Source organism: Bilophila sp. T19-St14, from assembly GCF_059728385.1.
This window is the reverse complement of the sequence record NZ_BAAGFT010000001.1, coordinates 2,708,163-2,938,848: the sequence shown is the minus strand read 5'-3', so window position 1 is coordinate 2,938,848 and position 230,686 is coordinate 2,708,163. Positions and strand designations below refer to the sequence as shown.

Genomic DNA, 230,686 nt, shown 5'->3' with positions numbered 1-230,686 from the left:
CTGGCGAAGCCCCTCCTTTTCCCTTTGGCTGTGTCATAGATAATGGTTGATGCTTTTTTCCTTGAAGTTTCAAAGGAATAACCAGCAAAACGCCTTAGCCGTAGGTTTCGCCAAGGGGAAAACTGGAGAAAAAGGCTGCATTTCCACCACACTGTGGGATGAAACAACCGCATACCATGACAGAGCCTTCCCTTTTTCCACAGGAACCACCCATGAAAAGACTGCTCCTCCTCTTCTTTGCCCTGCTCTGCCTGACGGGTACGGCGAAAGCGGCGACGCCGGAACTCTCGTTTGACGAACTCTACAGCGGGGGCGGCGTCCTTGGGCTCCAGTTTTCCGACAAGGTAAAGGGCCTCTCCGGGCAGCGCGTCACGATCAAAGGCTTCATGGCCCCGCCGCTCAAGGCCGAAGCCGCCTTCTTCGTGCTCACACGCGAACCCGTGGCCCTGTGCCCGTTCTGCCAGTCAGACGCGGACTGGCCCGACAACATCCTCGTCGTCTACCTTTCCTCCAACCAGAGCTTCGTCCAGAACAACGCCACCATTGAGGTGGAGGGCGTGCTGGAAATCGGATCGCACCGCGATGCGGATACCGGATTCATCAGCCAGCTCAGGCTGCGGGACGCCCGTTTCCGCAAGCTGTAACCTACGGCAAACCAAGGATCTTGTATGAACGGGCTCGAACTTCAGAACATCCTCCTCACCTTTCCCGAAGGCGGGCAAAGGCGGACGGTTCTTGACATACCGTACCTTAAAGTAACATCCGGCGAACACGTCGGCATCCGGGGCGCATCGGGCTCAGGGAAAAGCTCCCTTCTCAACGTCGTGAGCGGGCTTGTGCTTCCAGACAGGGGAACCGTGCGCTGGGGCGCGACCGTGCCCGGCGCGCTGCCCGAACACCAGCGCGATCGCTGGCGCGGGCAGCATATCGGTTTCGTCTTTCAGGACTTCCAGCTTTTCCCTGAGCTGGAAGCGTTGGAAAACGTGCTCCTGCCCGCCACCTTCACCGGATGGCGCATCCCGGAAGCCTTGATCCGGCGCGGGCGCGGCCTGCTCGAACAAATGCACGTCTGCCCCACCCGGAAAGTGCGGGCGCTGTCGCGTGGGGAAAAGCAGCGGGTCGCCATTGCGCGGGCCGTACTGCTCAAGCCGGGCATCATCCTGGCGGACGAGCCCACGGCAAGCCTTGACGAAGCCAACGCCGGGCAGGTGACCCTGCTGCTCTCCGGGTACGCCCGGACGCTGGGCAGCACGCTCCTCGTCGTGAGCCATGACGATGCCGTACTGGCAAACATGGACCGGGTGCTCGATCTCAACCGGGGTATTATACGGGAGGCGGCATGAATCCGTTGATGCTGATCAAAGGCGAACTGCGCCGCTCCTTCGGGGGCATCCTTGCCCTGTCGCTGGTCCTCGCGCTGTCCCTCAGCCTCGGCGTCGGGGTCAGCATGACCGAACGGGCGGTACGGCAGGGCACGGCGCGGGCGGGCGACGCCTTCGACCTGCTGGTGGGCGCACAGGGCAGCAGCGTGCAGCTCATGCTTGGGGCGGTCTATCTGCGCCCGCAGTCGCTGCCGCTGGTTCCGGGGAACGCGGTTACGGAAATCCTGAAGCAGGAAGGCGTGGCATGGGCCGCGCCGCTGGCCTTCGGCGACCGCTGGAACGCGTCCCCGCTGGTGGGGACGAGCAGGGATATGGTCACGCTCGGCGGCAAACGGACGCTCGCGGAAGGCAGGGCCTTTGCCGCGCAGGACGAAGCCGTGCTCGGCGCGGGCGTCCCCCTACGGCTCGGAGAGGCGTTTTCCCCCATGCACGGGCAGGTTTCCGCATCCCGCAACGAACACGGGCATGTCCGCTACAAGGCCGTGGGCCGCCTGCCGGAAACGGGCACGCCGTGGGACAACGCCATCCTCATCCCCATCGAATCGGTCTGGGCCGTCCACGATGCGCTTCCCGATGCGGGGCATGGGCTGCCCCTCGGACATCTTTTTGAAGGGAAGGGTTCCCCGCTGCCCGGCGTTTCCGCCGTGGTCGTCAAGCCCGAAAGCATCGCCGCCGCCTACCGCCTGCGGGCCTTTTGGCAGACGGCGACCCTCCCGGATGCGGACGGCAGGCCGGTGAACATGCAGGGCGTCTTTACCGGCGAGGTGCTGACCGAGCTGTTCGCCACCCTCGGCGACATGCGCGACATCATGACCGGCATGGCCTATGCCGCGCAGTTCGTGGCCCTGTGCGGGGTCATGCTGGTCGGCGGGATGGCGGTATCCATGCGCAAACGGATGCTCGGCACGCTGCGTGTGCTCGGCGCGCCCCGCGCCTATCTGATGCTCAGCGTCTGGTGCGTGGTCAGCGCCAGCATCGCCGTGGGCGCGCTGGCGGGCCTGCTGTTCGGCTGGGGCCTTTCCGAAGGCGCGGCGCTGCTCATGTTCCGCCAGACCGGGATCATGCTCTCCCCACAACTGACCCTCGCCGAAGGCTCCTTTGCCGCCGCTTCCTTCGCGCTCGGCTCCTTGTGCGCGTTGTTCCCCGCCTGTATGGTCTACCGCAAGACGGGAGCCGTCGCATTGGGGGACGGCGAATAGCTTCCTAAAAGGAACCGATGCAACCATTCCATCGTTTCCACGTTTAAAGGCGGACAGGCTGAATTGGGACGCTCATGGGGCTGTTTCTGTTACCGGGGCATATCGGATGGCTGTGCTATAGAAAATGGTCGATGCTTTTTTCCTTGAAGTTCCACAGGGATAACCGGCAAAATGCCTTAGCCGTGGATCCCGCCAAGGGAAGAATTGGAAAAAAGGCTGTATTTTCCACCACACTGTGGAGATGAAACAACCACATACTATAACAGAACCTATCAGATTCTGCCTCTTTAAAAAGGGGCGTATCCGATGTGTCCTTACTTGCCGGGGAAAGGTGCGGCGGGTTACCCTATATGAAAGGAGGGCTTCCCATGATAAAGCTCACACGAACGGCTGCGGCCTATGCCCTAGGCATCTATTTGGCTACGGGCTGGCGGAGCGGATGGAACCCCGGCGAGTGGCCCTAAAGGGAATGGGGCACGGCGGCGGTGGCTCTTGCGGCTGTACAGGCCCAGCTCGAACGGCAAACGAAACACAGGGGAAGCACGGCAGGGGTAAGGGCCCACGAAACGGCGGGGCGGTTCGGAAACGGGCCGCCTTTTTTGTGGCCTACCCTCCCTGAAAAAGAATTTTTCTGTATCGTCAATCTGAGGCTCGTTTTTGAAAAAGGCTGTGTTATAGAAAATGGTTGATGCTTTTTTCCTTGAAAGTCCAAGATAACCGGAAAAATGTCTTAGCCGTGGATCCCGCCAAGAGGAAAACCGGAGAAAAAGGCTGTATTTTCATCGTACTGTGGAGATGAAGCAACCACAAGCTATAACAGTGCATTGAAAAAACAACCTCTAACCATGTAAAGAGCAAAACGCCTCTCAGGAGGTTCGTGGAGCCTTGGACGGGGTTCATGGGGGCAGTATAGGCGGCGGCTCTGCCTACGGGGTACGAAGGCTGTTCGTATCCTTATGCCGTGGGGATGCCGATACTGTCGCATCCCTTCCGGCGGGCGGGGGTTGTGTGGGGCTACTCCATGCGGGAAACCTTCACTCCCCTTCACCTTCCATACAGAAAAACTTGGGACAGGACTGGGACAGAATGCCCACCCATAAAAAAATGGGTTACGACATGCTTTCGTAACCCATTCATATATTTGGTGGACCCACTAGGACTTGAACCTAGGACGGACCGGTTATGAGCCGGTGGCTCTACCAACTGAGCTATAGGTCCTCAGGGGCGTCATTCGGTCAGAACACCCTCTTCAGGAGCGTCCATCCGCATGGCCCCAACGGGGCAAATACGGATGCAGCGCGCACATACTGTACACTTTTCCTTGTCGAATGCAAGAAGGCGCGTTTTGACGTCCACGGTCAGCGCGGAGGACGGGCACAAAGCCGTACACATGCCGCATTGCATGCACTTGTCCTCATTATGCCGGATCCTCTGCGCCACGGGCGAAACCAGCACACCCTTTTCCCGCAGGTAACTGATCCCCTTGTCGCAGGCATCGCGTGAACCCGACAGTTCAAGAGTCAAAAAACCTTCCTGCCGCGGCGTGATCTGGGCCGTGCTGATGTTGAAATCAAGGTCAAACAGCCGGGTCAGGTTGCAGACCAGCGGCGCCCCCGAAATGGCCGGGGGAAACGTCAGATGCACGTTGCTGCGGTAGGGCTTGGCTTCCTGGCTCATGGCGCTTCCTACATCTTGTGGTCTTTCATGAGCTGTGCGGCGCGGGTCGCTTCAGGCGACTTGGGGAACTTCTTGACGAGTTCCTGCAAACGGACTTTGGCGGCGTCCTTCTTCCCGGCCTTGATGAAGCACATCCCCTGCTTCAGGTACGCGGAAGCGGCCTTCCCGCTCGAACCATACTTGGAGATGACCTGTTCGTAATCCAGTGCGGCGGCCGGGAAATTCCCAAGCTGGTAGTTGCACTCGCCGCGCCAGAACCACGCGTTGGAAATAAGCCTGTGCTTGGCGTAGGTGTCCGTGAAGTCCGAGAAGGACTTGAGGGCCTGCTTATAATTGCGGGCGTTGAACGACTGCACGCCGTTGTCATAGAGGGCTTTGGCGATGTCGCTCTGCGCCTGCGTCTGCGGGGCGGCCTGCTGGGGGGCGGGAGCGGCCTGCTGGGGCTGCATGGCAGGCGCGGCGGTGGCGTCGGCCATGCCGGGCGTGGCGGGAAGCGTTCCGGGATCGCCCGGAGCGGCGGCCACGGGCAGTTCCATGCCGAACTGCGTGGCGATGGCCTGCAGCGCGGCCTCATGGTTGTTTACGCGCTGGGCGAGGCCGGGAAGCCCGCCAGCAGCGGCCGTAGCGTTGTTGAAGTCGTCGATCTGCCCTTTCACGGCGCTCATCTCCTGACGCAGGGACTGAACCTGCGCCCACGTGTCCGCCTGTGCGGGCTGCACGCCGGAAAGTTGGCTGCTCAAAAGGCGGATCTGCTGCTCCTGCTGGTTCAGGCGCATCTGCATGGCGTCCATCTGGCTATTGACGCAGCCGGTCAGAACGAGCGATCCCAAAAGCAGTGGAAAGATATACGGCTTTTTCATCGTATTACCCTAAAAGAAAGGATTTGGACAATAAAGATACGCCCTTTGCCAAGAGAACTCAAGTCAGCGGGCGCGCCGCCAGCCGAACAACACATAGGCCACGCCGCCGAAGACGGGAACAAACACGCAGGCGAGCATCCACAGCACCCGCTCAAGCGGCGTTTCAAAGGTATGGCTGAAGGCGTGCCAGATACCCCATAAATTCAGCAGCGCGGGCAGAAACAACAGCGCGATCTGCCACCATTCAAGCGAAAACAGGCTCACGACGCCCTCCCTGACGGGCCTTTCAGCCACATGCTGAGGCAAACGAGCAGCGCGCCGCAACAGATGGCGATGTCCGCCACGTTGAACGCGGGCCAATGCCATTGGCCGACATAAAAATCCAGAAAATCCACAACGGCGCGGAACCGGATGCGGTCCACAAGGTTGCCCACGGCCCCGCCGAGCACCATGCCGAGCCCCCAGAACAGCAGCTTTTCGCCGCGATGGGCCGAACGCGCGAGCATGAATATCACGCCCGCCGAAACCAGCGTGGCCGCGAAGAACAGCCAAAACTGCCATTCGATGTCGGATCGGTTGAGGAAGCCGAACGCGGCCCCGCGGTTGCGGATATTCACCAAATCAAAGAAGCCGGGGATGACCGTCACCGCCCCATAATAGGGCAGTGACGCCATCACCCACAACTTGGTCAGCTGGTCGAGCACAAGCGCGCCGACGCCGACGCCCAAAACAACCCTGTAACGGGTATCCTTGCCCGGCTCTGCCACTACGCGAGTTCCTTCATAACGGCGGCGCAGCGCGGGCACAGCGTCGGGTGTTCGGGATCGGAGCCGAGCCCGTCGCTGTAAATCCAGCAGCGCTCGCACTTCTCGCCAACGGCCTTTGCCACGCCCACGGCCAGCTTGCCGCATTCGGCAATGTCGGCCTGAGCGAGATCGGCGGGCGCGTCGGCAAGCGGAGCCAGATGGAGCTGGGACACGATGCACACGGCGCGCAGATCCATGCCGATGCCGCCGAGCACTTCCAGCAGCTCCGGCGAGGCGTACAGGGTCACGGCGGTGTCCAGCGCGTGGCCCACGGTTCCGGCCTTGCGGAGCGGCTCGATGGCGCGGGTCACTTCGGTACGCGCGGCGAGCACGGCCTCCCAGCGCCTGCGGGCGGCATCGTCCAGCAGGAAGGCATCCGCATCCATGAGCTGGAAGGCGAACACGCTCTTCGCGCCAGGATGCAGGGCTTCGGGGATGTGGCGGAACACTTCCTCAGCCGTGAAGCTCAGGACCGGGGCCATGTCCTGCACGAGCATCAGCAGGATGTGGTACAGCGCGGTCTGGGCGGAACGGCGGGCGCGGCTCGCGGGCGCGGAGGAATACAGGCGATCCTTGAGGATGTCCAGATAGAACGCGGACAAATCCGTGGAGCACAGGTTGTGCAGGGAATGGAAGACCTTATGGAATTCATAGTCCCGGTAGGCGTCCTGTACGCGCTGATGCGTGCGCGCGGCGACGTCGAGGGCATAGCGATCCAGCGGGTCCATGTCCTTCACGTCCACAAGGTCGGCCTTCGTCATGTCGTTCAGGTTGCCGAGCAGATAGCGGCAGGTGTTGCGGATGCGGCGGTAGGCGTCCACAAGGCGGTTCACGATTTCCACCGAAATGCGCACGTCCTCGCGGTAATCCACGGAAGACACCCACATGCGGATGATTTCCGCGCCGTGCTTGCTGATGATCTCGTCAAGCTCAATGCCGTTGCCGAGGGACTTGGACATCTTGCGGCCCTCGCCGTCAACCACGTAGCCGTGCGTGAGCACCGCCTTGTAGGGCGGAACGCCGCGCGTGCCGATGGAAGCGAGCAGCGAGGAGTGGAACCAGCCGCGGTGCTGATCCGATCCCTCAAGGTAGAGGTCGGCGGGGAAGCCCAGTTCGGGGCGCTTTTCGAGCACCGCCGCGAAGCTCGTCCCGGAGTCGAACCACACGTCGAGGATGTCGGATTCGCGCTTCCAGTGTTGGCCGCCGCACTTGGGGCACTTCAACCCTTCGGGCACGATGTCCTTCATGTCGGCTTCATACCAGTAGTCGCAGCCGGTGGGATGCTTGGCGAACCGGGCGGCGATGTCGCGCATCCATTGGGGATCGTTCCAAGCCTCGCCGCAGTCCTCGCACAGCAGGGCCAGAATCGGCACGCCCCACAGACGCTGGCGGGAAACGCACCAGTCGGGGCGCTGTTCGATCATGTTGTAGATGCGTTCCTCGCCCCAGCCCGGAATCCATTCCACATCGTTGCGGATGGCCTTCAACGCCTTCTGGCGCAGCCCGTTGGCGTCCATGCTCACGAACCACTGGGTCGTGGCGCGGAAGATGACGGGATTTTTGCAGCGCCAGCAATGCGGATAGGAGTGCGTGATGTCGGCCTGCCCCATCAGGTTGCCGACTTCCTTGAGCTTCTCAATGACGTTGGGGTTGGCCTTCTGCACCTGCAGCCCGGCGAAAAACTCCACGCTGTCGAGGTATTCGCCGCGATCGTTGAGCGGGGAATAGATGTCGATGCCGTACTGGAGGCAGACTTCGTAGTCCTCGCGGCCGTGTCCGGGAGCGGTATGGACGCAGCCGGTGCCGGCGTCGAGCGTCACATGGCCGCCGAGGATCAGCAGAGACTCGCGGTCGTAGAACGGATGACGGGCCTTGATGCGTTCAAGCTGCTTCCCGGCGGCGATCCCCACGGTCTTTACGCCGTCCATGTCCCAGCCGCACGCCTTGGCGACGCTTTCGACGAGTTCCGTGGCGAGCACGTACTGGCTGCCTTCGTATTCGACCAGCGAATATTCAAATTCAGGATGCAGCGCCACAGCCATATTGCTCGGCAAAGTCCACGGGGTCGTCGTCCAGATGATTACATAGGCGCGGGACGGATCGGCTTTCTCAAAAACCGTCTTGAGCTTGTCGTCGGCCAGCGGAAAACGGACGTAAATGGACGGCGACTTGTGGTCGGCATACTCCACTTCGGCCTCGGCAAGCGCCGTCTGGCAGGAACAGCACCAGTAAATGGGCTTCTTGCTGCGGACAACATTGCCCTTTTCCACGAAATTCGCCAGCTCGGCAGCCGTGGCGGACTCGTATTCGGGGAGCATGGTCTTGTAGGGATGATCCCAGTCGCCGAGCACGCCAAGGCGCTTGAATTCCTTGCGCTGGATATCGACGAACTTGTCCGCGTACTGGCGGCAGCGGCGGCGCACCGCATAGGGAGGCATTTCCTTTTTCTTTTCGCCAAGCTCGTGCTCAACCTTCAATTCGATGGGCAGGCCGTGGCAGTCCCAGCCGGGCACATACACGGACTGCTGCCCCTGAATGTTGCGGGACTTGATGGTGATGTCCTTGAGGATCTTGTTCAGGGCATGGCCGAGATGCAGATGGCCGTTGGCGTAGGGCGGGCCGTCGTGCAGGCGAAAAGAGCCCCGGCTGCCCGAAGCTTCCAGCATGGCTCCGTAAATATTGTTCTCTTCCCACCAGCGCAGCATTTCGGGCTCACGCTGGGTGAGATTGGCTTTCATGGGGAAGGATGTATTGGGAAGATTCAGGCTCTTTTTGTAATCGCTCATGGACAGGCTCCTTATATATCCACACCAAAGTGTAATCGAAAAATTGTGCTTCAAGGCTGCGCGGTTGTCAAGAAAGAACGAAGGGAAAACGCCGCCCTCCCCGCCCGATTGCCATAGGCATGGGAGGATGATAGAGGGGAGGGGACGTAAGGGGCGAAAGCCGTCCCAAGGACGGCTCCCCGTGGCCCCGCCCGGCCTCGCATGATGTTTCGGCTGCGTGATGCGGATACCCGCCTGCGGCCCCGCCGCGCCATGCGTGACGCTTCCGCATCAGGGAAAAGCTGCCCAAACCGGTATGCCCCCGCGCAGGCGGCGTCAAACGAGGAAAGACGTGGCGGAAGAGAGAGAAAGAAAGAAAGAAAGAAAGAAAGAAAGAAAGAAATGTCCCCCCGCAGGCGGCGTCAAATGTTCGCCCAGATGATGCCCTGCGCGGCTTCGCGCCCCGTCCAGCGTAGGCAGCCAAGGCATCCCCACAGCATACCTAGCCCCCCGGAACAAAACCCCGCCCAAGACGGGATTACGGGGGCTGCCAAGGCTCCACAACGCGGCAACGCCGCATCCCCCGGAGGCCATCCATGACCTTTCCCCGGCCCTGCCTGTACGCCCTGCTTGCGGCGTGCCTTCTGCTCCCCGGCTGCGCCGCCAACCAGTACGCCATAAAAATCAATGCCGTCACCAACGGCGACATCCAAACCGGCATCGGGGACGTTTACTATATCATGGCGGTCAAGGGCCAAGAGGACGATCTCGTCTTTCTGGAGCTCAAGCGGAACCTTGAAAGCGCCCTGCCCGAAGCGGGCCTGAAGGTGACCAGAAGCCTCCCCCACGCCACGGCGGTGCTTTTCGCGGGATACAAGAGCCGAACGGTCGCCCGGCAGACGACCGTTTCCGAGCCCGTCTACGGCGTGACGCGGGTCGAAACCAGAGGTACGGGGGAATATGCCAACACGTTGACGGGGAAAACCGGCAGGACATCCGTTTCAACCCCTACCTACGGCGTTACGGGCTACAAGAACACCCAGAAGGAAGTGGCCCAAAACAAGATCGTCCTGCTGCTTGCCGCCGATTCCCTGAAAACGAAGAAAAAAATGTGGGAAACGATCGTCACCTATACCGGGGACTCGTTTGACAACCGCAAAATGCTGGGCGTGATGGTCACGGGCGCCAAGGAGTACCTCGCCCAAACCACCCCCGGCGACACATGGCTGGAAGTCAGCGAATCCGACGACGGCATACTCAGCATCAAGGAAAAGCAGTAACGGTTCCCGCCCGCTGGACATCTTACCTATACGGGGACAATGGAAAAGGCTCTGGCATGGAATGCGGTTGCTTCATTCCATGACAGAGCCTAAAAAAGGGCGGAAAGCGCCTCCGCCTTCCGCCCTTTTCCGAACCTTATTGCAATGGCTGCACGGTATCGTCCGACTTCACGCCGAAGGTCAAACCGTCTTCGGCGGCATCAATGACCACCCGCTGATCGTCGCGCACCTGCCCGCCGATGATGAACTTGGCGAGCGGCGTTTCAACGTGGGACTGCAAGTACCGCTTGAGCGGGCGGGCCCCATAGTGCGGATCATAGGCGGCATCCCCGATGAACTCGTGGGCGGCCTCGGTCAGTTCCAGCGTAATCTTGCGCTCCTCAAGCCGCTTCTGGAGCCGACGCAACTGGAGGTCGATGATCTGGCCGATCTGTTCGGGGAGCAGCGGCTTGAACAGCACCGTCTCGTCCACGCGGTTCAGGAACTCAGGCTTGAAGTGCTGGCGCAGTTCGCCCATGACTTCCGTATACACGTCCGAGGCGAACGAGCCGTCCGGATTGATGCCGTCGAGCATCTTGTACGAGCCGATGTTCGAGGTCATGATCACGATGGTGTTGCGGAAGTCCACCGTACGGCCCTGGCTGTCGGTCAGCCTGCCGTCGTCGAGAAGCTGCAGCAGGGTGTTGAACACGTCCGGATGCGCCTTTTCGATTTCGTCGAACAGGATGACGCTGTAGGGCTTGCGGCGCACGGCTTCGGTCAGCTGGCCGCCTTCGTCGTAGCCCACATAGCCGGGAGGCGCGCCGATGAGCCGCGCCACGGAATGCTTTTCCATGTATTCGCTCATGTCGAGGCGCACGATGTTCTCTTCGCTGTCAAAGAGCGCTTCGGCCAGCGCCTTGCACAGCTCCGTCTTGCCCACACCCGTGGGGCCGAGGAAAATGAACGAACCCTGCGGGCGCGAAGGGTCGGACAGCCCGGCCCGCGTACGCAGCACGGCGTCGGCCACGGCCTGCACGGCCTCATCCTGCCCGATCACGCGCTCATGGAGCTTGTCAGGCAGATGGATGAGCTTGTCGCGTTCGGACTGAAGCAGCCGCGTGACCGGAATGCCGGTCCAGCGGGCCACGATGTCCGCCACATCGTCGGGGCGCACTTCCTGCTTGAGCAGGCGCGGCGCTTCCTGACCGTTTTCGGCTTCGTGGAGACGCTTTTCCAGCTCAGGCAGCTTCGCATACTTGAGTTCGGACGCCGTCTGCAAATCGCCGCGGCGGGTCGCGTCCTCAATGGCGAGGCGCGTCTGTTCGATCTCGCCCTTGAGATCGCGCACGACGTTGATGACGCCCTTCTCATTTTCCCACTGGCCCTTGAGCTCGGCCTGCGTCATCTGAAGGTTGCGGAGTTCGTTTTCCAGCTTCTCCAGACGCTCGCGGGACGCGTCGTCGGTTTCCTTGCGCAGGGCCTCGCGCTCGATTTCGAGCTGCATGACCTTACGGTTGGCTTCGTCCAGTTCCGTGGGCAGCGAATCGATTTCGGTACGGATCATGGCGGCGGCTTCGTCGATCAGGTCGATGGCCTTGTCGGGAAGCTGGCGGTCGGTGATGTACCGGTTGGACAGCACCACCGCCTCCACAATGGAGGAGTCGCTGATGCGCACGCCGTGGTGCACCTCAAACCGTTCCTTCAAGCCGCGCAGGATGGAAATGGTGTCCTCCACGGAGGGCTCCTCCACCAGCACGGTCTGGAAACGCCGCTCCAGCGCCGGATCCTTTTCGATGTACTTGCGGTACTCGTCAAGGGTCGTCGCGCCGATGCAGTGCAACTCGCCGCGAGCCAGAAGCGGCTTCAGCAGGTTGCCCGCGTCCATCGCGCCGTCGGTCTTGCCCGCGCCCACGATGGTGTGCAGCTCGTCGATGAACAGGATGATCTGCCCTTCGGATTTCTGCACTTCGGACAGCACGGCCTTGAGCCGTTCCTCAAATTCGCCGCGGTACTTGGCGCCCGCGATGAGCGCGCCCATGTCCAGCGCGAAAATGGTCTTGTTCTTGAGCCCTTCCGGGACGTCGCCCTTGACGATGCGGTAGGCGAGGCCCTCCGCGATGGCGGTCTTGCCCACGCCCGCCTCACCGATGAGCACGGGATTGTTCTTCGTGCGGCGCGACAGGATGCGGATGACGCGGCGGATTTCCGCGTCACGGCCGATCACCGGGTCGAGCTTGCCCTTGCTGGCGGCTTCGACGAGGTTGCGCCCGTACTTGCTGAGCGCCTCATAGCTCTCTTCAGGGTTGGCGGAAGTCACGCGGTGCGGGCCGCGGACAGCCATCATCGTCTCGGTGAACTTCTCGGCGGACAAGCCGGCATCCGCCGCGACCTGACCAAGCCCTGTGGAGGCGGGTTCGCGCAGCAGTTCGGCAAAAATATGCTCCACGCTGACGTACTCGTCACGCAGACGCTTGGCGAGGGCCTCGGCGTTGGCGATAGCCTTGGCGACCCGCTGCGAAATCGTGATCGTGCCCATTTCCGCGCCCGGCCCGCGCACGGAGGGGCGTTTTTTCAGCACCGCCTCCAGCGCCGTGACCAGCGCCTTGGGGGCGACGCCGACGCGCTCCAGAACGCGGGGGACAAAGCCGTCTTCCTGATTCACCAGAGCGAACGCCAAATGCTCGGCGTCCACTTCCTGATGACCGTACTGGGCGGCAAGCCCCTGCGCCGTGGTCAGCGCTTCACGGGATTTTTCGGTAAATCTGTTGATATCCATAATGGTTCACCTCTATTGCGTTGTAGCGCAGCAGCGGCGCCCGAGACAAAATGACCGAACGCAACACAACTGCAAAAGTGATATCACTATCGCTTTCTCTCTAACAATAAGGCGTACTAACGATCTGTCAACTCACGAATACGCAACTCTAACGTTGCGATACGGTCCAGCAGGTCCATTACTATGGAGCCGCCGAGCGTGTGTAGTTCAAAATCGCTGCACAGCCGCTCAAGCTTGCGGATACGGTATACGTCATCCTGCCGGAACAACAATGCCGACTCCGCCGTACGCGTGGGTTTGAGCCACCCGATGTCCATCAATTCGGAAAGGCGGTCCGGGGTCGTCCCGGTCAGTTCCAGAAATTCGCCCCAGACGATAAGGGTCGAGCGGCTCGGCACGTCCTTTGTATTCTGCAAAAGTTCCATACGATCATCTCCCCTGACATTGTCCTTCAAAAACGGAACGCGGCGTTATTTTTCCGCCGCAAGGGCTTCCCACAGTTCACGCTGCTTCGGCGTGAGATCCTTCGGCGCGTCGATGCCGACCCGCACATACAGATCGCCGCGCGACTTCGCCGGGCCAAGGCCCTTGCCGCGCAGACGCATCTTCTTCCCGCTTCCGGTCCCGGCGGGAATGGAAAGCTCGACGTTCCCGTCAAGGGTGGGGACTTTGACCTTCGCCCCAAGCACGGCTTCCCACGGTGCAATCCGCACCTCGTAGATGAGATCCGTGCCGTCGACATGGAACAACGAATGCGGCGCGAAACGTATCCGCAGATACAGATCGCCCTTCGGCCCGCCGTTGGGCGAATCATAGCCCTGCCCGGCAAGGCGGAGCTTGGCGCCGTCCTTCACCCCGGCGGGGATATTCACTTTCAGGGTCTTGGTGCCGTCCCCGCCCTCAAGCGTAAGGCTGCGCTCACCGCCCTTCACGGCGTCCTCAAGCGTGATGGAAATATCGGCCTCAATGTCGCGGCCCCGCTGCGGACGCGAGGCATAGCCGCCGAACGGGCCGCCGGCGCTCCCCCCCTGACGGCTGCCGAACAGGGTTTCAAAAAAGTCGCTGAACCCGGAGCCGTCAAAGCCTTGGCCGCCGAATTCCTGCCCGTTGAACGTAAAGCGCGTACCGCCGCCGTAGGGGTTGCCCCCGCCGAACGGATTGCCGCCGAACTGCTGGCCCTGCTGCCAGTTGGGGCCGAGCTGGTCATACATCTTCCGCTTCTGCTCGTCTTTGAGAACTTCGTACGCCTCGTTTATTTCCTTGAACTTTTCCTCGGACTCCTTGTTTCCGGGGTTGAGATCCGGGTGGTACTTGCGGGCGAGCTTCTTGAAGGCTTTTGCGATTTCATCCTTGGAAGCTTCGCGCCCCACACCCAATATTTTGTAATAATCCTTATATTCAACACTCATAGTTTAGCCTCCTCATGGACACGCCTGTCTGTGCGCGCAAGGCCGCCTTCACTCTTCACGCAGCCTTAACTGATCATATGTAAAGCTGATCCCATTCCAGTCAAGACGATGAGAACCCCGCGGGGCCCCCTCCCAACCATTGAAAAAAAAAGGCGTTGCGGCTAGGTACAAAAGGTACGGGCCGTTTACCGACCAGCAAAGGAGCCTCCCCATGCCCTCCCGTCCCACCTCAGCCTCCATGCTGTCCATGCTCCCCCAACCCATCCAGCCGATCCCCGGCGACTCCTTCAACGACCGCATCCTGCTGCTGCTCGCGGCGGTCGCCACGACGGACGACATGCTCACCTACCGGGAATACCAGCTTGTGCAGGAGGCGGCGCAGGCCATTTTCGGGGAACGCGCCCTCCATGCCGAGCTGCAAGCCAAACTCCACTACGCGCTCCTGAACCCGCCGTCCGATCCCGCCGACATCGCCCGCGACATGGCGAACCAGGCCGACGCGCAAAAGGTTTCCTCCACATTCGTGGACACCATGCTGAAAGCGCTCTCCCGCATCGGGGGGCAGGAGGAGCGGATCGACGAAAAAGCGCGGTCGCTCGTCAACGACATCGAATGGGCCTTCCGCAAGTCCCGCCTCGAACGCAGCGCGGGCCGGGGCATCGGCTTCGGGCTCAACGTCGGGGAAAGCCTCGGCGGGCTCTGCCGCAAGGCGGCCAACGTCCTGCCTTCCCGGAAGGAAATCGCGGGCTGGTTCGCGCCCGAAACAAGCCAGTTCAATGCCGACATGGAGCGTTCCGCCAATTCGCTTGACCGCATCGCGTGGACGCTCGACGACATGGACCTGCGCGAAGAGCTGTATATTTTCCGCAAGATGCTGCGCCGCCAGCCGTTCAAGATCGTCATCGTGGGCGAACGCAAACGCGGCAAAAGCTCGCTCATCAACGCGATCATCGGACAGGAGCTGTCCCCGGTGCGCGAGTCCACGCCGGAAACCGCCACCGTGGTGGAATTCAAATACGCCCACGCCCCGGACTACAGCGTGCGGTTCCTCGACTCCAGCCAGTTCGCCCGGCTTGAGGACTATCTCGAAAACGAGCAGGACAACCTGCTGCTCACCCGCAAAATCGAACACATCCGCAAGGGGGTGTCCGACGGCACGTTCATCCCCGGCAAGCTGCTTTCGGGCATCACCTGCTGGGACGACCTGTCCGACTACATCAGCCTTGAGGGGAGTTTCTCAGGATTCGTGGCCCGCGTCAGCGTGGGGCTGCCCCTGGACACGCTCCGGGCGGGCGTCGTGCTCGTGGACACGCCCGGCCTCAATGATACCGATCAGTTTCATGACTATCTTTCCTACGAGGAAAGCCTTGAGGCGGACTGCGTCATCTTCGTCATGGACGCCCGCGATCCGGGATCCCATTCCGAACTGTCCCTGCTCCGCAAGCTGGCCCGCAGCGGGCGCACGGTCAGCATCATCGGCGTGCTGACCAACATCGACCGCCTGAACAGCGCCGCCAGCCTCGAAGCGGCCCGCGAACAGGCGCGCACCGTGCTGCGCGAAGCCTGCCGGAGTTCCGGCCATGTGGAACTCGCCGGGATCGTGGCCCTCAATACCCGGCAAGCCGTCGAGGAGCGCTGCCGGGAAGGTTCCGCCCTCTCGGAAACGCTGTCCAAGGTGTCGCGCTCCGTGTCCGGTTGCGGGGAGCTTGAGCAGCTCCTTGCCCTCCTGCGGGAAATCATGGACAGGGACGCGGGCAAGGAGGCATACCGCCGAAAAATCGCGGAAGCCTACTCCCGGATCGCCGACTCCGCCCGCGAACGGCTCCGCCAGCATGTGCAGGAATACCGCGAATCCCTGCCGAACCCGGAACTGCTCGGTATGCTGGACGCGCACGCCAAACAGCTTTCCGCCTCCGCCCTCTCCTCACTGGAGCAGGCCCGGCAGGTCGTGAACGCCGCCGCCAAGGACTTGGACGCATGGGACGAATCCACGGAGAAGGCGCTGAACAAGTTCCATGAAACGCTGGTGCTGCGGCTCATGGACGCCGTGAACCGCAAAGTGGCGGATCTCGGACACCAGTTCGCCAGGGATTCCGTCTGGAGGGAATTCGACGCCACCGAAGCACGGGCCATTGCCCGGCGCGCCGTGGACGAGTTCCTCGACGAGCAGCGCGGCATCCTCCACACGTGGGAAGACAAGCTCCGCCTCTTTTCCGCACGCATGGACGAATTTTCGCAGGAATGCCTTGCCCGCCTGAGCTCCAACATCGACGGCCTGCAAGACGATCCGGGCGAAGTGGACGGCGGCTCCTCGACGGCCACGCACTTCCTCGTACAGACGCACCGGCACATGAAGAACCTCGCGGTATTCACGACCGGGCTCACCGTGGGCCGGCTCACCGCGCTTGGGCCGATCTCGATACTTGTTACCGCAGGCAACATTATCGCGCTGGCGGCGGCGAGCCCCCTCGCGGCGGCCGTCTTCGCGGCCGTGGCCGGGACTGCGGGACTGCTCTACCACCTCGGCCGCGAGGACAAGCGCAAGGCCGCCTTCCTCGACAAACGCCGCCGCGAAGCCGAAGAATACGCCGAGCGGGTATGCGACGCACTCCGGCAGGAACTCGCCGTGGTCAGGGAAGATCTGGGCAAGGCGTATGAATTCGAGGTCAAGCGCGGCTTCGCCCCCGCTCTGGAAAGCCTGTTCCACCAGTCCGTGCATCTGCGCCTGTTCCTTGACGTGATGCAAAAAATCCGCAGCGACGTTTCCCGCTACGACGCGCATGTCCAGAAGCAACTGGAACAGCTCGGCGGCGTGCTAGAACGCTGAACCAAGCCCCCAGCCGAGCAGGTTTCATTTCAACCTATTAAAATAATCTATTTACAAAAACAGCTAGGTTCCGTCCGGCCTATCTCCCCAACCCCGAACATCCAGCCCTCCAGAGGCTTGCCATGACCATCAGACAAGCAGCGCCCCAAGACTTCGACGCCATCTATTCCCTTGTCAAAACGGCATTCCAGACCGCGAAAGTCTCCGACGGCGGCGAACAGGATTTCGTCCTCAAACTCCGTAAGGGGCGCTACATCCCCGAACTGGAGCTTGTCGCCGAAGAGGATGGCGTACTCATCGGTCACATCATGCTGACCGGGGCGTCCATCCGTGAAAACGGCGGCTGCTTCGATACGCTGATCCTCGCCCCCCTATCCGTGGCGCTCGAATGGCGCGCCAAGGGCATCGGAGCGGCCCTCGTCCGCGAGGCCCTCGCCAAGGCCGCCGTACTGGGGCACTCGTCCGCCGTGCTCATCGGCGATCCGGCCTACTACAACCGGTTCGGATTCCATTCAGCCGCATCCATCTCCTATCCCGGCGTTCCCAAAGAATATACGCTTGCCTGTGAGCTCATGCCCGGCGCGTTGCGCAACATTTCGGGTTCCATCACCCTCCCTGATTGCTAACCCCTAAAGGAGAAACCATGCTCAAGCCATACGCCAGCCTTGCCCTGCTCTGTTCCCTGCTCCTCCCGTCCTTCGCCTACGCCGACGATTCCGATGTGGGCTGCGTCACCACGGAATGGAAACTGCTCGGAGCCAATCACAAAGTCTGCGTTTCGGCCTTCAACGATCCCGACATTCCGGGAGTGGCCTGCTACATCAGCCAAGCCAAAACCGGCGGTGTTTCCGGTTCGCTTGGGCTTGCCGAAGATCCGTCCAACTTCGCCATTTCGTGCAGTCAGGTCGGCCCTATCGAAATCCCCGCCAAGCTCCCCAAGCAGGCCAACGTGTTCCGTGAATCGACCTCAGTCTTTTTCAAGGCCACCCGCGTCACCCGCATCTGGGATGCCAAGCGCAACACGCTCGTCTATCTCGCGGTCAGCCGCCGCCTCGTAGACGGCTCGCCCTTCAACGCGATCTCCACGGTTCCTGTGAAGTAATAAGGGAAGAGAGAGAGAGAGAGAGAGAGAGAGAAGAAATGTGGGGGAGGGGAACCTTTCTGGAGAAAGGTTCCCCTCCCCCACACCCCCTCCCTTCCCAAGACTTTCGACCTTATCGAATCCCTCATAGCGGCTTTCCCGGACGGTAAAAAAGCCTTCCCAAGAACAGGGAAGGCTTTTCTTTTTGAGGGCATCCACTTTTGGCTAGGGGCTGTCTCTAAATAGTTTACTGGAGCCAAATAAGGCATGATGCCAGCATGACAGATGCTTTAAAAGTTATGGCCAGCTTATCATATCGAGTAGCAACTCTGCGAAATGATTTAAGCCTGGCAAAAAAACATTCAACAAGATGGCGCTCTTTGTATACATGACTGTCATACTCTCGTTGAATCCGTCGGCCTGGCATTGGCGGAATGACCACTTCGTGATTTTGGCGTTCCGCCAATGCCAGTAGCTTATTGGCATCATATGCTCTGTCCGCAAGGAGCTTTTCTGCCAGTAACCCTTCTATCAGGTCACATGCGGGAACAATGTCATTTACATTCCCTGCGGTAATGTGAATGCGCAAAGGATTGCCGAGGGCGTCAACCACAGCGTGAACCTTGGTGGTTAATCCGCCTTTACTGCGACCGATCTGCTGATGGAAGTGCCCCCTTTTGCGCCGGTAGCGTGTTGGTGCAGCCTGATAAAGGTGGCGTCAATAATTATAGCCTCAGGATCGGCGTTTATGGATAACATTCGAAGAATGTCATCCCAGACTTCAGGTTTAGCCCATTGGAGGAAGCATTTATGTACCGTTTTCCAGGGCCCGAACTCTGGATGTAAGTCCCGCCAGGGCGCTCCTGTTTTCATGAGCCACAGGATGGCGTTAAACATCAGACGGTCATCCTTACGTTTGCGGCCTCTGGTTTCCGTACGGGGCTTTACCAGCATGGCCCAATTATGGCCCATTTTTCGTCTGAAATGTCGTGTCTGCTCATGCCAGACATCAAAACAACAGAAAGACGAAAAGTCGAGAACTTATTTAGAGACAGCTCCTAGGGCACTGTCATGGAATATGGTTGCTTCATCTCCATAGTATGATGAAAAATACAGCCTTTTTCTCCAGTTCTTCCGCTGGCAGACTTCATGGCTGAACTACTTTATTGATTATTCCTTTAGGTCGTATCGTCAATTGTATATAACATATTTAAATTATTTAATATTTTTTAAATTGCAAAATATTATTTAAATACTTTCAAATAGTTACATATAACACAACGACACACCTAGTGCTTCAAGAAATAAAGCATCAATCCGTTCCTATGGCACGGCCTTGAGTAGTTTCAAAAATCATATGAAGTTGCATAGGATATAAAGCTCTGTCATAGAGTGTGGTTGCTTCACATCCACAGTGTGGTGAAAAGAAAGGCTTCTTCTCTCATTTTCCCGTTGACGGACTCTATGATTGGGGGATTTTATTGGTTATTCCCTTGGCATTGAGAGAAATAAAGCATCAACCACTTCCTATGGCGCAGGCATAAAATTTAAGGCTGTGTTATAAAAATGGTTGATGCTTTTTTCCTTAAAGTTCCAAAGGATTAACCGATAAAATACCTTAGCCGTGGATCCCGCCAAGGGAAAAACAGGAGAAAAAGGCTGTATTTTGACCGCGCTGTGGAGATGAAACAACCGCATACTTATAACAGAGCAAAATTTAACCATCCAACGTGCAACGCCCTTTCCTCGTATTAAACGGTTCCCTGCAGCAGGGATTCGATAAAGTCAAAAGTCTTTGGGAGGAAGGGGGAGGTTTGGAGGGGGAAGGAGGGGCTTTCTTCAGAAAGGCCCTCCTTCCCCCTCCAATCTTTTTCCTAGCCGAACAAAAGCTATGCTAGCTTCATGTAATGCGGCGGCACGGTCGCTTCTCCGCCTTCGTTGCCGACAAGCTCCCAAAGCTCACGGAACTTCTCCTCAACGGCTTCCATGCGCGCCTGAAGATCGTCCAACTGCCTCTGCTGAAGCGTTATCGCCTCGTTGAGGGCGGAAAGCGTCCGCTCCTGAAAATAAACTTGCTCCTCCAGCCGCTCCAAGCGGGCGATACGGGCCTCCAGCGCGGCAAGTTCGGCATCGGGAGAACGCAAAAGCTCGCTCATGCCTTCACCTCTTGCCCCGCCGCCCTGTCCGCGGCGAGCTGATCCGCCAGCCTGACGATGGCGGCATAGGCTTCGGCCTCCACGGGCTGCACGGAAAGGCGGCTTCCGGTCTTCATGAGCTCCATCCCCGCCAGCTCAGGGACAAACCGCAGCAAGCTGCGGGGAACCGGCGGATCGAATCGCCGCACCAGCTTCACATCCACCATGTACCAACGGGGATCGTCCGGTGTGGCCTTCGGATCAAAATGCCCGGCATCGGGATCCTGCGCCGTGAGATCGGGATGCCCTTCGCGCACAATTTCCACAATCCCGGCGATTTCAGGATTCTTGCCGCTGTGGTAGAAGAATCCCAAATCACCTTTCTTCATGTCGTCGCGCATGAAATTGCGGGCCTGATAATTCCGCACACCATCCCAGCTCGTGGTCTGGGCGGGCGCGTTTTCCAAATCGGTAAACGAATAACAACCGGGTTCGCTTTTAAAAAGCCAGTGCCGCATGATTCCGTGCTCCTGAAAAAATGAGGATTCGGGAATATTGTTCCCTGAATCCCCATTCCTTGCAAGCTTTTTGCTTTCCCAAAGGCTGCTTCACAAATCGCCTGTCGAATAATTTAAAGGCTGCATCATAGGAAATGGCTGATGCTTTTTTCCTTGAAATTCCAAAGGAATAACTCAGAAGATGCCCCAATTATGGAGCCCATCAGCGGAAAAACTGGATAAAAAGTCTCTATTTTCAGTATACTGTGGAAATAGAACTACCATGTATATGACAAAACCAAACCATTTAAAAAAGCTGCTCACTGAACAATAGAATTTCCCAATCAATTCCTGCAAACTTACCGCCGCGTCAGGCCCATGCCTGCCGCCGGAAGCCATTTACAACATCCTCAGAGCCTACACTTTCCTAACTCTGTCAACCAACAATCAATATTGATGTTTTTCTAAAGGCTCTGTTCAAGTTTACGGTTGATAAAGAGAAAGGCTCTGTTATCGTTTATGGTTGTTTTATCTCCACAGTGCGGTGAAAATACAGCCTTTTTCTCCGGTTTTCCCCTTGGCGGGATCCACGGCTAAGGCATTTTTCCGGTTATCCCTTTGGATCTTCAAGAAAAAAGCATCAGCCATTTTTTATGGCAAAGCCTTTTCTAGGTCGTATCACCAATTATATATAATTTATTGAAATTATTTAATTACTTTAAAATCATAAAAAGATTGTTTTAATAATTTCAAACAATTATATAAAAACGACACAACCTGAAAGGCTCTGTTATGGCATTTGGTTGTTTTATCCCTGTAATATGCTGAAAATGCGTGTTGTTATCTAATTTTTCGCTGATAAACTCAAAGGTTGAGGGCATGTTATTGGCTATCCCTTTAGAGCTTCAAGAAATAAAGCATCAACCGTTTCCTATGGCACGGCCTTCTAAAAAACGCCAATATACTTTTTCCATACTCTCTTATCCTCTATTACGCAGCCCTTCGCACTAAAAAGGATAGAAAACCTGTTCCAACGGACTTGAAAAGCAAGATACGCCAAGGCCGGGAATAATAAACCCAGCCGAACAAACTTCCATACCTCCCCCACACTTGGGGGAATCCATAAAAAAGCCTCCCGCCGAAGCGATGCCGCAGACGAAACAATTATCCAACATCGTTCGAGAGGAGGAGACAGAAAGGCCCTGTCATGGCATGTGGCTGTTTCATCTCCACAGTACAGTGAAAATACAGCCTTTTTCTCCGGCCTTCCCCTTGGCTGAGTCCGAGCCTAAGGCACTTTGCCGGTTATTCCTTTGGAACTTCAAAGAAAAAACATCAGCCGTTTTCTATGACACAGCCGACAGCAAAAGAACAACCGAGAACAGGGATTCGATAACGTCGAAAGTCTTGGGAGGGAAGGGATGGGGTGTGGGGAAGGGAGGGGAACCTTTCTCCAGAAAGGTTCCCCTCCCTTCCCCACATATATGCAGTTACTTCTGCGGCTTGCTGAAGCCGTACTTGGCAAGCACGGCCTGTCCTTCGGGAGAGAGCACGAAATTGACGAACTTCGCGCCGCCGTCACGGTTGCTGCCCGTGGTCGCCACGGCGATGGGGTACAGGACAGGCTTGTGGCCATCCATCACGGCAGCCACCTTCATCTTGTCGCCGCCCTGCTTGGCGTCGGTGCGGTAAACGAAACCGGCGTCGACCTCGCCACGGCCCACATAGTCCAGAGCCTGACGGACACTCGCGCCGAAAACATACTTCGGCTGCAACGTTTCCCAGAGGCCGGCGGTCGTCAGGGCCGCCTTGGTGTAGCGGCCGGCGGGTACGGAGTCGGGATTCCCCACGGCGATGCGCTTGACTTCGGGCTTGGCCAGATCCTTGGCTCCGGTCAGGTTGAGCTTGCTGTCGGAAGGAACGACCATAACGAGATCATTGAGCGCGAAATCTTTGCGCGTGGCGGTATCGACCAGCTTCTTGGCCGCCGCTTTGTCCATCGTTTCCTGATCCGCGGAAGCGAACACATCGACGGGAGCCCCCTCTTCCATCTGCTTGAGCAGGGGGTTGGAGGCCGCAAAGTTGGTATGCACCTTGATGTCGGGGTATTTCTTTTCAAAAAGCCCCTTTATCTCCGTGAACGCATTCGTCAGGCTGGCTGCGCCGGAAACCGTGATTTCCTGCGCCGCAAACGCCGGAGCCGCCAAAAGGAGGCACCCCAAAAGGCCGAACGCCGCATTTCGGGCACACCGACGGAAAAAACGCTTATCCATGTCCATACTCCTTTGTTATTCGACTGTTGCGGTTCACGAACGGTAACCTTTTCACCAATACTCCCCTTGCGTTTTCCCGGCAATCTTGTCACTCTTTTGGGAAACTGCGTGACTGGCTTTCGCCTACATCAGCCCGTGGGATAGCCTGCATATCCCGAAAAGTCGCTTATCGGTACAGAGGAGATTCCATGCAGGAAGAAATAACCCGCCTTGTTCAGGGGCTTGACGATTCCGCCCTGCGGTTCATCGAAGCCTGTGTCCGCCATGAACGCGAAACCCGCAGCGCGCCCCAGGCTCCGCCCCCGTCCACGCCGCACCCCGGCGGCCAATTCACCGTCCCGGAAAATGTCAGGCATCTGACCTCGGAACAGCTCGACGCCGTTTCCAAGGCGTTTCTTGATTGGTACAAGGCGTCCGCCTCCACGACGCAGAGCCGCTCAAGGGGACGGCTGTGGCTGGTTTTTCTGCTCATCCGCTACGGTGCGCTGCGGCTTGGCGAAGCCCTGTCCATCGACGACCGCACGGATCTCGACTTTGCCCGCTCCATCGTCAGCGTCCGGGGGCAGAACCCCAGGGAGCTTCAATTCCCCGAAGCCATCATGGCGGAAATCCGGCAAGTGCTGGAGTCCCCTCTCATGTTCGGCCTGCGCGGTGAGGTGCTGCACCTTGATCAAGGCTATGTGCGCCGTATCTTCTATGAGCGGGCGAAAGACGTCGATCTGCCGAAGGAGCTCCTCAGCCCCCGTGTCATTCGGCACTCGCGGGGCATTGAACTTCTGCGCGGCGACGTGCCGTTCAAGATCGTCCAGCAGTTCCTCGGGCAGCAGAGCCCGACCCTGACGGCAAGTTACCTTCACTTTTCCCGTGAAGACGCCCGAAAAATCGTCCATTCCCATATTAGGAGGGAAGCTATGAAAAAAACCAGCGCCCGCAACGCGTTTACCGGAACCATTAACCGCATCAAGCGCGGCGACCTGCTCGTTGAAGTGGAAATCCTGACTTCAACCGGCCTTCAGGTCGTCTCCGTCATCACCGCCGAAAGCGCCGACAACCTCGAACTCCGCGAAGGCATCAACACCACCGCGACGATCAAGGCCCCGTGGGTCATCATCAGCACCGGCGACGCGCCCACCAGCGCCCGCAACCACTTTTCCGGCAAGGTGCAGAGCGTCCAGCTCGGAGAAATCGAAGCCGAAGTCATCGTCACCCTCGACGAAGGCTCCACCGTCTGCGCCGTCATTACCTCCCAGAGCGCCCGCATGCTCAAGCTTGAGCCCGGCAAGCCCGTGTCCGTCCTGTTCAAGGCGTTTGCCGTCGTTTTGGGGATATAGCTGAAATCTTGGGGAGGGGAGGAAGGGCCTTTCTGAAGAAAGCCCCTTCCTCCCCTCCCCAAACCCCACCCCTCCATCCCCAAAGACTTTCGACTTTATCGAATCCCTGTTGCAGGGATTGCCCGCCTCTGACCTCGGCAGCTTCCACACGGAGTTCATTGAATCCCTGTTGTAGGGATTGCCCCAAAAGGCGTCACGGGGTTTGATTGGCATAGTTAGGCAATACAGTGAATATACAGTATTTTCCACAACTTCTCTGTTGACGAAATCCCAGAGCGAAGGATTTCAGTGATTGCTTGTTTGGAGCTTCAAAAAGTATCAGCCGGTTATTACAATGGAGCTAAACAAAAAGCCTTCCCCGGACTGGGAAAGGCTTTTTGTTATGGCTATGTCATAGGAAATGGCTGATGCTTTTTTCCTTGAAGCTCCAAAGGAATAACCAGCCCAATGCCTTAGCTATGGGTTCAGCCAAGGGGAAAGACGGAGAAAAAGCCTGTATTTTCACCGTATTGTGAAAATAAAAACAACTACATACTGTGACAGAGCCTTTGTTTTCAGTGAAGAGGCTGGAAAGAACGAAGGCGGTGGAAAAAGGAAACAGCGGCGCTTCGTGCTTGTTCCTTCCACCAAGCTGTTCCGGCTATACTTCAACCAATGAGGCAAGAAGCGAAAGCGCGTCCGGCTCGTTCGCCCGGCGGGAAGGATAGTCGTCGAGGATATGCTTGATCGTGCCATTGCTGTAGACTGCCAGCGAGTCCGCAAAGGCGTCCACATCGGCGGGATCATGGGTGATCAGCACGACGGGGATGTTCCATTCGTCGAGCAGGGCGCGGATCTCGCGGCGCATCCTGACCCGGAGGAGCGGATCCAGCGCGGCAAAGGGTTCGTCCAGCAGCAACATCCGGGGTGCGGTGATAAGGGCGCGGGCCAGTGCGACACGTTGCCTCTGGCCCCCGGAAATTTCACGGGGATACCGCTCGGCCAGATGCCCGACCTCAAAGCGTTCCAGAAGCGCCTCCACGGATTTACGGGCCGCGGGGGAAGGGCGGCCGAAGAAGGTTCGCTTCGTCTTGTCGAGCGCGAATTCCACGTTCTTGCGGACTGTCAGGTGCGGGAACAGCGCATAATCCTGAAAGACATACCCAAGATGGCGCTCACGGGCCGGGAGATCAATGCCCTGTTCCGAAGCATATAGCACGTCGTCCCCAATCTTGATGTATCCGCCGTCAGGCCGGACCAGACCCGCCAGCGACTGGAGGGTAAGCGTCTTGCCGGAACCGGAGTGCCCGAACAGGACAAGCCGCCGTGTGGCACAGCGCAGGGACACCTCAAGGGAAAAACCGTCGCCGCGTTTCCGCCCTGTGGCGAGACGCTTGCGGATCTGCACATCAAGCATCAGCGGCCTCCCGCCTTTCCGCCGAACAACCTGTCGGCAACGACAAGAATGGTAAGGCACAGGCACGACGTCAATACGACCAGGATCGTCGCCTGCTCGTCGTTGCCCGCCTGAAACGCATCATAGATGGCAAGCGCGAGGGTCTGCGTCTTTCCGGGGATATTGCCCGCGATCATCAGCGTCGCGCCGAATTCGCCCATGCCCCGCGCAAAGGCCAGCATCCCCCCGGCGACGATGCCGCGCCACGCCAGAGGCAGCGACACCTGCCAGAAAACTTTCCACTCCGACGCCCCAAGCGTGCGGGCCGCGTTCTCAAGGCGCGGGTCCACCAGTTCCAGCGCGGCACGGGCGGACTTGTAGATCAACGGAAACACGACCACCGTAGCCGCAACCACGGCCCCCTGCCACGAAAAGATCAGGTTGATGCCGCACTCGGCCAGCCACGGCCCGATGACGCCGCGCCGCCCGACCAGCAGGATAAGATAATAGCCCAAAACCGTGGGCGGCAGTATCATCGGAAGCGTACACATGGCGTCCAGGACGGCGGAAAAAGGCGAACGGCGGCGGGCCAGAAGCCACGCGGCGGCGACCCCGGCGCAAAACGAGGCGGCGGTCGCAAGGCCCGCAACCTTCAGCGACAGCAAAATCGGCGACCACGGGATCACCCCGTCCGCGAAAAACTCGGAAATCATGCTCATGCCTCGGACATGCCTGAATCACGTTCCCACCGCAATCCAGTCACGAAAACGAAAAAAAGAGAGACCACAGCTGTTCTGAAAGCGTCGAACGGGCCCCCCTGAAAGGCTGTGTCATAGGATAGAAAATGGTTGATGCTTTCTTTAACACTCCAATAACCAATAAAAGATCTCAACCATAGAGCCCGCCAGCGGAAAATGTGGAGAGAGAGAGAGAGAGAGAAGAAAAAGAAAGGCTCTGTTAGAGTATGTGGTTGTTTCATCTCCACAGTACTTTGAAAATACAGCTTTTTTCTCCGTTTTTCCCCTTGGCGGGAGCCACGGATAAGGCATGTTGTCGGTTATCCCTTTGGAGCTTCAAGAAAAAAGCATCAACCATTTTCTATAACACAGCCAAAAGAAAAAAATCTGTATTTTCACCATACTATGAAGATGAAACAGTCATATTCCATGGCAGCGCCAAAGAAAAAAGACCTTTCCCGCGTCCCTCTCCTCCAAAAACACAGATACGGCTCACCTATCCCTCGTATCTTCAAAGGATTTCGTCCCTATCGAGGCATTGATTACAGCCTCCTTTAAAACGGACTGTCCTTAAAAAGCTCAAAAAGGGAACCTGCGGCAATGCAACACGCCCATATTCCACTTCCCAACGCTTCAAGACACACCGGCATTTCCTCACCTGTAACCATATAGGACAAAAGGACATGAAAAGCATGTTGGAATTTTTTAGAAAAACTCAGCATTGATCATTGATTGAAGATAGTAAGAGCAGACGGGTTCTGGAAGGCATTTCGTAAATGGCTTCTGAAGACAGGCATGGTCCTAACATGGCGGCAACTTTGTAGGAACTGATTGGAAAGCCAACAAGCCTTTTGCCTTGAGGCATTCACACTTTCAACAAAAGGCTCTGTTAGAGTATGCGGTTGTTTCATCTCCACAGTGTGGTGAAAATACAACCTTTTTCTCCAGTTTTCCCCTTGGCGAAACCTATGGCTAAGGCACTTTGCTGGTTATTCCTTTGAAACTTCAAGGAAAAAAGCACCAACCATTTTCTATGACACAGCCAACGAAAATACCCCATAACAAGCCCAAACGACAGCTAGCCCCCCCAAAAAAAACATCATAAAAAAAGCCGTGCCAAAAAAATGATTGATGCTTTATTTCCTAAAGTTCCAAAGAAATAACCAACAAAAGTCCCAAGCATGAAGTCCATCGATGGGAAAATGAACAAAACATCTGTATTTTCAGCATACTGTAGGGCTAAAACAGCCACATGCTATGACAGATCCAAAAAGAAATGCTTCCTTGCCTTTCCTTGACGCAGTTCCGGGAGACGGATGCCAAGGCCCAACTCTTCCAATCCCCCCGTCCTGCCGCCGGCCCTTACGAAAGTTTTAGGGGGATAGGGGTGGGGTTTGGGGAGGGGGAAGGGGCCTTTTCCAAAAGGCTCCCTTCCCCCTCCCCAATAACCCACTTCCCAAAATTTTCGGATAAGAACTTTTTGCCCTTGTCTAAAGTTTCATATGTGAATATTCTATTGTAAACGGATGTCAAAGAGGCTATTTTCAGGAGCGACGCACTTCCGGGGCGAACCCGGAACAAATCCAGAAAGAACGGGAACATCCATGCAGGAACTTTCAGAATATACCAAACGGCACTGGGACGTCGTTGTCATCGGCGGCGGAGCCACGGGCGCGGGAACCTTGCGCGACCTCGCCATGCGCGGGGTCAAGGCGCTGCTGCTCGAACAGCGCGACCTCGTCCACGGCACAAGCTCCCGCTTCCACGGCCTGCTCCACAGCGGCGCGCGCTACGCGGTGAAAGATGCCGAGGCGGGCCGGGAATGTATTGAGGAAAACCGCATCCTCCGGCGCATCGGCAAGCACTGCGTCGAGGAAACCGAAGGCTTCTTCGTCCGCACGCCCGAAGACGGGGCCGAGTTTGAAGCCGCGTGGGTCACGGCCTGCGACAAGTGCGGGATCGAAGCCACCCCCATCTCCGTGAAGGAGGCCCGGACGCTCGAACCCAACCTTGCGGGCAATATCGTGTCCGTGTACCGCGTTCCCGACTCCGCCGTGGACGGCTTCCGCCTCGTCTGGCAGAACGTCCAGAACGCCGTCCGGCATGGCGCGGGCTTCCGCACCTATACGGAAGTCACCTCCATCAACAGCGCCAACGGGCAGGTCACGAGCGTAAGCGTGCGCGACTCCCGCACCGGGCAGACCGGGGAAATCCCCTGCAGTTTCGTGGTCAACGCCGCCGGGAGCTGGGTGGGCGAGCTGGCCCATACCGCAGGGCTGGACATCAACGTCAAGCCCGACCGCGGGACGCTGGTGGCCTTCAACCACCGCTTCACCAGCCGCGTGATCAACCGGCTGCGCAAGGCGTCCGACGGCGACATCTTCGTGCCGCACGGCTCCATCACCATCCTCGGCACCACCTCCAAGAAGACCGACAAGCCCGACGACACCGTGCCGGATACCGCCGAAGTGCATGAGCTGCTCGACATAGGCCGCGTGCTTTTCCCGGAAATCGACAGCTACCGCATCCTCCGCACCTTCGCGGGGACGCGGCCCCTGTATACCGCCGACCCGTCCGCCGAAGGCCGGGGCGCTTCCCGCAATTTCGTAGTCCTCGACCATGAAAAGGAAGGGCTCAAGGGCATGGCGACCATCTGCGGCGGCAAGCTGACCACCTACCGCCTCATGGGTGAGCGCATGGCCGACCTCGTCTGTACCAAGCTCGGCGTGACCGCACAGTGCCGTACCGCCGTGGAGCCGCTGGTGGAGGATACGCCCCCGGCCCTGCTGGAACGCGCGCGCAAGGTCTTCCCGGCTCAAGGCCTGGAACAGGCCGAATCCCGCCTTGGCGACAGTTTTGCCGCCACGGTGGAGCGCCTTGAGGCCGCGCCGTGGAAAAAGGCGCTCTTGTGCGAATGCGAGCGCGTCACCATTGCGGAATTTGAACAGGTCGCCTCAGAGCCCACGTCCCATTCCCTTAATGACATCCGCCGCCGCACCCGTATGGGCATGGGTACTTGTCAGGGGAGCTTCTGCGGCTTGCGCGGCGTGGGCGCGGTGCTCGAAGCCAAGCTGCTGCCCGCCGGGATGCGGGCCTGCGGCACCGGCGAGTGCGACGCCCTCCCCTGCGGCGCGCCGGATCTGCTCCAGAGCTTCCAGCAGGAGCGCTGGTACGGCATCCGCCCGGTGCTGTGGGGCAGCGAATTGCGTGAAACCGAGCTGGCGCGCGGCATGTACGGCGCGACCCTCAACGTAGACGGAGCCGACGAATGATCAAGAGAACACCCTATGACGTCATGATCGCCGGGGGCGGCCTTTCCGGGCTGAGCGCGGCCCTGTTCGCGGCAAAGGCCGGGAAGCGCACGCTGCTCGTCACCAAGGGCTCCGGCGTGCTCGCCATCGGCGGCGGCACCATCGACGTGCTCGGCTACCGTTCCGACGGCACGCCCCTTACCTCGCCCTTTGACGGCTTCGGCAGCCTGTCCCCGCGCCATCCCTATGCCATCGTCGGTGAGGAAACCGTCAAAAAGGCGCTGTCCGGCTTCCTCGAATTCTGCGAAGAAGGCGGCTGCCCCTACCTCTGCAACAACGAACAAAATACCCGCGTGGTGACGGCCCTCGGCACGACCAAGCCGAGCTATCTTGTGCCGCATACCATGTCGATGCACGGCGTGGCCGAAGCGGGCAACATTTTCATCGCCGGGGTCGAGGGGCTCAAGGACTTCTCCCCGGCTTTGGTGGCGCAGGGCCTTATGACGCGCAAGGGGTACGCGGGGAAGAACATCGTGCCGGTCATCCTGCCGAGCCCGTTCCCGCTCCAGCGCGACCTCTCCACCCTCGATCTGGCCCGCTATCTGGATACGCCCGAAGGCATCCTCTGGCTGAGCATGAGCCTGAACAAATACATCGTGCGCGGCGTGCCCGGCGCGGTGTTCGTCCCGGCCATCCTCGGCACCGCCGCCAACAACGACGTGCACAACGCCGTCAGGGATCGCACGGGGCACATCGTCAACGAAATTTCCAGCCTGCCCCCTGCCGTAACGGGCCTGCGCCTGCACGCCCTGCTCCTGCGCCTGCTCAAGAAATACAATGTGGATCTCATCGAGCAGTCCACCATCACCGGGGCCGTGGTCGAAAACGGGCGCTGCGCCGCGCTGATCACAACCAACAACGGGCAGGAGCGCCGCTATGAGGCGCGTTCCTTCATCATCGCCACGGGCGGCGTGCTCAGCGAAGGGTTCGCCACCGAGCCCGAACGGGCATGGGAGCCGATCTTTAATATTGATCTGCCCCTGAACCCGTCGTCCCCGGAGTGGTCGCTGCCGGAAGCCTACCCTGCCTGCCGCCAGACGCCGGGGACGCCCCGCCCGTCGCACGGCTTCGCCCTGCTTGGCCCGGATGTGGACGCCAAGCTCCGCCCGCTCGGCAAGGACGGCAACCCGCTGTGCGACAACGTGTTCTTTATCGGCAAGACGCTCGGCGGCTACGATCACGCCGCGGAGAAGTCCGGCAACGGCGTCGCGCTGTCCACGGCCCTCTTTGCAGCCATGAACGCCTGAGGTGCGTATGAAGCCTATTGAAACTGTTGATAAATGTACGACCTGCTCGACCTGCGTGGCCTATTGCCCCGTCACCAAGGCGACGCGGGCCTTCAAGGGGCCGAAGCTGACCGGGCCTTCGTCCGAGCGTTTCCGCCTGTATGACGAAACCGGCGGCGGCGAAATCTCGGAAATCGAGGCGCTGGACTATTGTTCCAACTGCAAGAACTGCGACATCGCCTGTCCGTCCGGGGTCAAGATTTCGACCCTCAACATGCTGGCCCGCGCGGAATACTGCAAGCGCCATAAGCCGCCCCTGCGCGACTGGGTACTGTCCCACGGGCGTATGCTCGGCAGGCTGGCCCGCCGTTTTCCGGGCTGGCTGGTCAATGTCGGCTCCACCAACGCGCTGACCCGGCTCATCCTCGACAAGTTCGGCGTGGACGCCCGCGCGCCCATGCCCGTGTTCGTGCCCCGGAGCTTCACGGAATGGATGGGCGACCACAACGCGATGCTGACGGCCTCGGATCGCAGCCGCCTCACCAAGAAGGCGGTCTTTTTCCCCGGCTGTTACGTAAACGACTACGATCCGCAGACGGGCAAGGATCTCGTCTTCATGCTGGAAAAAGCGGGGTATGAGGTCATCGTGCCCGACTTCGAGTGCTGCGGGTTGCCGATGGTGGCGAACGGCTTCTTCGACGACGCCCGCGCCGCCGCGAGCCGGAACGTGGACACGCTCGCCGCGCTCGTTTCGTCCGGCGACGTGCCCGTTTTGACGGTCTGCCCAAGCTGCCAGCTCATGCTCAAGCAGGAGTATGCCGAGTATTTCCCGGAACTCGGCAAGCATGGGGCCATTGTCCCCCATGTGCAGGACGCCTGTGAATTCCTCATCGGCCTCATCGAGTCCGGCGAGCTCGACATCGACGTACGCGAAGACGCCACGAAGCTGGTGTACCATGCTCCCTGCCACCTGCGCGCGCAGGGCATCGGCAAGCCGGGCCTTGATCTGCTCCGCATGGCTTCCGCCAACGTCGAGGACGCCCGTTCCGGCTGTTGCGGCATTTCCGGCAGTTACGGCTTCAAGAAGGAAAAGTACGATGTGGCGGCCTCGGTCGGTTCCGATCTCTTCAAGGCCGTCAAGGACAGTGCCGCCGAGTATTGCGTCACCGAGTGCGGCACCTGCCGCCTTCAGATTTCGCATCACACGAAGCTCCCGTCCATGCATCCGATCTCATGGTTAAGGAAGCTGGTGAAGTAGGAAAGAGTTGGAGGGGGGAAGGGGAACCTTTCTGAAGAAAGGCTTCCCCTTCCCCCCTCCAAACCTCCCCCTTTCCCCTCCCAAGACTTTCGACGTTATCGAATCCCTGTTCGCGGCTGTTCTTTTGCTGTCGGCTGTGTCATAGAAAACGGCTGATGTTTTTTCTTTGAAGTTCCAAAGGAAATAACCGGCAAAGTGCCTTAGGCTCGAACTCAGCCAAGGGGAAGGCCGGGGGAAAAGGCTGTATTTTCACTGTATTGTGGAGATGAAACAGCCACATGCCATGACAGGGCCTTTCTGCCTCCTCTCGAACGATGTTGGGTGATTGTTTCGTCTGCGGCATCGCTTCGGTCGGAGGCTTTTTTATGGATTCCCCCAAGTGTGGGGGGAACGGTGTGGAAGTTTGTTCGGCTGGGTTTATTATTCCCGGCCTTGGCGTATCTTGCTTTTCAAGTCCGTTTAGCAGTTTATTTTCCTATTATTTTTAGTGCGAAGGGCTGCGTAATGGAGGGGAAGAGGACGTGGAAAAAGTACATTGGCGTTTTTTAGAAGGCCGTGCCATAGGAAACGGTTGATGCTTTCTTTCTTGAAGCTCTAAAGGGATAGCCAATAACATGCCCTCAACCTTTGAGTTTATCAGCGAAAAATTAGATAACAACACGCATTTTCAGCATATTACAGGGATAAAACAACCAAATGCCATAACAGAGCCTTTTAGGTTGTGTCGTTATTTTTATATATAATTATTTGAAATTATTAAAATAATCTTTTCATGATTTAAAAATAGTTAAATAGTTTCAATAAATTATATCTAATTGGCGACACGACCTAGAAAAGGCTTTGCCATAAAAAATGGCTGATGCTTTTTCCTTGAAGATCCAAAGGGATAACCGGAAAAATGCCTTATCAGTGAATCCAGCCAAGGGGAAAACCGGAGAAAAAGGCTGTATTTTCACCGCGCTGTGGAGATAAAACAACCATAAACGATAACAGAGCCTTTCTCTTTATTAACCGTAAACTTGAACAGAGCCTTTAGAAAAACATCAATATTGATTGTTGGTTGACAGAGTTAGGAAAATGCCGGGTTCTGAGGATGTTGTAAACGGCTTCCGGCGGCAGGTATGGGCCTGATGCGTCGGTAAGTTTGCAGGAATTGATTGGGAAATTCTATTGTTCGGTGAGCAGCTTTTTTAAATGGACTGTCCCTGTCATAGGACATGGTTATTTTATTTCCACAATATACTGAAAATACAAACTTTTTATCTTTTTTCGCTGATGGGCTCCATGATTGGGGCATTTTATGAGCTATTCGTTTTGAATTTCAAGAAATAAAGCATCAGCCGTTTCCTATGGCACAGCTCAAAAGAAGAGGCGATTCCTTGAGGAGCCGCCTCTTCTTTCTGATTTATAGTTTGAAACGCGAATATGGGATCAGTTCGCCTGAGTGCAGTCGGGGATGCTGATATTGGCATTGGCAAGGGCAACAGCAGTTGCATTCGCTCCGGGAGGCGTGGCATCAGTAACCGAATAAACACTATCTTTTTTAGTCCCTAACGTCAGCTTCCAGCCTCCCAAATCGGTAGGGCTTGTTGCCAATGCCTCCGCAAGGCCTTGCGCCGCAGTACAAGACTTTCCCGCCAAAAGCTCCTGTCCGAATTTCAGGTTCACGCGGGCCTGTACTTCAGCAACAACGGCCATCGCAGCTTTTTTCTGCGCATCCTGCTGCAAGTCATAATACTTCGGAACGGCCACAGCGGCGAGAATGCCGAGGATGACCAAGACGGAAATGATTTCAATGAGCGTGAAGCCCTGCTGTCCCCTGTCCCTTTGCATTGCATACCTCCATCCACAAATGTTAAAATCATCTTAAATCTAAGTGGGAAAAATTATCTCTATAAGGCTTGATGCAAAAACGTTTCCATCTATAGGGTGCTTCATGATTCAAGTAAAGGCTTTTGAAAACCATATATGGAATTATTTAAAGAATATCAGATCAACTTTCAAGAACGGCATTATAAAAATATATCAAATAAAACAATATATAAAAAGAACATATCTCTATTTAATAATAGAGAGCCATACAAAGCGAATTAAACGAACAAATATAATAAATACATTTCATAAGATAAAAATATACCTCATAAAATATTTATACTTTTTAAAATCACTCAAAATCAATATACTCTTTGTATAAAAATAATAAGGGAGCATTTCTACAAATGCTCCCTTCCTTATCCGTTTTTTGAGGAAACGGCCTTTCCCGCTCTGGGGATATTTTCACTGTTCAATTGATAAATAAAAACAATCAATAAAAAGAATAGGCTATCAATACGGATGGCTTCAGGAAGAAGGGGAAGGGGCTTCGGGTGCCCCCATTTTCAACACGGCCCTTCCTCTCTGTATTTCACCTATAGGAACAGCATCGCCGCATGCCGCACGGCGACGGCGGCCCCGAACGCGATCAGCGTGTTGAACACCATACTGAACACGGGCCAGCCCCACGAGCCGGTTTCCTGCCGGATAGCGGCGACAGTCACCAGACAGGGCGCGTACAGCAGCACAAACACCAGCAGGGCCAAGGCGGTGGCGGGCGTCCAGCGCCCATCGTTACGGATCTGCTGTGCCAGCGGCGTAGGCTCCTCCGGATCGACGTCGCCGAGGGAATAGGCCGTGCCGAGCGTGGCGACGATCACTTCCTTCGCCGCGAAGCCGCCCACCAGTGCGATGTCCGTGCGCCAATCGAACCCGGCGGGATGCGTCAAAGGCTCAAGGGCCATGCCGAGGCGTCCGGCGAACGAATGCTGGAGCGCCTGTTCCGCGCGCTCACCGTGCAGGGCCGCAAGCTGCCCTTCGAGGGAGGCCATATCGCCGCCCGAAGCCTTCGCTTCCTCAAGGTTCGCCTCAATGGTCTGCTGCCTGCCCGCGAAGTGCGCCCGCGTATCCAGCGGCAGCCGCGGATATGCCATAGCCGCCCACAGGATGATGGAAATGGCGAGGATGACCGTACCGGCCTTCTTCAGATACTCGAATGTGCGCTCGCCCGTGTGGATCGCCAGCCCCAGCATCGTGGGCAGGCGATAGGGAGGGAGCTCCATAACGAACGGCGTGGACGGCCCGCGTATGATCGTCGAGCGCAGCAGCCGCGCCGTGAGCAGGGCCACCACCCAGCCGGTGAGCGTCAGGCCGAACATGACCGCCGCCTCATGGCCGGGGAAGAAGACGCCGGAAAAAAGGATGAAGACCGGCAGTTTGGCTCCACAGGCCATGAAAGGCACGGTCAACAGCGTCGCGATCTTTTCGCGGGGGCTCCGCAGGGTGCGGGCCGCCAGCACGCCGGGCACGGCACAGCCGCCGGCAATGCCCCCGCCAACGATGAACGGCATCACCGAACAGCCATGCAGCCCGAAAATACGGAAAATGCGGTCGAGCATGTAGGCCATGCGCGCCATGTACCCGGTATCTTCAAGAAAGGCGATTTGAAGGAATATCAGCATGATGAGCGGGACAAAGCTCATGACGCCGCCCACGCCGTCGATGATGCCCGAAAGCACCAGCGACTTGAGCTGTCCGTCGGGGAGCACGGCATCCGCGCCTTCCCGCAGCAGGGCAAAACCCTGCTCCACCCAGCCCATCGGGATCTCCCCAATGGTGAAGGTAATGGTATACAGCAGATAAAGCACGCCGAGCATGATCGCCGGGCCCATGAACGGATGCGTCAGCACCTTGTCCATGCGATCCGAGAACTGGATGCGCGCGTGCATGTCTTGAAGCCGGATCAGCACCCCGTCCCGCAGCAGCGAGGAAATGAACCCGTAGCGGTAATCCGCGATGACGGCTTCGGGCCACGTCTTCAGCGTATCCCGCAAATGCCGCGCCACCCCATCCACCTGCCGCTCCAGATCGGCGGCAAGATCCGGGGCTTCTGCGCGGCTGCGGGTGAGGATTTCCTCGTCCTGCTCCAGCAGCTTGAGCGCGACCCACCGCGCCGGGTATTCCGAGGCCAGCAGCCCGGCCTCGGCAATGGCGGCTTCCATATCCCGCAGCACGGGATCAAGGTCGGGCCCATACGAAATATGCAGCGGCTTCCACGGCTCGCCGCGCTTGGTTTCGACGTAGGCTTCCGCCGCCTTCAAGAGTTCGGGCAGCCCTTCGCCCGTGCGGGCCACGGTCGCCATGACCGGGAAGCCCAGACGCTGCGACAGGCGCTCCATATCAATGGTCATGCCCTGCTTGGCGGCCTCGTCCATCATGTTCAGGGCCAGCACCACGGGCACGCCGAGTTCCAAGAGCTGGATGGTCAGGTAGAGGTTGCGTTCCAGCGCGCCCGCATTGAGCACGTCGATGACCACGTCGGGCCGTTCCTGCGCCAGCACATGCCGGGCGACCGTCTCCTCCTGCGTATAGGCGGTCAGGGAATACGTCCCCGGCAGGTCGATAAAGCGCACATTCCGCCCGGAAGGCATCTTGATGAAGCCTTCCTTCTTTTCCACGGTAATGCCGGGATAATTGCCCACATGCTGGTGCGAGCCGGTCAGCGCGTTGAAGGCCGTCGTCTTGCCCGAATTCGGGTTGCCCGCGAGGGCTATGGTAAGCTGCGGCTCCATGAGGCCTCAGCCCGCCTGTTCCAGCGGTTCGACGACGATGTAGTCGGCTTCGTTGTTCCTGAGGCTGAGCGTGAACCCCGGCAGGCGCAGGGCCACAGGATCGCGCAGCGGGGCGCGCCCCACCACCTCCACTTCCGCGCCGGGGATGAGCCCCATGTCCCGGATGCGCCGCCCCAGCTCGCCGCTGGCCTGCACATGGGCGATGCGGGCTTTCTGCCCCTCCTTCATCCTGCGCAGGGAAATGAGCCCGGCGTCCTGCATCTCCTTGGAAATGGGACAGCCTTCGCCGCCGCACGAACGGGCTTCGGCGCAATCATGCTCCCCACGCTTTCTATGGCAAAATCCAAACATACTGTCCCCCGGCTTCAGCTTTATCGTCACATCCGGCGCCGCCCCTCTGGGAAGGCGCATCCCCGGCCCCGGCGGGCCCCGTGGCAGCCGGCGCAGCCGCCTCTGCATACCGGACGTTTCATGGCATTGATCCTGCGGCATACGAGCCACGCCGCAGCGATGATCGACACGGCGAGCAGGGATTCCCACGAAAAAACGCTTCCAGCGGCGAAAACAGGTTCCGCGTCCATGCCTCCTCCCTGATGATGCCGATTTGATCTGCCCTTTCTATAGTTTTTTGAAAATAAATGTCAATTTAGGCATGAGAACATTTTGCCCGGCATCCCCGGTTTCTTGCCCTTACCCCGCATCTCGTCTATACTTTTTTTATTCACAACTTTCTTCGGAGCGTCCCCATGTCCCTTTCCGCAAGCGCACCTTCCCCAATCCCAGCCACCTCCGCCCCGCTGCTGCAGGCGGAAGGCGTCACCGTGCGGTTCGACGCCTGCGAACGCCCGTTCGACGTGGTGCGCAACGTGTCGTTTACGTTGCATCCGGGGCGCACGCTCTGCCTCGTGGGGGAATCCGGCTGCGGCAAGAGCATGACGGCGCTGTCCCTGCTCCGCCTCATCCCCGAACCGGGGCGCCTCGCCGCCGGGCGTATCCTCTTTGAGGGCCGCGACCTTGCCGGATTGCCCGAATCCGAGATGGAACGCGTGCGGGGGCGCGACATCGGCATGATCTTTCAGGAACCCATGACCTCGCTCAATCCGGTCATCCGGGTGGGGGAACAGGTCGCGGAGCCGCTCATGCGCCACCTGCGCCTGTCAAAGAAGGCCGCGCTCGCCGAAGCCGTGGAACTGTTCCGGCTGGTCGGCATACCCGCGCCGGACATGCGCGTCCGCGACTACCCGCACCAGCTTTCCGGCGGCATGCGCCAGCGCGTCATGATCGCCACGGCGCTGGCCTGCAAGCCCCGCCTCCTGCTCGCCGACGAACCCACCACAGCCCTCGACGTGACCATACAAGGCCAGATACTCGCCCTGCTCGGCGATCTTTCCCGCGAACGCGGCATGGGGCTCCTGCTCATCACCCACGATCTCGGCGTGGTGGCGGAAATGGCCGACGAAGTGGGCGTCATGTACGCCGGGCGCATCGTGGAACGCGCGCCCGTGCGGGCCCTGTTCGCCGAACCGCTCCACCCTTACACGCGGGGCCTCATCCGCTCCGCGCCGACGCTCGAAACGCCCCCGTCGGCGAAGCTGGACGCCATCCCCGGCACGGTGCCCTCGCCCGGCGCTCTCCCGCAGGGATGCCCCTTCCGGCCGCGCTGCCCGGAAGCGCATGGGCGCTGTTTCAAGACGCCGCCCACCGTCGAATCCGCCGGGCCAGACGGCGTCCGGGAAGTCTGCTGCTGGCTTGCCGAAGCAAGGTAAGTGTTGCCGAATGCGGGTTCAGTCCTATATAGAGTGTTGGCAGATGCGTCACGGAGACGGCGCGCTGCCGAATATGATCATTAAGGAGCTAGCATGACCGATACACGTGATCCCCAGAACGAAAAAGAACAGAACGGCGCCACCGAAGAAAACCTTACGGAACCCGCGCAGGTCCCTGAAAAAACGCTTGAGGAGCAGTGCCGCGAAGAAATTTGCCCCACGTGCACGGTCAAGGCCGAAGCGGATGAGACCAGACTGCGCGCCCTCGCGGAAATGGAAAATTTCAAGAAACGCATCCAGCGCGACCATGACGAGTACATGCGCTACGCCAGCGAACCGGTGCTTAAGGATCTCCTGCCCGCGCTGGACAGCCTTGATCTCGCCATCCAGTACGGCGGCAACGACGAAACCTGTAAAAGCCTGCTCACCGGCGTGATCATGACCCGCAAGCTGCTCCTTGACGCGCTCAAGAACCACGGCTTCGACGTTGCCGGGGAAGTGGGCGAATCTTTCAACCCCGATATCCATGACGCCGTTTCCTATGAAGAACGGGATGACATGGAGCCCGGCCTGGTCAGCACCCTGCACCAGCGCGGCTACCGCCTGAAAGACCGCCTGCTGCGTCCCGCCAAAGTATCCGTCAGCCGCAAGCCCGCCTGACGATGGCAGCCGAACCGACGACAAGAAGCAGGGCGTCCGCCCCTCTCGGAGGCGCATTGCGCGCCGAGAGCTCGGAGGGCGTCCTGCGCGTCATTTTCAGCGGCGAATGGAAACGGGAGCTGCTTAGGCCGGACTTTTTTCAGGAGCGCGACGAAGCGCTGCGTGAGGCGGAAAGGCTTCTGAAGGAGGCCCGCAGCGTTGAACTCCTCGGCGAGGATCTCGGCGAATGGGACAGCGGCGTGCTCGTGGTCACCACCCGGCTCGTCACCCTCGCCGGAGAGCGCAACATCCCGCTTGATGACGCCCGCCTCCCCGAAGGCATCCGCAACCTGACCAAGCTGGCCCTCGCGGTTCCCCCGAACACCGCCGCGCAGCGTAAGGCCCAAAAGCCGGGCTTCCTCGAACGGGTCGGCGGCTTTGCGCTGGCCGTCCCCAACATGGCCCGCGATATTTTCGATTTCATCGGCGAGCTTGTCCTCAGCGCCGGAAGGCTGTTCCGGGGCCGCTCCTCCTGCACGTCGGCCAATGTCTGGCTCGCCGTTCAGGAAAGCGGCGTGGAGGCCCTGCCCATCGTTTCGCTGATCAGCCTGCTCGTGGGCCTGATCCTCGCCTTCGTCGGCGTGATCCAGCTCAAGATGTTCGGTGCGGAAATCTACGTTTCCAGCCTCGTCGCCGTGAGCATGACCCGCATCATGGGCGCGATCATGACCGGCATCATCATCGCGGGCCGTACCGGGGCCTCCTATGCCGCCGTCATCGGGACCATGCAGGTCAATGAGGAAATCGACGCCCTCACCACGCTCGGCGTGGCCCCTTCCGACTACCTCATCATGCCCCGCATCCTCGCCCTCACCGCCATGACGCCGCTGCTCGTGCTCTACTCCGACTTCATGGGCATCATGGGCGGCTTCATCGTCGGCGCCGGGATACTCGGCCTTGATCCTATGGAATACTACACATTTACCCAGAAAGGGTTCAACATCAACAACCTCTGGGTGGGTATGACGCACGGCGCGGTTTACGGCATGCTCATCGCCATAACCGGCTGTTATCAGGGCCTGCGCTGCGGCCGCAACGCCGAAGCCGTCGGCAAGGCGACCACCTCGGCCGTGGTCTACTCCATCGTGGGCATCGTGCTGTCCACGGCTGTCCTCACCATCCTCTTCAATATTTTGAACATATGAATACCTCCACACCCATCATCGAAGCGCGGGATCTTACGGTCGGCTACGGCAGCTACGTCGTGCAAAGGGATCTCAACTTCACGATAAACCGTCAGGACGTATTCATCATCATGGGGCCGAGCGGATGCGGCAAAAGCACGCTCCTGCGCGTCCTTGTGGGCCTGCTCCAGCCTGCAAAGGGGCAAGTGCTCTATAAAGGGCAAGACTTTTGGGCCGGAACCGAAAGCGAACGCCAAAAGCTCCTCAGCGGCGTGGGCCTGCTCTTCCAGAGCGGCGCGCTGTGGAGCTCCATGACCCTCGCCGAGAATGTGGCCCTGCCCTTGCAGCGCTATACGAAACTTTCCCCCGCCGAAATCAGGGAGCTGACTTCCCTCAAGCTCGCGCTCGTCGGCCTTGCCGGGTTCGAGGGTTATTACCCGTCCGAAATCAGCGGCGGCATGCGCAAACGCGCCGGGCTTGCCCGCGCGCTGGCGATGGATCCCGAAATCGTTTTCTTTGACGAACCTTCGGCCGGGCTCGACCCGGTCAGCGCCGCCCTGCTGGACGAGCTTATCCTTGAACTCAAGGAAAACATGGGCATGACCGTCGTAGTCGTCACCCACGATCTGGACAGCATCTTTACCATCGGCAACAACAGCGTATTCCTTGATGCGGCGACCCACACCATGATCACGGGCGGCGATCCCCATGCCCTGCGCTGCGATCCGGCGCATCCCGACATCGTCCGCTTCCTGAACCGCGGCAAAACCGGCTCCTGCCCCACCCCCTCCAAAGGATACCGCTCATGAGCAAGCCAGCCAATAAAACCCTCATCGGCGCCTTCGTCGTCGGGGCCACGGCCCTTCTTCTGCTCGCCATCGCCGTTTTCGGCTCCGGCAAGCTGTTCCAAACGACGAGCCGCTACGTGCTCTTTTTCGACGGCTCCATCAGCGGGCTTTCCGTTGGGTCGCCCGTCCTGTTCCGCGGCGTCCCGGTGGGCCGCGTCGTCGAAATCCGGCTCACGGGCAACCTTGACAGTCTGGTGTTCCAGACCCCCGTATTCATTGAGCTGAACAAAAAGGACGAAGGGCGCTTCTCCATCTCCGACGGCGACATCTCCAGAAAGGAATACCTTGATCGTTTGGTCAGCCACGGCCTGCGGGCAACGCTGGCGACCCAGAGCCTGCTCACCGGCCAGCTTATGATCGAGATGGATTTCTATCCCAGAAACCAGCTCCCCTATCCCATCAAGGAAGTCAAAGAGTACGACGACGTACCCGAAATTCCGACCATACCGTCGCAGCTCGACAACATCCTGCAAACGCTTACGACGCTGCCGTATGACGAAATCACCTCGAACCTCCTTGAGATTACGGAAGGCGTCAAAAAAATCTTGGGCAACTCCAACACGACGCAGCTGGTCGGCCATATCGACGGGCTGGTGCTCCAGCTTCAGGAAGTCGGCACCAGCCTCGACAAGACGCTGGCGAGCATCCGCGGGCTTGCCGATCCCTATACGAAGCTGGCGCGGGATACGGACAAACGGCTGTCCGCAGCGCTGGAGCAGGCGTCACGGGTTCTGAACCGCATCGAAAACGTCGCCAAGGAAACGGAACTGACCGTCGTTTCCGCCCGCGGCGTGGTCGGCAAGAACAGCACGACCGTCATCGAGCTCAATCAGGCCATCCGCGAAATCACCAAAGCGGCCCGGGCCGTCCGCGTGTTCGCCAACACGCTTGAGCGCAACCCTGAATCCGTATTGCGCGGGAAAGTGCGGTAAAAGCATTGCAAAGGAGGGATGGGCCCCTTTCCCCCTCCTTTGCCAAAGCCCTTCAACCCGGTGGAGTGCGGCGCGGCAGGCATTCGAGCGGAAGCCCAATGAAGGGCGGATTGACGGCGGACCCCCGTTTCCTCGCTTGCCGAGTCACTGTATCGCGCTATGAAGAAATGTAGGGAGCCCAAGAAAAACGGACTGCACCCATGAAGGCCCTTTAAACATACAGGGAGACGGCGCACCAGACCAGCAGAAGCGCCATGACCGCATTGGCGGCGGCATGGTGGCTTTGGAGGAAGCGGCGGAATACGGCCCCAAAGAGCGCCCACGAACAAGCGCCGACATAGGCGACAAGCGAAAGCACGGCAACGGAAACGGCCAGGGGCATAAAGGAATCATAGTACGGAAGCACAAAGGACGAGAAGGCTGTCATCCCATAAAGCATGCCTTTGGGATTGAATAATTGCAGCAGGATCCCTGAAACGATGCCGTTGGTGGGTGCAAAGCGGGATTCTTCATCCCCTGCCTTTGAGCGCCAGATGCCAAAGGCCATCCAGAGGATATAAGCCGCGCCGACGGCACGCATTGCGGGTTCCACGTCCGGCAAAAAACGGAATAACGTCGCGCCGAACAGCGCGCACGCCGCCATGATCCCCAAAACGCCCAGCAGGACGCCGAAACAGAAGCGGAGGCTTTTTCGGAGCCCATACGTGCTTGCGCAGGAAAGCGCCATGATGTTGTTGGGGCCGGGCGTAAAGGACATGATGCACGCGAAAGACAGGAAAGCGGCGATGGACGGCATGGCGGAGCTCCTTTGGATAGGTGCGGCAAAGCATATGTTTTGTGCATTATAATGTCAAATACGGACAGGGTAACGCTCTTGGAAAATATCGGCCTGATTGTAGCGGAAAACCTCAAGCGCCTGCGGGAAGAGCGGAAACTCAGCCTTGAGGCCGTAGCGAAAAGCTCCGGTGTAAGCAAAAGCATGCTCGGACAAATCGAACGCGGCGTGACCAACCCAACCATCTCGATACTCTGGAAGATAGCGAATGGGTTGAAGATTTCTTTTACATCGCTCATGATGCGCCCGGAAACGGATGTCGAACTCGTCCGGCGTTCCGCCATAGCGCCGCTTGTGGAAGCAGACGGAACATACAGGAACTATCCGGTATTTCCGTTCGACAGCTCCCGTGGGTTCGAGATGTACTCCATTGAGCTGGATCCGGGAGCACGGCTTGATGCCGAACCGCATCCCGCTGGAACGCAGGAGTTCATTACGGTTTTTTCCGGCACGCTGGCCGTACTGCTCAACGGCCAGCGCTGGGCGGTTGGAGACGGCGACTCCATCCGTTTCAAAGCGGATCGGAAACACGCCTACGCCAACGAGGGAAATACGCCGTGCCGCTTGAGCATGGTCATTTGCTATCCATCTTAAAGAAAAAGGAAGTCATATGAAAAAGCGCGCCCTTTCCCTGCTGCTGACCCTGCTGGCGCTGGCGGGCTTGCTCTCCGCCGCGGGCTGTTCCCTAGGCCGCAGCCCGCGTCCCGATTTCTACATGCTGTCCTCTCCGGCGGAAAACAGCGTATTGTCAGGAAAAGAGAAAATCTCCGGGCCGCGCGTCGCCATCGGCCCCGTAGCCATTCCGGGCTATCTGGACAGGCCCCAGCTCTTCCTGCGTGACGGCAATGACGTCAAAGTCGAGCTGGCCGAGTTCAACCACTGGAGCGAACCGTTCGGCGAAGGGGTGATCCGGGTGCTCTGCGACGCCGTCTCCGCATCCCTTGCCCCGCGCAAAGGGCTGGCCTCCCCCATCCGTTCGCAACAGCCTTTCCAGTGGCGCATTGCCGTGGATATCGCCCGTTTTGACGGCGCACCCAACGGCAACGTCATCCTTGATGCGGGCTGGAGCCTCGTAAACGAGAACGGCGAAGAACTCAATTCGGGCCGTTTTGTGCAGCGCGCCCCCGCCGGCCCCGACATCCCCTCGATGGTACAGGCCCAGAGTACCCTCCTCGCCCAGTTCGGCGCGATGTTGGGACAGATGATTCCATAGGAAAGGGAAGAAGGGAGAGGGAACCTTTCCGGTGAAAGTTTTCCTCTCCCTTCCCCAAGCCCCTCCCCCAAATGGCGGTCAAAATCTCCAGACAATGCCGGGGAATTGGAACGCGGTGACCGCTTAACGCATTTTTGCTGTTTGCCTACGGCGAATTACAGCAGTTCAGCCTGTTCCACTCCCCTGCCTCCTTTTTCCTGATTCCATATGCAGGGCCGCATTTCCCGTTCTCCTACTCCTGCCGTGCCCACGGAATAGCCTCTGGCCCCAAAGTTCTCTCCCGCAATTTTACGAACTTTTCCAAAGCGTCCCGCGATTCCAACAGTACTTTTTCTTTTCAGATAGCCTGCTATCCCCGATACGCTATAGGACGGGATCAACAACGTATATATAAGCCGTAGAGAAGGGCCTTTCTGGAACGGTGCATCCCCGGCGGTTCGCTACTTCTCGAAACCAATTCACTCGTTCCCGCCGAAAATTGCCGCACAAAATCTTTTCCCGTATTTGGGCTCCAAACAACGTGCTATTTGCACTCCCAGCGCTTGTATGCTTTCCCCTTTGTAATCGCTTCATAAAAAGCCTCCCTGTTCTGCTTTGGACGGTTCGGACAAGGAGGTTTACTGCTTTAGGTCGTGTTACCAACTAAATATAATCTATTGAAATTAGCCAACTATTTCTCAAGTCGTAAAAAAATTATTTTCAATAGTGTCAAATAATTATATACAAAAATAACGACACGACCTAGGAAGTTGTCAAACTTCAGGGGCGTTCCAGCTTATCCAAGGATTACGGCAAGGCTCTCCGGCCTTAAAAAATCTTTCTTCACAGCTTTTTCAATATCCACAAGGCACTCTCTCCAGTGAATCTTGAACGAAGCGAAGACCCGGTCGTAGTAACGGCTGGCGTTTTCTTTTTGGGCGTGCCATAGGAAATGGCTGATGCTTTCTTCCTTGAAGTCCCAAAGAGATAGTCAATACAATGCCTCAGCATGAAACCCACCAAGGGAAAAGCTAGAAAAAAGCTCTATGTACACCACACGATAGAGATAGGCTCCGTCATAGTGCATGGCTGTTTTCAGTAATACACTGAAATATATGCTTTTTCCAAATTTTCCACTGGTGGACTCTGTGATTGGGGGATTTTATTGGTTATTTCTTTGAAATTTCAAGGAAAAAAGCATCAACCGCTTTCTATGACACAGCCTAGAGATAAAACAACCACATCTATGACACAGAGCCTAAAAATACTATACTTTCACAGCACTCCATAATACATCAATCACATCTTACGGCAAAACCAAACAAAATAAAAAATCCCGGATAGTACAACCATCCGGGATTTCTTCCATGAAACAGCCGGGAAACTCCCACTCAGGGAAAAAACCGGCAACGCCCCCATCCGCCAACTGCCCCGCTTACAAAAGTCTTTGGAAAGGGAGGGATGGGGTTTGGGGAAGGGAGGGAAAAGCTTTTCTCCAGAAAAGTTTTCCCTCCCTTCCCCAATATCTCCCCACTACAACAAATCGCCTTCCCAGTTGAAGAGGCCGGGGCGGGTGGCTACAGGCATCGACTTGGGCGGGTTCTCCTCCATGCGGGCAAAGAAGGAATACCCGGCGGCCTCAAGCTCAGGACGGTGCGCCGTGATGTCCAGGGGCCACGCGGGATAGATCCATGTATTCTGCCCATAGCGGCGAGTCCAGAAGCCTTCCCCTTTGGGGCTCTGAAAGACTTCGTTCGGCCTGATGCCGAAAGGATCGTGCCGCCCTATGCCCATCGGCCAGAAACCGGCAAGCACGATGCCGAGCGGCAGGGGGCTGACTTTCGGCAAGGTCAGAAAATCTTCCTTCGTCAGTTCAGGGCTGACGAATGCGGCGCTGAAACCGAGCTTCGCAAAGCTCGCCAGCGTAAAGGCATTGGCGGCATTGCAGAACGGCCCGGCGACCAGATCCACTTCGCGCCCCTTGAAGAACACGGCCTGCCACGGCTCGTTGCAGACGAAATGCTTCGCGCCGTTGCGTATGGCTTCGTTGATGATGCGCTTCCAGAGCTCTTCCTCGTCAGGCCAGATGACCGGAGGCAGCCACCATGCCATGTTTGGGGCCACCGTGCGAGAGACCTCGCGCACCGATTTGGGCGAAAGCCACAGGCCGATCACCGAATTGCGGCTGCGGCGCGTTTCCGAGCCGTAGGGCAGGGAGGCGCGGAGCGTCATATCCGGGCGGCGGCGGGGATGCGCTGGCTTGGGCATCTTGGGCGCGAACTCCACAGCGGTGGGTTCGCTCCCCTTGCACCGATCCAGCTTCCGCTTCCACTCCGCGATGAGCTGCACAAGTTCGGGCTCGCGGCGGTCGATGAGGAACACCGGCGTCCCGGCCTTCGGCGTCTTGTGGCGGGGGAGGCGCAGCGTAAAGGTTCCGGCCTTCGGCGTGCGGCGGGTCACGGGCAAGGTCGAATGCCAGTTCTCATCTTCATAGCCCACACGCAGGTAATCGTAGGAAATCAGTTCGATATGCGGCTTGAAGAACGGGCGGCCTTCCGCGTCCGTCTGTACCTTGCCCACGAGACGCCCCGAACTGGTCTGGCCGTCGGGCGATGTGGGCTCGGACATGCGCTGCGGCAGGAAGCGGGCGCGGGTGGAAGGGCGGCCAAGGGCCATTTCAAGGATTTTTTCTGCATCCTTGCGGGCCTGCGGATCGTCCGGGTTGTCGCGCAGCATCTTGTAGGCCGTGACGACGTGATAGACGTAATGCGGCCCCTTCTTCCGGCCCTCGATCTTCCAGCAGCTCAGGTGCGGGATGTCCGTGATGGTTTTGGCAAGCACGTCCAGCGAGAGATCGAGGCAGGAGAAGAACCGCCCGGAATGGTTGCGCTGCTTGTACACGCGGCGGCAGGGCTGCACGCAGCGCCCGCGCAGGCCGCTCTTGCCGCCCATATAGCTCGACCAGTAGCAGCGGCCCGAAACGCACCAGCACAGCGCGCCGTGGATGAACATTTCCAGATCCAACCCTTCGGGGCAGGCGGCGGAAATCTGCTTCACCTCGTCAATGGACAGTTCGCGGGGCAGGATGACGCGATCCGCGCCGAGTTCCTTCGCAGCCAGCAGCGACGCGGGATGCGTCAGGTTGGCGAGCGTGGAGAGGAACAGGCCGCCCTCGTATCCGGCTTGGCGGGCAAGGGCCAGCACGCCGGGATCCTGAATGATCAGGCCGTGCGGCTTCACGGCGCGGGCGAGGCGGGCGATGAGCCGCCCCGCAGCGGGCACGTCGTCGGGCTTCACCAGCGTGTTGAAGGCGACGTAGATGCGCCTGCCGTTCTCGTTGGCGAGCTCGACCATGCGGGAAAGCTCGGCGGAACCGAAGTTGTCCGCCTGCATACGGGCGGAGAAATGCTTGAGGCCGAGGTATACGGCGTCGGCTCCGGCGGCCATCGCCGCGAGGAACGATTGCGTATCGCCCGCCGGGGCGAGGATCTCAGGCTTGCGAGTCATGGATATATCCTAACAGTGGAGGGGGGATGAAAAGTTGGGGGAACGGCAGGGAAGCCTCTTCGGGAAAGGCTGCGCCGTATCGGGATATGCAGGTTTTGAAGGCCCTGGCGGGTAAATTCCGGTGCCGCCCGCGCCCTTCCCCTCAATGCCCTGTCTTGAAAGCGCAAAAGCGGCCGGCCCCAAAGAAGGCATGCGCCGGGCGAAAAGGAAGGGAACCGCCGCCTCCCTCCCCATCAGACAACCTTTGGGGATGGAGGATCGCCCCCTCCGCCTTTTAGGGAGAGGTGAGGGAAAAGGCCCCGCCCGCCCCCTTCGGGGAGGCTTCGGAAAGGGCCTTTCCCTCGCCCGCAGAGCTTATTCAAACACGCTGGCGTTGGTGATGAGCACGGCGGAAACCGGCACATCGGAATGGATGCCGCGGGTCGTGGTCTTTTCCTTTTCGATCTTGTCGACGGTTTCCATGCCTTCGATGACCTTGCCGAACACGCAGTAGCCGTAGCCGTTCACGTCAGGCGAGGAGAAGTTCAGGAACCCGTTGTCCACGGTGTTGATGAAGAACTGGGCCGTGGCGCTGTGGGGCTCGCGGGTGCGGGCCATGGCGATGGTGCCGCGCTCGTTGGCGAGGCCGTTGTCGGCTTCGTTCTTGATGGGGGCGTGGGTCGCCTTTTCTTCCATCTTCATGTTCATGCCGCCGCCCTGAATCATGAAGCCCTTGATCACGCGGTGGAAAATGGTGTTGGCGTAGAAGCCTTCATTCACATATTTGAGGAAATTCTCCACGGTGGCGGGAGCCTTGTCGGCATACAGTTCGATAAGGATATCGCCGGAAGTGGTTTCCAGAAGCACGGTAGGATTGGCCATGATACACTCCTTGAAAAATAATCGTAAGAGTATGCCCGAAAACCATGCCGGAAGCAAGTTGAACGGGCCCGTGACAGCCGCCCCGTTTCAGGCTATTCCCTGCAAGGAACGGTTCCCAAGAAGCCGGCTGTTTTCATCTCTGCCGGCTACACCGCGCCACCGGGCAAAAAATGGGCGCAGCCAACTGGATTTCCTCAGAACAGCCTCCCCACAAGGTATTTCTTTGCGGGAGAACAAAAGAGCGCGCGTGCGGGTGCCTCCCGCCAAAGAAGCTCTCCCGGTTCCAACATACAACCCCCTTTGCCATGAACGATACGCAACGCTTTACCCTTTTCCGAAAAGGCCTGCTCCGCTGGTTCGCCGAGAACCGCCGCCCGCTGCCGTGGCGGGCCGACTACACGCCTTACCGGACGTGGATCGCCGAAGTCATGATGCAGCAGACGCAGATGGATCGGGGCGTCCAATACTTCCTGCGCTGGATGGAGCGTTTCCCCGACGTGGCCGCCGTCGCCGCCGCGCCTGAGGAAGACCTGCTCAAGGCATGGGAAGGGCTCGGCTACTACCGCCGCGCGCGCAACATCCAGGCCGCCGCCCGCGTAATCATGGAACGCCACGGCGGGATCTTCCCCACCAGCTACGCCGACATCCTCGCCCTGCCCGGCGTGGGCCCGTACACCGCCGGGGCCATCGCCAGCACAGCCTACAACGAGGAAGTCCCCTGCGTGGACGGCAATGTGGAGCGCGTCCTGTCCCGCGTGTTCGACATCGACACGCCCGTAAAGGAAGAACCCGCCAAGGGCCGCATCCGCGAACTGGCGCAGGCCCTCATCCCCAAAGGCGAGGCCCGGAACTTCAATCAGGGGCTTATGGAGCTGGGCGCGCTCGTATGCCGCAAAAAGCCCGAGTGCGAACGCTGCCCGCTGGCCGGGCTGTGCGAAAGCAGGCACCTCGGCATCCAGAACGAACGCCCGGTTCCCGGCAAGAAAGCCGCCGTCACGCAGCTTGAGGTGGTGTGCGGGGTGCTCCTGCATGAAGGGAAAGTCTTCATCCAGCGCCGCAACGAAAAGGATGTCTGGGGAGGGCTGTGGGAATTCCCCGGCGGCTGCGTGGAGCCCGGCGAAACGCCGGAACAGGCCGTTACGCGCGAATGGATGGAGGAAGTCGGCTTCAAGGTCGCCATCGTGCGCCCGCTGGACGTCATCCGCCACAACTACACGACCTACCGGATCACCCTGCGCTGTTACCAGCTCAGGCTGGAGGGCGGGCCCAAGGGCTGCCCCGTACCCGACGTGCTGACCGAGGCCACAGCCTGCCAGTGGATCGCGCCGCAGGACATCGGGGCCTTCCCCCTGCCCGCGCCGCACCGCAAACTTGCCGACAACTGTAGCCTTTTTGACAACCCGGCCTCAGGCGAGTAGTTTCTGCCCACGCCGCGAGGCACGCGGACGCCAACCGTGGCGCGAGCCACGTAACATTTCTGGAGTCTCTCCCCATGCGCAAGACTGTTTATTGGATTGAAGGCGACGGCATCGGCCCGGACGTGTGGAAAAGCGCGCGCCCCGTCATTGATGAAGCCATCCGTCTGAGCTACGGCGACGGGCGCGGTTTCGACTGGAAGGAACTGCTGGCGGGTGAAAAGGCGCTCAAGGAAACCGGGACGCTCCTGCCCGACGAAACCCTCGCCGCCCTGCGCGGCGCCGAGCTCGCCATCAAGGGCCCCCTCGGCACGCCGGTGGGCACGGGCTTCCGCAGCCTCAACGTCACCCTGCGCCAGACCCTCGACCTCTACGCCTGCATCAGGCCCATCCGCTACTTTGAAGGCATCGAGTCCCCGGTCAAGCATCCCGAACGCGTGGACATGATCGTCTTCCGCGAAAACACCGAAGACGTCTATGCGGGCATCGAATACAAGGCCGGGACGCCCGAAGCCGCCAAGCTCATCGCCTTCCTGCGCGACGAACTGGGGGCCAATGTGGACGCCTCCGCCGCCGTGGGCATCAAGCCCATGACCGAAAAAGGCTCCAAGCGCCTTGTCCGCGCCGCCATCCGCCACGCCCTCGCCCAGAACCTTCCGAGCGTGACCCTCGTCCACAAGGGCAACATCATGAAGTTCACCGAAGGCGCGTTCCGTCAGCACGGCTACGATGTGGCGAAGGAAGAATTCGCCGCCCAGACCGTGGTTGAAGCCGAAGCCGCCTCCGCGCCGGGCAAGCTGGTCATCAAGGATCGCATCGCCGACGCGATGTTTCAGGAAGCCCTCATCCGCCCCGAACAATACAGCGTGCTCGCCACGCCCAACCTGAACGGCGACTACATTTCGGACGCCCTCGCCGCGCAGGTCGGCGGCCTCGGCCTTGCCCCCGGCGTGAACATGTCGGAAAAGCTGGCCTTCTTTGAAGCGACCCACGGCACCGCGCCGAGCCTCGCCGGGAAGGATCGGGCCAACCCCGGCAGCCTTATCCTCAGCGGCGCGCTCATGCTGGAGCACATCGGCTGGAAGGAAGCCGCCACCCGCATCTACAAGGCCGTGAACACCGCCATCGCCCGCCGCGCCGTCACCGAAGACCTCGCCGCGCAGATGGCCGACGCCCGCACGGTCGGCTGCACCGAGTTTGGGGAAATCATCACCGGGCTGCTGTAATGCCCGCGTGACGGCATGAAGTTCGCCGCACCGATGCTCGCCGTGGCGGTATCCCTGCAATGCCCTGTGACGGCATGGCGGCCGCGGGAAAAGGCGCAGGCTGTTTTTCGTCAAGGCTCTGTCATAGTACGTGGTTGTTTCATCTCCACCGTACTGTGAAAATACAGCCTTTTCTCCAGTTTTCCCTTGGCGGGCTTCATGGCTGAGGCATTTTGTTGGTTATTCCCTTGAAACGTCATAGAAAAAGGCATCAACCTTTTTCTATGACACAGCCTTCGTCAAAAGCCGCATAAGGAAGGGAGGAAAGGGACGCTTTCCTCCCTTTTCCGTCCGCTTGACAGGGCGGCGGAAACGGCATTACCGCAAAAAGGCCCCTAGAAACATTCCGCTCACCTTCAGCCCGCAAGAGGCCACGCCATGCAATGGGATTCCGCCGCCTATCTCCGCTTCAAGGCCGAAAGGACGCAGCCGTCCATCGATCTGGTCAAACGCATCGGCCTTGAACAGCCCCGCAAGCTGCTCGATGTGGGATGCGGCCCCGGCAACAGCACGCAGGTTCTGGCAGACGCCTTCCCCAATGCCCTGCGCATCATCGGCATCGACAGCTCGCCGGAGATGATCGAAGCCGCGAAGGGCGATCACCCGGACATGGAGTTCCGGATCTGCGATGCCCTGAATTTGCCCTCACTTGGGGAGGGCGGATTCGACGTGGTGTTTTCCAATGCCTGCATCCAGTGGGTGCCCGACCACCCCCGGCTCATCCGGGACATGCTCGCCCTGCTCCGCCCCGGCGGAATGCTCGCCGTGCAGGTTCCCATGAACTATCAGGAACCCATCCATCAAATCATCGGTGAACTGGCCGCCTCGGACGAGTGGCGCGCCGAACTCGCCTCCGCGCGGGTCTTCCATACCTTGACCCAAGAAGCCTACTTCGACATCCTCGCCGCCGAAGCCGGGCAGTTCCAGATGTGGCAGACCACCTATCTCCACCGTATGCCGTCCCACGAGGCCATCATGGACTGGTACAAAGGCACGGGGCTGCGCCCCTACCTGAGCCTCCTTTCCGGTGAGCGGGCCCAACGCTTTGAACGGGCCGTGCTGGAAGAAGTCACCCGGCGTTATCCCGTGCAGGGCAATGGGGAAATCATCTTCCGCTTCCCCCGTTTCTTCTTCACCGCCACGCCCAAAGCCTGAGCATTGCCGCACAGGGGCAATGCCTTCCGGCGCGGCCCTGTCCGGGCAAAAATTTCGGCAATCACGGACGCCTTGGAAAAACGGATGAGGGCCAGGGAAAGCAAACCGTGCGGACGCCCCCGCGCTTCCGCAGGGCCGTGCGCCTCCGGCCCCCCCATCTACATGATCTGTTTCCACAATGCGGACAGCGGCATGACGAAGAACAGGCCGGGCAACATGCTGAGGATGGGGACCTGCACCAGCCCCATCTGGCGCAGCCCCGCGCCAAGCATGATGATGCCGCCGCACGCGGAGAAATCCGCGAACATGGTCGGCGTGGTGTACGGCATGAGCATCGTGGCCCCGAAGAGCAAGGCAAGCTGGATGCCGCACTGCGGAACGGCCAGCACGCCCACCACGCTGCCGATGCTGGCGGAAATGAGCATGGCCGTAAACAGGTCGAGCACGCCCTTGATGAGCAGGAGGGAACATTCGCCGGTCAGCCCTTCGCGCATGGAACCGATGATCCCAAGGCCGCTGACGCAAAAGAGAACCGTCGCCACGGCGAACTGATCGCGGAACACCGTCTCGGACAGCGTTTCGGACTTGCCGCCTTTGGCTTTGCCGCTCCGCTTGAACAGGCCCGCCGCCTTGAAGGCCCCCTTCATCACCAAGGACTCGAAGCGGGTCAGCTCGCCGAGCGCCGTTCCGAGCAGCAGGGAAAGCACGACAGGAGGCAGCGAGTCGCCCTTCGACAGCATGGTCACGCCGATGCCGAGCGTGATGCAACTGAAGACGTTCATGATCTTTTTCCTGAACTCCTGACTGAGCACAGGCCCGCAGAGCGCCCCAAGAATGGAGCCCGCGACAATACAAACGCTGTTCGCAACCGGTCCTATCATGTTCCCTCATTCCTTTGTTGAAACCTTGCCGCCCAAAGCGGAATCCCTGCCGAAGCCACATAAAAAAGCCGCTCCCGAACCCCGGAAACGGGGCTATGGGCACGGCGCGACTGTTATTCGGCACTGCAATCCTGGAAAAATACCACAAGAAAAAAGGAATAACAATCCGGCCCGTTGCGGGAGACATTCGCTTTTGCAATGAAGGTCGCATTTCAACTATCTAAAATTCAAAATGAATTTTTTAGAAAATCATCGAAAAGGCGAATAGTTCCGTTGTGGGAGGCGTTCACGCCTTCAATGGAAATGACGTCATAACAAACCAAAAGAACAGCCGAACCATTTCAAAAGGCCCTCTCAGGGCGCTTGATTGAGCCATGTTGGGCTTATTGATTTCATTAATTTTTTTGAGGCATTGGCTGGGGGCCCAACGGCAAAAAACGCTTTCTTCAACATCTATCCGTTACATGAAATGAACCATCGGCCTTTTGCCATGACAAAGCCTTTCCAAAAGGCTCTGTCATGGAATGTGGTTGTTTCATCTCCACGACATAGTGAAAATAACACTTTTACCCTTATTTTCCGCTGATGGGCTCTATGGCTGGGGAATTTTATTGGCTCTATTATAGCATGTGGTTGTTTCATCTCCACAGAGCGGTGGAAAATACAGCCTTTTTTCCAGTTTTCCCCTTGGCGGGATCCGCGGCTAAGGCATCTTTCCGGTTATCCCTTTGGAACTTCAAGGAAAAAACATCAACTATTTTCTATAACACAGCCATTTTATTGGTTACTCCCTTGGAATTTCGAGAAAGTGCCAGCCATTTCCTAATGGCACGGCCTTCAAAAACATCAGGAAAGCGGATGATCCCGCTGCGGGCCATAACGCAAAGGCTCCGTTATAGTAGGTGGTTGTTTCATCTCCACGGTGCGTTGAAAATACAGCCTTTTTATTCAGTTTTCCCCTTGGCGGGATCCACGGCTAAGACATTTTTCCGGTTATCCCTTTGGAACTTCAAGGAAAAAACATCAATCTTTTTCTATAACACAGCCATTTTATTGGTTACTCCCTTGGAATTTCGAGAAAGCGCCAGCCATTTCCTAGGCACGGCCTTCAAAAACATCAGGAAAGCGGGTGCTCCCGCTGCGGGCCATAACGCAAAAATCCCGCAGCCGGGGCCGCGGGATTTATGTACCGGATGTCGTTTCCGGGACTACAGCCCCGGAAGAGGCTGTACCCGTACACACTATTTCACGGCTTCTTTCAACGCCTTGCCGGGAGTGAACTTCACGACGCGGGAAGCGGGGATGAGGCATTCCTCACCGGTGCGGGGGTTACGGCCCTTGCGTTCGCTGCGTTCGACGACCTTGAAGCTGCCGAAGCCGGTGAAGGAAACCTGTTCGCCGTTGGCGATGGTTTCGGACAGCACGCTGATGGCCGCGTCGAGGAACTGTTCGGTTGCGGCCTTGGTGCCGAGGCCAGCCTTGGCGTGGATTTTGTCGACAAGATCTGCTTTGGTCATAAAAGACTCCTTACCTGAATAGTGAGATGTGCCAGCGGTGGTCTTTACCCTTTGTTTTTGCGGTTGTCACCGGGATATTTTGCGCTATCCTCCCTTATTTGTATTGCAAAAAGCGTTTTTGACACCCACGGGGCTGGGGCGCCGCCGTTTTGCGGAACGATAACACTCCGAAATCAGACAATAAAATGATAACTTTAAGCATTATACACAAATGGCACGGCAAAAAGGAAAAAAATGGCCCGGATGCAAAAAAATCTTTGCCGGAATGCCCTCGGCGGAGGCAAAAGCCCCTTCAGGGAAGAATCCCTTGCCAAACGGCACTTCAGGGTATATATAGCTGAGTCCCGACTTTATAGGAGCCTGACCATGAAAGAAAAAATTCATCCCAAAGTGTACAAGGCCAAGATCACCTGCGCCTGCGGCAATCAGGTAGAACTCCTCTCCACTAAAGGAGAAACCGTCCATGTGGAAATCTGCTCCGCTTGCCATCCTTTCTTCACCGGCAAGCAGCGCTTCCTCGATACGGCTGGCCGCATTGACCGCTTCCGCAAGAAGTACGCCAATCTCAACAAGTAACGCGCCGGTTTCCTGCGCAGCCTTTACGCCTCCCGGGTGGCCCGTCCTCCGGGAGGCCTTCGAGTTCCATCCCCTTTTTTCGTCCTTCCCCGAAGTCCGCAAGTCAACCAGTCGGGAACCGCGCCGGGGACACACGTTCAGGGAGTGACATTCCGAGGTCTTTCCATGTCCACGCGTACCGGTCGTCCGGCCGCCACGTCCGTTCCTTCCGCCCGTTCCAGGAAACGATTCCCGATGCGCCTTGGGCGCCTTTTGCCGTTCCTCGCCCCCGCGCCGCTCGTCGGCGGGCAGGCCGTGATGGAAGGCGTCATGATGCGTAACGGCGACGTCTACGCGCTTGCCGTCCGCACGGCCGACGGCAAGATCAGCGTCGAAAACCGCCCGTGGTTCAGCCTCACCCGCAGCGAGCTGCTCAAAAAACCGTTCCTGCGCGGCTTCCCCACGCTGATCGAAACCCTCGTCAACGGCATCAAGGCGCTGAACCTTTCCGCCGAGCGCAGCACTGAGGGGACGGGGGAGGAACTCAAGGACTGGCAGCTTGTCCTCACCCTCATCGTATCGCTTCTGTTCGCCGTGGGCCTGTTCGTCGTCGTGCCCCACCTGCTCTCGATCATCATGAATTGGATCGGGCTCGGCGGCGGCGTCGAAGGGGTTTCGTTCCACATCTGGGACGGGCTGTTCAAATTTCTGATTTTCATCGGCTATATCGTGGCCATCGCCTTCCTCCCGGACATCCGGCGGGTGTTCTGCTATCACGGCGCCGAACACAAGACGATCCATGCCTACGAATCCGGGGATACCGTGACGCCCGAATCGGCCATCCGATTCAGCCGCCTGCACCCGCGCTGCGGCACGACCTTCCTGCTGTTCGTCATGTCCATCGCCATCCTGCTGCATACGGTTCTCGTCCCGATGCTGCTCCTTGTCTGGACGCCGGACGGCGCCGTGGCCAAGCATCTTTTCACTATCGTCTTCAAGCTGCTGCTTATGGTTCCCATCAGTGCCCTGTCCTATGAGCTTATCCGCTACGCCGCGCGTCTGGGCGGCGGGTTCTGGGGGCGCATCCTCCGCGCGCCGGGCATGTTTTTGCAGCTTCTGACCACAAGGGAACCGGAACTGGATCAGGTCGAAGTCGCGGTTGCGGCCCTCGCTTCCGCCGTCGGCCAGCACCCGCCGCGCCTTGAGACGCCCTCTACCTGCAACCGGAGTCATTGATGTTTGCCAAACTCGAAAGCCTCGAACGCAAATTTTTGGATCTTGAACAGGAACTCGCCGATCCCACCGTTTTCAACGATCAGGATCGGTACCGCAAGCTGACCAAGGCCCACTCGGATCTCAAGCCCGTGGTGGACATTTTCCGCCAGTACCGCGAATTGAAGCAGAACCTCTCCGACAATCAGGAACTGCTCAACGACGCCGATCCCGATATCCGCGAAATGGCCCACGAAGAAATCAAGTCCATTGAGGAGAAGCTCCCCAAGCTTGAACATGACCTTAAGGTGCTGCTCCTGCCCACCGACCCGCTGGATGAAAAGAACATCATTCTGGAAATCCGCGCCGGTACGGGCGGTGAAGAAGCGGCCCTCTTCGGCGGCGATCTTTTCCGCATGTACTGCCGCTACGCCGAAAAGATGGGCTGGAAGGTCGAAATCATGAGCCAGAGCGAATCCGACAACGGCGGCTACAAGGAAGTCATCGCGCTCATTTCCGGCGACAAGGTCTACAGCCGCCTGAAATTCGAGTCCGGAACCCACCGCGTACAGCGCGTGCCCGCCACCGAATCTCAGGGCCGCATCCACACTTCCGCCGCCACGGTCGCCATCATGCCCGAAGCCGAGGAAGTGGACATCGATCTCAAGCCCGAAGATCTGCGCTTCGACGTGTACCGCTCCTCCGGCCCCGGCGGGCAGAGCGTGAACACGACCGACTCCGCCGTGCGCGTGACCCACATCCCCACCGGCCTCGTGGTCTGCTGCCAAGACGAAAAATCCCAGCACAAGAACAAGGCCAAGGGCCTCAAGATCCTCTGTTCCCGCCTCCTCCAGATGAAGCAGGAGGAGCAGAACGCCGCCCTTGCCGACCAGCGCCGCGCGCAGGTGGGCACCGGCGACCGTTCCGAGCGCATCCGAACCTACAACTTCCCGCAAGGCCGCGTCACGGATCACCGCATCAACCTGACCCTGTACAGCCTCGGCAAGGTGCTGGAAGGCGAAATTCAGGAGCTTGTGGACGCCCTCGTCACCCACGCCCAGACCGAAGCCCTCAAAGCACAGGCTTCGAGTTAGGCTGATTGATAAATGTTTTGATTTGGGGGAGGGGAGAGGGAACCTTTCTGGAGAAAGGTTCCCTCTCCCCTCCCCCAAGCCCCCTCCCCTCTCCCTCCAAAGACTTTCAACCGGTGGGGAGGCTGCGCGGAAGGAGTTCCTATCGTATGGAAGGAAGGGATGCGAGGCGTGTTGAACGGCTGTATCCTTTCTTTGCTGGGAATGTTTCTTTGCCTGATAAACGGAACGAGAGCCTTGCCGGAGCCGTCCGGCTTTTTTTGTGCCGTTTGATGGCGGGGAGTGTTTGTGATCGGGGACCCAAGAAGGCTGGGGAAACAAGCAGTTCCGGGCAGGCGGGCAATTCGGAAAATCGGTAGGTTAGAGTGTGCTCACGTTGAAAAGGCTCTTCCGACTGCGGGAAGCAGGCAGTCGCTGGAAGGCATAAGTACAATGGATTTGCGCTGTTCAGTGCCGGAACGAGAGTGCTTCAAACTGTAAAATTGTAACATATTAAAATGAATGGCTTTGTCATAAGCCGTGTCATCATTTTACATATAATTATTTGAAATTATTAAAAATACTCTTCCATAACTTAAAATATAATTAAATAATTTCAATAAATTACATCTAATTAACGACACGCCCTAGTATGTGGTTGTTTCATCTCCACAACACGGTAAAAATACGGCATTTTAGCCAGCTTTCCCATTGGCGGAATCCTTGGCTAAGGCATTTGGTTGGTTATTCCTTTGGAACTTCAAGGAAAAAAGCAGCAACCATTTTCTATGACACGGCCTCTTTTTTCTTGGTGAACTCCATGCCTGAAGCTTTTCATTGGTTCTTTATCTGGAATGGCTGTTACAATAAGCGGTTGATATTCACTTCTCGAAATTCCAAACAAAAAATGAATAGACGGCCCCAGTCACGATTTTTTCAATGAAAGCATTATAGAAACAACTATTTATGTTTGATATATTTAATATATCAACTAAATATCAACAAAAAGTCTCTGAAATTTGAAGAAATACGATAGCAGCTGACTGCTGTGGACACGGCCTTTCAGAAAGGCTTTCCCTCCCTCATGTCCCCTTTTTTCAAAGCGCACCGTGAACCTGCCCCATCCTCTTGACGATTCGGCTGGCAAACTTATTTTTTTGGGGTTGGATCGCCGGGTGCGTCCCGGCCAAGATTTCGCAGGAGGATTCCCATGTCTGAACAAACCACCAATCATGAATTTCGTGCCGAAACCCGTAAGGTTCTGAATATCCTCACCCACTCCCTGTATTCCAACCGGGAGATTTTTTTGCGTGAGCTCATCTCCAACGCCTCGGACGCGCTGGACAAGCTGCGTTTCCTCCAGAGCCAGGCACAGCATGAGGCCATCCGTGATGCCGACTTGCCGCTCGAAATCCGGATTTCTTCGGACAAGGTGCAGAATTGCCTGACCATCACCGATACAGGCATCGGCATGACCCGCGACGAGATGATCGAAAACCTCGGCACCATCGCCCACTCAGGTTCGGAAGCCTTCCTCAAGGAGCACACCCAGACCGCCGAAGACGGTACGGCAAGCGATGCTTCCAACATCATCGGGCGCTTCGGCATCGGCTTCTACTCCGTATTTATGGTCGCGGACAAGGTTGAAGTGACCTCTCTCTCCGCCACCGGCGACGGCCCCGCCTACCGTTGGATTTCCGACGGGACAGGCACGTTTACCGTGGAGGAAGCCCCGGATCAGGCCGACATCAAGCGCGGCACCACCATCCGGGCCTTCATCAAGGAAGCGGATAAGGAATTTCTGGAGAAATACCGCATCGAAGGGATCATCCGCACACATTCGAGCTTCATTCCCTTCCCCATCCTTGTGGACGGCGAACGCGTGAATACGACGCCCGCCCTGTGGCGCGAACCCAAATTCTCCATCAAGAAAGAACAGTACGACGAATTTTACAAGTTCCTGACCTACGACCAGAAAGATCCGCTCGACGTGCTGCACCTCTCCGTGGACGCCCCAGTGCAGTTCAACGCCCTGCTGTTCATTCCCGGCATCACCAAGGACTACTTCGGCGCGTACCGCGAGCACTGGGGGCTGGATCTCTACGCCCGCCGCGTGCTCATCCAGCGTGAAAACAAGGAGCTCATCCCCGACTACCTCGCCTTCCTCAAAGGCGTGGTGGACACCGAGGATCTGCCCCTGAACATTTCCCGCGAAACGCTCCAGGAAAACATCGTCCTGCGCAAGATCTCGCAGACCATCAGCAAACAGATCCTGTCCCACCTCGAAAAGATGGCGAAGGACGACGCGGAAAAATACAACAGTTTCTGGAAGCTGCACGGCAAGGTCTTCAAGCTCGGCTACAGCGATTTCGTCAACCGCGACCGCATCACCCCGCTGCTGCGCTTCAACTCTTCCGCGATGGAAGACGCCGACGGCCTGACCTCGCTGGACGACTACATTTCCCGCGCCCGTGAAAGCCAGAAGGAAATCTGGTACGTCGCCGCGCCGAGCCGTGAGGCCGCCAAGGTCAACCCGCACAGCGAAGTGTTCCGCCGCAAGGGGCTTGAAGTGCTCTACCTGTATGAGCCCGTTGACGAGTTCGCGCTGGAAACGCTGGCGAAATACAAGGACTACACCTTCAAGGCCGTGGAGCACGCCGACAGCGCCGTGCTCGACTCCTTCGCGGACACCGACGAACAGCCCAAGGCCGCGCCGCTGTCCAACGAGGACATGAACGAATTCGACAAGCTGCTTGAAACCATCCGCAAGGTGCTCGGTGAGCAGATCAAGGACGCCCGCGTATCCCACCGGCTTGCGGACAGCCCGGCCTGCCTCGTTTCCCCGGACGACGGCGTGACCTCCTCTATGGAACGCCTGATGCGCGTCATGCAGAAGGACGACTCCATCCCGCAGAAGATTTTTGAAATCAACCGCGATCATCCGCTGCTCCGCACCATGCTGAAAATCTCCAAGTCCGATCCCAACGATCCGAGGCTTGCCGAAATGATCCAGAGCCTTTTCGACTCCACCCTGCTGCTCGACGGCTACATCAAAGACCCGCACGCCCTCGCCAGCCGCGCCACCAAGCTCCTTGAGCAGGCCAGCGCGTGGTATGCCGATGTGAAGAAATTGTAGGCGGTGGGTTCTCTTTTGGGGGAGGGGAGGAGGAACCTTTCTGAAGAAAGGCTTCCTCCTCCCCTCCCCCAAGCCCCCTCCCCTTCTCCTCCCAAGACTTTTTTATGCGGCAGCAGGTTCCGGCGCTGTCCGGCACAAAGGGCCGAACTGAAGCTGTCCCCCAATAAGCCTCGCCCCAAAGGGTGGGGCTTTTTCATATTGGGATGCCTTCCTAAAAAGGCTTAAAGAAAGACGCCGTTACTAAAGAAATAGGCTGTGTCATAGAAAATGGTCGATACTTTTTCCTTGAAGTTCCAAAGGAATAACCAACAAAATACCTTAGGTCGTGTCGTTAATTAGATATAATACATTGAAATTATTAAATAATTTTTCAAATTATAAAAAAGGTTATTTCAATAATTTCAAATAATTATATGTCAAATAACGACACAACCTAGGCATGGATTCCGTCAAAGGAAAAAACAAGAGAAACAGGCTGTATTTTCACCGTACTGTAGTTATTTTATCTCCACAGGATGGTAACCATAGAGACTTTTTTCTCATTTTTCCGTTGATGGACTCTATGGTTGGGCATTTTATTGATTATTCACTTGGAATTTTTGAAAAAAATAAGGCATCAACCATTTCCTGTGACACCGCCTCAAATAAAAGGGATGTGTTCCCTGCAAACCGTACCTTTCCCCCGGCAATCCCCAACCCCGATGAGCCGCACGCTCACGGAACAGGGATTCGATAAACCCGAACGTCTTGGGAGAGGGAGGGATGGGTGTTGGGGAAGGGAGGGAGAAGACTTTCTTCAGAAAGGTTCTCCCTCCCTTCCCCAACTCACCGCTCTTGAAAAGCAGGCTTGCCCTTTGTTGGGATTCCTTCCTGAAAAGACTTGAAGAAAGTCGCCTTTGCTGAGAAAATAAGAGGAATGCGTTTCCCTGCGAACCGCACCTTGCCCCCGCAATCCCCCAACCCCGATGAGCCGCACGCTCACGGAACAGGGATTCGATAAACTCGAACGTCTTGGGAGAGGGAGGGATGGGGTTTGGGGAAGGGAGGGAGAAGCCTTTCTTCAGAAAGGTTCTTCCTCCCTTCCCCAACTCACCGCCCTTGAAAAGCAGGCTTGCCCTTTGTTGGGATTCCTTCCTGAAAAGACTTAAAGAAAGTCGCCTTTACTGAGAAAATGAGAGGGATACGTTTCCCCGCGAACCGTACCTTGCCCCAGCAATCCCCCAACCCCGATGAGCCGCACGCTCACGGAACAGGGATTCGATAAACTCGAACGTCTTGGGAGAGGGAGGGATGGGGTTTGGGGAAGGGAGGGAGAAGCCTTTCTTCAGAAAGGTTCTTCCTCCCTTCCCCAACTCACCGCCCTTGAAAAGCAGGCTTGCCCTTTGTTGGGATTCCTTCCTGAAAAGACTTGAAGAAAGTCGCCTTTACTGAGAAAATGAGAGGGATACGTTTCCCCGCGAACCGTACCTTGCCCCCGCAATCCCCCAACCCCGATGAGCCGCACGCTCACGGAACAGGGATTCGATAAACCCGAACGTCTTGGGAGAGGGAGGGATGGAGTTTGGGGAAGGGAGGGAGAAGCCTTTCTTCAGAAAGGTTCTTCCTCCCTTCCCCAACTCACCGCCCTTGAAAAGCAGGCTTGCCCTTTGTTGGGATTCCTTCCTGAAAAGACTTGAAGAAAGTCACCTTTGCTGAGAAAATGAGAGGGATGCGCTTCCCTGCGAACCGCACCTTGCCCCCGCAATCCCCCAACCCCGATGAGCCGCACGCTCACGGAACAGGGATTCGATAAACTCGAACGTCTTGGGAGAGGGAGGGATGGGGTTTGGGGAAGGGAGGGAGAAGCCTTTCTTCAGAAAGGTTCTCCCTCCCTTCCCCAACTCACCGCCTCGCCCCACCTCCCCCAATCAAGGATCCCCCTCATGAACAAGCTGCTGGTGCTCGGAATAGGAAACATGCTGCTCACGGATGACGGGGTGGGCGTGTTCGCCTCACAGGAACTGATGAAGGAAGAGTGGCCGGAGCAGGTTACCATACGCGAGGGCGGGACGTTCACGCAGGACATCTTTTACAGCTTTAAAGGCTACTCGCATCTGCTGGTGCTCGACGTGGTGCACTGCGGCGGCAAGCCGGGAACCCTCTACAGGCTCACCGAGGACGCGCTGATTAAGGACGACAAACAGCGCCTCTCCATCCACGACATCGACCTGATCGACTCCCTGCGCATGGCCGAAAAGCTGTTCGGCACCAAGTCCGAGCTCCTCGTGCTCGGCGTGGAACCCAAAGATTATCTGACGTGGAACATCGGGCTCTCGGATGACGTGCAGGCCGTGTTCCCCGAATTCCTCGCGCTGGCGAGGAAGGAAATCGGGGAATGGCTGAAACGGTACGGCAACGAGGGGAGCCGGGCATGATGCCTATTGGGGCCATCATCAACGCGTTGGGCATCACCATCGGCGGCCTTGTGGGGCTTGCCTTCGGAGCCCGCCTGCCGGAACGCGTCCGTGCCATCGTCTTTCAGGGGCTCGGCCTCTGCGTGCTGGTCATCGGGTTCAAAATGGCCCTGCTCACGCAAAACCCGCTCATCGTCATTTTCAGCATCGTCATCGGCTCGGTCGCCGGTGAAATGATCGGGCTCGAAGCCCGGCTTATCCGCGTGGGGGAATGGCTGAAAGGGCGGCTCAAGTCGTCCAACCCGCTGTTTACCGAAGGCATGGTCAACGCTTCGGTCCTGTTCTGCATCGGCGCGATGGCCATCATCGGCTCATTCGACGAGGGGCTCAGGGGCGATCGGGCCGTTGTCCTTTCCAAGACCATCATCGACAGCTTCGCGGCACTGGCGATGGCTTCGGCCTACGGGCTTGGGGTCTTGTTCTCGGCCATCCCCGTGCTTATCTATCAGGGGGCGCTCACACTGCTCGCGGGCAGCCTCCAAAGCTGGCTTGATCCCGCAGCCATGACGGAGCTCACAGCCGTCGGCGGCACGCTCATCATCGGCATCGGCCTCAACATGCTTGAGATTACCCGCATTTCCCTGTCGAACATGCTCCCGTCGCTGCTTGCCGCCGTGGGCCTGTGCGCGCTGGCGGCCTCCTTTGCCGGAACCATCTGACCGGCCGCGTATGGGAGGAGCGCCGGGGATATTCCGCCTTACATGCGAAAACGGCGCTGAAAGACAACAATCATATTAGGATGCAATGAAACGGCCACGCCCCGGCAGGCCCGGCGGAAGTGGCGATTCACCCGCAAGACACCCCAGTCTGGACAGACTTTCCAAGGAACCTCATGAGCCATTCCTCCATCCATATCGAGGGCGCGCGCCAGCACAACCTCAAAAACCTCTCGCTCGACATCCCCCGCGACGAACTTGTGGTCGTCTGCGGCCCTTCGGGATCGGGCAAATCCACGCTCGCGTTCGACATCGTCTATGCGGAAGGCCAGCGCCGGTATGTGGAATCCCTTTCCGCCTACGCCCGCCAGTTCCTCCCGCAGATGGACAAGCCGGACGTCGACAAGATCGAGGGCCTTTCCCCCGCCATCTCGCTGGAACAGCAGACCACGGGCCGCAACCCGCGCTCCACGGTCGGCACCGTCACCGAAGTCTACGACTTCCTGCGCGTCTTCTTCGCCCGCCTCGGCAAGATGTATTGCCCCAAATGCGGACGCCCCATCGAGGCGCGCGCCGCCGATGAAATCATCGCCGACATCCTCGCCCTGCCCGAAGGCACGAAAGTCATCGTCATGGCCCCGCTGGTGGAACTCCAAAAGGGGACGCACCTCGACCGCTTCAAGAAACTGAAGGCCGAGGGCTTCGTGCGCGTGCGCGTGGACGGGCAATTGTACGGCATGGAAGATATCCCCGCGTTGGACAAGAACAAGAAGCACACCATCGATCTCGTGATTGACCGTCTGGTCATCAAGGACGGCATCCGGGGGCGTCTGGCCGACTCGGTGGAGCTGGCCCTGCGCTACGGCGAGGGCCGGATCATCGTGAACGAACCCGACAAGGGAGCCGACGGCGACACGCTGCACGCCACGGAATCCGTCTGCCCGGTCTGCAAAATCAGCCTGCCCGCACCCAGCCCGCAGCTCTTTTCCTTCAACAGCCCGCAGGGAGCCTGCCCGCGCTGCGCCGGGCTCGGCACCGTGGAGTACTTCGAGCCCATGCTCATCGCGCCCAACCGCGGCCTGTCCCTGAACACCAAGGCCATCCTGCCGTGGGCCAACCCCAAGACCTTCGCCCGTTATGAAGAGGCGTTGGCCGCCCTCGGCAAGCGCTTCGGCTTCACCCTGTCCACGCCGCTGTCCGCGTATTCGCCCGAAGCCCTGCAAGCCCTGTTCTACGGTGAGGATGATTCCCCGCAGAAATCCAAGAGCGGCCTGCGCAGGAACCGCCTCGGCGGATCCGTGGCCCTCGATTCGCCGGAGTACGACGACACCGCCCCCGCTCCGGCCAAGGCCTACGATGGCCCGCACAAGCTGGGCACGGACAACTGGCCGGGCGTCATCCCCCTGCTTGAGCGCGGCATGCAGTACGGCGATATGTGGCGGGATCTGCTGTCCCGCTACCTCCAGAGCATGGACTGCCCCACATGCCGCGGCGCGCGCCTGCGGCCCGAATCGCTGGCCGTGCGCGTGGATGACCTCAACATCCACCAGTTCTGTTCCCTGCCCGTGGAGCGCGCCCTCCGCTGGCTGAACGGGCGGGAGTTCGACGGGCGGCACGCCCTCGTCGCCGAGCCGCTCCTTAAAGAGCTGAACCATCGGCTGTCGTTCATGACCAATGTGGGCCTCGACTACATCTCTCTGGGCCGCACCATGACCACGCTTTCGGGCGGGGAATCGCAGCGCATCCGCCTCGCCTCACAGCTCGGTTCCGGGCTAGTGGGCGTAACCTACGTGCTCGACGAGCCGTCCATCGGCCTGCATCCGCGGGACAACGAACGCCTCATTGCCACGCTCCGCAGCCTTCAGGGGCGCGGCAACACGGTGCTGGTGGTCGAGCACGACGAGGCCACCATCCGTGAGGCCGACCACATCATCGAGCTTGGGCCCGGTTCCGGCGCGCACGGCGGCGACATGGTGTACCACGGTTCTTTCGAGAACCTGATCAAGCACTCGGACACGCTGACCGCCAAGTACATGCGCGGGGATCTGTCCGTGCCCATCCCCGACGAGCGCCGCGAGCCCAAGGGCTGGCTCACCCTGCGCGGGGTCACGACCAACAACCTCAAGGACATCGACTGCCCCATCCCGCTCGGCACGCTGACCTGCGTGACCGGGGTTTCCGGATCGGGCAAAAGCTCCCTCGTGGTGGACACGCTGTACAAGCACCTCGCGCTGGCGCAGGGCATCCGCGTGGATCAGCCCGGCAGCATCCGGGGCATCGACGGCGTGGAGGCCATCGAGCGCATCGTAGCCATCGATCAGACGCCCATCGGACGCACGCCGCGCTCCAACCCGGCCACCTACACCAAAATCTTCGACGAGATCCGCAACATCTTCGCCATGACCCCGGACGCCCGCAAGCGCGGCTACCAGCCGGGGCGGTTCAGCTTCAACGTCAAGGGCGGGCGCTGCGAGGCGTGCAGCGGCGACGGGCAGATCCGCGTGGAAATGCACTTCCTGCCCGACGTGTACGTCACCTGCGACGTGTGCAAGGGCAAACGCTACAACCACGAAACCCTCGAAGTCCGCTATCGGGGGCTGAACATCTCGGAAGTGCTGGACATGCCCGTACGTGAGGCCCGCCAGTTCTTCTCCAATTATCCTGTACTCGAACGCCGCCTTGCCGTACTGGAAGATGTGGGGCTCGACTACATCCGCCTGGGCCAGCCCGCCACGACCCTCTCCGGCGGCGAGGCCCAGCGCATCAAGATATCGCGCGAGCTCGGCAAGCGCTCCTTGCCCGGCACCATGTACATCCTCGACGAGCCGACCACGGGGCTGCACATGCACGAGGTCGGCAAGCTCGTCACCGTGCTGCACCATCTGGTGGAACTCGGCGCGACGGTCGTGGTCATCGAGCATAATACGGACGTCATCCTTGCCTCGGACTACGTCATCGACCTCGGCCCCGGCGGAGGGGAAAACGGCGGGCGCATCGTCGCCGCCGGAACGCCTGAAGCCATCATGGCCGATCCGAATTCCGTTACCGGCAAGTTCCTCACCGAAGAACGGCGGGCACGGCGCAAGCTCGGAGACGGCTGACGCGGATGCCCATCGAGCGGTAGGAACTATGGGGGAAGGCTTTGCCATAGCACGTGGTTGTTTTATCTCCATAATACTGTGAAAATACAGACGTTTCCTTCAGTTTTTCCGTCGATGGGCTCCATGCTTGGGCCATTTTATTGGTTATTCCTTTGGAATTTTAAGAAACATCAACCAGTTCCTATGACACGGCATTGGGGGAGGGAAGGCTTTCCGAGGGGAGGCGTCCCCCTTCCCCAAACGTGCATGTTCAGAGCCTCTTTCCGCATTCCAAGGGCTTGGCTCCCGTGCCTCTGTCCGCAATCCCGGAATACAGGTATATTGCGCCGTGCCTCCGTCTCAAAGCGGCACAGCCTGCATCAGCCGCCTGCACGGGGAGAAATGCCGTTTCAAGGCCCCGCCCTTTTCCTTCCCCTGCCCGTTTTTTGATCGGGGCGAGGCACTACCGGAACGATAAACGCAACAACGTCCGCCCAGAGGACACAAAAGGCGGGAAGCCGCCGGGAAAGGGTGCCCTTTCCGAAGCGCTTCCAAAGGACTGCCTATGGTTTCCCTTGAACTCAATCAGGATCATTGCATCCGGTGCGGACGCTGCATCAGCGTATGCCCTCAGCGCATCCTCGGACGCCGCACCAATGGGGCCGTGGATGTCCTGCACGGGGCTCTGGCCCGCTGCATCCGGTGCGGCCACTGTGTCGCCGTCTGTCCCAAGGCGGCCCTGACCTTGGAGCATATCGCGCCCTCCTCCCTGCCGCTTATCGAAGACGCTCCCCTTTCCGACCTGCAACGCGACATGCTGTTTAAGACGCGGCGTTCCACCCGCGTGTATAAAGACGACCCGGTCGATCGCAGCGTACTGCTCAAGGCGCTGGAAGAGGCCCGCTACGCGCCGACGGCGTCCAACAGTGAGGAAGTGGCGTGGCTGCTGGTGGAAGGCCGCGACAGACTGCACGACCTCGCCTCGCGCGTGGCGGACTGGATGTCGACGCTCACCGGAAAATACCGCCATGTGGCGTCGGCTTTCCACGCCGGGCAGGATCCGATCCTCCGGGGGGCCCCTTCCCTCATTCTCGCGCACGGCGACGCCAACACGCCGTGGAACGCCATCGACTGTGCCGCCGCCGTCAGTTATCTGGAACTTGCCCTGCACAGCTACGGCATCGGGACTTGCTGGAGCGGTTTCGTCATCGCCGCCGCCAACAACGGCGTAGACCTCGGCATCCCCGTCCCCGAAGGCCGTAAAATCTGCGGAGGACTCATGATCGGGTATCCTTCCGTCCAGTATGCCCGTGTCCCCCCGCGCAGACCCGTGCGGTTGGCTGTCGTGGAGTAAGCCGCTGTACATACCCAATCACTGAAAAACAAAAAAGCCCTGAATGCTGTTCAGGGCTTTTTTTTGTCGGCTCTGTCATAGTATGGGATTGTTTCATCTCCACAGTGCGGCGAAATATACAAACCTTTTTCTCCAGTTTTCCCCCTGGCGGAACCCTAGCCAAGGCATTTTGTTGGTTATTCCTTTGGAGCTTCAAGGAAAAAACATCAACCATTTTCCATGACACAACCTTTTTGTCCTCTGCCGCAAGGCAGCCCCACTTCCGTATGGATAAAACGAAAGGCATTGTCATAGTATGGGGTTGTTTCATCTCCACAGCGCGGTGAAAATATAACCTTTTTCTCCAGTTTTCCCCTTGGCGGAACCCTAGCCAAGGCATTTTGTTGGTTATTCCTCTGGAACTTCAAGGAAAAGCATCGGCCATTTTCCATGACACAGCCAAACGAAGAAACCGGGGGAGGAACTGCGCAGTGCGCCTTTCCTCCCCCGGCCAATGGCTTATCTCAAATCCAAGGACTAGGCTTCAAAGTTGGCTTCGAGCAGAGCAAGGATCTGGTCGCGGCTGGCGGCGCGGGGGTTGTTGTTCAGGAGACGCTTGGCGGCGAAGGCGCGATCCGCGCAGGCGGGCAGGTCTTCACGCTTCACGCCGTAGTTGGCGAGGCCGGTGGCGATGTCGAGATCGTTCAGCAGGTCGCGGAAGGCGTCTTCCACGTCGGCGGCGCGATCCATCACGCTCATGCAGCCGGAACGGTCATCGCCGCGCAGGATGTCAGCCACGATGGCGTACTTTTCAGGGTTGGCGATGTAGTTGAAGCCCACGCTGAAGGGAGCGCAGAAGGACATGGCCAAGCCGTGGGGGATGTGGCATTCCACGGGCAGGGTCGTGCCGATGGCATGGATGATGCCGTTCTGGGTGTTGCCGAAGCCCATGCCGGCGAGGGCGGAGCCGTACATCATGGCGTCGCGGGCAGCGGCGTTCTTGCCGTTGGCATAAGCCTGACGGATGTTGGCGCCGACCAGCTTCATGGCCTGAAGGTTCAGGGCGTCGGTGATCGGGGTGGCAGCGATGCCGCAGAAGGATTCCATGGCATGCACGAAAGCGTCAACGCCGGTCATGGCGGTCACGCGGGGAGGCAGGCCGAAGGTCAGCTCGGCGTCGAGGATGACGGTGTCGGCATACATATATTCGGAAACAACGCCCTTCTTGCCGCCGTTCTTGGTGTCGGCGAGCACGGAAATGTTGGTCATTTCAGAGCCGGTACCGGCGGTGGTGGGGATCAGGATGGAGGGCATGCAGGGGTTCGGAACCAGATTGATGCCGAAGTACCTGTCGATGGGGCCTTCGTTGGAAAGCAGCACGGAAGCGGCCTTCGTGGTGTCGAGGGCGGAACCGCCGCCGAAACCGATGATCACGTCGGCGCCGAAAGCCTTGGCTTCGTCGGTGCAGTGCTGGATGGAATCCATGCTGGGTTCGAGCTGGGCTTCAGCGTACAGCTTCCATTCGATGCCGCCGGCGGTCAGAGCTTCTTCGAGGGGCTTCTGGACGCCGATCTTGGCCAAGCCGGGGTCGGTCACGATGAACGCTTTGGAACCCTTGAGGTTCTTCACTTCGTTGGCGGCTTCTTTGATGGCGCCGAGGCCATGCACGATCTTCTTGACGGTGTAATGCACAAAAGCCATTGTCGTATCCTCGCGTTGTTGAAGTCTTCAATATGCCGAAGCAGGACAAAGCACTGCCTTGCCCTGCCGACGTTTTCCAGAATGAAAGTCCCGATGCCTCCGGTGGAGGCATCGGGCTTTTCAATTCTTACAGACCGAACTTCTGTTCGACGGTGGTGAACGCCTTGTCGATACCGGCGACGATTTCGTCGATGTCGGCTTCGGTGGCGATCAGGGCCGGGCACAGGGTCAGGGTGTTGTTGAATTCACGGAAGGAACGAGAGGTCTTGCCGATGATCACGCCGGCCTGCTTGGCGGCGCCGACCATAGCGTTGGCGATGGGTTCGGCGATGGGTTCCTTCGTAGCGCGATCCTTAACGATTTCGATACCGGCAAAGAGGCCCTTGCCGCGTACGTCGCCGATGATGGGATGCTTGTCCATCAGGCCCTTGAGGCCTTCGATGAGGCGTTCGCCCATCTTCGTGCAGTTTTCGAGCAGGTTTTCGCGCTCGATGATTTCCATGTTCTTCAGAGCCGCGGCGGGGCCGGCGGTGCAGCCACCGAAGGTGGAGATGTCGCGGAAGTAGGCGTCGTGGTCGGCCGGGTCGTTCACGAAGTCCTGGAACACGGCTTCGGTCGTCACGGTGCAGGAGATGGGAGCGTAGCCGGAAGCGACGCCCTTGGCCATCGTGACGATGTCGGGCTGGACGTTGAAGTGCTGATAGCCGAACCACTTGCCGGTACGGCCAAGGCCGCACACGACTTCGTCCATGATCAGGAGCAGGCCGTACTTGTCGCAGATTTCGCGGATGGTTTCATAGTAGCCTGCCGGAGGAACGAGGATGCCGCCGCCGGCGGTCATGGGTTCCACGATCACGCCGCCGAGTTCGTCCGGGCCCACGGTCAGGATGACTTCTTCAAGCTGCTTGGCCATCTTCACGCCGAGATCCGGGCAATCGCCGAACTTGGAGCGGTAAACGTCGCAATCGGGGAATTCATAGAAGCCGGGAGCGAAGGGGCCGTACTGAACTTTACGTTCAAACTGGCCGCAAGCGCTCAGGGTACCGATGGTGGTGCCATGATAGTCACGGGCACGATACAGGATGCCGGTCTTCTTGCCGCCGTGCTTCAGCTGGCCGATCTGACGGACGATCTTGAAAGCCTTTTCGTTGGCTTCGGAACCGGAGTTGGAGAGATACACGCGGCTCATGCCGGGCATCTTTTCGATGAGCTTCTTGGAGAATTCGATGGTGGGGACGTTGCCGATGCCGTTGGCGAAGTAGCACAGTTCCATCATCTGGGCGGCGACGGCGTCAACGATTTCCTTGCGGCCATAGCCGACGTTGACGGTCCACACGCCGCCGGACACGGCGTCGATGTAGGTCTTGCCGTCGATGTCGGTGATGCGCATGCCTTCGCCCTTCACATAGATGGCGGGCTCGAAATTCTTGTGCTGGGTCAGGTGGTGCCAAACGTGCTTTTTGTCCAGAGCGACCAATTCAGCTTTATCGTAAGTCATGGTGCATTCCTCATGAAATAATGATGGTATTGTCACAGGAAGGTTAAAGGCGAAAACCAATTGGCGCACATGGGCCGTTCCTGCCCTTACCCTTGACTTTGACCGGAAAACTGGCCAGTCTCATGCGGACATGAGACTGGTCCAGTCATGAATCACGTCTTACTTCAGAATGTCGCAGGTGCAATGCAGTTCGTAACCGAGAGCATCGGAAACGCCCTTGAAGTACACCTTGCCGTCATAGGTGTTGATGCCGCGGGCCAGAGCCTTGTCGTCCTGGCAAGCCTTCTTCCAGCCCTTGTTGGCCAGATCGATCATGTAAGGCATGGTGGCGTTGGTCAGAGTGAAGGTGGAGGTGCGGGCCACGGCGCCGGGCATGTTGCCCACGGAGTAGCACACGATGCCTTCATACATGAAGGTCGGGTTGTCATGGTAGGTGGCGCCGTGCTTCGCGGTCACTTCGATGCAACCGCCCTGGTCGATGGCGACGTCAACAATGGCAGAGCCCTTCTTCATGGTCTTCACCATGGCTTCGGTGACCAGTTTCGGGGTCAGGGCGCCGGGGATGAGGACGGAACCCACGAGGAGGTCGGCTTCCTTCACAGCGGCGGCGATGTTGAAGGCGTTGGAGGCCAGGGTCTGGATGCGGCCGCCGTACAGGTCGTCGATCTGGCGCAGGCGGAAGAGGTTGCTGTCGAGGATGGTCACGCGAGCGCCCATGCCCATGGCAACCTTGGCGGCGGAGAGACCCACGGTACCGGCACCCACGATGACGACGTGAGCGGCCTGCACGCCAGCGGTGCCGCCCATCAGGAGGCCCATGCCGCCTTCAATCTTGGTCAGCATCTGGGCGCCCACCTGAGTGGCCATGCGACCGGCGATTTCGGACATGGGGGCGAGGAGGGGCAGGAAACCGTTGTCGAGCTGCACGGTTTCGTAAGCGATACCGATAACCTTCTTGTCGAGAAGAGCCTTGGTCAGGGCCGGTTCCGGAGCAAGGTGCAGGTAGGTGTAGAGGATCAGGCCTTCATGGAACAGGTCGTATTCAGGAGCCAGAGGTTCCTTCACTTTCACGACCATGTCGCAGTCCCAGCATTCCTTGGCGGTATCAACGATCTGAGCACCGGCGGCAACGTATTCTTCGTCGGTGATCATGCTGCCGAGGCCGGCGCCCTTCTGCACGAGGACGGTGTGACCGGCTTCTTTAAGGGCATGAACGCCAGCGGGGGTGATGCCAACGCGGAATTCCTGAACTTTGATTTCGGTGGGGATACCTACACGCATTTGAGTGCCTCCGAGAGCAGTATGTTGAAGTACGTTTTGAAATTCAGGGTGGGGTTGTACTCCATGCCCTCTTTATAGCAACTAGCGTTCCATTTTTCCCAAACATCATAACATAATATTTTTATTATAGTTTTTAAAAGCGTCCTTTTCAGGCCTTTTTGGGGTCAATGCAGTCTCGAATCACTTGCCGATGAATCATAGGAATGTTCGAGTTAATTTTGCATCATGATGCATAGTTGCATTAGAGAGGTTCTTCCATGACGCCACAGCCCGCCTTTTGCGATCACATCCTCCATCAAAACGAACTCGCCGCCGCCGGAATATGCCGCGGGGACACATGGAATTTAATCTTTATAAACAATATGTTGGGAGAAATACTCAAACTTTCTCCCGGACGGGCTGATGACGAGCCTTTTTTGCCACGCCTGACGCGATGCGGATTTGATGAAGTGGAGGAAAGCCTGAGCGAACCCCACGGAGGCGAGCTGATCGCCCACCACAAAGAGGGTTCCATGTACATCATCCGCTGGAAAAGCGTTTCCGCCGGCGATTCCGCGGACGGCGAGCAAGTTCGCCTTATCACAATGTCAAAAATCCCGGTCGATCAGATCAACCGGGTGGCCGAACTGCCTTGGCAGGAGCTGACCGTCCTGCTCGACTCCATCCACGACGGCATCTGGGTCATCGACTCCGACGGCATCACCCTGCGCGTCAACAAGGCGATGGAGCGCATCGCCGGGCTGCGCGCCGAGGAAGTCATCGGCAAGCATGTGACCGAACCCATGCACAAGGGGCGCTTTGAAACCTGCGTCACCCTGCGCGCGCTCATCGAAAAACGCGCGGTCACCATGTTCGACGACTATTCCAACGGCAAGCGCTGCCTGAACACCAGCACGCCCATTTTTGACGAAAAGGGCAACGTGTGGCGGGTCATCGCCTCCATCCGCGACATGACCGAGCTGGAAACCCTCCAGCGGAAGCTCACCGATCTGGAGATGGAAACCCTCTCCTACAAAGCACGCCTGGAAAACCTTCAAACCGAAATGGACGCCGGGTTCGTCGGGCACAGCGCCCCCATGCGCCGCCTGCGCAAGGAAGCCTCCAAAGCCGCCCGCACCGAAGCCATCACCCTCATCCTCGGCGAAACCGGAACCGGCAAGACGCTGACGGCCAAGGCCATCCACGACATGAGCCAGCGCAGCGCCGAGCCGTTCATCGCGGTGAACTGCGGGGCCATCCCCATGTCGCTTATGGAATCCGAACTGTTCGGCTACGAAAAAGGCGCCTTCACCGGCGCGGCCAAAAGCGGCAAACCCGGCATGTTCGAGCTGGCCCACAAGGGAACCCTCCTCCTTGACGAAATCGGCGAGCTCCCCCTCCCCATGCAGGCCAAGCTGTTGCAAGTGCTCGACGGGCACCCCTTCCACCGGGTCGGGGGGACCAAGCCCATCACCGTGGACGTGCGTGTCATCGCCGCGACCAACAAGCCGCTGGCGGACATGGCCGCTTCGGGGCAGTTCCGCGAAGACCTCTTCTACCGCCTCCGGGTGCTGACCGTGGAAATCCCTCCGCTGCGGGAACGGCCGGACGACATCCCCGTCCTCGCCATGCATTTCCTGCAGGAGATCATCAAGAAAAACGGGCTGCAAAAAAATTTCGATCCGCAGGTGCTGAACTGCTTCCTGACCTACCGCTGGCCGGGCAACGTCCGCGAGCTCCGCGCCCTCGTGCAGTCGCTGGCGACCATGAGCGAGGAAGAAACCATCACCATGCAGGATCTCCCTCAATATATGCAGGCCCAGTCGCCCATCCCGCAGGGCGGCGTCTCCTTCCGCCAGCCCATGCGCGAGGCCGTCGCCGAACTGGAGCGCAACATGATCATGGCCGCGCTCACCGAAACCGGCAGCACCTACAAGGCCGCCCGGCGGCTCAAAGTCAGCCAGTCCACCATCGTCAGGAAAGCGCAGCGGTATAAGATCGGCCTCGTGGAAATCGCCCACAAATAATTTTTTTCAAACGTATCTACAGTCGGATAGGAGGAAAATCAGGCTGGCGGGCTTACCGGGGAGGCCAGGTTGACACCTTCGAGCCTCGTGCGCTAAAGCCCAAAATAAGGTGTGGGGTTGCACGCAGCCACGGGACTCTAGATGGAAAGAGAGAGGATTCTATGCTCAAAAGCCTGCTTGCCGCCTTGGTGACGCTTGCCCTTCTCACCGGCGCCTCCCCCGCCAGCGCCTATGAAAAAACCATCCTGAAAGTGGGCATGGGCGATCCCATCGATTCCGAGATGGGGGCCATCGGCATCCGGTTCAAGGAAATCGTGGAAGCCCGATCCAGAGGCAAGGTGGAAGTCCAGCTCTTCCCCTCCGGCCAGCTCGGCGACGAAACGGAAATGATCCAGAACGTGCGCGCCGGGAACCTCGACATCGCCGTTGTGGGCATCGCCAATACAGTCCCGTTCGTGAAAAAACTCGGCATCCTCACCATGCCCTACCTTTTTGACGACATGTACGACGTCGTCCGGGCGACCACCGGCCCCGCCCATGCCCTGCTCAACGGGTACGCCATACGGGAGGGGGGATTCCGCATCCTCGGCTGGACGTATACCGACTACCGCTACATTTCCAATTCCCGCAGGCCCATCAAAAACCTGAACGACATCAAGGGGCTCAAGTTCCGTGTCCCGCAGAGCGCCATCCTGCTCGCCTGCTATAAGGCATGGGGGGCGAACCCGGTGCCGATCTCGTGGGCGGAAACCTTCACCGCGCTCCAGCAGGGCTTGGTCGACGGGCAATGTTACGGCTACATCACCTTCCTCGCCTGCAAGTTCAACGAAGTGCAGAAGTACATCACCGAAGCGCACTATACCTATCAGCTCCAGCCCATGATCCTGAGCCAGCGGGCATTCAAGAAAATGTCCCCTGAAATGCAGGCGCTCATCACCGACGCCGGGCGCGGCGCGCAGGAATACTGCCTTGCCTTCCAGCTTGTCGAAGGCGTGAGGGCGAAGCAGCGGCTCATCGAGTCGGGCGTGCAGATCGATCAGCTTGAGGACGAGGCCGACTGGAGGAATGCCGCCATTGCGCAGGTCTGGCCCGAAATGGAGACGTTCGTGGGCGGCAGGGCCGCCATTAACGCCTTCCTCTCCGCCATCGGGAAAAAACCTTGGAAGTAGGCTTTCCGCACAAGGGGAAAGCGGCTTCATAAGGTTGTCTATTCCCGTGCGCTGCCCTACACTGGCGACGCGCCGCACCGACGCTCTCCGGGGGGGGACTTCATGCTCAAGAAGGTTCTTCTAACGCTTTTGGACAATTTTGAGGGGTACGTCAGCCAAGCCTTGCTTGCGTTCTTCGTGCTGATCCTGCTCCTGCAGATTTTCCTGCGCCAGTTCGGGCATCCGCTGTATTGGACGGAAGAGCTCGCGCGGTATTCTTTTGTCTGGTTCGTCTTCTTCGGGGCTTCCTATGCGGCCCGCCTCGCCGCGCACAACCGGGTCACCATCCAGTTCCGCCCCTTCCCCAAATGGGTGGGCGATGCCTGTATGCTCCTCAGCGACGGCGTGTGGCTGTTCTTCAACAGCGTCATGGTCGTGGAAAGCCTCGCCGTGATCCGCGAACTCCGGGAATTCCCCTACGCCACCCCCGCCCTCGACTGGCAGCTCTCGTACATCTATTTCATCTTCCCCATCGCCTTTACGCTCATGTCCGCCCGCATCATCCAAGTCAACGTGATGAAGTTCATTCTGAAGAGGAGCGTTACGGCACCCGACGTCGTTGAAATCGAAGAGAGCCGGAAAGCCTTGGCGGACGGAGGTAAGCCATGAGCCCGGCGGGAGCCCTTTTCGCCACCTTTGCGGTACTGATGCTGCTCGGCTCGCCCATTACCGTGGCGCTCGGCGTGGCGGCCATGACGGCCCTCTATACGGTGGATCAAAACCTCGTCACGCTGGTGCAGATCGCCTTCACCTCGGTCAACTCCTTTCCCATCATGGCCTTGCCCGCCTTCATGCTCGTCGGGGCGCTCATGGAATGCGCGGGCATTTCGCGGCGGCTTGTCGCCATCGCGGAAAATATCGTCGGCCCCATCCCCGGCGGCCTCGCCGTCTCCACAGCATTGGCCTGCGTGTTTTTCGGGGCGATTTCCGGTTCCGGCCCCGCGACGACCGCCGCCGTGGGGATGCTCATGATCCCGGCCATGATCCGGCGCGGGTTCAGCAAGGGGTATGCGGCTGCGGCCGCAGCGACCGCCGGGGGCGTGGGCATCATCATCCCCCCAAGCATCCCGATGGTCGTCTATGCGGTGTCGGGGCAGCAGTCCATCACCAAAATGTTCCTCGCCGGGGTGACGCCCGGCATCATGATCGCGGTGGGGCTCGCCGCCATGCACCTCTTCCTCTGCCGGAACATGCCCGTGGCGGAAGATCTCCAAAACGGCTCAGGGGACTCGCTGCTCAAGGCGCTCAAGGACGGGCTTTGGTCGCTCATGGCCCCGGTCGTCATCCTCGGCGGCATCTACGGGGGGTTCTTCACGCCGACCGAGGCCGCCGTGGTCGCCATCTTCTACTCCATCTTCGTCGGGCTGTTCATCCACCGCGAGCTGACGTTCGGGGGCATCCGGCACTCGCTCCAGATCACCTCATGGATGACCGGGCGCGTGCTGATCATCATGTTCACGGCCTACGCGTTCGAGCGGCTGCTCGTCCAGTACCGGATACCGGACATGATTGTGGAGCACATCCTCGGCTTCACTTCGGACGTCGCCGTCATCTGGATGTTCGCCATCGCCCTGCTGCTCTTTCTGGGGATGTTCATGGAGACGCTGGCGATCATCCTGCTGGCGACGCCCGTGCTCCTGCCAGTCATGACCGCCTTCGGCGTAGACCCCATCCACTTCGGCGTGGTGCTGGTCTGCTGCTGCGGGGTCGGGTTCTCCACGCCGCCCCTCGGCGAAAACATCTTCATCGCCTCAGGCATCGCCGACACCACCCTTGAGGACATTTCCTACAGCGCCCTGCCCTTTGTCTTCGTAACCGTGGGCGTCATCATCCTCTGCGTCTTCGTCCCGGACATCGTGCTGTTCCTCCCGCGCATGATATATTGATCCCACAGGGAGCACGGGAACGGGCACACTGCCGCCCCTCAGCCCGGAGGGAAAAACCGTACCGCTTTCCAGCCCGCCGCCCCATAAAAAAACGGAGGCCGCCGAACGCACCGTTCCGTTTCCATGCGGCCATAAAAAAATCCCGAAGCCTTCAACTTCGGGATTTTTCTTTACGCCATGCAGCACAAGGAAATCCGCCCAGCCTCACCCCGCCCGGCGATAAAAACAGGCTGTGCCCTAGAAAACGGCTGATGCTTTTTTCCTTGAAGTTCCAAAAGAATAACCGGCAAAATGCCTTAGCCGTGGATTCCGCCAAGGGGAAAGCTGGAGAAAAGGCTGTAGTTTCACCGCGCTGTGGAGATGAAACGGCCTCATGCTACGGCAAAGCCTGAAAATAGGCCGAACACTTTGAAAAGAGAAGGGACAGTCGCAAGGACGGGCCGAGGAAAGGTGAAGGACAGGGATATGCCTTCAACCAAGGCTTTTCCCCGTATGCTTCACGTCAAAAGGCCGCTTCCTGCCCGGTGGCTTGGGCCAGCTCGCGGAAAAGGCGCAGGCTCTCTTCGGCCTCGGTCTTCTCCATCTTGTGCATGGCGAACCCGGCATGGATAATGATGTAATCCCCGATCTCCACTTCTTCGGGCAGCAAAATGCCGGAAACGGTCAGGCAGGTCGGCCCGTTGCCGACGGTGGCCTTCAACATGCCGTCATCAGATTTTTCAATGACTTTCGCAGGGATGGCAAGACACATACTGAGTCCTTTCGCTGATTTTCGGCCCGCGGGAACGGAGGTTTTCACAAAACGGATGCCGTGCGGGAAAAATGATAGTACCCATCCTCAAGCCCTCAGGCAAGCCCGAACCTCCGATTCCGCATGAGAATCCCCAAAAGGGCCGCCACGTATTATTGACATCCTTACCGTTCGGCTTTATGGGTAAAAGCATGAATACGTTAAGGCCCATCAAAGACGCAACGACCAGCTTTTCCCGCTCCGTGTTGGGGACGCTGCTTTTTGCTTTCGGGCTTTTTCTGTGTTCCTCCTTTTCCGCGCAGGCGCACATAGACAGCGATGTCAGCAGGCAGTTTGAAGCCCTCCTCGAAACGGCCCCTTCAAGTATGGAGGCATTCAAGGATCAGCGCTCCGAACTGGAAAGCGGGGACATCGGCCCGCAGCTCCAACGCTTCGATGCCGTAGATGAAGGTTCGGCGCTTGTCGAAGTATCCGGCGAGTGGCGGCTTGACGCGGCGCTTGCCCGTTCCGAAAGGAACCCCTTCACCAGTATTTCTGAGACGCTCAACGGCAATACAAGCCAAACGACGGCCCGGACGCCCAAAGGGTTCGACAAGCCCCTGCCGAACTCGGCGGGGTATGCCGCCGCGTTGGCCTCCCCGCCTGTCCTGCCTCAGGTTTCCGCTGTTCCGGCGGCGTTGCCCATTGGCACGCCCCTTTGCTTCCTTCCCGCCGAACGCGGGCTTGTTTCCTACCCTACGCCTCCTCCATACGGCTGCTAGAGCTTCCGCTTTTCCGTCCTTCGCTTTTTGCGTGACAGAAAAGCCCTGACTCGCGCAGCCGGTCTTCTGTACCCTTCACACGTCTCCCGCGCAGAATACCGGAACGCCCGAATCAGTGTGCGTCCTGTCGGCGGTTCCGCCGTTCCCGACAGCATTCTGCTCCTGCAACCGTGTGAGAGGCTTTCATGAAACTCTCGTTCCGATATGCGATTGCCGCCATTGTCATGGCCGGCGCGCTTTTCCTCTTGTCTCCGACGCTTATGCCGGAAGACGTCAACCTGCCGGGCGCCTCCCGCATCAGCTTGGGCCTCGATCTCAAAGGCGGCGTTCAGCTCACGCTGGGCGTGGATACGGAAAAAGCCGTTCAGTCCGCACTCGTCAACAGTGGGCAAATGCTCCGCCAGAAGGCCCGTGAGGCCGGGATCACCGTCCTCGGCCCCCGCCAGATGCCCGGCGGCGTACAGGAACTCATCATCGCCCGCGCCAATCAGGCCGATGCCTTCCTTGCCCTTGTCCAAAAGGACGCCCCGCAGGTCGTGCCCGGAACGCCCCGGACTGGTTCCGACGGCGCTGTCCATCTGCCCTATACGTTCACGCCCGCCTTTGTTAAGCAGACACAGGATCTGGCCGTGGATCAGGTGCTGCGCACCATCTCCAGCCGCATCGACCAGTTCGGCGTGGCCGAACCGGATATCCGCAAGCAGCAGGGCGACCGCATCCTCATCCAGCTCCCCGGCCTGACCAACGTCAACCGCGCCGTCCAGCTCATTGAGAAGTCCGCCGATCTGTCCTTCCACCTCGTCCGCGACGACATCCCCCAAGGCTACCTGCCTCCCGGCGTCGCCTTCTACCCCATGATGGGCAAGCACGGCGAAGAGGGCAATGCAAAGCTGGCGCTCGACAGCACCCCCCTCCTGAGCGGCAAGGAAGTCGCCGACGCCCGCCCCGGATTCGACGACAAAAATACGTCGATGGTCAGCCTGTCCTTCACCCCTCGCGGCGCGGCCCTGTTTGAAATGGCCACCGGCGAGCATGTCGGCAAGCGCCTCGCCATCGTGCTGGACGGCACCATCCACAGCGCCCCGGTGATTCAGGAAAGGATCGCGGGCGGCACGGCCAGCATCAGCGGCCAGTTCACGCCTGAAGAGGCGCAGGATCTTGCCATTTCCCTGCGTTCCGGCTCCCTCGCGGCCCCTGTCCATGTGCTCGAACAACGCACGGTAGGCCCCGCCCTCGGCGAAGCGTCCATCACCAGCGGCATCCTCGCTGCGCTCATCGGCACGCTGGCGGTCATGATCATCATGCCCCTGCGCTACGGCTGGTCAGGCATGCTCGCCAACGGGATGCTCCTCTGCACCCTCAGCCTGCTCATGGGCGGCATGGCCGCGCTCGGCGCGACCCTGACCCTGCCGGGCATAGCGGGCGTCGTGCTGACCATCGGCATGGCCGTGGACGCGAACGTCCTCATCTTTGAGCGGATACGCGAGGAGCTGGCCCTTGGCCTGACGCCTCCCAAGGCCATCAAGGTCGGTTTCGAGCGCGCCAACCTTTCCATTGTGGACTCCAACCTGACGACGATCATCGTCGCGGCCATCCTGTACCAGTTCGGGACCGGCCCGGTGCGCGGCTTTGCCGTCACCCTGACCCTCGGCATCATCGCCTCCATGTTCTCGGCGATCTTCCTCTGCCGCATCGCCTTCGACGCGTGGATGAAGCACACCGGCGGCGCCCGCCTCAGCATGCACGGCCCCATGGAGCTGCGCGCCCTGTCGGGCTACCTGTCCCACTTCCCCTTCCTCAAGCGCGTGAAGCATGTAGGCGTGCTGACCCTCCTGCTCGTGGCGGCGGCCGTTTCCGTGGGCATGTGGCGCGGCGGCCTCCAGTACGGCGTCGACTTCTCAGGCGGCGTTGCGGCGCAAGTCCGGTTCGAGCACCCCGTTTCGGACAAGCAGCTCATCGGCGCGCTTGATCCCATGCACCTCGAAGGCCTGATGACCCAGCAATACGGCGACAACAGTTCCGTCTGGCTGCTCCGTTTCGGCCTGCCCGACACCCCCGCGCAGCAGCTCGGCGAAACCCTGCTCAGCCATCTCCAAACCGTGGACGGCGGCGGGACGGTTTCCTTGGATCGTCTGGAAACGGTCGGCCCCAAGGTCGGCGACGATCTCCGCAGCTCGGCGCTGGAAGCCATCTATTACGCGCTGCTCCTGATCACCGTGTATATTTCAGGGCGGTTTGAACAGCGCTGGGGCACCGCCGCCCTGCTTGCCGGGGCGCTCACGGCGACCATGATCGCCCTGCAATGGCTGGGCGTGCCGACGGAAGGCCGTATCCTTGCGGCACTGCTGCTGACTCTGTTCCTGTGCTGGCGGCTCCGCCTCTCCTTTGCGGCGGGGGCGATGGCCAGCCTGATATTCGACGTCACGACGACCACCAGCCTGCTGGTCATCCTCGGTCAAGAAATCGATCTGAACATCGTAGCGGCACTTTTGACCATCATCGGCTATTCGCTGAACGATACCATTGTGATTTACGACCGGATCCGTGAAACCCTGCGGCGGGAGAACCCCGACTCGCCGCGCCCGCTGCCGGAAATCATTCAGGAGGCGCTTGGCGACACCATGAGCCGTACCCTGCTGACCGCAGGCACGACGCTCGTGGCGGCCCTCGCCCTATTCCTGCTCGGCGGCCCGGTCATTTACGGCTTCGCACTGACCATGCTCATAGGTGTTTTCATGGGAACGATTTCCTCCCTGTTCGTCGCAGCGCCAATGCTTCCCCTGTTTGGCGACACCCTTTCGTTCAAGACCGCCGTTACCCTGGGCGTCTTTGAGCGGCCCGGCGAACACGGCGTGGTTTGACGGCGGGAAACCTCCTCTCCCCGCCTCCGTTTCCATGAATACGGCACCATCGGCGTCCCCTGCCGATGGTGCCGGGAGGACAGGATTCCCCCCCTGAAATTCCGTCCTCCGAAAACGACGCGCCGGGCGTTTTACGGCCGCCCGGCGGGTTATGCAAACGCGGGATCCGGGTTTTCTCCTCCACCCGGGTTCACCTTCTTTCCCCTGTGAAGGTGGCCGCGTTCGGGCAACATCCATCCCCCTGAGGATGTCGCCCTCTCCTCGGACGGCGCCGGCACTCCCTCCTCAGTGTCGGCGCCGCTTCTTTTGGAACGGGGAAATTGGGGAGGGGAGGAAGGGCCTTTCTGAAGAAAGCCCCTTCCTCCCCTCCCCAAACCCCACCCCTCCTTCCCCAAAGACTTTCATCCTTATCGAATCCCTCATGAGGGCTGTACTGGAAAAGGCAAGGCCGGCTTCGGCAAATGGGCCATACGGGATGCAAGCTGTTGGAGGATAACGGCAACGGGGGAACCCAAGCGGAGAAAAAGGGAATAGGATAATCGCTGGTTGGGAAAGGCTCTGTTATAGTTTGTGGTTGTTTCATCTCTACAGTGCGATGAAAAGACAGCCTTTTTCTCCAGTTTTCCTGTTGGCGGGATCCACGGCTAAGGCATTTTTCCGGTTATCCCTTTGGAACTTCAAGGAAAAAAGCATCAACCGTTTTCTATAACACAGCCTTGGGAAAAGGGCCGCGAGAGAAACGGGGGGAGCCCTTCCAATCGTTCTGGCCTTGGGATACGTTCCCCTTCACGCGGGATGCACAAGGGCGTTTTTCTTTGGAAGGGATGCCATGTTAAAGAAAATGGTTGTTGCATAGAAAATGGTTGATGCTTTTTTCCTTGAAATCAAAAAGGATTAACCGACAAAATGCCTTAGCCGAGGATTCCGCCAACAGGAAACTGGAAAAAAAGGCTGTATTTTCACTGTACTGTAGAAATAAAGCAATCTTATGCCATGACAGAGCCAAGAAAATCTGTGTATTGGGGTGTTGTAAACAAAAAGTTTTGTTCAGCAGCCGGTTGATGTTTTATTTCTTCGGCACTGTCATAGTAAAAAATGATAGTTCATTTCATGGAATTCAAGATAGATAAGAGAAAAACGTTTTTCGGCTTTGGCCCACCAGCAACGATATTTCAAAATGCAATAAATCAACTACGCTAAATTGTATCAATCAAATGAGTGACAGAGCCATTTCTTGAAGTTCCCCAATAAATGCTCAGTGGAATGCCCACCCACGCCGCTCATCGGAAAGACGCTATAAAAGTATATATTCAGTGTGTTAAATAGGGGTAAGATTGTGCCATAGAAAATGATTGATGTTTTCTTCCCTGAAGTTCCAAAGGACTAGCTGATAAAATGCCTTAGCCCTGTATTCCGCCAAGGGAAAGCTGGAGAAAGCTGTCTTTTCATCGCACTGTGAAGCTGAAGAAAAAGCCTGTCTTTTCACTGAGCTGTGGAGATGAAACAACCAGATCTCTGACAGGGCCAAACATATCAATTATATTTTAAACAGGGCCAAAGGGACATTCAATACGGATACGTATGTCAAAAAAACCGTGCTGGGACGTGATTGCCTTATCTTCACAGCATAGTGAACATACGGATTTTTTTAGCTTTTCATCAACAAACTCCGTGACTAAAATACTTTATTTGGGTTATCTCTTTGCCTGCGCCCGCGGATTTGCCTTGCAGATCCGTCCGGCGGGTTTGCCTGCCGGATATTCCTATACGCTTGCACCGGGAAAGAAAAAACATCCATCGTTTGCTGTAACAGAGCCAATAAAACGATGGATGTGCTGTTGTTGAGTTAGCCGGGGAGGGATTTTCCCAACAAATTCCCTTCCCAGCGTCATCATGTCTTTTCAAAGGCTGTTCCTATCACGCGAAAACATTCATATGGAGATATGCCATGTCCACATTTGCGCCGCCGGCCCTGCACGGCATCATCGGCTACCCTCTTGGGCACAGCTTGAGCCCCCTCATGCACAATACGGCCTTCAGGACGTTGAACCTGCCCGGCGTCTATCTTTCATGGCCCATTGAACCGGGGCGGCTCCCCGGCTTTGTGGACGCTGCCCGGCTGTTGAATATCCGGGGCTGCTCCATCACGATTCCCCATAAAGTCGACATCATCCCGCTGCTGGACGAAACGAGCGCAGGTGTAAAGGAAATGGGCGCCTGCAACACTATCTATCGTGACGGCGAAAAGCTCTGTGGGGAAAATACCGACGTCATCGGATTCATGGCTCCGCTGCAAAAGCGCTCGCTGCCTCCCGACACCCGTGCGCTCGTGCTCGGTGCGGGGGGCGTTTCACGGGCGGCCATCGCGGGCCTACGGAGGCTCGGCCTCACCAATATTACCCTCACCAACCGCCGGAAAGAACGCGCCGAAGCCCTCTGCAACGAATTCGGTTTGCTGTGCGCCCCGTGGGAAGAGCGAGGGGATGTTCCCGCTGACCTCATCATCAACACGACATCACTCGGCATGACCGGGGCCCAAGAACATGAAACGCCCTACCCTTCGCCATTTCAAGGCAGCGGCATCGCCTACGATCTGATCTACACGCCGTTCCAGACCCGTTTCCTACTCGACGCCGCGGCTGCGGGCTGGGAAACCATCCTTGGCCTCGATATGTTCATTGGGCAGGGGGACGCGCAGTTCCACCTGTGGACGGGGCACCACCTTCCGAAAGAAGCCGTAACAGCAGTGGCTTCAGCGCTTTACGGACAATAAGAAACGGCTGTACGCTTCCGCGCCCATCAAACGCCATCTCAAGCATGGCGATAAAAAGAGGACTTTCCGCCGTACCGCTTTCCCGCAGCCTCTTATAATAAAACGCCCTGCGTATCCCGCCCTCCAAGCCTGTTGCCCGGCAGGAACTCCTGCTGGGCAGCCTCCCCACCAGTCAAAAGTCTTTGGGATGGGAAGGGGGAGGTTTGGAGGGGGAAGGGAAGGGCTTTCTTCAGAAAGGCCTTCCCTTCCCCCTCCAATCTTTCACATCCCCCATCCCCCCAAAGCCCGCATCACCTGTTCGGGGGTGATGGACTGCATACACGCATGGCTGCGATCACAATGCTTCTTTCCGTGCAGCGTACAGGGGCGGCAATCCAACTGCGGCTCAAGAACCCGATCCTTCGGCCCCGCCGGGAAAAACCCCCACTCTTCCGTCGTGGGCCCAAACAGTGCCAAAACGGGCGTGCCGACCGCCCCCGCAAGGTGCATCGGGCCGGAATCTCCCGTGATCAACAGGGATGAGGCCTTCAACAGGGCGCATGTCTCCCGCAAGGATGTGCGATTGGTAAAATCACGGAACGCGGGGAGCCCTTCCATGCCGCTGCCGCGTCCGATGACGATCCACGGTATGCCGCGCGACTCGAAAAGCCGCATGAGCTGGCGCCAGTATGCCTCTTTCCATGCCTTATCAGGATGCGTGGCATACGGATGCAGGGCTATGGGCGGAACGCCTGCTTTGTCCGGGAGCTGTTCCAGCAGGCGTTGCCCTTGCCTGATCTCCTCATCGGAAAGCCAAATGTGGGGCAGGAGCTCGGCGCGGGAAGGGGGTGCAGACTCCACGGCAAGGGCATAACGCTGCGGGACGTTCCATAGCCTGAGCTTATCCCGGAACAGCCGCCCCTTGCTCCGCAGGAATAAACGGCGCTCAAGGCCAAGCTTGCGATAACGCTTTACAGGCCCTTTCCACAACAGGGAAAGCAGGCGGGTGCGCAAAGTGCCATGCAGATCGAGCAATCCCCGCCCTGCGTGGGCTTCCGCCAGCCCGCGGAAAACGCCAAGCTGACGCGGAAACCTCAAATCCTCCTTGGCGAGCCCAATAACGGAACGTACAGCCGGGTGCCCTTCCAGAACAGGGGCGAACGCTTCGCGGGTAATGACCGTGAACGTCCAACCGTGCGTGCGGTGCCAATATTCGAGAACTCCAGTGGTCAGGGCCACATCGCCTAGGGCGCTCAGCCGGATCACAACCCATTCCGTGGGGGCTGGGACGTCATGAAAAGATGAAATTGTCATGCCCGGAAACTACCAGCGGGCATTCCAAAAGAAAAGGACTCTCTGCACCCATGTGGAGAAAACTTCACCTCTATATTGAGCGCCCCTTCCGTGACGGGACTCTCTGCGCGCATGTAGAAAAAACTCCTTGCCCCAAACGGCGGCAGAGGATTTTAGCCCTCTCCCTCTTGCTCTTTACGCTATGATCCGATAGAGTCTTGCGCTGGATGGAGAGGTAGCGAAGCGGCCGTAACGCGCTCGACTCGAAATCGAGTTACCGGTGATGAGCTGGTACGTGGGTTCGAATCCCACCCTCTCCGCCATTTGAATACAAGTTGTTGATTTATAACGACTTTATAATAAATGGAGCTTCATTGTGCCCCTGGATACGTTTCGGGGATACAGGTGAGGCTCCTTTATGTTTTCTCAAGCCAATCCACGGTGGAACTCTCTCCCACGTACCGGCTATAGGCGCGCTTCCTACCTTACGACGCATCGGCAGGTTCGCTATTTTCGCATAACTGTGCCCCATCACTTGCAATCTCTGCTTGGTAAAAAAGAAATCCGTCGCTCTTTGGACGGTCTGGACAGCCGTATGGCCCGCTCAAAGGCCATGCGGCTGTCCGTGATCGCACAAACTTTTTTTGCCTTTCTGGACGATGTGCAAGATGGACGGATACGTTTCGCGCATGGGGATATATCGCAATGTACTGAAAATATACGGAAAATAGCTCATAATCTGGATACGTTCTGGTTTGACGCGGCCATGCGGGAAAATCTGTCTCCGGCTGCTCTGGTATTGCGCTTGCCCTCCTTTTTGAAGGGCACAGGATGGGAGACGGAGGATAGCTGCCCGTCAGAGCAGAAAAAACGGGGAATCGAGACTCCAGAAGTATCCACCTTGTACGCTCAGTTTGAAGGGGTAAAACGCTCTGAAGCCCTATCTTCTTCCGCTCCTCAAACGGAGATTCATATCCGTCGCAAAACGCCGCTGACTCCACGGCAAGAACCCGTGATACGCAAGACAAAATCAACGCTACCGTCGCTGGATGAAGCGGCGGAATCCTACATTACCGCCAAAAAGCTCACGTGGTCGAAGGCCAGCGCAAAGGATATTCCACCTCAAATTCGCCAATTCGTGCAAATCGTGGGTGAATTGGAAAGTGGTCGTAGTTTGTCGATAGACCAGCTTTCACGTGAGCACATACGAGGTTACTACGATACACTGCGACATCTCCCCTTTCGGGTGAAGGGGCAAAACGCTTATCAAGATAAAAAATGGCTTGAAATTGCTGAAATGGGGAGAGCAGGCAAGGTGGAACGTTTGTTGAGCATCAAGACGATGGAAATTCGTCAGACCAACGTCCGCAGTTTCGTCAACTGGTGCGAACTTGAATATCGTGGAGCGATTCAGGCTCGTTATGTGAACTCCGGTTTTCCCAAGGTGGTTTCAGACAAGAATATTCGACGCAAGGGAGTCAAAAGAGAATCGTTTTCCCTCGTTGAGTTGCGTACTTTGCTCGGAGACAGACAGCATTTCTTGAAAGCCACGGCAGGCGTGGCCTCCCGGTTCTGGTGCCCCTGGATTGCGCTGTATTCAGGCATGCGTCTGGAAGAAATCTGTCAGCTCTATCTTTCCGATATTCGGGAAATTGAAGGGATATGGTGTTTCTCCGTCAACGAAGAAAGTGCTCACTCGGCCTTTGCCAAGCATGTCAAAAGTGCCGCCGGTATTCGGAACGTACCGATTCACCCGTGGCTCTGGCATGAGGCTGGACTAAAAGATTTTCTCGAATTACGCTGGCAAGCAGTTCCACAACACGAGTGGACAACGACCATGCTGTTCCCTGACATGCAGGAACGCGCCGCGACAGTTAACCTCAACACCACAAAACTTGGAGCCTCGGTGACGAAGTGGTTTACCCGCTATCGGCGTTCCGTGGGTATCGGAGGCCAGGAAGGAGAGGCCAGCCCCAAGACCTTCCATAGTTTCCGGCATACGGTCATCGAATATCTGCATAAACAGGCTCGTGTGGATTTGTCCATGCTGCAAGCTGTTGTCGGGCATGAACTGGTTGATATGGGCGTCACGGAAGCTTATGCCGGGGAATGGTCAATAAAAACGTTACTTGATAGCGTCATATTGAAACTTAACTGGAATCATCAATCAGATTAAAATTCTGATGTCATAGGATAAAATAATGTCTGACAACAAAGATGATTATATACAAAAAAATCTTGAACAAGCATTGGAAGTATGTGGAGATTCAGAATTTCTACAAAAACAGCGCAGCGAATACTTCAGTACTGAAAATGAAAAAATATCAGTAATAGATCAAAGCTTCCCGCCAGTAATACAAAAAAATGTGATTACAAATTCTCATCCAATTAACCAGGACAAGCAGGTTTCAAATATATTGCTAAGTCATGCTCAAGAAATGGGGCTTGGCAAAATACAACAAGAAACAACAATACTGAATACTTTTTCCAATAACGACTCTGCCAGAAAGCGATTTAAGAAAATATTTTTTGAAGCTGGTCTTCTGCAAGCAGTTAATAGTGCTCGCGAAGCGATGCAATATGAATCAATTCAAGAAATTAAAATATCACTCCTACCACAAATAACACCTATAGAAAATTCTTTTTTTACATCTATCTATAAATTTGCATCTGCGCTGTCAGCAGGAAATGGTTTTTCCCCTGAAGTCAATATGTTGGCAGTCATAACTGCTACAGGACAGGCATCACAAGGGAGATATTTTACAGAGGAATCTGGATGGTATGAAAAAGGTGTTCTCAATACTGTGTTTATTGATGATAGCGGGTTGAAAAAATCATTTTTCTTTGAACTATTTGAAGAACCATTCAAAAATTTTGAGGATGAAAAAAAGAAGGAGTATGCCATCACAGGCTTAGAATTTTCAACTCGCAAAAAACTTGCTAAGCTTACAGAGAATAAGCTTTATTCCAAAGCAGTAAATGAAATTTCTAAATCAATACAGACAAATACTGAAGACACTGAAACTCTAATACAGAAATGGACAGATAAGATCAATAGTCATACTGAAAAATCAATGCCTGCTGAACCACGTATTTTTGTAGGAACCGGAACGGCTATAAAAATTGCAAAAGAACTCATGTTACAAGGTGAAAATCTTGTCTCTATTAGTGCTGAAGGAGGACTTATAAAGCAAATTTGTAAATGGAAAGACAAAGATTTAGATCTGTTTTTGACATCCTTTACTAGAGAAAGATGGTCTCATGAAACGGACAAATATGGACTGATCTATTTAAATAATCACAGTTTATCTGTTTTGGCGAATACACAGACTAAAATTATTGAGGAATTTTTTAAAAATGATGATTTCATAGAAAGAGGAGGGATGTCTAGATTGATAGTTTATAATGCAGATGCTGTAGACTTTAAAGGTTGTATAGATTGGAATAATAAAAATTTTTTGGAAGCAAAGGCTACATACAAGAAAAAGATAATTTCTCTTCTAAGTCAACACCATACTCAAGATCAGCATCGCAAACTGTTTAAAATTCCTGTTGATTCAGATGCCATTAGAGAGTTAAAAGACTTTGAATCGAATACTCTTAATTATATTGAGTCTCAGAATAATCTTCCTATACAATTAATTTCATTTTACAGAAAACTTCATGGCACCGCGTTGCGAATAACAATGTTGCTTCATATATGGATGCACAATGATCCGTGTGAACATTCAATTAATATTGATGCTGTAAAATGCGGTATACATATATCAAGATGGTTATGTTTGCATGCTTTTATGGTTACTCAAAGGCAAGAAATGAACATGGAACGGATAAAAAAGGTCGCACAATGTTTACGAGATTTGTTCAAAAATGGACATGATGAGCCATATATAACAGCACGTAAGGTGCAGCAAAAATGTCGTGCCGTCAAGCATTCAGCATCAATGGCTACTGACTGCCTACGCATTCTTGCACAGTGCAATTACTGCCGGGAAGTCGGTATGACCGAAAAGGGGTCTCCCGTTTTTGCGCTACACCCTGCCATCTATCCTGATCAAAATTTGTTTTGAATAGGCATCTTTTAAGTGTCTACACTGTCTACACTGTCCACGATTGACGGTGTAGACGCCAGACCTCGGATTAAGAAGCTCCATGCCAGCCTTCCCATTCCTTTTGCTCACTATTTGAGAAATGTATATTTCTGTGAATGGTGTTAATTTATTCTATATTCCTTATTCTATCAAAACTTTTCCGCCAATTATTATATGAGCCTATCCCTCGACTTCCCTGACACCTCTATGCGCTCAAGCCCAGGACTTCAAGCATATCTCAGATGAAAATCCTCTAGGTATATGGTAATACCTCTTACTTATAATATATCTACTTAATATACAGTATTTATAATTTTTATTATATATTTAAATATATAGATCAATAATAAAATTAACAGAAGAACATAATGACATTAGGCCAAGCACCATAAATCATGCTTGGCCTTTTTTCTATTCACTTTTTCTTGAGGAGGAATGCGTGAACACCACATTTTGCAGTACTCACAACGGACTACATATCAACACCAATCAGAGTAAAGGACTAGGATGTATAACATCAATGCTCCATAACTATCAACAATGCTTGATATGCATGATCAAAGCCCATTCCAAGGTCATGCAAGTGAGATTTGATCTCCATTATCCCAATGATGGAAATATTGTTCCAATAAGGAAGCATCTTTACGATTTCAATTATAATCTCAAAAGAAAACTTCAACGCGAGGTGATTATAGGTGGTCATCGTGTAGATCCACAAATTTTATGGACAGAAGAAAACAATGTCAGCTCTGCGCCACATTATCATTTTATCCTCTTGGTGAACGGTAATGCCAAGAATGATTACAAAGCATTACTCAGAAATACAGTAAACCCGTTATGGAAAAAGACAATCAATTCTGACAACGATGGACTGGTGGATTATTGCGATAAGAACGGCCCCAATGGCCTCATGATTACGCGCTCTTCACCTGACGTTCTGACACAGATCAACAGATGTTCCTATCAAGCGAGCTATCTTGCCAAAATAAAAACCAAGGATGCGAGAGGGAAGGGATGTTGGCTCATGGGAGGAAGCCGTGTTCCTTCCGCTGTGGTTCCTTTACAGCTTCCCAAGCTTGACCTTTTCTGATGGCTCTTTTTCAAACAAATTTTCAACAAAATAAAGGGGAGCAGCTTATCGGCACACTCCCTTTTAGTTATGGGAAACTATCATGCAAAACGATAATCAGATGAACTCTGCTGCTTCCAACGAAATTACTTCGGTTACCTCTTTTTCAGATCTCATTTCTCAGGACTTTATGAACGAAATCAGGCAAATCGGCATAACAGGGATGAAACGTTCCATTGACCAGATTCCAGCACCGGATAATGGGCATACCGCTATTTGTTCAGTCCAGCTTGCCACTTCCCAGGGTAATTTTTCAGATTTTGGAGTCGCTACACCAGACTCTATAGGGGGCAGTACAGACGCAGGAGAGTTGTTGAAAAAAGCTTCCCATCGTGGAACTGAAAAAGCCTTCGGTATGGCTCTGTTTGCTCACACTGCACAACCTGTCTTGGATATTACGCCATGCTCGCCCAGAGAAATAAAATCTTCGACCGATAGGGAGAAATTACTTGTCAGAACGTCGCCAGCACAAGACCAAGGCCACTCCTCTAAAACCGGCAATGGAGGAGGTTCCAAGCCTGCCAGTGGCAAGCAGCTATCGTGGATTGAGGCCATGTGCTTGAGGCAGGCCGTTGCTCCAGAAAATGTGGCGCGTGAGATATGTGCCAAGCCTTTGGAGAAGCTGACCGGAGCGGATGCCAATAAAATCATTCAGACCCTTCGGCAAAATCAATCATAGAGCATTGGGTGCAGATTATTAAAAAATGGGGTGGAGAATCCTTCACCCCATCCATTTTTCTTTAAAAAAGTCACTACCATGACATGAGAACAATGCCCTAGAACATCCGTAATCAGCCCGATGGGATTCACCACACACAAAGCTCCAAGGAGAAAATTATGTCACAATTTTGGGGTAATGACGATGAGTTACAGCATACAACCGATCTGTTCAATCAGGGCATCGGCAGCAATCAATTTTTCAAGGCAATCGAGCGGGAACTACCGCCGGTGTTTACCCGAAGGACAGCATCGGAAGCCATAGGAGGTTTGATGTCCCCGAAGACATTTTCCAACCTGGATGCGCTTGGACAAGGCCCGCCTAAGGTGCAGCTTGGCTCACGGGTTGGGTATGAGAGGGAAAGTTTTATCCGATGGCTCAGAGTGCGTATAAGGTCTTGGTAGATAATTTCAATATTGATGGCGAATTTACATGAATTTCACATAAATTTGCCAATATTTTTGCATAGACTATCGTCCTTGAAGCTTGTCCATGAAAGCTTTATTCCTAATTCTAGCTATTTCCAATAAGTTTTCATAATTTGTCACCTCAACAAAAAGTCTATTATGCAATAGCGATGCAAAATAGGATTTTCCATCACTACGTCTCACTAGGGAGTGGTTAATTATCATTTCATCCATAAAAAATTTGCAATGTATGTCGCATAAAACGACACCATAGTAGCTTGTTGTGGGGGTAGTATTTATCCTTCCCCCGTCTTCTTTATTTAGTTTGTTATTTTGTATTCTAATTACATAATCTTTGAGTTGTTGTACAGGATCGTTATTTTTTGACAATTGTTTGTGTGTCTGCTTTAGCTCAATTATAAATATATTCTGAGCAGCCCCACCAATCGGATCTTCATATATTGCTATGATATCATAACGTTTATCATCGTTTTCACATTTCTTTTCTGCAATTGCCCCCTCGTATTTATCAGAACACAAATATGCATATGATGCGTATCTATCGTCAATAAGCCAAAGATTATGATTATAATAATCATCTTCACAGTTAATGCTAGTAGTACGCATAGGAAAAATTAAATTATGTAATACTGCTTCTGGTGAATATTTCCCATCATTATCTTTCTTTAAAAACTGTGAAAATAGGTTTATGATAAATTCTCTATACTTTACGTAAGTTGTGAGGTGGGCATGATTTAAACGGCTACTTGCTTTTAGTTTTTCGGATTCATTTTTAAGAAATTCATCAAAATTTGGTGGCCCCTTTTTCTCGTATTCACGTGCTTTATTTTTAACATAATTCAATGATTCAAGCTGTTTTTTGGCATATTCTTGAACCAAAGTAGAGCGAACACGTTCACGCGAAGAATACAGAGGAATTTCGTTTCGGACTGACTGTTCGTCAGAAACAGCAGCAAGATGAGGAAGTTCTTCTACGACCTCATTGATCATTTCATCATTAGCAGTCAAAGATTCAGGCATAATATCGGCAATATACTGTCTAATCTCCTTGCTCACATCCGCATAAATTTTTTCGAGAGAAATCGTATTTGCATATTCATCTTTTTCAGGGATTCCATTGAATTGTGAGCGTGTTGAGCTAACAGCTTTGTCCAAAAATGAAGAGGTAACAAGGGTCTTGAGATAAAACTTTTCTTCATCCTTGGAACCGATTTTATTACCCGCTAGAAAAGAAATGGTACTCTTTTTTACAACACGTCCAGCTGCTGTTAGCTGAATTTCATGTGCGCCTTTGGTTCCACGTTTATCTTTGATATGAAATATTTTAAAATTTTCATTGAATATATTAATATCACTCCCTTTTGCTGATGAGTAGCTACGTTTATTAACCGGGACAAGCCTTCCTGCGTCTGTAACATTCAAAGCGAGAGAATCAAGGGAGAGAATTGCCGCAGCGAAATGATCAAGAAGACTATGGATAATAGTATCCGCAGGAATACTATATTTTTCAAAAAATTCAGCCTTCAATGTATGAACTTTGATGATAGTTCTATTTTTAGTGCTCAATGATGGAACGGCCTTAGGAATTTCATCTGTTCCAATAGATGAAATTGTCACCGAAAAGGTTCTTTCCATAAAAGAATTGCCAATTTGAAATACACTATCAACATCAACTGTAATAAATGGTGAAAAATAGGCTAGACGGCCAATGCCTTTACAGTTAAATAACTTCTTTTTATTTTTTGTAAAAAGTCGAAAAAAAGCTTCTGTTTTTTCATCGGTAAATCCAATACCATAATCTATGACAGTGAAACCTTCAATTCTGGCGATTTCATTAATAGGAAAAGAATTGTCTCTATGAATTTCTATGTCTATTTTAATATCATTAATCTCTTTTTCCTGGGAAGCATGGATAGCATTGTGAATAGCTTCATACAAAGGTAGGAGAGGTTGTTTCAATACCTCTGGACGCATTATTTGCTCTTCAGCATTCTCATAGTCAGCACGAGGAATCAGATCTAATTGATTTACCATCAAAATTCCCCTTCAGTTTATCTTATAAATTGCGGATAAACAGGATAAAACCTTGTTCAGCCAGAGTATACTTTTTCTCCTACCATCGTCTGAAAATCCCGACAGCCGGAAAACTCATTATCCACCATGATTATGAGAATTACAAGTAATACCGTTCCCTGCTCAATTCAGAGGGTACTCTCCACTGCTACGGTTCCGTCCGGCTCTTTTTGACGGTCTGAATAGCCGTAATCATCAGATATACCAAGTCTTCCTGCGTACTGGCCGGTAGAGACCGAAGCATATCCTCCACCGTATCCAGCTTCACACTGAGGGGATCCCCCTCCTTCCTAAACAAATCCGCAACGTGGCAGCCTAAAATTTCGGCAAGTTCTTCCAGTCTGGGGAACCGTGGCGCGGCCATGCCTTTTTCAATTCTGGACAGGGATGCTCCGCTGATACTGAGCTTTTCCGCAAGCTGCTCCTGGGTAAGCCCAACGGCTTTTCTCCGGCGGGCTATGTTTGTGCCGACGATAGCGGCCAGTTTCTGAATTTTTCTGGAACTCACAAATCACTCCTTTTTGACAGCTAAATCATAGCTTGCGTTAGGAGTGTCATGAACGGCTTTTTAACTAAGAATTATTGACTTAAAGCTAAGAATAAGAGAGACTGTCGGAGCCAATTTCCGTAAGAAATGAACTTTCCATCTCGGCTCACTTCCGGGATGGGGGTACGCAAGGGAGTAAAAAATGAGACGCTTTTTTGCTGCAACCGTAACATGTTGCCTCGTTCTGCTTTTGGGCTGCCCTCTGGCCGGATATGCCGCCTTTTTTACGGCATCGGAAATTTCCGACCTCAAGGATACACCTCTACCCTCTGACCGGAGCGTGACCATAGGCAAACTTTTTGACACCTACCAATACTGCCAAGACGGCAAATGGACGCTTCACGAAACAGATCGGGGCCAGAAGTACGTTGAATTCAGGGGAAAATATTCAAACCTCAGCCTTGTATTATCACGGATAAAACCGCATTTTTCGGGTACGCCTGATAGCGTATTCAAAGAAATTGCACGGTCTCTTGATTCCGCCGGGTTCACAGTCGAGCTTGTAGCACAGTTTATGATTGCTGCTGATGGGAAATCCTATCAAACGGCATTCTTAGGTTTTGACTACAGGGGAGAAACACCACGGGTGTCATCGGCCACGATGGAAAGAGGTTTCCGCCAGATTCATCAAAATGAACATTTTACCGAAACACTTCCGAATGCGGGTATCAAGAGTTTCGACTATTATTTTAAGAAATACATTTTAAGCAGAGCTGATAAAAAAGCATTGCAGGTAGTTGGAGTGCTTCCTTCCAATAGGGATATATCGGTTACATGGGAAAAAATGCCCATAGTTATATATCAAATAGATGGATTCAAATTCGATGATCGCACCGAGTGCATCACCTTATCAGCTAGAGGAGAAATAACGGACTTGGTACCCGAAAAAACTTCAAATGCTAATTACTATGCTCAGGGTAAAGTTAGTTATGAAAAATTTTCTCAGGATGGTGCTAAGTATGGAATTCTCCAAAATGTTTCTTTTGAACTCGCCTCTGTGATAAAAGATAATGAACTTCGCCTTGCCGACTTTCGATTTGTCACTTCAGATAAAAGTTCAGATGGTAGTGAAGTGCAGCTTGTCTTGAAATCATTATCTCCTATAAATTTTACAATTCAAACCATATGGTACAATGGGGCATTATCAGAACAAGTACAGGTATTTATTCAACGTCAGTATGATGCCATGAATGCTGCGAAACAAGCAGAATTGGAAAGAGTTCAGGCACAACGACAGGCTGACGAACAATTTCGTCAATCTGTTTTAGCACGCCGCGATACACCGTATATCGGCCCGGCAACACGAAAAAAAGAACAGCAAACCATTTTTGGAACATATGTCTATCAGCAGGAAGGCTTTACCGGGCAACTCATCCTTTCGCCAACAAACCCTTCGACGAAAAGAATGCCTATAGCCATCTCAACCGTCAATCCTGATTCTGGGAATATGTGTGAATTTGAAGGCACATGCAGTGCTCAAGGTGGAAAATTGATCTGCACCAATGATGATATAAAAATGGATAGAAGTAATTTTATAGAGGTAACACCCTTGCAAAATGCGCTTGAAATTACCCATTCTTATGATTTGATATGTGGAATGGGCGTAATAGTTGAGGGCAACTACACCAAAAAGTAACCTATGAAGTTCAGTGTTGTTCGTGTATATATTACCCCATTGAAATAGCAGAATAATTCCCAAAACATCGCACAATCCCTGTCCGGTTCACGCCGGATGGGGATTTTTGCATTTCAGGAGGCAATCTATGGAATCCTATCAGTCCCAGGACATCACCGAACTGGCAAAGGCATTGCTGGCTGTGCAGTCCCAACTTCAACCAGCCCTCAAGGACGCTGAAAATCCGTTCACCAAAAGCAGTTACGCGACCCTCAACAGCGTGATGGATACATGCAGGGCGGCACTGCTTACCAATGGCATTTTGGTGACCCAATTTCCCGTGCCTGCGGAAACCGGCCACCTGGGCTTGGCGACCAAACTTATTCATGCGGAATCCGGCCAGTGGCACAGTTCACTCGCTGTCGTGCCTTTGCCCAGGGCTGACCCGCAGGGCTACGGCTCGGCACAAACCTACGCCCGCCGCTATGCGCTGTGCGCCATGCTCGGCATCGTCACAGAAGATGATGACGGCGAAGGCGCAAAAATGCCGCAATCCGCAAGAAAGTCCAGAACTCCCGCCCATGAGCGCAACCAGGCGCGGAATACTCCTCCGGCACGAGAAGAAAACTCCGGCCTGCCGAAAATCGACGGTATCACCTATCAGAACATCACTTCCACAGACGGACGCACCTACATCATCGCTTCCGGCAATACCCAACCCAAGAAGGATTTGCTCATGGGCCTTGGCTTCAAATGGAACGCACAGCGCAAAATGTGGTGGAAATATACTGATGCGGCATGACAATGGGAGACATGTATGCACACACCATCCGACAAGGCAAACGGCCTGCTGACCCTGCTCCATAGGGGATTGCATCTCCATGCGGAACGTGCAACGGCCTTGGCCCTTGGCGACAGGAGCACGTATGTCGGCCTTTCAGACATCGGCAGAGCTTTGGAATGTCCCAGAGCGGCCCTGCTGAATAAAATATCCCCATGTCCGCAGGGCAGCCTGCAAAAACTCCTGACCCTGCAACGCGGGCACTGGCTTGAATACGGCATCGGCCAGACTCTTGCCGTTCACAACCTTCACATTCTGCCGCAGTTGGAGCTTGCTTTTATTCACAACGGCGTTCCCATCAAAGCGCATCTCGATTTTACTCTGGTATGGGATAAGCCGCACCCCGCCGTGCGGATTTTGGAACTCAAAAGCACGGAACGTCTGCCGGAAACTCTCTATACTTCGTATGAAACACAGCTTTACGGACAGGCAAGCTTTCTGGCCGAGTTCTGGAATATGCCCGTGTTCAGCCTGAGAGATGGAAATGGAACGATTCTTCATAGCAATCTGACCATGCCGCAGTTGTGTAAGGCCCGTTTCGGCCTTGTCATGCCTGCGGAACCAACCGCTGTGGATATGGAAGCCTGGGTGCTGTGCCTGTCTATGTCCGACGCCAAAGCCTTCGGCCCCTATCTCCCCAACGCCGCCATACGCGATCTCTGCCTGAACACGGCTGAAACCCTCTGGCAGCATAAGCAGGCCGTGGAAAACGGCCAGCTCGACATCAACGCTGTGCCCCACGCCACGGGCTTTCACGCTCTGTGCGCGTATTGCGACTGGAACGCCGACTGCCCCAAGTTCCATGATGGAGAGTATCAACCCGAATGGCAACCTGAACTGGATCGGCTTGTCCGGCTCAAAAATTCCCGCTCCGCTTTGGATGCGGAAATTGAAGCCCTGGAAAGCGGGCTGAAGGACGTTTACGCGCTCTCAACCATGCAAGGCAACTGGATCAACACCGGCAGTCACCGCTTTCGCGTCACAACCTCAAGCGGACGGCGTACCCTGAACCGTGACCGCCTGCGTGAGGAATTGACCCGATCCCGTGGAGAAGAAAACGCGGAAGACCTCCTGACCCGTTGCGAACAGGAAGGTCGGGCTTTTTCACGACTTGTCATCAATGCAATCAACTGAGAGGAGAATCTGTATGTCAAAGAAAATAACGCTCCGTTTTATCGGAACAGACGGATGGTCGCGCTGCGTATTCAAGGGCAACGATGAGAACTACTACAAAACTGTCGAGCTTGATCCTGTCGAAGTTTTTTTGAATGTGTCATGTGAGGAACAAATTGCGCTCTTGCAAACGCTGCATACCACGGACGATCCCGATGGAGAACCCTCTTACTTATGCCGACTGGAGAATTTTATCTTCAACGGTATCAATCTGTAACCACTGTCAATAGAAACAGAAAAAGGAAAACACGCATGGGATACTATTCTGATGTGGGCCTTTGCCTCACTGCCACAGGCAAGAAAGTTCTGGATGCCGGACTGACCGCGCTTGAGCCTCATGCCGAGCGGACAAAAAATATCCATGAACTCCTGAACTCTTCCCGCGACAAGCGGGAAGCTGACGGAGCCGTGGCCTGGCTTTGGGAATCCCTCAAATGGTATGACGATTACCCGGATGTGGCGTTCATGGAAAACCTACTGCAAGACCTGGACGAAGAGGATTATCTCTTTATCCGTGTCGGTGAATCTGATGACGATACCGAGTATCGGGGCGGATTTTGGGAAAATCCCTTTAACATGTGTCTGAACCGCAGCATTGTTTGGGGCTGATTTTCTATGCTGGCGGCCAATCCTGAGCTGCATGCAGCACATTAACGATATGAACGACATCCTGGTCAAGCATATAGACCACGATGTAGTTTTCATGCACCACCATTTCACGGGTGCCGGGCATTCGCCCCTGCCGTCCGCTCAGAGGAAATTTTTCTAACTGATCACCCACGGCATCGAAATGGTCAAGCAGGTGCAAAGCTGCGGTCAGATTGTCTTCCGCTATATAGCGGACGAGGCCATCTCTGGCCGCAAGCGCGACCTCGGTCCAGAGCACAGACATCATCGGGCTTGGGCCAGCAATTCTTCACGCAGTTTCATGGAACGGCGCTTGGCTTCTTCATTGCTGACCACGCGGCCTTCTTCCACAGCCTTTATGCCTTCGGCCACCTTGGCCCGGAACCACTGGTCATAGCTCAACGTGTCCGCATGTTCCTGCACATACCGGCGCATAAAGTCCCGTAACAACTGCGCGCCGGAACGGTCGTTGGCCTGAGCAATACTGGCAAAGGCTTCCTTTAAGCTTTCGTCAACCCGAAAAGTATACGTCGCCTGAGTCATAATTGTCTCCTTCTGTGTGTTCATTTGTAACACATACAAGCAAACACTTCAACCCCCGTTCAAGGATGGTTTTATGAGTCAGCAACATGATATTCTCGCATCGCTTCAAGAAGTCGAGATGGACGCCGGAACGGTGTTCAGCGGAACTCCGTCCGGCACCCCGGTAAAGGGCTATGCACAGCCTTCGCCGTTCACCCCCAAACTAAACCCTGACTATGTGTTCCATGAGCACAGCCGCGACCTGGTGGTCTGGTTTATCGCTCCCCCATCGCCGCTGTATGTATGCGGCCCGGCAGGAGCGGGCAAAAGCAGCATGATCAACCAACTGGCGGCCCGCCTGAACTATCCCACTTTTGAAGTCACCGGGCATAATCATCTGGAGTTTCAAGATTTGGTCGGGCACCTCTCCGTGCAGAACGGCAATATGGTCTTTGAGTACGGCCCTCTTGCCCTTGCCATGCGCTTTGGCGGCTTGTTGCTCCTGAACGAACTTGATTTGCTGGAGCCTGCAACCGCCGCAGGGCTGAACGGTATTCTGGACGGACAGCCTTTGTGCATCCCGGAAAATCAGGGAGAATTGATTGAACCGCACCCCATGTTCCGATTCGCGGCCACGGCCAACACCAACGGCGGCAGCGACGAAACCGGCCTGTATCAGGGAACGCTTCGCATGAATCTGGCGCTTATGGACAGATTCACGGTCTGCGAAGTGAGCTACCCCGTACCCGAAATCGAACTGCGATTGCTGAAAAAAATCGCTCCGCAATTGCCGGATATGCTTCGCAAAAAAATGGTGGAATACGCTAATGAGGTCCGCCGTCTGTTTATGGGCGAAGCCGAAAACAGTTACAGAGGCAACAGCATTGAAGTTACCTTCAGCACACGTTCTTTACTTCGCTGGGCGGACTTGATTCTACGCTATCAGCCCCTTGCAAAGCAGGGCATCCAGCCGGTGGCCTATGCTCTTGATCGGGCTTTGGGCTTTCGCGCCTGCAAGGAAACCAAAGCGGTTCTCCACGAACTGGCGCAACGCATCTTCCCGCAATCGTAAGACATTTCCACAAAATCCCGTGAGGAGGTACCATGACAGACATCACAGTTCTTGACCATTTGCTTGTGGTCAATCTCGATATCCACATCTGGACAGCCAGAAAGAAACTGGTTCCGCTTGATTTGGGCGGCGCGGAACTTCCGCCCGAAGACCTGGCCTCGCTTGGCAGCAAGCGCGTCTGCAACCCTGAAGACCTGCGCAGCTTCACCACACTAAAGGCGCGGGCCGTGAGCGTGCTGGAGCGAAGCGGAATCCGTTTTCTCAGCGGATGGGCAGTGCCGGATACGCGCATTGACGACATCATGCGGGAATTGGCCGTCATCCGCGACGAGTTCAATGCGGCCAAGGAATCTTTTCTGCAACGCTATGAGCAGTCCGTGCGGGACTGGATTGCCAGGCATCCGCAATGGGGCAACATCATCGCCGGTTCCACGGTCAGCGAGGAGTATGTGCGTTCCAGACTGGATTTTCGCTGGCAGGTGTTTCAGGTGGCGCAGCCGGAAGCGGTAGACCGCAACATGGATAATCTGAAGGAGGATATTGACCGGCTTGGCGGGACTCTTTTTGATGAAATCGCCAAAGCAGCCGGGGAAGCATGGCATCGCTGCTATGCCGGGAAAACCGAGATTACCCGCAAGGCGTTGTCACCGCTGAAAGCCATGTATGACAAACTCATGGGACTGACTTTTGTGGAGCCGCGCGTTGCGCCTGTGGCCGAACTGCTGGATACGGCTTTCCGCAGCATTCCCAAACGCGGAGCCATTACCGGCAGCACTCTTGTCATGCTGCAAGGTCTGGTTTCACTCCTGCAAAGCCCGCAGGCGCTCATGGAACATGGACAAATGATTCTGGATGGACGCAAGAACAGCCACAAGATTCTGGAGTCGCTGCTTCTGGCCGAGTGCGCCGTGCAGGTGGAATCTGAGCGGCGCAAAGAGGACTTGCGGAAGGACGCGCTGTTTGACGATGCCCCTTTGTTGCCGGTCATTGAGAGTCACGGCCTATGGTAAATAACCAACCAAACCATACTGACGCCAGCCCCTTTGAGCACTGAAGTTCAAAGGGGCTCTTGTTTTTGGAGGAAACATGAATCCCAAACACATTATAAAAGCCTTGCCCCTGCTCGCGTCTGTCCTGGGGCGCAAGTACGGAGTGCAGGTGCGCATTGGTGGCGATACGGCATTCACCAACGGCAACATCATTCAGTTGCCGAGCCTTCCTCTGGATGGAGATGAAACCCTGATTGGTCTGATCCGTGGCTATCTGGATCACGAAGCAGCCCATATCAGGGCCACGGATTTTGACACTCTGAACACGGCCAATGTGACTCCGCTGGAAAAACACATCTGGAATATGCTGGAAGATCACCGCGTGGAAAATGTCCTGTCAGGCATCTATCCCGGCTGTCGGGAGAATTTTCAGTGGCTCATCAAGCATCTTTTTCTCCCCAAAACCGAAAAAAGCAAACAGAAAGCCGCTGCTCCAGATCCGGCCCTGCTTATTCTGGACTGGCTGCTCATCACTGTTCGTTCCTGGGACGTGGGGGAATTGGGTGCAGAAAGGGATTGCCTCAGAGCTTCGGCGGAAATCCATTATCCCGGTCTAACTCATGAATTGGAACCGGTTTTGCGATTGGGTCCGAAACAGTGCGCAAGCACGCAGGACACCTTTGGCTTTGCCTGTGAAATCGCAAATATCATCAGAAAGTACGCCCAGGTCATGGAGGAACAACAGAAACAAGAGCATAGCCATACGGGACAGGGAACTTCCAATGCTTTGCCAGAAGTGGAGTCAGATCCATCCTTCGGTCAAACAGGCGCCCCAACGGCCCCCAGACAGGCACTGCAAAGTTTGCAAAAGCTGGTTTCCACTGATGCGAATAGCGATATCTTTCCCTCCGGGGTGGGAGAACAGTTACAGCAAATGCTCTCCAATTTGGGGAAAAACGGAGGAGAGCGAGTTCAGATTGCTGTGGCGACTCCCCAAACCACGCAACCTCTTTCACCGGACGAACTAAACGATTCCCGGCAGGCGACAACGGCGCTGCGGACCAGGCTGCAAGCCCTGATGCAAAGTATCCGTTCCGTCAGGAATCACAGCGCGTATACGGGTGCGCTCAACATCCGCAGGCTGCATAGCCTGGCGACCGGAAATGCAAAGGTCTTTCTGCGCAAAGGCGAGAAAGCCGGTGTGAACACCGCCGTCCACATTTTGCTGGATGCCTCCGGTTCCATGAACGGCAAGCCCATAGCTTTGGCGGTCAAGGCATGCTTTGCCGTGGCGTCAGCTCTGCAAGCCATACCAGGCGTCAGTGTGGGCGTTACCGCCTTCCCCGGCAATCCTGTTCCGGATTCGCCGGAACAGCAAGGACACTGGCAAACCGTTGCTCCCGTCCTGCTGCACGGTCAGAAGTTGCATACCAGGTTCACGATGAAAACCGGAGGCAGTACCCCAATGGATGCGGCCTTGTGGTGGGTACTGCAACAGCTTCACTCCATGACGGAACCCCGAAAAATCGTTGTGCTGATAAGCGACGGCGAACCGGATGACCTGAAGCTCACCCAAACCGCCATCCGGGCCGTCAAGGATGCGGGGATGGAAGTTTACGGCATCGGCATACACACCATATCCATCCAGACCCTGCTTCCCGGCAAAGGAAGCAGGGTCATCAACGATATTGCTGAATTGGCTCCTTCCATGTTCACCATCCTGCACGATGCGCTCATACACAAACAGGGAGAAAACGTATGAAAATCTTGTCTGATTGTCGGCTTTGCCAAATGGGCATTCTCAGCAAAGTCCCGCTGTGTTTTGGCTGCCGTCCCTGGATATCCTGCCGTTTCCCAAAGCGGGGTCCTTTGATCCGTTTTTAACCCATAACTGCAAGGAGAAACCAATGAATTTCATCCCGTGGATTCCGGTTGTCATTGCCGTTCTTGAAGCGGTCAGAGAAAAGTGGCGTGACTGAACACCTTTAAAGAAGCGAGAAAGGCATGAGGCGGGGACATTGGTTCTCGCCTCTTGTGGTATCAACAAGAGTATCCCTACAAGGAGGGTTTTATGAGCAAGCTTGGTTATTTCTTTGCCGGTGTGGTCGCCGGTGCCACAGCGTTGACCGCTGCCGCATTTATGGTTGATGACGTTGCCCACAAGCTGGATGCTGCATCCGATGACGAGGGAGATTCGGAGGACGCCGGAAGTAACGGCTCCGCTGACGATGCGGAAGATGCCGGTGAAACAGGTAATCCTGCAATGTAGAATTGTTGTCTGGCGCGTCCCTTTGTTCCCGGAACATGCCTGACAAAGACGGTTGGGTTTGAATCCCATCAGGGATTCAAACAGAAAAGCGTTGTCTACTCACGAGTAACGGCAGTAAGCCATATCCCCTGCCGTTACTCGTGCTTGCTTTTGTCTCTTGTTTTGTCCCCGATTATCGGATACGTTTTCAACAATGACAATTTGGTACGGGTACAATAATTCAATGAGTTAGGTGAGATAACCCCGAATCCCACCCTCTCCGCCACTTAAAAACGCCAAGGCATCCGATGAAATCCTGAGGCTCTATTAGAGTAGATGGTTGCTTTATCTCCAAAACACGTTGAAAATACAGTTTTTTCTCCAGCTTTCCTCTTATCAGAATCCATAAGGTATTTTGCCGATTATTCCTTTGGAACTTCAAGGAAAAAGCATCAACCATTTTCTAGGACACAGCCAATCCTGAAAGCCCTTGATCTGAATGATTGAGGGCTTTTTTGTGCCTGATGCGATCTGAAAAACCTTTTTCCACAGATTATTCGTGATTCATTTTACCACATCTTGATCTTTCATATCTATCATAGTTCCGTTTATTCTTTGATACGAATATTTCTAATGCATTTTCTAAAATCACTTTATACTGTCATTTATACGTATTGATTCAATGTTAAGGAATAAAAACTGCACCACTCAGTTTTACTACAATTATATACGCAATAATCTATGGATAAGTACATTGTGAAAATAGGAAAAGTATTTTCGGAAGAGATGGCGTACTCTTTCCTTTAGAGGACGTATAAGGGGAATAACTGAGCCCTTGAAACATCGGTGGCGTCAACAGTATGACATTACGGTCTGGCGTTGCCATCAAGTGCCTGTTTGATAAATGAGGCCTTCATGGCAGCCATACCGTGAAGGCCTTTTTTATTGGTTGTGTTATAGAAAATGTTTGATGCTTTTTCCCTTGAAACTCCAAAGGGATAACCGGAAAAAGGCCTTAGCCGTGGATCCCGCCGAGGGGAAAACTGGAAAAAGACTCTATTTTTCACCGTACTGTGGAGATGGAACAACCACATACTATAACAGAGCCTTTTTATTTGGCTCTGTTATAGTACAGGGTTGTTTTGTTTCAACAATATACTGAAAATATATGCTTTTTATCCATTTTTCCGCTGGTGGGCTCTGCGATTGGGGGAGTTTATTGGCTATTTCCTTGAAATTCCAAAGAAATAACCAATAAAATGCCTTAGCCGTAAATTCCGCAAAGGGAAAACCGGAAAAAAGCGTATTTCACTGCGTTGTGGAGACGAAACAGCCACAGACTATGATAGAGCCTTATCCATCAGATACCACCTTGTATTCTTTCCACTTTCAGCGGATGTTCCGGGACGTGCCTCCCTGTTTTTCCATATCCAGAAGTTATGGCAGGAGAATATTCGTGCGCTTTTTATCTCAGGTCACCCTTTCTTGAGCTTCGGTACGGCGGGACGCCCTCCTACAGGAGATGCCGGGGAGCTCGCACTGCCGTAGGCAACATGAACGCGCCGGAGCGCCATTTGAAACGGATCAGCCTGTTGGAAGAAGAGGCGGCTCAGCCATGCCGGGGCATCCAGTATCTCTCGAAATGTTCACTACCCCATAGATCGTGATAATATTCACGCACTTCATATGGTTCAGGAACGGGCTGAGGATAAGATCCGGCACGTTGCCGACCCTTTTTTGTTTCCGCGTTCGTGTCCCCGCGCCTTCCCGCACAGAGGATCGCGGAATGTATCCGAAACATTCGCGTTTCAATGAAATTCGCATTCAACTATTTGAAACTGAAAAACAAATTTTGAGGAAATCATCGAAAAGGCGGATGTCTCAAGGCTCCGGGGATGTTGCGGGATACGAAGACCATGCTGGGTGGGATTTTCATGAAGGAAGGGGTGCCAGCGCATATCCATGCGTTTGAATCCCGGAATCCCAACTGTGGTTCCAATCTGCCGGGCTTGCCGAGTTAACGGGCAGCGAAACCGAAACAGTTGAGCGTGATATGGTGTTTATCCTTTAAGAACAATATGATGTACGCGTGGAGAGCAGTCTCACCGATCTCGGAAATCGGCGCGTCAGGGAGACAGTGCCATGCGCGCATGGAGAGCAGTTTCAAGGCAGTCGCGTGGCACGTAGTCCCAAGGACAGGGCCATGCACGCATGGAGAGCACGGACGGTGCGGTATCGGATCTCGCAGGCACGTATGAGGGAGCTGCGCTTGAAATATGACGTTTCCTTCCTCCCTATTTTGATCATCGTCGAGGCGTTGCTCTTTGATTTTGGCTCTGTCATAGCGTGTGATTGTTTCATCTCCACAGCACGGTGAAAAGACAGCCTTTTTCTCCAGTTTTCCCCTTGGCTGAATCCATAGCTGAGGCGTTTTTCTGGTTATTCCTTTGTAAATTCAAGGAAAAAAGCATCAACCATTTCCTAGGCCACAGCCTTGATTTTTACCAACGGTGCCCGCGGCTGCGCCAATGCCGCCGCTGACAGGGGTTCTGCAAGCGCCTCACAGCCCCCGCTGGGGGATCGCGGGGCGCCTCATCAGCGCGTGGGGCCTTGCCCTCCCCGCTTCCGCGGCTTCCTGCGGCCTGTTCTTTTTCCCGCTTGACCGCCCTGTGGATCTTCATGGATACACTATTATTTCAATAGAAAAGATAATGTTTACTAAAATAAAGTCAGGCAGCCTTGACATATTTTATCTTCAAGTGTAAAAATTCACTGTATCATCCGTATAATCCCCATGTGAGCTGCTTATGCCTCTTTCTTTAGTCACACAAAGATTTATGTGCGCATTTTTTGTCGTCACTATGATCTGTGGCGTATGGCAATATGCAGCGGTGGAAAACGCCCTTTACTTTGAAGACAGGGAAGGCGTCGTATCCGAAGAAATCTGCGAATATGCCGTAACGCAGCGTGCGGATCAGAGGCGCTCAACTTGCAATCCGAATGCAAGCGGTATGGAAACGCTTCTTCCCCTGCTTTCCATCCTGCTTGGCTTCCTTCTCTACGGGCCTGTCGTCAGGAAAATCCATCTTTGCCGCCTGCAAAATGATTTTCTTCCTAACCTATACGACTTTCACGGGATGCTTCCACTCCCATTCGCTCCTCCGCCCGCGCGCCCTTAAGCCTCCGGATCGGGCACGGCTGAAAAAGGGCCTTTCATGCCCAAGGCATGTTTGGCGCGGGAACGGCACCCGTCCCCGCAAATGGGGAGCGTCCCCTCAGCCTTTTCAGCGTGCATCCCGCCGGGGGCCGGATTCCCCTTAGGATCATTTCGCATTACTCAAGAACATATTCGGAGTGAGGAATATGGAAACCGTAAGAAAGCCGTTGAATGAAGACCGCGTAGCCTTGTTGCTCGGAAGCGTCATCTTTATCCTTGCCCTGCTCAAGTTCGGCGGGATAGACATGCTCGGCTGGGCCGTCAAAACCGGTATGTGGGTGGACAACCCGCTTGATGCGTGGAAGTCCGCCACCAAGGGCCTTCTCCCCGGCTATGGGGCCCTGTTTGTTACCTACGCCGTCCTGACGGGCGCGCTGGCGTGCGGCGTGAAGCTCATGGGGAACGACGTGGCGAAGTTCGTCAAGTCCTTCACCATCATCTTCTTCATCGCCATCATTTGCTATACGTTGGGCGCCAACGCCTACATCGCGGCCAACCCCACCCAGCTCAAGGCGCAGGGGATTCCGTGGGCGCTGGGCCTGAGCACCGAAGCCGGGCTCATCCTCGCCCTCGTCATGGGCATCGTGATCAGCAACTTTATGCCGAACCTTGCCGAATCCCTTAAGGACGCATGCCGTCCCGAACTGTTCGTCAAGATCGCCATCGTCATCATGGGCGCCGAACTCGGCGTGAAGGCCGCCGACGCCGCCGGTTTCGCCGGCCACATCATTTTCCGGGGACTGTGCGCCATCGTTGAAGCCTATCTCCTCTACTGGTGCGTGGTCTACTACGTCGCCCGCCGGTACTTCAAGTTCAACCGCGAATGGGCCGCGCCGCTGGCCTCCGGCATCTCCATCTGCGGCGTTTCCGCCGCCATCGCCACGGGTGCGGCCATCCGCTCCCGGCCTGTCGTTCCGATCATGGTGTCCTCGCTCGTCGTGGTCTTCACCTGCATCGAAATGCTGATCCTGCCCTTCATCGCCCAGCACTTCCTGACCGGTGAACCCATGGTTGCGGGCGGCTGGATGGGCCTCGCCGTCAAGTCCGACGGCGGCGCCATCGCTTCCGGCGCCATCGCCGAATCGCTGATCCTCGCCAAGGCCGCCGAATCCGGGATCAACTGGGAACCCGGCTGGATCATCATGGTGACCACCACCGTCAAGATCTTCATTGACGTCTTCATCGGCGTGTGGGCCCTGGTCCTCGCGTGGGTGTGGTGCACCAAGTTTGACAAGTCCGGCGACCGCACCATGCACTGGGGCGACGTGTGGGCCCGTTTCCCCCGCTTCGTGCTCGGCTACATCATCACGTTCGCCATCCTTCTCATCATCTGCCTCCAGTCCCCCGAACTGCAGAAGACCGGCAAGGCCGTTTCCGGCACGCTGAACGCCTTCCGCGTCATCTTCTTCCTGCTTACCTTCTTCACCATCGGCATGGTGTCGAACTTCCGCAAGCTCATGGAAGAAGGCATCGGCAGGCTGGCCATCGTCTATGTGGTGTGCCTGTTCGGTTTCATCATTTGGCTTGGGCTGCTCATCTCGTGGCTGTTCTTCCACGGCATGACTCCTCCTCTGGCCTCCTGATTTCACACTCTGCTTAGCTAAGGAGAACGATCATGGCAGAAAAGAAGAACGACGTGAAGTTTCATGAAGAAATACAGAAGATGGAATATGAGCCCATGGACGAAACGGAGCTCAAGCTCATTAAGGGCGGCATCACTTTGGGCATCGTCCTGCTTGTGACCCTGTTCGTCGTGAGCAAATACATCCTTCCCGGCATCCATTAATCCTTAAGCACAACGGGGGGAGAGCCCGCCTCTCCCCCCGTGTGGACACACCGCCATGTCTCAATACAAGCTTGTTTATTACTCGGGAATGAACATGAACCTTGTCCGGGGCGATTCCGAAATCGTGGAAGCGGACTCTTTCAAAGATGCGCTGTCCCGCAAATGTTCATGGCCCGTTTTTGAGGCGAGGGATCACCTCTCGGCCGCCGCCCAAAACCCCGGCACCTGCGTCTACTATACGGAAATGTGGGAAGCCGTCCTGTTGGATCCGAAACAGGCGTCTACCAGCCACGACTGTTACGGCGACTTTTCCGGGATGCGGTATTAGGCCGTGCTGTTAATTAGACATAACATATTTGAAATTATTAAATTATTTTTCAAGCTGCAAAAATATTTTTTAATGATTTCAAATAGTTTTATGTCAAATGACAACACAATCTAAGGTTCCGCCCGTCCAAGCGGCACCCCTGCGGGAACCAACCACGCCGCGGAGCCTGATTTCATAGCCTGCCGTGGACGTATGCCGGGTTCCTTCCATCCCGGCACCCGATCAGCAAGCTGAGGGCATGCAAGGCTTGAAGTTCCGTATGCCCCACCCGCGTGCCCGCCGCGCCTTCCGGCGGCAGCCCGCCATCCCCTAGGCTGAAACCCTCCTCCAGCCCGGTGACGCCGCGGCCAGAGCCACGGCCGTATCGCTTCCGGGTTATGAAGCCCAACAAAACCGGCCAGAGCTGTCCGTCAGCGGCATACTCTGCCCATCGCAGCCTCCACCGCCCGCGTTCTTGAAAGCCTGACTCCGAAGCCCGCCAGTGCCTAATCAATGCGGGCAAGCCTGTGCAGGAAAAACGCCCTGCTGTCCCAGATCGGACAGACGGAAGCCTTCGGGAACCCATGCCCGGAGGCCGCCCCGCCCAAGGCGAAGCCAATGGCAAGGCACCATTGAAAAAGTGTGGCCTAAAACGTGTTTTGGGGGCGGCAAAGAAGCCAATCAACGGGCATCTGAATACCTGTACATGCGGCCCAAGAGTGGGGCGGATCCCTTATCAAGCTCCCGGACGGTTTTGTCCGGGCTTTTTTGTGGGAAGGGAAAACTCGCCGCCTGCCCGCACAAACGTCAGGCCCGGCCCCGCTTCCAGCCCCATACCTTTCCGAGCACCATCGCGGGAATGGTGGGCAAGGTGGGGACAAGCGAAACCAGCGACCCCACGAGGATGAACAGGATGCCTACGACCATGCTTGTCGGAATGGCTTCCCGCAGGAAGGCCAAGGCCAGCACGGGCGCGAGGGCGGGCTTGAAAAAGAAGACCAATGAGGCGGTGATCGGAGAGGTCGCCTCCATTGCCATAAAGTAGCAGGCAAAACCCGCCCCGGTCACGCCGACACAAATATACAGCATCATCAGCGCGCTGAACGGGGTATACCCGGACAGCAGGGGAATATCCGCGAACAGGCCGAGCCCGATGTCCGCGAGGAACCCGGCGACCGCCGAGAGGCGGCTGAGCGCGACGATGGCCGCCATTTCAAGGCTGGCGAACAGGAAGCTCCCGCATGTCACGACCACGCCGGAATACTTGGCGCACATTTTGGTACCGAGCACGGCATACAGGGCGAACACCGCCGTGGACAGCAAGGTGAGCGTGATGCCCGCCGTGCTGATGGACGTATTCAACGGATTGATCAGGATAAGGATGCCGAGGCATTCCAAAGCCAGCGCGATGACGTGCTGGCGCAGGATCCGCGTGCGCAGGATGAGCCCGGCGAAAACGAGTACGAACACAGGGTTGCAGCTGAACAGGACGGCAACGACCGAGGCGTTCGTGTTCTCCACGGCAAGCTGGTACAAGGTCATGCTGACCACGATCCCCAAAAAGCCGAGCCCTGCCAGTTTGACGAAGCCGGGGGCGTCGATCCGCACGCCACGTTTTCTGAGCATCCGTCTGGCGAACGGGATAAGGACAAGGCCGCCGATGAGGAACCGCGTGAGGTTCAGTTGGACAGGATTAAACAGTCCGGCAACTTCCTTGAGCGCGATTTCCATTGTGCTGAAAAACAGCGTTGCCAATGCGATAAACAGGTAACCTCTTTTCATAACGGCATATCCTCTCGCTGCAAAACCGGCGGCCCGCCGAGAAGCCTTGAGCGTATCTCCCCGCAACGTGGGGGGCCTCCCGCCTCCCGTTCGTACGCTACGTCCACTCATGCGTAAAATGAAATATGCTCATGAGAAACATGCCGTTAAGTTAATGATCGGATCAGCCTAGCCACGCTTTCCCTAAGCCGTATCGTCAATCAGATATAATCTATTGACATTATTTGACTATTTTTCAAGCCACAAAAAGAGTATTTAAGCAATTTCAAATAATTATATAAAAATGACGACACGGCCTGGTGCCTGTTCACATAAACAAAGAATAAACATCATTTCCAAATGGTTGCCTCCGCTTTCGAGCATGCTGAATGTTCCTTCCAACCCGCTTCAGCCATTGGAAACCCCGGCATAGCGTGAACACGCCCTAAGGCCGCTCGCCCCCGCCCTCTTCAGTTTCCCTTCCGGTCAGGCAGCCTATGAAGGCATGGCCCGCGTGTGAAATCTGGCTTCGCCTTCTGGTCACTACCGCAATGGCCCGCTCCGGTATCTTTTGCGCCGTTTGGAGCTCAAAGACGCTTCCCGCCCTGAGGCTCTCCTCCGCAAATCGCCGCACGGTTATGCCCACCCCAAGCCCCCGCTCCGCAAAAGGCACGATCAGCACCGTCGTCGCCAGCTCACATTCCGGATCAAGCACTACGCCGTGCGATTGGAAAAACGCATCCAGATACGCCCGGGTGCTGGTTCCCTTTTCCGGGCACACAAGAGGGAGCTTGGCAACCTCATCCAGTGAAAGGACGGAACCTTCCAGATGGCGGAACGTATTGCCCGCGACAAACGTATCCTGAACCGTACAAACGGGGATTATGTCCAGATCGTCGTTTTCTTCCACCGGCAAAAACACGACGCCCAGATCGATCCGGCGGGCCCGCAGCGAAGCAATCGTTTCGGGCGTCGATGCCGTGATGGTGCTGATGCGAACCTTGGGATAGTCCTTATGGAACCGCTCCAGATACGGAAGCAGGAAGGCATGCATGATCATATCGGAGGAACCGATATGGATGCTTCCCCAGTCCAGATGCAGCATGGCCTGAATCTTCTTTTCCCCGATGGCGATCTGCTCGCAAGCCTGCGCGACGTGCTGGTAGAGCACTTCCCCCTCAGGCGTGAGCCGCATCCCTTTGTGCATCCGATAAAACAGCGCGCAGCCGAGCAGCTTTTCAAGCTGCCGTATGCACTTGCTCACCGCCGGTTGCGAAAGGAACAACGCCTTAGCCGCAAGGGTAATGCTCCCAAGCTGCGCCACCTGATAAAAGACCTTGTAGTATTCAAACGAAATGTTCATACCCACCATCCTGTCCAGCCGGTTCTTCCTGCATTGACATGCAACAGCCCGGCAGGGCAACCCTTTTCGAGAGCTTGGAGGAAAAGCGCGTCGTTCCGCCGCGGCCCGCCCTTCCCTGCCGTGCGGCTAAGCGGCGTCTCTAAACACGGGGTTCTGCGGCCCCTAGGTCGTGTCGCTAATTAGATACAGTTTATTGAAGTTATTAACTATTTTAAAGTTACAGAAACACTACTTTCAATAATTTTAAATAATTATATACAACACAACGGCACAACCTAGAAAACCGATTGCCGAAACAAACCGATTTCTCCTCCCCTTTCCCATAAGGATACGGCCCCTCCCAACTCGATCCATCCAGAACAACCATATAGCCACCCCTTTTCTCAGGCTACAGAAAACAGGCCGGGCCCTGATGCGGGCAGAAAAAATTGGCTGTGCCATAGAAAACGGCTGATGTTTTTCCTTGAAGTTCCAAAGGAATAACCGGCAAAATGCCTTAGACGTGGATCCCGCCAAGGGAAAAACAGGATAAAAAGGTTGTATTTTCACTATATTGTGAAGACAAAACAACCACAGACTATGACAGAGCCAAAAAATTTCACCGGATCGCAAAAAAAAGCTTGCAAGCCGTCTCTGTTTTGCATATACCTCTTTTCGCGCCGAGGTGGTGGAATTGGTAGACACGCTATCTTGAGGTGGTAGTGGGAATTCCTGTGCGGGTTCGAGTCCCGCCCTCGGCACCATTTTTCAAAGCCGTTGCAGTAACATACTGCAACGGCTTTTCTTTTTTGTTTCGAGCTGTTGCCGGAAGGGACGAAAAAGCCCCATTTGAGCTGAAGTGTGCCAAACTGTGCCAAAGTGCTGGGTCATTCACGCCGAAAATCGGCAGGAGCCCCATGCTTTGTAAGACGCTTAAAAAGGGCTCTCTCCGCCTACGAATCCGCATGCCACGCAAGACAACTTATCCCTCGTACCTGTACAGGCGTGGACAACTTTTCTCTTTTCGATACGTAATCCCAGAACGATACCGCAAACAAGGCAAGACGGAACTCCGCCTGAGCCCCCAAACGCCATACCTCAGTGGGCCAAGAAGCTAGCCCAACGGCTGCTCCAAGCGCCCACTCAGATGGTAGGGATGTTTATGGATTACGAAGCGCTCAGACTGCGGCTCAACGGTCTACTCCGGGCTATTCTGGAATAAGATACGCAAGATTTTCCGAACGCCCTTCCCTGACCATCTTGGGCATTGGCGCTCTCCCCTATGGTGAATATTGCAATCACAACTCAAATATTGACCATTTTAATCTTCAGACAGAAAAAGGGCTATCGGCAGTTACACCAAATGTTATTTCCCTGCTGTTGAGGCAAAGACTCATACGGCAGGAACATATCATGCCTGCACAATATATATTTTAGCTCTGCCATAAGATGTGATTGTTTCATCTCCGATGTAATTCTTTCACATCCACAGTATGATGGGAATACGGCCTTTTTCTCCAACTTTTCGCTGGCGGACTCCATGCCTGAGTCAGGTTGTTGGTTATTCCTTTGGAATTTCAAAAAACAAGGCATCAACCATTTCCTTATAATACAGCCTTCCTATATGGCTCTGTTATAGTATGTGGTTGTTTCATCTCCACAGTGCGGTGAAAAATACAGCCTTTTTCTCCGGTTTTCCCCTCGGCGGGATCCTCTGCTAAGGCATTTTTCCGGTTATCCCTTTGGAGTTTCAAGGAAAAAGACATCAACCATTTTTATAACACAGCCTTCTATATTATCCTTTATGCGCCCGTTTGTGCCGGTGCGCCGCCGCTCTGCCACACTTCAATCACAGTTTCTTTCAACCTCTGGTATGTGCATGGCCCCCTGCCGCACAGCTCGGCAACCCGTGCCAGACAAATCGTTTTTTGCCCTTTCACAGTCTCATTCAGGATAGCTGTGGAGACGGGGTAAAAATCCCATTGCTCCAAATCGAGCGGATTGATGGTATCCTGTTCCTTATGCTTGAGCACGCAAAACACATAAACGTCGGCCTGACGCTTTTTCTCCTTGGCATAGGCAAGGCCATCCCAGTACAGGCTTTCGGCAATACTGAATCCTATTCTGGAAAAACCTTTTTGTTCCCATGACTGGATGTAGGCCGATGCCTTGACCTCGATTTTGATGCCCTCAGGCGAAAGGAGATCAAAACTTCCCCATGTGGGGCTGGTTCCCCCATCACAGCCCATCGCCGTCGCGACGATGTATTCCGCCAGTTTGCCGCGTTCCGTATTGCTGATCAGATCCGAAAAGGCCCACGCCCAGAAATCCTGAAGGGTATGTCCGCCGTCCATCCCCTGAAAACATTCTTTGCCGCTCTTGCGTGTGGCCTGTATAGCCGGGAGTTGCACCATATTTTCCGCCCTCATTATGCGCAGTGAAATGTTCTCGTTACAAGGCAGGCTGCCGAAGTTGAGCCGCCCATCCTCCACAAACGCTTCCGCGTGTGCAGTACCGCCTGCACCGCACTATCCTGTAACTCCGGGGATAACATACCTCCGCACAGTTCTCTTGACCAGTACGCGCAGATGTGCCCGTGCGGATTCCCGATGCGCCCAATCCACGGAACCATTGGCCTTCAGCCCTATCAAACGTTCGTGGGCTTGTTCTTCCTAAGACCATCGTTCCCCATCACCTATACGGAAATTTTCCGCCAGAGCATCATAAGACATGCTCTCGTCTTCCTTCAGCCCAGACATCTCTCCCCGCTCTTCGGCCTTTCTGATATCGGCTGCAATTTCAATGAATTATTGTATGAATCCAGCGGCAGGCAACGCCTTGGAATGGTTCCGCGCCGCCAAGCCTTACGGTCGGTCGGAAAAAGCCCGCTTCCGGATAATGTTGTTTCGGCTTCTGGATACGGATGCCGTTATCCAGAATCGTTCATAACGATTCCAGATCCAAATTCTTCTGGCGCGGTTGAGGGGCCACCTCCCCAAATTCTTCGGAACGAACGAAAATAACAGTTCTTGTCATTCCCACCGCCTTAAGGGTATCCCCGAATTCGATTGAGACAGCGGTGCGGATGACGATCTGCTGGATGGCGAAGTCGCGCTCTTCCCTGCTTTTGTCCGAACAGGTGCGGTTCCCGGCCAACGCGGTACTGGTGGCCTGAAAAAACGCTGCCTCTTCCCGCATTCCAACGCCTCAAGCTGGCAAGAAAAGGGGAAAAATACGTTGTTCCTGAGACAACCCCCGCCGGGCGGCATCCGGGGCGACCTCACTGCCCCTCACATAAGCGCGTGCCGCAGGAGCAGGCTGGGAGGGAAATAGGAAAATGAAGGCCGTGCCATAAGAAATGGCTGATGCTTTCTTTCCTGAAATTCCAAGGGAGTAACCGGCAATATGCCTCAGGTATGGGCTCCGCCGACGGACGGCTGGAGAAAGGGGCCGTATTTTCTCACCATGCTGTGGAGATAAAACAGCCGCATCTATGACAGGGCCCGATAACTGTTCCCCAAAACATCCATCCTAAAAATGATGCCGACTACAGGCAGCAATAAAGCATCATCCTGAGAACGCTTGAAATCCGCAGGCGGCCAGTACCGCGAAACGCTTTCCGCCGCGAGCCTGCCCGTCTTGCCGTGCATCTTGATTTCGCTGGCCTTTTATGTGCTTGACGGCATACAGAAACGCTCCCGGCGCAGCGCCCCCGCCCTTACGGGGCGGCTTCCGATCCGGGGGAGGGGCGGCGGGGCATGATTCTTGCCCGAAGCGGGAAAAAATCATAGGTTGGAAAGGCGCACGCCGCTTTTTTGAAACCATCGGGCCCGCACCCGTATTCGATCGGAGGAGAGATGAAATTTTTTGATTTTGAAATCATGGGGTTGAAAAGGAAACTGCCGTATGTGCAGGTGGGTGAAAATCTGGCGCTGGCCAGCTTTGTGGTGCTCTCGGACACCGAACTGATCCGAACCGTGGCCCCAGAGCTTCTGAAGCGCCTCCCCGAAGTGGACGTACTCATGACCGCAGAAGCCAAAGGCATCTGCCTCACCTACGAACTCAGCCGCCTGATGGGCATGAAGGACTTCGTCGTCGCCAGAAAAAGCCGCAAGCCCTACATGCAGAACCCCGTTTCCCACTCCGTCCGTTCCGTCACCACCCAGAAAGAACAGCACCTCTGGCTGGACGGCTGCGAAGCTGAAAAGCTCAAGGGCAAACGCGTGGCCCTCATCGACGACGTGATCGCCACCGGCGAATCCCTTGAGGCACTGGAAACGCTGGCCAAGTCGGCCGGGGCCAACATCGTGGCCCGTGCGGCCATCCTCGCCGAGCTGGAATCCGTCCACCGCACCGACATCATCTACCTGAAAGAGCATTACGTATTCCGGCCCAACCCCGACGGCACCTATACGCCGATCGAATCGCTCAAATAGCCTTCCGCACGGCGGCGGGAGAACGGATCGTTCCCCGCCGCCTTTTCTCGTCCGCATACTCCCCGCCCCGGCGTTTTCCCGCGTGCCGCCGCCCTTTCCCCTTTTCCGACGTACCGCCGGGCATCGGGAGCCCCCGATCCGGGGAACCGTGTTTTTCCGCCGCCGTGCTTGCGTATCGCGTTCTTTTAGTGAACAATCCGCCGACGGCGTCCCAATGAGGGGACCATACGGACGCCGCCGGGGTTCAACGCCGTTTACGGCCGCCGAACCGCACAATACTAGGGAGAGGAGTTTTTATGGAAGCATCGTTTTTTCCGTCCATCGTGGCCTTCATCTGGATCGGCATCCTGCTCATGCTCGGAACCTACCTCCGGGCGAAGGTTCCGTTTCTCCAACGGATACTGTTTCCCGCTTCCCTGATCGGCGGGCTCATCGGCTTCGTGCTCATCAACGCCGGATGGCTCGGCGTACCGACCACGGAAGGCTGGAAGGCGATCGATCAGGCCCCGTTCGGCACGCTCACCTTCCATTTATTCGCCTTCGGCTTCGTCGGCATCGGTTTCCTTGAATCCGCCCAAAAGACGGACAACAGCAAGGTCGTCCTGCGCGGGGCTCTGTGGATCGCGCTGCTGTTCACCATGATGTTCTGCATCCAAGCCCTGCTCGGCAAGGGCATCTTCGCCGCCTGGGCCACCCTCTTCGGCGGGCAGTTTGAAACCGTCAACGGTTACCTGCTCGGCGCGGGCTTCACGCAAGGGCCGGGCCAGACGCTGGCCTACGCCAGCATCTGGGAAAACACCTACAAGACCGCCAACGCCATCAACACGGGGTTGGCCTTCGCCGCCGTTGGCTTCCTCGTCGCCGGTCTGGTGGGCGTACCGCTGGCCCTGTACGGGCTCAAGAAGGGCTGGGCCGCCTGCGAGGACAGCAAGGGCCTGCCCCGCTGCCTGCTGCGCGGCCTGCGCGACGAGGGCGACAACCCGTCCTGCGCCTTCAGCACCACGCACCCCGCGAACATCGACTCGTTCGGGTTCCACATGGGCCTCATGGCCGCCACCTACGGCCTCGCCTACCTTGTGGCCGTGGCATGGACACTGTATGCGCCGCAGGCCCTCAGGGGGCTCGGCTTCGGCATGCTGTTCTTCTGGGGCATGCTCGTGGCGATGGGCGTGCGCAAGTTCATGAAGGCCCGCCGCATCAACACCCTGCTCGACAACGAAACCTGCCACCGCATCACCAACATGACGGTGGACTTCATGATCTGTTCCGTGTTCATGGGCATCCAGTTCAGCACCCTTCAGGACATCCTCATTCCCTTCGGGCTGTCGATCATCGTGGCCACCGTCATTACCCTCGCCCTGTGCCTGTGGTTCGGACGCCGCTCCCCCGAATACGGCTTTGAACGCTGCCTCGCCCTGTTCGGCTACTGCACGGGAACGGCCGCGTCAGGCCTGCTGCTCCTGCGCATCGCCGATCCGGAATTCCGTACGCCCGTGGCTGTGGAAATCGGCGCCATGAACGTCTGCCTGCTGTTCATTTTCGACACGACGGTCACGCTGTCCATGCCCTTCGCGCCACGCGAGGGCTTTCCCCTCGCATGGATTTTCTTGGGCATAGCCGTCGGCATCCCCATCATCATGTACTTCCTCAAGCTGATACGAAAGCCGGCACTCTAGCCGCATCACCGGGCCGCTTCCGGGCCGCAGGCCGTTTCGGAAGCGGCCCGGCGGGGGTGCGGCGGCGCGGCCCCGACGGGGAACCTCTCCCCGCTCCCGCGTTCCGCTCCGTTCCCGCCAAGCGCCGTTCCGCTCCGCGAACGCCGGGGCCGGAACCGCATACCGAACATCTTGCCCGTCCGGCCCGCTCCAACGGCGCTCACGGCATCGCCACGAGCGTCATGTGTCCCGAACCAACCGTATGATCCGCCAAGGAGTCCGCCTATGCCTTATGCCAGCCAACTGCTGTTCAACGCCGTCATCCTGACGCTGGATGCTCACGATACCGTGGCCTCGGCCATCGCGCTCGACGGGGATCGCATCCTCGCCGTGGGCACCCTCGAAGACCTCGCCCCCTTCGTCGGCCCGGACACAATCCGCCGCGACATGGAAGGGAAAACCGTCATGCCCGGCTTTTACGACGCGCACGGGCATATCCTGCTCACGGCGTCGATGCTGGACTGGGAAGACCTCAACTCCCCGCCCATCGGCACCTGCCGCACGCTTGAGGACTGCCTCTCCCGGCTGCGCGAACGCGCCGCGAAGACGCCCGCCGGGGAATGGATCCTGGCCTACGGCTTCGACGACACGCTGATGGAGGAAAAACGTTTCCCCACCCGTACGGAGCTCGATTCCGTCAGCACCGAACACCCCATCCTCGTGCAGCACATTTCCATCCACTTCGGGACGCTGAACAGCGCCGGGTTCGCCGCGCTGGGCATCGACCGCGACACGCCTGATCCAGAGGGCGGGGTCATCCGCCGCGAGGCCGACGGCTCGCTGCACGGCGTGGTCGAGGAACGCGCCCTGTTCGATCTGGTTTCGCCGCGCCTGCCCGTGTTTTCCCGCGAACATCAGGTGCAGAACATCGCCAGGACATCGCGGGAGGTCTACGCGGCGCGCGGCATCACCACCGCGCTGGACGCGGGCGTGCTCGACTACGACAGCGCCGAGGCCCTGCGTGAAACCTGCGAGCGGGGGCTGCTCGCCGTCCGCGCGCACATCAACCCCTACTACTATCTGGACAGGAACGATCCGCGCCTGCACTTTGAGGGCCAGATAACCACCGGCGGCGTGAAAATCATGAGCGACGGCTCGCTGCAAGGCTTCACCGCCTTCCTGTCCAAGCCCTACCATACCCCGTTCAAGGGCGATCCCAATTACAAGGGCTACCCCGCCTATTCTCGTGAGGAGCTGTTCGCCATCGTCGAGGAGGCGCACCGGAACGGGCAGTTCCTCATCCACGCAAACGGCGACGGGGCTATGGACGACGCGCTGGATGCCCTTGAAGCCGCACAGGCCAAGTACCCCCGTGAAGGCTGCCGCCACATCCTGATCCACGCCCAGACCATCCGGGACGATCAACTGGATCGGCTCGGCAAGGCGGGCTTCACGCCCACGTTCTTCGTACCCCACGTCTACTACTGGGGCGACCGGCACCGCGACATCTTCCTCGGGCCCGAACGCGCCGCGCGCATGGACCCCATCCGTTCGGCCATCGATCGCGGCTACGTCTGCACGTCGCACTGCGACACGCCGATCACTCCGGTCAAGCCCTTCCTGTCCATATGGGCCTGCGTGAACCGCCTCACCTCATCGGGAAAGGTTCTCGGCCCCGAACAGCGCATCTCCGTGCGGGAAGCCCTGCGCGCCCACACCATCAACGCCGCGTGGCAGCATTTCGAGGAAAAGGATCGGGGCTCGCTGGAGCCGGGCAAATTCGCCGACTTCATCCTGCTCGATGCCAACCCGCTGGAGTGCGCGCCCGAAGCCCTGCGCGACATCCGCGTGCTTGAAACCGTCGTCGGCGGGAATACCGTCTTCACGCTCTGATCCCTTTCTTCTCCGTAGCCAGGGCCGGCGTTCCCACATGGAGGAACGCCGGCCTTTTTTCGGCCCCTGAGCGGCACACACTGCAAGGATCCGTATTCCGTGCTTCCTAGGCCGTATCGTTAATTAGATATAATTTATTGAAATTATTCAACTATTTTTCAAACCACAAAAAGATTATTTTCAATAACTTAAATAGTCGCATATAATATGACGATATGACCTAAAAGAACCGTATCCCCCGGATACAAGCCTCATGCCTAACCCATTCAGGGCGTTTTCCCTAAAAAGCCATTGCCACTCTGTAGAAATGCACCGCCGTATCGCTTGCCTTTAAAGAACATATCATGCTTTCCCAGCCAGATGGCTTCTGATATTTTTCATTTCCAACATGCTGTCGCCTTCTGTCCGGCAAAGAAAGCCCCTTCCCCGCGAGGCCCTTATCTGTGGGGCCCTTGCCGTGTACGGGATGTACCCCTTGAAATCGGAAGCCTCTTACCCGCGCCCTTGCCCACCCCAATCCCCTCTGAGCTTTGCCCTTTTCCGTCACCAAAAAGAAACTGGACGAGCCGCCCCCTTTGGGATAGGAAATCCTCCCTCAAAAGGAAACGCCCATGTCATTGATTCCATTATTCCAGTCTCCCAAGAGTTTCTACCGGCTCGCCGTGGCAAGCTTCTTTTTCCTCCAAGGGTTGGTCTTCGCCAGTTGGGCCAGCCGTATCCCCGACATCAAGCAGGCCCTCGATCTCAACGAGGCGCAGCTCGGCGGCGTCCTGTTCGCCATCCCCGTGGGGCAGATGTCGGCGATGGCCCTGTCCGGCTATCTGGTCAGCCGCTTCGGAAGCCACAGGATGCTGCTCCTCGCGGCCCTGCTCTATTCGGGAACCCTCATGGCCCTCGGCTTCATCAGCGAAACGTGGCAGCTCTTCGCCATGCTGGTGTTCTTCGGCGTCGCGGCCAACCTGCACAATATCTCGGTGAATACGCAGGCCGTCGGCGTCGAACGCCTCTACCGCCGCAGCATCATGGCCGCCTTCCACGGCCTGTGGAGCCTCGCCGGGTTCGTCGGCGGGATCATCGGTGCGCTGCTTGCGGCGTTCTCCGTCAGCCCCCGTGTGCATTTCTGTTTTATCTTCGCCGTCTGCCTGGGCATCGTGGCTATCATGTTCCGGCTCACCCTGCCGCGCGACATGGCACGCAGTACGACGCCCGGACACAAACGGCCCAAGGGCAAAATCGATCCCTATGTCGTCCTGCTTGGGCTGATCGCTTTCGGCTGCATGGCGAGCGAAGGAACCATGTATGACTGGAGCGCCGTATATTACGAAGCGATCATCAAGCCTTCGCCGGAACTCATACGGCTCGGCTACATCTCATATATGTGCACGATGGTCTGCGGCAGGTTCATGGCGGACGGGCTTGTGACCCGGTTCGGGGTCATCCGCATCCTGCAGGTCAGCGGCGCGCTCATCGCCTCCGGGCTGCTGATCGCCGTCCTCCTGCCCCATGTGGCTACGGCGACGTTCGGCCTCGCGCTGGTGGGCTTCGGCACGGCTTCGGTGGTGCCGGTCTGCTACAGCATGGCCGGAAAGTCCCAGATCATGCACCCAAGCGTGGCGCTGGCCGTGGTTTCAACCATCGGGTTCCTCGGCTTCCTGCTCTGCCCGCCGGTCATCGGCTTCATCGCCCACGCGTCGAGCCTGCGCCATTCCTTTGCCCTCATTGCCGTGTTCGGACTCATGACCGCTGTGCTGGCGCGGTTCCTGCGGCGGAACTGAACCGTCCGGCTCTCCCCGGAAAGGGAACTCAGGGCCGGGAACCGAAAGGAACCCGGCTGAACCGTTCCCCGTTCCACGGAAAGGGAAACGCCCCGTTTGGGATGGCAACGGTTTTCCCCCTCCCAAACGGCGGCCTTTTACCCTTTATATCTCATTTGCATGAATGAGTTTTCCCGGAGCGCATCAAACGGGGGGAGGCAGGCATCTTCCTCGCGCACATGAACGGAGGTTTCACCCCGGAGCGGTCCGCCATCCGCACCTTAGCCCCTCCCCGCCCGCATGCGTGAGGCTTTTCCAACCTGCGCGGAACCATCGCCCCGTCCGTGACGTCCTTGGTGAGGGTTTCCCTTGAGATAGCAACAGCAAGGCACGCGCATGGGATTCTTGCCCGCATAGGCGAGGTTTTCCCCCATCCAAACAAGATCCCCGATAAAAGGGCCTTTTCCCCATCCCCTTGAGGAAAAGGCCCTTTTTGCGGATAGTGCCCTGAAAAGATTATGGGTTGCCGGAAAGCCCCCATTATGGCAGAACTCTTCCTACACTGTGGGGCATTCCCGCAGGGACGCCTGGCTTGCCGGCCTTGCCCTGAACAGGGCCCGCCGCGTAAGGGTAAAGGAGTTCCGCCGGGCCGTCCTTCCCTTCTTTCGATCCTTTAAGAAGCGGCCGCATGGCCGCCGACAACAGGACAGACGATGGAACTCACCTCCGAATCTGTACTGGCCCTCGCCCCGGATGCCTCCTCCGTCAAGGCGGCGCAAGCCCTGCTCAAACCCGGCCAGTGGCCGACGCTCGGCTTCAACGAAAACGCCGTATGGGGCGAATGCAAAGGCAGCGGCGCCAAACCCTACCAAGTCGAAGCCGACCTTTCCGGGCCGGTCTTCAAATGCACCTGCCCAAGCCGAAAATTCCCCTGCAAGCATTCCCTGGCCCTGCTCCTGCTCCGCGTCCGGCAAGAGGCCGCCTTTACGCAGGGCGAAGCGCCCGATTGGGTAAAGGAATGGCTTGACGCACGCGAGAAGCGCGCCGCGCGTCAGGAACAAAAGCAGGAAAACAAAGGCCAGCCCGCCGATCCCGCCGCAGCAGCCAAACGTGAGGCGTCCCGCCTGAAACGCATGGCTTCCGGCCTGGATGATCTGGAACGCTGGATGTGCGACCTTATACGCCACGGCCTCGGGCAGCTCTCCGGGGCCTCCGCATGGCAGGAGGAAGCCGCCGCGCGCATGGTCGATGCGCAGCTTCCCGGCATCGCCGCACGGCTGCGGAACCTGCAAGGCGTCACGTTCTCCGGGGAGGACTGGCCCGGCGTGGTGCTGGCCCAGTTTGGACAGCTGCAGCTCCTCATCGACGCCTTCCGCCATCTTGACGCGCTGTCCCCGGAGGAACAGGCGGATGTCCGTGCCGCCCTCGGCCTGTCCCCGGATAAGGACGAAGTGTTTGCCGCCGGGGAACGCCTGAGCGATCTCTGGCTGGTGCTCGGCGTAGGCTATGCCGAAGAAAACAAGCTCTGGCGGCGGCGCGTCTGGCTGCGCGGGCAGAACAGCGGACGCACGGCCCTGCTGCTGGATTTTTCACACGGCGGCAAGCACTTCGAGCAGAGCTTCGTCGTCGGCAGCCTTGCGGATATGACGCTGGCCTTCTATCCGGGCGCGGCTCCCCTGCGGGCCATCGCCACAGGCGCCCCCATCCGGGCGAAAACGGCCCCCATCCCTACGGTTCCCCTCCGCGAGGCGCTGGAAGGCATGGCGAAAGCCATCGCCGCGCAGCCGTGGCAATGGCCCCTGCCCCTCATGGTCAGCGACGGCGTCCCCTGCCGTTCCGATAACTCCTGGTTCCTGCAGACGGACGCAGGCGACCGCCTCCCGCTCTCCATAGCCGACAACGACGGCTGGGAACTGCTTGCGCAGGGCGGCGGACGCCCCCTGAGCATCTGGGGGGAATGGGACGGGGCCCGGTTTCAGCCCCTAAGCGCGTGGGAACCCGGAACGTCCGGTTCCCCGCTGTGGCGAGAAGGAGCCCGCCCATGAACATGCCTTTCCTGACCATGCAGGCGCTGCTCGGCACGGACAAGCGCCCGCCCGAACTTCCCGCCGACGACAGCGAACCCGGACGGCTCACGCAAGCCATTGCCGCCACGCGGGACGGCTCCGAAAACGCCGAGGCGCTCAAGCTGCTCCGCGCCGCCGGGGTGCAGGCCGTCTGCGGGCTGGCGGGGTATCTGCCGCCCCGCGCCGATTCCGCCCTCCCCGCCCCCTGCCCGCCGGAACCCCGCGCGTCCGTCGACAAGGCCGCCGTCATCGACGTATTGCGTCAAGCCCTTTCCAGCGACTCCGACCGTATGCGCCTTGAAGCCTTCAGGCTCATGTTCGCCGCGGGGAAAGTACTTCCCCCGGCGCTGCTCCCGCAGGCGCTGGAGCTTGGGCGCCGCACGCCGTCCCTGCGCGGGCCCATCGCCCTGATCGCCGGGGAACGCGGCCGCTGGCTCGCCGGACGGAACGCCGCATGGAACATCTTCGCCACCGACGCCGGAAACGAACTTGATCCTGAAATATGGGACAACGGCACGCTCATGCAGCGCGAAGCCTATCTCAAGTCCCTCCGCGCGCAGGACCCAGCCAAAGCCCGTGAACTCTTTGAAACGGCCTCCGCGTCCTTCGATGCCCGCGAACGCGCCGCCTTTACCGGGTGCCTCGGCGAAGGCCTGAGCGCGGCTGACGAAGCCTTTCTCGAAACCCTGCTGGAAAAGGATCGCAGCAGGGAAGTGCGCCAAGCCGCCGCATCCCTGCTCGTCCGCCTGCCGGAAAGCGGCTATGTCCGGCGCATGGGCGAACGCCTTGCCGCCTGCATCGTCGTCCCGGAGGCCAAGGGCGGGCTCATCGGCCGCATCGCCTCAGCCTTTTCCGCGCCGCTCCCGGCCGTCGAGCCCCCGGAATCCTTCGATCCTGAGTGGAAAAAGGACTTGCTGGAAGAAAAAAAGCCGCAGTACGAGGAGTTCGGCCAGCGCGCATGGTGGCTCTACCAGATAGGGCGCTGCGTACCGCTGGCGTGGTGGGAGGCGCATACCGGCCTGCCGCCCGAAGCCCTCATCGGCTGGGCGCAGAAAACCGACTGGCGCAACGTGCTGCTCCGCATCTGGCTGGATGCCGCCCTCCGTGAGCGCCATGCGGCATGGGCCTCCGCCCTGCTCGCGCATGTGTTCAAGGAACAGATTGAGATTTCCGTGGGCAAGGGCCACTTCAACGCCTCCGCATTCATCGGCCTTCTGCCGCCCCCCGAACGTGAGGCGGCCCTCCTTGAACGTTTCCCCTGCCCCGGCTCCGAGGGCGGCGGGGCTAAATTTGCACAGCAGCACTATAAACAGATGATGCAGTTCGGACGCTTCGCCGCATCCGAATGGGAGGAGGATGCAACCTTTTCCCTTGAAGGCGGGCGCGCCCTCATCCGGCGGATCCGCTTCTGGGCGAACCATTCCGAGGGCCTCAGCCAGAAAAGCTACGAGACCTCCTTCGCGCTGACCCATATCATTAAGGCCACTTTTTGGCTGATTCCGGTTTCCTTGCTGGATGATCTGCTTGAAGACTGGCCCCTCTGCGAAAACGGGGCCCCCTTCTGCCAATCCAGATACGAGTTTCTGGCCACGGCCATCAGAACCCGCAAGGCCCTTCACCAATACTTTGCCTGAGAGAAAACCATGAGCACGGCTACCAACGAAAACAAGCTGCGGCACCACGCCGAACAACAATTCGCCGAGGAACTGGAAGAACTCAAAAAATCCGACGCCCGCCAGCGTCCCGCCAACTGGGAGCTTTCCCCGTGGGCCGTCTGTACCTACCTGCTCGGCGGCGAACTGGACAACGGCTTTACGGTGTCCGCCAAGTATATCGGGAACCGCCGCATCATCGAAACGGCGGTCGCTACGCTGGCGACGGACCGGGCGCTCCTGCTGTACGGGGTTCCGGGAACGGCGAAATCGTGGGTGTCCGAACACTTGGCGGCGGCCATCAGCGGCGACTCCACGCGCATCATCCAGGGCACGGCGGGCACCAGCGAAGAACAGATGCGGTATGGCTGGAACTATGCGGAACTGCTCTCCAAAGGGCCGTCCCGCGCCGCGCTGGTGGAAAGCCCGCTCATGCGCGCCATGTCCGAAGGCCGCATCGCCCGCGTGGAGGAACTGACCCGCATCCCCGCCGACGTGCAGGATACGCTGATCACCATCCTGTCCGAAAAGACCCTCCCCATCCCCGAGCTCAACGACGAAGTGCAGGCCGTGCGCGGCTTCAACCTCATCGCCACGGCGAACAACCGGGATAAAGGCGTCAACGAACTGTCCTCCGCGCTCAAACGGCGCTTCAATACGGTCATCCTGCCCGTGCCCGCCACGGAGGAAGAGGAAATCAGCATCGTGTCCAAGCGCGTCTCCGAAATGGGCCGCGCGCTGGAGCTTCCCGCCGAGCCCCCGGCGCTGCATGAAGTGCGCCGCGTGGTGCAGATCTTCCGCGAGCTGCGGAACGGGCAGACCGAAGACGGCAAGACCAAGCTCAAGTCGCCCACCGGCACGATGAGCACGGCGGAGGCCATCTCCGTGCTCAACAGCGGCATGGCGCTTGCCGCGCACTTCGGGGACGGCGTGCTGCACGCCCGTGACATCGCCGCGAGCCTCGTGGGTGCGGTGGTCAAGGATCCCGTGCAGGACGATCTCGTCTGGCGCGAGTACCTCGAAACCGTGGTCAAGGAACGCTCCGACTGGAAGGACCTCTACCGCGCCTGCCGCGAAGTGGATTAGTGAAGGAACCGGGGGAGGGAGCTTTTTGAAAAGGCTCTGTCATAGCACATGGTTGTTTTGTCTCGGCAATATGCTGAAAAATATATGCTTTTTCTCCAATTTCCCGCTGGCAGGCTCCATGACTGGGGGATTTCATTGGTTATCCTTTTGGAATTTCAAGAGATAAAGCATCAACCGTTTTCTATGACACAGCCTTTGAAAAAAGCCCCCTCCCCCGTACCCCCACCCGCAAAAACTTCGACCAGTGGGGAGGCGGCGCAAAGGGCGTTCAGGACGGAGTACGGCGGGACTGGGGAATCGGCCCATGCCGCGCCGTTTCCGTTCAGCCATGCGTATGCCGCCGGAAAACAGGGGGGCCGTATGCCCCGTTCCTCAGGGGTCACCCCGGGGACAAACGGGGCAAGCCAAGGCCGTCCCAATGGCGTTGAAATGCCGCCCATCCGGGGCAAACGGAGCAAACGCCGCCCTGAAGTTGTTGCAAGAAGAAGGATGCACGCCGCATGTCGATTCGGGGCAAAAGGCTTTCCGGCCTTCCTTCGGCGGGCGTTCCTCCCCAACAGTTTACAAAAGGCTTCGCCATGCCTGATCAGACCGTTCGACTTTTCGGCATCCGCCACCACGGGCCGGGGTGCGCCCGCAGCCTGTTGCTGGCTCTGGAAGCAATGCAGCCCGACTGCCTGTTGATCGAAGGGCCGCCGGACGGGGAATCCGTGCTGCCGTTCGTGCTCGAATCCGGGATGTGCCCCCCGGTGGCCCTGCTCGTGTACGCTCCCGACGATTCCCGCCGCGCCGTCTTCTACCCTTTCGCCGAGTTCTCCCCGGAATGGCAGGCATTACGGTACGGCTTGGGCCAATCCCTCCCGGTGCGCTTCATGGATCTGCCCATCGCCCATCAATTCGGGCTGGACAAGGCTTTTGAAGATGAATGCAGGGCGGCGGAAGAGGAAGCCCTGAAAAACGCGGAAGAACATACAAAAACGGAACCCGCCGAAGGCACGGAAGCCCCCGCTTCGGACGCGCAGGCACCTGAAGGCGCCGCCCCGGATGCCCTCACTGGCGGAGAGGCCCCCGAACAGCCTGAAGGCGGCGATGCGGGCGGTGCGGAGGGAGACGCCGGGGATGAGGCGTCTGATCAGGAGGAGGTTTACGGCGATCCGCTCGACTGGCTCGGACGCGCCGCCGGATACGGCGACGGCGAGGCGTGGTGGAACCATATGGTCGAGGAGCGCATCGACGGCCTTGAACTGTTCGACGCCATCCGCGAAGCCATGACCACGCTGCGGGCCGAAGCGCCCAGGCGCGAACGCGGCGAGTGGGAGGCGCGGCGGGAAGCCCTGCGCGAAGCGTACATGCGCAAAACGCTGCGGCAGGCGAAAAAGGAAGGCTTCCAGCGCATCGCCGTGATCTGCGGCGCGTGGCATGTGCCCGCGCTTGAAGCGGAAACGCCCGCCAAGCAGGACAACGGCCTGCTCAAGGGGCTGCCCAAGATGAAGGTCGCAGCGACATGGACGCCGTGGACGTATGCCAACCTGAGCAGCCGGAGCGGTTACGGCGCGGGCGTGACCTCTCCCGCGTGGTACGAGCACCTCTGGCGCAGCGGCAAGGGCGATCGGGCCATCGGCTGGCTGGCCCACGCCGCCCGCCTGTTCCGCGAACAGGACATGGACTGCTCGTCCGCCCACATCATCGAAGCCTCGCGCCTCGCCACGTCGCTGGCGGCCCTGCGCGAGCGGCCCCGCCCCGGCTTGCCGGAACTTTACGAAGCCCTGCAAACCACGGTCTGCATGGGCGACCCCGCGCCGCTGCGCCTCATCGAGCGCCAGCTTATCGTGGGCGACAAACTGGGGACGATCCCCGAAACAGCGCCCACCGTCCCGCTCCAGCGGGATCTGGGGCAGCAGCAGAAGACCCTGCGCCTGAAGCCTGAAGCCGCGCAGAAGGTATTGGATCTCGATCTGCGCCAAGCCAACGATCTGGCGCGCAGCCACCTCCTGCACCGCCTGCGGCTGCTGGAGATCGGCTGGGCCACGCCGGGAGGCGGCCGGAACGCCAAGGGGACGTTCCATGAACTTTGGGAAATGCAGTGGGTGCCGGAGCTCTCCATTGCGGTGATCGCCGCCAGCCGCTGGGGAAACACCATCCTTGAAGCCGCTACCGCGAAGGCCGTGGAACTGTCCCGTGAAGCGGACCTGCTCCGATTGGCGGAGCTGGTGAACGACATCCTGTTCGCCGACCTGCCGGACGCCGTAGGGCACGCCACCCGTATGCTGGAAGAAAAGGCCGCCACAGCCAACGACGTCGGCCAACTGCTGGAAGCCATCCCGTCATTGGCGGCCATCGCCCGCTACGGCAACGTGCGCCGAACCGACGCCGGGATGGTCGCCCGTGTCCTTGATGGCCTGATCCCCCGTGCATCCATCGGGCTGCCGGGGGCCTGCACCTCGCTGGATGACGAAAGCGCCGCCGCCATGCGCACCCGCATCATCACGGCGCACAACGCAATCCGGCTCCTTGGAAACGAAGGGCTTTGGGAAAGCTGGCTGTCCGCCCTGCACCAGACGGCCCTGCGCGACGGGATGGTTCACGAGCTGCTGCGGGGCATGGCCGTGCGCCTGCTGTTCGACGAGCAGCGCCTCCCTGTGGAAGAAACCGCCCGGCTGATGAGCCTTTCCCTGTCGGCGGCGGCCGCGCCCGCCTCGGCCTCCGCATGGATCGAGGGGTTCCTGAACCAAAGCGCGCTTGTGCTGCTGCATGACGACGCCCTGTGGGGTGTGCTCGCCAACTGGCTGGACGGCCTGAACGAGACGCATTTTACCAATATCCTTCCCATGCTGCGCCGGACATTCTCAGGCTTTTCCGCCCCCGAACGCCGGCAGCTCGGCGAACGCGCCAAGCGCCCCGCCGGAAAGCCGATGCAGAAACAGGCCGAAACCCGTTGGGATGCGGAACGCGCGGCCCTGCCCGTCCCGTTGCTGCGGCGCGTGCTCGGCTTCACGGATCAAGCGTAACCATTTCGCTGGGATGGATGATTACTGCGGCACGTGCTCGGCCTCACGGCACAGGCATAGCCGGATGGAGGGCGTTGGCTTCCGCATGGCGCTTCCCCAAAGGCATGGAATTCACAGGGCATACAATCAAAATGATTCAAAGGCTAACACGCTCAACGGATGGCGCCGGGCTTACGGCGGCTCCAAGGGGCGACAGGAGTTGATGATGGATACGGCTGAAGGGGAACGCTTGCGGCGTTGGCGGCTGGTGCTCGGCGAAGAGGCGCAGGCGAGCTGCGGCCTTGCCGGGCTGAGCCCCGAAGACCGGCAGATGGACGAGGCGCTGGCGGCGCTGTACGAAGCGGACAGCAGGCACAGCCTGCGGGGCGGCAGCGGGGCCTCGTCGCCGCGCGTGGCCCGCTGGCTTGGGGACATCCGGCGCTTTTTCCCGTCTTCAGTGGTGCAAGTCATGCAGAAGGATGCCTTCGATCGCCTCAACCTGCACAGTATGTTGCTCCAGCCGGAAATGCTCGAAAGCGTGCAGCCCGACGTGAACCTTGTGTCCACGCTCATGTCGCTGCGGGGCATCATCCCCGAAAAGACCAAGGAAACGGCCCGGCTGGTCGTCCGCAAGGTCGTGGACGCGCTCATGAAGCAGCTTGAGGAGCCCATGCGCACGGCGGTCAGCGGCGCGCTGAACCGGGCCGTGCGCAACCGTCGCCCCCGCCATGCCGAGATCGACTGGAACCGCACGATCCGGGCGAACCTCAAGCATTGGCAGCAGGAATACAAAACCATCGTGCCGGAAACGCTGATCGGCTATGGCCGCAAATCGCAGCGCGTCCAGCGGGAAATCATCCTCTGCATCGACCAGAGCGGCTCAATGGCGTCGTCGGTCGTCTACTCCAGCATCTTCGGCGCGGTCATGGCCTCCATGCCCGCCGTGAAAACCCATCTCGTCGTGTTCGATACCGCCGTGGTGGACATGACCGAACAGCTTGACGATCCCGTCGATCTGCTGTTCGGCGTCCAGCTCGGCGGCGGCACGGACATCAACCGCGCGGTGGGCTACTGCCAGTCGCTGATCCGCGATCCGCGCAACACCATCCTTGTGCTCATTTCCGACCTCTACGAAGGCGGCGTGGAAAAGAACCTGCTCCAACGCGCCAACGAGCTCGTGCAGTCCGGCGTACAGGTCATCACCCTTCTCGCCCTGAGCAATGAAGGCGCGCCGTTCTACGACAAGGCCCTCGCCGCCAAACTCGCCGGCCTCGGCATCCCGTCCTTCGCCTGCACTCCCGACCTGTTCCCCGGCATGATGGCCGCCGCCATCCGCAAGGAGGACGTCAACCTTTGGGCCGCCAAACAGGGCATCGTCGTTCCTAAAGGATAACATCCATCCCCGCACGTTTTTGGAGGCGGCACCACGGTTTTCCTCCGCGCATCAACCGCCTCACATCAGCCGTATAAAAAGCCGCCCGGCCCTTCCGCAACGAAGAACCGGGCGTTTTTTCATGGCTCTGTTATAGCTTGCAGTTGTTTCATCTCCACTGTACGGTGAAAATACAGCTTTTTTCTCCGGTTTTCCTCTTGGCGAAATACAGGACTAAGGCATTTTTTCGGTTATCCCTTTGGAGCTTCAAGGAAAAAAGCATCAACCATTTTCTATGGCACAGCCTTTTTCATCTTGCCCATGACCGGGGCCCGCCCGGTTCACGGCCTTTCGGCGTCCGGGCATTGCTGTAAGGGGCAGTCTGGGGCGATGCCTCCCAAATAAATAAGGGGATGGGCCCCGCGCCTTCCTTTCCGCCCCTAATGATTCCGCTCCTCGGAGCCTGTTTCAGGCGTATTTCCTTTTCCCGGTCAAGCGCCGCCGCCCCTTTTCGGATAGCTCTGTCATGGCATGTGCTTGTTTCATCTCCACAGCACGGTGAAAAATACAGCCTTTTTCTCCAGCTTTTCCATTAGCGGAATCCACGGCTAAGGGATTTCGCCGATTATTTCTTTGAAACTTCAAAGAAAAAACATCAACCATTTTTCATGACACAGCTTTTCGGATACGTTCACGAAGGAAAGGAAGAAAAAGGCTCGTTATAGCATGTGGTTGTTTCATCTCCACAGTACGGTGAACAATAGAGCTTTTTTCCTATTTTTCGCCTTGGTGGGATCCACAGCTAAGGCATTTTTCCGGTTATCCCTTTGGAACTTCAAGGAAAAAGGCATCAAACTTTTTCTATGACACAGCCAAGAAAAAAGCCCTCCGTTCCAATGGGGAAGGGAGGGCGGGCTTGGATGAGGGCAAATTTCAGGCAAGAACCCCGGAGGCAAAAGGCGGTTCCTGCGCAAAGCAAGGCAGGAGCTCGCGTATGCTCCAAACCGGAAAACCCGCCTGCTCCCATGCGAGGATCCCGCCTCCGAGCTGGTACGCCTTGCCCGGAGCGCTTCTTTCCAAGAGCTCGGCCTTGTTCCGCGTCCTATTCCCCGAACGGCAAAAAAAGACGACCGGCTTGCCGGAAAAACGGCTGTCCAGCCCGTCCCCGCGCTCCAATGCATCGAGGGGAACCAGCGGGCAGCCGGGGATCGCCCGTTTGAGGAATTCCTTTTCTGTACGGACATCCACGAAAAAGGCGCCACCATTGCGAAAAAGCGTCATGGCCTCTTGTGGGGACAATGTTTCCAACATCGGAAAAACCATTCGTTGAAGTCAGGGGAAAGGGGCGGCGTACAAGCCAAACGGCAGGGGCACGCCATGCGAAAAAGTGATGCCGCCCCCAAAGGCGGAAGAGCTATCGCACCTTCCGGCTTCTCCCGCCCAAGCGCACGCCATAAAACAGGGCACCCAAACGGATGCCCCGCCTTCTTTTACTTCAGGTGTTCGCCGGACAGCTTCTGCTCTCTGGAGCGCTGGGCCTTCTGCACGTTTTCCTGCAATTTTTCCAGCAGGTTCTTGCAGATAAGCTTCTGTTCCTGTGCGTATCCGCACAACTTCTTGTATTCATCCACGGAAATCCCGTGGGAGAGAAGGTGCTTTGCCGTCAGATTCTGGAATCCCCGGCCGCAGAGGCAGCACTGGACAACATCTTCCCCAATGGCTTCTTCAGGACGGACAACAAGGCTGCGTTTGGTGAATTTCTTCTTCGGCGCGGCGCTGGGGGCGGCCTCGGCAGCTTCCGGCATGGGCTCTTCAATGTTCACCTGTTCGCAAACAGGCTCTTCCATGTCCATTGCCGCCAGCTTGTTATTGGCCTGAATAAGCCCGGCTTTAAGAACGGTAAACTGTTCGATGATGAACGGGGTGGGCTGTTCGGGATATCTTTCCATAACCAGTTTCAGCAATTCGGCATCACTTATCATGTATTCACCTCCAAGTAGATTGCCTAGCAATGTAATCGACTTTTATCCCCTTGTATAGACCGTCTGGTCATAGAAGGATATTTTTTGTCTGATTACAATAAAAAATAGAACGCGGTGCAAGGAGGGTTATTCCGTTTACGAGAAGTTATCCAAGACAGAAAACCGGTTGTGCAGTCTTGCTTTGGAAACCGCAGGAGCGTTTGTCCCGTTTCCTGCAGGGGGCAGCATCATGGAGACAGGGCTTATTCCGGCAAGGCAAGGATTGTTCCAAAACCATCATCATTTGCTTGCCTTTTCATGAGCCGACCTGTGTTCACAGGGATCGTTTTTCGGCTTATGCCGTACCGTAAGATACGGAGCCCCAATATCATCATGTTCCTAACAGCCTCTTCAACGCACTCAAGCAGATCCGCATTGCAGCAAACGGTAAAAACGTTCCCTAGAAAAGATGGAAGGCGTCCATTCGGAAAAGGTATTGCGGGCTCCTTTGCCTTGCGCAATCCTAAGAAGCTAGGATGAAGGCTTCTTTCTGCTTAGAAAAAAGCAATAGGATAATGAAAAACCTAGATTTTCTTTTAGAGGCAATCCCTAGCGGGAAGCCTTCTTTCCATAATTAAAGGCTCTGTCATGGTATGTGGTTGTTTCATCTCCACAGCACGCTGAAAGTACGGCTTTTTTATCCGTTTTTCCCATTGACGGAATCCACAGCTAAAACATTTTGTTGGTTATCCCTTTGGAACTTTAAAGAGAAAAGTATCAACCATCTTCTCTGGCACAGCCTAAAGAAAAAGCATCAGCCATTTTCTCTGGCACAACCTAGGCCGTGTCGTTATTTTATATAACTATTTGAAATTATTAAAAACAATCTTTTTGTAACTTAAAAAATAGTTAAATGATTTCAATAGATTATATCTGATTGACGACACGGCCTAGTCAAAGCCCCCCGCTTAGCTGGTGGTTTCTTGTTTCGGATACTTCGTATCCTCAACAGGCTGAAGCCCACAATGAAAAAGGATGCCCTTCCGAAACCGAAAGGGCATCCTTTTCACTATCTCGTGAAGCGCCGTACTCCGACACCGGCACGCTCAAGGTTTCTTCTGCCCAGCGCCGCCGAACAGTTCCCGGTACTCCTCGTCAAATTCTTCAAAGGACAGGGGCACTGGCTTCCCTTTCGCGGCACCGGCCCTCGCATGGACAAGCGAAGGGATCACGTCGGAAACGTCGTTGAACCCGTCCCGTGTATATGAAATTTCCACAGGGCGCCCATTCCGCCAGAACCGACAGATTACGGGATACGTTTCGTCAGGATTCCTGATCACATCGCAGACCATGCCGTACCCGTACGCGGCATCCAACACGCTGTCTCCGGCGATAAACCCCATATCAGCCTCCCTTCAGCCCGTCCCTTGCCGCTTGCGGCGCCGAAACGGGAAGATGGCTCCTTCATACGGCCTTCCGCCCCAAAAAGGAAGCCGTCAGGCTCCAAGTTCCTTGCGCTTGCGCCAGAGCGTCACGGTGTTGATTCCAAGCAGTTCGGCGGCCCGCTCCATGCTGACGCCGAGCCCGAGCACACGCCGGATGTGTTCCGCTTCCAGCTCGCGCAGGGTCAGGATATGCGGCCCCTCATCCGGGCCGGGCCGCATCCCTTCCCCGGCGGTCAGCGCGGGCGGCAAATCAGCCAGCGTCACTTCGCGCCCGGCGGCGAGCAGCGCGACCCGCTCCATGACGTTCCGCAGTTCCCGGACGTTGCCGGGCCAGCCGTACCTCAACAGAGCCTGACGCGCGGCCTGAGACAGGGTGGGCGGCGTGCCGTACTTGGCAGAAGCGGAACGCAGCAGCTTCGCGGCGAGGGGTTCGATGTCCTCAGGGCGCTCCCGCAACGGCGGAACCGTACATTCAAAGACGTTCAGCCTGTAGTACAGATCTTCGCGGAACGCCCCGGACTTCATCATGGCGGCAAGATCCCGGTTTGTTGCGGCAATGATGCGCACGTCCAGCCGGATAGGTTTGTTGTCCCCGACCCGCTCAATGACTTTATCTTCAAGGAAACGCAACAGCTTGGACTGTGCCGTAGCCGAAAGCTCCCCGATTTCGTCAAGGAACAGGGTGCCGCCTTCCGCCAGCTCGAATTTGCCGGCCTTATCGCGCACCGCTCCGGTAAAAGCCCCCCGAACGTGCCCGAATACTTCGGATTCAAAAAGGTTTTCCGCAATTGACGTGCAGGTTACTTCCACAAAAGGCTTGTCCGCCCGCGCCGATCTCCTATGGATGGAGCGGGCCAGCTCAGTCTTGCCCGATCCCGTCTCGCCGGACAGCAGCACGGTGGCATCGCTCGGCGCGATCCGTTCCACGACGGACTGGAGCGCCTGGCATTTCGGCGAAGTCAGCCCGTCAAACCAGTCGCCGGAACCGGCCCGCAAGCGCGAGTTTTCCCGCTGGAGGTCTACCAGCATCTCTATCTTGCGGATGAGGTGTTCCAACTGTTCGGTGGAGAATGGTTTCGGCAGATAATCGTAGGCCCCGGCTTTGATGGCGGACACGGCGTTTTCGTATGAGGCGAAAGCGGTCATGACTACGCAGATCATCTCAGGCCAGCGCGCATGCGCATCCCGCACCAGCTCCACCCCGGACATGCCTTCCATGCGCATGTCCGTCAGCAGCAAGTCCGCGCCCTTCTCTTCCAGCGCCTTGATTGCTGCTTCCGCGCTCTCCACGCCCACGGGTTGGCAACCCATCATTTTCAGGCCAAGCATCAGCGTCCGTACGATCCCCGGATCGTCGTCCGCCACCAGAACTCGCAGCATGTGGGACTCCTTATGAGGATGAATGGGGGAGGGGAGAGGAAACCTTTCTGGAGAAAGGTTTCCTCTCCCCTCCCCCAAGCCCCCTCCTCTCTCCTTCCCAAGACTTTCCTATGCGGGCATCAGCCTGTTCCTCCATGCGGAAACGGGCCGACCGTAATCTGTTCGTTATCGTAAAAAGGCCATCGGCTCAAATCGGCGGCAACGGCCCTCGGCGCAGGCTTATCCCGGAGTTCGGGCTGATTGCCGCAACGCCGGGCACCTGTACATTTCCACCTTCGGCTGCCTAAAGATGTTATCCTCTTTCCGGCAGGATGAACCTTTTCGTAACCCAAAGCCCCGGAATGGGGATTCGGTACGTATGAGAAATATGGCTGTGTTATAGAACATGGTTGATGCTTTTTTCCTTGAAGTTCCACAGGGATAACCGGAAAATGCCTTGGCCGTGGATCCCGCCAAGGGAAAAACCGGAGAGAAAAGGCTGTATTTTCACTTCACTATGAGATGAAACAACCACAAACTATAACAGAGCCAAAAATATTCGGAACGGGAGGATACGGAAGGAGGGGGAAGGGGTGTCCCTTCCTTCAGAAAGTTTCCCCCATCCCCAATGCCTCTGCCCTTCCTCTACTTCGCCAACGGCAGCAGCACGGTAAAGACGGCCCCTCCTCCGGGGTTCCGCGCATAACGGATCACGCCGCCGTGCGCCTCCACAATGTCACGGGTGATCGCCAAGCCGAGCCCGACCAGCCCTTCGCGCGTCCCGGCCGTCCGCCCATGCGAGAACGGCTCGAACAAACGCGCCTCCAGATCCGGCGGAATCCCCGGCCCATCGTCTTCCACCCGAAGGACGGCATCGTCCTCTTCCTGCGTGATGACGATCCGTACCGTGGAGCCCACGGAACCGACGCGCAGGGCGTTGGACACCAGATTCGACAATACCCAAGCGAACCGTTCGGTATCAATGGTCACGGGAATGTCGGTTTCGGGCATGTCCAGAAGAAGGTGTTCGCCGGACTCGCGGGCCACCAGTTGGAAGGGGATCAGCCACTCGCGCACGCGTTCGACGAGATCCACCGTATCGGGGACAAGCTGGAGCGCCGAGGGGCTCATGCGGGCGATTTCCATAAACTGCCGGGCCACGGTACGCAGCCGGGCGGCATCCTGCCCCACAGTCTCCACCAGCATGGACATCTCCTCATCCAGCCCCGGACGCCGGGCCATGAGATCCGCCGCCAAACCAAGGGACTGCATGGGGGTCTTCAACTCGTGGGAAATCCAGTCCATCATCTCCGAACGCAGCCCGTAGCGCCGCCGCTTCTCGGTCACGTCGCTCAGGAGAAACACCTGCCCCGTCACCGCTCCCTTGTTGTTGAGCAGGCTCCGCCGGCGTCCGGCATAAATGCGTTCCTCGCCGCCGACGCGCAGGGTAATTTCCTGCTTGCCCTGCATGTCGTCGCGGAGGCCGTCCCGCAGGGCCATGTAGTTGGGCGCGCTGGTGGACAAATCCTTCCACGGCATGCCCTGCACATCATCTTTGGCCAAGCCGAGGAGCGAAAGCATACGGCGGCTGACCAGCATGACCTCCCCTGCGGCGTTCAGCACCAACACCCCGTCCTCGACAGACTCAAGGATCACCTCAAGTTTCCGCTTTTCCACGACCAGCTTGTGCACGTTCAGCTTGTCCAGTTCCCCAAGGCGATCCCACAGGCGGGACAGCTCGTCGAACAACAGCCGCACTTCCAGCGTCTGCGGCTCCGGCAGATGGAGCTTCCGCCCAAGCTGCGGACGATCGCGGAACAGTTCCGCCACCCGCCGCAGCGGATGGGCCAGACGCTCCGCCACGCTGTCCGCAAGGAGAAAGGCCCAAAACGTGCCGAGCAGGAACGCCGCCGCCGTCACCGCCATCATAATGTCGCGGAACCGGGCGTTCTTGCTGAGCCGCAGGAACATGCCCCGCTCGTTGACCTGAACAAGAGCGTCGATGCTGGCGTGCAGGCCCCGGTAATTGGCGTCGTCCGGGTTCAGGCGGTACGCATCCCATGAGGCTTGAAGCTCCGCAATGACCTTCCGCTCGGCCTCTTCGGTAATGTTGCTGGAGGCCTGCTCCAGCGTGTCGGCAAACCGTTTCTCCCAGCCGATCATATCGGTGTCGCGGTATAGCCCAGGGAACCGGATGCCGTTCATGGCCCGTACCATCTCCTGTGCGTAGGCGATGGAATCATAGTTCATGCGGATAAGTTCCGAGGGGACGCGCCCCGCAATGGTGATGCCGATCACCATCAAGACCCCGAGCGCCCCGAACAGCAGCACGAGACGCAAAAACGAACGGCGTATCCGCTTGTGCATAGTGGGAAGAACAATCATGACGCGCTCACTTGATATACTTCGGGGTAACGTTGGCGACGTGCACATCCACGCCTACGGCCTCATACAGGAAATCCAGCAGGAACGAGCCGCGCAGCCGTTCCCGCAAGGGCGACAGCCGCGACTTGCCGAAAATCGCGTGCCGCACGTTGCGTTCGCTGGCGAAATTCACCAGCGTTTCGGCGATGTCCACGCCTTCAAGCTGCACCACTTCCGCGCCAAGCCTCGTCGCCAACTGCAGGTTGTACTGAAGCTGGCGCTGAATGCCCGCATCTATGCGGGTCGGGCTTTCCTGCGGCCTGCGGACATACACCACATAACACGGCGATCCGAGCTGGTTCGCCATGCGCACGCCGCGGCGGATAAGCGATTCGGCATCCGTGGGCGAGGAACTTAGGGCCACCATGACCGCTTCCACCGCATACCCGGCCAGAGCGGGCTTGAGGAGCTCCTGCGCCTCGATCTTGCGGACCTGATCCCCCGATGCCTCGCGCAGGCACAGCTCGCGGAGAAAGGACAGGTTCTCGTACGTGAAGAAGCTCGACAGCGCCCGCTCAGCCTGTTGCGGCGCGTAAATCTTGCCCTGCCGGAGGCGCTCGCGGAGCTCCTCTTTGGTCACGTCCACGTTGACGACCTGATCGGCGCGCCGCAGGACAGTATCCGGGATGCGCTCCCGGACGGCGATGCCGGTGGCCTCTTCCACGCGTGCCGCCACGGATTCCAGATGCTGCACGTTGATGGTTGAAATGACGTTGACGCCCTGCGCCAGCACTTCAAGCACATCCTGGTAGCGCTTGGCGTTCTTGGAGCCGTCGGCGTTGGTATGGGCCAGCTCGTCCACCAGCACGACCTGCGGCTTACGGGCAAGGATGGCCTCGGCGTCCATTTCGTGGAATACGGCGTCCCCCACACGCCATTCGCGGGGAGGTACGGCTTCCAGATGTTCGGAGAGCGCCATCGTCTCAGGGCGGTCGTGAGGTTCGAGATACCCGATCACCACATCCACATGCTGCTGTTTCAGGCGCAGCCCCTCCTGCAGCATGGCGTAGGTTTTCCCCACGCCGGCCGCGTACCCCAGATAGATTTTAAGGGATCCTTGCCGCTTACGTTCGATCAGTTCCGCAAAACCATCCATGACCATCCTCCCGACACGGAAAGTGCTTCTTTCCTCGCCCGGTTACTGGAGTTCGTCAAGAGCCAGATTGAGGCGCAGCACATTGACCTTTGGTTCACCCCACACGCCCCATTCCGGGCCTTCCACATGGCCGCGGACGAGCTTTTCCACCGTTTCCAGGGACAGGCCGCGGGCTTCGGCCACGCGCCGGGCCTGCATCAGGGCCGCTTCCGGGGAAATGTGGGGATCAAGGCCGCTTCCCGAAGCGGTCAGCATATCCACGGGCAGCACGCCTTCGGGCCGTTCGGCACGCAGCTCCTGTTCCGAAGCCCGCACGCGCTCGGCCAGCGCCTTGCTGGTGGGGCCATAGTTGGAGCCGGAAGACGAACCGGCGTCATACCCGGCGGCTGAGGGGCGGGGGTGGAAATATTTCGCGCTGGAAAACGGCTGCCCGATGAGGGCGGAGCCGACGATCGCGCCGTCCCGCAGGATCAGCGAACCCGCCGCTTCCTTAGGGAAAAAGGCGTTGGCCACCCCGGTGACGAGCAGCGGGTAAGCGGCGCATAAAAGCACGGCAAGGCACAGCGTGGACAAAACGGACTGACGAATGAGCTTGAACATGACGTAGCTCCTTATGTGAAAAAGGAACCTGAAGGGACATCCGCGGAGGAGAACGTCCTGTTGGAGAGGAACGAACGCCCCTTCAGGTGATGCGTACCGCGCGGCTAGACGAGGCCGACGGCGGAAATCACGATGTCGATGAGCTTGATGCCGATGAACGGGGCGATGACGCCGCCGAGCCCGTAGACCAACAAGTTGCCGCGCAGGACCGAAGCCGTGGAACGGGGACGGTAGCGCACGCCCTTGAGCGCCAGCGGGATGAGCAGGATGATGATCAGGGCGTTGAAGATCACCGCGGACAGGATGGCGCTCTGCGGCGTGGACAGGTGCATGACGTTCAGCGCTCCGAGTTCCGGCAGGGCCGCCATGAACAGCGCCGGGATGATGGCGAAGTACTTGGCCACGTCGTTGGCGAGGCTGAACGTGGTAAGCGCGCCGCGGGTGATCAGGAGCTGCTTGCCGATCTCCACGATCTCGATGAGCTTGGTGGGGTCGGAGTCGAGATCGATCATGTTCCCGGCTTCGCGGGCGGCCTGCGTGCCGGTGTTCATGACCAGCCCCACGTCGGACTTGGCCAGAGCCGGGGCGTCGTTGGTGCCGTCGCCGGACATGGCCACGAGGCGGCCTTCCTTCTGGAGCTCCAGAATGAGCTGCAGCTTGTCTTCGGGCTTGGCTTCGGCAAGGAAGTCGTCCACCCCCGCCTCCGCGGCGATGGCCTGCGCGGTGAGGCGGTTGTCGCCCGTGATCATCACGGTCTTGATGCCCATGGCCCTGATGCGGTCGAAACGGTCGCGCATGCCGGGCTTGACCACGTCCTTGAGCTGGATGACGCCGAGCAAGCCCCGCGTGGAAGAGGCCACCACCAGCGGCGTGCCGCCTTCGCGGGCCACGGGCTCGACAAGGGCATCCAACTCCTCACGGCGTTCGGGAAGCCCAAGTGAACGCACCCACCGCAGCACGGAATCGGTCGCCCCCTTGCGGAGTTGTTCCCCAGCGGCGTCCACGCCGCTCATGCGGGTTTCCGCCGTGAACGGCACGCTGACCACATCCTGCGGCAACCCATGCATGGACACGCCAAGGGTGTTCCCCAATTCCACGATGGAACGGCCTTCCGGGGTTTCGTCGCCGGAGGAGGCGAGACAGGCCGCCTTCATCATTTCGTCGGCATTCACGCCGGGCAGGGGCAGGAACGCCGAGGCCATGCGGTTGCCGAGCGTGATCGTCCCGGTCTTGTCGAGCAGCAGCACGTCCACGTCCCCGGCGGCCTCCACCGCACGGCCCGAAAGGGCCAGCACGTTGCGCTGAAGCAGGCGATCCATCCCGGCGATGCCGATGGCGGCGAGCAGGCCGCTGATCGTGGTCGGGATGAGGCACACCAGCAGCGCCACCAGCACGACCATATCAATGTTGATGCCGTGGTAAAGGCCCAGCGGCTTCAGGGTGACGACCACCAGCATGAAGATGAGGGTCAGCCCGGCAAGCAGGATGTTCAAGGCGATCTCGTTGGGGGTCTTCTGCCGTTCCGCGCCTTCGACAAGCGCGATCATGCGGTCGAGGAAGGACTTGCCCGGCTCCTGCGTGACCCTCACGATGATGCGGTCGGAAAGCACGGTGGTCCCGCCGGTAACCGCACTGCGGTCGCCGCCGGACTCGCGGATGACCGGAGCCGACTCGCCGGTGATGGCGGACTCGTCCACGGCGGCCATGCCTTCGACGACCGTGCCGTCGGCGGGGATCATGTCGCCCGCCTCCACAACCACATGGTCGCCGGGGGCCAGATCGGAAGCGGATACGGCTTCTGCGGTTCCGTCCGGCAGCAGCCGGTGCGCGACGGTATCCGTGCGGGCGCTGCGGAGCGTGTCGGCCTGCGCCTTGCCCCGCCCCTCGGCCAGCGCCTCGGCGAAGTTGGCGAACAGCACGGTGAACCACAGCCACAGGGAAATCTGGCCGCTGAATCCGGCGTCCGTACCGGCCGCCACGCGGGAGAAGAACGAGGCAGTCGTAAACACGCAGCCGACGGCGACCACGAACATGACGGGATTGTGCGCGAGCATGCGCGGATCGAGCTTACGGAAGGCGTCCTTGGCGGCCTGAACGTACAGCGAAGGCGCGGTTTCCTGAGAATGGTGACGCATATGAAAAATCTCCTTGGCGGGCCGGAGGAAGGAGGCGGGGTTCCGCCCCATTCCCCGGCGGGGCTACCCCTGCCCCTGCCGGGGAGAAGCTGCCCAGACCTCAATAAGTTGCGGACATGGGCTAACCCTGCACCCGCCGGGGAAAAGGGTTCCCCCGGCCCCCTTCGGCCCTGTGCCTGCCCTATTCCCAGCAGGCTCGGATTGAATCAATCAGTTGGTGTTCCCTTCGCCGCCCTTAAAACATCATTCCCCGCATCATCTGGAACTGTTCCACGATGGGGCCGAGGGACAGGGCGGGCAAATAGGTCAGCGCGCCCACGATGAAGATGATTCCAAGCAGCAAGAGGCCGAAGGTAGGCCCTTCCACAGGGAAGGAGGAATCCGAAAGCGGACGCTTCTTGCGCGCGGCGAGGGAACCCGCCACCACGAGCATGGACAGCATCACCCCAAAGCGGCCAATGAACATGGCGAGGGCCAGCAGGACGTTCCATACGGGCACGTTGGCGGAAAGCCCCGCAAAGGCGCTCCCGTTGTTCTGTGCGCCGGACGTGAAGGCATAAAGGATTTCGGAAAGGCCATGCGCCCCGGCATTGTTCAGTGCGCCCGTCCCCCACGAACTCACCGCCGCCACGGCGGAGAAGCACAGGATCGGCGTGGCGCAGGCCAGCAGCGCCACCATGCACCATGTGATCTCCCGGCCTTCGATACGCTTGCCGAGATAGTCGGGGGTGCGGCCCACCATCAGGCCGGCGATGAACACGGTCAGCAGGATGAACAGGACCATGCCGTACAGGCCGGAACCGACGCCGCCGTAGATGATCTCGCCGAGCAGCATGTTGAACAGCACCAGCATACCGCCGAGCGGCGTCAGGCTGTCGTGCATGGCGTTGACCGCGCCGCAGGAGGCGTCCGTGGTCGCCGTTGCGAACAGCGAAGTGCCGAACACGCCGAACCGGACTTCCTTGCCTTCCATGTTGGGCACGGCCCCGCCGGCAGCCTGCTGCAGGAGGTGCGTGCCGTACAGTTCGCTGAAATAGATCCACAGCACGCCGCCGATGAACAGGGCCAGCATGACGGCCCAGACCGTCCACGCGTGGCGGCGGCTGCCTACGGCCTCCCCAAGGAAAAACACCAGCGCGCTCGGGATGATCAGGATGTAGAAAGACTGGAGGAAGCTGGACAGCGCCGTGGGGTTTTCAAAAGGATGCGCGGCGTTCACATTGAAGAAGCCGCCCCCGTTGGTTCCGAGCAGCTTGATTGGAATCTGCGACGCGACGGGCCCAGTGGCGATGAACTGCTTCCCGCCCTCAAGCGTGGCCGCGGTAACGCCCGCGTCGAAATTCTGAACCATGCCCTGCCAAAGCATGAGCAGCGCCCCGATGATGCTCAAAGGCAACAACACGTACAGCGTGATGCGCACGAGATCGGCCCAGAAGTTGCCGATGGACGAAGATTCGTTGCGGGCGATGCCGCGCACGACCGCGGCGCACACGGCGATGCCGACGCCTGCGGAAACGAAATTCTGATACGTCAGGGCCACCATCTGCGAAAAATGGCTCACGGTGGTTTCCCCGCCGTAGGACTGCCAGTTCGTATTCGTCAGGAAGCTGACCGCCGTATTCAAGGCCAAATGCCAAGAAAGGCCGGGGAAGCCCTGCGGATTCAACGGCAGCTTATCCTGGAAAAGCAGCACCCCGAATGTGAGCAGGAACCCCGCAAGGGAAAACCCGATGACGCTGACGGCGTACTGGCCCCACGTTTGTTTTTCGTCGGGATGGATGCCGGACAGCGTATAGACGCCCCGCTCCACCGGCCCCAGGACGGGATGCAGGAAGGTGCGGCGGCCGGAAAAAACCTGATGGACATAACGCCCCAACAGCGGGCTGAGCGCCGCCAGAAGGCAAATGAACAGGACAAGCTGCAACAGGTCTCGCAGGATCATGCCGTCCTCCTAAAACCGTTCCGGCTTGAACAGCGCGTACAGCATATATGCAAAAAGGCCTACCGCGCAGGCAAGGCCAACAAAATCAAACCAATCCATGACAAGCTCCTTGAATGTGGCGCGGGACGGCAGTGCTTCCGGCCCGCAGGATTTCAAGAGCCAGTATCCAAGGGGTGTGCCAAAATGTATAGCCAATGATTTTATAGTGTTAAAAAAACAAGCACGCGCGAGATCATTACATAATGCAATCATGCGTTGCAAAACGCATGGGAACCGGCCCGCCTTTTTCCTGCAAAATGAAAAGCGAAGGGGCAAAAAACACCGTGTTCGGAGCCCGGAAATCCCCCATACCGGCAGACTCCCCCTCTAGGAAGGCATCACCAGCCGGATGGATTGCAAAACGCAAGCCCTCCGAGGCGGACGATACGAATATACCTCATATCTTTTTGTACTTATGGCGATTCACAACTTGGACACATGCGTCAGCTCCCCGCGCAACGCCCCCATGTGCATACGCCTTTTGCTCGTCATGGAGAGGCCCGCATAAGCTCCACCGCCGCGCCTCTCTTTTTTTTGCGCAAGGCATCCCAAAAGGACTTGTCATAGGATGCGGCGGCTTCATTGCCACTGTATGGTGAAAGTACAGCCCGTTTATCCAGTTTTCCGTCGGCGGGCCCATGACTGAGGCATTTGGCGGCTATCCCTTTGGGGCTTCAAGAAAGAAAAATCAACCCTTTGCTGTCCCATGATCCCCAAAAGGCCAGATACTTCCGGCCTTTTTTCTTTGGTTCCGTCATGGAATGTGGTTGTTTTTCACAACATGGTGAAAATACATCCTTTTTCTCTAATTTCGCACCAAAGGGCTCCATAGCTGAGGCGCTTTATTGGTTATTCCTTTGGAATTTCAAGGCCGTGTTATAGAAAATGGTTGATGCTTTTTTCCTTGAAACTCCAAAGCGATAACCGGAAAAAAGCCTTAGCCGTGAATCCCGCCAAGGGGAAAACGGGAAAAAAGGCTATACTTTTCACCGCACTGTGGAGTTGAAACAACCACATACTCTAACAGAGCCAATTTCAAAAGGCTGTGCCATAGGAAATGATTGATGCCTTATTTCTTGAAACGCCAAGGGAATACCCAACAAAATCCCCCAACCATAGAGTCCGTCAGCGGGAAAGTGAGGGAAAAAGCCCCTCTTTTCACCGCACTGTGAAGTTGAAACAACCACATACTCTAACAGAGCCAATTTCAAAAGGCTGTGCCATAGGAAATGATTGATGCCTTATTTCTTGAAACGCCAAGGGAATACCCAACAAAATCCCCCAACCATAGAATCCGTCAGCGGGAAAGTGAGGGAAAAAGCCTCTCTTTTCACCATATTGTGGAGTTGAAACAACCACATTCCCTGACAGAGCCTTTCAAAAAAAACGCATCACCCGTTTCCTATGGCACAGCCTTTTCTTCCAACAGCATTCCTCACCAGACGGGCTATTGCCCTTCGGGAGCCTTCTCCTCGACGGCGATTTCACCGAAACGGGCCTCATATTCACGGAGGCTTTGGATAAGGGTCAGCGTCAGGCGTTTGGCCGTACGGGGCGTCATGGCGATACGCTCCAGCATGTCGGCGGTGACGACGCCCTTCACGCCCGGCTCGGAGGAAGGATCGGTCAGGCTGACGCCAAAGGAAACCAGCACGTCATCCTGCGAATAACGAACCTGAAAGGCATTGGCGTAGGAAGTGCCCATTTTCTCGGTATGTACGTTCAGGCGTACCTGTTGTTCTTCGGACATGGCGGTTCTCCACGGTTGAAGGTGTCGGATTACGTGCCGGATATTCCGGCGCGCTGTTCCTCAGATACCAGAAAGCCCCGCCGGAGGAAATCGGCGAAGCCCCTTCAAAACGGGCTCCGCGACAGGCGAGGCGCATTCCTTCATTTATATTCCTTGACGCAGGAAAACCCCTTGCCGAGGACGTTCAGCGTGTTCTCGATGATGACGAACGCCTGCTTGTCGTGTCGGAAAATAAGCTCTTCCAACAGCCGGATCTGGTAGTTTTGCACGACGGTCAGCAGCACGGGCCGCTGTTGGCCGGTAAAGCCGCCGGAACCGGACAGGAGCGTGGCCCCCCGGTGCAGATGCGTCAGGATGTCCTCACGGATCGCGGCGTGCTGCGTGGAAATGATCAGCACCATTTTCCGCTGGTTGAAGATGGTCGAAACGTAGTCCATCACCTTGGAGTACACAAAAATCATGATCAGCGAATACAGCATGCTGTCCGGGTTATACATGGAAAAGGCCAGTACAAACAGCGTGATGTTGTACAGCAGGCTGAATTGCCCGACGCTGATGCCGTACCGCTTGTGCAGGGCGATGGAAATAATGGTCAGCCCGCCATCGCAGCCGATGGAATGCAGGACGATGCCGAGCCCAAGCCCGCAGATGCAGCCCGCGGCGATGCTCGCAAGGATCGGATCGGTGATGTTGATGGACATCTCCAGATACTGCGTGGCCACGGAGACCACCGCCAGCCCGTACAGGCTGTACAGGAAAAAGCGCCGCCCCACGAACAGCCAGCCCGCAATGAATATGGGGACGTTGAGCAGCACATTCCACACGGCCGGGCTCAGGGTTTCCGTCATGTAATTGATCAGAAGCGCCGTCCCGAACACGCCGCCGGAAATGAACATATGGGGAATGGCGATGGCTTTCACGCCGAGTGCGAACAGGCCGCACCCAAGGGTCAGCAAAAAGAGATTCCAAGGAATGCCCCTCGCAAAGGTACGAACGGCGGCAGAGACCATACTTTCTCCGAAACAAAAGGTTGTGCCCTCCTTGGGGCGTGTTCACACCATACCGAGTTTTTCCAATGGCTAAAGCTGGTTGGAAGGAACATTCAGCATCGCTCAAAATTCAGGATAACCATATGTAAAAATCATATTTATTCTTTGTCCATGTGAACAGGCCCTCAACGGGCCCGGCAAAAGGCATCATTGTCTTTCCGCTCAGGGATTATACCTGTATCATATATGCTGACAACACAAGGAGGCACCATGCGACCCCTCACCCCCGACGAAGAACAAGTCATCGCCCACGGCGCTACGGAACCCCCGTTCAGCGGGCGCTACTGGAACCATAAGGCCGACGGCACCTATGCCTGCCGGCGCTGCGGCGCTGCGCTTTACCGCTCCGGCGACAAGTTCGATTCCGGGTGCGGCTGGCCGTCCTTTGACGATGCCGTGCCCGGTTCCGTGCTCCGCCGCCCCGATCCGGACGGCCACCGGACGGAAATCGTCTGCGCCGCCTGCAACGCCCATCTGGGGCATGTTTTTGAAGGCGAACGCTTCACCCCCAAAAATACGCGTCATTGCGTCAATTCCTTGTCGCTTGAATTCATACCGGAAAAAACATCGGAATGCACGGAGGAGGCCATCTTCGCGGGCGGCTGCTTCTGGGGGGTGGAGGACGCTTTCCAGTCCGTCCCCGGCGTCCGTGATGCGGAGTCTGGCTATACGGGCGGCACGGTGCCGAACCCCACCTATGAACAGGTCTGCACGGGCAGAACCGGACACGCCGAAGCGGTTCGCGTAACCTACGATCCGGCAAAGGTTTCTTTCGAGGAACTCGCCCGCCTGTTCTTTGAAATCCATGATCCTGCCCAAATCAACAGGCAGGGCCCGGATGTCGGCACACAATACCGTTCAGCGATTTTCTACAAAGATGAGCGGCAGAAAGCCACAGCCCTTTCCCTCATGGAAAAGCTCAGGGAACGCGGCTATGCGGTGGCCACCGAACTGCTCCCGGCCTCCGCCTTTTACCCCGCCGAAGCGTACCATCAGGATTTTGCGGCCCGTACGGGCAGAGGCGGCTGCCATTTCCGCGTACCCCGCTTCGGAGAATAAGCAGGGGAAGCACCCCCTGCCCCTTCCACATCAAAAGAAAAGGCCCGAACATCACGGGCCTTTTGCCTTTGGCTGTGCCATAGAAAATGGTTGATGCCCTTTCCCTTGAAACTCCAAAGGAAGAACCGGCAAAATGCCTTGGCTATGGATTCCACCAAGGGGGAAACTGAAGGAAAAGGCTGTATTTTCACCACACTGAGGAGATGAAACAACTACATGCCATGACAGGGCCCTTACCTTTTATCATATAAAAACCAGAAGGCCTTCATCGCGCGCCTTCCCCTCTTCGGGCCGAGACGACAAGCCAAAACGGAAGGCTGTATCATAGAAAACGGTTGATGCTTTATTTCCTTGAAATTCCAAAGGAATAACCAATAAAATCCCCCAATCACAGAGCCCGCCAGCGGAATACTTGGAGAAAAAGCATATATTTTCAGTATATTGCTGAAACAAAGCAACCATGTACTCTGACAGAGCCAAACGGAAAATCCGGTGACTCCCTTGTGCATCTCCGTGCAATAAAAAAAGCTGATTCAACACTTGAATCAGCTTTAAAAATCTGGTGGAGCTGGACAGAATTGAACTGACGACCTCTTGAATGCCATTCAAGCGCTCTCCCAACTGAGCTACAACCCCATGCGTGAGAAGGCTTCTATAGGAACTGGCCCCCAAAGTCAAGCGGTCTCGGCAAACTTTTTCCCAAGGCTGTGCCATAGAAAATGGTTGATGCTTTTTTCCTTGAAGTTCCAAAGGGATAACCGACAAAATACCTTAGCCCTGTATTCCGCCAAGAAGAAAACCGGAGAGAAAAGGCTGTATTTTCACCGTACTATTGAGATGAAGCAACTACATACTATGACAGAGCCTTTTATTTTGGCCCTGCCATATGGGAGGATATGCTTGTCCCATCCCCACAGCATGATGGAAAATACGACCTTTTTCTCCAATGTTTCCGTTGGCGGGCCCTATGGCTGAGGCACTTTGCTGGTTATCCCTTTGGAACGTCAAGGATAAAGCATCAACCGTTTCCTGAGGCACGGCCTTCCAAGGAAATGCAGCAACACACCTTAGCCAGCTCTCTTTTCTGCGGAAAAGCTGGAGAAAAAGGCCGTATCTTCATAGGATACGGCGATGCGACCGCCGCATTCCATGACGGCGCACAAAAAGAAAGGGTTCGTATCACTACGAACCCTTGAAATCTGGTGGAGCTGGACAGAATTGAACTGACGACCTCTTGAATGCCATTCAAGCGCTCTCCCAACTGAGCTACAACCCCATGCGTGAGGAAGTCTTTAGCGAACCTTGGAATGAAAGTCAACCGTTTTTTTCGCACTCCCCAAAAACAGCCTCCAAAGCTCCCCTAAAAGATACGCCTTCTTCACCGCCATTTTTACGGAAGGCTGTATCATAGGAAATGGTTGTTGCTTTATTTCTTGAAATCCCACGGGAATAATCAATAAAATGCCTCAACCACAGATCCTGCCCCAAAAACTAGATAAAAAATCTGTATTTTCACCATATTGTAAAATAAAACAACCACATCCTATGTCAGAGCTTTACGGAATGTTTGCCCTTCCCAAACAGCCCCTCTCCCCAAAACGAAAGGCCCGTACACGTTTTCCCTTTCAGCGCCTTACCAAACAGGGATTCGACAACTCCCAAAACCTTGAGGGAGGGCGAGGCCGTGGCGTCATTCAGTATATAACTATTTGAAATTATTTAAAATAATATTTTTGTAACTTTAAAAAATAGTTTAATTATTTCAATCTATTATATAATTAACAATATGACCTAAAGGGCGTGGGGAAGAGAGAGAGAGAGAGAGAGAGAGAGAGAGAGAAAAGAGAAAACCATGAGGGGGGCTTCCCCTTTTCAGAAAGCCCCCCTCCCTTCATCACATGAAAACTACCGCTCCTGCGCGGCGATCCAGCTCATGGCCTCGCGCAGATCCAGCGTGCCCTCGTAAATGGCCCGTCCGCTGATTGCGCCTTCAAGGTTCGCGGATACCGACAACGGATACAGCGCCTTCACGTCATCCAACGTGGCGACGCCTCCGGCGGCAATCACCGGCACCTTGCTCGTCCGGGCCAGATGCGTCAGGGCGGGCACGTTCACGCCGGTCTGCATCCCGTCGCGCTCAATGTCCGTATAAACAAGGAACGCCGCGCCGTCTTCAGCCAGACGGGGAACCACGTCATCCACCGTATACGGCGTATCCCCCACCCAGCCGCGGGTCTTCAGGCGTCCGTTTTCCGCATCCAGCGAAACGCCGATGCGGCCGGGACAGGCACGGCACAGCGCCGCGAAACGGGCGGGATCTTCCAGAGCCAACGTCCCGATGATCAGCCGGGCCACCCCCGCATCAAGCCAGCGATGGGCGGTTTCCTCGTCACGGATGCCGCCGCCAAGCTGTACCGGGATGGAAAGGGCTTCACAAATCCGGCGCACCAGATCCGTATTCGGCGACACGCCTTCAAACGCGCCGTCCAGATCCACAAGATGCAGGAACTTCGCGCCCTGCTCCTGCCATTGCAGCGCCGCCGCAACCGGATCGTCGGAAAAGACCGTGGAGTCGTCGGCACGCCCGCGCCTGAGGCGCACGGCCTGCCCCCCTTTGATATCCACCGCGGGAAAGAGGATCATAGACCGAACTCCTTGATCATCTTCTGCATCCCTTCCATCGCCAGCTCCTGCGCCGTGAGCCACTTGGCGCCGCGCTTGAAGAACGTATCGAAGTTCATCAGGTTGTCGCTCAGGCCGACCTGCTTTTCCTTGAAGTGGGAACGGGACACCAAGGCGCCGCCGGGTTCGCGCACGTCGATCAGGTAAAAGTCGATATTCACGGCGGCGGACGTCGTCACCCCCGCGCTGCTCCCGGCCCGTTCACGCCAGTCGAGGATTTGCGGGACGATGAGCAGATCCACGCCCATGTCCTTCCCGATCTTGGCCCAATAGGCCAGCGCGCCATTGCGTTCGCGGGGATCCGCGCCCCCGGCCTTGGGGATGAACACATACGAACGGTGCGTCGTGGCCTTCAAAAGCTTCATGAGTTCTTCATTGAACGTGGCCACAGCCTGATCCGAGGCCAGCACGCGATCCTCAGGGATGAATCCCGCAAGCAAATCCGTCGTCCCCTTGGGCTGTTCCACGCCGACGACGCCGACCTTCAAGTCGGGAAGATCGGGAGCGTCGGGCGTCATCTTCTGACAGGCCGCAAGCAGGGATATGGACACGGCCAAAACCGCGAGGCAGAAAAAACGGCGGGTCAGTCTGCTCATCAGTCGAGACTCCCTTTGGTGCTCCGCACCACGTTACCGGTGAGGGAAACGGCCTGAGCCAAGGCAAGCCCCAACCCCTTAGCCGCGGATTCCAACAAATGATGCCCGTTCCTGCCGTACAGGAACGCGACATGCACGTTCATGCGGGCGGCGGCGGCAAAACTCTTATAGAATTCGCGCCAGACGTCGCGTTCCTCGCCCGCAAGCACGGGCGGCAGCAGCTCGTCGCCCCGCCACTCCAGCCACGGGCGCCCGGAAATATCAAGCGTCACTTCGGCCAGCGCCTCATCCATCGGCACACGGGCGAACCCCACACGGGCAATGCCCTTCCTGTCGCCCACGGCTTGCGCGAACGCCTGGCCGAGGCAAAGGGCGATGTCCTCGGCGGAGTGATGCGCATCGATATGCGTATCGCCCTTACACGTCAGGGACAGATCGAACCCGGCCCAGAACGCCGTCAGGGTGAGCATGTGGTCAAGCAGGCCAAACCCGGTGGCGACGGACGTTTTGCCGCTGCCTTCAAGACGCAAGGCCAGATCGATGTCGGTTTCCGCCGTAGTTCTGGCGACGTGCCCGGTACGGATCATGCCCCACCTTCCTCGGCCGCCTTTTCCCGCTCCACCTTCTTCTTGCCCACGAGCGCAGCCACCCAGATGCTGACTTCATACAGCACAAGCATGGGCCCCGCCATCATAAGCTGCGAGAACACATCCGGCGGCGTCAGGATGGCGGCGACGACAAAAATGGCCAAGACAGCGTATTTGCGCACGTCCCGCATCTTCTGCGCGGTGATGATCCCCATGCGCGCAAGGAAGAAGCTGAACAGCGGCATTTCAAAAATGAGCCCGAAGGCCAGCACCATCTTGAGCGCGAAGCTCAGGTATTCGTTGATCGACAGCATCGCTACGATGTTGTCGGTCGAATAGCTCATGAAAAACTCGAAAGCGAACGGGAATACCCCGAAATAACAGAATACCCCGCCCAAAATGAAGAACAGCGCCGAAGACAGGGCCAGCGGGATGATGTACTTCTTTTCCTCCTCGTACAGGCCCGGCGCGATGAACGCCCAGATCTGATAGAACAGGAACGGGCACGCCACGAACACGCCGGCCACGAACGCGACCTTCATGTCGACGAAGAAGCCTTCCGCAACCCCCGTATAAATAAACTTGGAGTCGGCGGGCATGACCTTCAAGAGCGGCAGGGAAAGGTAGTAGAACAACTGCTGGGCGAAACCGTAACAGGCGAAAAAGCCGATCAGGATAGCCAAAAAGCCGCGCACAAGGCGCCTGCGCAGTTCCCCAAGATGCTCCAGCAGGGTCATGGGCCGTTCTTCTTCCGGCCCCTCTTCCTCAGCGGAGGGAGGATCGACGGGGGCCGGAGGCTCACCGCCGGCGGCGGACGCGGGCAGCGTCCCCTCCTGCGGCCAAGCCGACGACGCACCTTCGGGGAATCCGGGCAGCCCCGCCGGAACGTCGGCATCAGCGGAGGCCGCCGCTTCCGGGTTCCCGGCAACGGCATCCTCAACCGGAAGAACCGGCCCGACGGCTTCTTCGGCCGCGGGGGCGGATGCGGCGGCCCCGCCCGGCTCCTCCGAACCGGAGACGCCCGGAGCGTCTACCGCCCCGGGCCCGTCCTCGGACTCCACAATCGGGGAATCCAGCAAGATTTCCTGTTCCTCCGCCGCACCGGAGGGCGCGGCGGGGATCTTGTCTTCGCGTTCTGTCATGCCTAACCCTTTACGGAAGCGCCGGTTTCCGTCGGGGCGGCTGCCGTTGCCGCGGCGGCCGGTTTGGCGGCGGGCGAAGCCGCTTCAGCGGGCTTCGCAGCCGCGGTGGTTTTCTGTTCGGTGCCGAACAGTTCCTTTTCCGCTTCCTGCTTGCGCTTTTCGTGCTCTTCGAGCTCAATTTCCGTATTCAGAGTCCGCTGGAATTCCGTAGAGACCTTGCGGAATTCACCCATGGCCCTGCCGAGCGTCCGTGCAATCTGAGGGACGCTTTTAGGGCCAAGGACAATCAGCGCTACGACGAGAATCACCAGCAGTTCTGTACCGCCAATACCAAACATGATACCGCCTCGCTATTCCCATTCGATGGTGCTCGGCGGCTTCGAGGAAACGTCGTACACCACACGGTTTACTCCCTTGACTTCATTGATGATCCTTCTGGAAATCCGTTCCAGCAGATCATACGGCAGACGTGCCCAGTCGGCGGTCATGGCGTCCACGCTGTCCACACAGCGCAGGGCGATGACATGCTCATACGTGCGCCCGTCGCCCATGACGCCCACCGTCTTCAACGGGAGCAGCACGGCGAAGCCCTGCCAAATCTTACGATACCAGCCGGCATCACGCAGTTCCTGCTGCACGATGGCGTCGGCCTTGCGGAGGATGTCCAGCCGCTCGCGGGTCACTTCGCCGATCACGCGGATGGCGAGGCCGGGCCCGGGGAACGGCTGACGCCAGATGACGGATTCGGGCATGCCGAGCTCCGCGCCCACCTGACGCACCTCATCCTTGAACAGTTCACGCAGCGGCTCGATGAGCTTCATGTTCATCTTTTCCGGCAAGCCGCCCACGTTGTGGTGGCTCTTGATGACCGCGCTCGGCCCCTTGTGGGACACGGACTCGATCACGTCGGGATAGAGGGTCCCCTGAGCCAGCCATTCCACGTTGCCGATGGCGCGCGCCTCTTCATCGAAGACGTCGATGAAGGTGTGGCCGATGATCTTGCGCTTCTTTTCCGGGTCTTCGACCCCGGCGAGCAGATCGAGGAAACGATCCTGCGCGTTCACCAGCTTGAGGTTCAGATCGAAATGCTCGCGCAGGTAGTTGACGACCTCGTCACCTTCGCCGGAGCGGAGCACGCCGTTGTCCACAAAGATGCAGTGCAGGTTCTTGCCGATGGCCTTGTGCAGCAGCACGGCGACCACGGTGGAGTCCACGCCGCCGGAGAGCGCGCAGACCACATGCCCGTCGCCCACGGTTTCGCGCACTTCGTTGACCACGCGCTCCACAAAGGAGGACATCGTCCAGTCCGGCGTGATCTTGGCGATCTTGAACAGGAAGTTGCGGAGCATGGTGTCGCCGTCCACGGAGTGGTGCACTTCGGGGTGGAACTGCACGGCGTAGATCTTGCGGGCCTCGTCAGCCATAGCCGCCACTTCGAGCGTGTCGGTGCTGCCGGTGACGACGAACCCCGCAGGGGGCGTCTTCACGGTGTCGCCGTGGGACATCCACACGCGGGAAAGCTTGGTCAGATCGATGCCGTCCCACAGGGCGCAGGAACGAACGAACCGCAAATCGGCCGGGCCGTACTCGCGGGTTTCGGACTGCTCCAGCCCGCCGCCGAGGTTGAAGGCCAGAAGCTGCATGCCGTAGCAGATGCCGAGAACCGGCACGCCGAGCTCAAGGAAGCCCTTGTCCAGAGCGGGGGCGTCCTTTTCCCCCACACTTGCGGGGCCGCCCGACAGGATGATCGCGGAAGGCTGCATGGCTTTCACCTGCTCGGCGGTGACGACGCAGGGATGGATTTCGGAATAGACGCCGGCTTCGCGCACCCGGCGGGCAATGAGCTGGGTAACCTGAGAGCCGTAGTCTATGATGATAACTTTACTGGGCATCGTATGTCCTTTTGTTCGAGAAACAGCGTTGTCTCAGACTCTGTCCGTGTCAATGAGAATCCCGTGGCTCCGGGAAGGCGGCGGGGAGGGGCCTCCCCGCCGAAAGGGGGCTTACGCGTTGTCCACGCGATAGTTGGGGGCTTCCTTGGTGATGATGACGTCATGGACGTGGCTTTCACGCAGGCCCGCGGCGGAGATTTCCACCATCTGGGATTTTTCAAAGAGTTCCTGAATGGTCGCCGCGCCGCAGTAGCCCATGCCGGAACGGACGCCGCCCACAAGCTGATAGATGGTTTCGCTGGCCAAACCGCGGAAGGGCACGCGGCCCACGATGCCTTCGGGGACAAGCTTCTTGCTCTTCTGCTGGAAGTAGCGGTCGGAGCTGCCTTCCTTCATGGCGTCGATGGAGCCCATGCCGCGATAAATCTTGTAGGTACGGCCCTGATAAAGGATGGTTTCGCCCGGGCTTTCCTCAGTGCCCGCGAGCAGGCTGCCGATCATGACGGAGTTCGCACCGGCGGAGAGGGCCTTGACCACGTCGCCGGAGAACTTGATGCCGCCGTCGCCGATACAGCAGCGGTCCATTTCGCGGGCGGCGCGGGAACATTCCATGATGGCGGTGACCTGCGGCACGCCTACGCCGGCGACGACGCGCGTGGTGCAGATGGAGCCGGGCCCGATGCCCACCTTCACGGTGTCGGCGCCGGCCTTCAGCATGGCGCGGGCGCCTTCATAGGTCGCCACGTTGCCCGCGACGAGCTGGCAATCCGGGAACGCGCCCTTGATGGCGGACACGGCATCCAAAATGTTCTTGGAGTGGCCGTGCGCGGAGTCGAGCACGAGCACGTCAACGCCCGCGGCGATGAGGGCGGCGGCGCGCTTTTCGCCTTCCGGCCCCACGCCGATGGCCGCGCCGACGCGCAGGCGGCCCTTGCTGTCCTTACAGGCGTTGGGGTATTTCTGAACCTTGTCGATGTCCTTCATGGTGAGGAGCCCGGCAAGCTCGCCCTTTTCGTCGACCACCAGCAGCTTTTCGATGCGGTGGGTGTGCAGGTGGTGCTTGGCTTCCTCAAGCGTGGTTCCGGTGGGGACGGTGATCAGATTTTCGCTGGTCATGACGTCCCGAACCTTGGTGCCGGAGAGATCTTCAACAAAACGGACGTCGCGGTTGGTCAGGATGCCGACCAGCTTCTTTTCCCGAACCACTGGCAGGCCGGACACGCGGTAGGCGTGCATGAGATCCAGCGCGTGCTCGACGGTGTCGTCGGGCTCAACGGTAATGGGATCGATGATCATGCCGCTTTCGGACTTCTTGACCTTTTCGATCTCCAGCTTCTGACGCTCGATGCTCATATTCTTGTGCACGATGCCGATGCCGCCGGCGCGGGCCAGCGAAATGGCCATCGCGGACTCGGTCACGGTATCCATCGCGGCGGAAACCAGCGGAATGTTCAGGGAGATGGACGGGGTCAGCCAAGCGGTCACGTCCACCATATCCGGCGTGACTTCAGAATAGGCGGGCACCAACAACACATCATCGAAGGTCAGGCCTTTGCTCAAAATTTTGGACATCGTGCCCTCCTGAGGACAAAGACGCTCCGGGAGGTCGCGCACACCGGAGGCCATAAATGTGGGATATAAAAATGGAATGGATAAATGTACTCTGGCGGGGCGTTATTGTCAATCTGAGGCCGGGGACGAAACGGGCTCTCCATGCCGCCGCAACCATGCGGCGTTCCAGCGTATCCGCACCGTTTTCGCAGTATTCCCGCCCGCCGAATAGAAGCCTTGTCACTTCGTTTCGGCCCGTGTAACATATGCTGCGATCCCTTCAAACAGACGCATCAGCGTCAATATCAAGGAGCACGTATGGCCTACAACCGCATCCTCTTGCCCGTCGATGGTTCCGAACACTCCATGCACGCCGTGGCCCACGCGGTCAGCCTTGTCCGTGAAGGCGGCGAAATCGTCGTCGCTACGGTTCTCCCCCCCATCCCCAACGTCATCGGCGGCGATGCGCGCAGGGAAGCCGAAGAAGCCGTCAAGACCGACGCCAACCTCATCACCCAGCCCGTCATGGACGTCATCGCCAAGGACAACATCGCCTGCCGCGAAAAGATTGTTCTCCATACCTCCACCGCCGAAGGCATCATCGAAACCGCCGAAGACATGAAGTGCGACCTGATCGTCATGGGCTCCCGCGGCCGCAGCGACATCGAGGGGCTTCTCCTCGGCAGCGTCACCCATAAGGTGCTCACCCTCGCCAAGGTTCCCGTGCTCGTCGTGCGGTAAAGAGCTTCCGGCGTACTGCCGGATACACAGGCTGAAAAGGGAGGCCCTTTCCCGAAAGGGCCCCTTTCCGTTCCCACGGCTCCCGGACGCGGGAACGCCGCTCTGATGAAGCCCCTGCGTTGGGAAGCCGGAAATGCGGCGGCACGCCGTCCTTTTTCAGAAGCATGGGGCCGCCGCTCCGTACACGGAGGTTTTTCATAGGCTGTGTTATAGAAAACGGTTGATGCTTTTTTCCTTGAAGCTCCAAAGGGATAACCGACAAAATGTCTTATCCGCGGCTCCCGCCAAGGGGAAAACCGGAGAAAAAGGCTGTATTTTCACCGTACTGTGGAGATGAAACAACCATAAACTATAACAGCGCCTTTTCATAAAAGAAAAGCCCCTGTTCGGGGCTGTTTCGGCCGCCGTTCCGCACGGCGGAGGGTTCCGCCATTGCTGCCCTTACCCCCGTTGCCTATACGGACGCAGCTCCGCACGCGGAGTTTTTTTTGCAGCCTGCGGGGATGCCCACCCAAGCGGCACCCCATTCCAAAGCGTACTGCGGACGAAATTCGGCACATCCACCCTTTAGGGCGGGCCCTGTCATGGCAGGCGGCTGTTTGATCTCCCCAGTATGGCGAAAAATACGGGCTTTTTCTTCGCTTTTTCCGCTGATGGCTCCATACTTAGGGATGTTATTGATTGTTCCCTTGGAATGTTAAGAAATAAAACATCAACCGGTTGTTATGGCACAGCCTTAGGCCGTGTCGCCAATCTAATATAATCGACTGAAGTTATTTAACTATTTTTCAAGCCATAAAAATATTTTGAATGATTTTCAAATAGTTATATTCAAAAAACGACGACACGCCCTAGGATAAGGAAAGGGCGGCCCCGTGCCGGGTGTTTCTGAGGAATCCGCCCAAAGGGTTTGGGCAGGGATCCTGAAAAGCCCGTGCCTGGCGTTTTTGGGGAGCAGGGGAAAGCCCCCCTCCGGGAAAGGGTTCCCTCCGCCGGCACCCACGCGCCTTTCAGCGGGAACATCCCCCGGCGTCCCATACAGGGCAGGAAGGCCTGCCGCATCTCCTCGCCCCCAGCAGATTCGGAGCAGGGCCGGGGCCGGAGATTCCAAGAGAGGCCCTCCTCCACGTCCACCTATGCTCTACATCTCCCTCCTGCTCGCACTGCTGGCCGTGACGTGCCTGATCTTCGTCCCGAATACGGTGATCCTGCTGGTACTCGTGGCCATCGTGCACGGGTTCGCCATCTACAGCGCCTGCCATGCCCTGCTGCACAAGCGTGATTCCCGGTCGGCCCTCGGCTGGATCGCCATCATCCTCTTTATGCCCCCGGTCGGGCTGCCGCTGTACTGGCTGTTCGGGATCGCCCGGATCGACAGCCAAGCCGTCCGGCTTATGGAAAAAGCCGCCCGGAAGGTCATAGGCGGCCTTGTGGATCTGCACGGCAAATCGCTGACGGAAAAGCCGGAAGGCTTCATCGACAAGGACGAAGTCCCGCACGCATGGCACTACCTCGTCAATCCGGGTTCCAGCATCACCGGGCGCTGCATGATCGAAGGCAACAGCCTCACCGTGCTGCACAACGGCGAGGCCGCCTATCCGGTCATGCTCAAAGCCATCAGCGAGGCCAGGGAACGGGTCTTCCTGTCGAGCTTCATTTTCGGTTACGACGAAGTGGGCAAGAGCTTCGCCGCCGCCCTGCGCGCCGCGGCCGAACGCGGCTGCGACGTGCGCCTGCTCATGGACGGCGTGGGCTCCTTCCACCTGTGGCCGGGCTGGCGCAAGCGCCTCGGCCCGGACGTCAAGCTCGCCTACTTCCTGCCGCCGCGCCTCATCCCGCCCCAGTTTTCCATCAACCTGCGGACGCACCGCAAAGTCCTGATCTGCGACGGCGAAACCGGCTTCACCGGCGGCATGAACATTTCACAGAACCACCTCGTCAACCTGAAACGCCGTTCACGGGTGCAGGACGTGCATTTCCGCTGCCTCGGCCCCATCGCGCAGCAGCTTGAAATCGCCTTCCTCATGGACTGGAGCTTCGCCACCGGGGGACACGCGAACTTTACCGTGCATCCCGTGAAAAAACAGGGAAGTTCGCTCTGCCGTATCCTCATGGACGGCCCCGGCACGCCTGAGGACACCATCCTCGATCTCGTCTGCGCCCAGATTTCGGCGGCGCGGCATTCCGTGCGGATCATGAGCCCGTACTTCCTGCCGCCGCACCGTCTGCACGGCGAGCTGGTAAGCGCAGTCCTGCGCGGCGTGGACGTGAGCGTCATCCTGCCCGATGAGAACAACCACCGCCTTGTGGACTGGGCCATGCGCCACCAGATGCCCATGCTGGCGGACAGGGGCGTGAAGATTTACCGCCAGCCCCCGCCCTTCGCCCACACCAAGCTCCTGCTCATCGACGGCGAATATACCCTGCTCGGCTCCGCCAACCTCGACCCCCGCAGCCTCAACCTCAACTTTGAGCTGGTCATGGAAGTGCTGGATCTCCGGCTGGCGGAACAGCTCAGCGCCTTTTATGACGAGGTACGAAGCCGTTCCGTTTCCGTCCCGACGACCTACCCGGCGCTTCCCTGCCGCCTGCGGAACGCCGCGAGCTGGCTCTTTTCGCCGTACCTGTAGCCCCTTCCAGCTCAAGGTTCACCTCAAGCCGCCCGATATGCACGTCGGTCAGCCGCACGGTGACGGCCTGCCCCAGACGGAAGCGCCGCCCCGTGCCCACGCCGATGAGCTCCTGCCGATCAGGATCGTACTCGAACCAGTCGTCGCGGAACGCCGTGAGCCGCACCATGCCCTCGACGGGCATCTCGTCGAACTCCACGAAAAAGCCGAACTCCGTCACCCCGGAAATGACGCCGGTGAACGTCTCGCCGGTGCGCTCCCGCAGCAGGAGGCACCCAAGGCGGCGGGCGATTTCCCGCTCGGCCTCGGCCGCGGCGCGCTCACGGGCATTGCACTGATCCGCCGCCATGAGCAGCTTGTGCCCGGCGAGGATCGGCCCCTGCGCCGCGCCGAGCGCAAAGGCCAGCGCCCGGTGCACCAGCAGGTCGGCGTAGCGCCGGATGGGTGACGTGAAATGGCAATAGCAGGGGGAAGCCAGCCCGAAATGCTCGCCCGCTTCCGGGGAGTACCGGGCCTGCATCATGGAGCGCAGCACGAGCCGCCCCACAAGGTACTCCTGCGGCGTGCCGCCGGCCTGTGCCAGGATGTCCCGAAGGCGCGAGGGCGAAGGCCTTTCGCCCCGCTTGAGGGTCAGGAGATCGCTCTGGGCGAGATCCGTGGACGCCAGCGTGCGGAACAGCGTGGACAGCCGATCCGGATCGGGCGCGGGATGGATGCGGTACGGGAACGGCGTGCCCTTCTCCGTGAGGAAGCGGGCCACGGCCTCGTTCGCCGCCAGCATGAATTCTTCGATCAGCCGGTGCGCGAACAGCCGGACGCGCCGCTTGATGTCCTCCACTTCCCCGGTGGAGCGGTTCACGATGAACTGCGCTTCCGGCAGATCGAAATCAAGGCTCCCCCGCGCCTGACGCCGTTCGAGCAGAAGGTGCGCCAGCGCTTCGGCGTCCTTCAAATACGGATGCCGCACCGCCAGCCCGCCGCCGTGATCCAGCGCCTCCTGCACGCCTTCGTAGGTGAGCCGCCCCCGCGACCGGATCACGCCCGGAAAAAACGCCGACGTGCGCGGGATGCCCCGCTCGTCGAACCCTATCCGTGCCGCCATGACCAGCCGATCCTCGTCGGGGCGCAGGCTGCACAGGCCGTTGGACAACACTTCGGGCAGCATGGGTTCCACGGAGGCCGGGAAATAGTAGGAATTGCCGCGCTCACGGGCTTCCCGATCCAGCCGCGAACCCGGCAGCACGAAATGGCCCACGTCCGCGATGGCGACCCACAGCTCCCATGCTGCGCCGTCGGGCGCGCCGGGAAGCCGCCGGACATACACCGCGTCGTCAAAATCGCGGGCGTCCTCGCCGTCGATGGTTACGAACGGCACGCCGCGCAGATCCTGCCGTTTCGACGTGGATGCCTTTGAAACCCGGTCGATGGGCAGCGCGTCCTCCACGCTGCCGAGCGGTTTCAGCCCTCCCAAATCCGCCGCGCCTTCCGCCGCGCGCTTTTCCAGCTCGGCGGCCTCGGCCAGCACGTTGGGCGGGAAGTCCAGCGGGATTTCGTGGTTCAGCTTGGTCAGGCGCTCCTGCACCATCGCGTCTTCCTCAAGCCCGAGCGATACGCGGGCCGTGCCCCGCCAGAGGCCGTCCTCGACCTTCTCTTCCGGCGTGACCAGCAGCAGTTCCCCGATTTTCGGCGCGGCCTTCAACGCGGAAACGTCCACGTCAAGCAGGAAATCGAGCCGGGGATCAGCCGGGCGGCACAGGACGCCGCGCGGCGTCTGGTTCCGGGTGGCGTGGACGGCCAGTTCCTTCTGGCGGCGTTCGAGCACGCGGATGATCCGTCCTTCCGGGTTCCGCATCTTGCCGCCCCGGTGCTGCGGGGACGGCTGCAGGGCCACTTCCACGCGGTCGCCGTGCCACGCGTCGCCCAAAAAGCCGGGATGGATAAAAATATCGGGTTGCAGCCGGGATTCCACACGGTCGCGCTTGCCGCCGTCGACGGGCTTCGGGGCGTCCTCGGCCGATTCCTGCACCGCGTCCGGGGTCACGAACCCAGCCCCGGAGCGCTGGATGGACAGCACGCCGGTTACAATCCGGGCCTGCGACGCCTCCACCCACTTGCCGCCGCGAAGCCGGATGACCCGGCCTTCGGCCTGCAGGGCGTCGAGCAGGCTCTCAAGCGGCTTCTTGTCCCGCCGGGACAAATCAAGGAAACGGATCAGATCATCGAGGCGCACGGGATGGCGGATTTTGCCCATCAGCCCCAGCACCTCCTCAACGTCCAACCCGCCGGGGACGCTCACAAACGCCTGTTCGACGTCCGTGCGGCGGGCGTTCTTTTTGCCGGGCCGGGCCGGATTGGAAGTGCCCTTTCGGACGGTATCAGCAAAATACCCGCGCTGGCGGGGATGTTTTTTCATAGGAAAACCTTTTTGGATGTGGGAAGGAAGGGGAAGAGGAATCGGGGGAGCGGAAGGAAAACCCATTCAGAAGAAGGGCTTCTTCCCGCTCCCCGAACTCCACGCCCCACCTCCTCGAACTTTTATACAAGCGGGCGTCAGGCCGGGGCACGATGCGGAACCGGGCCGCCCGGAGGGGCCTTTGCAGGGTGGCGGAATCGGGACGGAAAAAAGGCATGGATGAGTATGGCCCAGATAAAACGGGCTGGCAATGCGTGAGAATGCGGCGATAACGGCTCAGTCCGAAGGCGGATCGGCCTCGGCGGTGCGGGCAAGCTGCTTCTCGCCCCATTTGTACAGTTCGCGCAGCGCCGGGAGCAATTCCCGGCCCGGCCCGGTCAATGAATACTCCACCCGTGGGGGGACTTCGCCGAAATCGTCCCTGCGCACAAGCCCGGCGGCTTCCAGTTCCCTCAGGCACTGGGTCAGCATGATGTTCGTGATGCCGACGACGCTCCGTTTCAGCTCGTTGTAGCGGACGGATTCCGCATCGAACAAATGCCAGAGCACCGGCAGTTTCCATTTGCCGCCGATCAGGTTCAGCGCATGGATGATCGGGCACGGCACGGTGTATATGTTCGCATGGGGAAGCTCCGTGCTGTATCCGGTACGCCCTTTTCCGCCCATGACAACAACCTTCCTATAACTTTTTTCAAAACAACATCTTATCAAACAGTGCAGGGCAGGAAAAACTGCGTACTTGTTTTTTCGCAGCCGTTTCCCAATACTCTGGATGCATCGGGCCGGAGCCCCGGCCCCAAACCCAAGGAGAACCCCATGACGTATTATGCCATCAACGGAAGCCCCAGGAAAACCCACAACACCGCAACCATCCTGAACAAAGCCCTTGAAGGCGTGAAGGCGGCCGATCCGCTGGCGCAAACGGAACTGATCCATCTCTACAGCCATGACTTTTCCGGCTGCGTGAGCTGTTTCGAGTGCAAGCGCCTCGGCGGGAAAAGCTACGGCAAATGCGCCGTCCGGGACGGTTTGACGCCGATTCTGGAGCGCCTTGCCGAAGCGGACGGCATCATCTTCGGCTCGCCCGTCTATTTCCACAGCATTACCGGCAAGATGCGAATGTTCTTTGAAAGGCTGCTCTTCCAATATTTCGTCTACGACGCCGACTATTCCGCGCTGTCCCCGAAACGGATGCCCACGGCGTTCGTCTACACCATGAACGTGCCCTACCAAGTCATGCTTGAGAGCCACTACACGGAGAGCTTCCAGAGCATGGAGTCTTTCATTCAGAGGGTATTCTCCAAGCCCGAAATCCTCTATGTGAACGACACATACCAATTCAGCGACTACAGCAAATACAAGGCCGATCGTTTCTCGGAACCCGACAAGGCCCGCCAGCGGGAACGGCAGTTCCCCATCGACTGTCAAAAAGCCTTTGAGTTGGGCAAGGCTCTGGTGAAGCGCAACGGCTAGAAAAGCCCCTTGCGCTCCGCCCACGCATCCAGCCAATGCGGGAAAGCGGCCTCGGCCCACAGCGCGGGCCCGAAGGCCGCTTCAACCCGCAGCGCCCATGCATCCGCCAGCCCCAGTTCCCGCAGCTTCACGGCGTCCTTTCCGGTGCAGATGACGGACATGCCGAGCCCCTCCAGCTTTGCCGCGTCTTCCGGCGTATAGGCATGGTGATCGGGGTAAACGATATATTCGGCGGGCTCGCGGCCCATGAACCGGGCTACCGTTTCCCGCACCTGCGCCGGATCGCCCACGCCCGTCGCCAGCGCATACGGCTTCCCGGCAAACGCTTCGGCATCCCGGCACTCGTCCGCCCCGATCCTGTGCAATGAAACCGGGCGCAGCGAAAAACCGAACAGCGGCCGCCGGAACCCGGCAAGGCGCCGTTCGCAGGCCGGGCGCAGGCCCTCCCATGCTTCCGGCGGGCACTTGATCATGAAAACATCGGCCCGCTCCAGCGCTTCCGGGCCTTCGCGCCATGCCCCGGCGGGGATCACGCGGCCCCAGCCGTCGCCCAGATCGTCGGGCCGCAGAAGGACGATATCGAGATCGCGCCGCACCTTCACATGCTGGAAACCGTCGTCCAGCACGAACAAATCCGGGCCCAGCCGTTCCTCCGCCCAGCGTCCCGAACGCCTGCGATCCGGGTCCACCATCACAGCAGCGGACGGGTGCTCAAGCGCCAGCATAAGCGGTTCGTCCCCCGCCTCCCCCGGCGTCCGCAACGGCGACACATGCAGCGGCAATTCCGGGGGCCGTGCCTTATACCCCCGCGACAGCACCGCCGCCCGCAGGCCCCGCGCCTCGCTCCAGCCGAGCAGCCAATCCACCACGGGCGTTTTGCCCGTCCCGCCCCATGCGATGTTCCCCACGGAAACGCACGGGCACGCGGGCCGGAACGCGGGCGAGCCTTCGCTTTCCCATTTTGCCCTGCGCGCGGCGAGTATGCGGCGGTACAGCAACGAAACCGGCGTCAGCAGCGGCCTCAGTCGTTTTTGCCAGATCAACGGGTTCATGGCGTTCCTTTTTGGGGGATAGGGAGAAGAGGAGGAAGAGGAAGATTGGGGAAGGGGGAGAACCTTTCTGGAGAAAGGTTCTCCCCCTTCCCCAAACCCCATCCCCCACTCCCAAGACTTTCGCCTTTATCGAATCCCTTTTCCCAGCTTTTCCGGCTGCGGAGAAAAAAGTTGAGTGTTTTTAACGTAACCACTTCAAAAAATACGTTTTCAAGAAAAAGAGAGGCCCCAAAACGCTTCTTTTTTGCACGGACAAGAAAGACAAAGGCCCTGTTATATGCGGTTGTTTCTCATCTCCACAGTGCGTTGAAAAATGCAGCCTTTTTTCCGGTTTTCCCCTTGGCGGGAGCTGCGGCTAAGGCATTTTGCCGGTCATCCCTTTGGAACTTCAAGGAAAAAAGCGTCAACCATTTTCTATAACACAGCCAAGACAAAAAAACTTCCTTGCCTCCCCATTCTCCGAACAGGGATTCGATAAGGTCAAAAGTCTTTGGAAGGAGAAGGGAGGGGGTTCGGGGGAGGGGAGAGGAAACCTTTCCTCAGAAAGGTTTCCTCTCCCCTCCCCCGATTCATCTTCACTCCCCAACCTTCAACAACATATTGTCAATCAGCCTCGCCTTGCCAAGACGGACGGCAAGCGCGCACAAAGCCGCGTCCCCAATGCGATCAACCTTGGTCAGGGCGGCGGGATCGACGATGGAGATGTAATCCTCCTGCCCTGTGGGGAGATGCTCGGCCAGATAGCCACGGACGGCCTCAATGATTCTGGCGGCGTCGCGTTCCCCTCCGGCGGCGAGCCCGGCGGCCATTTCGAGCGACTTGCGGATCTGCGGGGCTTGGGCGCGCTCTTCGGGCGTCAGGTAAACATTGCGGGAGCTGAGGGCCAGCCCGTCGGCTTCCCGTACGATGGGCCGCCCGACGACCTCCACAGGCACGTTCAGATCGGAAACCATCTTCTTGATGATGGCGAGCTGCTGCCAATCCTTCTCGCCGAATACGGCAAGGCTGGGCTGGGCCAGCATGAACAGTTTCAAGACCACCGTGCACACGCCCCGGAAGTGGACGGGGCGGCTGAGGCCGCACAGGGTGCCGGCAAGCGCGGGCACTTCCACCCATGTGGCGTGATCGGGCGCATACATGCCTGCCGGATCGGGGGCATAGAGCACGTCCACGCCCAGCTCGCGGGCCAGCGCGGAGTCTTTTTCAAAATCGCGCGGATACGCTTCCAGATCCTCGTTGGGGCCGAACTGCGTCGGATTGACGAAAAGGCTGACGATCACCTTGTCGGCCACCGAACGGGCATAGGAAATCAGGCTGGCGTGCCCGGCGTGGTAATACCCCATTGTAGGCACAAGGGCCGTTTTCAGCCCCTGACGCCGCCACTCGGCACACACGGAATGCAACGCTTCCGGGGAATGAATGATCTGCATCGTCTTTCCCATCTCCATAACAGGAAGAAAATGTTACTCGGCTTCGCGCAGCCGATTTTCCAACCGGGCGCGCTCTTCCTCATCCATACTGAAGCTGTGCGCCGGAGTGGGGAACGCCCCGCTGCGTACCTCTTCGGCATAATCCCGCACGGCCTGCTCCATCAGGGTACCCAGTTCGGCATACCGCTTGACGAAACGCGGCGTAAACCCGCTGTACAGCCCAAGCATGTCGTGCAGGACGAGCACCTGCCCGTCACAATCGGCCCCCGCCCCTATGCCGATGGTGGGAATGGAAAGCCGGGCCGTAATCGCCGCCGCGAGAGGCGCGGGAATGGCCTCAAGCACGATGGCGAAACATCCGGCTTCTTCGAGCGCCGCCGCCTCATCAAGCAACGATTGTGCGGCTTCGGCGCGCTTGCCCTGCACCTTGAAGCCTCCAAGCTGTGCGGCCCGCTGGGGCGTCAGGCCGATGTGCCCCATGACGGGGATGCCCGCGCCCACCAGCGCGCGGATCTGGGGCAGAAAAGCGCCTTCGAGCTTGACGGCTCTGACGCCGCTTTCCCGGACAAGACGCGCCGCGTTGGAAAGCGCCGCATCAGGCCCCGGCTCATACGTCATGAACGGCATGTCCGCCACGACGAGGGCGCGATGCATTCCCTGCACAACCGCGCGGCAATGATGGATCATTTCGTCCAAAGTGACCGACAGGGTGTCATTGCGCCCGAGCATGACCATACCGAGGGAATCGCCCACCAGCACCATATCGACCCCGGCCCGATCCACAATACGGGCCGAGGGCGTGTCGTACGCGGTGACCATAGCCAGCTTCCGCCGGTTTTTGGCATCCCGTATATCCAGGATGGAAAGCGGTTTCTCGTCAGTGGAAAAAGTTTGATATGTACTCACAGCCGTCCTCATAGAGCGGGCAAAAAGGAAATGGAACCTTCCCCAAAAAATCATGAACGTGGTGAGCTTATCACGGAGTGCCTTGAAAGACAAAATACGGGCGGAGGGGAGACATGCACAGGTTCAGTGGGCACGGCGCCGGAACAACTCAAAATACCAGTTGAAATATTCCAAAAGGCATCAGGGAAGCGGATGTATTGCGGGGGCCATGCTTTACAGTGGAGGACGGCGCGGCTACACTTCCGGCTTCAGGGGGGCAAGCCCCGAACCCTTTCCTTTGGAGCCATTGATGTCCAACTATACCGAACTTCTTCAACACATCGAACGAGAACCGAGCACATGGCTCGTCACCGGCGTGGCGGGCTTCATAGGTTCCAACCTGTTGCAGACGCTGTTGTCGCACGGGCAGCGCGTCGTGGGCCTCGACAACTTCCTCACCGGGTATCAGCACAATCTGGACATGGTGCGGGAACTGGTCACCCCGGAGCAGTGGGAGCGCTTCCGCTTCATAGAGGGAGACATCCGCGACCTCGAAACCTGCCGCCAAGCCTGCCAAGGCGTCGAGCACGTCCTGCATGAAGCGGCGCTCGGCTCCGTGCCCCGCTCCATCGAAAACCCGATCATGACCAACGGCTGCAACATTGACGGGTTCCTCAACATGCTCGTCGCGGCCCGTGACTGCGGGGTAAAGAGTTTCGTCTATGCGGCTTCGAGCTCCACCTACGGCGACGAGCCCAACCTGCCGAAGCAGGAAGACCGCATCGGCAAGCCCCTTTCGCCCTACGCCGTGACCAAGTACGTGAACGAGCTCTACGCCGAGGTTTTCGCGCGCAGTTATGGCTTCAAGACCATCGGCCTGCGCTACTTCAACGTGTTCGGCCAACGTCAGGACCCGTACGGCGCGTACGCGGCGGTAATCCCCCAATGGTTCGCCGCCCTGACGAAGGGGGACGCCGTATACGTCAACGGGGATGGCGAAACGTCCCGCGACTTCTGCTACATCGACAATGTGGTGCAGGCGAACCTGCTGGCGTCCTATGCCGCGGAAGAGGCCCGGAACCTCGTCTACAATGTGGCCTTCGGCCAGCGGACCACACTCAACGAACTTTTCGGGCTTATCCGTGACGAAGTCGTCCGCCACAAGCCCAAAGCGGCGGAAGCCAAACCGACCTACCGCGATTTCCGGGCGGGAGACGTACGCCATTCCTTGGCGGACATCACCAGAGCCCGCACGCTGTTGGGCTATGAGCCCGAATATGACGTCCGTCAGGGCCTGCGCCTTGCGAGTGATTGGTACGACGCCCACCTATGAAAAGGCTTGATGCGGCACAGCATTTAATCAGTTGAAATAAATATTGAAACAAACAACGAAGCGTCCCAGAGCCAGAAAAAGTTTACACTTCCCGCAAAAAGTTGTTGACAGCGGGGCATGAGAAAGGTATCTCCATCTGCGTGCCGGGATGTAGCGCAGTCTGGGAGCGCACTTGAATGGGGTTCAAGGGGTCGAAGGTTCAAATCCTTTCATCCCGACCAGCACTTCAAAGAGAATGACCCCAAGGGAATCAACAAAAGTTGGTTCCCTTTTCTCGTTTTTGGAGAAATCCCTATCATAGGAACTGGTTGATGTGTTCTTGAAGTTCCAAAAGCATGACCCCCAAATGCCTCAGGCATGGGGCCAGCCGACAAAAAAACCGGAGAAAAAGGCCGTATTTTCACCATACTGTGGGGATGAGACAACCACATCCTAACGACAGGGCCTTGATTTTTTGCCTCCACCATTATGTGGTCGTTTTATATCTAGGTCGTGTCGTTAAATAGATATAATATATTAAAATTATTTGACTATTTAAATTCGTAAAAGATTATTTTAAATAATTACATATTGAACAACGACATAACCTAAGATATGCTGAAAAATACAGGCTCTTTCTCCTGTTTTCGCTGATGGGTTCATGATTGGGGCACTTTACTGGTTATTCCTCTGGAATTTCAAGAAAACATCAGCCGTTTCCTATGGCACGGCCAATTTTTTTGGCAAAAAGGCCCCGTCCGGCGGGGCTTCATACAAAAAGAGAGAATCCTCTCAGATCCTCTCTTGCTGACGATGCCTTTTGAAGCGGCTACCCGGACTTCTTGGGAGGCCGGATAGTCATCACGGGGCACTTGGCGGACTTCACCACCTCATTGGCTACGGAACCGAAGAACAGCCGGTCCAACCCTTCGCGGGCGTGTGTCCCCATGACGATCATGTCTGCGCCGAGCTCCTTGGCGATCTCCACAATCTTCTCGGCGGGGCGCCCTTCATAGATGAGCCCGTTGACGTCCATGCCGGGGAACCGCTCCTCCACAAAGGCGTCCATATCCCCCCTGGCCCGGGACCAGATGCTTCGCATGCCTTTGGCGATGTCCTCTACGGGAACCTGTAGATTCTCATATGCCGAACGCGACGAGACGACATAAATGACCGAAACCGAAGCCCCTGAAAGCTCCGAGAGCATCTTCGCGTACTCCACGGCGGGATTGACGCTGTCCTTCAGGTCAACTGCACAAAGGATCTTCTTCAGTTCCATGAGAAGCCTCCAGCGTAACGGGTTGGACAATACAGGATTATCTCTATAGTACCTCCCGTTGCGTCAAAGTCAAGCCGGACGGATTTTCAAGGCATTCACCTTTGCAATGATTTTCTAAGGCTGTGTCACAGAAAACGGTTGATGCTTTATTTCCTTAACATTCCAAAGAAATAACCAATAAAATCCCCCAACCACAGAGCCCACCAGCGGGAAAACTTGAGAAAAAGCATGTATTTTCAGTATATTGCCAAAACAAAGCAACCATATACTATGACAGAGCCTTTTCTAAAAATTCATTTTCAATTTCGTATAATTGAATACAAGCTGCCTTGAAAACGCGAATGTCCCGGATTTTCCCAAGCTCATAAGCCGCGGACGGGCGGGGAGGCTTTGCGGGGGGAAACGCTTCCGAAAGAAAGCCTTCCCCCCGCAATACCGCCAAAGAGAGAGAGAGAGAGAGAGAGAGAGAGAGACATTTTCCCTTTTCAGGGGGTGACCCCATCAACCCCGCCCGCATCCCGGCGCAGGTTCCTGCGGAACCATACCCATCCCCGGCCCTAACGCTTCTTCGGATCGGCGGTTCCCCGGCCTTCCCGTGCCTTCCGGTTGAACAGGCGGAAGACCAAGACGAAAAAGACCGGCACAAAGAAAATCCCAAGAGCCGTTGCCGCGAACGTGCCGCCCATAACGCCGGTGCCGATGGCGTTCTGGCTTCCCGAACCCGCCCCAGTGCTTATCGCCAGCGGCAATACGCCGATGAGGAAGGCCAAGGAAGTCATGAGGATGGGCCGCAGGCGCAGCCGGGCCGCCTCCATCGCGGCGTCCGCGAGGCTTGCGCCCTGCTGGAACAGCTCCCGCGCGAACTCCACGATCAGAATGGCGTTCTTTGCCGCGAGCCCTATGGTCGCCAACAGGCCGATCTGGAAATATACGTCGTTGGCCAAGCCGCGCGCACTGGTCGCCGCCACAGCCCCAAGCACGCCGAGGGGCACTACCAGAATGACCGACAACGGAATGCTCCAGCTTTCGTACAGCGCGGCGAGGCAGAGGAACACCACCAAGATGGACAAGGCATAGAGGAACGGCGCCTGCGAACCGGAAAGGCGCTCCTGAAAGGACATCCCCGTCCACTGGTAGCCGATGCCTTCGGGAAGTTCCCCCATCAGCCGCTCCATCTCCAACATGGCCGTACCCGAACTCATCCCGGCGGCGGCACGGCCCTGTATCCGCACGGCGGACACGCCGTTATAGCGCTCAAGCTGCATGGGCCCATACGTCCAGCGGGCCTCGCCGATGGACGTGAACGGCACCATCTCGCCATTATCGTTGCGGAAATACCACCTATTGAAATCTTCGGGCTTCATGCGGAACGGCGCATCGGCCTGTACGTACACTTTTTTGACGCGGCTGCGATCCACGAAGTCGTTGACGTACTTCCCGCCCCACGCGGCGGAAAGATCCGTGTTGATGGCGTCGAGGGACAGCCCGAACGCCCCGGCCTTTTCCTGATCGATGACGACTTCCAACTGTGGGCTGTCGTCCTGCCCGAACGTCCGGACGTTCCGCAGCAGAGGGCTGCGCCGCGCCAGATCCATCAACTGATCCCGCGCCGCGATGAGGGCTTCATGCCCAAGCCCCGCCTGATCCTGCAATTCAAAGTCAAAACCGGTGGCGTTGCCGAGCGAACGGATCGCCGGGGGCGCGGATACGAATATCCGGGCATTGATGATTGAAGAAAAAGCCTGATTCGCCCGGTCGATAATGGCCTGCGCGCGCCGTTCCGGGTCTTTGCGCTCACTCCAGTCGCGGAGACGGATGTTCCCCTGCGCCGAGCTCTGCCCTTTGCCGCCCGATGCGCGTCCGAGGGTCAGCATCATGCCCTGTACGTTTTCCTTTTCATTCTCAAGGAAATGGCGTTCTATCTGTTTGACGATCTTCAAGGTTTCCGTTTCCGTCGATCCCGGGCCGAGCTGGATTTCCACGGTCAGGATGCCCTGATCCTCGTTGGGCAGGAACGATGTGGGCATACGCCACAAGATCCAGCCCGCGCACACGAGCATGGCCAAGTATATGGCCATCATCCTGCCGCCGACCTTGATGATCCTGCCGACGGCCCCCCGGTAGGACATGGTCGCCCGGTCGAAGCTCCGGTTGAACCAGCCGAAAAAGCCGTGCTGCGAGGCCATGTGGCCGGGCTTCAGAAAGCTGGAGCACAATACGGGCGTCAGCACCACCGCCACGACGACGGAAAGGATCATGGCCGACACGATGGTCAGCGAGAACTGGCGGTAGATGGCGCCGACGGTGCCGCCGAAAAAGGCCATCGGCACGAACACGGCGGACAGCACCGCCGCCACGCCGATGAGCGCGCCGGTGATCTGCCCCATCGTCTTGATGGTGGCCTCGCGCGGGGGCAGCCCGTCCTCCTCCATGACGCGGGCCACGTTTTCGACCACGACGATGGCATCGTCCACAAGCAGGCCGATGGCCAGCACCATGCCGAACATCGTCAGCGTGTTGATGCTGAAGCCGAACGCCGCCATAACGCCGAACGTGCCGAGCAGCACCACGGGAACCGCCAGCGAGGGGATGATTGTGGCCCGGAAGTTCTGGAGGAACAGGTAGATGACCACGAACACCAGCACGATGGCCTCAAGCAGGGTCTTGACCACTTCAATGATGGAAATCTTGATGAACGGCACGGTATCGTAGGGCGACACCACTTCCACGCCATGCAGGAAATAGGGGCGCATATCCTCAAGGAAGGCCGCCACCGCATTCGACGTGTTCAAGGCGTTGGCGTCCGAGGCCAGCTTGATGCCCAGGCCCGCCGCGGGCTTGCCGTTGTAGCGGGCCGAAGACGTATAGCTTTCCTGCCCCAGTTCCACACGGGCCACGTCCCGGAGGCGCACGGCGGAACCGTCGGGATTGACGCGCAGCAGGATACGCTCGAACTCCGGAACGGACGTAAGCTGTTTCTGCGCCTTGATGGTGACGTTCATCTGCTGCCCTTCCAGAATGGGCTTGCCGCCGACTTCCCCAAGCGAAACCTGCTTGTTCTGTTCCTTCACCGCATTGATCACGTCGGACGGCGTCAGGCTGTACGAAAGGAGCTTCGAGGGGTTGAGCCAGATGCGCATGGCATAGGGCGCGCCGAACAGGGACACTTCGCCCACGCCGTCCACACGGCTCAAGGGGTCAAGGATGGTGGAGCCCACGAAGTCGCACAGATCCGCCGCGCTCATGGAATCGTCGGACGATACGAACGCGTACATCTGGAGGAAGCTGTCCGCCACCTTGGTTACGGTGAGGCCCTGCCGCGTCACTTCTTCCGGCAGGGACGAGGTGGCGAGCTGGAGCTTGTTCTGCACCTGCATCTGCGCCACGTCGGGATTGGTATCGGGATCGAAGGTAAGCCGGATGGAAACCTGACCGGCAGCGTCGCTGGTGGAATTGATATACAGCAGCCCGTCGATGCCGTTCAGTTTTTGCTCGATGACCTGTGCGACCGTATCTTCAAGCGTCTGGGCCGAGGCCCCGGAATATTTCGCCGTAATGGTGACCACCGGGGGCGCGATGCGCGGATACTGTTCCACGGGCAGGCGGAATATCGAAATCCCCCCCGCCATCATGATGAGGATGGCGATAACCCACGCGAACACCGGACGGTCTATAAAAAAACGTGCCATAAGTTCTCTATGAAGTTATATGGTTATGTATGGGGCTTTCCTAAAAGCCTCTGCCGCAGCACGAGGTTGGCATTGCCTTCCATGACAGATAAAGGCATCGGCCGGGAAAATCTTCCCGTCATGGGGGACACCACCAACTGCCTTCAAAAAACCAATAAAATCAATCGCGGTAAAACCGCACCAGCCCAAAGCTACGGCAAAGCCCCTGAAAAAACGGATGCGTCCCAAACGCTGCCAGAGCCTTCCCTTTTCCGTAAGGGGCGTTTCATCCCCGGCAATACGGAAACGCCCGCTGGGGAAAACGCCGGGAAAGGCCCCCGGCGGGATATTTCCCGTATCGCCGGGCGGATGTTGGCTGCCCAAAAGCCGCCGGCGGTAGGAAGGCGCACGGAAAGAGAGCTTTGCCGGCCCTCTGGAAGCCCAGAAACGCATGGATGGGGGCGCGCCCTTTCCCGGCGCCTTCCGCCTCCCCCGCTATCCTTCGCTCCTGATTTTCACGCTCATGCCGGGGCGGACATTCTGCCCGCCTTCAACGATAACGAGATCTCCGGGATTCAAGCCGGAAAGCACCTGCCACGAATCGCCCACGGTACGGCCCACATCGACAAGCCGGACTTCCGCCTTGCCGCCGCCGTCCACAAGGAGCACGGAAGCCTGCCCCTTCGGGTCGCGCCGCAGCGCCCGCTGCGGAACCAGCAAGGCGTTTTCATCCACGCCTTCGGTGATGACCGCGCGCACGTACATGCCGGGCAACAAAATATGTTCGGGATTAGGGAACAGGGCGCGCAGGGATACCATGCCGGTGCTTTCGTCCACGCTGACGTCCGTGAACTGCAGGCGGCCCTCATGCGGATACATGGCGCCGTTTTCGAGCTTCAGGCGGACAGGCGCTTCCTCGGCGACGGAACGCAGCTCCCCGTTGGTGAACTGGGCGCGCAGCCGCAGCAAATCCTGGCTGGACTGGGTGATATCCACATATACCGGGTCAAGCTGGCGCACGGAGGTCAGCGCCTGCGCCTGATTAGCGGTCACCAGCGCGCCGGGCGTAAACGCCGACTTGCCGATACGCCCTGAAATGGGGGAACGGACTTTCGTATATTCCAAATTGATGCGGGCGGTCTTCACGGCGGCACGGTTCACCGCCACATCCGCCTCGGCCTGCTTGAATGCAGCCTGCGCGTCGTCGTACTCCTGCTTGCTCACCGCCTTGATCGCCAGCAGCTCACGGAAACGCTCCGCCTTCAGCCGCGCCGGGGTGACGTTGGCTTCGGACTTCATGAGCGCGGCCTGCGCGCTGTCCAAAGCGGCCTCATACGTAGCGGGATCGATCTGATACAGGGCCTGCCCCGCCTTCACGTCCGCGCCCTCGGTAAACAAACGCTGCTGGAGGATGCCGCCGACCTGCGGCCTGACTTCCGCCACCTGAAACGACGCGATGCGCCCGGCGAGGGCCGTCGTATAGACTTCCCGCCGGGGTTCCAGTTTGATGACGACGACTTCACGCGGCCCGGAGGCACCGGGGGCGCCCTTGCCCCCCTCCTCACAGGCCAACAGCATCATAGACAACAGCATACACAGAACGGCCCTTGCCAGGGCTCTCGGGTAGCTCATGAAAAGGCTCCTCGGCATCCTGCCGGTATGCGGCGCGGCAGGTTACGGGGTTCTCTGGGATCCCGTTTCTCATAGGGACGGAGGTAGTGTAGCAAGAGACGCCGCAATGAAAAAGCCCACAATCCGGGGGGTTCCAAAAAAATGTGAGACTTTTTTTCATCTGGAGGGCCACAAGGAAGCGGCTCCTGGCCCTTGCGCCCCGTTTGCTTCCCGATCCATACTGCAAAAAAAGACGGCGCGGAATCGCCCCGCGCCATCTTTAACCTGCCTGTTTGTCCTTTTTATGAACTCGATCACGGCGTGTCGAAAAACACCGCCAACCCGTCACGGCTCGACGCCACACCAAGGGCCAGCATCAGCTTGAGCCGGGCCTTGGGCCCACTGGTTTCGCCGCCGAGAATCCCCCCGGCCTCCAGCACGGTTTTGGCCCCGCCCTCGTAGCCGTACACGTCCAGCACGCGCCCGGCTATAGTCCGCGTGGTGATGACCACCGGAATCCCTCTTTCCACGGCGCGGCGGATGCCCGGCAGCACGGCCGGCGGCACGTTGCCCCGACCGAAGCCCTCAAGCACGATCCCTCTGACGTTCCGCTCCACCAGAAAATCGATCAGCAGCGAATCCGAGCCGCTCGCCAGCTTGATCAAATGCACGTCCTCCACCAGCTCCGGCGGACGGATGGATTGCCTGCCGAGCGTATTGCGGCGGAAGACCACGCGGTCGGGATCCACATAGCCGAGCGGCCCCCAAAACGGCGACACGAAGGTTTCCGTGTTCGCGGAGTGGGATTTCACGACCTCGCGTGCGGCGTGGATTTCCTCATTCATGACCACAAGCACGCCTTTCCCGCGGGCTTCGGGACTCGCCGCCGTGCGTACGGCGCAGAGCAGGTTCGCAGGCCCATCCGGGCTGATCTCCGCCGCCGATCGCATGGCTCCGGTCAGGCAGACCGGCTTTTCGCTGTTGTGCACGAGATCCAGCAGATAGGCGGTTTCCTCCAGCGTATCCGTGCCGTGCGTGATCACGACGCCCAGAATGTCCTCATGGCGGAGCAGCTCCTCCACCTTGTTGCCGAGTTCAAACATCCGTTTCGGCGTCATGTGCGGGCTTGGGATATTGGAAAACTCCATGACCTCAATGGGGCACGCCTCACGCAGCCCCGGGACGGAAGCCACCAAATCCTCGCCGCTCACCGCGGGCACGATGCCGTGCGCCGGATCAAGCTTCATGGCGATGGTTCCGCCCGTCGTCAGTACGATTACTTTTTTATTGTCCATGTCGCTCTTCCTGGAAGGCGGAAAAAGATACTTGGAGGAGGGAGGAAGGCCCTTTCTGGAGAAAGGGCCTTCCTCCCTCCTCCAAACCTCCTCCCTCCTTCCCCAAAGACTTTTGACCGATGGGGAGGCCCCGGACGCGGGCACGGGAATCAAGCATACGCCACGCACAGGCTTTCCGCCAAATGCCTCCCCTCCGCCAACAGATCTTGTCCCATTCAAAACAACAGAGTCCCTTTTCCAAAGGCTTTGTTATGTATGTGGTTGTTTCATCTCCACAGTGCGGTAAAAAATGTAGCTTTTTTCCAGTTTTCCACTTGGCGGGCTTCATGGCTGAGGCATTTTGTTGGTTATTCCCTTGGAACGTCATAGAAAAAGGCATCAGCCATTTTCTATGGCGCAGCCTATTTTATTGCTTATTCCTTTGGAATTTCAAGGAAGTAAAGCATCAACCATTTTCTATAACACAGCCTTTCAAAAAACGCGCTGAGAAAACGAAACACGTCAGAAAACCTTTCCACACATTCCTGAGATGATTTTCTCCGCCAGCGCACCCAACAAACAATCCCGCCCCGCATCCCATCCTCCATACGGACACGCTCCGGCCTCCAACCGGTCTTCCCCACGCATGTGGGGATGTCATTGCGGGACAGGAACGCGTTGACGCGATCATGGAGCCTTCCTCATGCACGTGGGGGTGCCATCCTCCATATGGGCACGCTCCGGCCATGCCGCCCCACCCGCAGCCAAGCCGTTTACAAAAGTCTTGGGAGATGGTGGGGGTGGGGTTTGGGGAGGGGGAGGAAGAAGCCTTTCTTCAGAAAGGTTCTTCCTCCCCCTCCCCAATCTTCACCTCCCCTACTCCACCACAACCCCAAACTTGGCCAACACCGATACGGGCATGGCGAAACGGGCGGTCTTGAGGGGATCGACAATCTGGGAAATGCGGGCATGACCGCAGAGGCTCATGAGCATGAGGGCCTCGTCCGCACTGAGGGACGTCTTGGCAAGAAGAAAATCGTGCATGCAGCCCGTCGAAGCATGGATCGCCCCGTCCACAGACTCGGCACTGGCGAGGAAAGAAACCTCATCGCCGTCGTGCAGCAGCGGACAGGGCAGGGATGCGCCTTTCTCCAGCGAAAGATCGAGATCCACCTCGCCGAAAACCTCAAGGCCCGTTACGGAGACTTCCCCGTCGCCCATCGCCGCATGCAAATCCCCAAGGGCAAGATACGCGCCCTCCACGAAAACGGGCAGACGCAGGATCGCGCCCTCACGGATGCCGATGGTGTCCATGTTGCCGCCGTGATCGCCCGGCGTGCCGCAAGGCACCGCCTCGCCGGCAGGAGCCACGCCGATGACCCCAATCATGGGGTTCAGGGGGAACTCCACGCCTTTGAACGTGAAATGCCCATCGGCTATGGGGCAGATGCGCGTGTCCCCCTTCACCCGATCCGGCAGGGCCCCAGCGCCCGGCGCGGTCATGAGCGCCCCGGTTTTACCGGGACGGATGGCCCGGATATGCACGCGGAGCACGTCACCGGGTTCCGCCCCTTCCACCACGATGGGGCCGGTGGCCGGGTTCACGTGCGAAAAGTTGAGCCGGGCTTTCGACTGCCCATCCTCCGTCACCTGCCCGTTGAAACAGTCGCAGGTCTCCACTGTCAACGAACAGGGTGCCGCCACCGTTGCGACGGGTTCGGAAACGCCCATACTGTAGATATGACGCTCACGACAAATACGCATAGATTCTCCTGAAAGACGCCCCGGAAGCGGAAGCCGCCGGCGGAAAAACCCGTCCGGCGGCCCAATCAAGCGTTCCGAGAACGGAAACGGTTACATCATGCTTTTCTTGAAGGCGTCGGGAACTTCCTTGTAGCCCTTGGACTTGATGTAGCCAAAGACAATGCCCACAGCAAGCCAGCTGAAGCCGAGGATCTGGGTCAGGTGGTCAAAGCCGCTCCAGACGTACAGCAGGATAAGCGTACCGGCCAGAGGGTAGACGAGGTAGTTCACCAGATCCATACCGCTGCGGCGCTGTTCCTTCACAAAGAAGAACCAGATTACCGAGAGGTTCAGCATCATAAAAGAGCTGATCGCGCCGAAGTTGACGAGCTTGGTGAGCTGTTCGTCGGTGAAGATGATGGTGCAGGCCAGCGACACTACGCCGATAAGCAGAATGGCGACATACGGCGTGCGGAACTTGGGGTGCACCTTGGCAAGAACGCCGGGCAGCAGCCTGTCGCGGCCCATGGAAAACAGCACCCGGCTGCACGCGGCCTGTGCGTTCAGGGTATTGGCGATGCCCACGGCAAGGATATTCACCACCAGCAGTATGATGCGGAACCAGTCGCCGATGGCGACGGCGCAGGCGTCGAACAGGGCGGTGGAGGCATTGTACTTGTTGTAGTCGGGCTCCATGAGGCAGACGATGTAGGTCTGGAGGAAGAACACCGTGCCGATGACGACCAGCGCGATCAGGATGGCGCGGCCCACGTTCTTCTCTGGCTCGGAAACTTCTTCGGCCAAAGTGCTGATCCCGTCAAAGCCGGTGAAGTTCAAGGCCGCAATGGTGCAGGCCGTAGCAATGAAGGTCAGGTTGACCTTGTCCGCCTGATAGATGGGCGTCATGGTCAGTTCCCCGGCCCCTCCGCCGCCGAGCACATACTTGAGGCCGCCGATCACAATGATCAGGACGATGCCGATTTCAACGACAAAGAAAAACATATCCACGCGGGCCGTGGTCTCAATGCCTTTTATGTTGATGGCCGTGTTCACGGCGATGAACATGAGGATCCAGACCCAGCCCGGAATTTGCGGGATGAGGCTCTGGCACCAGTTGCCGACAAAGATGTACAGCAGGCTGGGGACAAAAACATAGTCGAGCAGGATGAGCCACCCGGCGAGGAACCCCACATGCGGGTTCACGCCGCGCTGTACGTACGAGTACACGCTCCCGGCGATGGGGAACCGTTTCGCCATCTGGACGTAGGACAGCGCCGTAAAGAACATGGCGCAGAAGCCAACCAGATACACGAGAGGCGCCATGCCCTGAGCATCCCGGTTCACGTATCCGAAGATACTGTGCGGGGCGATGATGACCATGAACAGCAAGCCGTACACGGTCAAATCCCACAGGCTCAGGGTACGGTGCAGTTCCTGCCTGTACCCGAATTGTTCGACGGATCCTTTTTCTTCAGCCATTGTAACCTCCACAAATATTGACTCAACGCTTGCGGCACGAAGCAAACACGCCGAAGCGTCCGCCCGCGGACTCCCTCCCCGGACGGGCTTCCCTCCAGAAGCACAGGGGCATGCCCCGCTTCCCTTATGCAAAACGGCCCGCCCTTTCGGGTAAGGCCGTTCCCTCTCGTTTTCTCTCCGCTTTCCCCTTTCGGAAAACTGGAGGTTGTCCCTTTCCCTTCCATACGAGAAAAGGAAGGCCGTTACGGGAGGAGGACTCACGTCCCCCTCCCCAGTTTCTACAGCAGCGGCTTATCGGCACGCTTGGGTACGGAAATGCGGAGTACGATTTCCACAGGGCAAGGCTGGCATCCCTGATTGATGCACACGTCGCCCTCAAGGGACAGGTACAGGTAGGCATCCGTGGAATCGAGGCCGTAGGCGGCGCAGACAAGATCCTGCATCTGCGCGGAGGCGTCAATCAGCGCGGAGGTATAGTCCTTGCGGGCGCTCACGACATGCCAGGCATCGGCCGTTTCAATGACGGGCCAATCAAGCTTGCGGCCCTTGAGCACGCTCACGCGGACGGTGATGACCCCGCCGATTTCAAGCCCCGTGCCGCACAGTTCGCAGTCGCCCATGACGGCATGGATGTCGCCCATCTGAAGCAGTGCGCCTTCAACCTGTACGGGCAGGTACACCCGGCTGCCTGCGGTCAGCTTCTTGGAGTCCATGTTGCCGCCATGCTTTCCCGCATAGCCGCAGGCAATGGGCTCCCCGGCCGGGGCAACGCCCATGACGCCGATCATGGGATTGACTGGAATGCTCAGGCCGCCGAGTTCCGTTTTGCCGTCCTTAACGGGCAGGATACGGGTACGATCCACACAGCGGTCATACAGCGGGCCGATATTCGGGATGGTGGTGACAGCCCCCTTATCAGCCACTTCAATGGACAACACGTCCACAACAAGCACGTCGCCGGGCATGGCCCCTTCCACATAGAGCGGCCCCGTCGCCGGATTGGTACGCGAGAAATTGAACGATTCGCCTACAATGTCTTCTTCCGTACAAACCTGGCCGGAATAACAATCCAGTGTACGGAATGAGAATTCATCCCCATCCTTAGCGCGTGCAATGGGTTCATTCGCCTTATCAAAGGCATATACGTATCGAGTGAGTTCCGTCATAATACCCTCCTTGGCAAAAGCCTGTTCGCGGCAATCGAGCAGGTTTTGAACCTTCGCTTACAATAAGATGCGCGCATCTTAGACTTTTTAAATCCGTTTGTCATTGTATAAATAACAATTAAATTCAATATATTATACCACAACAAACATTCTCAGGCTTCCCTTGTCTGACCATATAATACGAATCGGTAACAAGTTACTGGCCAATCCCCGCGGCTTTCATGGGCTTATAAGCCGCACAGTGGCGGCCTGCAAGACGTCCCCTCTCGATATGTGGGTACCGGGCGACAACGCAATCCCGGTTTCACAAAAGCTGCCCATAGGAAAGGCAAGAAAGCCCTCCCCAAACGCCAACGGGCCGTCTCCTTTATGGTAGACGGCCCGTTGTGTCGCTAGGTTCAGGTCCTATTCCGCCTTTTTCTTTTCGCGGGCCTGCTGAGCCTTCAAGACATTCGCCTGAAGCTTATTAAGCAGCTTGCTGCTGATCAATTTTTGCTCTGGGCCATAGCCGCACAGCTTCTTATATTCTTCCACAGTCAAATCGTGGCTCTGAATATGCTTGGTGGTCAAATTTTGGAAGGTCTTGCCGCAAATGCAGCAAGCGATTTCCTGTTCAGAAATGGCTTCTTCCGGCTTCACCACAAGATTGCGGCGAGTGTATTTTTTCTTGGGAGCGCTGGGCTCGGAATCGTTTTTTTCCTTCTGAACTTCTTCCTCACAACACAACGATTCGGAGAGCGCCTCGGAATCCATGCCCGCGAGCTTGTTATTGGCCTGTATAAGGCCAGCCTTCATGAGTGTAAATTGCTCAATAAGAAACGGAACCGGCTGTTCGGGGTATCTATCCATAACGAGCTTAAGAAGTTCGGCATCGCTGATCATCATATCAACTCCTGTAAAACGTAATAACATTGTGCGGGTCATACCTAAGCCATTTTTGTACCGCTGTATATACCCTCTCCCAGAGGAAGAAATTTTTTCCATAAACGAAATCTGCTTGAACATACAGAGAGGCTATCTATATCTTTCAGAAAATTACCCGATATACAAGCCAATTCCCTTGAGAATACTTTTAGATTTTTACTTGATTTTCATCATATAGGAAAAATACATAGTTGCCCAAGAGGTTTATCAGACGCTTTTCATAATAAAAAACGCCGTGTTACATTCAAAAATATGATCTAAAATATAATGAAGAAAAATAATCCATCTTACATGCAACCATAACGGCTTATATTCCGTAACCTTCTTATCAGAGAAAAGATTACCTTTTTTCTACGTCAATACCCTTCCATTACTCAACTAAATTTTAGTAAACCAAATATAGTCGTTACAAACAGAGAGCATACCGATTAGTTCGATATTTCATATTTTTTTAAAATATATCGCATAATAAAAACTTTTTAGCAAAAACTTTTTATTCCATACTTATTTTTATCGACAGTACCCTCATTACAGTTTTCATATTACAATTTCCATCTCATAACAGAGCTACTTGTTATCCCACTACCAGAGAACAATTATGCGGGATATCACGCCTTTCTCTTTCCTCCAGTTCTGATAGCCGTAGTTTTCCATCTGCTGAAGCGTAAAAACGAAGGGTTCTCTGCCCAGCGAAGCGCCTCAGAAGAACGCATCTTTGCTTTTGCAACGCGTCTTAAAGGCTGTGCAGCAGCAAACGATAGAGTTTTTTTGGCCCTGTAAGAGTATCTGGTTGTTTTATCTCCGTAATACACTACAAGTATAGACTTTTTATCCAACTTTCTGCCGATGGACTCTATGGTTGGGGGATTTTTAGTTATTCCATTGGGATTTAAAGAAAGCATCAACCGTTTCCTATGGCACGGCTTCATGTTGAAGTTCCAAGTGACAGCCCCAAAAGCCCATGATCGTAGGGTCTGCCAAGCGGGAAAGCAGAGAAAAAACAGTATGCCTGTCATGTTTTAAAAAGGCTCTGTTATAGCTTGTGGTTGTTTCATCTCCACAGTGTGGTGAAAATACAGCCCTTTTCTCCGGTTTTCCCCTTGGCGGGAGCCACGACTAAGGCATTTTGCCGGTTAATCCTTTGGAACTTCAAGGAAAAAAGCATCAACTATTTTCTATAACACAGCCTTTAAGGAAGGATATCACGCCCCACGGCAGGGGTTTCTTAAAGGCATTGTAACCGGTGGTACACGGAGTGGGAGAGAGGGGAGGTTACGGGAAGGAGGCTGGGGCCGTTAGAAGGAGAGAGAGAGAGAGAGAGAGAGAGAGAGAGAGAGAGAGAGAAGGCTCTAAAGCCGTGGAGGGGAGAACTCCGGGTGGGAGCTGGAAAAAAGCGGGAGGGAAGCCGGGGAGGAGGGAGGGCGAGGCTGAGGGGGAAAGGGAGGGGAGGATTACTTAGTCGAGGGTTGCGGAGGGGATGCGGGAGTGCCTGCAAGACAAAAAACAACGGGCCGTCTTACGAAGACGGCCCGTTGGAAATAAAGTCTTGGCGTTGTTCTACTTTCCCACGTAAGAATGCGCAGTATCATCGACGATGGAGAGCTTAACTACCGAGTTCGGAATGGGATCGGGTGTACCCTCTCCTCCATGAACACCAAGACAAATCTCTATTAATATGAATTGATAGGGGGTAGGAAGGGGAAAGTTTTTGACAAATAAGCCGCTCGGGCTATTAGTACTGGTCAGCTGAGCGCGTCGCCGCGCTTACACCTCCAGCCTATCGACCGGGTAGTCTACCCGGGCCCTTCAGCTCTTTCGAGGGGAGAACTTATCTTGAGGCAGGCTTCCCGCTTAGATGCTTTCAGCGGTTATCCCTTCCGCACATAGCTACCCTGCTGTGCCGCTGGCGCGACAACAGGATCACCAGGGGTGCGTCCATCCCGGTCCTCTCGTACTAGGGACAGGCCCTCTCAATTCTCCTTCGCCCACAGAAGATAGGGACCAAACTGTCTCACGACGTTTTAAACCCAGCTCGCGTACCACTTTAAACGGCGAACAGCCGTACCCTTGGGACCTGCTTCAGCCCCAGGATGTGATGAGCCGACATCGAGGTGCCAAACCGCATCGTCGATGTGAACTCTTGGATGCGATCAGCCTGTTATCCCCGGCGTACCTTTTATCCAATGAGCGATGGCCCTTCCATTCGGGACCACCGGATCACTAACGCCAACTTTCGTTCCTGTTCGAGATGTCTCTCTTACAGTCAAGCTCCCTTATGCGTTTGCACTCAGCGCCTGGTTTCCGATCAGGCTGAGGGAACCTTTGCATGCCTCCGTTACACTTTAGGAGGCGACCGCCCCAGTCAAACTACCCGCCAGACACTGTCTTTCTCCGGGATGACCGGAAGAAGTTAGGATCTTAAACATGCAAGGGTGGTATTTCAACGATGGCTCCCCCCATACTGGCGTACAGGGTTCACAGCCTCCCACCTATCCTACACATGCAGGCCCAAAATCCAATGTCAAGCTATAGTAAAGGTGCACAGGGTCTTTCCGTCTTTCTGCGGGTACACGGAATTTTCACCGCGACTGCAATTTCACCGAGTCTCTGGCCGAGACAGTGTGGAGATCGTTACGCCATTCGTGCAGGTCGGAACTTACCCGACAAGGAATTTCGCTACCTTAGGACCGTTATAGTTACGGCCGCCGTTTACTGGGGCTTCAATTCGGAGCTTTGCTTGCGCTGACTCCTCCTTTTAACCTTCCAGCACCGGGCAGGCGTCAGTCCGTATACGTCGTCTTTAGGACTTCGCACAGACCTATGTTTTTAGTAAACAGTCGCCACCACCAATTCACTGCGGCTCTCCGGGGCTTCATATGTTAAACATGTCACCCTAGAGAGCACCCCTTCTTCCGAAGTTACGGGGTTATTTTGCCGAGTTCCTTGGCCAGAGTTCTCTCGAGCGCCTTGGATTGTTCATCCCACCCACCTGAGTTGGTTTGCGGTACGGATTGCTGCGGATATACTTAGGAGCTTTTCTAGGCAGCATAGACTCAACGGCTTCAGGGCTTGCGCCCACGGACTCGCGTCTCAGATTCGTCCGGCGGATTTGCCTACCGGATATTCCTACACGCTTGCACCGGGATATCCAACACCCGGCCCGCCTATCTTCCTGCGTCCCTCCATCGCGCTACGCAACAAGTACAGGAATATTAACCTGTTTTCCATCAGTTACGGCTTTCACCCTCACCTTAGGATCCGACTAACCCTGGGAAGATTACCTTTACCCAGGAAACCTCGGGTTTTCGGCGAATATGTTTTTCACATATTTTATCGTTACTCATGTCAGCATAATCACTTCACTACAGTCCAGCATGCCTTCCGGCACACCTTCAGCCCGTAGCGAACGCTCCCCTACCCAACCTCCAAAGGAGATTGCCAAAGCTTCGGTACCATGCTTAGCCCCGTTACATTTTCGGCGCAGAGCCATTAGACCAGTGAGCTATTACGCTTTCTTTAAACGATGGCTGCTTCTAAGCCAACGTCCTGGCTGTCTGAACGGTTCCACTACCTTCACCACTGAGCATGGATTTGGAGACCTTAGCTGTTGGTCTGGGCTGTTTCCCTTTTGACGACGAACCTTCGCACCCGCCGTCTGACTCCCGGGATACAATTAAGCGGCATTCTGAGTTTGATAGAGTTTGGTAATCTGGTAGGACCCCTAGCTCTGTCAGTGCTTTACCTCCGCTAATCAATTCCCGAGGCTATACCTCAATATATTTCGGGGAGAACCAGCTATCACCGGGTTTGATTGACCTTTCACCCCTATCCACAAGTCATCCGGAACGTTTTCAGCCGTTGACGGTTCGGTCCTCCACAAGGCTTTACCCTTGCTTCAACCTGCTCATGGATAGATCACCCGGTTTCGGGTCTACTCCAACGTACTCATCGGCCTATTAAGCCTCGCTTTCACTGCGGCTACGCTTTCGCTTAACCTCGCACGGTAGAGTAACTCGCTGACTCATTATACAAAAGGCACGCGATCACTGCAAAAAGCAGCTCTCGCAGCTTGTAGGCAACAGGTTTCAGATTCTATTTCACTCCCCTAACAGGGGTTCTTTTCACCTTTCCCTCACGGTACTAGTTCACTATCGGTCGCTGAGGAGTACTTAGCCTTAGAGGATGGTCCCCCTAGATTCCCACGAGGTTCCACGTGCCTCGCAGTACTCAGGTACCGGCTGCGTCCTTTTCGGTTTCGTGTACGGGGCTGTCACCCGCTATGGCGGAGCTTTCCAGCTCGCTTCCCCTGCCTACTCCGGAATCACGTATGCCGGCCCTACAACCCCGAATGGTCGAAACCATCCGGTTTGGGCTCTTCCCATTTCGCTCGCCGCTACTTTGGGAGTCTCGTTTGATTTCTCTTCCTCCGGGTACTGAGATGTTTCACTTCCCCGGGTTGGCTTCTCTGGACCTATGTATTCAGTCCAGGATGATGGGACATGACTCCCATCGGGTTTCCCCATTCAGAAATCACCGGATCATAGGATGTTTAGCTCCTCCCCGATGCTTATCGCAGCTTACCGCGTCTTTCATCGCCTCTCAGCGCCAAGGCATTCACCTGTTGCCCTTGATATCTTATTTCTCAAGAACTTTACTCTTCCCTTCCCATTCCCCTATTCAATTGTAAATGAGCAGCAACCACCGGTGTTTCCGGCCGGTGCGGCCAGGCCATGCCTGGATGACTGCCGCGAAGCCTTCGCGCCAATGACCAATCATGGGCTGTACGTCAGCAAGCTTGTGGTGGAGGTAGGCGGAATCGAACCGTCGACCCTCTGCGTGCAAAGCAGATGCTCTCCCAGCTGAGCTATACCCCCGATAAGTGGTGGGCCTGGAAAGACTTGAACTTTCGACCTCACGCTTATCAGGCGTGCGCTCTAGCCACCTGAGCTACAGGCCCCTGACGTTAACTTCTCAAAGAGCATGGCATCAAGCCCTTGTTCCTTGCAAGTGAAGAGCGAGTTGGGAATTTTTCCTATAAAGGAGGTGATCCAGCCGCAGGTTCCCCTACGGCTACCTTGTTACGACTTCACCCCAATCATCGGCCCTACCGTAGACGGCTGCTCCTCTTGCGAGTTAGCCCACCGGCTTCGGGTAAAACCGACTTTCGTGGTGTGACGGGCGGTGTGTACAAGGCCCGGGAACGCATTCACCCGAGCATGCTGATCTCGAATTACTAGCGATTCCGACTTCATGGAGTCGAGTTGCAGACTCCAATCCGGACTGGGACGCGTTTTTTGGGATTGGCTCCACCTCACGGTCTCGCTGCCCTTTGTGCGCGCCATTGTAGTACGTGTGTAGCCCCAGGCGTAAGGGCCATGATGACTTGACGTCGTCCCCACCTTCCTCCCCGTTGACCGGGGCGGTCTCTCCAGAGTGCCCAGCTTCACCTGATGGCAACTGAAGATAGGGGTTGCGCTCGTTGCGGGACTTAACCCAACACCTCACGGCACGAGCTGACGACAGCCATGCAGCACCTGTCTTAGGGCTCCCCGAAAGGCACCCCTTCATTTCCGAAGGGTTCCCTAGATGTCAAGCCTGGGTAAGGTTCTTCGCGTTGCATCGAATTAAACCACATACTCCACCGCTTGTGCGGGCCCCCGTCAATTTCTTTGAGTTTCAGCCTTGCGACCGTACTCCCCAGGCGGGGTGCTTATCGCGTTGGCTACGGCACCGAGACATACATCCCAGCACCCAGCACCCATCGTTTACGGCGTGGACTACCAGGGTATCTAATCCTGTTTGCTACCCACGCTTTCGCACCTCAGCGTCAGTTACCGTCCAGGCGGCCGCCTTCGCCACCGGTGTTCCTCCAGATATCTACGGATTTCACTCCTACACCTGGAATTCCGCCACCCTCTCCGGTACTCAAGCCCGGCAGTATCAAGGGCAGTTCCACAGTTGGGCTGTGGGATTTCACCCCTGACTTACCGGGCCGCCTACGTGCGCTTTACGCCCAGTGATTCCGATTAACGCTTGCACCCTCCGTATTACCGCGGCTGCTGGCACGGAGTTAGCCGGTGCTTCCTTTGGGGGTACCGTCAAGCCCTCGCATTATTCACACGAGGGGGTTTCTTCCCCCCTGACAGAGGTTTACGATCCGAGAACCTTCATCCCTCACGCGGCGTCGCTGCGTCAGGCTTTCGCCCATTGCGCAATATTCCCCACTGCTGCCTCCCGTAGGAGTCTGGACCGTGTTCCAGTTCCAGTGTGGCCGGTCATCCTCTCAGACCGGCTACCCATCGTCGCCTTGGTGGGCCGTTACCCCGCCAACTAGCTAATGGGACGCGGACTCATCCTTAAGCGATAGCTTGCAAGCAGAGGCCATCTTTCCCCCCAACGATAAAATCGGGAGCGTATTCGGTATTAGCGACCGTTTCCAGCCGTTATCCCCATCTTAAGGGTAGATTATCCACGCGTTACTCACCCGTGCGCCACTTTACTCATCCCGAAGGACTTTCACGTTCGACTTGCATGTGTTAAGCACGCCGCCAGCGTTCAATCTGAGCCAGAATCAAACTCTCCAGTTGATTGAAAACAACTAGCTTGCCCATATTTCTATGGACTAAAACTCAAAGTATCTTTTCCCAACTCGCTCTTCACTTGTCAAAGAACCGGAGGCCATTGCCTCAGCCGCGTCGGTTTCCGTCAGCGGCGAAGCGGGAACTTATCCCGCCCGGTCCAGCTTGTCAACAACTTTTTTTTTCAAACCCCGAAGTTTTTTTCGAGGCGCACCCTGAGGATTTCTCCCCGGCGCAGAAGCGGGAACTTATCCCGACTCCTTCTCGCTGTCAACAACTTTTTCCGTTTTTTTCAAAAAACCGTCACCGCGCTTTCACAGCGACGCCACCACAACTGCAGGTTGTTTTCAACTCGCAGCCGAAGCATTTGCATACCTTGCCCCAGACCCCGCCCTCTGTCAACCATTTTTTGACTTTTTTCCAAAACATTTTCTTTCCAGTATCCAACCTTTTTGTTTTATTGCACTATGAGAATATGCGCTTCCGGGATGATACTCAGAAAAAAAGCCCGGAAAGTGGACTCTCCGGGCCTTCACATCAAGTTGCCTGACGGCTAGGCGTGATCAGGCTTGTGCAGTTCAAACGCATCGTGCAGGGTGCGGACAGCAAGTTCGGTGTATTTTTCATCGATCAGACAGGAGATTTTGATCTCGGACGTACTGATCATCTGGATGTTGATGTTTTCCTGCTGCAGGGCGGCGAAGGCCTTGGTCGCCACGCCGGTGTGGTTGCGCATGCCCACGCCGATGACGGAGACCTTGGCGACGTAGGGATCGTGTTCCACGCCCGTGCCGCCGATCCTCGCGACGATTTCCTTCATCAGATGAATGGCTTTCTCCAGATCCTTGCGGGACACGGTGAAGGTCATGTCCGTCACCCCTTCGCGGCTGGCGGTCTGGATGATCATATCGACCATGATGCCGTTTTCGGACAGCGGCGCAAAAAGGGCGGCGGAGACGCCGGGGCGGTCAGGAACCCCGCATACGGTTACACGGGCCTGATCCTTGTCATATGCAATGCCGGAGACGAGCACGGCTTCCATCATGGCGTCCTCCTGGGCGACCAGCGTTCCCGGGTCATCAGAAAACGTGGAGCGCACGTGAACGGGAACATTATACTTCTTTGCGAACTCCACAGAACGGATTTGCAATACCTTTGCACCCATGGAAGCCATTTCAAGCATTTCCTCATAGGTGACGCGATCGAGTTTGCGAGCCGTGGAGCACAGATTGGGGTCCGTCGTATAGACCCCGTCCACATCCGTATAGATTTCACACTCGCAGGAATCCAGAGCGGCGGCCAGCGCCACGGCGGACGTATCGGACCCGCCACGGCCGAGCGTGGTGATGCGCCCGTCTTCCGTCGTACCCTGAAAACCGGCGACCACGAGCACGTCGTGCGCCTCAAACTCTTTACGGATACGGGAGGCATCAATGGAGAGGATACGGGCACGGCCGAATTCATCGTTCGTGATGATCGGGATCTGCCAGCCGAGCATCGAACGGGCCTTGATGCCGGAGTCCTTGAGCAACATGCTGAAAAGCGCGACTGAGGCCTGCTCGCCCGTGGAGAGCAGGCTGTCCACTTCCGCCAGATCAGGCTCTGCGGCCCAACGGGTCGACAGATCCAGCAGTTTATTGGTCTTCCCGGACTTGGCGGAAAGCACCACGACTACCTTGTATCCCTGATCCAGAGCGGCTTTCACCTTACCACGCACCATTTTCAGGCGGTCGATGTCGGCTACGGACGTCCCTCCGAATTTTTGTACCAGAATACGCATAGCTGAGTCCTTCATCGTGACCTGTGAGGCAGAAACCCTTCCTCTTTGCCGTCATTCCCCGGAATCGCGGAGACGGGCCAGTTTCTGCAATACGCAGTGCGCCGCCTTCCCATAGGGGGACAGCGTTACCAACCTGTTATTTTTGCAGACTTGAAACAGGATGTCCAGACGTTTCGGGGGCAAATTCTCGGCCGCAATCCGCTCGGCCCACTCGACGAGCACCAGTCCTGATTCCGTATCCAGCGCCTCATCCACTTCATCAGGCAATGCGCCCTCCGAGCGGTACAGATCGCAATGGATGACGGAGGGCGTCGTAGGATAGCTGTTGCATAAGGTAAAGCTCGGGCTGGAAACTTCCGCATTCTCCCCGCCGGGCAGGGCTTCGATGAGGCCGCGCGTGAATGTGGTCTTGCCTGAGCCGAGATCGCCGTAAAACAATATGCTGTGAACCTGCTCGCCGCCCTCGGCATACTGTTCGTTCAGCACCCGGCCAAGCTGCCTGCCGAGCCCGACGGTCGATTCGGCATCGGGAAGGGATATATCCATGAGAAAATCCTTATTAAAAGCCTGGGGGAAATCAAAAAGCCGACAGGCCCTCGGCAGCAAGAAACCGTATGGCCTCAGCGTTTGCCGCCATGCCCTTGCGGGAAGCCGCCCTAGCCATCCCATTGAACCATCTCTTCTTGAAACCATCCGCAAACAAAGATGACCATTCCGATTACCGGAAACCTGAAGGAAACTCAACGCTTCCTCACGCCCACCCCTGAAGGGGCCGCCGAACGGCCCGGAACGGCAGGCAAACCTGAAGGCTGGATCAGGGAGAAGGTTGATGCTTTATTTTTTGAGGCTTTGTTATAGTTTATGGTTGTTTTATCTTCACAGTGCGGTGAAAATACAGCCTTTTTATCCGGTTTTCCCCTTGGCGGGAGCCACGGCTAAGGCATTTTTCCGGTTATCCATTTGGAATTTCAAGAAAAAAACATCAACCATTTTCTATAACACAGCCTTTTTTGAAATCCTAAAGGGATAACCCAATAAAATGCCTGAGTATAGAGCCCCTCGGCTGAAAAACAGGAAAAAACGTCGGCAGTTTCACCATCCTGTGGGGATAAGACAGCCATATTAAAAGGCTCCGTCATAGTACGTGGCTGTTTCTTCTCCACAGCACGGTGAACATACAGCCTTTTTATCCGGTTTTCCCCCTTGGCGGACTTCATGGCTGAGACATTTTATTGGTTATTCCCTTGGAACTTCAAAGAAAAAGCATCAACCATTTTCTATGGCACAGCCTATAAAAACAGCCAGATACAGGCAGGGCCAATCCGAATATCCGTCAGCCAAAAGCCGCCGGAACGGAAGGGATAGCCGGTATGAAACAAGGAAACCACCATCTGGAAGGCGCTGTCCCCAAATACCTTCGGCCTCCACATCTCTCACAAGAACCACTGGACGGCCGGAAAAAAAACGTATAGAGTGCTCACCTCATATGGAACAACAGCACGGTCTTCTTGTGGTCGACAAGCCACGCGGGCTCTCGTCCGCCCAGTGTACCAACCGATTCAAACGGTTGGGGCAGAAAAAGATAGGACACGCAGGCACCTTGGACCCGATGGCTCAGGGCGTTTTGTTGGTGCTCCTTGGGCATGCGACCAAAATTTCCGGGTATCTCATGGCGGGGGGCGTCAAAGCCTATCAGGGGACTGTCCGGCTTGGGCAGACTACAGATACGTGGGACGCCGAAGGCCGGATTACCGCCGAAGCGCCGTGGGATCATGTGACAGCCGAAGCCGTAGCCGACGTTATCGCTGGCTGGGTGGGCACGAGCGAACAGCCAGTACCGCCCTATTCGGCGGCCAAGCATCAAGGCCAGCCCCTCTACAAGCTGTCACGGGAGGGGAAAGAAACCCCGCTCAAAATCAAGACCATCGAAATTTCGCGTGCGGAAGTCCTCAGGGTTGAGCTTCCGTACGTCACTTTCCGAGTCATTTGCAGTTCCGGCACTTACATACGATCCCTCGCCCACAGCTTGGGGACGCGTTTGGGGTGCGGAGCCGTGCTCACGGAACTGATTCGGGAGTATAGCCACCCCTTTGGCCTCGACAGGGCGTGTCCGTTGGACACGCTGCTCGCCGAGCCCGAAACGCTGCCTGAACGGGTCATCCCCGTGACCGCCGCCCTCCCCCACTGGCCTACGATCACCGTGACCGGGCAGGAAGAGGCGGACACGAAAAACGGCAGGATCCTTGTGTGGACGGAGGCGCGCCGCGCGCGTTCCAGAGCACAGGACGGGACGGACATCCCGTGCGTCCCCGGCGCCAATGCCGTCCTGCTCTCGCCCGACGGGCAGCCGCTCGCGCTTGCCGAAGCCGCCCCAGGCGGCCCGGCCTGGAGAGTGCTCAGGGGACTTTGGAACTAACGCAACCCATTCGGAGGATATCGCTGTGGTTATGGACGCCGCCCAGAAAAAGGCTGTTATCGAAGCTCACGCCAAGCATGAAGGCGACACCGGCTCCCCGGAAGTTCAGGTAGCCCTGCTTACCGCCCGCATTGAAGGCCTCACCGGGCACTTCAAGGAACACAAGAAGGACTTCCACTCCCGCCGTGGCCTGCTCAAGCTCGTCGGCCAGCGCCGCAACCTGCTGAACTACCTCAAGAGCAAGGATATTCAGCGTTACCGCGCTCTCATCGAAAAGCTGGGACTGCGCAAGTAAGTGCGTTTTCAGGGGGGAGCCTTGGGCTCCCCCTTTCCACATCATCAACCTCAACCCGTCATGAGAAGGAGTTTCCGCGAACAGGATCGACGTTTGGATCGATATTGTTCCCGGAGTCTCCTTCCCGAAGAGAAAAGGATTCACCATGAGTTTTAGAAAAGCCCCCACCCGGGTTTCCGCCACCATCGGCGGCAAGGAAATCATCCTTGAGACCGGCCGCGTCGCTACGCAGGCCCACGGCTCCGTTACCATCCAGTGCGGCGGCACCGTCGTGCTCGTTACCGTTTGTTCACAGCCCCTCGACTTCGACCGCGGCTTCTTCCCGCTGACCGTGGAATATTCCGAGCGCATGTATGCCGCGGGCCGTATCCCCGGCAGCTTCTTCCGCCGCGAAATCGGCCGTCCGTCCGAACGCGAGACCCTCGTTTCCCGCCTCATCGACCGCCCGATCCGCCCGCTGTTCCCCAAGGGGCTGCCCGAAGACGTGCAGGTGCTCGCCAGCGTCATTTCCTCCGACCAGGAAAACGAATCCGACGTGCTCTCCATCACGGCCGCTTCCGCCGCCGTCATGCTCTCGCCCCTGCCCTTCGCCGAAGCCGTTGCCGGCGGGCGCATCGGACGCATCAACGGCCAGTTCGTCCTGAACCCCACCGTCAAGGAAATGGCCGAAAGCGACCTGAACATCGTGTTCGCCGCTTCCGCCGACGCGCTGGTCATGGTTGAAGGCGAAGCCACCTTCGTTCCCGAAGACGTGATCATCGATGCCCTCGAATGGGGCCGCAAGGAAATCCAGCCCCTCGTCGAAGCGCAGGTCAAGCTGCGTGAGCTCGCGGGCAAGGCGAAGATGCCCTTCACCCCGCAGGAAGACGACGCGGCCCTGCTCGCCCGCATCGAAGAGCTTGCCGCCGAAGCCGGCCTCGAAGCCGCCATGCGCGTGCCCGAAAAGCTGGCCCGCAAGGATGCCCGCAAGCTCGTGAAGGAAAAAATCGTCGAAGCCCTCAAAGCCGATCCGACTTATGGCGAAGACGAAAAAGCCCTTTCCTCCGTCGGCGACATCATCGGGCACATCGAAAAGAAGGTCGTGCGCAAGCGCATCCTTGAGGAAGGCACCCGCATCGACGGCCGCGACACCAAGACCGTGCGCCCCATCGAAATCCAGCCCGGCATCCTGCCCCGCGCCCACGGCTCCGCGCTGTTCACGCGCGGCGAAACGCAGTCCATGTGCGTGACCACGCTCGGCAGCTCCACGGACAACCAGCGCATGGACTCGCTCACCGGCGACGTGACCAAGACCTTCATGCTGCACTACAATTTCCCGCCCTTCTCCGTGGGCGAAGTGAAGCCCGTCCGCGTGTCCCGCCGCGAAATCGGCCACGGCGCGCTGGCCGAAAAAGCCCTCAAGCCCATCATCCCCGCGGGTGACGGCTTCCCCTTCACCGTCCGTGTGGTGGCCGAAACGCTGGAATCCAACGGCTCCTCTTCAATGGCCGCGGTATGCGGCGGCTGCCTGTCCCTCATGGACGCGGGCGTGCCGATCTCCGCTCCGGTCGCCGGCGTAGCTATGGGCCTCATCAAGGAAGGCGACAACTTCATCGTGCTGACCGACATCCTCGGTGATGAAGACGCCCTCGGCGACATGGACTTCAAGATCGCCGGCACCGCCGAAGGCGTGACCGCCGTGCAGATGGACATCAAGATCACCGGCCTGACCACCGAAATCATGCGCAAGGCCATGCGCCAGGCGCATGAAGCCCGCCTTCATATCCTCGGCGAAATGAAGAAGGCCATCGACGGCCCCCGCGCCGAACTCTCCAAGTATGCCCCGCAGCATGCCGAAGTCTTCGTGAACCCCGAAGTCATCCGCATGATCATCGGCCCCGGCGGAAAGAACATCAAGGCGATCACCGCCGCCACCGGCGCTTCCGTGGACATCGAGGACAGCGGCCGCATCTCCATCTTCGCCCCCACCGCCGAATCCATGGAGCAGGCCAAGGAACTGGTGCAGTACTACGACCAGCGCCCCGACCTCGGCAAGAACTACATGGGCAAGGTCCGCAAGGTGCTGGAAATCGGCGCCATTGTGGAAATCATGCCCAATGTCGAAGCCCTCGTGCACATCTCGCAGCTTGATACCAGCCGCGTGGCGCAGGCTTCCGACGTGGCCCACCTCGGCGAAGACATGCTGGTGAAGGTCATCGAAATCAACGGCGACCGCATCCGTGCCAGCCGCAAGGCCGTCCTCCTCGAAGAACAGGGCATCGAATGGAAGCCCGAAGACACCGCCCGCCCCGCCCGCGCCCCGCGCGGCGAAGGCGACCATCGCGGAGACCGTGGGGATCGCGGTGAACGCCGCGAACGCCGTCCCCGCCGTGACTAACGCAGCAAACTGAGGCCCGGCCTCGATACCCACCGGGAAGCCCCTTCCCGGCCCCTGAAAAGGGGGAGGAAGCATATGCTTCTTCCCCCTTTTCGCTTTGGTTCCGTCGTGGCGTTCGGTTGCTTCATTTCCATAACTCGGTGAAAATACAGCCTCTCTATCCAGCTTCCCCATTGGCGGAATCCACAGTTAAGGCATTTTATTGTTTATCCCTTTGGAATTTCGAGAAATAAAGCATCAGCCGTTTTCTATGGCACAGCCTTGGAAAATCATCGAAAAGGTGCATGTCTCTGTAACGTACCGCCCTCGTTGCCGGAGTGCTTGGAATGGGCTCCGGCTTGTTGGAGCGACCGCACTCTTTTACTGTACCCCGTACCGGGATAAACGGCTTTTTCAACACATTCTCTATGAAAAACCATAACTAAGCGGAGATATATTCTATATTCCGCCTCAGCCGCGTTTTAACGCCCCATCCCGGCAAAATAAACAAGAACCCGCTTGCTCTCACCACCATTGACGGCTATCATTCCATCCCAATTGATAGCCCACGGGGTGTTAACGTGTCTTTATCCACAAGTCAGGCCAGTGCCGTACGGAAACTGCCGGATCATATCCGCAGTACACCCCCAAAAGACGACCCTTCAGCTTCTTTCGCCTCTCCCCTCCCTGTTCCCCCCGCCGCGCCCCACCGCTCCTTGTTCGGCAAAGAGCGCCCGGTTGTGGGGATGGATGTCGGCAAGGGCAGGATCTGTCTTGCGCAATGCCGCACCGGAAGCGCACCAATCCTTGAGGCCATCCAGAGCTTCACTATCCCTGAAGACATGGGATGGGAAACGCCGGGCCTTGCCGACAGGGTGCGCGAAGCCCTGAACGCCTTCCTTCCCCGCGGCGGGCGCGACGCGGACATATGGGTCCGGCTTCCTGACGGGCAGGACGAACTCCGCCATTACCGCATCCCCAAAGTCAGCCCCAAAGATCGCGACGCCATCGCCATGATGGCCGCGGGCCGGGAAAAGCCGTTCAACGAGGCCGAAACCATCTTCGACTATCGTGTGGGCGCCGAAGTGTTGGACAAGGGCGTGCCCCGCCTCCCCGTCACCGCCATGATCGCCAACAAGGACGCGGTCAACACCGTCAGGCATACGCTCGCCGCAGCCGGCGTTTCCCCGGCGGGCATCACTTCCGGGAACATCTGCGCACAAAACCTGTTCGCTTCAGGGTGGCTGGCCTCGCCGTGGGAACATTTCGCCTTTGCCGACATCGGGGAGGATTCCACCCGCATCGGGATCTTTTCCGGCACCGGCATCGCACTCAGCCGAACCATCAAAACCGGGCTGAAAAGCCTCGTCACCGCATTGCAGGAATCCCACGGCGGCGGACGCCGCAAGAAAACTCCGCCCCCGGTCGTGCCGCCCATGCCGCAGCACCTGCCGATGGAGGCGTTGGGCGGGGAACTTGCCGGGCCCCATTCCGAACAGCAGGCCGTTTCGCCATTCACCTTGTCCGTGGACTCGTTCCCGTTGATCCTGCGGCCGGAATCCCTGCCGCTGGAACTGTCCCTGCCACAGCAGCCGCCAATGGATATGGCTTCGGCACCTGCCGCGCCCCCCGCGCCCGCAACGCCCCTTTCCTCCGTCCCCGCCGAACAGCCCCCGGACGACGGCATTTCCTATGAAGAAGGCCTGCGTCTCCTCTGCGAAAACAGGCTCCGCACTCCCGAAGAAGAGGAAAGCCTGCTTCTGCGCCTTTCCCAGCCTCTCGGCAGGCTGGCGCGGCAGTTGGAACGCACCGCCGACCACTTCCGCAACGCTATGGGGATGCCGAACATCCAAGGCGTCATCGTGTCCGCCCCCGGAGGGTGCATGGCGCTTGCGCTGAAACGATTTGAATCCGCCCTTGGCCTCCCCTGCCGCCCGCTCCGCTTCGAGGGGCAGGCCATGCCCGGCGCGGCTGCGGATCTGGAAAAGGCGCTGTCCAGCCCCGCCAATGAAAACCTGCTTCAGGCCATCGGCCTAAGCCTCTCCGCTCCCGCGTATACGCCCAATGCCGTCATGACCTGCAAGGATCGGAAAAGCAGGGAACGGCAGATGCGGATCACGTCCCTTTCAATGGTGATTACGACCGCCGCGCTCATGCTGCTTCTGACCTTCTGCGGCAAGCTGTACATGGGCTATTTGGACGGAAAGGCGCACAAGGCCGAGCTGGAAAACCGGATTGCCTCGTGGCCCGTGCTCTACACGCCGGATCAGCTCAGGAGCAGCCTGGCTGATACCCGGAAATGGCAGATGCAGGCCCGGATGCTGGCGAAACGCCGTATCGCCGCCGCGCTCGTGACCGAACTCTCGGCCATCACCCCTGAGGACATCCACATCACAGGCATGCGGGTTATGTTCAAGGACATGGCCTCCGGCAGACAGGAAACGCGGCGCGGCACGAAGAAGCCATCCGAACCCGAAGAAAACGCCGTCGCCGTGCTCACTGGGAGCGCGGTGGGCGACATGCTCCGGCGCGAATCGCAGCTTGCGGAATTCCTCAGCCAACTGGAGCACTCGCCTATGGTTCTGTCCTTGCTTGTGGAAAAGCAGCAGACGGATACGGAAATCCTCTCCTTCGTCGCAACCCTGAGGCTGGTGTAACATGCGCCTCCCGCCCGCCCCGGCATGGTTCCCCCTCAGGGCCCTCGCCCTTCAGGGCGTGGCGGCGCTGTGCGTGCTGCTGTTTTGCCTCGCCCCGCTCCGCTACTGCACATGGAAGCTCGAAGCGGAAATCAAGGAGCTCGAAAACCGGATACAGGTACAGGAAACCCTCCAGCCGCTCATGGAAGGGCTCAATGCCCGGCGCGAGGAAACCCGGCGACTCCTCGGAGCGGCCAGCCCCCTGCCGACGCCGGATACCCTGCCGCTCATCATCGCCTCACTCCAGGAAATGGTCAGCCTTTCCGGGATGCAAAGCTCCCGTTTCGTCCCCGCCGCCGAAACCGTTGTGGAAAAGAACCGTATCCGTCTGGACGGCACCCTTTCCGGCCCTCCCGACAATTTCCGGCGGCTTGTCCTCCTGCTGAGCGAACAGCCGTGGCTTTCCGGCATGGAATTCCTGAACGTCACCCCTTCCGAAGCGCACCCCGCATATTCACTGGGGATTTGGGCCACATTCACGCAGCCGGCCAACATCCTGCGGCACTGATAAGGGGCTGAGACGATGACGCTTCGGGAAAAGATACTTTTGGCGGTCATGGGGGCCTCCGTCATGGGGGGAGGCATCCAGTCCGGCCTTTCGATGCTGCCTTCCCCTGCGCCGTCCGGCACGGACAGTTCCCTCCGGCAAGCCCAGTCCGCCGCCGGGGAAGTCGCAGCACTCCTGCGGGCCCTCCCGCTCTCGGAAGGCCAGCGCTACATCCTCGCCTCTTCGCTGCGCCCGGCCCCACGCAATCCGTTCACCCTTCCGGCAAGCGGGCTGCCGGACACGAAACAGGCGGCATCCTCAAACGCTTCGGGCCTCGTCTATTCCGGCTATGTGCAGGCCGGGAAGAAAGCCCTCGCCATCATCGGCGGGCTGGAATACGGCGTGGGCGACACGCTCCCCAATACCGGCGACGTGATCCGGTTCATCGATCCCGACGGCGTGCGCCTTTATTCGCCTTCGCGGAATGCCGAGTGGACCCTGCCCTACTCCGGGGACGACTAACCTCGCCTCTCAACGAACAGCTTCGGCGCGACCCGGCGGCGAGTGGAGAATACTATGCGACAACGGCCCTTTTCCTTCCTCTGTCTCCTGGCCATGCTCTGCCTGCTGGCGTCCTGCTCCCCCAAGCAAGACAAAAAGCAGGCGTTCATGGATCATTGGAAACAGCTTTCGCAGGATTCACAGGGGTATTCGCCCACGCCCTCCGATCTGCGCCCCGAACCCCGTGTGATCATGCGCCACGCGGAAAAACGGGAACAGGCCGTGCCCCGTCCCCTGCCCGCCATCCCCGTTACCCTCAAACTCCATAACGTGGACGTCGGCGTCGCCCTGCGCAGCCTCGCGGCCGCCGCCGGGGTCAACATCATACTCAGCCCCGGCGTGGGCGGGACGGCCAGCCTCAATGTCCAGAAATCCCCGTGGCGGGACGTGTTCCAAGGGCTGCTGCGCTCCAACGGCCTGCAATACCGCTGGCAGGGCAATATCCTGCAAGTCTTGACCGCCGTGGAAAAGCAGAAGGAAATCAACCTCCAGACGCTCGACAACCAGCTTGCCCAGCAGGAGCTCATCTCACGCCAGAATTCGCCGCTCACCGTCAGCGTGGTCAGCGTGCGCTATGCCGAAGCCGCGGCCCTGCAGCAGAGCCTCACCAAATTCCTTACCGCCGCCAACGGGCAAGGCGGGCAGGCCGCCGTCATCGAAGTGGACGAACACAGCAACGCCCTGATCATACAGGCTACGGAGCAGGATCAGCAGCGCATCATCAGGCTTGTGGACAACCTCGACCGCCCGCGCCCTCAGGTTCACCTCAAAGCCTACATTGTGGAAGCCACCAAGGAAACCGCCCGCGAACTCGGCGTGCAGTGGGGCGGCGTCTGGCGCTCCGGCTCCTTCGGCAACGGCAACCACGCATGGATCGGTTCCGGCGCATCCGGCACGCAGGGGCAAGACCCCGTCACCGGCGGCCTGACCGGGACGCATGGCTCCGGCCTCGGCGGAACGCCTTTCGGCCTCGACTATTCCGGCATCGCATCCAACGACATGGGTTCGCTCGGCTTCCTGTTCGGCAAGGCCGGAGGCAGCATGCTTGAAGCCCAGCTCAACCTCATGGAAAAGGACGGCACCATCAACATCCTGTCCTCGCCTTCCATCACCACGCTGGACAACAAGATGGCCTACACCGAAAACGGCGAAAAAGTCCCCTATGTCTCCACAAGCAACATGGGCGACCGTGAAGTCAAATTCGAGGATGCGGTACTGCGCCTTGAGATGACGCCCAACGTCATCGACGGCGACAACCTCAAGCTCAAGGTGCTGGTCAAGAAGGACGAGGTGGACACCTCCCGTTCCGTGGAAGGCAACCCCTTCATCATCAAGAAGCAGACCGAGACGACCCTCATCATGCGCAACGGCGAAACCGTGGTCATTTCCGGCCTGACCAAGGAAAAGGGCACGGACGTCAACGCGGGCGTTCCCGGTCTCAAGGACATCCCCGGCGGCAGGCACGTCTTCGGCCACGAGAGCAAGGGCAAGGCGATGGAGGAAGTGCTTATCTTCATTACGCCGGAAATCCTGCCCACGCGCGAGCTGCCGCCGCTCCCGCCCGCGCCTTCCATGAGCGAAAGCCCTTCGCTCCGAAACGGGGCGTCTCCCACACCCCCGGCCGGGGCCGTGAGGAGATAGCGCATGCATACGCGAATGAGACTCGGAGAATTGCTGCTGGACTCCGGCCTGCTCAGCGCCGGCCAGCTTGAAACCGCCCTCCAAGGCCAGCGCAGCAGCGGCTTGAAGCTCGGCGAATACCTGATCAAGCAGGGGATCTGCCGTGAGAGCGACGTTGTGGACGCCGTGTGCCGCCAAACGGGCATCGAGCGCTATACGCCCTCCCGTTTCCCGCTGAACCTGTCCCTTTCCGAGCGCCTGCCCGCCGACGCCGCGCAGCGCACCAATGCCGTCCCCCTGCTCATCCGTGGGGATGTGCTGGTCGTGGCGATGATGGACCCGCTGGACATTGACGCGCTGGATCGCATTGAAATCGCCACGGATCGGGAAGTGGAGCCGGTCATGTGCCTCCGGCAGGAGTTCACCCAGCTCTACGCCGCGCTGTACGGCCATTTCAACACGATGGACGGAGTGATGGAGAGCTTTGCCGCCCTGCCCGATCAGCCCGTGGCGTCCGACGATCTGCTCATCGCCAGCGAAACGCCCAGAGACGAGCTCGGCCAGCCCGACGAAGCCCCGGTAGTCCGCCTCGTCAACTCCATCCTGACGCAGGCGGTACGCGAATCGGCGAGCGACATCCACATCAGCCCGGAAAAGGATTCCATCCAGATCCGTTTCCGCATCGACGGCAGGCTCCGCAAAACGCCCTCGCCCCCGAAAAACGTCGGGGCCTCCATCGTCTCGCGCATCAAGATTCTGGCGAACATGGACATTTCCGTTACCCGCCTGCCGCAGGACGGGCGCTTCACCATGATGGTGGATCGCCGGGAAATCAACGTCCGCGTCTCCACCCTGCCGACCATCTACGGCGAAAACGTGGTCATGCGCCTGCTCGATATGAGCACCAACCACGTCCACACGCTGGACAAGCTCGGCATGAGCGGCAAGGACTGCAAGGCCATTTTCAAAACGCTCGAAAGGCCCTACGGCATGATCCTGTCCACTGGCCCCACCGGGAGCGGCAAGAGCACCAGCCTCTATTCCATCCTCCAGCTTCTCAACAAGCCCGACGTAAACGCCATCACGCTTGAAGATCCCGTCGAATACCGCATTGACGGCATCCGGCAAGTTCAGCTCAACGTCCGGGCGGGCATGACCTTCGCCTCCGGCCTGCGCTCCATCCTGCGTCAGGATCCTGACGTGATCATGGTGGGCGAGATCCGCGACGGCGAAACCGCACAGATCGCCGTACAGGCGGCACTCACCGGGCACCTCGTGCTGTCCACCCTGCACACCAACGACGCGCCCGGCGCCGTCTCCCGGCTCATGGAAATGCACATTGAGCCTTACCTCGTCGCGTCCGTGCTCCTCTGCTCGTTTGCCCAGCGCCTTGTCCGCAAAGTGTGCCCCCATTGTGCCGAGCCCTATGATCCGCCCCGCGCCCTGCTCAGGCTTTTTGGAATCAAGGATGGGGAAAGGGCGGCCTTCCGGCGCGGGAAAGGCTGCTACCATTGCGGGAACACGGGCTATTTGGGCCGGATCGGCATTTTTGAGGTGATGCCCGTGACGCCGGAAATCCAAGAAGCCATTGTCCGCCGGGCCCACGCGCAGGAGATTTCCGCCATCGCCCAGCGGCAGGGCGTCATGAACACCCTCGCTCAGGACGCGGCCCACAAGATCCGCGCCGGGATCACCACCGTCGAGGAAGCCCTCCGCTTTGCTATGGTATAAAAAGGGAGACCGGGGGAGGGAAACCTTTCTGAAGAAAGGTTGTCCCTCCCCCGTACCCCCTCCCTTCCCAAGACTTTCGACTGGTGGGGAGGCCGCACGAAAGGAGTTCCTGTCGGGCGGCTGCTGGGGCAAGTTGCCGATGTTCCGAAAATATGCTTTTGGCTGTGTCATAGGAAACGGTTGATGCTTTATTTCTTGAAAATTCCAAAGGAATAACTAGGCCGTGTCGTCGTTTAACATAACCATTTGAAATTATTTTAAATAACTCTTTTGCGGCTTAAAAACAGTTAAATAATTTCAATAGACTATATCTAATTGACGACACGGCCTAGTAAAATGCCCCAATCAAGAGGCCCTCAGCGGGAAATATTGGATAAAAAGTCTATATTTTCAGTATACTGTGGAAATAAAACAATCACATACTCTGACAGAGCCATAAGCAATAATGTGCCTCAACCATTGGGACAATTAGCGAGAAAAACTGAATAACAGTCTGCAATTCTTTATATTATAGAGATGAAAAGCAACCACATACTCTGATAGGGCTATTCTTTTTTGCGTTACGTATTGGTTGTATCACAGCAAATGATTGATGTTTCATTTCTTGAAACTCCAAAATGGCGAACAACAAATACCCTATCCATAGATTCAACTGACGGAAAAATTGAAGGAAACGGCTGTATTTTTATAACTATAAATATATAACAATCATACTCCATAACAAAGTATGATGCATTTATTAAAATCACAAATAAAAAACGTCATTATCATAGCAATATATTGCCATTTCATTTTATGTAATTTTAAAAAAATATCAGGTAAAATATTTTCATTGTTAAAATTACAGCAACCACATTTAAAAATTCAACAAAGCCAACTCCTATAAAGTCATACCAATCAAATGCTATGGCAGAGCCCCCAAAAACAATAATTGTTATGGCACGAAAGCAGTCAGCAGAAAAAATAGATAAACGATAATTATTCATTAGAGATATGAATATCGGACATATTCTATGATAAAGCCTGCGGTGATCATCCTGAACCGTACCGGACACCGGCAAAACGGGGACATCGCCAAATGCTTTCTTACCGTTCAGGCCAACCATACGAAGGGACTCCTGCCGGACAGCCTCCCCACCAGTCGAAAGTCTTAGGGGGATGAGGGGAGGGGGTTCGGGGGAGGGGAGAAGGGCCCCTTCTCCAGAAGGGGCCCTTCTCCCCTCCCCCGTTTATGCAAAGGACACTCATGGCGGATCTGAAACATACGTACGCCTACCGGGCGATCAATGACGAAGGCGTGACGCTCACCGGCGATGTTGAGGCCGAAAGCGCGGAACAGGCGCGCCAAACGCTGCTTGGCCGCGGCCTCATGCCGACTGGGGTTACCCGTCAGGACGGCCCTTTGAAGGGCAAGCGCCTCAAAAGGCTCTTCCAGAAGCCGGTCACCTGCAAACAGATCATCCTGTTCAGCAAACAGTTCCGCACGTTGTTCAACGCGGGCGTCCCCATCACGCAGCTTCTGGGCATCCTCCAGACGCAGACGGAAAACCCCACGCTCAAATCCGCCACTGCGGACATCGCGCAGCAGGTAAGCACGGGCGGTACGCTGTATAACGCATTCCGGTCGCATCCTGATATTTTCTCCCCACTCTACTGCGCCATGATCCGGGCTGGTGAATTCAGCGGCTCGATGGGCGGCGTGCTGGATCGCCTCACCTACCTGCTGGAACACGAAAACAAAATCCACAGCGACGTGAAATCAGCCCTGCGCTACCCCAAAATCGTGCTGATCACGCTGGCCGGGGCCTTTCTTTTCCTCCTCAACTGGGTAGTCCCGAACTTCGCCAAGCTGTTCGCCAACGCCAAAATCGAACTGCCGTACCCAACGCGCATGGCCCTTGCCATGAATGCCGCACTGTCCGGCTACTGGTATCTGCTGCTGGCGGCTGCCGTCGGCATATTCTTCTGGGCGCGCTGGTGGATACGGACAAGCCGGGGCCGTTACCTGTGGGATCGGGCATTGCTTACCCTCCCGCTCGTCGGCAAGGTCGTCCAGATGTCGATCATGGCCCGTTTCGCCGCCATCTTTTCCATCCTCCAGCGCAGCGGCGTCAGTATCCTTGATTCACTGGATATTCTTTCAGAAACCATCAACAACGCCGCGCTGGAACGGGAATTTTCCGCCATCAAGGAAAAACTCCGATCAGGCCAAGGCATCGCGGAACCGCTCAGCAGCGCCCGCTATTTCACGCCGCTGGCCATCAATATGATGGCCGTAGGCGAAGGTGCCGGCAACCTTGAAGCCATGCTTGACGATCTCGCCGCCCATTATGACGAAGAGGTTGAGTACGCCGTGGCTGAAATGACCGAAGCCATCGGCCCCATCCTCATCGTCGTCCTCGCCGCCGTCGTCGGCTTCTTCGCCCTCGCCATCTTCATGCCCATGTGGGACATGACCAAGCTGGCATCCGGCGGATATTAAGGCCGGACAGCGAGGCCGCAGGAAAGCTCTTTTCACAGGAAAGGGACTCCCCTCCTTTCAGCGGCTTTTCCCCTTTGGCTCTGCCATGACATGGGGCTGCTTCATCTCCACAGTATGGTGAAAATACAGCCCCTTTCTCCAGTTTTCCCCTTGGCGGAACCTGTGGCTAAGGTATTTTGTTGGTTATTCCTTTGGAACTTCAAGAAAAAAGCATCTGCCATCTTCTATGGCACAGCCTTCCCCTGTATGAAGCCCTTTTCTTCTGCGGCAAGGATTCCAGTCCGCCTTGCCCCGCATATTTCCTCCGGCGGACCGAGGGACGGCAGCCTCCGCATGAAGCGCCGCACTCCGCCGATCTCCATGAGCCGTTACGGAAGCCCTCCCCGCCCCCCCGGTATCCTTTTCCGTCCATACCCCGCTTCAAAAAAAGGGTTTATTGCGGAAAGGAATATTGCTATACCTGCGGGGAACGGGCATCGGCCCACGGGGGAAAGATGAACACATCCATTCCATGCTACGGCATCATTCCGGCGCGTTACGATTCTTCGCGTTTTCCGGGAAAGCCGCTTGCCGACATTTGGGGGCGCCCCATGTTCTGGCATGTCTACGCCCACGCGAAACGCGCCTCGGTGCTCAGGGACATAATGCTTGCCACGGACGACGAACGCATTGCGGAAGCCGCCCTTGAATGGGAAATCCCCTGCGTCATGACCCGCCGCGACCACGCCAGCGGAACGGATCGGGTTTTCGAGGCCGCTTCAAAGCTCGGCGTCGAGCCCCACGCCGTCATCGTGAACATACAGGGCGACGAGCCCGCGCTGGACCCCGCCGTCATCGGGCAGCTCGTGCAGCCTTTCCTTGACCGGACGGTGCAGGTGAGCACCCTCGCCACGCCGATTTCGCCGGAACGTGCGGCTTCCCCCAATCAGGTGAAGGTCGTGACGGCGGCCAACGGCGACGCGCTGTATTTTTCCCGTTCGCGCATCCCCTTCGACCGCGAGGGCGGGGACGGGGAAATCCTGGGGCACATCGGCCTGTATGCCTTCCGCATGGGGGCGCTGGAACGGTTCGTCGGCCTGCCGCAGTCCCCGCTGGAAAAGCGGGAAAAACTGGAACAACTGCGCTTTTTGGAAAACGGCGTCCCCGTCCGCGTAGTCCGCGTGGAAGGCTATGAAGCCCACGGCGTGGACACCCCGGAAGATCTGGAAACCATCCGCGGGCTGCTCGCGGAGCACACCTGCAAAAGCTGCGTCCGTTGATGCGGGTGTAAGCGCGACTTTGACAAATGCAACGGCGGGACTGCCGCCACGCTTCAACATAACGGAGACGGAATGAAGGCGCTATTGGCTCTTGAAGACGGTTTTGTACTTGAAGGACGTTCCTTTACCGGCCCCTGTGAGGGCGGCGGGGAAGTCATTTTCAACACCGGCATGACCGGGTATCAGGAGATCCTTACCGATCCCTCCTATTACGGCCAGATGGTGTGCATGACGTGGCCCCTGATCGGCAACTACGGGATCAATGCCGAAGACATGGAATCCGGCAGAGTCCACGCCGCGGCCCTTATCGTCAAAGAGTGCTGCAAGACGCCCTCCAACTGGCGCTCCGTGTGTTCCCTGCCCGACTTCCTGCAACAGCACGGCGTCCCCGGCATCGAGGGCATCGACACCCGCGCCCTGACCCGCCACCTGCGCATGCACGGAGCCATGCGCGGCATGGTTTCCACCTCCATCACCGATCCCGCCGAGCTCGTCATGCAGGCGAAGTCCCTGCCTTCGATGGAAGGCCAGAACCTCGTCACCCGCGTGATGCCCGCTACGCCGTGGAAGTGGACGGGCAACGGCGGCGTCCCCGCCGAACTCAACGCCGACGGCTCCTACGACTGGCCGGGCGAAGGCCCGCGCCTCGTGGCCTATGACTTCGGCATCAAGTGGAACATCCTGCGCCTTCTGACCGCGCAGGGCTTCGACGTGCTGGTCGTCCCGCCGTCCTTCACCGCCGAACAGGTCAAGGCCAGCGGCGCTCAGGCCGTGTTCCTGTCCAACGGCCCCGGCGACCCGGCGACCCTCACCGACGAGATTGTGACCATCAAGAAACTTGTCGAAAGCTATCCCGTGGCGGGCATCTGCCTCGGCCACCAGCTCCTTGGCCATGCCTTGGGCGGCACGACCCGCAAGCTGAAATTCGGCCACCACGGCTGTAACCACCCGGTCAAGGATCTCGCTACCGGGCATGTGGAAATCTCTTCCCAGAACCACGGCTTCTGTGTGGACATCGACAATGTTTCCGACGTGATCGTCACCCATGTAAACCTGAACGACGGCACGCTGGAAGGTTTTGCCCACAAAACCAAACCCATCCTTGCCGTGCAGCACCACCCCGAAGCCTGCCCCGGCCCCATCGACAGCCAGTATTTCTTTGCCCGCTTCCGTGGCATGGTGCGCGACGCGGTAGGGTTCTAGTTTTTTATTGGGGAAGGGAGGAGGACTTTTCTGGGGAAGGGCACCCTACGGTTCTCCCTCCCCATCCCCAAAGCTGTACATACGGCCCTTCCTCACCCAAGGCGTTTGGCCTTATTGAACGCCTGCTTGATCGGATTTCCCCGCGTATCCAGACGCCTGAGCGTTCACACGTTCGGGCGTTTTCCTCAAACAAAAGGCTCTCTTCTTCCGCTGGAACGAACTCCCTCCGCAGCCTCGCCCACCAGCCGAACTGTCTGGGAAGATGAGGGATGGGGGGCCGGAGGAAGGAAAAAGGCTCCCTTTTCAGGGATTTTCTTCTCCCTGCCCCAGTTATCTCACAAAGGAATATCCCCATGAACAAACGAACCCTTGGCGTCGTCTTCTTCCCGGCGTTCGACTGGGCGATCAGCCCGACGCACCCGGAACGCGAAGAGCGCCTGTTGTATACGCAGGATCAGCTCCGTGAGGAAGGGTTGTTCGACCTTCCGGGCATTACCGAGTACAAACCCGGCGTAGCCACTTATGAAAATATCGAGCGGGTACACTTCTGCCTGCCGAACGCCGGGCGCGTGTGCTCCGCATCGCACCTCGCCTCGGCGGGAGGCGCCATCCGGGCCGGTGAGCTCGTGCTTTCCGGGGAACGTGAACGGGCCTTCGCCTTGGTGCGGCCTCCGGGACATCACGCCATGCGCGTCACCCACGGCAACCGCGGCTTCTGCAACGTGAACATGGAAGCCGTGATGATCGAAAACCTGCGCAGCCGCTTCGGGCCGCTGCGTGTGGCCATCGTTGATACCGACTGCCATCATGGGGACGGCACGCAGGACATTTACTGGAACGATCCCGATACGCTGTTCATTTCAATGCATCAGGACGGCAGGACGCTGTATCCCGGCACGGGGTTCCTGCCGGAATGCGGCGGCCCCGGCGCGCTTGGGCGGACGGTGAACATCCCTCTTCCGCCTGGAACCGGGGACGAAGGTTACCTATACGTTACAAAAAACGTGGTGCTGCCGCTGTTGGAGGCGTTCAAACCCGACTTGGTGATCAACTCGGCGGGGCAAGACAACCACTATACCGATCCCCTCACCAATATGCAGCTTTCCGCGCACGGCTACGCCGCCATGAACGCGCTCCTCAATCCGCATATCGCCGTGCTTGAGGGCGGTTACTCCATCCGCGGCGCCCTGCCCTACGTCAATCTCGGCATCTGCCTCGCGCTGGCGGGCCTGCCGTTTGAACACGTCCATGAACCGGATCACGACGCCAAGGCGCTCAGGCAGCGCCCGCAAGTCACGGAATACATTTCGCGCCTCTGCGACGATGTTCTGAATCAGTACCACAACCCGCCGTCCCGCCCCTCCGAAGGCCGTCGCGACGGCGAATGGTGGCGGCGCGAGCGGGACATCTATTACGACACCGACGGCCTCAGCGAACACCAGAATGAAGGCATACGGCTCTGCCCCGATTGCCCCGGCCTGACCTGCATCGAAACATCGTCGGATCGCGTCGATAAAAGTCTGTGCCTGCTTTTGCCTCGCAACGCCTGCCAGCATTGCCGGGATCTTGCCCATCGCCTCGTGGAAACGACCGGTAAAAAATCGGGCCGCTACGCGCATGTCTTGTGCATCGGCGGCCAATAAACGCAAGAAGAGAAAGAAAGAAAGAAAGAAAGAAAGAAAGAAAGAAAGAAAGAAAGAAAGAAAGAAAGCCTCCCCTTCTTGAAGAGGGGAGGCTCCTTTAGGATAATGCTCTATTATAATACGTGGTTGTTTCATCTCCACAGCACGATGAAAATACAGCCTTTTTCTCCAGTTTTCCCCTTGGCGGACTTATGGCTGAGACATTTTATTGGTTATTCCCTTCGAGTTTCAAGAAAAAAGGCATCAACCATTTTCTATGACACCGCCTAGGCTGTGTCGTCATTCAATATATAACTATTTGAAATTATTTAAAATAAATCCTTGCAACCTAAAAATAGCTTAATAATTTCAAATAATTATAGATAACATAACGACACAACCTGGGATAATAATCCGTCAGGTTGCGTCAGAGTAACCGGCTGGCATTTCCTTTTTAAAATTTCAAATAATGACTCAGTAAAAGCACAGCCATAACGCTGTGCTATCGGAAAACGGAAGAAGGGGGCTGTCGGCTTCACTCCGCTGTGGAGATGAAACGCTCATCCCCTATGATACAGCCATCAGAGTAACCGGCTGGCATTTCCTTTTTAAAATTTCAAATAATAACTCAGTAAAAGCACAGCCATAACGCTGTGCTATCGGAAAACGGAAGAAGGGGGCTGTCGGCTTCACTCCGCTGTGGAGATGAAACGCTCATCCCCTATGATACAGCCATCGGTTAATCACAGAGGGGCTCTTCAAAGTCGATTGTGTATGTCCCGCCAATCGCTTCATTCGTTGCCGTGACTTTGCTGCCTTCATAGGTGACTTTCCAATCCGTGCCATAGTCCGCTGCGTCACCGTCATTGCCAAAAGCTTCTATCTTCGCAGCATGCGACGCATCGCTGCATGTCTTGTTACCTGTAAGCAACTCTTTGGCAAAACGCATATTATACCGGGCAATAGCCTCGGCAGCAACAGCAGAGGCCGCTTTGTCCGCCGCCTCTTTTTGCAGATCATAATATTTCGGCACCGCGACGGCGGCGAGAATGCCTAAAATGACCAGTACCGAAATGATTTCAATAAGCGTAAACCCCAACTGCCCTTTCTTAGTTTTTTGCATACATTTTCCTCAACATACGAAGATATGAATAATAAAACAAAGAAAGGCATATCAATAATGCCTCTGCATTTTTTTGTCTATATCAGTTGAGAAAAAATAGACTAATACATATTTTAGTTCAAAAGAGCTTGTTCCTTATCGTGCCGCCAAGGGTGGGAAAAACGCCAAATCCTATCTGCTTTTTTAGTATCCATCATTGATTACATATTATTAGGAATAAAAAGTGATTCACCTGCTCTGGATAAAAACCATTCTGACGCAATGGAACATCGTTTTATATTTATAGATAAATAATTATCGTATTTTTCTGTTCTCCCTGAAACAAACATCTATATAAGGGAAACATATTCCTTTATCCCGTCACCTCGGAAGGCGCAAAACGAAACCGGCAGGTCTGTATAAGCTGAAACAAAAGGGCTGAAAGGGATGGCGGCATCCTCGCAAGGCTCCCCCTGCTGAGTCCACCTTGCCGTGATGCGGAGACATTCACGTTTTCAATAAAAATTTGCCTCTGTCATAGTATATGGTTGTTTTGTCTCAGTAACATACTGAAAGGCTGTATCATAGAAAATGGTTGATGCCTTTTTCCTTGAAGTTCGAAGAGAATAACCAATAAAATGTCTCAGCCATAAAGTCCGCCAAGGGAAAAACTGGAGAAAAAGGCTGTATTTTCACCGTGCTGAGGAGATGAAATAACCACGTATATGACAGAGCCTACTGAAATATATATTTTCTCCAATTTTTCCGCTGGTGGGCTCCATGATTGGAGGATTTTATTGGTTATTTCTTTGGAATTTCAAGAAATGAGGCATCAACCGTTTTCTATGACACAGCCGAAATTTTACTTTAATTAGTTGAAATTAAAATATTTTTTGAAAACCATCAAAAAAAATGTCTCGTGCGGCCGCATCCGAATAGATGCCGCATGTCCCCCCTCAAAAAACGCCATGCCGCCACAACGAATGAAACGTAAGGCCCCCGCGATGAATCTTTGCTCCTGATTCAGGATGAAAGTAGCGTCGGTTCCGCCTTTCGCTCAGGGCCGCCTCAGGTTGTCTAACCGGGTGGGCAGATGGCGCGGCATGGTGTACAAAACAAGGGACAACCATGTAACCGCTATGAGGAAGCCATGCCCGTCGTCAATCATTCGTCCTATAATTCTCCCATATGGTTACGTAACGGTCACTTACAAACCATCTGGCCCGTGCTGTTCCGCAATCCCCCTCTGCCTTCCCTCTGGCGCGAACGCCTTGAGACCCCCGACGGCGACTTCATCGACATTGATCATATCCCCGCCTGTGCGGGCATCCGTTCCGGGCGCGTAGCCATCCTGTCGCACGGACTCGAAGGGAACAGCACACGCCGGTATATGCTCGGCATGGCGGAAGCCCTCAACCGCCGGGGCTGGGATGTGGTGGCCCGGAATTTCAGGGGGTGTTCCGGCGAAATGAACCGTACGCTTCCGCTCTACCACGGCGGGGAAACGGATGATCTGCACCTTGTCGTGCGGCACTGCGTCTCCCTCGGCTACGGGAGCATCGTGCTTGTGGGGTTCAGCATGGGCGGCAACCAAACGCTCAAGTACCTCGGAGAGCGCGGCCGGGCCATCCCTTCGCAGGTAAGCGCCGCCGTCGCCCTTTCCGTCCCGTGCGACATGGAAGGCGCGGCGGAAGTCCTTTCCCTCCCCTCCCGTGCTCCGTATATGGCCTATTTCCTGCGGACGCTGCGGCGGAAGGTCGAAGCAAAACATTCCCGATTCCCTGATCAGATCGGCATCGACGGGCTCGGCCGCATCCGTACGTTCAGTGAATTCGACGACCGCTATACCGCCCCGCTGCACGGCTTTCGTTCCGCACGCCATTATTGGCGCGAAAGCGGCTGCCTGCGCTTTCTGGAGCACATTGATGTGCCCTTCCTGCTGATCAATGCCTCGGACGACCCCTTCCTTTCGCCGGGCTGCTATCCGAGCCGCATTGCGGAAACGAATACGGCCATGACGCTGGAAATGCCCCCTTGGGGCGGGCACGTAGGATTCGTCACGCCGGGGAACGCCCTCTATTGGTCAGAGAGGCGTGCGGCGGATTTTCTGGAATCCGTGTGTGGAAGCGTCAACAATACCATACAGTAACATTTACATATCCCCCGGCGGCATGGAACCTGTCCCCCGTACCACCGCAAAACAAAAGGCCCTTTCGCAAGAACGGGCCTTTTGTTTTAGGCTGTGCCATAGGAAACGGCTGATGCCTTATTTCTCAAAAATTCCAATGGAATATCCAATAAAACGCCTCAACCATGGAGTCCATCGGCGGAAAACTGAGGGAAAAAGCCGCTCTTTTCACCATACTGTGGAGATGGAACAACCATATGCTCAGAGCCTTCTTTTAGGCGTATCCATCGCGGCGGAGGGCCTTCCGAAGCTGTTGCAGAAAATCATGCCGAGGGATACATTCCGCGCCGTAACGCATGATGTGGTTCGTTGCCATCTGGCAGTCGACCAATTGGCAATGCCGCGTTTTCAGCCACTCCATCAGCCTGACCAACGCCAGCTTGGATGCGTGGGGGCGCACGTGGAACATGGATTCCCCGAAAAACGCCCTCCCCAGCCCGACCCCGTACAGGCCGCCCACAAGCGTATTTCCGGCCGCGTCATGCTCCCACACTTCAACGGAATGGGCAAAACCCAGTTCATGCAGGCTGGCGTAGGCATCCACCATTTCAGGCATGATCCACGTCCCGTCCTGATCCGGACGCGGTGCAGCCGCGCATCCCGTCATGACCTCGCGAAAAGCCTGATTGACGGTCACGGAAAAGCCGCACTTGCGTATCTCCCTGCGGACGGTGTGCGGAATGCGGAAGTTTTCAGGAAACAGGACGCACCGGGGATCAGGCGACCACCAGAGCAAAGGCTGGCCTTCCCCATACCACGGGAAAATCCCGGCGCTGTAGGCCGCCAGCAGGCGGCGGACGCTCAGGTCGCCGCCGACCGCCACAAGCCCCTCCGGATCGGCCCCCTCCGGATCAGGAAACAGTTCCGGATAATCGGGATGCAGGCGGTATATCATGCGCCGCCCTCCCATAGGGGAAGGTTTTCCGTATGGGACAGGGGCCTACGCTTTTTGTCGACTTTCAACACCAATGTATTCAGCTCCGGGGAAGTTTTCATGCTCCTGACCGTATCTCTCCTCTGCATCGTCACCTTTCTTGCGGGACTCATCGACAGCATCGCCGGAGGCGGCGGGCTGCTCAGGCTGCCGGCCATCCTGATCGCGGGGGTTTCGCCGCAGCAGGCGCTCGGCACCAACAAGTTCGTCGGTGCGATGGGCACGGGCGCGGCCATGCTCAACTTCGCCCGCAAGGGGCTCATCCTGTGGAAACTGGCCTGCGTCGGCATCCCCTGTGCCCTGCTCGGTTCCGCGGTCGGCAGCAAGTGCATCCTCGCCTTCGATCCCCAGACTGCCGGGAAAATCCTGATCGCCCTGCTCCCCGTAGCAGCCATGATAACCCTGATCCCCCGGCGCTCCAAGCCGTGCAAGGACAGCTTCACCTCAAAAGACATCTGCCTGCTGACCCCGCTCATCTGTTTCAGCGTCGGTTTCTATGACGGCTTCTTCGGGCCCGGCGCGGGCAGCTTCTTCATCATCGCCTTCAACGTCTGCCTGCGCATGAACCTCATTCAGGCTTCCGCGCTGACCAAGGTCTTCAACCTTTCCTCCAACCTCGGCTCGCTGTTTGTCTTCCTGTATCACGGCGACGTGCTTTTTCTCTACGCCATCCCCATGACCGTGGCCGACGTGCTCGGCAACCTCACCGGCAGCCAGCTCGCCATCCGTACCGGCCCGACCATCGTCCGCCGTTTTCTGCTCCTCTCGCTCGTCATTTTGTTCGTTTCCCTTATTTGGAAGTATTATTTCGCTGGGTAGGAGGAAGGAGGAAAGAGGGACTTGGAGGGGGGAAGAGGGGACTTTCTGGAGAAAGTCCCCTCTTCCCCCCTCCAAACCTCCCCCCTTCTCCCCCAAAGACTTTCGACTGGTGGGGAGGCGGCGCGAAAGGAGTTCGTTCCACTCCGATGCAGCGAAGAAAGACGGAAGATGAAAAAGCCCGAACAGAGTTGTTCGGGCTTCTCTTTTTTCTGCACGAAACGGATTTGCCATCAAAAAATATTACAATTCGCATTCTATCGCCCACAGGGAATGCGGGCAACAGGGATTCAATAAAAATGAACGTCTTTGGAAGAGGAGGGATGGGGGTTTGGGGGAAGGGAGGAGAAAGCCTTTCTTCAGAAAGGTTTCTCCTCCCTTCCCCCAATCTTCACCAATCTTCCCCCCTACTTTTCCTCAAACGTCAAGACCAGCTTGTCGCCGCCTTCTTCGGGCTCATCCACGATGACCGTACCGCCCTTGACGAGGCGGCCGAAGAGGACTTCCCCGGCCAGCGGATCTTCCAGGGCCTCGCGGAGGAGGCGCTGCAAGGGACGCGCGCCGAGCTTGGCGTCATAGCCTTCCTTGGCCAGCCAGCTCCGGGCTTCGGGCGTCAGGGTCAGGTTGACCTTCTTGTCGGCAAGGCCCTTGCCCATTTCGGCTATGCACTTGTCCACAATCATGCCCATCAGGTCGGGCGTCAGGGCATTGAACGGCACCAACGCATCCAAGCGGTTGCGGAATTCGGGGCTGAACATCGCCTCCACAGCCTTGCGGCCGCGCTGCGCCGCACTCTGGGCCACCTTGCCCGCAGGGGCCTCAATGAAGCCCATCGGCGAGGCATCCATATCCCGGACGCCCGCATTGGAGGTCATGATCAGGACGACGTTCTTGAAGTCGGCCTTGCGGCCCGTGTTGTCCGTCAGCGTCCCGTAGTCCATCACCTGCAACAGCACGTTGAAGATGTCGGGATGCGCCTTTTCGATTTCGTCCATCAGCACCACGGCATAAGGCGTCTTGCGCACGGCCTCGGTCAGCAGGCCGCCCTGATCAAAGCCCACATAGCCGGGAGGCGCGCCGATAAGCCGCGACACGGCATGTTTTTCCATATACTCGCTCATGTCGAAACGCAGGAAGGCGACGCCCATGCGCTCGGCAAGCCGCTTGGCGAGCTCCGTCTTGCCGACCCCGGTGGGCCCATAGAAAAGGAACGAACCGGCGGGGCGATCCGTCCTGCCGAGCCCGGCCCGCGAACGCAGGATGGCACGGGTCACGATGTCCACCGCTTCATCCTGCCCGAACAGCACGGAACGGAGGTCATCCTTGAGCGTCTTCAGGCGGTCGCGCTCCTTGCCCGACACGGTGCGGGCGGGAATCCCGGCCATACGGGCCACAATACGTTCCACGTCCTGACGCGAAACCGAAGAGCCGGATTTGAAGCCCGGACGCAGCCGCACGGAAGCCCCGGCTTCATCCATGACGTCGATGGCCTTGTCGGGCAGCAGGCGATCCTGCACGTGGCGGGCGGAGAGCTCCACCGCCGCCCGCAGGGACGATGCGGAGTAGCGCACGTTATGGTGCTTCTCATAGTGGGGCTGGAGGCCCTTGAGGATGTCCACGCACTCGTCCAGCGAAGGCTCCTTGATGTCCACTTTCTGAAAACGCCGGGCCAACGCACGATCCTTTTCAAAGTGGTTGCGGAACTCGTCGTAGGTCGTCGAGCCGATGCAGCGGAGCTTGCCTTCGGCAAGGATGGGCTTCAACAGGTTGGAAGCGTCCATTGAGCCCCCGCTGGTGGAACCCGCGCCCACAATGGTGTGGATTTCGTCAATAAACAGGATCGCACCGGGGATCTTCTGCAACGCCCCGACCACGGCCTTGATGCGGCCTTCAAAGTCGCCGCGGTAACGCGCCCCGGCGAGCACCGCCCCAAGATCAAGGGAATAGATTTTCGTATCCTTGAACTCCTGCGGCACATTGCCGCTGACGATGCGCAGGGCCAGGCCTTCCGCAATGGCGGTCTTCCCGGTTCCGGGATCGCCCACGTACAGCGGATTGTTCTTACGGCGCCGGGCGAGGATTTCGATGGAACGCGACAGCTCCATCTCGCGACCGACCAACGGATCGAGTTTGCCTTCACGGGCGCGGGCCGTCAGATCCACCGTGTAGCGGGCCAGAGCGTCCTTGGCCGATTCAGCGCCGCCTTCGCCCCCTCCAGATTCCGAGGATGATCCGCCTTCCGCCTCTTCGTCGTTGTTGGAGATGCTCTCCAGCACGGCAAGCCGGGTGATGCCCTGCTTTTTCAGGCAGTAGGCAGCCCACGAATATTCCTCTTCCTCAAGGATCGCAGCGAGCACGTCGCCGACCTCAACGCCAATCTCCTCATCCCGTCCCGCGCTTTTGACATGCGCCAGCGCGTTGTCCAGCACACGCTGGACGGCGAGCGTCTGATAAACGTCTTTGGTGGGCTCGGCGAGGCTTTCCATATATGTTTTGAAAAAATGATCGAGGGCCTGCCGCAGCACGGGCGCACTGCCGCCGCACCGCTCGATGAGCTTCCTCCCGGAAGGCTCGGATGCAATGCCGTAAAGGACATGCTCCAGCGTCAGGTATTCATGCCGACGCTGTTTCAGCTCCTCCACAGCAATGCTCAATGCTTTCTGCAAGTTCTTGCCAATCATGCGCCAACCTCCTCAAGCGTGCAACGCAGGGGGTAGCCTGCCTCTCTCGCAAGGAAATGAGTTTTATTTACTTTGGTTTCGGCGATTTCATGAGGGTAGACCCCAGCAATGCCTTTTCCGCGCTTGTGTACGGCCAACATGATGTTCGTAGCCTGATCCGCCGTCTTGTGGAAAACGGTCATCAGGATATTCACGACGAACTCCATAGTCGTATAGTCATCATTGTGAAGCAGAACCTGATACATTTTCGGTTCCGCCACCTCAGCGTCCATGATGACGTCCGGTTCGCCGCCCGGAGCCGCGTGAAAGGGATTCTGGCTCATGGTTCAATCGTCCTTTTAAATAAAGAATAGTTCCTAATAGCGCGTTCGCAAGGGCTGCGCAAGGGCAACGGGAGAGCGTCATGCATTTTTTCCCCGCACGCCAAAACCGGCCCGTGGAGAATCCACACCTAATCGACTTGAGGCCCTTTCCGCTTCGCCGTCAGTTCTTGCGGCGGAACAGCCTGTCCTGCAATTCCACGACCGTGGCGATGCCGTCGCCCTCGCCCTGCGAAGGGAAAAGGATCGGTTTGTAGCCGAGCCTGCGCGCCTGCGAAAGCCGGATATCGTGCGCGGCCACAGGGCGGATCTGCCCGTTGAGATCCACCTCACCCCACAGCACGGCCCGCTCAGGCAACGGGACATCGTAGAAGGACGACAGCATCGCCGCCACAAGCGCGAGATCCATGCCCGGCTCCTGAATCTTCATGCCGCCGCCGACCTTGGCATAGATGTCCACCTGGCCGAAATTCAGGCGCAGGCGTTTTTCCAATACAGCCAAGATAAGATGCAATCGGTTGACGTCAAATCCCAGCCCCGTGCGCCGGGGGATCGACAAATAGCTGCGCGTGACCAGCGCCTGCACTTCCACGGCGAGCGGCCTTTGCCCGTCCACGGCCATGACCACCGCCGTCCCGCTCAGGCTCGCGTCGCGCGCGCCCAAAAAATAGGTTGCGGGGTCTTCAACGACTTCCAGCCCCTGCCGAACCATCTGGAAGACCAGCAATTCCTGATTCGGCCCGAAACGGTTCTTCAGCACGCGCAGAAGCCGGAACATCTGGCGCCGATCGCCTTCCAGCGAAATGACCGTATCCACCATGTGCTCAAGCAGCCTCGGCCCGGCGAGCGCACCATCCTTCGTGACATGGCCCACCAAAACCACGGTCGTGGTGCCGCGCTTGCAGGCATCGACGATTTCCGTCGCCACGGCCCGAACCTGGCTCACGTTGCCGGGCAGCCCTTCCGCGCTTTCCGACGTAAACGTCTGCACGGAGTCCATGATCAGCAGATCAGGCGCGCCGTCGCCCTCAAGCAGCGGCAGCACGTCCTCAACCCGTGAGGTCGACAGTGCCAGCAGGTTGTCATGCAGCACCCCCAGACGGCTGGCGCGATCCTTGATTTGCGGCAGCGACTCCTCGCCGCTTGCGTACAAGACCAGCTTGCCCGAAGCGGCTACGGCCCCCGCCATCTGCAAAAGGAGCGTGGACTTGCCTATGCCCGGCTCACCGCCTATGAGCAGGGCGCTTCCCGGAACGAGCCCCTTGCCGAGCACGCGATCCAGCGCATCAAGCCCCGTACCGAACGGCTCATGCCCATGATCCTCGACATGGGCCAGCGGCATGGCCTTCACAGGGCCGAGGCTCCCTATCGGGCGCTTCCGTGCACCCTCGGCGGGCGCGGCCACCAATTCCAGCGAATTCCACGCCTTGCACACGAGGCATTGCCCCCTCCACAGCGGCGACTTTGCCCCGCATTCCGTACACACATATGTTTCCTTGATCTTGCCTGCCATGAAGAAACCTTCTGAAAAAGGAGAAGACGAACACTTTATGAAATGTAGGATTTTTCCCCTGAGAAGGAAAGCACCACCCGATCAAACGAGACACAGGGAACGCGGCGAACAGGGATTCGATAAAGCCAAAAGTCTTTGAGGGAGAAGGGGGGAGGCTTGGAGGGGGGAGGAGGGAACTTTCTCCAGAAAGTTCCCTCCTCCCCCCTCCAATTGTATCGCCTAACTCGGAAAATGCTCCATGAACCGGCGCTCGGCATCGGCGGTGCCGATGAGGACAAGCACCGTATCGGGCTTCATGGGCGCGTTGGGGTCCGGGGGCACGCGCAATACGCCCTGACTCTTCAAGGCGACCACGTTGCAGTCGGTCTTTTCGCGGATGCGGCTGTCGCGCAGGCACAGGCCGACGAGGGCCGGGGGAGCCGTCACCCGGAAAATATTCAAGCCTTCGGTCAAAATGGTCACACGGCCGGGGCTGAGCAGGTTGATGATCGTGCTCGCCGCCATCGAAGCGTGCGACATCACCAGATTCGCCCCGGCGTTGTACAGGGAAGCCACGTTGCGATCGAGCGTTGAACGGCTGAGGATCTGCACGTCAGGCCGCAGCTTGCGGCAATAGATGGTCAGATAGATGTTCAGGTCGTCGTCATGCGTGGTTACGATGACGGACGGGGTTTCCATGATGTGCGCCCGCTGGAGCACCGCCAGCTCCCCGGCATTCCCAAGGATATAGCGTGGATCGTCCGGCGGCACGAGCCGGGGGTTCTTCTCGACGAGGCAGAACGGCAGGCCGCGGCGTTCCAAGGCATCCGCCGCCGCTTCCCCAACCTTGCCGCCGCCGAGGATGAGCACGGGCGTCCGGTTCGCCTTGCTCCACCGTTCGGCCTTGCGGTCATAGGCCTCAAGCTGATCCGCCGTCCCCGCGAGCAGCAGGATGGAAGCCTCGTCGATCCGGCTGTCCGGGCGCGCGGACATATAGGAGTTGCCTTCCCACAGCCCGGCCACGTTGAGGCCGAAGCGTTCGCGGAACCTGCACTCACGCAGCGTCTGCCCCATAAATTCGGTATGGATGACCGGGGCCTCGGCAAGGCACAACGTCCCGAACCGGGCAATGATGTTCGACTGGGCGCGGGTTCCGTAAACGCGGCGGGCAAGGCTCCGCCCAAGCATCTCAGTGAACGAATAGACGTGGTCACACCCCGCCAGCATGAGGATGTTCATGGCCTCCGGGTTCTCAGCGCTGGCGGCGAGCAGGGTTGACGGCGCAACTTCGCGCACCGTGGAGGCGATGTTCGTATTCCGCAGATCCCCTTCGAGCGCGGCGACCAGCGCGGCCTTGTCCGCCCGCAGGTTCCGGTAGGTGTTGGCGTCGTCGAACTCGCCGGTCACCACATTATAGCGGTTGTCGTACAGCTCCAGCGCGTGCTGCCCGTCCGGTACGAGGATGACGTACGGATAGTTGTGCTGCCGGAGCTTGCGGGCCACGCTCAGCGAGATGTCGTTGTCGCCCACCAGAACCGTATGGCCGCTGGTATCGGACGGCAGGGAGCGCGGCTTGCGCTTGTTGTTGTATTCCTCGATCCACGGCTGGTACACGAAACGGATGAACGTAAACGGCATCACGATCATGATGAGGATGATGCCCGACACCAGCACGATGATGGAGAACAATTTCCCGATGTCGCTCGTGAAGGTGATGTCCCCGAACCCCAGCGTGGACATGACGGTCAGCGTCCAGTAGACGCCTGTGATATAAGAATAATCCCGCCCTTCATAGGCCATGATCTGATGAAACACGATGCTGAACAGCGCCACCAGAACCGCCGTGAACAGCAGGAAGCCGATCACGATGCGCTGATTGCGGCGTCCCGTGGTCTGGGTCAGGAGCGCCGGAAGCAGGGTCAGGAGCAGTTTCATGGTCAGCGCCCGTAGCTGTCTTCAAGACGCACGATGTCGTCTTCCCCAAGGTAGCTGCCGGACTGGATCTCGATGATGACCAGCGGGATCATGCCGGGGTTCTTGAGCCGGTGCACGGTGCCGAGAGGAATGTAGGTGGACTGGTCTTCATGATACAGGAGCACCTTGCCGCCAACGGTGATCTCGGCCGTCCCTTCGACCACCACCCAATGCTCCGCCCGGTGGTGGTGCTTCTGGAGCGAAAGCTGGCCGCCCGGCTTGACGATGATGCGCTTCACCTGGAAACGCTCGCCCCTCGCCAGCGTTTCGTAACTCCCCCACGGGCGGTAGACCAGCGGGTGGTTTTCCGCCTCGCCGCGCCCCTGCGCTTTCAGGGACTCCACGATTTTCTTCACGTCCTGCGTGCGGGCGCGATCCGCCACCAGTACGCTGTCCGCCGTCTCCACGACCACCAGATCCGATACGCCGAGCGCGGCGACCATCCGCTTGGAGGCGTGCAGATAGCAGTTTTCCGCGCCTTCGGCGTACACATCCCCCACGAGCACGTTGCCGTCCCCGTCATGCGGGGCGGCTTCATAGAACGCCTCCCATGACCCGAGATCGCTCCAGTCGGCGGTCAGGGGAACCACGGCGGCCCGGCCCGTCTTTTCCATCACCGCGTAGTCGATGGAGTCGGCGGGCGAACTCAGGAAAGCGCCGGCGTCGGGGCGGATAAAGTCATGATCGGCGTGATGCCCTTCCCACGCCGCCCTGCACGCCGCATGGATGCCGGGGGCATGCAGGGCCAGTTCTTCAAGGTAGACGGAAGCGCGGAACAGGAACATGCCGCTGTTCCACAGATACCCCCCATCCGCCAGCATGGCCTCGGCTCTGGCGAGATCCGGCTTCTCCACAAAACGCGCCACGGCATACCCGCCCGCGGGCAGCGCCTCTCCCAAGCGGATATACCCGAACCCTGTCTCCGGCGCATCCGGCGTGATGCCGAACGTAACGATACGCCCGGACTCGGCGCAGGCACGGGCTTGCGCCACGGCTTCGGCAAAAACGGCCTGAGGTTTCAGCACATGATCGGACGGCAGCACCAGCAGCAACGGATCGTCGCCGCCGGACAACGCCGCGAACGCCGCCAGCGCAATGGCGGGCGCGGTATTCCGCCCCTTGGGCTCCAACAGAATAGTCCCGGATACGCCCTTCTGCTGCAAGGCCGCCGCCACATAAAAGCGGTGCTCTTCATTGCAGACCACCAACGGATCGGCGCTGTCCGGCAAAGCCGCCGCCCGATCCACCGTATCGCCGAACAGGGTATGCCCTCCCAGATCCATAAACTGCTTGGGATACAACGCCCTGGAGAGGGGCCAGAGGCGGGTGCCGCTGCCGCCGCATAAGACAATGGAACGTAATGTGGACATGAACACTTCCTGTCTCTTTCATTGTAACTGTATGGGATATGAAACACGCCCCGCCGAAGACGGCAACAGCCGCACGGAGGCCCCGGCCAGCGGAGAGAGGCGGAAAGGCCAACTCCATGCGGCCCGCTCCGCCGCAAATCCGCACGGAGCCATGGAACCACAACCCGTTGCCCCAGCGCCGGATCGAGGCCAGCGCCACGGATGAAAACCAAGCGCAACAGCCGCGCCGTACATCCCTCTTCCAGCGTGCTGAATGCACCAAGGCCGCACGCCCTTGGTCATGGACGGCAGAGGGATATACGCTACGGCGGGAAACGTCGGCTCCTGCGGCCCGGCGTCAAATCGTTTCCGTATCCGGGGTTTTTGCCGAAGGCAAGTTCCAAGGCGGATCCGGAACCGTACAACGCCCGCACCAGTTCGGCAAGGGCCTCGCCGGGCCGCAAACGGAACGCCGCAGCGTATCAGGGAACGCGTCCTTTTCCATATCCTGTTCCCTGCCCACCCGCCACTTCCGCAATATCCGGTTCCGCCTCTTCAGGAACAACGGCGGCATCTCCAAAGATACGGCTTGAAGAACGGCTTCCCGCGACAAGGCACGCCGTTCGGCATCGTCATAACTCCCCGCCCTTGTCCGGCATGCTCCCGGCGGTATCCGCCTTCCCCTGCGGCAGCCGCCCGGCACGCCGGACACCACCGGCTCCAGACGGGCGTGCGCACCGGCCTTTACAGCTTCCGGCAGCCGACGGCATCCGCCAGCGGCACGAATCAACGCCAACACCATGACCAGCCAGCCTCCCCAACGGTTTTCATCCCCCTGCCGTTACGGGCCACCTACGCCAGCCGACGGCACCCGAAAGGGAAAAACGTACCCGACTAGCCGCCCGCACCATGCTTAGGCTGTACGGCGCCCACAGCAGGGCAAGCAGCACTTGATGTCCAAGGCGCATGGGCTGGCGGGGTTTCCCGCTTTTCCCTGCCCCGTCCTTCCGCGCTATTTCAACTTCCCGATGGCCTCACGGATACGCCCCTTGTCCTGTGCGTGGATGAGGGCCGCCTCAGGCGCGATGATGCGCCGCATAAGCAGGCGTTCGATGTCGTCATCCATCGTCTGCATCCCCACATTGCGATTGGTCTGCAAAACGCTCGGCAACTGAAACGTCTTGTTCTCGCGGATCATGTTCCGCACGGACGGGATGCCGAACAGGATTTCCAGCGCGGGCACCCGGCCCTTTTTGTCGGCCCGTTTGAACAGCGTCTGCGCGATGATCGCCTGAATCGACTCGGAAAGGCTCGTCCGTATCTGCGCCTGTTCCTCCGGCGGGAAGACCTCGATGATGCGGTCGATGGTCTTGGACGCGGAGATGGTGTGCAGGGTCGCAAACACGAGATGCCCCGTTTCCGCCGCTTCGAGGGCGAGGGAAATGGTTTCGAGATCGCGCATTTCACCCACAAGGATGATGTCGGGATCCTCGCGCAGTGCGGAACGCAGCGCCGTGCCGAACGAAAGGGTATCGCGCCCGATCTCGCGCTGGTTCACGAGGCAGCCCTTGGATTGATGCACGAATTCGATGGGATCTTCAATGGTAATGATATGGTCGCGGCGCTTGGTGTTCGCATAATCCACGAGCGCGGCCAGCGTGGTGGACTTGCCGCTCCCGGTGGGGCCGGTCACAAGCACGAGGCCCTTGGGCAGCAGGGCCAGCTCGCGCAGCATGATCGGAAGCCCCAGTTCCTCAACCGTGCCGATGCGCTGCGGGATTTCGCGGAACACCGCGGAAATGCCGCGGTTCTGCCGGAAAAAGTTGGCACGGTAACGCGCCAGCCCCGGAATTTCATAGGCGAAGTCCAGATCGCCCGTCCGCTCGAATGCCCGTACGCGCTCTATGGGAACCATTTCACGCAGTACGGCCAAAAGTTCCCCGGCCGTGACAGCCGGAGCGTCCACCCGCACGAGATCCCCATAAATGCGCAGGAGCGGCGGATTGCCCGCCGAAAGGTGCAAATCCGAACCGTGATTGGCGTGCAACAAATGAAAAAGACTGTCGATTTTTGCCATGCATGACCTTCCCGCACGGTTTTTGTTGCCGGAGCGCCCGGTTCTTGGTACATCTCGGCAGGAACAAGGTGCGTATGAAATACGCGAGACGGAAGATCCTGCCATCTCCGCTGAAGGCCCGCCCGCCATTTGTGAACATGCCCACAACATGCTGGGCCCGGCAGCAAAAGGCTTACCGGCAGCCCGCGCACCGTTGCCCGATCGGGCATGCCAAAGGAAGGCTCCGCGTGTACCAGACCATCCCCCCGGAATTGCTGCATCCCGAACTGTTCATCCCCGCCGCCACGCTGCTCGGACTCCTGCTCGGCAGCTTTTACAACGTCTGCATCCATCGGTACGCCAGCGGCGAATCCATCCTTTTTCCGCCTTCCCATTGCCCACATTGCCGACAGCGCCTCCGCTTCTGGGAACTCGTCCCCGTCCTCAGCTATCTGCTGCTGCGCGGCCAGTGCGCCCGCTGCCGCAAGCCCATCCATATCCGGTATCCGCTCGTCGAGCTCCTGTCCGGCCTGACGTCCGGCCTTCTGGCATGGCGCTTCGGCCCCACGCTTGCCTTTCCCGTCTATCTCGCGTTCACGGGGATGCTCATCGTCGCCTCAGGCATCGATCTGGAATGCTTCATCCTCCCCGACGGCATCACGCTCGGCGGAACCGCGCTGGCCGTGCCCGCCGCCATCTTCGCCCTCGGCATGGACTGGGCGGATGCGCTCCTCGGCGGTCTTGTGGGCGGCGGGACATTCCTCGCCGTGCTTCTCATCTTCAAACACCTGCGCGGCGTGGACGGTATGGGGTTCGGCGACGTCAAACTCATGCTCATGCTCGGCGTCCTGTGCGGGCCGCTCGGCCTGCCGCTGATCACGCTGGTCGCGGGGGTCTCGGCCCTTGCCGCCTTCCTGCTCGTCGCCTGCCTGATGCCCCACGAAGCGCCCTTGCGCGAAATGCCCATCCCGTTCGGCCCGTTCCTGAGCCTCGGCGCGTTCGTACACATCATCGCCGGACAGGAAATCTTCGACTGGTGGATCGGATTCATCACGGGGTAGCGTACAGCGCAAGCACCTTGCGCACGTAACTGCGGGTCTCCTCAAACGGAGGGATGCCGCCGTACTTGTCCACATTGGCGGGCCCGGCATTATACGCCGCCAAAGCCAGCGAAACATTCCCGCCGTACCGATCCAGCATGGATCGGAAATAGCGTACCCCGCCCTCCACATTTTCATCGGGATTGAACGCATCGCGCACCCCAAGATGCCGCTGCGTGCCGGGCATGAGCTGCATGAGCCCGCTGGCCCCGACCGAAGAGACAGCCTTGGCGTCGAATCCCGATTCGACCTTGATGATCGCCATGATCAGCCGGGGTTCGACCCCATGCCGCCCGGCATACCGTTCCGCAAGCCGCGCCACGCCGTCCGGCCCCACGGCGCGCATCAGCCGCCCGGTGCTGAACCGCCCGAAAAGCCGGTATCTCCCGTCACCATCCGGCCTGTTCGTCAAAAAAACGGTTCCGTCCTTCCCCACATGCCGGTAAATGGCCACGGACTCCGCAGGCAACGGCTCCGCCGATTGAACTGGCCGGGCCTCCGGGCGGGCAGCGTGGGGCCGCTGTGGAAGCGTTTTTTTGATGGGAGGCCGCACCACGACCTTCAGCTTGGACGATTCGGCGGCCCCAGCGCCTGAGACGCACAAAAGGCAGCACCCCAGAACGAGGCCCGCCCGTACGGGGAACCCCAACCATAATGGCCTGAGACATTCACCTTTTCGATGGTTTTCCAAAAAATTCATTTTGAATTTCATATAGTTGAAATGCTTCGCTCATTGCAGCAGCGAATGTCTCACAAGGGCCTGGGCCTCTCGTCTTTCGGAACGGCCTGTGTTACCACTATTTCCAACCGTAACGAGCCTCCCGTCAAAAGACAAGGAGCGTGTCCCGCACCTGTCCGGCGACGCCAAGGGAAAAGGGCCGCCCATGAAAAAACGCACGCATCTCTCCCTCGGATGGCTTGCCCTGCTCACACTGGCGTGCGGGGTGGAACCGCTTATCGTGGACGGCACGCCCCCAGGCGGTGTGCCGTTGTCCCGCATGGTGTCCGGCATACGGGAAACGCTGCCCCCAACCCCCTCCCCAGCCAATGCCGCCCCTCAACAGATGTACATCTGGAAAGATGCCTCCGGAGTCACGCACATCAGCGAAACGCCGCCCTCCAAACCGCCCGCGGGCAAAGTGGAGGAGTACCGGTTCTCGCCGCAGCCTTCAGCCGCACAGCCCGGCCCTGTTGCCCCCCTTGGGAGGCCGGGCCTTGAGCATCAGCCATCCGCCGAACGGGAAGAGGCCGCCGCTGAAGCCCGGAACAGGCTCCGGCAGCAAATCGGACAACTGCAAAAGGAACGGGGGCAGCTTGAAAAGCAATTATACCGAGCACGAGCCACGGGCGACGGCTACGCGCAGATCCGTTTCCGCACCTTGCTGGAACAGAACCGGGAGGCGCTGGAAAAGCTCATCCCCCAACAGTGACAGATGCCATGCAGCCACCCTCCCGCAACGGGTTTACCCTGATTGAAATCGTCTCCGTGCTTGTCGTGCTCGGCGTGCTGGCCTCCCTCGGCGTTTCGGCCTTCCGGGGCCATGACGGGATAACCGCCTGCGCGGAACGGGACAGGCTCCTCTCCCGGCTCGTCCATGCCCGTGCGCAAGGCATGGCGATGGGCGGCGGACAATGCGTCAGCGTAGGGAAAAGCAAGGTGGGCTTCTTCATGAAAGGCAGCCCAACCCTGCCCACACTGCTCAAGGACTATACGCCTTCCACCCCCATCCAGAGCAGCCCCCCGGCTGCGTTCTGCTTCGACGCGGCGGGGCGCGCCTGCGGCGAAGGCAGCCTTGAAAAACAAAACGGGACGGACATCCTCCATTGCCCTCCCCCACCCCTCACTTCCGCCCCCAACCAAGCATGGGCTTTCGATTTCGGCGGCGGGATCACGCTCACCCTCTTCGCGGAAACGGGGTTCGTCCAATGAACGCGCGCGGCTTTACCCTCATTGAGGCCATCGTCGCCATTATCCTCATGGCAATCATGGGCTTCATGGCGGCGCAGCCCATCGCCACGGCCTTGCGCGGAAGCGCCGAAAGTGCCGGGCAGATCAGGGATCTGACGGAAGCCGCCAGCGTCCTGGAAGAATGCATCGCCTACCTCAACACGGAAACCATGCAGCAAAAAACCGCGGGGCAACTCGCCGACGATTCAGCCTTCAACACCTTCCTGAAAGACAGGGATGCCTCCGCGGAACTCTGGACACCGCCCGGCTGCGAATGGGAAAACCTGCTGATCACCGTCAGGCGCGGCTCCGTGGAGCTTTCCCGTGCGTTCTGACGCCCGCGCCCCGGAACGGGGCTTTACACTGCTGGAAACCGTCTGCACGCTGATCATCCTCGGCGTGCTCGGCTCGCTCGTGCTTTCAGGGTTCGGCACGGCCCTCAGCGGATACACACGGGTGCGTGAGGCCGGGGCATCGTATATGCAGGCTGAGCTGGCCCTCATCCGCCTTTGGAAAGAGCTGGCGGGAGCCGCCGATTTTCCCGAAGCCCCTTTCAAAGACAGCCCTTCCGTCACATTCACAAGGGCGGACGGCACGCAAACAACCATCAACTGCGAAGAGGCCGGGGGCAAGCTGCTCATTGACGGGCAAGTGCTCCTTTCAGACGTAGCCTCATGCCGTTTCAGCTCGAACGGGACAGGCCCTTCCTCCATCGGCATCGTGCTGACCCGGCAACTCGCCGGACGGCAAGCCACATGGACGCTTTCCGTCGCCCCACGCAACACACCCCCCGCCAAAGAGTGAGGCTCCCCATGCAGACGCCGCAACGCGGAAGCGTCCTTTTGACCATCATAGGCGGGATCATCATTCTGGCCCTGTTCGGCATGGCTGCGGTTTCGCTCATGACCGGCTCCGTCATGGCCGGGCTGGACGCCAAGGAAACGGTGCAAGCCTCTTACCTCGCGGAATCGGGAAAGGAAATCGTCCGGGTGCAGGCGGCGAAAGCCGATACCGGAGCAAAGCTCATGGCTTTGGCGGATAATGCGCTGGACGGAAAAACCTTTTCCATCGCGGGCGGGGCCATCTCGCTCAAGCTGTTCCCCTCGTGGTTCCGCACCTCAGAGGCGGGGACGCTGCTGACGGGAGGTTCCGGCTGGTATCCGGAAGCCCCATCCGGGACGCGCGAACTTCTCCTGATCGCCAAGCCGGGTACAGCCAGCAGAGCGGAATACTCTTTCGGAGAGGCTACGGCGCTCACGCCCAACGCGGATGCGTACCTCATCGGGCGGGGGACACCGACATACCCTACACAGACGCGAACGGCCATTTCCGTCAGCACGGCAACAAACGACTTTGACTACTTTCCCGAAACCGGCGGGCTGATCGGCGTCGTGGACAAAGGCGGGGCAACGCTCAATCCCGACAGCGCGAAACGGCTTACCTACGAACGCCTGTCCAAATCCGGTTCCACCTACACGTTCGAGGGCGTCCGCCCCGTCTCAGGCTCTTCTTACCCGGAACTCGGCGAAGGCAAGGAACTCGTCCTTGGGCAGTACATCCGCGTGGTCAGCGAAGCCCAGACCGCCAACGGCGCACGGGCCGCATTGGTATGGCACACGAACGGAAGAAGCTCGCTGCGCCCGGCCAGCGGTTCCGGCGGATCGGGAAACGGCGGCGTACAGGAAATGCCGGAAACATCAAGCCCGCTCCAAAACGAAGACGACGCGGAAGCCATTTTTGGCGGCAACAGGCTCGGACGCATCGGGACGGCTCAAGGCCAAAAAGGGCTGTCCGTACAAGGGCATGAAAGAGCCACACCGGATCATTTCCTGAACACCAGAAAAAACCATACGACCTACGACTCTTGGTTCGCCGGCATCACTGAAGAAAAAACAGCCGAAACGCCAAACAACGACATCCTCATCCAAACATCGGTCATGCCGTACCATCATGCCTCGGCAAACCTGTTTGCCGGGATTCTGTTCAGAACGCATCTTATTCCAGAACCGGGCGGCGCCGATGGCGACGGTCTGACCTCATACGGCGTTTCCAGCCTCGGCATGGGGGTCGTCTCCGGCAAGGTGACCACAGGGTATATACAGTACCCCACTGCTCCGGGAGCCTATGGCAGCACCGACACGGGCGTAACGCGATCCCCGGTGAACCCGGCCCTCCTTCCGGGAGGCTATGGGGCCATATCCCCTTATCAGCCCAATGATTCCATCCACTACCGTCAACCGAACGTCTATATCCCCGATGATCCTTACGGCACCTATGATTACCTGTACGCAAACGCGGCGGATCGCACGCTGCGCGACGGCATCCTGTTGTGGCATGCCGATGACGGCAAGCCGGAACATGCCCTCACATGCCTCGCCTACGGCATCCCTACAGAGGAAATCCTCAAGAAGGACAGTACGACAACCCTTGTCGTCCGCGTGTGGGAACAGGATAACAAGAACTGCATCCAAGGCTGGATCGCATTCCAAGACAGCAACAATGTTATGGAAGAAACATATTGGCCTTCCCTCACGGACACCCAGCCCTCGAACGATCTCCCACAGGGGCAGCGTCCGGCCTTCCGCCGTGTCATCTGGGGATACGTCAACCCGGCTCTCGCCATAAAGATAGATGACTATACCATTGCAACCTCCCAAGGCATTCCCGTATCCGGTGTCCATGATCATGCCGGGATATTTTCGGGGGCCTATTCCTCCACCCCTGAAACACCAGGCGGGCTTGCCTTCCGGCACTTCAAGACCGGCATTCCCGGAACCGGCGGTTCCGGTACCGACGACATCCCCGGCCTCACCCCCGGCATCGTCCAGTAGCCCATCCGAAGAAAAGCCCCTGTTCCGTCAGAAACAGGGGCTTTTCTTCGTGGCTGTGCATAGAACATAGTTGATGCTTTTTCCCTTGAAGTTCCCAAGGAGTAACCGGCGAAATGCCTTAGCCGTGGATCCCGCCAAGGGAAAAACGGGAGAAAAGGCTGCTTCACCGCGCTGTGGTGATGAAACACCCCATGCTGTGACAGAGCCTTCTTTGTCACTCCAACAAGGCGCTATCCATACAGATGGCAACGGGCCAGATGATCCGGCGCGATTTCCCGGAGTTCCGGGGCTTCCTCGCGGCAGCGGGGCATTGCCTGCGGGCATCGGGGATGGAACGCGCACCCCGTGGGCGGCGAAAAGGGGCTCGGCAGTTCACCGGGCAGGAAAGCCCGGATACGCCTCTTTGCGGGATCGTGTACGGGCGCGGCGGCCAAAAGGGCTTTCGTATACGGATGCGCCGCCGAACCGAACAAGGTATTCCTATCGGCCTGCTCAACGATACGCCCCAAGTACATGACCGCCACCCGGTCGCTCATATAGCCCACGACCGACAAGTCATGTGAAATGAAGAAATACGTCAGCCCGAAATCAGCCTGAACCTCTTTCAGCAGGTTCAGCACTTGCGCCTGAACCGAAGCGTCGAGGGCCGACACAGCCTCATCACAGACGACAAGTTCCGGGCGGGTCACCAGCGCCCGCGCAATCGCCACGCGCTGCCTCTGGCCCCCGGAAAATTCATGGGGGTAACGCCC

Annotated in this window: 180 protein-coding genes, 8 tRNA genes, 3 rRNA genes and 1 pseudogene (1 of these 192 running past the window's edge); 99 read left to right on the top strand and 93 right to left on the bottom strand. The window is 57.8% G+C overall.

Features of this window, described 5'->3' with window-relative positions; translation table 11 throughout:
* Positions 1-212: 212 nt before the first annotated feature.
* The 3 genes from AC6I1V_RS12445 to AC6I1V_RS12435 are packed head-to-tail and all read left to right on the top strand — an operon-like array spanning position 213 to position 2,581.
* The gene (locus AC6I1V_RS12445; RefSeq protein ID WP_302552942.1) at positions 213-644 is read left to right on the top strand and encodes a hypothetical protein; all 432 of its coding nucleotides are present in this window, start codon (positions 213-215) and stop codon (positions 642-644) included.
* 24 nt (positions 645-668) lie between these two features.
* On the top strand, positions 669-1,343 hold the full coding sequence (locus AC6I1V_RS12440; protein ID WP_486854025.1) for an ABC transporter ATP-binding protein: 675 nt from the start codon (positions 669-671) through the stop codon (positions 1,341-1,343).
* The gene (locus AC6I1V_RS12435; RefSeq protein WP_486854024.1) at positions 1,340-2,581 is read left to right on the top strand and encodes an ABC transporter permease; all 1,242 of its coding nucleotides are present in this window, start codon (positions 1,340-1,342) and stop codon (positions 2,579-2,581) included. The genes AC6I1V_RS12440 and AC6I1V_RS12435 overlap by 4 nt, the downstream gene beginning before the upstream one ends.
* A gap of 1,142 nt (positions 2,582-3,723) precedes the next feature.
* Here the strand turns inward: AC6I1V_RS12435 and AC6I1V_RS12430 are convergent.
* From AC6I1V_RS12430 to ileS, 6 genes are all read right to left on the bottom strand, one after another.
* Positions 3,724-3,799: transfer RNA gene (locus AC6I1V_RS12430), tRNA-Ile, on the bottom strand.
* 9 nt (positions 3,800-3,808) lie between these two features.
* Positions 3,809-4,258, bottom strand: a complete 450-nt coding sequence (locus tag AC6I1V_RS12425; RefSeq protein ID WP_486854023.1) for an NIL domain-containing protein — start codon at positions 4,256-4,258, stop codon at positions 3,809-3,811.
* Between the two features lie 8 nt (positions 4,259-4,266).
* Complete coding sequence (gene ybgF, locus AC6I1V_RS12420; RefSeq protein WP_302552938.1) at positions 4,267-5,118, bottom strand: tol-pal system protein YbgF; 852 nt, start codon at positions 5,116-5,118, stop codon at positions 4,267-4,269.
* 63 nt (positions 5,119-5,181) lie between these two features.
* A complete protein-coding gene (locus tag AC6I1V_RS12415) occupies positions 5,182-5,382 on the bottom strand; it encodes a PLDc N-terminal domain-containing protein (RefSeq protein WP_302552937.1) in 201 nt (66 codons plus the stop codon).
* Positions 5,379-5,885: a signal peptidase II gene (gene lspA, locus AC6I1V_RS12410; RefSeq protein WP_302552936.1), complete on the bottom strand. Its 507-nt coding sequence runs from the start codon at positions 5,883-5,885 to the stop codon at positions 5,379-5,381. Before lspA ends, AC6I1V_RS12415 begins: the two co-directional genes overlap by 4 nt.
* Positions 5,885-8,710, bottom strand: coding sequence for an isoleucine--tRNA ligase (ileS, locus tag AC6I1V_RS12405; RefSeq protein WP_486854022.1), 2,826 nt, complete (start codon positions 8,708-8,710; stop codon positions 5,885-5,887). The genes lspA and ileS overlap by 1 nt, the downstream gene beginning before the upstream one ends.
* Before the next feature lie 575 nt (positions 8,711-9,285).
* Between ileS and AC6I1V_RS12400 the strand changes: the two genes are divergently transcribed.
* Complete coding sequence (locus tag AC6I1V_RS12400) at positions 9,286-9,969, top strand: hypothetical protein (protein WP_486854021.1); 684 nt, start codon at positions 9,286-9,288, stop codon at positions 9,967-9,969.
* A gap of 136 nt (positions 9,970-10,105) precedes the next feature.
* On the opposite strand, the gene clpB is transcribed toward AC6I1V_RS12400, so the two are convergent.
* The 3 genes from clpB to AC6I1V_RS12385 form a co-directional block, all read right to left on the bottom strand.
* Positions 10,106-12,727 (bottom strand): ATP-dependent chaperone ClpB, encoded by a 2,622-nt coding sequence (clpB, locus tag AC6I1V_RS12395; RefSeq protein ID WP_486854020.1) that lies wholly within the window; start codon positions 12,725-12,727, stop codon positions 10,106-10,108.
* A gap of 116 nt (positions 12,728-12,843) precedes the next feature.
* The gene (locus AC6I1V_RS12390; protein ID WP_302552932.1) at positions 12,844-13,152 is read right to left on the bottom strand and encodes a chaperone modulator CbpM; all 309 of its coding nucleotides are present in this window, start codon (positions 13,150-13,152) and stop codon (positions 12,844-12,846) included.
* Positions 13,153-13,197: 45 nt separating this feature from the next.
* Positions 13,198-14,136, bottom strand: coding sequence for a DnaJ C-terminal domain-containing protein (locus tag AC6I1V_RS12385; protein WP_308770745.1), 939 nt, complete (start codon positions 14,134-14,136; stop codon positions 13,198-13,200).
* A 211-nt stretch (positions 14,137-14,347) separates the two neighbouring features.
* Here AC6I1V_RS12385 and AC6I1V_RS12380 point away from each other — a divergent pair, with 211 nt between their 5' ends.
* The 3 genes from AC6I1V_RS12380 (at position 14,348) to AC6I1V_RS12370 (ending at position 18,065) form a co-directional block, all read left to right on the top strand.
* Positions 14,348-16,963: a dynamin family protein gene (locus tag AC6I1V_RS12380; protein ID WP_497737025.1), complete on the top strand. Its 2,616-nt coding sequence runs from the start codon at positions 14,348-14,350 to the stop codon at positions 16,961-16,963.
* 122 nt (positions 16,964-17,085) lie between these two features.
* Entirely contained in the window at positions 17,086-17,589 is a 504-nt protein-coding gene (locus AC6I1V_RS12375; RefSeq protein ID WP_486855050.1) for a GNAT family N-acetyltransferase, read from the top strand.
* 17 nt (positions 17,590-17,606) lie between these two features.
* The gene (locus AC6I1V_RS12370) at positions 17,607-18,065 is read left to right on the top strand and encodes a CreA family protein (protein ID WP_302552928.1); all 459 of its coding nucleotides are present in this window, start codon (positions 17,607-17,609) and stop codon (positions 18,063-18,065) included.
* 226 nt (positions 18,066-18,291) lie between these two features.
* On the opposite strand, the pseudogene AC6I1V_RS12365 reads toward AC6I1V_RS12370, so the two are convergent.
* From AC6I1V_RS12365 to modA, 5 genes and pseudogenes are all read right to left on the bottom strand, one after another.
* A pseudogene (locus AC6I1V_RS12365) lies at positions 18,292-18,717 on the bottom strand (IS5 family transposase); the annotation flags it as partial.
* Positions 18,675-18,998 carry a transposase gene (locus AC6I1V_RS12360; RefSeq protein ID WP_497737024.1) on the bottom strand — a complete coding sequence of 108 codons (324 nt, stop codon included), beginning with the start codon at positions 18,996-18,998 and terminating at the stop codon, positions 18,675-18,677. The pseudogene AC6I1V_RS12365 and the gene AC6I1V_RS12360, both read right to left, overlap by 43 nt.
* A gap of 935 nt (positions 18,999-19,933) precedes the next feature.
* Complete coding sequence (locus AC6I1V_RS12355; RefSeq protein WP_497737023.1) at positions 19,934-20,200, bottom strand: SlyX family protein; 267 nt, start codon at positions 20,198-20,200, stop codon at positions 19,934-19,936.
* A complete protein-coding gene (locus AC6I1V_RS12350; protein ID WP_302551801.1) occupies positions 20,197-20,697 on the bottom strand; it encodes an EVE domain-containing protein in 501 nt (166 codons plus the stop codon). The genes AC6I1V_RS12355 and AC6I1V_RS12350 overlap by 4 nt, the downstream gene beginning before the upstream one ends.
* Positions 20,698-22,166: 1,469 nt before the next feature.
* Positions 22,167-22,949: a molybdate ABC transporter substrate-binding protein gene (gene modA, locus AC6I1V_RS12345; RefSeq protein ID WP_486854668.1), complete on the bottom strand. Its 783-nt coding sequence runs from the start codon at positions 22,947-22,949 to the stop codon at positions 22,167-22,169.
* Between the two features lie 188 nt (positions 22,950-23,137).
* On the opposite strand from modA, the gene AC6I1V_RS12340 reads away from it, so the two are divergent.
* The gene (locus AC6I1V_RS12340; RefSeq protein ID WP_486854667.1) at positions 23,138-24,280 is read left to right on the top strand and encodes a TOBE domain-containing protein; all 1,143 of its coding nucleotides are present in this window, start codon (positions 23,138-23,140) and stop codon (positions 24,278-24,280) included.
* Positions 24,281-24,920: 640 nt separating this feature from the next.
* On the opposite strand, the gene AC6I1V_RS12335 is transcribed toward AC6I1V_RS12340, so the two are convergent.
* Positions 24,921-25,676 (bottom strand): sulfate/molybdate ABC transporter ATP-binding protein, encoded by a 756-nt coding sequence (locus tag AC6I1V_RS12335; protein ID WP_479860044.1) that lies wholly within the window; start codon positions 25,674-25,676, stop codon positions 24,921-24,923.
* Positions 25,676-26,368, bottom strand: a complete 693-nt coding sequence (gene modB / locus AC6I1V_RS12330; RefSeq protein ID WP_308772265.1) for a molybdate ABC transporter permease subunit — start codon at positions 26,366-26,368, stop codon at positions 25,676-25,678. Before modB ends, AC6I1V_RS12335 begins: the two co-directional genes overlap by 1 nt.
* A gap of 1,628 nt (positions 26,369-27,996) precedes the next feature.
* On the opposite strand from modB, the gene glpA reads away from it, so the two are divergent.
* The 3 genes from glpA to AC6I1V_RS12315 are packed head-to-tail and all read left to right on the top strand — an operon-like array spanning position 27,997 to position 32,187.
* Positions 27,997-29,664 carry an anaerobic glycerol-3-phosphate dehydrogenase subunit GlpA gene (glpA, locus tag AC6I1V_RS12325; protein ID WP_486854666.1) on the top strand — a complete coding sequence of 556 codons (1,668 nt, stop codon included), beginning with the start codon at positions 27,997-27,999 and terminating at the stop codon, positions 29,662-29,664.
* Positions 29,661-30,950, top strand: a complete 1,290-nt coding sequence (glpB, locus tag AC6I1V_RS12320; RefSeq protein ID WP_479859701.1) for an anaerobic glycerol-3-phosphate dehydrogenase subunit GlpB — start codon at positions 29,661-29,663, stop codon at positions 30,948-30,950. The genes glpA and glpB overlap by 4 nt, the downstream gene beginning before the upstream one ends.
* A 7-nt stretch (positions 30,951-30,957) precedes the next feature.
* Positions 30,958-32,187, top strand: a complete 1,230-nt coding sequence (locus AC6I1V_RS12315; RefSeq protein ID WP_302553431.1) for an anaerobic glycerol-3-phosphate dehydrogenase subunit C — start codon at positions 30,958-30,960, stop codon at positions 32,185-32,187.
* Positions 32,188-33,618: 1,431 nt separating this feature from the next.
* On the opposite strand, the gene AC6I1V_RS12310 is transcribed toward AC6I1V_RS12315, so the two are convergent.
* The 4 genes from AC6I1V_RS12310 to AC6I1V_RS12295 all read right to left on the bottom strand — a co-directional run bounded on the left by AC6I1V_RS12310 (position 33,619) and on the right by AC6I1V_RS12295 (position 37,372).
* Positions 33,619-34,020, bottom strand: a complete 402-nt coding sequence (locus tag AC6I1V_RS12310; protein ID WP_483971949.1) for a prepilin-type N-terminal cleavage/methylation domain-containing protein — start codon at positions 34,018-34,020, stop codon at positions 33,619-33,621.
* A gap of 575 nt (positions 34,021-34,595) precedes the next feature.
* The gene (gene feoB, locus AC6I1V_RS12305) at positions 34,596-36,791 is read right to left on the bottom strand and encodes a ferrous iron transport protein B (protein ID WP_486854765.1); all 2,196 of its coding nucleotides are present in this window, start codon (positions 36,789-36,791) and stop codon (positions 34,596-34,598) included.
* 6 nt (positions 36,792-36,797) lie between these two features.
* Positions 36,798-37,052, bottom strand: coding sequence for a FeoA family protein (locus tag AC6I1V_RS12300; RefSeq protein ID WP_302553434.1), 255 nt, complete (start codon positions 37,050-37,052; stop codon positions 36,798-36,800).
* 116 nt (positions 37,053-37,168) lie between these two features.
* Complete coding sequence (locus AC6I1V_RS12295; protein WP_308771887.1) at positions 37,169-37,372, bottom strand: hypothetical protein; 204 nt, start codon at positions 37,370-37,372, stop codon at positions 37,169-37,171.
* Between the two features lie 165 nt (positions 37,373-37,537).
* Here AC6I1V_RS12295 and AC6I1V_RS12290 point away from each other — a divergent pair, with 165 nt between their 5' ends.
* From AC6I1V_RS12290 to AC6I1V_RS12270, 5 genes are all read left to right on the top strand, one after another.
* Positions 37,538-38,557, top strand: a complete 1,020-nt coding sequence (locus AC6I1V_RS12290) for an ABC transporter ATP-binding protein (protein ID WP_486854764.1) — start codon at positions 37,538-37,540, stop codon at positions 38,555-38,557.
* A gap of 93 nt (positions 38,558-38,650) precedes the next feature.
* Positions 38,651-39,217 (top strand): nucleotide exchange factor GrpE, encoded by a 567-nt coding sequence (grpE, locus tag AC6I1V_RS12285; protein WP_486854763.1) that lies wholly within the window; start codon positions 38,651-38,653, stop codon positions 39,215-39,217.
* 56 nt (positions 39,218-39,273) lie between these two features.
* The gene (locus tag AC6I1V_RS12280) at positions 39,274-40,401 is read left to right on the top strand and encodes an MlaE family ABC transporter permease (protein WP_486854762.1); all 1,128 of its coding nucleotides are present in this window, start codon (positions 39,274-39,276) and stop codon (positions 40,399-40,401) included.
* Positions 40,398-41,189, top strand: a complete 792-nt coding sequence (locus tag AC6I1V_RS12275) for an ABC transporter ATP-binding protein (protein ID WP_302553423.1) — start codon at positions 40,398-40,400, stop codon at positions 41,187-41,189. Before AC6I1V_RS12280 ends, AC6I1V_RS12275 begins: the two co-directional genes overlap by 4 nt.
* The gene (locus AC6I1V_RS12270) at positions 41,186-42,160 is read left to right on the top strand and encodes an MlaD family protein (RefSeq protein ID WP_486854574.1); all 975 of its coding nucleotides are present in this window, start codon (positions 41,186-41,188) and stop codon (positions 42,158-42,160) included. The genes AC6I1V_RS12275 and AC6I1V_RS12270 overlap by 4 nt, the downstream gene beginning before the upstream one ends.
* Positions 42,161-42,371: 211 nt before the next feature.
* Here AC6I1V_RS12270 and AC6I1V_RS12265 read toward each other — a convergent pair whose 3' ends face one another.
* Positions 42,372-42,956: a LysE family transporter gene (locus AC6I1V_RS12265; RefSeq protein ID WP_302553421.1), complete on the bottom strand. Its 585-nt coding sequence runs from the start codon at positions 42,954-42,956 to the stop codon at positions 42,372-42,374.
* Between the two features lie 78 nt (positions 42,957-43,034).
* Between AC6I1V_RS12265 and AC6I1V_RS12260 the strand changes: the two genes are divergently transcribed.
* Positions 43,035-43,589, top strand: coding sequence for a helix-turn-helix domain-containing protein (locus AC6I1V_RS12260; RefSeq protein WP_302553420.1), 555 nt, complete (start codon positions 43,035-43,037; stop codon positions 43,587-43,589).
* Between the two features lie 16 nt (positions 43,590-43,605).
* Positions 43,606-44,208 carry a PqiC family protein gene (locus tag AC6I1V_RS12255; RefSeq protein WP_486854573.1) on the top strand — a complete coding sequence of 201 codons (603 nt, stop codon included), beginning with the start codon at positions 43,606-43,608 and terminating at the stop codon, positions 44,206-44,208.
* Between the two features lie 1,512 nt (positions 44,209-45,720).
* Here AC6I1V_RS12255 and AC6I1V_RS12250 read toward each other — a convergent pair.
* Positions 45,721-47,694: a peptidase U32 family protein gene (locus tag AC6I1V_RS12250; RefSeq protein ID WP_486854572.1), complete on the bottom strand. Its 1,974-nt coding sequence runs from the start codon at positions 47,692-47,694 to the stop codon at positions 45,721-45,723.
* A 354-nt stretch (positions 47,695-48,048) separates the two neighbouring features.
* Positions 48,049-48,555, bottom strand: a complete 507-nt coding sequence (locus AC6I1V_RS12245; protein WP_302554089.1) for a peptidylprolyl isomerase — start codon at positions 48,553-48,555, stop codon at positions 48,049-48,051.
* A gap of 305 nt (positions 48,556-48,860) precedes the next feature.
* Here AC6I1V_RS12245 and mutY point away from each other — a divergent pair, with 305 nt between their 5' ends.
* From mutY to AC6I1V_RS12230, 3 genes are all read left to right on the top strand, one after another.
* On the top strand, positions 48,861-49,973 hold the full coding sequence (gene mutY / locus AC6I1V_RS12240; protein WP_486854571.1) for an A/G-specific adenine glycosylase: 1,113 nt from the start codon (positions 48,861-48,863) through the stop codon (positions 49,971-49,973).
* Positions 49,974-50,047: 74 nt separating this feature from the next.
* Positions 50,048-51,196: an NADP-dependent isocitrate dehydrogenase gene (gene icd / locus AC6I1V_RS12235; RefSeq protein ID WP_302554087.1), complete on the top strand. Its 1,149-nt coding sequence runs from the start codon at positions 50,048-50,050 to the stop codon at positions 51,194-51,196.
* A 417-nt stretch (positions 51,197-51,613) separates the two neighbouring features.
* Complete coding sequence (locus AC6I1V_RS12230) at positions 51,614-52,390, top strand: methyltransferase domain-containing protein (RefSeq protein ID WP_486854570.1); 777 nt, start codon at positions 51,614-51,616, stop codon at positions 52,388-52,390.
* 158 nt (positions 52,391-52,548) lie between these two features.
* Here the strand turns inward: AC6I1V_RS12230 and AC6I1V_RS12225 are convergent, their stop codons facing one another.
* Together AC6I1V_RS12225 and AC6I1V_RS12220 are read right to left on the bottom strand one after the other, a co-directional pair.
* A complete protein-coding gene (locus tag AC6I1V_RS12225) occupies positions 52,549-53,271 on the bottom strand; it encodes a DUF554 domain-containing protein (RefSeq protein ID WP_302554085.1) in 723 nt (240 codons plus the stop codon).
* A 1,241-nt stretch (positions 53,272-54,512) separates the two neighbouring features.
* Complete coding sequence (locus AC6I1V_RS12220; RefSeq protein ID WP_005028764.1) at positions 54,513-54,788, bottom strand: HU family DNA-binding protein; 276 nt, start codon at positions 54,786-54,788, stop codon at positions 54,513-54,515.
* A gap of 366 nt (positions 54,789-55,154) precedes the next feature.
* Here AC6I1V_RS12220 and rpmE point away from each other — a divergent pair, with 366 nt between their 5' ends.
* From rpmE to AC6I1V_RS12175, 9 genes are all read left to right on the top strand, one after another.
* Complete coding sequence (rpmE, locus tag AC6I1V_RS12215; RefSeq protein WP_005028763.1) at positions 55,155-55,364, top strand: 50S ribosomal protein L31; 210 nt, start codon at positions 55,155-55,157, stop codon at positions 55,362-55,364.
* Between the two features lie 165 nt (positions 55,365-55,529).
* Positions 55,530-56,579, top strand: coding sequence for a DUF1385 domain-containing protein (locus tag AC6I1V_RS12210; RefSeq protein WP_486855029.1), 1,050 nt, complete (start codon positions 55,530-55,532; stop codon positions 56,577-56,579).
* A complete protein-coding gene (gene prfA / locus AC6I1V_RS12205; RefSeq protein ID WP_337431746.1) occupies positions 56,579-57,649 on the top strand; it encodes a peptide chain release factor 1 in 1,071 nt (356 codons plus the stop codon). Before AC6I1V_RS12210 ends, prfA begins: the two co-directional genes overlap by 1 nt.
* A 1,186-nt stretch (positions 57,650-58,835) precedes the next feature.
* Positions 58,836-60,761: a molecular chaperone HtpG gene (gene htpG / locus AC6I1V_RS12200; RefSeq protein WP_486855025.1), complete on the top strand. Its 1,926-nt coding sequence runs from the start codon at positions 58,836-58,838 to the stop codon at positions 60,759-60,761.
* A gap of 439 nt (positions 60,762-61,200) precedes the next feature.
* Positions 61,201-61,497: a hypothetical protein gene (locus AC6I1V_RS12195; RefSeq protein WP_486855024.1), complete on the top strand. Its 297-nt coding sequence runs from the start codon at positions 61,201-61,203 to the stop codon at positions 61,495-61,497.
* A 1,186-nt stretch (positions 61,498-62,683) separates the two neighbouring features.
* Positions 62,684-63,175: a NiFeSe hydrogenase maturation protease gene (gene hysD / locus AC6I1V_RS12190; RefSeq protein ID WP_308771466.1), complete on the top strand. Its 492-nt coding sequence runs from the start codon at positions 62,684-62,686 to the stop codon at positions 63,173-63,175.
* Positions 63,172-63,873 (top strand): DUF554 domain-containing protein, encoded by a 702-nt coding sequence (locus AC6I1V_RS12185; protein WP_308771465.1) that lies wholly within the window; start codon positions 63,172-63,174, stop codon positions 63,871-63,873. Before hysD ends, AC6I1V_RS12185 begins: the two co-directional genes overlap by 4 nt.
* Positions 63,874-64,046: 173 nt before the next feature.
* The gene (uvrA, locus tag AC6I1V_RS12180) at positions 64,047-66,971 is read left to right on the top strand and encodes an excinuclease ABC subunit UvrA (RefSeq protein WP_486854261.1); all 2,925 of its coding nucleotides are present in this window, start codon (positions 64,047-64,049) and stop codon (positions 66,969-66,971) included.
* Between the two features lie 544 nt (positions 66,972-67,515).
* Entirely contained in the window at positions 67,516-68,304 is a 789-nt protein-coding gene (locus AC6I1V_RS12175) for a nitroreductase family protein (RefSeq protein WP_486854262.1), read from the top strand.
* 516 nt (positions 68,305-68,820) lie between these two features.
* Here AC6I1V_RS12175 and sarD read toward each other — a convergent pair.
* From sarD to ald, 3 genes are all read right to left on the bottom strand, one after another.
* A complete protein-coding gene (gene sarD / locus AC6I1V_RS12170) occupies positions 68,821-69,984 on the bottom strand; it encodes a sulfoacetaldehyde reductase (protein ID WP_302553273.1) in 1,164 nt (387 codons plus the stop codon).
* Positions 69,985-70,111: 127 nt separating this feature from the next.
* Positions 70,112-71,482: a taurine--pyruvate aminotransferase gene (gene tpa / locus AC6I1V_RS12165; protein ID WP_302553272.1), complete on the bottom strand. Its 1,371-nt coding sequence runs from the start codon at positions 71,480-71,482 to the stop codon at positions 70,112-70,114.
* Between the two features lie 159 nt (positions 71,483-71,641).
* Positions 71,642-72,763, bottom strand: a complete 1,122-nt coding sequence (ald, locus tag AC6I1V_RS12160; RefSeq protein WP_302553271.1) for an alanine dehydrogenase — start codon at positions 72,761-72,763, stop codon at positions 71,642-71,644.
* Between the two features lie 416 nt (positions 72,764-73,179).
* Between ald and AC6I1V_RS12155 the strand changes: the two genes are divergently transcribed.
* The 4 genes from AC6I1V_RS12155 to AC6I1V_RS12140 all read left to right on the top strand — a co-directional run bounded on the left by AC6I1V_RS12155 (position 73,180) and on the right by AC6I1V_RS12140 (position 77,863).
* The gene (locus AC6I1V_RS12155; RefSeq protein ID WP_486854263.1) at positions 73,180-74,769 is read left to right on the top strand and encodes a sigma-54 interaction domain-containing protein; all 1,590 of its coding nucleotides are present in this window, start codon (positions 73,180-73,182) and stop codon (positions 74,767-74,769) included.
* Between the two features lie 161 nt (positions 74,770-74,930).
* Complete coding sequence (locus AC6I1V_RS12150) at positions 74,931-75,938, top strand: TRAP transporter substrate-binding protein (protein WP_308771030.1); 1,008 nt, start codon at positions 74,931-74,933, stop codon at positions 75,936-75,938.
* Positions 75,939-76,040: 102 nt separating this feature from the next.
* Complete coding sequence (locus AC6I1V_RS12145) at positions 76,041-76,586, top strand: TRAP transporter small permease (protein ID WP_302553268.1); 546 nt, start codon at positions 76,041-76,043, stop codon at positions 76,584-76,586.
* Positions 76,583-77,863, top strand: coding sequence for a TRAP transporter large permease (locus tag AC6I1V_RS12140; protein WP_486854264.1), 1,281 nt, complete (start codon positions 76,583-76,585; stop codon positions 77,861-77,863). Before AC6I1V_RS12145 ends, AC6I1V_RS12140 begins: the two co-directional genes overlap by 4 nt.
* 502 nt (positions 77,864-78,365) lie before the next feature.
* On the opposite strand, the gene AC6I1V_RS12135 is transcribed toward AC6I1V_RS12140, so the two are convergent.
* Positions 78,366-78,614 carry a HypC/HybG/HupF family hydrogenase formation chaperone gene (locus AC6I1V_RS12135; protein WP_302553266.1) on the bottom strand — a complete coding sequence of 83 codons (249 nt, stop codon included), beginning with the start codon at positions 78,612-78,614 and terminating at the stop codon, positions 78,366-78,368.
* A 191-nt stretch (positions 78,615-78,805) separates the two neighbouring features.
* Between AC6I1V_RS12135 and AC6I1V_RS12130 the strand changes: the two genes are divergently transcribed.
* From AC6I1V_RS12130 to aroE, 4 genes are all read left to right on the top strand, one after another.
* Entirely contained in the window at positions 78,806-79,375 is a 570-nt protein-coding gene (locus AC6I1V_RS12130) for a hypothetical protein (RefSeq protein WP_486854265.1), read from the top strand.
* Between the two features lie 185 nt (positions 79,376-79,560).
* Positions 79,561-82,236: a protein translocase subunit SecD gene (gene secD / locus AC6I1V_RS12125; protein WP_486854266.1), complete on the top strand. Its 2,676-nt coding sequence runs from the start codon at positions 79,561-79,563 to the stop codon at positions 82,234-82,236.
* 1,581 nt (positions 82,237-83,817) lie between these two features.
* On the top strand, positions 83,818-84,081 hold the full coding sequence (locus AC6I1V_RS12120) for a hypothetical protein (RefSeq protein WP_497737022.1): 264 nt from the start codon (positions 83,818-83,820) through the stop codon (positions 84,079-84,081).
* A 103-nt stretch (positions 84,082-84,184) separates the two neighbouring features.
* On the top strand, positions 84,185-85,009 hold the full coding sequence (gene aroE / locus AC6I1V_RS12115; protein ID WP_497737021.1) for a shikimate dehydrogenase: 825 nt from the start codon (positions 84,185-84,187) through the stop codon (positions 85,007-85,009).
* 261 nt (positions 85,010-85,270) lie between these two features.
* Here the strand turns inward: aroE and AC6I1V_RS12110 are convergent, their stop codons facing one another.
* Positions 85,271-86,254 (bottom strand): glycosyltransferase family 9 protein, encoded by a 984-nt coding sequence (locus AC6I1V_RS12110; protein ID WP_497737020.1) that lies wholly within the window; start codon positions 86,252-86,254, stop codon positions 85,271-85,273.
* Between the two features lie 256 nt (positions 86,255-86,510).
* Here AC6I1V_RS12110 and AC6I1V_RS12105 point away from each other — a divergent pair.
* The 6 genes from AC6I1V_RS12105 to AC6I1V_RS12080 all read left to right on the top strand — a co-directional run bounded on the left by AC6I1V_RS12105 (position 86,511) and on the right by AC6I1V_RS12080 (position 92,623).
* A tRNA-Ser gene (locus AC6I1V_RS12105) sits at positions 86,511-86,604 on the top strand.
* A gap of 95 nt (positions 86,605-86,699) precedes the next feature.
* Entirely contained in the window at positions 86,700-88,457 is a 1,758-nt protein-coding gene (locus tag AC6I1V_RS12100) for a DUF6538 domain-containing protein (protein WP_487474579.1), read from the top strand.
* A 25-nt stretch (positions 88,458-88,482) separates the two neighbouring features.
* Positions 88,483-90,351: a DUF3987 domain-containing protein gene (locus tag AC6I1V_RS12095; protein ID WP_497737019.1), complete on the top strand. Its 1,869-nt coding sequence runs from the start codon at positions 88,483-88,485 to the stop codon at positions 90,349-90,351.
* A 460-nt stretch (positions 90,352-90,811) separates the two neighbouring features.
* Positions 90,812-91,462, top strand: a complete 651-nt coding sequence (locus tag AC6I1V_RS12090; protein ID WP_497737018.1) for a YagK/YfjJ domain-containing protein — start codon at positions 90,812-90,814, stop codon at positions 91,460-91,462.
* An 82-nt stretch (positions 91,463-91,544) separates the two neighbouring features.
* Entirely contained in the window at positions 91,545-92,180 is a 636-nt protein-coding gene (locus AC6I1V_RS12085; protein ID WP_497737017.1) for a hypothetical protein, read from the top strand.
* A gap of 158 nt (positions 92,181-92,338) precedes the next feature.
* Positions 92,339-92,623 (top strand): hypothetical protein, encoded by a 285-nt coding sequence (locus AC6I1V_RS12080; protein ID WP_497737016.1) that lies wholly within the window; start codon positions 92,339-92,341, stop codon positions 92,621-92,623.
* Positions 92,624-92,689: 66 nt separating this feature from the next.
* Here the strand turns inward: AC6I1V_RS12080 and AC6I1V_RS12075 are convergent, their stop codons facing one another.
* Together AC6I1V_RS12075 and AC6I1V_RS12070 are read right to left on the bottom strand one after the other, a co-directional pair.
* Complete coding sequence (locus tag AC6I1V_RS12075) at positions 92,690-94,681, bottom strand: ATP-binding protein (protein ID WP_497737015.1); 1,992 nt, start codon at positions 94,679-94,681, stop codon at positions 92,690-92,692.
* A gap of 187 nt (positions 94,682-94,868) precedes the next feature.
* Complete coding sequence (locus tag AC6I1V_RS12070; protein WP_497737014.1) at positions 94,869-95,228, bottom strand: helix-turn-helix domain-containing protein; 360 nt, start codon at positions 95,226-95,228, stop codon at positions 94,869-94,871.
* Positions 95,229-95,409: 181 nt separating this feature from the next.
* Here AC6I1V_RS12070 and AC6I1V_RS12065 point away from each other — a divergent pair, with 181 nt between their 5' ends.
* The 5 genes from AC6I1V_RS12065 (at position 95,410) to AC6I1V_RS12045 (ending at position 99,505) form a co-directional block, all read left to right on the top strand.
* Complete coding sequence (locus tag AC6I1V_RS12065) at positions 95,410-96,903, top strand: hypothetical protein (RefSeq protein ID WP_497737013.1); 1,494 nt, start codon at positions 95,410-95,412, stop codon at positions 96,901-96,903.
* Positions 96,904-97,030: 127 nt separating this feature from the next.
* Positions 97,031-97,684 (top strand): ERF family protein, encoded by a 654-nt coding sequence (locus tag AC6I1V_RS12060; protein WP_497737012.1) that lies wholly within the window; start codon positions 97,031-97,033, stop codon positions 97,682-97,684.
* 15 nt (positions 97,685-97,699) lie between these two features.
* A complete protein-coding gene (locus tag AC6I1V_RS12055; RefSeq protein WP_497737011.1) occupies positions 97,700-98,857 on the top strand; it encodes a hypothetical protein in 1,158 nt (385 codons plus the stop codon).
* Positions 98,858-98,870: 13 nt separating this feature from the next.
* Positions 98,871-99,113, top strand: coding sequence for a hypothetical protein (locus tag AC6I1V_RS12050; protein WP_497737010.1), 243 nt, complete (start codon positions 98,871-98,873; stop codon positions 99,111-99,113).
* Between the two features lie 35 nt (positions 99,114-99,148).
* Positions 99,149-99,505, top strand: a complete 357-nt coding sequence (locus AC6I1V_RS12045; protein ID WP_497737009.1) for a hypothetical protein — start codon at positions 99,149-99,151, stop codon at positions 99,503-99,505.
* Positions 99,506-99,509: 4 nt separating this feature from the next.
* Here the strand turns inward: AC6I1V_RS12045 and AC6I1V_RS12040 are convergent, their stop codons facing one another.
* Together AC6I1V_RS12040 and AC6I1V_RS12035 are read right to left on the bottom strand one after the other, a co-directional pair.
* Positions 99,510-99,782, bottom strand: coding sequence for a type II toxin-antitoxin system RelE/ParE family toxin (locus tag AC6I1V_RS12040; protein ID WP_497737008.1), 273 nt, complete (start codon positions 99,780-99,782; stop codon positions 99,510-99,512).
* Positions 99,783-99,787: 5 nt separating this feature from the next.
* Entirely contained in the window at positions 99,788-100,066 is a 279-nt protein-coding gene (locus AC6I1V_RS12035) for a CopG family ribbon-helix-helix protein (protein ID WP_497737007.1), read from the bottom strand.
* 73 nt (positions 100,067-100,139) lie between these two features.
* Here AC6I1V_RS12035 and AC6I1V_RS12030 point away from each other — a divergent pair, with 73 nt between their 5' ends.
* The 8 genes from AC6I1V_RS12030 (at position 100,140) to AC6I1V_RS11995 (ending at position 109,685) form a co-directional block, all read left to right on the top strand.
* Positions 100,140-101,117 (top strand): AAA family ATPase, encoded by a 978-nt coding sequence (locus AC6I1V_RS12030; RefSeq protein ID WP_497737006.1) that lies wholly within the window; start codon positions 100,140-100,142, stop codon positions 101,115-101,117.
* A 32-nt stretch (positions 101,118-101,149) separates the two neighbouring features.
* Positions 101,150-102,127 carry a DUF3150 domain-containing protein gene (locus AC6I1V_RS12025; RefSeq protein ID WP_497737005.1) on the top strand — a complete coding sequence of 326 codons (978 nt, stop codon included), beginning with the start codon at positions 101,150-101,152 and terminating at the stop codon, positions 102,125-102,127.
* 76 nt (positions 102,128-102,203) lie between these two features.
* Positions 102,204-103,868, top strand: a complete 1,665-nt coding sequence (locus AC6I1V_RS12020) for a VWA domain-containing protein (protein ID WP_497737004.1) — start codon at positions 102,204-102,206, stop codon at positions 103,866-103,868.
* Between the two features lie 309 nt (positions 103,869-104,177).
* Positions 104,178-104,375: a hypothetical protein gene (locus AC6I1V_RS12015; RefSeq protein ID WP_497737003.1), complete on the top strand. Its 198-nt coding sequence runs from the start codon at positions 104,178-104,180 to the stop codon at positions 104,373-104,375.
* A gap of 2,786 nt (positions 104,376-107,161) precedes the next feature.
* Positions 107,162-107,533, top strand: coding sequence for a hypothetical protein (locus AC6I1V_RS12010; protein WP_482330521.1), 372 nt, complete (start codon positions 107,162-107,164; stop codon positions 107,531-107,533).
* A gap of 184 nt (positions 107,534-107,717) precedes the next feature.
* Positions 107,718-109,154, top strand: coding sequence for a putative sulfate exporter family transporter (locus AC6I1V_RS12005; RefSeq protein ID WP_302551794.1), 1,437 nt, complete (start codon positions 107,718-107,720; stop codon positions 109,152-109,154).
* A gap of 32 nt (positions 109,155-109,186) precedes the next feature.
* The gene (locus AC6I1V_RS12000; protein ID WP_302551793.1) at positions 109,187-109,357 is read left to right on the top strand and encodes a bacteriocin-type signal sequence; all 171 of its coding nucleotides are present in this window, start codon (positions 109,187-109,189) and stop codon (positions 109,355-109,357) included.
* 94 nt (positions 109,358-109,451) lie between these two features.
* The gene (locus AC6I1V_RS11995) at positions 109,452-109,685 is read left to right on the top strand and encodes a GMP synthase (protein ID WP_302551792.1); all 234 of its coding nucleotides are present in this window, start codon (positions 109,452-109,454) and stop codon (positions 109,683-109,685) included.
* A 786-nt stretch (positions 109,686-110,471) separates the two neighbouring features.
* Here the strand turns inward: AC6I1V_RS11995 and AC6I1V_RS11990 are convergent.
* Positions 110,472-111,446, bottom strand: coding sequence for a DMT family transporter (locus AC6I1V_RS11990; protein ID WP_497737002.1), 975 nt, complete (start codon positions 111,444-111,446; stop codon positions 110,472-110,474).
* A 424-nt stretch (positions 111,447-111,870) separates the two neighbouring features.
* The gene (locus AC6I1V_RS11985; protein ID WP_483971680.1) at positions 111,871-112,788 is read right to left on the bottom strand and encodes a LysR family transcriptional regulator; all 918 of its coding nucleotides are present in this window, start codon (positions 112,786-112,788) and stop codon (positions 111,871-111,873) included.
* 658 nt (positions 112,789-113,446) lie between these two features.
* Here AC6I1V_RS11985 and AC6I1V_RS11980 point away from each other — a divergent pair.
* Positions 113,447-113,531, top strand: a tRNA-Leu gene (locus tag AC6I1V_RS11980).
* A gap of 1,038 nt (positions 113,532-114,569) precedes the next feature.
* Here AC6I1V_RS11980 and AC6I1V_RS11975 read toward each other — a convergent pair.
* The 3 genes from AC6I1V_RS11975 to AC6I1V_RS11965 form a co-directional block, all read right to left on the bottom strand.
* Complete coding sequence (locus AC6I1V_RS11975; protein ID WP_497737001.1) at positions 114,570-115,181, bottom strand: hypothetical protein; 612 nt, start codon at positions 115,179-115,181, stop codon at positions 114,570-114,572.
* A gap of 114 nt (positions 115,182-115,295) precedes the next feature.
* Positions 115,296-115,418 (bottom strand): type I restriction enzyme endonuclease domain-containing protein, encoded by a 123-nt coding sequence (locus AC6I1V_RS11970; RefSeq protein WP_486854334.1) that lies wholly within the window; start codon positions 115,416-115,418, stop codon positions 115,296-115,298.
* Positions 115,419-115,710: 292 nt separating this feature from the next.
* Positions 115,711-115,965: a type I restriction enzyme endonuclease domain-containing protein gene (locus AC6I1V_RS11965; RefSeq protein WP_486854333.1), complete on the bottom strand. Its 255-nt coding sequence runs from the start codon at positions 115,963-115,965 to the stop codon at positions 115,711-115,713.
* Positions 115,966-116,349: 384 nt separating this feature from the next.
* Between AC6I1V_RS11965 and AC6I1V_RS11960 the strand changes: the two genes are divergently transcribed.
* From AC6I1V_RS11960 to AC6I1V_RS11950, 3 genes are all read left to right on the top strand, one after another.
* A complete protein-coding gene (locus tag AC6I1V_RS11960) occupies positions 116,350-116,529 on the top strand; it encodes a hypothetical protein (protein WP_486854332.1) in 180 nt (59 codons plus the stop codon).
* 95 nt (positions 116,530-116,624) lie between these two features.
* Positions 116,625-117,203 carry a phosphoribosyltransferase family protein gene (locus AC6I1V_RS11955; protein ID WP_302551786.1) on the top strand — a complete coding sequence of 193 codons (579 nt, stop codon included), beginning with the start codon at positions 116,625-116,627 and terminating at the stop codon, positions 117,201-117,203.
* Positions 117,204-117,499: 296 nt separating this feature from the next.
* Positions 117,500-118,879 (top strand): sodium/glutamate symporter, encoded by a 1,380-nt coding sequence (locus AC6I1V_RS11950; protein ID WP_486854331.1) that lies wholly within the window; start codon positions 117,500-117,502, stop codon positions 118,877-118,879.
* Between the two features lie 5 nt (positions 118,880-118,884).
* Here the strand turns inward: AC6I1V_RS11950 and AC6I1V_RS11945 are convergent, their stop codons facing one another.
* The gene (locus tag AC6I1V_RS11945) at positions 118,885-119,082 is read right to left on the bottom strand and encodes a hypothetical protein (RefSeq protein ID WP_486854330.1); all 198 of its coding nucleotides are present in this window, start codon (positions 119,080-119,082) and stop codon (positions 118,885-118,887) included.
* A gap of 61 nt (positions 119,083-119,143) precedes the next feature.
* Here AC6I1V_RS11945 and AC6I1V_RS11940 point away from each other — a divergent pair, with 61 nt between their 5' ends.
* The 7 genes from AC6I1V_RS11940 to AC6I1V_RS11910 all read left to right on the top strand — a co-directional run bounded on the left by AC6I1V_RS11940 (position 119,144) and on the right by AC6I1V_RS11910 (position 131,689).
* Positions 119,144-120,751: an amidohydrolase gene (locus AC6I1V_RS11940; RefSeq protein ID WP_486854329.1), complete on the top strand. Its 1,608-nt coding sequence runs from the start codon at positions 119,144-119,146 to the stop codon at positions 120,749-120,751.
* A gap of 611 nt (positions 120,752-121,362) precedes the next feature.
* Complete coding sequence (locus AC6I1V_RS11935) at positions 121,363-122,526, top strand: MFS transporter (protein ID WP_302551782.1); 1,164 nt, start codon at positions 121,363-121,365, stop codon at positions 122,524-122,526.
* 692 nt (positions 122,527-123,218) lie between these two features.
* Complete coding sequence (locus AC6I1V_RS11930; RefSeq protein WP_486854328.1) at positions 123,219-124,550, top strand: SWIM zinc finger family protein; 1,332 nt, start codon at positions 123,219-123,221, stop codon at positions 124,548-124,550.
* The gene (locus AC6I1V_RS11925) at positions 124,547-126,205 is read left to right on the top strand and encodes a DUF5691 domain-containing protein (RefSeq protein WP_486854327.1); all 1,659 of its coding nucleotides are present in this window, start codon (positions 124,547-124,549) and stop codon (positions 126,203-126,205) included. The genes AC6I1V_RS11930 and AC6I1V_RS11925 overlap by 4 nt, the downstream gene beginning before the upstream one ends.
* 9 nt (positions 126,206-126,214) lie before the next feature.
* Entirely contained in the window at positions 126,215-127,309 is a 1,095-nt protein-coding gene (locus AC6I1V_RS11920; protein ID WP_302551779.1) for an ATP-binding protein, read from the top strand.
* 578 nt (positions 127,310-127,887) lie between these two features.
* Complete coding sequence (locus AC6I1V_RS11915; RefSeq protein WP_486854326.1) at positions 127,888-130,317, top strand: DUF5682 family protein; 2,430 nt, start codon at positions 127,888-127,890, stop codon at positions 130,315-130,317.
* Between the two features lie 202 nt (positions 130,318-130,519).
* Entirely contained in the window at positions 130,520-131,689 is a 1,170-nt protein-coding gene (locus AC6I1V_RS11910; protein WP_337431407.1) for a VWA domain-containing protein, read from the top strand.
* Between the two features lie 912 nt (positions 131,690-132,601).
* Here AC6I1V_RS11910 and AC6I1V_RS11905 read toward each other — a convergent pair.
* The 12 genes from AC6I1V_RS11905 to AC6I1V_RS11850 form a co-directional block, all read right to left on the bottom strand.
* Positions 132,602-132,979 carry a rhodanese-like domain-containing protein gene (locus tag AC6I1V_RS11905; protein WP_486854325.1) on the bottom strand — a complete coding sequence of 126 codons (378 nt, stop codon included), beginning with the start codon at positions 132,977-132,979 and terminating at the stop codon, positions 132,602-132,604.
* 179 nt (positions 132,980-133,158) lie between these two features.
* Positions 133,159-133,650, bottom strand: a complete 492-nt coding sequence (locus AC6I1V_RS11900) for a MucR family transcriptional regulator (RefSeq protein ID WP_486854324.1) — start codon at positions 133,648-133,650, stop codon at positions 133,159-133,161.
* A gap of 1,085 nt (positions 133,651-134,735) precedes the next feature.
* Entirely contained in the window at positions 134,736-135,032 is a 297-nt protein-coding gene (locus AC6I1V_RS11895) for a hypothetical protein (RefSeq protein ID WP_308771273.1), read from the bottom strand.
* A gap of 93 nt (positions 135,033-135,125) precedes the next feature.
* Complete coding sequence (locus AC6I1V_RS11890) at positions 135,126-136,454, bottom strand: sigma-54-dependent transcriptional regulator (RefSeq protein ID WP_302551773.1); 1,329 nt, start codon at positions 136,452-136,454, stop codon at positions 135,126-135,128.
* Positions 136,455-137,078: 624 nt separating this feature from the next.
* Positions 137,079-138,818, bottom strand: a complete 1,740-nt coding sequence (locus tag AC6I1V_RS11885) for a sensor histidine kinase (protein WP_308770952.1) — start codon at positions 138,816-138,818, stop codon at positions 137,079-137,081.
* 7 nt (positions 138,819-138,825) lie between these two features.
* Positions 138,826-139,953, bottom strand: coding sequence for a universal stress protein (locus AC6I1V_RS11880; RefSeq protein WP_302551771.1), 1,128 nt, complete (start codon positions 139,951-139,953; stop codon positions 138,826-138,828).
* Positions 139,954-139,995: 42 nt separating this feature from the next.
* Positions 139,996-140,553 (bottom strand): potassium-transporting ATPase subunit KdpC, encoded by a 558-nt coding sequence (gene kdpC, locus AC6I1V_RS11875; RefSeq protein ID WP_302551770.1) that lies wholly within the window; start codon positions 140,551-140,553, stop codon positions 139,996-139,998.
* 104 nt (positions 140,554-140,657) lie between these two features.
* Positions 140,658-142,688: a potassium-transporting ATPase subunit KdpB gene (gene kdpB / locus AC6I1V_RS11870; RefSeq protein ID WP_479858828.1), complete on the bottom strand. Its 2,031-nt coding sequence runs from the start codon at positions 142,686-142,688 to the stop codon at positions 140,658-140,660.
* Between the two features lie 235 nt (positions 142,689-142,923).
* Entirely contained in the window at positions 142,924-144,630 is a 1,707-nt protein-coding gene (kdpA, locus tag AC6I1V_RS11865; protein WP_308770949.1) for a potassium-transporting ATPase subunit KdpA, read from the bottom strand.
* 9 nt (positions 144,631-144,639) lie between these two features.
* The gene (kdpF, locus tag AC6I1V_RS11860; protein ID WP_302551767.1) at positions 144,640-144,729 is read right to left on the bottom strand and encodes a K(+)-transporting ATPase subunit F; all 90 of its coding nucleotides are present in this window, start codon (positions 144,727-144,729) and stop codon (positions 144,640-144,642) included.
* 1,387 nt (positions 144,730-146,116) lie between these two features.
* Positions 146,117-146,419 (bottom strand): DUF3467 domain-containing protein, encoded by a 303-nt coding sequence (locus AC6I1V_RS11855; protein ID WP_308770948.1) that lies wholly within the window; start codon positions 146,417-146,419, stop codon positions 146,117-146,119.
* Positions 146,420-146,559: 140 nt separating this feature from the next.
* The gene (locus tag AC6I1V_RS11850; RefSeq protein ID WP_302551765.1) at positions 146,560-147,429 is read right to left on the bottom strand and encodes a YitT family protein; all 870 of its coding nucleotides are present in this window, start codon (positions 147,427-147,429) and stop codon (positions 146,560-146,562) included.
* A 249-nt stretch (positions 147,430-147,678) separates the two neighbouring features.
* Between AC6I1V_RS11850 and AC6I1V_RS11845 the strand changes: the two genes are divergently transcribed.
* Positions 147,679-148,527: a bifunctional methionine sulfoxide reductase B/A protein gene (locus AC6I1V_RS11845; protein WP_308770947.1), complete on the top strand. Its 849-nt coding sequence runs from the start codon at positions 147,679-147,681 to the stop codon at positions 148,525-148,527.
* 243 nt (positions 148,528-148,770) lie between these two features.
* Here the strand turns inward: AC6I1V_RS11845 and AC6I1V_RS11840 are convergent, their stop codons facing one another.
* The 10 genes from AC6I1V_RS11840 to guaB form a co-directional block, all read right to left on the bottom strand.
* Positions 148,771-149,067, bottom strand: a complete 297-nt coding sequence (locus AC6I1V_RS11840; RefSeq protein WP_486854534.1) for a hypothetical protein — start codon at positions 149,065-149,067, stop codon at positions 148,771-148,773.
* A gap of 20 nt (positions 149,068-149,087) precedes the next feature.
* Positions 149,088-149,163: transfer RNA gene (locus AC6I1V_RS11835), tRNA-Ala, on the bottom strand.
* A gap of 564 nt (positions 149,164-149,727) precedes the next feature.
* Positions 149,728-149,803 (bottom strand) — tRNA-Ala (locus tag AC6I1V_RS11830).
* Positions 149,804-150,432: 629 nt separating this feature from the next.
* A complete protein-coding gene (gene hisA, locus AC6I1V_RS11825) occupies positions 150,433-151,170 on the bottom strand; it encodes a 1-(5-phosphoribosyl)-5-[(5-phosphoribosylamino)methylideneamino]imidazole-4-carboxamide isomerase (protein ID WP_486849287.1) in 738 nt (245 codons plus the stop codon).
* Positions 151,167-151,805 (bottom strand): nucleoid-structuring protein H-NS, encoded by a 639-nt coding sequence (locus tag AC6I1V_RS11820; RefSeq protein WP_308770672.1) that lies wholly within the window; start codon positions 151,803-151,805, stop codon positions 151,167-151,169. The genes hisA and AC6I1V_RS11820 overlap by 4 nt, the downstream gene beginning before the upstream one ends.
* Entirely contained in the window at positions 151,805-152,392 is a 588-nt protein-coding gene (locus AC6I1V_RS11815; RefSeq protein ID WP_302553197.1) for an imidazoleglycerol-phosphate dehydratase, read from the bottom strand. The genes AC6I1V_RS11820 and AC6I1V_RS11815 overlap by 1 nt, the downstream gene beginning before the upstream one ends.
* A complete protein-coding gene (tatC, locus tag AC6I1V_RS11810) occupies positions 152,389-153,129 on the bottom strand; it encodes a twin-arginine translocase subunit TatC (RefSeq protein WP_479859302.1) in 741 nt (246 codons plus the stop codon). The genes AC6I1V_RS11815 and tatC overlap by 4 nt, the downstream gene beginning before the upstream one ends.
* 407 nt (positions 153,130-153,536) lie before the next feature.
* The gene (tatB, locus tag AC6I1V_RS11805) at positions 153,537-153,872 is read right to left on the bottom strand and encodes a Sec-independent protein translocase protein TatB (protein ID WP_302553199.1); all 336 of its coding nucleotides are present in this window, start codon (positions 153,870-153,872) and stop codon (positions 153,537-153,539) included.
* 12 nt (positions 153,873-153,884) lie between these two features.
* Positions 153,885-155,426, bottom strand: a complete 1,542-nt coding sequence (gene guaA / locus AC6I1V_RS11800) for a glutamine-hydrolyzing GMP synthase (protein ID WP_302553200.1) — start codon at positions 155,424-155,426, stop codon at positions 153,885-153,887.
* 111 nt (positions 155,427-155,537) lie between these two features.
* The gene (gene guaB / locus AC6I1V_RS11795) at positions 155,538-156,998 is read right to left on the bottom strand and encodes an IMP dehydrogenase (protein WP_302553201.1); all 1,461 of its coding nucleotides are present in this window, start codon (positions 156,996-156,998) and stop codon (positions 155,538-155,540) included.
* 76 nt (positions 156,999-157,074) lie between these two features.
* Here guaB and AC6I1V_RS11790 point away from each other — a divergent pair, with 76 nt between their 5' ends.
* From AC6I1V_RS11790 to AC6I1V_RS11780, 3 genes are all read left to right on the top strand, one after another.
* Entirely contained in the window at positions 157,075-157,209 is a 135-nt protein-coding gene (locus tag AC6I1V_RS11790; RefSeq protein WP_486853977.1) for a hypothetical protein, read from the top strand.
* Between the two features lie 86 nt (positions 157,210-157,295).
* Positions 157,296-157,718 (top strand): universal stress protein, encoded by a 423-nt coding sequence (locus tag AC6I1V_RS11785; protein WP_302553204.1) that lies wholly within the window; start codon positions 157,296-157,298, stop codon positions 157,716-157,718.
* 1,136 nt (positions 157,719-158,854) lie between these two features.
* Entirely contained in the window at positions 158,855-160,348 is a 1,494-nt protein-coding gene (locus AC6I1V_RS11780) for a phospholipase D-like domain-containing protein (protein WP_486853976.1), read from the top strand.
* On the opposite strand, the gene AC6I1V_RS11775 is transcribed toward AC6I1V_RS11780, so the two are convergent.
* Both AC6I1V_RS11775 and AC6I1V_RS11770 read right to left on the bottom strand, forming a co-directional pair.
* Positions 160,233-162,761 (bottom strand): ribonuclease R family protein, encoded by a 2,529-nt coding sequence (locus tag AC6I1V_RS11775; protein WP_486853975.1) that lies wholly within the window; start codon positions 162,759-162,761, stop codon positions 160,233-160,235. The genes AC6I1V_RS11780 and AC6I1V_RS11775 overlap by 116 nt on opposite strands.
* Positions 162,762-163,037: 276 nt before the next feature.
* Entirely contained in the window at positions 163,038-163,427 is a 390-nt protein-coding gene (locus AC6I1V_RS11770; protein ID WP_337431348.1) for a winged helix-turn-helix transcriptional regulator, read from the bottom strand.
* Between the two features lie 150 nt (positions 163,428-163,577).
* Between AC6I1V_RS11770 and AC6I1V_RS11765 the strand changes: the two genes are divergently transcribed.
* Positions 163,578-164,234 (top strand): flavodoxin family protein, encoded by a 657-nt coding sequence (locus AC6I1V_RS11765; RefSeq protein ID WP_308770666.1) that lies wholly within the window; start codon positions 163,578-163,580, stop codon positions 164,232-164,234.
* Here the strand turns inward: AC6I1V_RS11765 and lpxK are convergent.
* The 3 genes from lpxK to panB form a co-directional block, all read right to left on the bottom strand.
* Positions 164,231-165,286: a tetraacyldisaccharide 4'-kinase gene (gene lpxK / locus AC6I1V_RS11760; RefSeq protein ID WP_486853974.1), complete on the bottom strand. Its 1,056-nt coding sequence runs from the start codon at positions 165,284-165,286 to the stop codon at positions 164,231-164,233. The two genes, AC6I1V_RS11765 and lpxK, sit on opposite strands and share 4 nt — an antisense overlap.
* 575 nt (positions 165,287-165,861) lie before the next feature.
* Complete coding sequence (gene panC / locus AC6I1V_RS11755) at positions 165,862-166,716, bottom strand: pantoate--beta-alanine ligase (protein WP_308771080.1); 855 nt, start codon at positions 166,714-166,716, stop codon at positions 165,862-165,864.
* A gap of 33 nt (positions 166,717-166,749) precedes the next feature.
* Complete coding sequence (gene panB, locus AC6I1V_RS11750) at positions 166,750-167,634, bottom strand: 3-methyl-2-oxobutanoate hydroxymethyltransferase (RefSeq protein ID WP_486853973.1); 885 nt, start codon at positions 167,632-167,634, stop codon at positions 166,750-166,752.
* Positions 167,635-167,911: 277 nt separating this feature from the next.
* Between panB and AC6I1V_RS11745 the strand changes: the two genes are divergently transcribed.
* Together AC6I1V_RS11745 and AC6I1V_RS11740 are read left to right on the top strand one after the other, a co-directional pair.
* Positions 167,912-168,934 (top strand): NAD-dependent epimerase/dehydratase family protein, encoded by a 1,023-nt coding sequence (locus tag AC6I1V_RS11745; RefSeq protein WP_486853972.1) that lies wholly within the window; start codon positions 167,912-167,914, stop codon positions 168,932-168,934.
* Positions 168,935-169,078: 144 nt separating this feature from the next.
* Positions 169,079-169,155 (top strand) — tRNA-Pro (locus AC6I1V_RS11740).
* Positions 169,156-169,742: 587 nt separating this feature from the next.
* Here AC6I1V_RS11740 and AC6I1V_RS11735 read toward each other — a convergent pair.
* The 13 genes from AC6I1V_RS11735 to AC6I1V_RS11675 form a co-directional block, all read right to left on the bottom strand.
* On the bottom strand, positions 169,743-170,192 hold the full coding sequence (locus AC6I1V_RS11735; protein WP_486853971.1) for a universal stress protein: 450 nt from the start codon (positions 170,190-170,192) through the stop codon (positions 169,743-169,745).
* A 557-nt stretch (positions 170,193-170,749) separates the two neighbouring features.
* A complete protein-coding gene (locus AC6I1V_RS11730; RefSeq protein WP_486853970.1) occupies positions 170,750-173,881 on the bottom strand; it encodes an efflux RND transporter permease subunit in 3,132 nt (1,043 codons plus the stop codon).
* Between the two features lie 474 nt (positions 173,882-174,355).
* Positions 174,356-175,492: an efflux RND transporter periplasmic adaptor subunit gene (locus tag AC6I1V_RS11725; RefSeq protein WP_337431982.1), complete on the bottom strand. Its 1,137-nt coding sequence runs from the start codon at positions 175,490-175,492 to the stop codon at positions 174,356-174,358.
* A 293-nt stretch (positions 175,493-175,785) separates the two neighbouring features.
* On the bottom strand, positions 175,786-176,766 hold the full coding sequence (locus tag AC6I1V_RS11720) for an asparaginase (RefSeq protein WP_479859315.1): 981 nt from the start codon (positions 176,764-176,766) through the stop codon (positions 175,786-175,788).
* 855 nt (positions 176,767-177,621) lie between these two features.
* Entirely contained in the window at positions 177,622-178,509 is an 888-nt protein-coding gene (locus AC6I1V_RS11715; protein ID WP_497736999.1) for an acetamidase/formamidase family protein, read from the bottom strand.
* A gap of 90 nt (positions 178,510-178,599) precedes the next feature.
* Entirely contained in the window at positions 178,600-179,967 is a 1,368-nt protein-coding gene (locus AC6I1V_RS11710) for an APC family permease (RefSeq protein WP_302554623.1), read from the bottom strand.
* A gap of 278 nt (positions 179,968-180,245) precedes the next feature.
* On the bottom strand, positions 180,246-181,133 hold the full coding sequence (locus tag AC6I1V_RS11705) for an acetamidase/formamidase family protein (RefSeq protein ID WP_486854915.1): 888 nt from the start codon (positions 181,131-181,133) through the stop codon (positions 180,246-180,248).
* Positions 181,134-181,538: 405 nt separating this feature from the next.
* Positions 181,539-182,117, bottom strand: a complete 579-nt coding sequence (locus AC6I1V_RS11700; protein ID WP_497736998.1) for a MucR family transcriptional regulator — start codon at positions 182,115-182,117, stop codon at positions 181,539-181,541.
* 1,484 nt (positions 182,118-183,601) lie between these two features.
* Positions 183,602-183,716: ribosomal RNA gene (gene rrf / locus AC6I1V_RS11695) — 5S ribosomal RNA — on the bottom strand.
* Between the two features lie 52 nt (positions 183,717-183,768).
* A 23S ribosomal RNA gene (locus tag AC6I1V_RS11690) occupies positions 183,769-186,698 on the bottom strand.
* 157 nt (positions 186,699-186,855) lie between these two features.
* Positions 186,856-186,931 (bottom strand) — tRNA-Ala (locus AC6I1V_RS11685).
* A gap of 6 nt (positions 186,932-186,937) precedes the next feature.
* A tRNA-Ile gene (locus AC6I1V_RS11680) sits at positions 186,938-187,014 on the bottom strand.
* 79 nt (positions 187,015-187,093) lie between these two features.
* A 16S ribosomal RNA gene (locus tag AC6I1V_RS11675) occupies positions 187,094-188,644 on the bottom strand.
* Together the 16S, 23S and 5S rRNA genes with 2 tRNA genes alongside form the textbook arrangement of a ribosomal RNA operon.
* A 94-nt stretch (positions 188,645-188,738) precedes the next feature.
* On the opposite strand from AC6I1V_RS11675, the gene AC6I1V_RS11670 reads away from it, so the two are divergent.
* Positions 188,739-189,185, top strand: a complete 447-nt coding sequence (locus tag AC6I1V_RS11670; RefSeq protein WP_486854474.1) for a hypothetical protein — start codon at positions 188,739-188,741, stop codon at positions 189,183-189,185.
* Positions 189,186-189,188: 3 nt separating this feature from the next.
* On the opposite strand, the gene AC6I1V_RS11665 is transcribed toward AC6I1V_RS11670, so the two are convergent.
* Together AC6I1V_RS11665 and tsaE are read right to left on the bottom strand one after the other, a co-directional pair.
* Positions 189,189-190,415: an aspartate kinase gene (locus tag AC6I1V_RS11665; RefSeq protein WP_302551477.1), complete on the bottom strand. Its 1,227-nt coding sequence runs from the start codon at positions 190,413-190,415 to the stop codon at positions 189,189-189,191.
* Positions 190,416-190,466: 51 nt separating this feature from the next.
* Positions 190,467-190,961 carry a tRNA (adenosine(37)-N6)-threonylcarbamoyltransferase complex ATPase subunit type 1 TsaE gene (gene tsaE / locus AC6I1V_RS11660; RefSeq protein ID WP_302551478.1) on the bottom strand — a complete coding sequence of 165 codons (495 nt, stop codon included), beginning with the start codon at positions 190,959-190,961 and terminating at the stop codon, positions 190,467-190,469.
* A 669-nt stretch (positions 190,962-191,630) separates the two neighbouring features.
* Between tsaE and AC6I1V_RS11655 the strand changes: the two genes are divergently transcribed.
* From AC6I1V_RS11655 to AC6I1V_RS11615, 9 genes are all read left to right on the top strand, one after another.
* Positions 191,631-191,780, top strand: a complete 150-nt coding sequence (locus AC6I1V_RS11655; RefSeq protein WP_482333701.1) for a hypothetical protein — start codon at positions 191,631-191,633, stop codon at positions 191,778-191,780.
* A 121-nt stretch (positions 191,781-191,901) separates the two neighbouring features.
* Positions 191,902-192,831 carry a tRNA pseudouridine(55) synthase TruB gene (truB, locus tag AC6I1V_RS11650; RefSeq protein ID WP_302551479.1) on the top strand — a complete coding sequence of 310 codons (930 nt, stop codon included), beginning with the start codon at positions 191,902-191,904 and terminating at the stop codon, positions 192,829-192,831.
* 31 nt (positions 192,832-192,862) lie between these two features.
* Complete coding sequence (gene rpsO / locus AC6I1V_RS11645; RefSeq protein WP_370640740.1) at positions 192,863-193,126, top strand: 30S ribosomal protein S15; 264 nt, start codon at positions 192,863-192,865, stop codon at positions 193,124-193,126.
* Positions 193,127-193,271: 145 nt separating this feature from the next.
* Complete coding sequence (gene pnp, locus AC6I1V_RS11640) at positions 193,272-195,503, top strand: polyribonucleotide nucleotidyltransferase (protein ID WP_482333704.1); 2,232 nt, start codon at positions 193,272-193,274, stop codon at positions 195,501-195,503.
* 560 nt (positions 195,504-196,063) lie between these two features.
* A complete protein-coding gene (locus AC6I1V_RS11635; protein ID WP_486854475.1) occupies positions 196,064-198,139 on the top strand; it encodes a hypothetical protein in 2,076 nt (691 codons plus the stop codon).
* Between the two features lies 1 nt (position 198,140).
* A complete protein-coding gene (locus tag AC6I1V_RS11630) occupies positions 198,141-198,686 on the top strand; it encodes a hypothetical protein (protein WP_486854476.1) in 546 nt (181 codons plus the stop codon).
* Positions 198,687-198,701: 15 nt separating this feature from the next.
* Positions 198,702-199,187, top strand: a complete 486-nt coding sequence (locus AC6I1V_RS11625) for a hypothetical protein (RefSeq protein ID WP_486854477.1) — start codon at positions 198,702-198,704, stop codon at positions 199,185-199,187.
* Positions 199,188-199,241: 54 nt separating this feature from the next.
* On the top strand, positions 199,242-200,867 hold the full coding sequence (gene pilQ, locus AC6I1V_RS11620) for a type IV pilus secretin PilQ (RefSeq protein WP_486854478.1): 1,626 nt from the start codon (positions 199,242-199,244) through the stop codon (positions 200,865-200,867).
* A gap of 3 nt (positions 200,868-200,870) precedes the next feature.
* Positions 200,871-202,577 (top strand): GspE/PulE family protein, encoded by a 1,707-nt coding sequence (locus AC6I1V_RS11615; RefSeq protein ID WP_486854479.1) that lies wholly within the window; start codon positions 200,871-200,873, stop codon positions 202,575-202,577.
* 803 nt (positions 202,578-203,380) lie between these two features.
* Here the strand turns inward: AC6I1V_RS11615 and AC6I1V_RS11610 are convergent.
* The gene (locus AC6I1V_RS11610; protein WP_497736997.1) at positions 203,381-203,683 is read right to left on the bottom strand and encodes a hypothetical protein; all 303 of its coding nucleotides are present in this window, start codon (positions 203,681-203,683) and stop codon (positions 203,381-203,383) included.
* 140 nt (positions 203,684-203,823) lie between these two features.
* On the opposite strand from AC6I1V_RS11610, the gene AC6I1V_RS11605 reads away from it, so the two are divergent.
* The 4 genes from AC6I1V_RS11605 to AC6I1V_RS11590 all read left to right on the top strand — a co-directional run bounded on the left by AC6I1V_RS11605 (position 203,824) and on the right by AC6I1V_RS11590 (position 209,164).
* Positions 203,824-205,059: a type II secretion system F family protein gene (locus AC6I1V_RS11605; RefSeq protein WP_486854681.1), complete on the top strand. Its 1,236-nt coding sequence runs from the start codon at positions 203,824-203,826 to the stop codon at positions 205,057-205,059.
* Positions 205,060-205,553: 494 nt separating this feature from the next.
* The gene (gene kdsB / locus AC6I1V_RS11600) at positions 205,554-206,318 is read left to right on the top strand and encodes a 3-deoxy-manno-octulosonate cytidylyltransferase (protein WP_486854682.1); all 765 of its coding nucleotides are present in this window, start codon (positions 205,554-205,556) and stop codon (positions 206,316-206,318) included.
* A gap of 72 nt (positions 206,319-206,390) precedes the next feature.
* On the top strand, positions 206,391-207,521 hold the full coding sequence (gene carA, locus AC6I1V_RS11595; RefSeq protein ID WP_486854683.1) for a glutamine-hydrolyzing carbamoyl-phosphate synthase small subunit: 1,131 nt from the start codon (positions 206,391-206,393) through the stop codon (positions 207,519-207,521).
* 353 nt (positions 207,522-207,874) lie between these two features.
* Positions 207,875-209,164 carry a histone deacetylase family protein gene (locus AC6I1V_RS11590; RefSeq protein ID WP_486854684.1) on the top strand — a complete coding sequence of 430 codons (1,290 nt, stop codon included), beginning with the start codon at positions 207,875-207,877 and terminating at the stop codon, positions 209,162-209,164.
* Positions 209,165-209,882: 718 nt separating this feature from the next.
* Here the strand turns inward: AC6I1V_RS11590 and AC6I1V_RS11585 are convergent.
* Positions 209,883-210,266, bottom strand: coding sequence for a pilus assembly FimT family protein (locus AC6I1V_RS11585; protein ID WP_308771931.1), 384 nt, complete (start codon positions 210,264-210,266; stop codon positions 209,883-209,885).
* Positions 210,267-211,395: 1,129 nt separating this feature from the next.
* Between AC6I1V_RS11585 and AC6I1V_RS11580 the strand changes: the two genes are divergently transcribed.
* Positions 211,396-212,394, top strand: a complete 999-nt coding sequence (locus AC6I1V_RS11580; protein WP_486854685.1) for a YheT family hydrolase — start codon at positions 211,396-211,398, stop codon at positions 212,392-212,394.
* 253 nt (positions 212,395-212,647) lie between these two features.
* Here AC6I1V_RS11580 and aat read toward each other — a convergent pair whose 3' ends face one another.
* Positions 212,648-213,328, bottom strand: coding sequence for a leucyl/phenylalanyl-tRNA--protein transferase (aat, locus tag AC6I1V_RS11575; protein WP_308771932.1), 681 nt, complete (start codon positions 213,326-213,328; stop codon positions 212,648-212,650).
* Positions 213,329-213,427: 99 nt separating this feature from the next.
* Here aat and AC6I1V_RS11570 point away from each other — a divergent pair, with 99 nt between their 5' ends.
* A complete protein-coding gene (locus AC6I1V_RS11570; RefSeq protein ID WP_486854686.1) occupies positions 213,428-214,186 on the top strand; it encodes a sulfite exporter TauE/SafE family protein in 759 nt (252 codons plus the stop codon).
* 404 nt (positions 214,187-214,590) lie between these two features.
* On the opposite strand, the gene clpA is transcribed toward AC6I1V_RS11570, so the two are convergent.
* The 5 genes from clpA to AC6I1V_RS11545 form a co-directional block, all read right to left on the bottom strand.
* Positions 214,591-216,864 carry an ATP-dependent Clp protease ATP-binding subunit ClpA gene (clpA, locus tag AC6I1V_RS11565; RefSeq protein WP_486849978.1) on the bottom strand — a complete coding sequence of 758 codons (2,274 nt, stop codon included), beginning with the start codon at positions 216,862-216,864 and terminating at the stop codon, positions 214,591-214,593.
* Positions 216,861-217,136 carry an ATP-dependent Clp protease adapter ClpS gene (gene clpS, locus AC6I1V_RS11560; protein WP_374044387.1) on the bottom strand — a complete coding sequence of 92 codons (276 nt, stop codon included), beginning with the start codon at positions 217,134-217,136 and terminating at the stop codon, positions 216,861-216,863. The genes clpA and clpS overlap by 4 nt, the downstream gene beginning before the upstream one ends.
* Positions 217,137-217,347: 211 nt before the next feature.
* Entirely contained in the window at positions 217,348-218,697 is a 1,350-nt protein-coding gene (gene radA / locus AC6I1V_RS11555) for a DNA repair protein RadA (RefSeq protein WP_302551497.1), read from the bottom strand.
* 219 nt (positions 218,698-218,916) lie between these two features.
* On the bottom strand, positions 218,917-220,611 hold the full coding sequence (locus AC6I1V_RS11550; RefSeq protein ID WP_486854359.1) for a potassium channel family protein: 1,695 nt from the start codon (positions 220,609-220,611) through the stop codon (positions 218,917-218,919).
* A gap of 2 nt (positions 220,612-220,613) precedes the next feature.
* Positions 220,614-222,020, bottom strand: coding sequence for a mannose-1-phosphate guanylyltransferase/mannose-6-phosphate isomerase (locus AC6I1V_RS11545; protein WP_337431068.1), 1,407 nt, complete (start codon positions 222,018-222,020; stop codon positions 220,614-220,616).
* A gap of 116 nt (positions 222,021-222,136) precedes the next feature.
* Here AC6I1V_RS11545 and AC6I1V_RS11540 point away from each other — a divergent pair, with 116 nt between their 5' ends.
* Together AC6I1V_RS11540 and AC6I1V_RS11535 are read left to right on the top strand one after the other, a co-directional pair.
* The gene (locus tag AC6I1V_RS11540) at positions 222,137-222,592 is read left to right on the top strand and encodes a hypothetical protein (RefSeq protein ID WP_486854360.1); all 456 of its coding nucleotides are present in this window, start codon (positions 222,137-222,139) and stop codon (positions 222,590-222,592) included.
* A complete protein-coding gene (locus AC6I1V_RS11535; RefSeq protein WP_486854361.1) occupies positions 222,589-222,897 on the top strand; it encodes a hypothetical protein in 309 nt (102 codons plus the stop codon). The genes AC6I1V_RS11540 and AC6I1V_RS11535 overlap by 4 nt, the downstream gene beginning before the upstream one ends.
* A gap of 114 nt (positions 222,898-223,011) precedes the next feature.
* Here AC6I1V_RS11535 and AC6I1V_RS11530 read toward each other — a convergent pair whose 3' ends face one another.
* Positions 223,012-224,076 carry a type IV pilus twitching motility protein PilT gene (locus AC6I1V_RS11530; protein ID WP_302551503.1) on the bottom strand — a complete coding sequence of 355 codons (1,065 nt, stop codon included), beginning with the start codon at positions 224,074-224,076 and terminating at the stop codon, positions 223,012-223,014.
* Positions 224,077-224,303: 227 nt separating this feature from the next.
* Between AC6I1V_RS11530 and AC6I1V_RS11525 the strand changes: the two genes are divergently transcribed.
* Complete coding sequence (locus AC6I1V_RS11525; protein ID WP_302551504.1) at positions 224,304-225,116, top strand: prepilin peptidase; 813 nt, start codon at positions 224,304-224,306, stop codon at positions 225,114-225,116.
* Here AC6I1V_RS11525 and AC6I1V_RS11520 read toward each other — a convergent pair.
* Positions 225,106-225,855 (bottom strand): lytic transglycosylase domain-containing protein, encoded by a 750-nt coding sequence (locus AC6I1V_RS11520; protein WP_497736996.1) that lies wholly within the window; start codon positions 225,853-225,855, stop codon positions 225,106-225,108. The genes AC6I1V_RS11525 and AC6I1V_RS11520 overlap by 11 nt on opposite strands.
* 88 nt (positions 225,856-225,943) lie before the next feature.
* On the opposite strand from AC6I1V_RS11520, the gene AC6I1V_RS11515 reads away from it, so the two are divergent.
* The 5 genes from AC6I1V_RS11515 to AC6I1V_RS11495 are packed head-to-tail and all read left to right on the top strand — an operon-like array spanning position 225,944 to position 229,934.
* Positions 225,944-226,585 carry a DUF4124 domain-containing protein gene (locus AC6I1V_RS11515; RefSeq protein WP_486854363.1) on the top strand — a complete coding sequence of 214 codons (642 nt, stop codon included), beginning with the start codon at positions 225,944-225,946 and terminating at the stop codon, positions 226,583-226,585.
* 8 nt (positions 226,586-226,593) lie between these two features.
* Complete coding sequence (locus AC6I1V_RS11510; protein WP_486854364.1) at positions 226,594-227,085, top strand: prepilin-type N-terminal cleavage/methylation domain-containing protein; 492 nt, start codon at positions 226,594-226,596, stop codon at positions 227,083-227,085.
* Positions 227,082-227,438 carry a type II secretion system protein gene (locus tag AC6I1V_RS11505; protein WP_337431063.1) on the top strand — a complete coding sequence of 119 codons (357 nt, stop codon included), beginning with the start codon at positions 227,082-227,084 and terminating at the stop codon, positions 227,436-227,438. Before AC6I1V_RS11510 ends, AC6I1V_RS11505 begins: the two co-directional genes overlap by 4 nt.
* Positions 227,428-227,907, top strand: coding sequence for a PulJ/GspJ family protein (locus tag AC6I1V_RS11500; RefSeq protein WP_486854365.1), 480 nt, complete (start codon positions 227,428-227,430; stop codon positions 227,905-227,907). The genes AC6I1V_RS11505 and AC6I1V_RS11500 overlap by 11 nt, the downstream gene beginning before the upstream one ends.
* A gap of 8 nt (positions 227,908-227,915) precedes the next feature.
* Complete coding sequence (locus AC6I1V_RS11495) at positions 227,916-229,934, top strand: hypothetical protein (RefSeq protein ID WP_486854366.1); 2,019 nt, start codon at positions 227,916-227,918, stop codon at positions 229,932-229,934.
* Between the two features lie 230 nt (positions 229,935-230,164).
* Here AC6I1V_RS11495 and AC6I1V_RS11490 read toward each other — a convergent pair whose 3' ends face one another.
* Positions 230,165-230,686, bottom strand: the 3' portion of a protein-coding gene (locus tag AC6I1V_RS11490; RefSeq protein WP_302551511.1) for an ABC transporter ATP-binding protein. Its footprint extends 456 nt past the window's final position; 522 of the gene's 978 nt are visible here — the last part of the coding sequence; the start codon falls outside the window, past its right edge; it ends in the stop codon at positions 230,165-230,167.

Coding starts and splice junctions, on each gene's coding strand:
- AC6I1V_RS11780 (WP_486853976.1), top strand. CDS start 158,855: ATGCTCTACATCTCCCTCCTGCTCGCACTGCTGGCCGTGACGTGCCTG.
- AC6I1V_RS11585 (WP_308771931.1), bottom strand. CDS start 210,266: ATGCAAAAAACTAAGAAAGGGCAGTTGGGGTTTACGCTTATTGAAATC.
- panC (WP_308771080.1), bottom strand. CDS start 166,716: ATGCAGATCATTCATTCCCCGGAAGCGTTGCATTCCGTGTGTGCCGAG.
- clpA (WP_486849978.1), bottom strand. CDS start 216,864: ATGATTGGCAAGAACTTGCAGAAAGCATTGAGCATTGCTGTGGAGGAG.
- clpS (WP_374044387.1), bottom strand. CDS start 217,136: ATGGACGCTGAGGTGGCGGAACCGAAAATGTATCAGGTTCTGCTTCAC.
- AC6I1V_RS12135 (WP_302553266.1), bottom strand. CDS start 78,614: ATGTGTCTTGCCATCCCTGCGAAAGTCATTGAAAAATCTGATGACGGC.
- truB (WP_302551479.1), top strand. CDS start 191,902: ATGGAACAACAGCACGGTCTTCTTGTGGTCGACAAGCCACGCGGGCTC.
- AC6I1V_RS11495 (WP_486854366.1), top strand. CDS start 227,916: ATGCAGACGCCGCAACGCGGAAGCGTCCTTTTGACCATCATAGGCGGG.
- lpxK (WP_486853974.1), bottom strand. CDS start 165,286: ATGAACCCGTTGATCTGGCAAAAACGACTGAGGCCGCTGCTGACGCCG.
- AC6I1V_RS11665 (WP_302551477.1), bottom strand. CDS start 190,415: ATGCGTATTCTGGTACAAAAATTCGGAGGGACGTCCGTAGCCGACATC.
- kdpA (WP_308770949.1), bottom strand. CDS start 144,630: ATGATCCTGCGAGACCTGTTGCAGCTTGTCCTGTTCATTTGCCTTCTG.
- AC6I1V_RS12145 (WP_302553268.1), top strand. CDS start 76,041: ATGCTCAAGAAGGTTCTTCTAACGCTTTTGGACAATTTTGAGGGGTAC.
- AC6I1V_RS11930 (WP_486854328.1), top strand. CDS start 123,219: ATGGAACTCACCTCCGAATCTGTACTGGCCCTCGCCCCGGATGCCTCC.
- AC6I1V_RS12010 (WP_482330521.1), top strand. CDS start 107,162: ATGCCTCTTTCTTTAGTCACACAAAGATTTATGTGCGCATTTTTTGTC.
- AC6I1V_RS11990 (WP_497737002.1), bottom strand. CDS start 111,446: ATGAAAAGAGGTTACCTGTTTATCGCATTGGCAACGCTGTTTTTCAGC.
- AC6I1V_RS11735 (WP_486853971.1), bottom strand. CDS start 170,192: ATGGAACTGAAGAAGATCCTTTGTGCAGTTGACCTGAAGGACAGCGTC.
- AC6I1V_RS12445 (WP_302552942.1), top strand. CDS start 213: ATGAAAAGACTGCTCCTCCTCTTCTTTGCCCTGCTCTGCCTGACGGGT.
- AC6I1V_RS11885 (WP_308770952.1), bottom strand. CDS start 138,818: ATGATTGTTCTTCCCACTATGCACAAGCGGATACGCCGTTCGTTTTTG.
- AC6I1V_RS11570 (WP_486854686.1), top strand. CDS start 213,428: ATGCTCCTGACCGTATCTCTCCTCTGCATCGTCACCTTTCTTGCGGGA.
- hysD (WP_308771466.1), top strand. CDS start 62,684: ATGAACAAGCTGCTGGTGCTCGGAATAGGAAACATGCTGCTCACGGAT.
- AC6I1V_RS12000 (WP_302551793.1), top strand. CDS start 109,187: ATGGCAGAAAAGAAGAACGACGTGAAGTTTCATGAAGAAATACAGAAG.
- AC6I1V_RS12035 (WP_497737007.1), bottom strand. CDS start 100,066: ATGACTCAGGCGACGTATACTTTTCGGGTTGACGAAAGCTTAAAGGAA.
- AC6I1V_RS12370 (WP_302552928.1), top strand. CDS start 17,607: ATGCTCAAGCCATACGCCAGCCTTGCCCTGCTCTGTTCCCTGCTCCTC.
- AC6I1V_RS11895 (WP_308771273.1), bottom strand. CDS start 135,032: ATGGGGTTTATCGCCGGAGACAGCGTGTTGGATGCCGCGTACGGGTAC.
- AC6I1V_RS12050 (WP_497737010.1), top strand. CDS start 98,871: ATGTCAAAGAAAATAACGCTCCGTTTTATCGGAACAGACGGATGGTCG.
- AC6I1V_RS11910 (WP_337431407.1), top strand. CDS start 130,520: ATGATGGATACGGCTGAAGGGGAACGCTTGCGGCGTTGGCGGCTGGTG.
- AC6I1V_RS12100 (WP_487474579.1), top strand. CDS start 86,700: ATGTTTTCTCAAGCCAATCCACGGTGGAACTCTCTCCCACGTACCGGC.
- carA (WP_486854683.1), top strand. CDS start 206,391: ATGAAGGCGCTATTGGCTCTTGAAGACGGTTTTGTACTTGAAGGACGT.
- secD (WP_486854266.1), top strand. CDS start 79,561: ATGAAACTCTCGTTCCGATATGCGATTGCCGCCATTGTCATGGCCGGC.
- AC6I1V_RS12150 (WP_308771030.1), top strand. CDS start 74,931: ATGCTCAAAAGCCTGCTTGCCGCCTTGGTGACGCTTGCCCTTCTCACC.
- AC6I1V_RS12380 (WP_497737025.1), top strand. CDS start 14,348: ATGCCCTCCCGTCCCACCTCAGCCTCCATGCTGTCCATGCTCCCCCAA.
- AC6I1V_RS12065 (WP_497737013.1), top strand. CDS start 95,410: ATGAGACGCTTTTTTGCTGCAACCGTAACATGTTGCCTCGTTCTGCTT.
- AC6I1V_RS12005 (WP_302551794.1), top strand. CDS start 107,718: ATGGAAACCGTAAGAAAGCCGTTGAATGAAGACCGCGTAGCCTTGTTG.
- AC6I1V_RS12435 (WP_486854024.1), top strand. CDS start 1,340: ATGAATCCGTTGATGCTGATCAAAGGCGAACTGCGCCGCTCCTTCGGG.
- AC6I1V_RS11965 (WP_486854333.1), bottom strand. CDS start 115,965: ATGCGGGAAGAGGCAGCGTTTTTTCAGGCCACCAGTACCGCGTTGGCC.
- AC6I1V_RS12300 (WP_302553434.1), bottom strand. CDS start 37,052: ATGCAGGACGCCGGGCTCATTTCCCTGCGCAGGATGAAGGAGGGGCAG.
- AC6I1V_RS11720 (WP_479859315.1), bottom strand. CDS start 176,766: ATGGACAATAAAAAAGTAATCGTACTGACGACGGGCGGAACCATCGCC.
- AC6I1V_RS12015 (WP_497737003.1), top strand. CDS start 104,178: ATGAGCAAGCTTGGTTATTTCTTTGCCGGTGTGGTCGCCGGTGCCACA.
- AC6I1V_RS12385 (WP_308770745.1), bottom strand. CDS start 14,136: ATGAGTGTTGAATATAAGGATTATTACAAAATATTGGGTGTGGGGCGC.
- AC6I1V_RS11815 (WP_302553197.1), bottom strand. CDS start 152,392: ATGATCCGTACCGGGCACGTCGCCAGAACTACGGCGGAAACCGACATC.
- AC6I1V_RS11900 (WP_486854324.1), bottom strand. CDS start 133,650: ATGATAAGTGATGCCGAATTGCTGAAACTGGTTATGGAAAGATATCCC.
- feoB (WP_486854765.1), bottom strand. CDS start 36,791: ATGGAGCCGCAGCTTACCATAGCCCTCGCGGGCAACCCGAATTCGGGC.
- AC6I1V_RS12355 (WP_497737023.1), bottom strand. CDS start 20,200: ATGAGCGAGCTTTTGCGTTCTCCCGATGCCGAACTTGCCGCGCTGGAG.
- AC6I1V_RS11925 (WP_486854327.1), top strand. CDS start 124,547: ATGAACATGCCTTTCCTGACCATGCAGGCGCTGCTCGGCACGGACAAG.
- AC6I1V_RS11880 (WP_302551771.1), bottom strand. CDS start 139,953: ATGGATGGTTTTGCGGAACTGATCGAACGTAAGCGGCAAGGATCCCTT.
- AC6I1V_RS11730 (WP_486853970.1), bottom strand. CDS start 173,881: ATGGCACGTTTTTTTATAGACCGTCCGGTGTTCGCGTGGGTTATCGCC.
- AC6I1V_RS11590 (WP_486854684.1), top strand. CDS start 207,875: ATGAACAAACGAACCCTTGGCGTCGTCTTCTTCCCGGCGTTCGACTGG.
- AC6I1V_RS12075 (WP_497737015.1), bottom strand. CDS start 94,681: ATGGTAAATCAATTAGATCTGATTCCTCGTGCTGACTATGAGAATGCT.
- guaA (WP_302553200.1), bottom strand. CDS start 155,426: ATGCCCAGTAAAGTTATCATCATAGACTACGGCTCTCAGGTTACCCAG.
- htpG (WP_486855025.1), top strand. CDS start 58,836: ATGTCTGAACAAACCACCAATCATGAATTTCGTGCCGAAACCCGTAAG.
- icd (WP_302554087.1), top strand. CDS start 50,048: ATGCGCAAGACTGTTTATTGGATTGAAGGCGACGGCATCGGCCCGGAC.
- AC6I1V_RS12025 (WP_497737005.1), top strand. CDS start 101,150: ATGACAGACATCACAGTTCTTGACCATTTGCTTGTGGTCAATCTCGAT.
- AC6I1V_RS12290 (WP_486854764.1), top strand. CDS start 37,538: ATGTCCCTTTCCGCAAGCGCACCTTCCCCAATCCCAGCCACCTCCGCC.
- AC6I1V_RS11625 (WP_486854477.1), top strand. CDS start 198,702: ATGACGCTTCGGGAAAAGATACTTTTGGCGGTCATGGGGGCCTCCGTC.
- AC6I1V_RS11905 (WP_486854325.1), bottom strand. CDS start 132,979: ATGTTGGAAACATTGTCCCCACAAGAGGCCATGACGCTTTTTCGCAAT.
- AC6I1V_RS11935 (WP_302551782.1), top strand. CDS start 121,363: ATGTCATTGATTCCATTATTCCAGTCTCCCAAGAGTTTCTACCGGCTC.
- AC6I1V_RS11785 (WP_302553204.1), top strand. CDS start 157,296: ATGGCCTACAACCGCATCCTCTTGCCCGTCGATGGTTCCGAACACTCC.
- kdsB (WP_486854682.1), top strand. CDS start 205,554: ATGAACACATCCATTCCATGCTACGGCATCATTCCGGCGCGTTACGAT.
- AC6I1V_RS11520 (WP_497736996.1), bottom strand. CDS start 225,855: ATGAATTTTTTGGAAAACCATCGAAAAGGTGAATGTCTCAGGCCATTA.
- AC6I1V_RS12175 (WP_486854262.1), top strand. CDS start 67,516: ATGGTTTCCCTTGAACTCAATCAGGATCATTGCATCCGGTGCGGACGC.
- AC6I1V_RS11955 (WP_302551786.1), top strand. CDS start 116,625: ATGAAATTTTTTGATTTTGAAATCATGGGGTTGAAAAGGAAACTGCCG.
- AC6I1V_RS11745 (WP_486853972.1), top strand. CDS start 167,912: ATGTCCAACTATACCGAACTTCTTCAACACATCGAACGAGAACCGAGC.
- AC6I1V_RS12140 (WP_486854264.1), top strand. CDS start 76,583: ATGAGCCCGGCGGGAGCCCTTTTCGCCACCTTTGCGGTACTGATGCTG.
- AC6I1V_RS12030 (WP_497737006.1), top strand. CDS start 100,140: ATGAGTCAGCAACATGATATTCTCGCATCGCTTCAAGAAGTCGAGATG.
- modB (WP_308772265.1), bottom strand. CDS start 26,368: ATGATTTCCGAGTTTTTCGCGGACGGGGTGATCCCGTGGTCGCCGATT.
- AC6I1V_RS11950 (WP_486854331.1), top strand. CDS start 117,500: ATGGAAGCATCGTTTTTTCCGTCCATCGTGGCCTTCATCTGGATCGGC.
- AC6I1V_RS11715 (WP_497736999.1), bottom strand. CDS start 178,509: ATGCGTATTTGTCGTGAGCGTCATATCTACAGTATGGGCGTTTCCGAA.
- AC6I1V_RS11845 (WP_308770947.1), top strand. CDS start 147,679: ATGCGACCCCTCACCCCCGACGAAGAACAAGTCATCGCCCACGGCGCT.
- AC6I1V_RS12265 (WP_302553421.1), bottom strand. CDS start 42,956: ATGCCGTCCATCGCCGCTTTCCTGTCTTTCGCGTGCATCATGTCCTTT.
- AC6I1V_RS12400 (WP_486854021.1), top strand. CDS start 9,286: ATGACCTTTCCCCGGCCCTGCCTGTACGCCCTGCTTGCGGCGTGCCTT.
- uvrA (WP_486854261.1), top strand. CDS start 64,047: ATGAGCCATTCCTCCATCCATATCGAGGGCGCGCGCCAGCACAACCTC.
- AC6I1V_RS11530 (WP_302551503.1), bottom strand. CDS start 224,076: ATGGCAAAAATCGACAGTCTTTTTCATTTGTTGCACGCCAATCACGGT.
- AC6I1V_RS12080 (WP_497737016.1), top strand. CDS start 92,339: ATGTCACAATTTTGGGGTAATGACGATGAGTTACAGCATACAACCGAT.
- tsaE (WP_302551478.1), bottom strand. CDS start 190,961: ATGGATATATCCCTTCCCGATGCCGAATCGACCGTCGGGCTCGGCAGG.
- AC6I1V_RS12085 (WP_497737017.1), top strand. CDS start 91,545: ATGCAAAACGATAATCAGATGAACTCTGCTGCTTCCAACGAAATTACT.
- AC6I1V_RS11915 (WP_486854326.1), top strand. CDS start 127,888: ATGCCTGATCAGACCGTTCGACTTTTCGGCATCCGCCACCACGGGCCG.
- ybgF (WP_302552938.1), bottom strand. CDS start 5,118: ATGAAAAAGCCGTATATCTTTCCACTGCTTTTGGGATCGCTCGTTCTG.
- AC6I1V_RS11855 (WP_308770948.1), bottom strand. CDS start 146,419: ATGTCCGAAGAACAACAGGTACGCCTGAACGTACATACCGAGAAAATG.
- AC6I1V_RS12375 (WP_486855050.1), top strand. CDS start 17,086: ATGACCATCAGACAAGCAGCGCCCCAAGACTTCGACGCCATCTATTCC.
- AC6I1V_RS11630 (WP_486854476.1), top strand. CDS start 198,141: ATGCGCCTCCCGCCCGCCCCGGCATGGTTCCCCCTCAGGGCCCTCGCC.
- AC6I1V_RS12095 (WP_497737019.1), top strand. CDS start 88,483: ATGTCTGACAACAAAGATGATTATATACAAAAAAATCTTGAACAAGCA.
- AC6I1V_RS11605 (WP_486854681.1), top strand. CDS start 203,824: ATGGCGGATCTGAAACATACGTACGCCTACCGGGCGATCAATGACGAA.
- AC6I1V_RS12275 (WP_302553423.1), top strand. CDS start 40,398: ATGAATACCTCCACACCCATCATCGAAGCGCGGGATCTTACGGTCGGC.
- AC6I1V_RS12350 (WP_302551801.1), bottom strand. CDS start 20,697: ATGCGGCACTGGCTTTTTAAAAGCGAACCCGGTTGTTATTCGTTTACC.
- AC6I1V_RS11550 (WP_486854359.1), bottom strand. CDS start 220,611: ATGAAACTGCTCCTGACCCTGCTTCCGGCGCTCCTGACCCAGACCACG.
- AC6I1V_RS12185 (WP_308771465.1), top strand. CDS start 63,172: ATGATGCCTATTGGGGCCATCATCAACGCGTTGGGCATCACCATCGGC.
- ileS (WP_486854022.1), bottom strand. CDS start 8,710: ATGAGCGATTACAAAAAGAGCCTGAATCTTCCCAATACATCCTTCCCC.
- grpE (WP_486854763.1), top strand. CDS start 38,651: ATGACCGATACACGTGATCCCCAGAACGAAAAAGAACAGAACGGCGCC.
- AC6I1V_RS11615 (WP_486854479.1), top strand. CDS start 200,871: ATGCATACGCGAATGAGACTCGGAGAATTGCTGCTGGACTCCGGCCTG.
- AC6I1V_RS12060 (WP_497737012.1), top strand. CDS start 97,031: ATGGAATCCTATCAGTCCCAGGACATCACCGAACTGGCAAAGGCATTG.
- AC6I1V_RS12130 (WP_486854265.1), top strand. CDS start 78,806: ATGAATACGTTAAGGCCCATCAAAGACGCAACGACCAGCTTTTCCCGC.
- glpA (WP_486854666.1), top strand. CDS start 27,997: ATGCAGGAACTTTCAGAATATACCAAACGGCACTGGGACGTCGTTGTC.
- AC6I1V_RS11765 (WP_308770666.1), top strand. CDS start 163,578: ATGACGTATTATGCCATCAACGGAAGCCCCAGGAAAACCCACAACACC.
- AC6I1V_RS11820 (WP_308770672.1), bottom strand. CDS start 151,805: ATGAGCAGACTGACCCGCCGTTTTTTCTGCCTCGCGGTTTTGGCCGTG.
- AC6I1V_RS12440 (WP_486854025.1), top strand. CDS start 669: ATGAACGGGCTCGAACTTCAGAACATCCTCCTCACCTTTCCCGAAGGC.
- AC6I1V_RS12055 (WP_497737011.1), top strand. CDS start 97,700: ATGCACACACCATCCGACAAGGCAAACGGCCTGCTGACCCTGCTCCAT.
- radA (WP_302551497.1), bottom strand. CDS start 218,697: ATGGCAGGCAAGATCAAGGAAACATATGTGTGTACGGAATGCGGGGCA.
- AC6I1V_RS12230 (WP_486854570.1), top strand. CDS start 51,614: ATGCAATGGGATTCCGCCGCCTATCTCCGCTTCAAGGCCGAAAGGACG.
- panB (WP_486853973.1), bottom strand. CDS start 167,634: ATGAGGACGGCTGTGAGTACATATCAAACTTTTTCCACTGACGAGAAA.
- modA (WP_486854668.1), bottom strand. CDS start 22,949: ATGGATAAGCGTTTTTTCCGTCGGTGTGCCCGAAATGCGGCGTTCGGC.
- AC6I1V_RS11610 (WP_497736997.1), bottom strand. CDS start 203,683: ATGGTTGGCCTGAACGGTAAGAAAGCATTTGGCGATGTCCCCGTTTTG.
- guaB (WP_302553201.1), bottom strand. CDS start 156,998: ATGTCCAAAATTTTGAGCAAAGGCCTGACCTTCGATGATGTGTTGTTG.
- AC6I1V_RS12045 (WP_497737009.1), top strand. CDS start 99,149: ATGGGATACTATTCTGATGTGGGCCTTTGCCTCACTGCCACAGGCAAG.
- AC6I1V_RS12315 (WP_302553431.1), top strand. CDS start 30,958: ATGAAGCCTATTGAAACTGTTGATAAATGTACGACCTGCTCGACCTGC.
- AC6I1V_RS12335 (WP_479860044.1), bottom strand. CDS start 25,676: ATGCTTGATGTGCAGATCCGCAAGCGTCTCGCCACAGGGCGGAAACGC.
- AC6I1V_RS11700 (WP_497736998.1), bottom strand. CDS start 182,117: ATGGAAAAAATTTCTTCCTCTGGGAGAGGGTATATACAGCGGTACAAA.
- rpsO (WP_370640740.1), top strand. CDS start 192,863: ATGGACGCCGCCCAGAAAAAGGCTGTTATCGAAGCTCACGCCAAGCAT.
- kdpC (WP_302551770.1), bottom strand. CDS start 140,553: ATGTTCAAGCTCATTCGTCAGTCCGTTTTGTCCACGCTGTGCCTTGCC.
- AC6I1V_RS11975 (WP_497737001.1), bottom strand. CDS start 115,181: ATGGTGCAACTCCCGGCTATACAGGCCACACGCAAGAGCGGCAAAGAA.
- AC6I1V_RS12210 (WP_486855029.1), top strand. CDS start 55,530: ATGTCCACGCGTACCGGTCGTCCGGCCGCCACGTCCGTTCCTTCCGCC.
- glpB (WP_479859701.1), top strand. CDS start 29,661: ATGATCAAGAGAACACCCTATGACGTCATGATCGCCGGGGGCGGCCTT.
- AC6I1V_RS12340 (WP_486854667.1), top strand. CDS start 23,138: ATGCAGGAAGAAATAACCCGCCTTGTTCAGGGGCTTGACGATTCCGCC.
- AC6I1V_RS11710 (WP_302554623.1), bottom strand. CDS start 179,967: ATGGCTGAAGAAAAAGGATCCGTCGAACAATTCGGGTACAGGCAGGAA.
- clpB (WP_486854020.1), bottom strand. CDS start 12,727: ATGGATATCAACAGATTTACCGAAAAATCCCGTGAAGCGCTGACCACG.
- AC6I1V_RS12310 (WP_483971949.1), bottom strand. CDS start 34,020: ATGCAAAGGGACAGGGGACAGCAGGGCTTCACGCTCATTGAAATCATT.
- AC6I1V_RS12270 (WP_486854574.1), top strand. CDS start 41,186: ATGAGCAAGCCAGCCAATAAAACCCTCATCGGCGCCTTCGTCGTCGGG.
- rpmE (WP_005028763.1), top strand. CDS start 55,155: ATGAAAGAAAAAATTCATCCCAAAGTGTACAAGGCCAAGATCACCTGC.
- tatC (WP_479859302.1), bottom strand. CDS start 153,129: ATGACCCTGCTGGAGCATCTTGGGGAACTGCGCAGGCGCCTTGTGCGC.
- pilQ (WP_486854478.1), top strand. CDS start 199,242: ATGCGACAACGGCCCTTTTCCTTCCTCTGTCTCCTGGCCATGCTCTGC.
- AC6I1V_RS11540 (WP_486854360.1), top strand. CDS start 222,137: ATGCGGCCCGCTCCGCCGCAAATCCGCACGGAGCCATGGAACCACAAC.
- aroE (WP_497737021.1), top strand. CDS start 84,185: ATGTCCACATTTGCGCCGCCGGCCCTGCACGGCATCATCGGCTACCCT.
- AC6I1V_RS11890 (WP_302551773.1), bottom strand. CDS start 136,454: ATGCTGCGAGTTCTGGTGGCGGACGACGATCCGGGGATCGTACGGACG.
- tpa (WP_302553272.1), bottom strand. CDS start 71,482: ATGACTTACGATAAAGCTGAATTGGTCGCTCTGGACAAAAAGCACGTT.
- AC6I1V_RS11655 (WP_482333701.1), top strand. CDS start 191,631: ATGGCTGAGACATTTTATTGGTTATTCCCTTGGAACTTCAAAGAAAAA.
- AC6I1V_RS11510 (WP_486854364.1), top strand. CDS start 226,594: ATGCAGCCACCCTCCCGCAACGGGTTTACCCTGATTGAAATCGTCTCC.
- AC6I1V_RS12220 (WP_005028764.1), bottom strand. CDS start 54,788: ATGACCAAAGCAGATCTTGTCGACAAAATCCACGCCAAGGCTGGCCTC.
- aat (WP_308771932.1), bottom strand. CDS start 213,328: ATGATATACCGCCTGCATCCCGATTATCCGGAACTGTTTCCTGATCCG.
- AC6I1V_RS11850 (WP_302551765.1), bottom strand. CDS start 147,429: ATGGTCTCTGCCGCCGTTCGTACCTTTGCGAGGGGCATTCCTTGGAAT.
- AC6I1V_RS11790 (WP_486853977.1), top strand. CDS start 157,075: ATGGATAAATGTACTCTGGCGGGGCGTTATTGTCAATCTGAGGCCGGG.
- tatB (WP_302553199.1), bottom strand. CDS start 153,872: ATGTTTGGTATTGGCGGTACAGAACTGCTGGTGATTCTCGTCGTAGCG.
- AC6I1V_RS11920 (WP_302551779.1), top strand. CDS start 126,215: ATGAGCACGGCTACCAACGAAAACAAGCTGCGGCACCACGCCGAACAA.
- AC6I1V_RS12120 (WP_497737022.1), top strand. CDS start 83,818: ATGTCAAAAAAACCGTGCTGGGACGTGATTGCCTTATCTTCACAGCAT.
- AC6I1V_RS12245 (WP_302554089.1), bottom strand. CDS start 48,555: ATGGCCAATCCTACCGTGCTTCTGGAAACCACTTCCGGCGATATCCTT.
- mutY (WP_486854571.1), top strand. CDS start 48,861: ATGAACGATACGCAACGCTTTACCCTTTTCCGAAAAGGCCTGCTCCGC.
- AC6I1V_RS12250 (WP_486854572.1), bottom strand. CDS start 47,694: ATGACTCGCAAGCCTGAGATCCTCGCCCCGGCGGGCGATACGCAATCG.
- AC6I1V_RS12390 (WP_302552932.1), bottom strand. CDS start 13,152: ATGGAACTTTTGCAGAATACAAAGGACGTGCCGAGCCGCTCGACCCTT.
- AC6I1V_RS11705 (WP_486854915.1), bottom strand. CDS start 181,133: ATGACGGAACTCACTCGATACGTATATGCCTTTGATAAGGCGAATGAA.
- AC6I1V_RS11995 (WP_302551792.1), top strand. CDS start 109,452: ATGAACCTTGTCCGGGGCGATTCCGAAATCGTGGAAGCGGACTCTTTC.
- AC6I1V_RS12255 (WP_486854573.1), top strand. CDS start 43,606: ATGAAAAAGCGCGCCCTTTCCCTGCTGCTGACCCTGCTGGCGCTGGCG.
- hisA (WP_486849287.1), bottom strand. CDS start 151,170: ATGATCCTCTTTCCCGCGGTGGATATCAAAGGGGGGCAGGCCGTGCGC.
- AC6I1V_RS11545 (WP_337431068.1), bottom strand. CDS start 222,020: ATGTCCACATTACGTTCCATTGTCTTATGCGGCGGCAGCGGCACCCGC.
- pnp (WP_482333704.1), top strand. CDS start 193,272: ATGAGTTTTAGAAAAGCCCCCACCCGGGTTTCCGCCACCATCGGCGGC.
- AC6I1V_RS12360 (WP_497737024.1), bottom strand. CDS start 18,998: ATGCTGGTAAAGCCCCGTACGGAAACCAGAGGCCGCAAACGTAAGGAT.
- kdpB (WP_479858828.1), bottom strand. CDS start 142,688: ATGCGTCACCATTCTCAGGAAACCGCGCCTTCGCTGTACGTTCAGGCC.
- sarD (WP_302553273.1), bottom strand. CDS start 69,984: ATGGCTTTTGTGCATTACACCGTCAAGAAGATCGTGCATGGCCTCGGC.
- AC6I1V_RS12225 (WP_302554085.1), bottom strand. CDS start 53,271: ATGATAGGACCGGTTGCGAACAGCGTTTGTATTGTCGCGGGCTCCATT.
- AC6I1V_RS12020 (WP_497737004.1), top strand. CDS start 102,204: ATGAATCCCAAACACATTATAAAAGCCTTGCCCCTGCTCGCGTCTGTC.
- AC6I1V_RS11770 (WP_337431348.1), bottom strand. CDS start 163,427: ATGGGCGGAAAAGGGCGTACCGGATACAGCACGGAGCTTCCCCATGCG.
- AC6I1V_RS11775 (WP_486853975.1), bottom strand. CDS start 162,761: ATGAAAAAACATCCCCGCCAGCGCGGGTATTTTGCTGATACCGTCCGA.
- AC6I1V_RS11985 (WP_483971680.1), bottom strand. CDS start 112,788: ATGAACATTTCGTTTGAATACTACAAGGTCTTTTATCAGGTGGCGCAG.
- kdpF (WP_302551767.1), bottom strand. CDS start 144,729: ATGGATTGGTTTGATTTTGTTGGCCTTGCCTGCGCGGTAGGCCTTTTT.
- ald (WP_302553271.1), bottom strand. CDS start 72,763: ATGCGTGTAGGTATCCCCACCGAAATCAAAGTTCAGGAATTCCGCGTT.
- AC6I1V_RS11940 (WP_486854329.1), top strand. CDS start 119,144: ATGCCTTATGCCAGCCAACTGCTGTTCAACGCCGTCATCCTGACGCTG.
- AC6I1V_RS11505 (WP_337431063.1), top strand. CDS start 227,082: ATGAACGCGCGCGGCTTTACCCTCATTGAGGCCATCGTCGCCATTATC.
- AC6I1V_RS12295 (WP_308771887.1), bottom strand. CDS start 37,372: ATGGACGCGGAACCTGTTTTCGCCGCTGGAAGCGTTTTTTCGTGGGAA.
- AC6I1V_RS11725 (WP_337431982.1), bottom strand. CDS start 175,492: ATGAGCTACCCGAGAGCCCTGGCAAGGGCCGTTCTGTGTATGCTGTTG.
- prfA (WP_337431746.1), top strand. CDS start 56,579: ATGTTTGCCAAACTCGAAAGCCTCGAACGCAAATTTTTGGATCTTGAA.
- AC6I1V_RS11580 (WP_486854685.1), top strand. CDS start 211,396: ATGCCCGTCGTCAATCATTCGTCCTATAATTCTCCCATATGGTTACGT.
- AC6I1V_RS12195 (WP_486855024.1), top strand. CDS start 61,201: ATGGATTCCGTCAAAGGAAAAAACAAGAGAAACAGGCTGTATTTTCAC.
- AC6I1V_RS12425 (WP_486854023.1), bottom strand. CDS start 4,258: ATGAGCCAGGAAGCCAAGCCCTACCGCAGCAACGTGCATCTGACGTTT.